Origin of the sequence: Dechloromonas hortensis (assembly GCF_009469765.1) — a bacterium.
Lineage (GTDB): Bacteria > Pseudomonadota > Gammaproteobacteria > Burkholderiales > Rhodocyclaceae > Azonexus > Azonexus hortensis.
In genome coordinates, this window is the sequence record NZ_SSSQ01000004.1 from 1 (window position 1) to 230,686 (window position 230,686).

Below are 230,686 nucleotides of genomic sequence, written 5' to 3' on the forward strand. Positions count from 1 at the left end.
GAAAAGTCCGGCCTGGTTGCCCGGGTCATTCCGGCTGAGCAACTGCTCGAGGAAACCCTGAAAGCGGCGCAGACCATTGCCGGCTACTCGCTGCCGGTGGTGATGATGATCAAGGAATCGGTCAATCGCGCCTTCGAGTCGTCGCTGAACGAAGGCCTGCTCTTCGAGCGCCGCGTCTTCCATGCCGCCTTCGCGTTGGAAGATCAGAAGGAAGGCATGGCCGCCTTCGCCGAGAAGCGCAAGCCGAGCTTCAAGAACCGCTGAGGTCCGCCATGTACCAAACCCTCGAAATCGAACGCGCCGGCAAGGTTGCCACCATCTGGATGAACCGCCCGGCCGTCTTCAATGCCTTCGACGAACAGCTGATCGACGAACTGACGATGGCCTGCCACGAACTCGACGCCGACCCGGGCGTCCGTATCGTCGTCCTCGGCGGCCGCGGCAAGCATTTCTCGGCCGGCGCCGACCTCAACTGGATGAAGCGCGCCGCCCAGTTCAGCCATGAACAGAACGTCGAGGATGCCCGTCGCTTCGCCGGCATGCTGCGCACCCTGTCCGGCATGAGCAAGCCGACCATCGCCCGCGTCCAAGGCGCCGCGCTGGGCGGCGGCACCGGCCTGACCGCCGCCTGCGACATGGCGGTGGCAAGCACGGACGCGGTGTTTTCGACCTCGGAAGTGAAGTTCGGCATCATCCCCTCGGCGATCAGCCCCTACGTGCTGCGCGCCATCGGCCCGCGCCACGCGCTGCGCTATTTCCAGAGTGGCGAGCGGATCGGCGCCGAACGGGCGCTGGCGATCGGCCTGGTCGGCGAAGTCGTGGACGGTGCGGAGCTCGATGCCTGCGTCGGCCAGTTGGTCGAAGCATTGCTGCAAGGCGGCCCGCTGGCGCAGAAAGCGGCCAAGGAACTGATTGCTGCGGTCAACGGCCGAAAAATCGACGATTCCGTCAGTGAGGAAACGGCCCAGCGGATCGCCCGCCAGCGTGCCACCGAAGAAGCCAAGGACGGCATCGCCGCCTTCCTCGACAAGCGGCCGCCGGGCTGGCTGGCCTGAGGTAAACCGAACTTCGCCCGCCAGCATAGTCAAATGCTCTACGAATGCCCGTAACAAGGAGCAAACGATGAGCGCACAAAATACAAAACCGGATCATCTGGTGCTGCTGGTGGCGACCCGCAAGGGTGCCTGGCTCTATCACGGCGATGCGGCACGACAATCCTGGCGGGTCGATGGCCCGCATTTTCTCGGCCATATCATCAACCACCTGGTGCTCGACCCGCGCGACGGGCGCACGCTGCTGGCGGCAGCGAAAACCGGCCACCTCGGGCCGACCATCTTCCGCTCGACCGACCTCGGGCAAAGCTGGCAGGAAGCGGCCAAACCGCCAGCCTTCGGGCCGGCCGCCAACGGACTGGCGGCGCGGTCGGTCGATCACACCTTCTGGCTAGCACCGGGCCACGCCGCCGAACCCGGCGTCTGGTACGCCGGCACTTCGCCGCAGGGGCTATTCCGCTCGACCGATGGCGGCATGAACTGGGCACCCTTTTCCTGCATCAACGACGACCCGCAGTACCGCCAGTGGTTCGGCACGGTGCAGGACGGCACGCCGGACGGGCCGAAACTGCATTCGATCATCGTCGATCCGCACGATGCGCAACACCTCTACTTCGCGATGTCGGGCGGCGGCGTCCATGAGTCACGCGATGGCGGGCAAAGCTTCGTGCCGCTGGTCGATGGCATGGACGTGGTCGAAGGTTTCGATCCGACCGATATCAGCTTTCATGATCCGCACTGCGTACGCCTGTGCCCAAGCAATCCGGACCGCCTCTACCAGCAGAATCATTGCGGCATCTACCGGCTCGACCGGCCGGGCAGCATCTGGGTGCGCATCGGCCGCAACCTGCCGACGGAAGTCGGCGACATCGGCTTTCCACTGGTGCTGCACCCGCGCGACGACCGTACGGCCTGGGTCTTCCCGATGGACGGCACCGAAGTCTGGCCGCGCACCAGCCCGGGCGGCCGCCCGGCGGTTTATGCGACACGCGACGGCGGCAGCAGCTGGCAGCGCCACGATGCTGGCTTGCCGGCCAGCCAGGCCTGGTGGACGGTCAAACGGCAGGCGATGACGGCGGATCGGCAGGACAGCGTCGGCCTCTATTTCGGCACGACCAGCGGCGAGTTGTGGCATAGCCTGGACGAAGGCCGGCAATGGAGCTGCCTGGCCCGTCACCTGCCGGAGATTTATGCCGTCGAGACGGCCTATCCGGGCTGAATGGGCGACCCCGATGCGCGTGCTGATCCCGAGCGCCCTGCATTCCTATACCGGCCGGCCCTGGGTCGATGCGACAGGCGCCACTGTGACGGCGCTATTCGACGATCTCGAACGACAGTTTCCCGGCATCCGCTTTCGGATGGTCGATGAACAGGGACAGGTCCGCCGGCACATCCGGCTGTTTTACCAGCACGCCATGCTGTTCGATCTGGCGACGCCGCTGGCGGCGGACGGCGAACTGCTCATCGTCCAGGCTTTGAGCGGTGGCTAGGTCGGCACCTTGGCTTCGCCGTGCGCCCCGAGCCGCAAGGAGAGCGCCTCGGCGTGCCGGAGCAGGCTTTTGACGACCTCCCCTTCCGGGCTGGTATCGAACATCCCCTGGACGCCCACCACCAGCAGGGACATCGTGATTTCGTTCTTGAAATTGAAGACCGGCGCGGCGACGGCTTCAACGCCGGCAACCCTGTGCTGACCATTGGTCGCCGCGTAGCCGCGGGCGCGAATTTCAGTCAGCAGGGCCTCGACGCCTGCCTTGCTCTTCAATTCCGGCGGCAGCGCCGGCTGCTTCAACTCCTCGGCGAGCAGCGGCGCGATGATTTTTTTCGGCATCCAGGCGGCAAAGACCCGGCCGGTTGCCGACATCAGCAGATCGAGCACCGTGCCGGTAATGACATTGACTGTGATCGGCCGGCGCGGCCGTTCCCAACGCACGATGACCGGCCCCTTGTCACCCCACACCGCCAGTGCGGTGGTCTGGTTGATCTCGTCGCGCATCTCGGCGATGACGTTGAGGCCGAGCCGGACCCGATCCAGCCGGTCGAGGGCGACCAGACCGAGATTGAGCGCGAAGGTGCCGAGATCGTAGCGCGAGGTCATCGGGTCCTGATCGACCAGGCCGGCCCGGATCAGGCTGACCAGGTAGCGGTGCGCCTTGGAGGCCGGCATGTCGGCTGCAGCGGCAATATCCTTGAGCATCATCGAGCGCTGGCCGTCGGCCATGGCGCGCAGAATGCTCATGCCGACTTCCAGTGACTGGACCCCGTGTTTGCCTTCCAATTCGTCGCTCATCGCCCGCCTTTAAATTCCGTTATTCAAAACTAGTTCTATAATACAACATAACCGAGCCGAGAAAGAACCCAAATATGACCCCCCTTCGTGTTTATGCCATCGACGGCATCGTCCCGGTCGTCGACCCCACCGCCTACGTGCATCCGAGTGCCGTGCTGATCGGCGATGTCATCGTCGGCCCCGGCTGCTACGTCGGGCCCTGCGCCAGCCTGCGCGGCGATTTCGGCCGCCTGATCCTGGAAGCCGGAGCCAACCTGCAGGACACCTGCGTCATGCATGGCTTTCCCGGCACCGATACGGTGGTCGAAGAGAATGGCCATATCGGGCATGGCGCCGTGCTGCACGGCTGCCGGATCGGCAAGAATGCCCTGGTCGGCATGAACGCCGTGATCATGGACAACGCGATCATCGGCGAATCGAGCATCGTCGCCGCCTCCGCCTTCGTCAAGGCCAGCCAGGAAGTGCCGCCGCGCTCGCTGGTCGCCGGCGTGCCGGCCAAGGTCATCCGCCCACTTTCCGACCAGGAAATGGGCTGGAAAGCCGATGGCACCCGCACTTACCAGGAACTGACCAGACGCTGTCTGGCAACGATGGTTGAAACGACGCCGCTGACGGCAATCGAAGCCAACCGCAAGCGCATCGAAATGCCGGATGTGGTGCCGCTGACCCAGCTAAAAAATCCGGGGCGGCAAGAATGAGAAAAGCCGGCTCTGCCCGGCTTTTCTTAGCTGAAAAATACTCTTTGGTTCTTTAGCTGACTGTTTAGACTCGGCGTTCCAAATCTGCGTACCGAACGTTCAGCCACCCTCTGCATTGAGCGGGAACAGTTTCTTGTCCATGGCTCGCTGTGCAGCTTCCCTCTCGCTCTGGAGGCTCTTGTCCTCGGTCATGTCGGAGCGAATCGGACCCTGTGCCCCTTGTGGGGTCGACCAGGATTCATGCTTTACATCCATGGCGCTTCCTGAATAGATGAACGGGCCATCACCCAGGTGCGCCTGAATACGATCATGCTCGTCTGCAGCGCTAACCGTACCTACGGGTACGAACACACCAATCATCACGCCACAAGCAAGTGCTGAAAAAGTAGTTTTTCTCATGATGTTTCTCCTAGGATCAAATCCTCCCTTGAAGTGACATCGTCAAAATGTCGACCTCCCGATATTTCCTCGGTTGTCGGTCGTCCGCCTGAATCGACTACGACTCACACTACGATATTTGCAGTCTGAGTCATTTCAGGATAAGGATAAGACTTCGCCGCATAAGAATGGTTCGTGTTTCAGCACAAAAAAAACGGCCCCGATCCTCACTTTTTGTCCTGCATCTTCTGCAACGCAGCCGCACTCATCACCTGAGAAGTATCGGCCACCGCAAGCAAGGTTTCCTCGCCCGGAATAGCGTCGATGATCACGTCCCGCATATCGAACAAGGCCAGCACATCGGCGATGAAAGTCTTATGTTCAGGCGGCGCATTCAGGTACCAGTTGCGAAGATAATCCTGCAAGCTGCTGCTCGCATCGCCGGGCTCCAGATTCAGGTAGGACAGCGACGACCAGTTCTCCGGATCGCGTTGAAACAAGGGCAACAACAGATTAGCCACCACTTCATTTTTTTCCCGCAGATAGGGATTCTGCCGCAACCTTTCCTCATTGCTCATCAACCACTCGGCCAGCGGCGCGTGTGGTGGAAGCTGACGATGTCCTTCGGCAATCAGCAGGTCGAAAAACCGGTTGAGTTTTTCTGTTTCCTTGCCCCAGTCGGGTGATGGCGGATTTTTTTCCCAGGTCGCCGCCAGGTTTTTCAGCGTGTAAAGCGACGCGGTTTCGCAGAGGGTTTCCTCAAACCACTGGTTGTATTTGCTGTTCCCAGGCCGAGCATTTTCTTCATAGTTCGACAGGATGTGGCACAACTCATGGGCAAACTCGTAGGTGTATAGATGCCAGTTCTCCCCACGGGCATGCAACTCCACCCGATACTCGCCTTTTTCGCCACGCTCGTAGAGCGCTACCGGATTGCTGTCCGTATGCGTGACGACAATCGGCACCACCAGCTTCTTCGGCAGTCTCGACATCAATTCGTCGGCAACGGAATAAAGCACGCTCTCGATCATTTCCTTGCGTGCGCTCCCCCAGCCTTCGCCCGCGACCTTGATGGTCAGGCCTAGCTTGCGGCTGTTCACCGGCTTTTTCTGCGGCCCTGCGAAGCTGGTGGATGAGTAAATCACCGAGCAGAGTATTGATGCGATGATCAGTGGCAAGCGCATGGGGTACCCCTTTCTCGACAAGCCGGCCGGCTTTCGGACAATGGAAACTCCCGAACTTCGTAGCCGAAACGTGCGCCATGCTTTCTGACTTAGAAAGCATATAGACCAGCAGAGTTCGCGGCAGGAGGTAAAAATTTTCCGTTACGTAGCCAATGAAATATGCGTTCATCAAATAACAGCGAAGGAAATTTCATTTACTCCTGCTTTTTGCACATCAAAAACTTAAATATGCAACCACCCTCACTTAACTCCAAGCAAGGCTCCAAGAACGATTAAATTATTATTTTAAAACCACCAAAAAACCCAAAATGAATCACCTTAACGCCAGATCAAAATCACCGAATATAATTACCAAGCACTTCTTTCACCTCATCTTTTGACAGCCTCTTTGAATTTAAAATTGACTCAAGGTCGCCTTTTGTTAGCGGGTAATCGTTTAATAACTTCAAGAGATCCTCTTTACTCGGCACTGCCGCATCAATAGGGTCGATTTCGGTTGGATCTGCCAAGTCTTCGAGCTTTAATGGCGTGCGATCTACATTTATATAAACCTTGTATCGTGTAAAACCCTCTGGGTAAGACTTATCAAAATACAACACCGTCCCCCGCGGAAGCATGTGCAAATTTTTTGACCCGATATTGCTTGACAACATCAACGGGTATTCAAGCCTGTGTACTTTCGTCATTGAATCACGCTTAAAAATTAAGTTATTCGCAGAAAACAATAGAATTATAAAAATAGCAGCAAAACCAACTATCTTTCCGATTTTGTTCATTTTCCAGTACCGTAAACATCTATACGCAGAGGCTTTACGGCATCCTCTGAATGTAAAAATTTCAGCAAATTAGCAGGCAAGAATAGTCGAGACGCCCCTCCTTTTGCCTTCAACGCCAACCTTTCCGCAAAGCTCAATACATCTTCAGGCTTGTTATACCTTTCAGATCCACGGTCAATTTTTGGAATAGCTTGCTTGGCAGCATCCAAACTCAATGTTGTGCAATTGGGTCCAAGTGCATGGTAATCAGTAGCGAGCCTGTAGACATTTTTTTGGGGATTGCTCTTGCCTTCAATCAATTTCCCAGATTTCATAAGACCGTTGAAATAACTGTTCGACAAATCACCTTCATGATCAAAAACGCCATATACAAATCCGGTCGTTTTTCGCTGCAGCGCAACCTCTCCGTTTATATAGGGTTGAAAAGAACTCCATACGCGGAGTATGCCGTCACCACTCTCACCAAAGGTTCCGGTTACTTTCCCATAACGCCCAAAATCATAAGTCAAATCAGATGCTCTCGTTTTTACGCGTAGCGCGGTATGCCCGTATCTATGTTCCTCCCCTGACGAATCAGTGTAAGCACCTCCCACCAAGATATGTATCTCTGCTTTTGGCTTGAGCTTGTCCTCGGCAACACTCTTAGGCGTATTGTTGGTAGTCGCTTCAAATGGTTTCTGTCCACTAGCCATTTTATGCCTCGACGGGTGGCTTTTCACCCCAATAAACCTTTATCGCTGTAGGCTCGGCAGATCCAACGCGCATGGTTTTCCCGTCATGATCGGTAAATCCATAAAAAACCTCGCCATCTCCCGTCACGATTTTGTATGGCATCTCAGCGATAGGCTGCCCAGTTTCCGAATGCATCGCACGAATTTGTTCATCAAATAACTTCACCCTTGAGTCTGGCAGCCTATCCAATGGTGCAGCCCCCTTCCCCGGCCCCATAAACGCATGCCCGCTCCCCTTCACCGAGAATTTCCCGGGGCAGGCGAAGGTGATGTTGCCGCCTTCGAGCGTCACTGAGCTTTGCCCGGCCTGCAGCACGATCTTTTCCTTGGCCAGGATATGGATCTCGTCGTTGCTGCTGGTAATAGTGAGAGATTGGTCGGCCAGGATTTCCATCTCGTCGGTGTTGGCCTGGATGCTGTGCACGCCGGCCTGGGCGATGCTCTTGATGCCGCCGCCATGGCTGAACCAGCTGGTGCCTTCGCCGACGGTGGTGGCGAAGGTGTGGGCGCTGGCGATGTGGAGGTCCTGGTGCACGGTGGCGTGCAGGTGTTCGCCGGCAAAGAGCAGCGTGCTGGCCGGGCTGGCAATGCCGATGTCGGCCGGGGCTTCACCGAGGATGAAGGAGTCGGCGAAACGCTCGGTGGGTTGGTCCAGTTCGCGACTGCCTGGCTTGGCTTTGCGGGCCGGCTGGCCGGCGACACTGGCGGTGAATTTGCCCTGTTTTGCCGGGTCGACCGCAGCAATCAAGTCGCTTTGGGCCTGATTGGCCTTGAGCGGCAGGGCGGATTGTGTCGCAGCCGCATCGGACAGCGCCTTGGCGGTTTGTTCGGCAGCTTTGAGCTGGGCAACGGCTTCGGCGATGTCCAGCTGGCTGCTTTGTGCATTGGCCCGTGCGCTGGCGGAGATCAGCATGCCTTCGCCGGCCCGGACGACCAGCCAGCCGTCGGTGCGGAGTTCAAAGCCGCTGCCGCGCCAGGCGCCCCGGCTGGCACTGTCGGGCGACTGATGAATCAGGTGGCCGAGCGCCAGTTGCCCGGCGTTTTCGCTGGTGGCCAGGCGGGTGCGCAGTTGTTGCGGGGCGTCGTCGACAACCCACTGGTTATGCCCTTCTTCGAAATTATGGCTCATCCAGCCGGAGAGCACGCCGGGGTGGTTGGCACCGCCTTCGTGGCCGGCGCTGAACGGCGGCAGATCGGCGCCGTTGTAGGCCTGGCCGACGATGACCGGGCGGTCGATGTCGCCATCGACAAAATCGACCAGGACCTCGGTGCCGATACGGGGCAGGAAGTGGCTGCCCCAGTTGGCGCCGGCTTGCCATTCGGCGACCCGAACCCAGGTGCCGGATTGGTCGTTGCCCGGAGCGTTACCAGTCTTGCCGGCCGAGCGCGGGCCGTTGTCGACCAGTCCGCCGGGATTGGCCGAGGCGCCGCGCTGCCAGGGAAACTGGATCTTGATCCGGTGATCGCGCTCCGTGGTCAGCACGCTGCCGGGCAGCCCGACGACGAGGGCACTCTGCGGCCGGGCAACGGGTTTGGCAATGATTTCGGGGACGACGGCGATCTCGGCCGGCTGTGCCGTCAGTTGGCTGCGGTAGCTGCCGGCCTCGACGTCGGTGCTGCCGAGTAATTCGGCGGCCTGGGCGCCGAGATTGTTGGCGCCGTGGTGATCAACGGCGAGGACCGTGAAGCGGGCCTGTTCGCCGGCATGCGCTTCGTGCTGGGTCAGCGTGAAGCGCGTCCCTTCGGCCAGTTGGCGCACGCTGCCAGCGCCGCTGAAACGGCGATAGCGCGCTTCCTGGGCGGCCAGCATGAGGTCGGTGCGCAATTGGGCTGCCGCACTGTCCTCGAAGCGGTAGGCCCGTGATGCATCGTGGATTTCGAGGCGGGGCAGTTCGCCGTTGTCAAAGCAGCTCTTGGCATCGGCACTGGTCGCGACCAGCGTCTTGTAGTCCCAGCCGGCAATGGAAACGGCGTTGGGGAGAACGCTGCGGCTTTCCTGCCAGAGATCGAGGGTATCGCTGCTTTCGGTGGCATGGCCGCGGTGAAAGCGGATTTCCGGTTGCAAATTGGCCGGTAGCTCCGTTTCACGATCGAAAATTATCAGCTGATGCCGGGCATGCGTAGCCTCGTCGCCGGCGGCGGCCTGCTGGTTGTGTTCGAAGCGGAAGGAGAGCCCTTCCTCGGCCAGCAGGCGGCGGACATAGGCCAGGTCAGTCTCCCGATACTGGATCGAAAGACTGTGGGTACGCAGTTTCTGGGTGACCTGACTGCGCCAGTTTGCCTCGGGGTAGTCGCTCAGGATCTGGCCCAGGATATCGAGGACGGTTTTGTCCTGGAACAGATAATTGTCCCGACGCTGGCCAAGAAAGGCCAGGAATGGCTCCATCACCAGCCGGTAGCGGGCCAAGCCGCCATCGGCGCCGAGTTGCACGGCCTCGGTGACATAGCCATGCCACGAGCGTTTGCTGCCGTCGGCCTGCAACAGGCGCAGGGTGATCTCTTCACCAAGGAGCTGTCTGAGATCGAAATGGGCGTTGCTTGAAACACAATCGATTTCGAAGCGGAAGGCTTCCGAAATTGCTTCCCGACCCGAAAATCGCTCGACGAGCAGTGCGGCATCGGGCAGCGCGGTCTTGATTTCCAGCAGGCGGGCATGCTGCGAAAACAGTGTATCGAGCAAGGAGATGGGCGACATTGGGCTGACCGAATATGCCAAAAGAATGCGATTGCATCATGACGATGGCAAGACGGTCAAGGGATTTAGCAAAGCCGGAAGGTGCGCTTTTGCCGCGGCGAGCGCCGGAACGAAGACTAGAATGGGGCCAACTATTTAATGCAGGCGAAAACGAATGAGCCATACGAAATCTTGCGAAGTCGCACTCGCCGTAAAAACCACCACCGAATTGCTCAAGGGCCTCGACGATCTGCGCACGGCCTGGAAGCACGACCCAGCCAGCCTACCCAAGGGCTTGTCCTGCTCGGAATCGAAGGAAGGACAATTCATCCTGGTCGCCGCCGAGTCGGCTTTCGTTACCCTGCCCGGCGCCTGCGTCATCAAGGGCATCGGCGCCATCGAACTGGCCGGGGCGGGACCGATCTTCGAGGAAGGGGCCAACTCGAAAGCCCTGATCGTCAAGGCAACGCCGGAAGGCTGGCGGTTTTCGGTAAAGTTCGTGCCGCCGATCGTCCGCAAGCGGAATCTGAAGTAAGGCGCCCCGGATTCCGCAGGCCTCGGCCCGGCTTAGCTGCCCAGCGGGTCGTACTGCGAAAAACGCTCGGCAAAGGCGGCATCCTCGGCCGGCACCGTGCCGTCGGCCAGGCAGAGCAGCTTGTCGAGGTGACGATTGGACAACGGTTCAAGGCGCTTGTACAACTCCTTGCAGAGCAGGCGGGCCTGTTGGCCGGGCCAGTCGGCGGGCAGCAGGACTTCCGGCAGCTCCGGGTCGCGCAGCAGCAGGCGGCGATAATCGTGAATCAGCACGGTGCGCAGCAGGAAGGCATCCTGCTCGCTGACTTCGTCCAGATTGTCGCGCTGCAAATCGGTCAGGATCGGCTGGTACACCGCCACGAAAGCGGCATAGGCCTCGGCCAGGGCGCCCAGATCCCAGGCCCGGCGGACCAGATCGGAATCGCTGGCCGATTGCGCCGAGCGCGAATCGGCCGCGAACAGCGGCAATAGCGCCCCCAGCGAGTCGGCCAGGCCTTCGGCAATCAGCGCATCGAGTACGCTGGACAGTTCGGCGCTGGGGTGCACGAAGCAATCTGCCCCCAGGGCGCCAAAACCCTGCCAGAACAGTGCGCGCTTGACCTGCTCGCGGGCCTTGGCTTCCAGTTCACCAACGACCAGGATCAGCCGCCAGCGCCGGTCCCAAAGCGGTGCGTGCGAGGCGTAAATGTGGCGCGATGCCTCTTCGAAACGCCGGCGCCCGGACGAAGTCAGCACGTAATCGGCGCGCCGGCCGTGGGTCTCGGTGCGCAGCCATTCGTCCTTGGCCAGACGGAAGACCGAGGTGCGGATCAGCCGCTCATTGAGTTCCAGCGGTTCGAGCAGGCGGATCAGGCTGCCCAGCCAGATGCGGCCGCCGCGCGGCAGGATTGCATCGCCGAACACGGAAATGATCAGGGAAGCAGCCTGCACGCGGCGTTGTTGCCTGAATTCGTCCAGACGATTTTGGATGGAGTTGCTCACGGGTTGGCGGCGCAGACCTGAAGGTTCAATAGCGATTATTCGAGGGCCGGCTCGACATTGAATGCCTGTTTTACCCCTTGCCGGCGTATCATTTTCAGCGAGGTGAAAGCATAGCAAAATACGCGATAATTTTGAAGATTATCCGTTAATCCGACACCATTCGATACAGTTTTTTATTGATATCAGTATTTTTGGTAGCATTTAATCCACCTCAAATCGGTACTGCGCCGCATTGCCCCCAAGCGCCGGCCCGGCTAAAGTCGGGGCATCCCCGGCAACCCCGGGCTTTAACCTTCGGCAAATGACATGGGCCTGCTTGAAAATACGCTGATCATCCTGCTGCTGATCCTGGCCAGCGCCTTCTGCTCAATCTCGGAAATCTCGCTGGCCGCCGCCCGCAAGCTCAAGCTCGAACAACTTCGCGATGAAGGCGAGGCGCGGGCCGCGGCGGTACTCGCCTTGCAAAACCAGCCCGGACATTTCTTCACGGCCATCCAGATCGGCCTCAACGCCGTCGCCATCCTGGCCGGCGTCCTCGGCGAAGAGGCCTACGCCCCTGCCTTCTCCGGCCTGTTCGGCCAACTGGTGGCGCCTGAAACAGCCGACTTGCTCGGCTCGCTCAGTTCCTTCTTGCTGGTGACCGCCGCCTTCATCCTGATTGCCGACCTGATCCCGAAACGGATTGCCATCGCCGCCCCGGAAAGCATTGCACTGCGCATCGCCGGCCCGATGCTGTTCAGCCTGAAAGTGCTGACCCCGCTGATCTGGGCCTTCAACGGCATCGCCAGCCGCGTCATTGCCCTGTTCGGCCTGCCGGCCACCCGCCCGGAGGATGTCACGCCGGAAGACATCGTCGCGATGGCCAATGCCGGCGCCGAAGCCGGCGTCGTCGCGCGCCAGGAGCGGCAGATGATCGAAAACGTCTTCGAACTGGAAATCCGCACCGCGCCGTCGACGATGACGGCACGCGAAAATATCGTCTGGCTCGAACGCCAGGACAGCGAGGAGACCATTCGCGCCCGGATCAGCGCCGAACCGCACGCCAAGTTCCCGGTCTGTAGCGGCGGCATCGACCACGTCATCGGCTATGTCGACTCGAAGGACATCCTCAGTCGCCTGCTCAATGGCGAAGCCCTCTCGCTGCGCGGCGACGGCCTGCTGCGTAACATGCTGGTGCTGCCCGAAACGCTGACCCTGGCCGAGATCATCGAGCAGTTCAAGGCCATGCGCGAGGACTTCGCGCTGATCACCAACGAGTACGGGCTGATCGTCGGCCTGATCACGCTGAACGACGTGACCAGCACGCTGATGGGCAATTCGATGCTGGCCCCGGCCGACGAACAGATCATCCAGCGCGATGCCAATTCCTGGCTGGTCGATGGCCTGACGCCGGTCGGCGATCTTGAACTGGCACTCAACATCGAGCCTTTCCCGGACGACGACCAGTTCGAAACCATTGCCGGTTTCCTGATGTACGTGCTGCGCAAGGTGCCGCGACCGACCGACAGCGTCGTTCATGCCGGCTACAAGTTCGAGGTGATCGACATCGACAACCACAAGATCGACCAGTTGCTGGTCACCCGTCTGGACAGCTAAAGGGCCGGGATAAAACGCTGCCAGGCATTGTCTACCGCCGTGATACGCCCAGAAATTCGCTCAGTTCGACTCGTTTCCTCATTCCGCAAAGGCCACAACCATGACCCACTGGATTTCGCTGCTGACGCTTTCGGCGCTGCTGGTGGCCGGCCCGGCTTGGGGTGAAGTCTATAAATGCCGGACCGCCGATGGCCGGGTCGAAATTGCCAACACGCCCTGTGCGAGTACGGCCAGTACTCTGAAGACACTGCCCGATGAACAGATCCCGGAAGCCAATCGCCAGCAGGCCGAACGGGATGCCGAACGGATGCGCGATTACGTTGAGAAACGCGAAGCGGCACAACGGGCCGAAGAGGCCGCCGAGCGTCAGCGCCAGGCCAGCCAGCGGCAAGCCGCCGGCAGCGCCAACGTCGGCACCGGGCGCAGCGTCGATGAATGCCTGCGCGACCTCGACCGGCAGGCCCTCGAAGTGAACCAGCGGGCCTACATGGAAGCAGCCTGCCGCAGTAATCCGCAGGCCCAGCCGGTCTATGTGCCGGTCCCGATGAGCGTTCCCGGCTATGGCTACGGCGGCATCGGTTATCCGCGCCCCTTGCCACATCCGCATCCGAGGCCGGACGTGAATCCCGGACCGCCCGCCGGCCCGCCGGTTTCCATCTATCCACCAAACAGCAAGAATAAATCCCGCTGAGCGGGGCTCCGGCTTCCTCCTCGGTGTTACGGACTCAGGCCGTCTTGTGTTCCGCGCCGTCCTTGCTCTGGCTGCCCAGCGTCAGCTCGGTGTTTTCGCTGAGCGCAAAGAAGAAGGCTTCGACCGCCTTCGGTTCGCCGCTCGCCGCGAACGTCGTCTGACCGCACTCGCACTGGCCAACCCAGATCGCATCGAGGCCGCGCAGGCCACGCGTGCTGACCGGGTTGATCGTCGTCACATCGCCACCACAGCCGTTGCAGACTAGTTTCTCGGGGCGCGTCGCCTCGAGCTTGGCCTGTGCCTGGGCGATCCGTTCGGCCTGACTGCCGCGATTTTTTGCCTGTCCCATCTTCCACTTCCCCGCTTTGTTCGATAAAGCGCGGAGGATAGCCGGGGCCACCGGCGCTGTCGATTGCCATGGCATCTGTGGCAAACTCGCCGAATGCCCAAGGCATGTCCATCCACCGTTTGCCCGCCCCTGCGCCCATGAAAAACCACCACCGCGCCACCCTCGCCAGCCTCTTGCTCGCCGCGCTACAGGCCCAGGCCGCCACGGTCCAGCAGTTCCAGCCCCAGGGCAAGGTCGCCGAGCAAAGCCGGGTGACGGCGCGCTTCAGCGCCGACATGGTCAAGCTGGGCGAGAGTACTGCCGCGGCGCCGTTCAGCATCGACTGCGCCGGCATCGCTGGCGAAGGCCGCTGGATCGATGCGCGCAGTTGGGCTTGGCAGATGGCGCGCCCGTTGCAGCCCGGCGAACGCTGCATTTTTGCCCTGAAAAGCGGGTTGACCGCAGGCAATGGCGAAACCCTGAGCGGCAAGAGCCGTTTCGAGTTCTTTGGCGCCGCGCCGCGCCCCTGGCGCCTGCTGCCGGCCCCCGGCTCGTCGATCGAGGAAGACCAGGCCTTCGTCATCAACGGCGGCGGCCCGCTCGATGCCAAATCGCTGGAGGGCAACCTGTGGTGCGAGGCCGACGGCGTCGGCCAGCGCATTCCGGCCCGCCCGGTCAGTTCGGAAATCCGCGCCGCCGTGCTCGACCTCGCCGGCGGCATGAGCCGCGATGCCCTGGTCGTCAGCTGCAGCCAGAACCTGCCGGCCGGCAGCAAGATGAAACTGGTCTGGGGCAAAGGTATCCAAGCCCGGAACGGCACGCCGAGCGAGAAGGAGGAAAGCTTCATCTACAAGGTGCGCGAGCCGTTCAAGGCCACTCTTAGCTGCGAACGGGAAAAGGCCGGCGCGCCCTGCTCCCCCCTTTCGGCCATCACGCTGACTTTCAATGCCGGTTTCGACGCCCGGCTTTTGGGCAAATTCCGGCTGTTGACCGGCGACGGCCCGCGCCGCCCGCTCGACCCGAACCAGAAGAGTGGCGAGCAGGAAGCGGTCTTCCGCTCGCTCAGCTTCGCCCCGCCCTTCCCGCAGAACGCCGAGATGAAACTCGAGATCCCGCCCGGCCTCAAGGATGAAGCCGGCCGGCCGCTGAGCAATGCGGCCAGTTTTCCGCTGCCGACCCGAACCGGCAAGCTGCCGCCGTTGGCCAAATTTCCCGGCAGTTTCGGCATTGTCGAACTGAAGGAAGGCGGCCTGCTGCCGGTCACTCTGCGCAATGTCGAGAGCAGCCTGAAGACCGGCCGCCTCGCGCTGCCCGGCAGCCACCGCTTCAGCGAGCAGCGGCTGACCGAGGACGCCGACGTCATCGCCGCCATGCTGGCCCTCGAGAAATTCGAGCAGCAGACCGCCAAGGTCCGCCTGGAGATCGACGGCAAGCGCGAGGAGCGCTTCGACCCCTACTACGCCCGCGAACTCTCCTTCCTCGCCAAACGCCCCGGCGTCAGCCAGCAGGAACTGCCCAAGCCAGGCGGCAGCAGCGAGTTCGAGGTAATCGGCATTCCGCTCGGCAAGCCGGGCTACCACATCGTCGAAATCGAGAGCCAGTTGCTCGGTACGGCGCTGCTCGCCACGCCGAAACCGATGTACGTACGCGCCGCGGCGCTGGTCACCAACCTGGCCGTGCATCTGAAAACCGGCCGCGACAACGCGCTGGTCTGGGTCACCGCGCTCGATTCCGGCCAGCCGGTGGCCGAGGCCGAGGTGCGCATATCCGGCTGCGACGGCAACTCGCTGTGGCAGGGCAAGACCGACCGCCTCGGCCGCGCCATCGTCGACCAGGCGCTGCGCGCCCCGAACTGCCGCCACAGCGCCAGCTTCCTGTTCGCCAGCGCCCGCCTGAACGGCGACTACAGCTTCGTCCGCTCCGACTGGAACGAGGGCATCGAGCCCTGGCGCTTCGGCGTCGAAACCTGGGGCGAAAGCGGCGACTTCAAGATCCACAGCATTCTCGACCGCAGCCTGTTCCGCCAGGGCCAGACGGTGTCGATGAAGCACATCGCGCGCAGCCGCAACAGCCGGGGCTTTGCGCTGCCCGACCCGGCGACGCTGCCCGACAAGCTGGTCATCCGCCACCGCGAAAGCGGCACCGAATTCACCCAGCCGGTGAGCTGGGATACGCAGGCGGCTGCGGTCAACAGCTGGAAAGTGCCGGAATCCGCTAAGCTCGGCACCTACGACATCGCTCTCGCCGGCGGCAAGCGCGGCGAAATTGCCAGCGGCGAAATCCGCGTCGCCGATTTCCGACTACCCGTCTTCACCGGCAGCGTGCAGGGCGTGCCGGGCCGCCAGGTGGCACCGGCCAAGGTGCCGCTGGCGTTCGGCCTCGCCTTCCTCAACGGCGGCGCCGCCAAGCATGCCGAAGTGCAGGTTTCGGCGACGCTGCGCCCGCGCTGGCCGGAGTACCGCAATTACGAGGGCTACAACTTCCAGATCAATTTCGACGAAGAGGCCCGTGCCGCCTTCAAGGTCGACGACGGCCGTGAGGAGGAAACGCTGATTCTCGACAAGCAGGTCGTCAAGCTCGACCAGGTCGGCGCCGGCAAGATTGACGTCGTGCTGCCGGCCAAGCCGAAGGGGCCGAGCGAGGTCTATGCCGAAATGAGCTTCGCCGACCCGAACGGCGAAATCCAGACTCTCCGCGGCCGCGTCGAACTGTGGCCGGCCGGCCTGACGCTCGGCCTCAAGGTCGCCGACTGGGCTTCGACCGCCGGCCAGAACCGCCTCGAAGTCGTCGCCCTCGACACCGCCGGCCAGCCGCTGGCCGGCCAGGCGATCAGCGTCAAGGCCAAGCGCCGCATCGACTACAGCCACCGCCGGCGTATCGTCGGCGGCTATTACGCCTACGAGAACAGCACCGAGTACAAGGAAATCGGCGAAGTCTGCGCCGGCCGCACCGACAGCCGCGGCCTGCTGCTTTGCGAACTGAAGGCCGGCGAGGCCGGCTCGATCTACCTGCTGGCCGAGGCGAAGGACAGCCAGGGCAATGTCGCGCGCGCCGGCACCAGCTACTGGGTGGCCGGCAGCGGCGACCTGTGGTTCACCGCCGGCAACCAGGACCGCATCGACGTCATCCCGGAAAAGAAGGCCTACGCACCCGGCGAGACCGCCCGCTTGCAGGTCCGCACGCCCTTCCGCGAGGCGACGGCACTGATTTCGGTGGAGGCCGGCGGCATCATCGAAAGCTTCGTCCAGCCGCTATCGCGCTTCAAGCCGACCGTCGAACTGCCGGTCAAGGCCGACTGGGGACCGAACGTCTTCGTCTCGGTGCTCGCCGTGCGCGGCCGCGTCGAGCCGCTCAAGTGGTACAGCTTCTTCCAGTGGGGCTGGCGTGAGCCGAGCAGCTGGTTCCGGGAATGGTGGAACCCGGAGCAGCCGACCGCCATGGTCGACCTGGCCAAGCCGGCCTATCGCCTCGGCCTCGGCCAGATCGCGGTCGGCACCGAGGGCTTCAGACTGAAGGTCGCGATCAGCAGCGACAAGCCCGATTACCGGCCGCGCGAGGAAGCGACGGTCAGCATCAAGGTGACGACGCCGGACGGCAAGCCCGCCCCGGCCGGCACCGAGATCGCCTTCGCCGCCGTCGATCAGGCGCTGCTCGAACTGCGCCCGAACGACAGCTGGAACCTGCTCGACGCCATGCTGCAAAAACGCGGCTACGAAGTGCAGACCGCCACCGCGCAGGCGATGGTGATCGGCAAGCGCCACTTCGGCAAGAAAGCCCTACCGCCCGGTGGTGGCGGCGGCCGCGCCCCGGCCCGCGAACTGTTCGACACCCTGCTCCAATGGCAGCCGCGGGTCAGGCTCGACGGCAACGGCACGGCGACGCTGAAGCTGACGATGAACGACTCGCTGACCGAGTTCCGGCTGGTCGGCGTCGCCACCGCCGGCGCCGGCCTGTTCGGCACCGGCAGCGCCTCGGTCAAAACCAAACAGGACCTGCAGATCATCTCCGGCCTGCCGCCGCTGGTCCGCGAAGGCGACAACTTCAAGGCCATGCTGACGCTGCGCAACGGCACCGCCCGTACGATGACTCTTGCGGTCAACGGCAAAAACGGGGCAAATTCGCTCGCCGGGCAAAAGCTGACGCTGGCCCCGGAAAGCGCCGGCGAACTGAGCTGGAACGTCAAGGCGGCCGAAGGCGTCAGCAGCCAGCAATGGGAATTCAGCGCCCGCGAAGAAGGCGGCAACGGCCAGGACACGCTGCGCCTGACCCAACAGATCATCCCCGCCGTCCCGGTCACCGTGCAACAGGCGACTTTCACCCGCCTCGCCGGCCCCTACGAAGTCGCCGTCACGCCGCCGGCCGGCGCGCTGCCCGGCAAGGGCGGGCTGGAAATCAGCCTGTCGCCCCGACTCGCCACGCCGCCGCCCGGCCTGAAACGCTTCTTCGAGGAATATCCGTTCAGCTGCCTGGAGCAGAAAATCTCGATCGCCGTCGGCCTGCACGACGAAAAGCGCTGGCAAGCCATCGCCGAGACGCTGCCCGGCTACCTCGACGGCAACGGCCTGGCCAGCTACTTCCCCAGCGGCAGCGGCAGCGCGACACTGACCGCCTACATCCTCGACCTCGTCACGCTGGCCGGCTTCAGCCTCCCCGAAGACAGCCGCCAGCGCATGCTGCAGGGCCTGACCGCCTACGTCGAGGGGCGTATCAAGAGCAACGAATGGGCGCCGGCCGACTACTTGCCGCAGCGCCGGCTCAATGCCCTGCAGGCCCTGACCCGGCAAGGGCAGCAGCCGACTCGCGTCGCCGCCGGGCTCGACATCGACCCGTTGCGCCTGCCGACCGCCTCGCTGATCGACTGGGTGCAAATCGTCCAGCGCCTGCACGAACTGCCGCAACGCGACCGGAAACTGGCCGAAGCCCGCCAGGAACTGCGCAACCGCCTGAGCTACGCCGGCGGTCGCCTCGTCTTCACCAGCGAACGCGAGGATTATTGGTGGTGGATGATGCTCAACGGCGACGCCAATGCCTTCCGGCTGATCGAAGCCATGCTCGACCAGCCGGAATGGCAGGACGACCTGCCGCGCCTGCTGCAAGGCGCCATGGAACGCCAGGTCCGCGGCCGCTGGCTGACCACCACGGCCAACGCCTGGGCGCGGGTGACGCTGGACCGCTTCGCGCAGAAGTTCGAGCGCGAGCCGGTCAGCGGCAGCACGCTCGCCACGCTGGGCAAGGCCAGGGCCGAACTCGACTGGAACAAGGCCGGCATCGCCCACGACAGCGCCCCGCTCGCCCTGCCCTGGCCAACGCCGCCTGGCAAGGACGACAAGCTGGCGATCCGCCACGACGGTAGCGGCAAGCCCTGGGCCACGGTACAACTGCTCGCCGCCATCCCGGACGGCCCGGCCCGCCAGATGGGTTACCGGATCAGCCGCCAGGTGACGCCGATCCAGGAAAAAACGCCGGGCAAGATCAGCCGCGGCGACCTCTGGCGCGTCACGCTGAGCGTCGAGGCCGAGCACGACATGAGCTGGGTCGCGCTGACCGACCCGATTCCGGCCGGCGCCCGCATCATGGGCGACGGCGACGGCCGCGATTCGGCCATTGCCGGCCTCGGCGAAAACCATAAACAGCGCGGCACCTGGCCGACCTACGTCGAACGCAGTTTCGGCGCCTACCGCGCCTACTACGCGATGCTGCCCAAAGGCCGTTTCACGATCGACTACACGCTGCGTCTGAACAACGCCGGCAACTTTGCGCTGCCACCGACCCGGGTCGAAGCGATGTACGCACCGGATGTATTCGGCGAGTTGCCGAATGGCAGGGTCGTGGTTGCCGATTAGCCGAATGCCGCCCGGCAAGGCATTCAGCTAAGATATGGCAATGATTCTGCGCCGCATTTCCAACAGCTTGGTAACCCGACTGATTTTGTTCGGGATCGTGCTGGTCATCTCCGGGGGCGTGGCCCGCTATTTCCTGCTTGCCAAATTTATCCAGGAGGATTTGACCGCAGTCGTCTCGGCCCAGCAACTTGCGCTGGCCGAAGCCGTCGCCAAGGATGTCGATTACAAGATTGTCGACCGGCGGCGGCTGCTCGACCGCCTGGCCATGACCCTGCCAACAGCCTTGCTGCAGCAACCGGAAAAATTGCAAGCCTGGCTGGCCGAGCGTTATCAGCTCAACCCGGTGTTCTCCCTTGGCCTGGTCGTCGCCGACACCGACGGAATAATCATTGCCGACTTTCCCCGGCTGGCCGGGCGCCGGGGTTCGTCCATTGCCCAAAGTCCGGATTTCCAGCGCGCCCGCAGCGGCAAGGCCGGTATCGGCAAACCGCAACTCGGTCCTTTTTCGGGGCAGGCGGTCCTGCCCATGGGTGTCCCGCTGACCGATAGCCGGGGCACGGTGCAGGCTGTCCTGATCGGCATAACGGCGCTGGCCGCGCCGGACTTTCTCGACCGGATTACGCAGGGACGAATCGGCGAAACCGGCGGCTTCCTGCTGGTTTCGCCCAGGGACCGGCTGTTCGTCGCGGCCGGCGATCCCGGATTGGTCCTCAAGCCGACCCCGGCCGATGGCGTGGTCCCCTTGCATGATCGTGCCATGAACGGCTTTCGCGGCAGCGGCATGACCACCAATGCCAAGGGCGTCGAAGAACTGTCGGCCATCGTCGGCGTACCGAGCACCGGCTGGTTCGTCGTTGCCCGATTGCCGACGGCCGAAGCCTTTTCACCGGTCGAACGGGTGCGTGGCTTGGTGATTCGCCACAGCTTCACCGCTATCGCCATTGTCCTGTTTGTCGCCGGCTTCTTCATCCGCTGGATGCTGCGCCCACTGCACCATGCCGCCAACCTCGCCGACCGCATGACGCACGGCGAGATTCCGCTCGAACCGCTACCGATCGTCCGCAACGATGAAGTCGGCCACTTCACCAAGGCCTTCAACCAGTTGCTGGCCAAACTGAGCAACAGCCAGGCCGAACTCGAGCGCATGGCGCATCACGATGCGCTAACCGGGCTACCCAACCGGACGCTGCTCGCCGACCGAATGCAACAGGGTCTGGCCCGTGCGCAGCGCAATCACACTCGTATCGCCCTGCTCTTTCTCGACCTCGACGGTTTCAAGCCGATCAACGACCGGCTCGGGCATGGCGCCGGCGATCTCGCCTTGCAGGAAATCGCCCGCCGCCTGGCCGGGGTGATCCGGCAATGCGACACTCTGGCCCGCATCGGCGGCGACGAGTTCGTACTGCTCGTCACCGATCTCGCCGACCAGGCGGAGGAAGGCGTCGCCCGACTGGCCAAGAAATGCATCGCCATTGTTTCCCAACCCTTGCAGTTGGAAAACACCACCTGCACGCTGGGCGTGTCGATCGGCATTGCCCTCAGCGATGGCGGCGGCAATGCCGATCAAATCCTGATCGCGGCGGACAAGGCGATGTACGAGGCGAAGAAAAATGGCCGGGGCGGCTATGTCATCGCCACCGACTCCGCTTCGCTGCTGGCTGAAGCCTAGGCCGGCGCACCTTTTCAGGAGGCAGGACCGCATGCAACAACAGATTCACTTCATCACCCTCGGCGTCGCCGATCTCGCCCGCAGCCGGGCTTTCTACAAGGCGCTCGGCTGGCAGGAATCGTCGGCCAGCCAGGAGGCGATTGCCTTCTATCAGGCCGGCTCGCTGGCCTTTGCGCTGTTCCAGCGCGAGGCGCTGGCCGAGGATGCCAATGTGCCGCCGGCCGGGAGCGGCTTTGCCGGCTTCACATTGGCCCACAACGTCGAATCCGAAGCGGCCGTGCTGGCCCTGCTCGAAGAAGCGGTAGCGGCCGGCGCGACACTGGTGCGACCGGCCGACAAGGTGTTCTGGGGCGGCTTTCGCGGCTATTTCGCCGACCCCGACGGCTTTCTCTGGGAAGCCTGCTACAACCCGTTCGTGACGCTTGAGGCCGACGGGTCACTCCGCCTGTCTTAGCGCCCGGCGCCGGCCTTCGGCTGTTCGATGGCCGGCAAGAAAGCGGTGAGCAAGCCGATCAGCGGCAGGAAGGCGCAGACGTTGTACACCGTCGCGATGCTGGTCGCATCGGCCAGTTGGCCGAGCAGTGCGGCGCCAATACCGCCCATGCCGAAGGCAAAGCCGAAGAACAGGCCGGAGATGGCACCGACCTTGCCGGGTAGCAGTTCCTGGGCGTAGACCAGGATCGCCGAGAAGGCCGAGGCGAGGATCAGGCCGATGATCACCGAAAGGACGCCGGTCCAGAACAGCCCGACGTGCGGCAGGAACAGCGTGAACGGGGCGACGCCGAGGATGGAAACCCAGATCACCCGCTTGCGGCCAACCCGGTCGCCGACCGGGCCGCCGAGCACGGTGCCGGCGGCGACGGCGAAGAGGAAAACAAACAGGTAGATCTGGGCGTCGTGCAGCGCGAGGCTGAATCTGTCGATCAGGTAGAAGGTGTAGTAGCTGCTCAGGCTGGCCATGTAGAAAAACTTGGAGAACATCAGCAGGCCGAGAATGGCCAGCGACCAGCCGATCTGGCGGCGGCTCAGGCCGTTGCCGGCGTGCGCCTTCATGCGCTTCTTGAAATTGGCGACGTGGTGGCTGGACCAGCGCCCGACGATGCTGAGCACGACGACGCCGACCAGCGCAAACAGCGAAAACCAGGCGGCGCTGCCCTGGCCGTTGGGGACGACGATCAGTGCAGCGAGCAGCGGGCCGATGGCCGAGCCGAGGTTGCCGCCGATCTGGAACACCGACTGCGCCAGGCCGGGCTGGCTGCCGGCCGCCATGCGGGCGACGCGCGATGATTCTGGGTGGAAGATCGAGGAGCCGACACCGATGGTCATCGCCGCCAGCAGCACGGCGCCGAAGCTGCCAGCCTGCGAGAGCAGCAGCAGGCCGACCAGCGTGAAGCCCATGCCGACCGGCAGCGAATACGGTTTCGGTCGGTGGTCAGTATAGAGACCGATCAGCGGTTGCAGCAGCGAGGCGGTCAGCTGGTAGGCCAGCGTGATCAGGCCGATCTGCGCGAACGATAGCTGCAGGCCCTGCTTGAGCATCGGGTAGATGGCGAGCAGCACCGACTGCATCATGTCGTTGAGCAGGTGCGCGAAGCTGATCGCGGCGATCACCGGGTAGGTGGTGTTGTTCAGCGCATCGTGGGCGGGCGGCGCGGCCAGTGCTTTTTCCATGGCGGTAGGTAGCGAATGATCGAGTGAGCAGTCTAGAATGACCGCTTTGCACACGTCCCGACAAAAGCTATCGTGAATCGGACAATCTCCCCCGAGGCCATGGGCATCGCCCACGATGACGAGTACCAGACCCTGCCCCACCCGGTCACCGCCAAGGCACGCAATTACCGGGGCGGCGAGACGCCGGTGCATAGCCACCCGCGGGCGCAACTGCTCTATGCCGGCAGCGGCGTCATGCGGGTCGAGACCGAGGCCGGCTGCTGGGTGGTGCCGCCGGTGCGTGGCGTCTGGATACCGGCTGCCACCGCGCACCGGGTGATCATGCTCGGCGCCGTCGAGATGCGGACGCTGTACATCCGCCCCGACGCCGCCCCCGGCTTGCCTGAGCAGTGCTGCCTGATCGAAGTCAGCCCCTTGCTGCGGGCGCTGATCCTCGCCCTGCTCGATGAACCGCTGGCCTACGACCGCACTGGCCGGGCCGGCCAGATCGCAGCGCTGGCGCTGAGCGAACTGCGCTTCCTGAAAATTCCGGCCCTGCATCTGCCGATGCCGGCCGAGCCACGCCTGCACCAGCTTTGTCAGCAACTGATCGCCCACCCGGACAGCCGCGACACGCTGGAAACCTTGGCCGGGCAACAAGCCACCAGCAGCCGGACGCTGGCTCGCCAGTTCCAGCGCGAAACCGGCATGAGCTTCCGCCAGTGGCGGCAGCAGGCCGGCCTGGTCGAAGCACTCGGCCATCTGGCCAACAACATGCCGGTGGCGCTGGTTGCCGAAAAACTCGGCTACCGCAGTGCCAGCGCCTTTACCGCGATGTTCCGGCGCAGCCTGGGGGTCGAGCCGCGGCGCTATTTTTCCGGGGAACTGGCCGACGGGCCAAGCTCGCCGTTACAGCCTCCGAGCTGAAATCAATCTTGATAGGGAGTACGACATGGCACTGACGTGGACCGATTCGCTGGACAATATCGACTGGACTGAACTCTCCACCCTTTACCAGGCGGTGGGCATGGGCCTGAAGCAGCCGGACGACCTGGCCACGGCCTTCGCCAACAGCCGTTACCGCTGCTTCGTGTTCGAGGCTGGGCAACTGATCGGTGCCGGCCGGGCCCTGGCCGATGGCGTCGATTGCTCCTACCTCTGCGATATCGCGGTGCGCCCGGCCGATCAAGGGCGGGGCCTCGGCCAGCAGATCGTTGGCCGGCTGGTCGACTGCTCGCGCCAGCACCGGAAAATCATCCTTTACGCCGTCCCCGGCAAGGAGGATTTCTACGGCCAGTTCGGTTTCCGGCGGATGAGCACGGCGATGGCCATTTTCGAGAACCCGGCCGATGCCGAGGCGCGCGGACTGCTGCGGTAGACCGCCCTTTTTCGGCAAAAACCGGCTCAGCTTCAGCGGAAGGCCCGCACGCCGAGCAGTACGCCGACGACCAGCAATGCGATGCCGAGCGCACTACTTGGCGCCGGCCATTCGCCCCGCCAGGTGTAGGCATAGGCCAGCGCGGCCAGGGTTTCGAAAACGATCAACTGGCCGGAAAGCGCCGTCGGCAACAAGCTGCTGGCACGATTCCAGAGCAAGGTGCCGAGCCATGATGCACTCAGGCCGAGAAGCAGCATCAGGCCGATGAATTTCGCCGGTTGCGGGCCGAGCGGCCAGGTGAAGTCGGCCGGCGCCGGCATGGCGAGGAAGACGAGCAGTGCCAGCGGCAAGGTGGCCAGCCCCTGCGCCGTCGCCCAGGTGCCCGAGGCCAGTTGGGGCCGGGCCTGCAGCCAGGCCGCATTGCGGATCGGATACCAGGCCCAGCAGGCCACGGCGCCGACCGCGAACAGGCCGCCGAGCAGGTAGTCGTCCAGGCTGCGCCCGCCGTCGAGCCGGCCGAGTTCGTGCCGGTTGACCAGCAGGATGCCCAGGGCCACCACCGTCAGCGGCGGCAGCAGTCGCCGCCAGGCGATACCACCCCGGCCGAAATTGGCGCAGACGGCGATGACGATGGGCAAGGTGCCGATCAGCATGGTCGGCAAGGGGGCATCGGCCAACTGGATGGCCGAGGCGAGCAGGCCGTAATAAAGCAGGTTGCCGATCAGCGCCAGTTCGAAGGCGCGCGCCCAGTCCTTTCGGTCGAGCTGGCCCAGGCGGCGCCGGTCGCGCAGCGCCAGGGGCAGCGCGATCAGGCCGAAAGCCAGGTAGCGGCCGACGGCGAGGAGCAGCGGCGGGTAATCGATCAAGATCAGGGGAACGACGAAGACCAGCCCCCAGGCCAGCCCGGCGCCGAGTGCACAGGCCACCCCGGGCAGCAGCGCCGCAGCCGGCAGCGACTTGGATTTCACCGACGGCAGGCTCAGCGCGTTTCGTCCACGATCTGCCGCATCCGGCCTTCGATCTCGCCGGCCAGCCGCAGCAGGTCGGCGTTGCCACCGATGGCGGCGAACAGCGCTTCCGGCCGGATCAGGCCGATCTTGGTGGCGCCGTCCTCGGTATAGACCGAGATCCGCCAGGGCAAGGTCAGGGCGAGACGGAGGTCGGCGGCGAGCAGCTTTTCCATGTCGCGGAAATTGCAAATGTCGAAGACCTGGCAATCGTCATCGAGCTCGATCCCCTTGCGGCGCAGGGTTTCGCTCAGGTCATGGCGATGCAGGACGACAAAGCCGAGGCGCTGGACGACCGGCTCCAGGTCGAAGGTCGCCTCATAGAATGACTTGCTGCTTTCGACGATGTAAAACACGAACTCCCCTTGGTGCTGAAACCGGAAAAAAGCGAATGATAGGGGAGAAGCGGAGCTTTCCGGCGATGCCTGCGGTCGACTGCCGCAAAAAGCCGAAAATGCGGCGGCGGGCAGGAATGTCCGCCCGCCGGTGGCCGGGAGAACGCCGCATGCCGCGACGCCCCGGCCGGAGACGGTCAAACGCGATACTGGCTGACGATATTCCGCATTTCCTGGGCCAGCTGGACCAGTTCATCGGAGGTATTGGACGTGGACTGCGCGGCGGCGCTGTTTTCCTCGGTCATCTGGGCGATTTTCTCGACCTGCTGGGCGATGTCGGTGCTGGCAACGCCCTGTTCGCGAATCGAACCGGTGATGTCGCTGACCATCTCAACGGTATCGCGCGAGCCGCTGCCGATTTCCTGCATCGCGCTGCTCGCCTGCTCGGCATAACCGACACCGGTCGTCACCGCCCCTTCCACCGTCTGGATGCTGAGCACTGCAGCCTGGGAACCGGCCACCATCTGCTGGATGGTAGCGGCGATTTCCTGCGTGGACTGGCCGGTGCGTTCGGCCAGCTTGCGCACTTCATCGGCCACCACGGCAAAACCACGGCCCTGTTCGCCGGCCCGCGCCGCCTCGATCGCGGCATTGAGCGCGAGCAGGTTGGTCTGGTCGGCAATTTCCTTGATCACGGCCACAATGCTGCTGATCTTTTCGCTTTGCAGTTCCAGTTCGGTCAGCTGGCCCGAAGCGTTCTTGACCGTCTGGGCAATGCCGTTGATCGATTGCACGGTATCGCCGATGATGCCCTCGCCCTTCTGCGCCAGCGCCCCGGCATTGGTGGACAGACGCCGGGTCTCTTCGGCGCGGTCGGCCACGTGATTGACGCTGACCGTCATTTCCTCGACCGAAGCGGCCATGCTGGACGCCGCTTCGCTCTGATAGCTGGAGGCGACGGACATTTCGCGGGCGGCGGTCGACACCTTCTGGGCCGCGGAATTGACCGACTCGGCGTGCTGGGAAATCTGGCGGAAGCTTTGCTGCAGGCGCTGCAGCAAACCGTTGAAGGCATGGGCCACCTTGGCCAGTTCGTCATTGCCGCTGACCTTGAGCCGGGACGTGAAGTCGAGTTCCTGTTCGACGCGCGAGAACATGCCGACCATAGTGTCGAGGGAGCCGGAAACATGGCGATAAATGATGAAGCCGATGGCGGCGACCAGCAAGCCGACCAGAATCACCGAGGCAATAACCATGTTACGGGCGCTCTCGTAAGTCGCGAAGGCTTCCTTCGCCCCCCGGTCGGCCAGCACCTGGTTGTATTTGACATGCTCGATCAGCGCCACATTGAGACCGTCGATGATCTCGCGGGCCTGACCCGTGATCTGCAGGCCCTCCTCGCGCTTGCCCTGGCGGGCCGCATTGAGAAACTTCTCGGCGAAAACGGCATATTGCTCGGCCAGGCGCTTGTCGGTGGCGAGCAGTTCCCTATCCTTGTCATCGCTGAGCAGCTTTTCGTAACTGGTCAGCGCGCCGCGCATTTCGACCAGGCGTTCATTGAAGCGCTTTTCCAGGGCAGCCAGCTTCTCGGCATCGGTTTCGATCAGCATGCTGAGCAAGGGCGGCCGCGCTCGGAGAAATGCCACCTGTGCGTTCTGCAAGGTGCTGATGCTGGGCAGCAGCACCTCGTTGGTCTCGCGCACCCCCTGATTGATGGTCACGATCTGATAAAGACTGAAACCGCCGACGCCGACCAGGCCGGCAATGGCCAGGCCGATCAACAAAATGATACGTGTAGCAATAGTCATAAAATCACCAACTCTCCAAGAATGAATCTAGTTTGATTTATGTCAACAGCGGCCGATGATAGCCCGTCCGGGTGCGCCTGACCAGCCTGAACACATAGCGCAAATAAATAAATAAATACTTACATAACAATGAACTACGAATTGAAATAATCCCGCACATTGCATCAGGATATTACCGACCGGCCATCAACGGTGAAGAAAGAACCATCGATTTAGACCATAACATTTTGTTAAATTTGAACAATTAGCTAAACATCCGACGAGCTTCAGGGCAACTCCCAGCCCAGCCCAATGCCAGGCAGTACCGGCCAGTACATCAATCAATGCTAATATATAAAGCTATTTGCGGGCTGATGCAGTCCGAACTGCCGGAGCCGCATGGTGAAAAAATCTTACTGGATCGTCCTTGTGCTGGTTTTCCTGGTCGGGCTGGACTGGTATATCCGCGCGCCGGATGCCCGTTCCCGGCAATTGAGCAGCGCCATCGAAGCGCAGGCCAGCCAGGAACTGAAGGACTATCCCTACCAGTTCAAGGTACTCAAGGTCAGCGGCGACACCGCCTATCTGAGCACGCCACGCAGTTTCGAGGTACCGGCCTTCCGGGCGCTGGCCGCCCTGTTCCCCGACATCGACACCAAGGACGCCAACAACCCGGCCTTTATCGCGGCCGAACAACGGCTCGGCCGGGTCCAGGCCGAAGCCCACGCCATCGTCCTCGCCCAACCCGGCGTCAAGGAGGTCGCCTGGGAACTCGACCGCGAGTGGCTGAAACGCCATTTCATCGAAGTCCCCGCCAAATAGCCTGACCGCCCGATTGCTGCGGTGCACTGCCCGGGCAGCGCAAAATTTGCGCTCGGCCTGGGCTCCGGGTTTAATACCGCCCGACTCGCAGCGAAGAAATATTTGCCGAGGCCAGCGCAATCCTTAGTGCAAATGCAAAATGCATCATAAAATGGCGCACTATAGTTTTCCGTGCAGCGCAGCAATCCCGATTGCCGCTGCGGCCGGAACTGCATCGGACGAATCAAGGGACAATGTTGGGACTACTCGAAAAACTCAAGGCGCTGTTCAGACGCAAGGATGCCTTGGCCTTTCCGGAAACGATTGCCCCGGAAGAGAGCTCGGCCGAGCGCCGCCAGCGTACCCGTCTCAACGCCCGTGAAGGGACGCGGGTCCTGATCATCGACGATTCGAAAACCATTCTGGCCGTCCTCAAGAAGTTCCTGCGCTCGGCCGGTTACGAAACCATCGAAGCGCTGGATGCCGAAAGCGGCCTCGAACTGATGCGCCAGCATCGTCCGCAACTGGTCTTTCTCGACATCATGCTGCCCGGCATGAACGGCTTTGCCGCCCTTCGCCAGATTCGCCGCGACCAGCAACTGCGCGATACGCCGGTGATCATGATGAGCGGCAACGAACAGGCGATGGAAAAGTTTTTCGGCACCCGGATCGGCGCGGACGACTTCATGAAAAAACCCTTCTCGCGCTATGAAGTATTTTTCCGGATCGAGCGCCTGCTCGACGAAAACCTGATTCCGAAACGCCTGCCGCCGCCTTCCGCCCTCGGCCCCGCCTCGCGGCCGGCCCCCTGACCGGCACCGGCGCAACTCCGCGCCGCTAGCGCAAGACCGAGGCGTAGCCCTCTTCCGCCAGCACCTGGCGCACCGCCGGCCGGGTCAGCAGCCGGCGATAGTGGGCCAGACAGTTTTCCGGCAATGCAATGCCGATCCGCTCGGCCCAGAACTCGACGTAGAACAGCGCCGCATCGGCAATGCCGAACTGCGCGTCCACATATTCCCGCCCGGCCAGCTCGCGATCGACGATGGCAAAGCCCTGGTCGATGATCTGCCGGCCCTGCGCCTGGACCGAGGCATGGTCGCCACTGCTCGGCGCAAAGCGCTCGGTGGTAAAGATGCGGGCAAAGCCCTGCGTATGTAGGGTATGTACGGCGTAGTTCATCAAACCGAGGGCGCGCACCTCACCCGCCACCGTCGCCGGCAGCAACTGGCGCTTCGGGTAGCTGCGGGCCAGCCACCAGGCGATGGCCGAAAACTCGGTCAGGGCGGTGCCATCGTCGAGCACCAGCGCAGGAATGCTGCCCTTCGGGTTGATCGCCAGATAGTCGGGTTTGTACTGGTCACCGGCCAGCAGGTTGACGATATGGGCCTCGAAGACCAGGCCGCATTCCTCGAGCAGGATATGGATGCCCGTCGAGCACGAGCCGGGCGTCATGTAGAACTTCTTGCTCATCGCTTCAGGCCGCCGCCATTACAGCGGCCAGCGCCTCGTAGCCGCCGTCGACGCTGAACACCCGGCGGAAACGGAAATCGATGAACATCTGGGCAAAGGTCTGGCTGGCGTTGCCGTGGTAGCAGTAGATGATCACCGGCTGCTCCTTGGCCAGCCGGCGAAACCAGCCCGGCAGCCGGTCCTCGGCGAGGTGAGCGGCGCCGGGCAGATGCCCGCGCTGATAGCTGGCAGCATCGCGCACGTCGAACACGGCGGCGTCCGCTTCGACAGCAATCAAGGCTAGGGCCTGGGCAGCCGGAATGCGTTGGTAAGTGGTTGGTTCGGCAAGGCTCATGACTATTGGCGAAAATTGGTGACGACGAGCCAGTCGACGCAAGAGCAATGCCAAGCTGCAAGCCCGGCCAGACCCCGGGGCAGTCAGCCGTTTGCCGGCAAGCGGCGGGTGTCAGTTGTTGCTTTTACGACAACTCGGCGTCGTGGACGACGCGATAGCAAGCCGCCAACAAAAATGACATCGTCACGCACAGACGGCAGCCGTATAATCGTTTGGCATTTTTTTCCTCTTTATCGCAACCACTCCGGAAGCGCCGCACCGTGTCTTGCCGACTGCAATGCCGGCGCCCACGACGCCCCGCCGCCGGCGATCCCTTCCTAGGAAATCATGACCACTCCCCGCTCCGCAAAGCGCCTCACCCAACTGCTCTGTGCCCTGACCCTCGGCCTTGCCAGCCAGTTCGCCCAGGCCGCGACCGAATGGCAGCTCAACCCGGGTGGTACCGGCCTGGCCGGTGCCACCCGGCTTTCTGAGCTCGATGTCGGCGGCGTCGGCTACGTGCAGATTCTGCCGAGCAGCACCGATCCGACCGGCTTCAACTTCATCGAGCATGGCGCCTACCAGGCGCTGCAGTCCGACAAGAGCACACCCTTCGGCACGCAGGATCTGACCATTACCTACACCGTGACGGGTAGCGGTAGCCTGCTCAATCCGTTCGCGCTGAGTTTCACCTCGGGCAGCATCAATCTCTACGCCGACCGCAATTTCGATTTCGCCAGCGCAGCCGGCAGCTATGGCGCCGACAACGGCACCCACATCGCCAGCTTCAGTGTTTTCGGCGGCGGCCTCAACGCCAACGGCATGGTCAGCATTCAGGCCAATGCCGTCGCCGGCAGCGTGCTGGCCGGCTACCTGTTTGCCGCCGACGGCAGCGACCTCGCCAACCGCAACAACGTGCAGATGAACCTCGGCGTCTTCAACCAGCCAACGACCCCGGACAGCCTGCTGGTCGCCGAGGTGGTCTGCGGCATGGCAGGCTCGACAGGTGCCGGCTGCAACGGCACCCCCTTCGTCAACACGCCGTTCGCCTACACGGTCAAGGATGGCGGCTACGCGACGATCTCCGCCGTACCGGAGCCGGAAACGGTGAGCATGCTGCTGGCCGGTCTCGGCCTGATTTCCGTCGTCGCCCGCCGGCGTCGGGCGGCGGTGTAAATCAGTTTCCCCTGAAGGTTTGCCGCCAGGCTTGCGGCGAGACACCGAAGGCCTGGCGGAAATGATGGCGCAGCGAAACCGGCGAACCAAAGCCGGCGAGCAGCGCGATCTGTTCAACCGGCTGTTCGCTGCTTTCGAGCAGGCGCTGGCAATGTGCCAGGCGCTCGCCGAGCAGCCAATGGCCGACCGTACTGCCGGTCAGCGCCCGGAAATGGCGGGTAAAACTACGCCGGCTCATCAGCGAGCGGGCGGCCAGGCTATCCAGCGTATGCGGCACTTGCAGATTGGCCCGGACCCAGTCGAGCAGGCCGGCCAGCCGTGAATCGTGCGCCGTGGCCGGCAAGGGCTGTTCGATGAACTGGGCCTGTCCACCCTGCCGGTGCGGTGGCACGACCAGGCGGCGGGCGACGCGGTTGGCGCTTTCGGCGCCGAGCTGCTGGCGCAGCATGTGCAGGCAACAGTCGATGCCGGCGGCGGTGCCGGCCGAAGTGAGAAGATTGCCGTCATCGACATAAAGCACGTCGGGATCGAGGTCGACCGCCGGATAGCGTTGTGAAAAATCGCCGGCATACGCCCAGTGCGTCGTCGCCTTTCGCCCGGCCAACAGCCCGGCCTCGGCCAGCACATAGGCGCCGAGGCAGAGGCCGACGAGGCGGGCACCGCGCCGATCGGCCGCGATCAGCGCGTCGAGTAGCGCGGGCGGCGGCCGTTCGGCCGGGTCGCGCCAGCTCGGCACGATGATGGTATCGGCCTCGGCCAGGGCCTCCAGGCCATGCTCGATGGCCAGGCTGAAGCCGGCCGTCGTCCGTAGCGGCCCGCTCTCCACCGCGCAGACTCGTAGCTGGTAAGCGCCGCCCCCAGCCGGCTGGGCATCGCCGAAGACCACGCAGGGCACGGCCAGATGAAACGGGCTGATGCGGTCGAAGGCGACCACGGCGATCAGATGTTGCGACATTTTTCGGCACCGGAGAGCTTGCTTGCAGTTGGCCCGATCTTAGCGCTTTTTGTCATTCGAGCCACTCACCTGTTCCCGGGCAATGGCCAATAATCGCTGCACATTCACTGAACGGAGATCAACCATGTTGCCAGCCAGCCAACGCGCCCTGCTCGTCATCGACCTGCAGAACGACTATTTTCCCGGCGGCAAATTCCCGCTATGGAACAGCGAAGCGACGCTGGCCAAGGTCGAACAGGCGATCGCCCGGGCCCACAGCGTCGGCATGCCGGTTATCCTGGTCCAGCACATTGCCGATGCCGGCGCCCCCTTTTTCGAGGCCGGCAGCAGCGGCGCCGAGATTCACCCGGCCATTCGCGCCGCCGCCCCCGACGCCCCGATTGTCGTCAAGGCCTTTGCCGACAGTTTTCACCAGACGACACTGCAAGAAACGCTGGCCCAACTGGGCGTTGGCGAATTACTGGTCTGCGGCATGATGACGCAGAACTGCGTCACCCATACGGCGATCTCGCGCGCCGCCGACGCTTACCAGGTCAGCCTCGTCGCCGACTGCTGCACGACGGTCAGCGAGATGCTGCATCTGATTGCGCTGAAGGCGGTCTCCACCCGGCTCAAGGTGGCGCCAGCCGACAGCCTGTTCTAGTTGCTGCCGTTGGCTGACCCGGGAGGCGTTAGAATGCCTCCCCGCTCAGCCCTCCATCGCCTTCCGGGGCGCGCCGCCATGACCCAGGTTCTCACCCCCTACACCGATGCCGCCGCCAGCGACGACATCCTGAACAACACCAAGGTCTGGCTCGAACGCGCCGTCATCGGCCTCAACCTGTGCCCGTTCGCGAAGAGCGTCTTCGTCAAGAAGCAGGTCCGCTACGCGTTGACCGCAGCGACGACGGCCGATCAACTGCTCGCCGAACTGGAGCACGAACTGACCCTGCTCGCCGAAACCGACCCGGCCGAACTGGACACCACGCTGCTCATCCATCCGCAGGCGATGACCGACTTTCTCGACTATCACTTCTTTCTCGGCGAAGTCGAGGCGCTGCTGCGCAACCTGGAGTTCGACGGCATTTTCCAGATCGCCAGCCTGCATCCGCAATACGAATTCGCCGGCAGCGCGCCGGACGATATCGCCAATTTCACCAACCGCTCGCCCTACCCGACCCTGCACCTGCTGCGCGAAAGCAGTATCGACCGCGCCGTCGCCGCCTTTCCCGATGCGGCGGACATCTTCGAGCGCAATATCGAAACCATGGAAGGCCTCGGCCACGCAGGCTGGAAAAAACTCTGGCTGGTTTGAGGGTTCCCTCGGAGGAGGCATTTTTGCCTTGCCGGGCCGGTCGACCGCAGCAATCGGAATTTTCTGGCGGGAGACTGGCGAAACCTAGTCCGCCGCCTTTTCCGGCCGGACCGTCCGGCTTGAGGTGAGCGACAGCCATTTGAGCAGGGTCGCATAGAGCGCCTCAGGATCAACCGGCTTGGCGATGAAATCGTTCATCCCCGCTTGCTGACAGGCGGCGCGGTCATCATCGAAGGCATTGGCGGTCATGGCCAGAACCGGCTTGGTTTCCCAGCCCGGCAGGCGGCGAATGATACGGCAGGCTTCCAGCCCCCCCATGTTCGGCATCTGCATATCCATCAGGATCAGATCAAAATCGCCGGAGCGCGCCTTCTCGATTGCCACCAGGCCATCCTCGGCCGTCTCGACATGCATGCCGACGCCATGCAGCAACTCCAAGGCAACCTCGACGTTGATCTCGTTATCCTCGACCAGCAGCAAACGCGCACCGACATGCTCGCGCCGTAGCGCTCGATCGGCGCCCTCCTGCAAACGATCTTCCCGATGCATGACGCCATGACCACGCTGGAGCCAGGCGGTGAACCAGAACACGCTGCCCTGCCCGGGCAGGCTCTCCGCCCCCGCATTGCCGCCCATCAGAAGCGCCAGGCGCTTGGTAATGGCCAAGCCGAGGCCTGTCCCGCCAAAGCGGCGGGTCGTGCTGACGTCGGCCTGTTCAAAATCCTGGAACAACCTCGACAGCTTTTCGGCCGGAATGCCGATCCCCGTATCCCGCACCTCAAAGCGCACCAGTAATTTGCCATCCCGCTCTTCGAGCAGCTCTGCCCGTATCGTGATGGTGCCGTCTTCCGTGAACTTGACCGCGTTGCCGGCAAAGTTGAGCAGCCCCTGGCGAACCCGGGTCAGGTCGCCGCGCAACCACAACGGCACATGATCGCCGTCGATTTCAATCTTCACGCCCTTGTCGCGCGCCGAATCGGCAATCAGCGACTGAACATGGTCAAGCACCTGCTCGAGCGCAAAATCCTTGTCTTCCAGCGTGAATTTTCCGGCTTCGATCTTCGACAGATCGAGAATGTCATTGATGATCGACAACAGGTGCTTGCCTGATGCATCGATCTTTTCCAGACGCTCGGCTTGCTCAACCGTCGGTCGATCTTTGCGCAGCAGATGGGTCAAGCCGATGATGGCATTCATCGGCGTGCGTATTTCATGCGACATGTTGGCGAGAAAGGCGCTCTTGGCCAGGTTCGCATCCTCGGCACGCTTCTGCGCCTCGGCCAGTTGTGCCGTGCGTTCGCTCACCTGTCGTTCGAGTCCGGCATGGTAATCGGCCAGTTCGGCTTGCAATCGTTTGCGCTCGGTGATGTCCTCGATCACCGAAATGAAGTAATCCGGCGTGCCATCGCTCTTCCAGGCCAGCGCGACGGTAAGATCGATCCATACGATCGAACCATCCTTGCGAAAATAGCGCTTCTCCAGCGAGTAGTGCTCGATCTCGCGGGCGAGCATCATTTGCAACTGCCGGAGATCGGTGTTGAGGTCATCCGGATGCGTGACGTCCTGAAAGGTTTTCTTCAGCAGTTCGTCTTCGCTATAACCAACGATGGCACACAGCTTGTGATTAACGCGCAACCAGCGACCATCGGGTGCGACCAGCGCGATCCCCACCGCCGCCAGCTCGAATGTAGCGGCGAAGAGGTGTTCGCTCTCGATTCTGGCGTTCGTCGACGCTTCAAGCTGGTCTTGCGCCGCCGCGATTTCGGCAATTTCCGGTATGGGCATCGGTTGACCGGCGGGCCCCGTCAAAGCCATCAGCTGTCGGCCCAGCCGACGGGCAAAGAAGGTTCCTCCCACCAGGCCAAGCAGAACACTGAGGCTGATTCCAGCCAGAAGGAAGGCCCCAGTCTCGATCATGTGCTTGCGCTGCAAGTCGCGCGGCGTTTCCAGCACGATCGACCATGGCGCCAGCTCCAGCTTGGCGGTGAATCGCCCATCCGGAGCGACATCTTCCTCCGACTTGAATCCCGCTGGAGAACGGCGGGCAATATCGGCCCCCGTACCATCGACCAGGGCCAGCGACCAGCCCGCCGGCAGCGCGACACGATCAAGACGTTGCCTGAATTGATCGATATCGATCGTCGTCAGCATCAGATGAGTAGCCTTGCCATCGCGCAGCACCGGTACCGCGATGGCAACCAAAGGAACATTGGCAACCGGCCCGACGACAATATCGCCGACTTGCGGGCGCCCTGTCTCGAGCGCCAGCGGTGCTGCTGTCTTACCCTTGGCGACCGGCAGCCTGGGCAGCGGAGCACCGAACGGCCAACGAGTGTTGAAAAGCATCTGCCGATCGGCATCGGAAAAAATGACATGGCTCTCGAAACCATCGAGATACCCCTTCGCCTCACGGTATAGCTCCGGCCAGCGCTGAGGATCATCCACCATGCCGGAAACGGCCAGCATGTGCAGCCCTTTGATCCGGGCCCGCAGATTCTGATCGATCGCCGTCGCCACATTCTGCGCCCGATCCTTCGCCTCGCGCGCACGCTCCTTGTCCAGCGTATGGATATGGTCGAATGCCAGCCACACCGCAAACAGCACCACCGGCGCCATGCTGAGCCAGATCAAGCGCGCAAGAAAGACGGATAACGGGCGCTGCTTCACGGTTCGATTGATTTTATCTATTTGATTTGGGCAAGGTCAGATTGAGCCCCCGGAAACACAGGGTATCCATTTCGCAAGTTTTGTCGATACTACAAAAGCACGACCTACAACCAAGAGAGTACCCATTTGGCAAATTGGTTCAACAATACAAACGCATAAAAAACTCGAACTCAAGGCTGTCAATCCTTCAGTAGCCCGACCACGGCAAGGCTGACCTGCAAGACAAGCAAAATGCCGGGTACTGGATTCTTCTAGCTCACAAAGCGGTAGCCAACACCCGACTCGGTCAGAATGAACTTAGGCCGTGTCGGATCCTCCTCGATTTTTTTCCGGAGATGCCCCATATAAACGCGAACATAGTGACTGTCCTCGATATGGGAAGGCCCCCAGACGGCCTTCAATAGCTGGCGATGGGTCAGGACTGAATCGGGATTGGCGATCAGGTAGGCGAGCAGCCTGAATTCGATCGGGGTCAGGTGCACCGTTTGGCCGTCCTTTTCGACAATACGTTTCCCGAGGTCGATGCGGACATTGCCGAACTCGAATACCGCCGCGCCACTCGCCCCCGAGCGGAAACGTCTTCTCAGGTGCGCCCGGACGCGGGCCAGCAGTTCGGCAGCGCCAAACGGCTTGATCAGGTAATCATCGGCGCCGGCATCGAGCGCCGCCACCTTGTCGGCTTCGGCCGTCCGGGCGGAAAGCACGATGATGGGTATTTCCGACCAGGTCCGCATGTCACGGATCAACTCGATCCCGTCGCCATCCGGCAAGCCGAGATCAAGCACCACCAGGTCGGGCTGCCGGGTACCAATCTCGATCAGACCGCGCGCCACCGAGTCCGCCTCGAAGACCTCCAGTTGTTCCGCCTCCAGGGCCAGTTTGATGAAGCGGCGTATTTTGGCTTCATCTTCAACGACGATTACCGTGGGTGTGGCGGTAGACATTCAATGAACCTCCTCGTCCTCGGCAACATCCTCGGCATCGAGCAGTGGCGGGTTGCCCCTGGGCACTGTAAAGATGAAGCGTGCGCCACCCTGAGGCCGATTCTCGGCATGAATTTCTCCACCATGAGCTTCGACAATGGCCCGACAAATGGCCAGGCCCAGTCCAACCCCTCGGGTGGCGCCTTCCGGCTGCCCACGTTCGAATTTCTTGAAAATGACCTCCTCCTTTCCTTCGGGCAATCCTGGGCCGTTATCGTCGACCCAGACCTCGATGACCCGCTCCCGCACATTGGCGCCAATTTCGACGGAGCTCCCCGGCGGCGTGTATTTAACAGTGTTTTCCAACAGGTTGTAGATCACCCGCTCCATCAGGACGGAATCGATATTGATCAGCGGCAGGTTGTCATCGAGCGAAACCTTGATCTTGTGCTCGGCAAAGGCCCGCTCCAGCACTTTCAGGGCGCTGACGACCACTTCCTCCAACGGCTGCCATTGCAGGTTCAACTCCACCCGCCCCGACTGTAGCCGGGCCATGTCGAGCAGGTTGTTAACCTGGCCGCTGACGCGCAGCGCCTCTTCCTTCAAGGAGCGGGCGATCTCGGCTTGCTGTCCGGTAGGTGGTGGCTGAGTCAGGAACATGGAGTCGGCCAGACCAACCAGAACACTCATCGGCGTGCGCAAGTCATGAGAAATGGCCGACAGCACCGAATTACGCAGGCGCTCCGATTCCATTTGCACGGTCGTATTCTGGGCGACTTCGACGTAATGCACACGCTCCAGCGCAATGGCGATCAGCGAGGCAAAGGTATCGAGCAATCGCCGTTGCTCGGGGATCAGCAGGCGGTCCGTATCGCGCACTTCGAGTGCCAGTACGCCACGCTGACGCATCGGTGCCTTCAGCGGCAAATACAGGATCGGGCTGGCAGCCAGCGTATTCGTGCCCTGCCCGGCCGCTTCGGCGTGATCGAAAGCCCACTGGGCGATGCCCATGTCCACGGCAGGCAGGCCATTGGCGGAGGGAAGCGCGGGCTGCAGGCGGTCGTTATCATCAGTCAGCAGGAAAGCAGCCTTGGCCCCCAGTTCGGCAACGATGAAGCGCTCGCCGATTTCGGCAATCTGCTCGGGCATCAGCGCCGCCGAAAGATCCCGTGACATTTCATAGAGGGAACGGACGCGCTGCTCCCGCCTTGTCGCTACCTTGGCCTGGTATTTCGAACCGGCGGTCAGTTGGCCGGTGATCAGGCCAACCACGAGCATGACGGCAAAGGTCATCAGGTACTGGACATCGGTGACCGCAAAGGAAAAGCGGGGCGGGACGTAGAAAAAATCAAAAATGGCGACTGACAGGAACGAAGCCAGGACTCCCGGGCCGCGCCCGTAGCGCATGCTGACCAGCACCACCGCCAGCAGAAAGACCATGACGATGTTCGGCAGGTCGACAATCGGGAACAGCATGGCAGCGGCGAGCCCGGCCAGCGCACAGCCCGCTGCCGCCTTGGCGTAGGCTGGCCACTGGTCGAAAATGCTGTCGCCGACTCGCTCCCGGACAGCTTTTCCAGGATCACGGTCGGTATCGGCGCGGGCCACCTGAAGGATGTCGAGGTCAGGCGCGCGCTGGCCGACTCGGTCGGCAAAGGAACGATACCAGGGGCGCCAGGGACGCGGGTGATCCCGACCGACGAAGATTTTCGACAGGTTGTGATCGCGGGCGTATTTGACCACCAGTTCTTCGGCGGCGCTGCCCGACAGTGTCGCCGTCTGGGCGCCCAGTTCCTCGGCCAACTTGAGGTTACGCAGGATACGATGGCGGCTCTCCTCGGAGAGGTGCTGCAAGGCGGGGGTTTCGATATAGATGGCATGCCACGGGGCCTCCAGCCGGCCTGCCACGCGGGCGGCTGTGCGAACGACCTTTTCGGCCGCCACACTGGTACCGATGCAAGCAAGCAAGGAATCCCTGGTCTGCCAGACGGGCGAGACAGACTGATCGCGCCGGTATTGCAACATCTGCTCATCGACCCGGTCGGCCGTACGACGCAGCGCCAGTTCGCGCAGGGCAATCAGGTTACCCTTGCGGAAAAAATTGCGGATTGCCCGCTCGGCCTGATGGGCCAGATAAACCTTGCCAGCCTTCAGACGTTGCAGAAGTTCATCGGGCGGCAGGTCCACCAGCACGACCTCGTCAGCAGCGTCGAATACCTTGTCCGGCACCGTTTCCCAGACGCGGATGCCGGTAATGCCGCTGACAACGTCATTCAAGCTTTCCAGGTGCTGGACGTTTACCGTCGAATAGACATCGATGCCGGCCGCCAGCAACTCCTCGATGTCCTGCCAGCGCTTGGGATGGCGCGAGCCAGCGACGTTCGAATGGGCCAGTTCATCCATCAGGATCAGCGCCGGCTTGCGGGTCAGTGCCGTATCAAGGTCAAACTCCCGGAGGATGCGGTCACGATAGGGAATATCCCGCAAGGGCAGATGTTCGAGGCCATCAGCCATGACTTCCGTTTCCATCCGGCCATGGGTTTCGACGACGCCAATCACCACATCCACGCCTTGCAGCAATTGCAGTCGTGCCGCACCGAGCATGGCGTAGGTTTTACCGACGCCGGCCGAGGCGCCGAAAAATATTTTCAGCTTGCCGCGTTTGGCCCGGACCTCCGCCTCATTCAGGCGACTCAACAGTTGATCGGGGTCGGGTCTTTGGTCTGACATCCATTTGTCCTTATAGCCATCCGACGCGTCTGAAGTGAGCATAAAGCGCAACACAGGCCCCGCTGATGGCCAGAAGTGCCATCGGATAACCGTATTCCCATTGCAGTTCGGGCATCGCCTTGAAGTTCATGCCCCAGATGCCGGCAAAAGCGGTGGCGACGGCAAAGATACCGGCCCAGGCCGCCAGCTTCTTGTTCACTTCGCTTTCTTCGATGGTCACCATGGAAAGGTTGACCTGAATGGCGGTACCGATGGTGTCCCTGATAGTGTCAAGCGAAGCATTGATCCGGGCGAGGTGGTCATGGACATCGCGGAAGTAGTCCCGGCTGTTGGCACAGACCGTGGGTCCCCGGCCGCCGGAGAGCTTGCCGGTGGCCTCCATCATTGGCGCCACCGCATGCTTGAGCAAAGTAATCTTGCGTTTCAGGTCGTAAAGCCGCTCGATATTGCTGCGGGCGGCGCCCTTGGCAAAAATCTGTTCCTCAATTTCTTCGAGTTCCGACTCCAGCCGGTCCATGATCGGGAAATACCGATCGACGACAGCATCCATCAGGGCATAGAGGACAAAGCCCGATCCATGGCTGAGCAGATGCGGCTCTCGCTCGCAGCGTTCGCGCACCCCGAGGAAATGTTGCTGGCTATGATTCCTGACCGACAGGACATAATTCTGGCCGACAAAGACATTCACTTCACCGATATTGAACTCGCCCTTATCCTGTTCCAGCAGGTGCATGACGGCAAACACCGAATCGCCATATTCTTCGATTTTCGGCCGCTGGTGGCCATGGCGGGCATCCTCGACCGCCAATTCGTGCAAATCGAACTCCTCCTTCATCTGCTCGAGTTCCTGCAGCGTCGCATCGCGCAGGGCAACCCAGACGAAGCAATTCGGCTTGGCCAGATAATCGCTGATTTCCTCGACTGACAGATCAGCCAGGCGCGAGCCATTTTCGTAGGCGACGCAATTGATCAGCATGCTTTCCCCCCCAAGTTTCGAGACTCCCCATCCTGCACGTTTTTGGCAATTTCAGCGAGCACACGGGCTCGGACCAGCCCAGGGAATACCGTCTTGCAATGTGGAGAGCAGGTCAATTGCCAACCATAGGCCAGACGGTCAAGCACCGGGTGAACTTCATGCCGGCCACCACAGACCGGACAAGTATGCAGTGCCATGATGTTTCAGGCAGCATGTTCGGCATAACGGGCCAGCGCCTCCGCCTGGTCGGCAATGCTTGAAGAAACGATGAAGGTTTCCGCGCCACAGGCGTTGCCGAGGCTGAGCGCCAGACTCAGTGCCGCCACACCCGCCACCGCCAAGCGCACCGGTTGCCCGTAGCCGGACAGAAAGACCCGAATAGCTTCCACCCCCATTCCCGTTGCCGGGAACCGCCTGACCACGGCGCGCTTGCCGGTTTCCAGAGTGGCGATTTCAAGCGAGTCTTTGGTCGAGGCAATGCCGATGCATAAGTCTGAGTTCATGTCGTCCTTCACTTTCGATTGATAAACAACCAGGCCAGCAGCAAGGGAATGATGATGGTGGCAACAGCCAGCAGAAAACTGATGACTTCCATATACATGCCTTCCTACAGGTCCAGTACAAGAGAAATACTAAGCAAGACCATTTCAAGATTCTGCAAAAACGGAGGGGGTTGTTATAAAAATTGCGTAAAAACCCCAGGCTTCCGGAATCAGACTTGACATGGCCAACTGGCGAACAGTTGTCGTACCGCAGAGGCCTGTTCGCAACCATGCAGTTGCAGGCGGAACCGGGGTTCGGAAAACAGCCGGGTCGCTTCGGCCAGGATACTCAGATGCTCTTCCGTTGCCTGCTTCGGCACCAGCAGAACCAGGATGTCGGAGACCGGCAGGCCATCCGGCGACGCAAAGGGAATCGGTGCTGCCAAGCGGAAGTAAGCGACCTGTATTCGGTCGAGATCCTTGATGCGAGCATGCGGAATGGCCACCCCTTCGCCGAGGCCGGTCGAGCCGACTTCTTCACGACGTGACAGGCTGAGGACGACCCAGGCCTGCGGCATGCCGTACCTCCCTTCCATATGCCGGGCAATCTCGTCGAAGAGCTCGCCTTTGCCGGCCACGGCCAGATTGAGGACGATGTCCTCGGTGTGCAGAAGATCAGCGATCGTGTTCAATGGGTATTCCTCCTCGGGATGATGCACCCGCCAGCGTTCGATCCACTGGCGGCAAAAGGGAGCGGGACGGCCCGCTCCTGCCTTCCCTGTCTTGAGCGCAGACATGGGGTGCCAGGCTAGATCAGAACGTCTTGCTGACCGAGACAACGGCGATGCCGCGACCGGCATCCTTGGTCTTGCTGCCATCCTGGACGTTCTGACTGCTCAGCGAATTGGAGAAACAATAGAATTCGCCCTTGCCGCAATCGCCCTTGGCATTGGTGTCCACATAGGCGGCGCCGATCACCCAGCCTGAAAGTTCCTTGGTCACACCGAGTTTCCAGTCGGTGTAGCTGCCATTGCTGACGTTCCTGAAATTCAGGTGACCAACGTGGCCGTTGATCCCCCAGCCCTCGCCCAGGTCGTAGTTGGCCGACAGGTCGAGATAGCCGGTGCCCTTGCTGTCCGGCACGGCGAAATAGTCGCTGACGGCATGGGAGTATTTCAGCGAGAGGAACTTCCAAGTGCCGGCAATGTAGATCTCCCCATTGTCGACCCGGCCGCTATTGGTCTTGCCGCCATTGGTGATACTCAGATCAGTGCCCGGGTAGTAGTAATAGAGACCACCGACATCGATCCCGAAATCGCCGAAGCTAGCCTTGTAGCCACCGTAGAAATCCATTTCCAGATTGCCTTCCGGGTAGCCGGCGCCGGAGGAGATATTGGAGTTCCAGTTGCCGGCGTAGAAGCCGCTGGCGTGCGAGTAATCGAAACCGCCTTGCAAGGCTGGCTTGCCCGAAGTCTGGTCGATGCCACGGAAACGGTAGCTGGAGAACAGGCCGAAATTGCCGGTCAGCGTATGCGCGGACGCCGGGACTTCCTCGGCGAGGGCGAACGCAGAAAGACCGGCGGCCAGGGCAAGGACGACTACGGAACGAACAGAAGCGGAATTGTTTTTCATGTATATCTCTGTTTTTTTAACGAAGTGCATCAAGTGCGATGTTGAGTTGCAGCACGTTTACCCGGGGTTCGCCTAAAACGCCCCATTGGCGGCCTTCGGTGTGTTGACTGACCAAAACCTTGAGGTCGGCCGGGGGGAGATGGCGCAGGCTGGCGACGCGAGCCACCTGATAGGCCGCTGCCTCCGGGCTGATGTGGGGATCGAGACCACTGGCCGAGGCATTGACCAGGTCGGCCGGAATCGGCAACTTGTTGTCCGGGTCGGCCGCCTTCAGGGCCTCGATCCTTCCCTTGACGGCATCGCTCAGGGCCGGACTGAGCGGCCCCTGATTGGAGCCACCTGAGCCCGACGCGTTGTACGGCATCGGCCCGGTGGCCGAGGGACGGCCCCAGAAGTACTTGGGATCGGTGAAGTTCTGGCCGATCAGGCGGGAACCGACGGCCTTGCCATCCTTGACGATCAGGCTGCCCTCGGTGGCATTGGGAAAAGCGAACTTGGCGATACCGGTGACGGTCAGTGGATAGACGATGCCGGTGACGACGGTGAGCAGGACGAACAGGCTGACAGCTGGGCGTAACAGGGTTTTCATGAGTTTTCTCCTCAGGCCAGACCGATGGCAACAAGCGCCAGGTCGATCAGCTTGATGCCGATAAAGGGAACGATGACGCCCCCCAGGCCGTAGAGCGCCAGGTTCTGGCGCAGCAGCGTCGCCGCACCGAGCGGGCGGTACTTGACGCCCTTCAAGGCGAGTGGGATCAGGAAGACGATGATCAGGGCATTGAAGATCACTGCCGACAGGATGGCCGAAGCCGGGCTGGCCAGGCCCATGACATTGAGTGCGGCGAGCTGCGGGTAGGTGCTCACGAAGGCGGCCGGGATGATCGCAAAGTACTTGGCGATGTCGTTGGCGATGGAAAATGTCGTCAGCGAACCGCGCGTCATCAGCATCTGCTTGCCGGTCTCGACCACTTCGATCAGCTTGGTCGGGTTGGAGTCGAGGTCGACCATGTTGCCGGCTTCCTTGGCGGCTTGCGTGCCGGTGTTCATGGCCACGGCGACATCGGCCTGGGCCAGCGCCGGAGCGTCGTTGGTACCGTCGCCGGTCATCGCTACCAGCCGGCCTTCGGACTGATACTCGCGGATCAGCGCCAGCTTGGCTTCCGGCGTCGCTTCCGGCAGGAAGTCGTCGACGCCGGCCTCGGCGGCAATGGCCGCAGCCGTGATACGGTTGTCGCCGGTCACCATGACCGTCTTGATACCCATCTTGCGCAGTTCGGCAAAGCGCTCCTTGATACCGCCCTTGACGATGTCCTTGAGCTCAATGACACCCATGACACGGGTGCCGTCGGCAACGACCAGCGGCGTGCTGCCGCGGCGGGCGACTTCATCGACCTTGCCTGACACCGATGCCGGGAATTTTCCACCCAAGGTTTCGACGTGCTTCTTGATGGCATCGGCAGCGCCTTTACGCACCTGACGACCGGCCATATCGACACCGCTCATCCGGGTGTGGGCCGAGAAATGTACGAAATGGGCATCCAGCGCGTGAATGTCCCGCTCGCGGAGTTGGAAGCGCTGCTTGGCGAGCACCACGATGCTGCGGCCTTCCGGCGTTTCATCGGCGAGCGAGGCGAGTTGGGCGGCATCGGCCAGCTCGGCTTCGGTGACGCCGTCGGCCGGCAGGAAAGTGGAAGCCTGGCGATTGCCCAGCGTAATCGTGCCGGTCTTGTCCATCAGCAGCACATCGACGTCGCCGGCGGCTTCGACGGCCCGGCCGGAGGTGGCAATGACATTGGCCTGCATCATGCGGCTCATGCCGGCCACACCGATGGCCGAAAGCAGGCCGGCGATGGTGGTCGGAATCAGGCAGACGAGCAGCGCGATGAGCACGGTGATGCTGATCGGCGTGCCGGCCCCGGCGACCTCATTTGCCAATTCCGCGCTGAACATCGAGAAGGGCAGCAGGGTCACCACGACCCCGAGGAAGACGATGGTCAGCGCCACCAACAGGATGGTCAGGGCGATTTCATTCGGCGTCTTCTGGCGCTTGGCGTTCTCGACCATGGCAATCATGCGGTCGACGAAGGTTTCGCCCGGATTTACCGTGACGCGGACGACGATCCAGTCGGACAGCACGCGGGTGCCGCCGGTAACGGCCGAGAAGTCGCCGCCGGATTCGCGGATGACCGGGGCCGATTCGCCGGTGATGGCGGATTCGTCGACCGAGGCGACACCTTCGATGACTTCGCCGTCGGCCGGAATGGTTTCCTGAGCCTGGATGACGATGACGTCGCCCTTGCGCAGATCCGTGGCCGGAACAAGGTTCCACTTGGCGCCATACTTCGGCTCGAGCAGCTTCTTGGCCCAGGTTTCCTTCTTCAGCCCACGCAGCGAAGCGGCTTGCGCCTTGCTGCGTCCTTCGGCCAGCGCCTCGGCAAAGTTGGCGAAGAGCACCGTGAACCACAGCCAGATGGTGATCGTCAGGATGAAGCCGGCCGGCGCTTCGCCTTTACCACCGAGGGCTTGCAGCCAGAGGATGGTGGTCAGGATGCTGCCGACATAGACCACGAACATCACCGGATTGCGCCATTGCACGGCCGGATTGAGCTTGCGGAAGGCATCGGCAACGGCCGGAACGGCGAGCGCCGGATCGAACAGGGTAAAAGTCTTTCGGGTCATTATTTTCTCTCCCCTAGCTTATTGACCGGCCCAGAGCACAAGGTGCTCGATGACGGGGCCGAGCGCCAACGCCGGGACGTAATTTAGGAGGCCGACCAGCAGCACGGTGCCGATCAGCAGCGTGACGAACAGCGGACCGTGCGTCGGCAGCGTGCCGGCGCCGACGGCGATGCGCTTCTTGGCGGCCAGCGAACCGGCGATGGCCAGCACCGGCACGATGACGCCGAAACGGCCAAACCACATGGCAACGCCGAGCATCACGTTGTAGAACGGCGTGTTGGCGGACAACCCGGCGAAGGCGCTGCCGTTATTGTTGGCGGCCGAGGTGAAGGCATAGAGAATTTCCGAAAAGCCATGAGCGCCCGGGTTGGCGACGCCGGCCCGACCGTCGGCGAGCATCACCGCAATCGCGGTGCCGACCAGCACGAGCAGCGGCGTAACCAGGATGGCGATGGAAACCATCTTCATCTCGAAGGCTTCGATCTTCTTGCCCAGGTATTCCGGCGTGCGGCCGATCATCAGGCCGGCGATGAAGACAGCCATGATGGCGAAGACGAGCATGCCGTAAAGACCGGTACCGACGCCGCCGAAAACGACTTCACCAAGCTGCATGTCGAGCAGCGGCACCAGCCCACCGAGCGGCGTAAACGAGTCGTGCATGGCGTTGACCGCGCCACATGAGGCGAGTGTCGTGATGGTCGCGAACAGGCCGGATTCGGCGATGCCGAAACGGGTTTCCTTACCTTCCATGTTGCCGGCCGACGGATCGACGCCCAACTGGGTGAGTAGCGGGTTGGCCTGCTGCTCGAAATGCATCGCGGCATAGGCCAAAGTGACGAACATCAGGCTCATCGCGGCGAGCACAGCCCAGCCCTGGCGGGTATCGCCGACCAGGCGCCCGAAGGTGAAGCACAGCGCCGCCGGGATCAGGAAGATCGACAGCATCTGGATGAAGTTGGAGAGCGGCGTCGGGTTTTCATAGGGATGCGCCGAGTTGGCGTTCATGAAGCCGCCACCATTGGTGCCCAGCATCTTGATCGCTTCCTGCGAGGCGACCGGACCCATGGCCAGCGTCTGGCTTTGCGTCTGAGCCGGTTCAGTGATGACGGCGCCCTGCTCATCCTTGAGCGGCTGGCCGGCTTCGTCGAGCTTGGGCGTCTCGAAGCTGGTCACTTCCAGCGTCCTGACTTCCTTGTAGGCGTCGAAATTCTGGATGACGCCCTGGCTGGTCAGAACGACCGCGCAAATGATGGCCAGAGGCAGCAAAACATAAAGCGTGATCCGGCACAGATCGACCCAGGCATTGCCGATACTCCTGGCCGTGTTGCGGGCAAAGCCCCGGATCAGCGCGATGACCACGGCAATGCCGGTGGCAGCAGAGAGGAAGTTCTGAACCGCAAGACCCAGCATCTGAGTCAGATAGCTCATCGTCACTTCGCCACCATAGCCTTGCCAGTTGGTGTTGGTGGCGAAGCTGATCGCCGTATTGAAGGCCGAATCCGGACTGACATTGGCGAAAGCCTGTGGATTGATTGGCAGATCGGCCTGCAGACGTTGCAAGGCATAGACTACCAGAGCTCCGAGCGCATTGAAGAGCAGGATGGCAAAAGCGTATTTCAGCCAGCCCATTTCGTCGTCCGGACGGATACCGCACAGGCGATAGAGCGGATTTTCGATCTTGCCGGCCAGACGGAAGCGACCTTCCATCACGTTGGCGATATATGTCCCCAAGGGCTTGACGGTAAGCAGCAGGACAATGAGAAAAAGTCCGAGAAGTAACCAGGCATGATTGCTCATGAAAAGTTCTCCGGGTTGATCAGCGCGGCGACCAGATAGACCAGCAGGCCGGCGGCAACAACGCCGCTAAGGATGAAAAGCCAGCTCATTTGGGCCTCCCAAGCCGGGCACAGCCGGTGGCGAGGCCGAGCATCAGGGCGAAAAACAGCCCGATAGCGGCGAGATAAACGAGATCCATAAGTACTCCCCATGTAGATATTGCGACAGGGTCATGCTAGGAAAATCGCTATCAAAGTTTTCGAAAAACTTGGGGGTTCGGATATAAAAAAACGGTAAAAACCGGAGCCGGCTGGCGCTTTGAGTGCACTGAAAACAGGCACTCATCAAGGCTGCGCTAACCGACACTGACCGCCATCAAACCGCCGAGATAAAGCCTGGATACTGGCCGCACCGCCGCCCATTTTTGCCCGGCCGGGCAGGTCGACCGCAGCAATACGCTCCCGGCCGGACAATAAAAATGCCGCTCAGTCTTTACTGAACGGCATCACCTTGTCAGGACTTCTTGATAAACAGTTCTGCTCTTCAGGCAGCCTGTTTGTGGTGCGACGCGGTTGCCGCAACGAACCTGTCGCGGGCGCCAGTGGCGGCGGCGACATTGGCTTCGGTGATTGCCGAAAGCTTCTTCATGCCGCCAGCGCAGGCACTCATCAGCGAGCCCCAGTTCTGGGCGACGGATAGCTGCTCGGTCGGGATGTCGAGGGCTCGCCCGCAGAGCTGCGCGGCCTCGGCCTGCGCCTGGGTGAGGATTTCACAACTCTCGCGGAAGTAGGCGAGCGTTCTTTCGAAGACTGGCTGACCGAGGACCGATTGAAAGGCGAATGGCCCGGGACTATCGCTCATGTGCGTGGCGGCATTGGTAACGGAAACATAGTCTTCCACCGTTTTGTTTGCCGCCTGCACGGTCAGCTCGCCGAGGCGAACGGAACTGCTCAGATAAATCTGGGCCAGGGCCGGCAGGACATTGAAGCTGTCGGCAAGGCCGGCGAAGCTGGGGGTAGGGATTTTGGTACTCATGATTTTTCCTTTTCGGAACTCTGAGTCATGTGATGCAAGGGAAAAATCACCCTGGGTGCTGCATCACTGTGGCCGCTGTTGGCGGGAGATTGCTGCGACGCAGTAATCAATTGAGTATCCCCGCTTGCGCCAGAGAATCCATGTAAGTTGTGTAACCCTATGTCGGGCAGCGCACGCTACGGCTCGCCAAGGCCCGCCATTCCTGGCCGGCCTGCGGGTGGCCGCAGGAAAAACCTTCAGTAGCCGGACCACGGCAAGGCTGGCGCGACCAGGCGCCGCCCCGCATCGCCTTCAACGCGACCAAAACGTGGCTCGTCGGCTTCCCAGGCGCGCAGGGCTTCGGCGATCTGATCCTTGCTGAAACCGACAAAGTTCCACCACATCAGCACCGGTTCGCCAAACGGCTCACCGCCGAGCACGATGATCCGCGTCGCCGCCGCCATTTCAAGCTCGATGTGCTCCGCCCCCGTGCCCAGGTAGGCAAATTCATCCGTCGCAAAACGCTCGCCGGCGATCAGGATTTCGCCTTCGAGGAGCAGGATGCCGTATTCGAATTCCGGCTTCAGCGGCAAGCTGATCTTGGCCGCCGAACTGCTGCAGGCATCGAGACCAAGCAAGGGTGAATGGAAATGGCCCGCCATCGTTCGCCCGGCAAAACTGCCGGCCAGCAGCGTGAAGCTACAGCCTGCCTCAGCCCAGCGCGGCAGGTCGGCGTAGTGCGCGAAGCCCGGCGCACAGTTGGTCGCTGTATCCGGCAGCGCAATCCACAACTGTGCGGCGTGGAGGCGTTGCCCGTCGCGCAGCGAATCCTCGGTATGCACCACGCCGTGGCCCGCCGTCATCAGGTTCACTTCGCCGGGGCGGATGATCTGTTCGTTGCCCAGACTGTCGCGATGCAGCACCTCGCCTTCGATCAGCCAGGTAAAGGTCTGCAAACCGATATGCGGATGGGCACCGACGTGCATCCCTTTGCCCGGGCCAAACTGCACCGGCCCGAGATGGTCGGCAAAGCACCAGGCGCCGACCATGCGCCGCTGGCGGCTGGGCAAGGCACGCAGCACCATCATGCCGTCGCCAATATCAGACGGGCGCCCGGCAATGCGTTGAATGGGGTTCATCGTGTTACCTCCAGGTTGGTCAGGCCGGCAGGGCTACGGCTTTCACCTTAGCACCGGCTCAGCCAGGAGGCGAATCGGCAGCGAGAATCCGGGCGAAGCGCTCGGCCAGCGGGGTGGCCTGCACGGGCAGGATCACCGCGCTGTGCGCCACGGCATCGGCATCATGCAGCGGTCGGTAAGCCAGCCCTGCCGAACCGAGAAGGGTCATCCGTTCGGGGACGACGGCGATACCGAGGCCGGCCGCGACCAGATCAAGCATCGAGGTTTTGCGCGAAATGACGCGCGCCATTTTCGGCACGAAACCGCGCTGCAGGCACAACTCGGTGACCCGCCGGGCAAGGCCGCCGCGTTCGCGATGCACGGCCGAGACAAAGGCTTCGCCCGCCAGTTCGGCCAGCCCCAGCGAGGCGCGCCCGGCCAGCGGATGGCTTGCCGGCAGTGCCAGCCACAGTTGCTCGGCCGGCATCTCTAGCAGCCGGACCGCCGGGTCGCGGCGCAGCACCGGCAGGCGGACGATGCCGATATCCGCCTTGCCACTGGCCACTTCGCTGACCTGGGTTTCGGAGGCGATGCGGTCGAGGTCAATGCGCGCCTTCGGCGAGGCGGCGAGAAACTGTTTGATCGCCGGCATCAGGCTGACGGCGGGGATGGAACTGGAGTGCAGCAAGCGGAGCACGCCGGCCTCGCCGCTGGCCAACTGGCCGCCCTCTTCCGCCGCGGCGGCGAGCATCTGCTCGATGCCGAGCACCCGGTCGCGATACAGCGCGCCGGCCGCCGTCAGGCGGACGCCGCGCGCTTCGCGAAGAAATAGCGGGAAACCGAGTTCCGCCTCGAGCAGCGCAATCTGCCGGCTCAAGGCCGGCTGGGCGACGAACAGGCTGGCTGCGGCCGGCGTAAAGCCGCCAAGATCGGCCACGGTCAGGAAATAACGAATCTGCTTCAGGCTAGCCATGCTTTTTTAGAATGCCACATGAAGTTATTTGATATTTGTTTTATACCGCATCGACTCCCAGAATTGAATCGTTCAATTTCGAAAGCCCGTTGCCATGAACGATTTGCTCGCTTTGCTCCCCGCCTCCATCCAGCTCAGCCATCTGCTGCTCGCCATCGCCGCGCTCGTCGTCGCCTACGCCATTTTTACGCTGGTCGGCTTCGGCTCGGCCCTGCTCGCCAGCGCCCCGCTCGCCCTGGTCATGCCGGTCGCCCGTATCATTCCTCTGCTCGCCATGCTCGACTGTGGCGGCGCCGCGCTGCGCGGCTGGCAGGCGCGCCAAGCGGTGGCGTGGCCGGAATTCCGCCGGCTTTTTCCCGGCATGCTGCTCGGCCAGTTGCTCGGGGTGGCCGTCCTCGCCCACCTGCCGCCGGCGCTGATGGCGATCTCGCTCGGCCTGTTCGTCGCCGTTCAAGGCTTGCGCGGCCTGCTCGGAAAAAAGGCCGCGCCCGGCGCCGCCAGCGGCCACCCGTTCGGCTACGGCCTCTTCGGTGGAGTCCTCGGCGGTCTGTTCGGCAGCGGCGGCTTTATCTACGCCGCTTATCTGGAACGCCGGCTGGCCGAGCGCAATGCCTTCCGGGCGACGCAAGCCGTGCTGATCGCGCTGTCCACCGCCTGGCGCATCGTCCTCTGCCTGATCGCCGGCCTGCTCGACCTCGAATTGCTGTTGCTGGCACTGGCCTGCCTGCCGGTCATGGGGCTCGGCGTCTACCTCGGTCATCGCATCGACTTGCGGATCAGCCGGGAACAGTTGTTCCTGCTGCTCAACGGCCTGCTGCTGGCCTGCGGCCTGAGCCTGATCGTCCGTTTTGCCGGCTAAGCGGCGAGTGCCTCAGGGCAACATCCGGTCGCGCCGGGCCAGGGCCGGAAACAGCCGGAACCAGCCGGCGGCGACGGCCAGCGTGCCTACGCCGCCGAGGACCACCGAACCGACTGCGCCGAACAGGGCTGCGGTCGCCCCGGACTCGAACTCGCCCAACTGGTTGGAGGCGCCGATGAAGATCGAATTGACGGCCGAGACCCGGCCGCGAATTTCGTTCGGCGTTTCGAGCTGGACCAGCGTCATGCGCATGACGACGCTGATGTTGTCGAAGGCTCCGGTAATTGCCAGCGCCAGCAAGGACAGCCCGAAATGTTCGGACAGCCCGAAGACCACCGTCGCCAGGCCGAAGACGGCGACCGAGCCAAGCAGCCACGGGCCGACCTTGCGCTGGATCGGCCAGCGCAGCAGGAGCAGCGACATCAGCAACGCCCCGGCGGCCGGTGCGGCGCGCAGTAGACCGAGACCTTCGGGACCGGTATGCAGGATGTCGCGGGCGTAGATCGGCAACAGGGCGGTGGCGCCACCGAGCAGTACGGCGAACAGGTCGAGCGAGGTGGCGCCGAGCAGCAGCTTGTTCTGCCAGACGAACTGGACACCGGCCAGCACGCTGGCCAGCGTAGTCGGTTCGGTTGATGGCAGGAACGGGTCATGGACGCTGAGCATCAGGCCAAAGGCAATCAGCAGCAGGCCACCGGCGACACCATAAACCCAGGCCGGCCCGGCCGCGTAGATCAGGCCACCGAGCGCCGGGCCGCAGATCACCCCGGCCTGCATGCCGGTCGAACCGAGGGTGACGGCGCGCTCAAGCAGATGCATCGGCACCAGCATCGGCAGCAGCGCCTGCTGGCTCGGCATCTGGAAAGCACGCGCCGCACCGAGCAGGATCGACAAGCCGAGGATCAGTTCGCGCGAAATGAAGGTGCCTTCGGTCGCCAATACCAGCAACAGGGCGACGCCGCCCTGGGCCAGCATGCACAGCGCAAAGATCCGGCCGCGCCGCAGCTTGTCGACCAGGTGGCCGGCCGGCAAGGTCAGCAGCAAGGCCGGCACGAACTGGAAAAGGCCGACCAGGCCGAGATCCCAGGCGCTGCCGGTGAGGTCGTACATCTGCCAGGCGACGGCCACCATCAGCATCTGCTGGGCCAGGACGGCGGCCAGGCGGGCCAGCCAGAAACGGATGAACGGCCGTTCGGCCAACAGTGCGGAGAGCGTCGCTTGAGTCATGGGCCGAGCTTAGCAAACTTGGCGGCGCGGCATTAAAGCAGGCTCGACATTTCCGGCCACCGACAGACGCGCCGACGGGGCTGCGTTAAAATACGCGCCCCTGACGCGCCCCCACGGATAGACACCATGCTGCGCCTGACCGAGATCAAGCTCCCCCTCCGCCCCTACACCGACGACGACCTGGCTGCCGCCATCGTCGAACGCCTCGCCATCGCCCCCGGCGAACTGCTCAACTTCACGGTTTTCCGCCGCGGCTACGACGCCCGCAAGCGCAGCAACATCCTCTTCGTGTTCACGCTCGACGTCGAACTGCAGGACGAAGCCGCCGTCGTCAAGCGCCTGAAAGCGGCCAACAACGACGCCCATATCGGCCCGACGCCGGACACCCGCTACAAGTTCGTCGCCCAGGCCCCGGCCGATCTGAAGAGCCGGCCGGTCGTCATCGGCACCGGCCCCTGCGGCCTGCTTGCCGGCCTGATCCTGGCCCAGATGGGCTTCCGGCCGATCATCCTCGAACGCGGCAAGGCGGTGCGCGAGCGGACCAAGGACACCTGGGGCCTGTGGCGCAACAACAAGCTGAATCCGGAATCGAACGTCCAGTTCGGCGAAGGCGGCGCCGGTACCTTCTCGGACGGCAAGCTCTACAGCCAGATCAAGGACCCGCAGCACCACGGCCGCAAGGTGCTGGAAGAATTCGTCAAGGCCGGCGCGCCGGAAGAGATCATTTACGTCAGCAAGCCGCACATCGGCACCTTCCGACTGGTCAAGATGGTCGAGAACATGCGGGCGACGATCACCGAACTCGGTGGTGAAATCCGCTTCGGCAGCAAGGTCGACCGCGTCATTATTGAAGATGGGCAGGTGCGCGGCGTCGAACTGGCCGGCGGCGAAACGATTGCCGCCGATCATGTCGTGCTCGCCATCGGCCACAGCGCCCGCGACACCTTCCAGATGCTGCACGACCAGGGCGTCTATATCGAAGCCAAGCCCTTCTCGATCGGCTTCCGCGTCGAACACCCGCAGGCCCTGATCGACAAGGCACGTTTCGGGCCGAACGCCGGCAACGAACTGCTCGGCGCCGCCGACTACAAGCTGGTCCATCACTGCGCCAACGGCCGCTCAGCCTACAGTTTCTGCATGTGCCCGGGCGGCCAGGTGGTCGCCGCTACCTCGGAAGAAGGCCGCGTCGTCACCAACGGCATGAGCCAGTATTCGCGCGCCGAGCGCAACGCCAACGCGGCGCTGGTCGTCAACGTCAATCCGGAAGATTTCCCCGGCGACTACAAGACCAACCCGCTCGCCGGCATCGACTTCCAGCGCCAGTGGGAATCGGCCGCCTTCGTCGCCGGCGGCGGCACCTACGAGGCGCCGGCCCAGCGCATCGGCGATTTCCTGGCCGGCCGGCCGTCGACCGCGCTCGGCGAAGTCGATCCCTCCTACCAGCCGGGCGTGCACCTGACCGACCTGGCGAGTTGCGTACCGCCCTACGTCATCGAAGCGCTGCGCGAGGCGATCCCCGCCTTCGACAAGCAGATTCGCGGCTTCGCGATGGCCGATGCGGTGCTGACCGGCGTTGAGACACGCACTTCGTCGCCGATCCGCATCACGCGCAATGCCGAATGCCAGAGCCTTAATACGCGCGGCCTCTACCCTGCCGGCGAAGGTGCCGGTTACGCCGGCGGCATCCTGTCGGCCGCCGTCGATGGCATCAAGGTTGCCGAACAGGTGGCGCTGAGCATGGTCAAGACCGGCAGCTAAGCGCCGATGCCGGCGGTCGACTGCCCGAAAAGGCAAAAAACCGCAGCGCTACATGACAAAAGCCCGGCAGTCGCCGGGCTTTTCGTTGGCAAACCGGACGACTGTCCGGGACTCAACGATGAATGAAGGGAACCACTTCCGCCGCGTGCTTTTTCGCCAGCTTGGCCGACTTTTTTTCCTTCGGCGTCAGTAGCGCCTGTTTCTTGGTTTCCTTGTTGCTTTTGACTGTCTTGTTCATGGCACTGCTCCTGATCGGCACGAATACCCGTGCCAATTCAGTATAGGCCGATCCACGGCTTGCAACCGGCGCGCGAAAAATATAGCCAGCGACAGTCCGTGAACAAAAAAAAGCCCACACGAGGTGGGCTTAAATCCATTTCTTGGAGGAGATGGAGGAGACAGACTTCAGTATGCCAAAATAAATGCTGCGCTGCAACATATATTTACATCACCTCCAAGGAAGGCCCTATCGAAAGACAGTTCTGTGCCCAAAGCGGAAGTAGCCAAACCGCGAAAGTAGTCCTTCACCGTGGAGGTCACCGGCACTGCGCGGCTCTATTGTGCCGCGTCCGGTGGACGGCAGGGTTATGCCTCTGGTGCGTCATCGTCTGTATCTTCCGAGAACTCAGTCGGCACCTCTTTTTCCTCTGGCTGTTCTCGACGCAATGCCCTTAGATTGACCATCAAATAGTCCCCATAAGGCGTTAGGGTCCAGTATGTATCTGTGTCTTTGACGCTGCGAGCCTTCTTGTTCTCTTTTATCAGTCCAAGCGCCCGGAACTGAACAATGCATGTGTCAAACACTTCATCTTCGAACTTGAATTCTTTTAACGCAGCATCGGTGAGCTTTGAATTTTTCTCGAACTGCTCCTTTGCTCGCTTCTCGAAAAACTTTTGTATCGCCCATCTCAGATTCCATTGACGCGATTCATTAATCATCGAAGGAGCTACTGATGCGAAAATATCGTTCCAAGACAAGTGGAATGTCCCCTTGTAGCCACTACTTGAGTACGGGGACTTTCGCTGTGTTGCGGTAAAGGAGCAGCTAATTTCGAATTGGTCTTCTCCTTGCGTAAGCGTGTTAGCTTCTGGTGGTGGTGCTGTCTTCGCGGCTTCAATTTGCGCTTCCAATTCGGAGACTCTCTTACGCAAGGCCAATGCTTCTTGAAGAGTTGCTTCGGTTGGTACTTCACTGGCGCGAACCCATCCAACTGCTGGGGTGCGCTTGATAGCAGAGGTGACGCCAATGATCACTTGAGCGCGAAGATCATCAACTGTCGTCCAGTACACACAGGTGTGTCGCTTCTCAACCTTTGCGCGAAATGCATTGAGTTTTTCCCAAAGTGCGCCATCAGTCTCTGTCTTGTCCCTTGGCAGATTGTCCGGTTCTTTGTGCAGTAGGGGGATCACCGGCTTTTTCAAGGAGGTGGCGTGATCGTATTCCTTCTCTGTGTAGCCTATTCCGGCTTCATCAAGAGATCCGTATCTACCGCCAATAATTAGGGCGTAGTAGTCTGAAGACTCAATAACGTCTTTGATCAACTCCCATGCAGTATCGTCTGCAGCTGGAAAAAGTTCCATTCCTGCAGGCATGTGATCAAGCTCCAGAATCGCTCGAAGTACAGCCTGCCGCTCGTTCTGAAGATCACGGAAGGTCGAGCTTATGAATACTTGAAATTTTTTGTCCATATCTAATTGGCACTGCTATTGAGAGGCATAACGTCGGAATTCAGCGGCGGCCAGAGGCCGTCCGCTGAAATGAAGGGTTAGACTTTAAATTTGTCTCGAACTCCGATAACCAATCATCGCCAGGAAACATAGCCTTCCACACTGCAAGGATCTTTTCAGAATCAGATGGATGCGTAGCTATAAGTTTTATGAGTTCGTTCTTTGGCGTTAGCGTATCGGGCTCGGATTGACCGAACGCGTCAGGATCAAAAGACTTGGCAAAATCTTGGGGCAATTGCGATGGAAAGAGAATTGCCAGCGCCTTCGCCTTGTTTTGTGTTGTGTTTGGGTTGTCGCCAGCTAGCAAGATCTCTGCTGCTTTTAGAGAAAAATCGTCACGACCCTTCTGATACTGTGACCACATCCCCAACATGACGGTGGCCGCGACAACAATGATTGGGACCGCCACCCCTATGGCAGTCCACTTTGCCTTATGCCTTTCGACCTGAAGCTTGGCTCTTTCGAGTTCCAACTTGTCCCGTTCGAGATCTAACTTTTGCTTCTCAAACATGAGCTTCTCGCGTTCGATGTTTGCCACTTTACGCACTTCCTCCCTAGGGCAATTCTTAAGGTCTAATAGTTATTAAACGGACCTGCTGGGTCCGTATATGAATTGATATCCATGCTGGCATTATGCTAGTGCTATTGCCCGTCGAGCAAGGGAGTTCCGGTGTCCTGGTCCGCATAAAAACTCCAATAATACGGACGCGTAAAAGGCTGCTGAAATGTCCGCAATCGGGACAAATCCAAAACGACCGCTTCTGGCCGAACTCTGCCTGATAACAAGTGTTAGTGCGCTACCAAAGAGCTAGGACCAATAATCAACAAACAATTAAGAAGCTTGTCCCGGTGCAGTAAAACCCTATTTTTCGCCATTTCTGGAGCGAACCGAATGGCTATTGCGCTGCTCCTGCGTCAACGAAAAAGCCCCGCGAAATTCGCGGGGCTTTGCTTTGCAGAAAGTCTGAAAGACTTACTTGGCCTTCTTGGCAGCGTCGGTAGCGACCTTGGTCACGGCCGAAACGTTGGCTTGGGCAGCATCAGCGAACTGCTTGGCAACGGAGTTCATGTTGCCGAAAGCCGAGGTGGCGGCGGCAATGGCGTTCTGGATGGCGGCAACGGCGCTTTCCGAACCAGCCGGAGCGGACTTGGCGGCCATTTCGAGCATGCCGGTCATCGATTTCTGGAAGTCGCCGAATTGGGCTTCAACCATCTTGGCCAGTTCCTGCTGGGTCTGGCTGGTGATTTCGTACACCGAGCGGGTGTAGGCAACAGCCTTCTCGACAGCCGGTTGGGCCAGGGAAGATTGAACGGCCAGGGCTTCCTTCGGATCCTTGGCGCCGAGCACGGCCTTGACACCGGAAACGCCATCTTCCAGAGCGGCGCGGGCGGTGTTCAGGTTGAGGGCGGCGATGCGCTCGGCGGAAGCCAGGGCGGTGTTGGCGACGGACAGCAGCGAGTCAACGGTGGCTTTGTTGGCAGCGGCGAATTGTTCGGTATTGATGGTCATGGACATCTCCTGAATTAGTTTGTCGGTTTGTTCGAGGTGCAGTATAGCCTAACAAATCCAAAAATGGTGCACCGCAGCAATTTTATTTTCATAACTGTAATTACTGATTACTACTTCGCTGTCAGGGTCAGCAGGATGTCGGCGTACCAGGCGCAGTTCAGGCCGAGGGCTTCATCGAGCTTGAGGTCGCGCGAGCCGACGTCGAGGCGGGCCGAATGGACGCCGAGCAGCATCCACGGCAGATCGCCCAGCTCCGCCACCGGCCCCGGCACCCGCATGACGACCGGGGCGCCGCTGGTGCCGCGGTGGGTGCGGGCATCGGTCAGGAAATAGCCCTGCCCCTGAAAACGCAACCCGAAGGAGGAGGCGATGATCGCCTGGCGGACGACCGGCATGTGGTGCAGCGTATCGTGAAAGCCGAGCGGAAAACCGACGACGAGCAATGAACTGCCGACTTCGACCTGATCGAAGCGGCCGAGCAGATGCTGCGGCGTGAAGGCCCGATAGAGTGCGCTTTTCGGGAAGGCCTCCCGATCGATTTCGAGGACGGCGACGTCAATCTCGCCGGCCGTATCCGACCCCTGCCGCCACAGGCTCTTGCCGTCACGGTAGAGCGGCATCGAGAAGCCAGTGGATTTGGCGATGTCGTCGGCGTTGATGTGCAGTTCGATCTCGATGCGGTTGGGAAAATGCTTGCTCGGTTTGTCGAACAGCACATGCCGACTGGTAACCAGAAAGAGCCGGCTGTCGCGCTCGAAGAAGAAGCCGCTGGCATTGGTCAGGTTTTGCTGCCGATTGAAGGTAAAGATGCGGGCAGCAGAGAGCAGGACTGTTTCGATCATCGGCGAGTCGCCTTTTAGTGAGGCCGGCTAGCAGCCGGCGCGTGAGCTGGTGCGGGTTGCCCGGTAGCATATTGAAGTCAGCATAGCACCGATGCCAGAACGGGCTTGCATCGGGCCAGCCAATCCCGTTATATGCCAGCCATCAGTCCCTCTCGTCATCGCCCTGTGTTTCTGCCGGAACTCCGCCCCCACCTGTTCGCCCTGCTCCTCGCCCTGCCGCTGCCGGCAGTGGCCTTGCCCAGCTATGGCGAAGTGCGCGCCGCCCATGTGTCGTCCGAAGCGACGCTACTTGCCCGCGACGGCAGGCCGCTACACAGCCTGCGGCTTGACATGCAGGTCCGCCGTTCGCCGTGGACACCGCTCGCCGAGATTTCACCGGCCCTGATCCGGGCGGTGATCGTTTCCGAAGACCGGCGCTTCATGGAACACGACGGGGTGGACTGGCCAGCTGCCGGCAAGGCTGCCTGGAGCAATTTCTGGGGCGGCCGGACACGCGGCGCCAGCACGCTGAGCATGCAACTGGCCGGCTTGATCGACGACGACGGCCAGCGGCGCGGCCGCCGCTCCATTTTTGCCAAAATTTCGCAGTCGACCGCAGCACTGCGCCTGGAGGGCTTCTGGAGCAAGCGCCAGATCATCGAGGCCTACCTCAACCTGGTCAGTTTCCGCGGCGAACTGGTCGGCGTCGGCGCGATGAGCCGGCAACTGTTCGGTAAATGGCCGCACGGCCTCGACGAACGCGAAGCGGCGCTGGCCGCCGCCCTGCTCCGCTCACCGAACGCCAGCCCGGCCCTGGTCGCCAAACGGGCCTGCAACCTGCTTAAGGAAATGCAGCGGGGTACCGAATGCGCGGGCCTGGAGGGCTTTGCCGGCCGGACCCTGAGCGGCGCGCAGGCGGAAACGGCGACCGCCCCCGGCGAGCAACTGGCCCCGCACCTGGCCCGCAAGCTACTGGTCGCGCCGGGCCAGCAACTGCGCTCCAGCCTCGACGCCGATCTCCAGCGCTTTGCCAGCCAGGCCTTGCGCCGCCAGTTGTCGGCCCTGCGCCAGCAGAATGTCGAGGATGGCGCGCTGCTCGTCATCGACAATGCCAGCGGCGAGATCCTGGCCTGGGTCGGCTCGAGCGGCGATCTCTCCGGCGCCGCCGAAGTCGATGGCGCGACGGCGCTGCGCCAGGCCGGCTCGACGCTGAAACCCTTTCTCTATGCGCTGGCCTTCGAACGCCGCCAGCTGACCCCGGCGGCGCTGATCGAGGATGCGCCGCTGACGCTCGATACCGGCAACGGCCTCTATGCGCCGCAAAACTACGAGCCGCACTACCGCGGCTGGGTCTCGGCGCGCATGGCGCTGGCCGGCTCGCTCAACGTGCCGGCCGTCAAGACGCTGGTCCGCCTCGGCCCCGACGCCTTCCACCAGCGCCTGCGGCAGACCGGCTTCAGCAGCCTGCAGCAAAGCGGCGACTGGTACGGCTACAGCCTGGCCCTCGGCTCGGCCGACATTTCGCTGTTGATGCTGGCCAACGCCTACCGGACCCTGGCCAATGCCGGCCAGTGGTCGCCGCTGCGCGTCGTGCCGGGCAAGGGCACCGCCCCCATCCCCTGCCAGCGCGACGGCTGCGCCGGCGTCTTCGCCGGCCCGAGCCGGGCGGTCAACACGCCGGCCAGTGCCTTTTTGGTCGGCGACATCCTGGCCGACCGCAACGCCCGCGCTGCCACCTTCGGCCTCGAATCCTGGCTGTCCACACCCTACTGGAGCGCAGCCAAGACCGGCACCAGCAAGGACATGCGCGACAACTGGTGTGCCGGCTGGTCGCGCCGCTATACCGTCGCCGTCTGGGTCGGCAATGCTGGCGGCAGCCCGATGCACGACGTTTCCGGCATTTCCGGCGCGGCGCCGGTGTGGCGCGAGGTGATGGACTGGCTGCACCGCGGCGACCCCGGGCAGGGCCGCCCCCGGCTCGCCAGCCGGCCGCCGGCCGCCCCGGCCGGCCTAGTCAGGACGCGCATCCGCTTCGAACCGGCCCGTGAGCCGGCCCGCGACGAATGGTTCATCGCAGGCAGCGAAACGCCGCTCGTTCGCGCCGCCTCGGCCAGCGCGCTGGCGCGCATCGCCTACCCGGCCGAGGGCAGCATCATCGCCCTCGATCCGGATATTCCGCCGCAGCGCCAACGCGTCCCGCTCCGCCTGTCGGCAACGGCCGAAGCCGGCTGGCGCTGGCGACTCGACCAGCAAGTACTCGGCCCGGCCGACAGCCGGCTGCTCTGGCTGCCGCAGCCGGGCAAACACCGGTTGCGCCTGGAAAACAGCCGTGGCGAAACGATGGATACGGTCAATTTCGAAGTCCGTGCCCTGAAGGGGCGACGCGCCGCGGCCAGTCGCTAAGGGCGGCGCTCAGTCGCTTTCGGCAAAGAGATAGCGCCGCTTGCCGGCCTCCTTGGCCCGGTACATCGCCAGATCGGCGAGGCGGATGATGCCGTCCGGCGTGCTGGCCGGGCCGACATTCGGGAACAGGCAGATGCCGATGCTGGCGCTCAGCGAGTAACCGGGCGGCAGGCCGGGAATCGGCGATTCGATCAGCGAAATCAGCTTGCCGGCGAGATGGGCGGCGCCGTCGCAGGAGCCGATGTCCTGGGCAAGCACGAAAAACTCGTCGCCGCCGAGACGCGACACGGTATCGGTTTCGCGCATCGCCGTACTCAGCCGGCGGGCGATTTCGCACAGGGCAATGTCGCCGGCAGCATGGCCGAGCCGGTCGTTGACCGCCTTGAAGCCATCGAGATCGACAAAATAGCCGGCATGCCGCTCGGCATCGCGGCGGGCCAGGGCCAGCGCCTGGTTGATCCGGTCGATCAGCAGGTCGCGGTTCGGTAAACCGGTCAGGCGATCGTGCAGCGAACGTTCGAGATGCTGGCGGCGTTCGTGGTCGAGCTGCATTTCGCGCAGGAAAAGCTGGCGGCGCTGGTATTCGACCAGATAGCCGGCGGCCCCACCGATCAGGTTGGCCGAAATCAGGAAGAAATTGTGGCTGAGCAGCAGCGGCGCCGGGTATTGCCGCAGATGGCCGAACAGCAGGTTGTAGAGCAGCAGGAGCAGCACGCTGACCGCCAGCGCCTGGATGAAACGGGCACCGAGCAGGTTGTAGGTATAGAAGGTGGCGAGCATCAGGCCCGGATAGTAGTAGGCGCTGCTGTCCACCGGCAGATGCCAGAGCATGGCGATCAGGCCGAGCCCGGCGGCGAGGCCGACCAGGGCAAGCGGCAACTGGCTGGTCTTTTCGAACCACGGTGAAAAACTGAGGGCGAGCACGCCGACCGCCACACCCAGCGCCAGCAGGCGAATGCTCCACACCGTTTGCCACAGTTCGTGCGGCACGAAAAGATGATCCAGCGCGCCATAGAGAAAGTAGACGACGGTGCCGACCGCAATCGCCGCCCGCCCCTGCAGGCGCAAGCGTGGCAGCAGATGGCGGACGAAAGCCTGCTCGGTTTCCGGGTCGCGGAAACTGAGGGTCAGGGGATGCAGGCGATTCATCGAAGACATGCGGGGCGGAGCACCTTGGCCGAAAAATCCTCGGCGAGCGAAAACGAAGGGCAAACGGACGACAGCCACAGTAAAGGATATCTTGGCCGGTGCGGCAAGAGGTTTTCCCCAGTGACCCGCCAGCGCCGCCTGTGGCAAGATGCCGGCATGCATGCTCTGCCCCACCTCTCCGCGATCGACTGGCTTGCGCTGGCCGCCTTCTTTGCCTGCTGGGCCGGTTACGCCTGGTTCTCCGAACATAGCCACTGGGGTGCCGGCGGCCTGATCCGGACCAGCCAGGCCTACCGGCTGGACTGGGCCTACCGCATGCTGGAGCGCGAGGTACGGGTCACCGATTCGACGCTGATCGGCAACCTGATGACCAGCGTCTCCTTCTACGCCAACACCACCATCTACATCATCGCCGGCCTGGTCGCCGCGCTCGGCGCGGCCGACAAGCTGATCAGCGTCACCGCCGAACTGCCCTTTGGCGGCGCCGGCAACCGTGAACTGCTTGAGATCAAGCTGATGCTGGTCCTTGCCAGCTTCGTCTTCGCCTATTTCAAATTCACCTGGTCGCTGCGCCAGTTCAACCTGCTCTCCATCCTGGTTGGCGCCGCACCGCAGGGCAAGACCGGCGAGCCGGGCATCGATGATTACGCACAACGGGTGGCTGCGGCCAACAGCCTGGCCGGCGACGACTTCAATCGCGGCATCCGCGCCTATTATTTCGGCCTCGCCGCCTCCGGCTGGCTGCTCAGCCCGCTCGTCCTCGCCGCCCTCGCCGTCAGCGTGCTGGTCGTCCTCTACCGGCGCGACTACCGCTCGGCGGCCCTGGCCGTCGTCAGCAAAAAAACCTGAGGCCCATGAATCGTCAATCCCAACTGGCCGGCATCGGCTTCGGCCTGCTCGCCTATGGCATCTGGGGCTTCTTTCCCCTGTTCTTCCACCAGCTCAATCACGTCTCGCCGATGGACGTGCTGTCCAACCGCGCCGTCTGGGCCTGCCTCTTCGTCGGCATCCTGCTTACCATCGGCCGGCGCTGGGGCAAGGTTCTGGCCATCTTCAAAAGGCCACGGCAGTTCGCCATGCTCGCCCTGGCCGCGCTGCTGGTCGGCAGCAACTGGCTGATGTTCCTGTGGGCGGTCGGCCATCAGCAGGTGGTCGCTTCCAGCCTCGGCTACTTCCTGACGCCGCTGGTCAATGTGCTGCTCGGCCTGCTCGTGCTGAAAGAGCGCCTGAACCGGCTGGAATGGATTTCGGTCGGCCTCGCCGTCGCCGCCATCGCCAATGAAGTGATCGCCCTCGGCAGCCTGCCCTGGGTCTCGCTGTTTCTCGCCGCCACCTTCGGCACCTACGGCCTGGTCCGCAAGCAGGTCCCGGTCGATGCGTTGTCCGGCCTCTGGCTGGAAACCCTCGCCATGCTGCCGGTGTGCGGCCTCTACGCGCTATGGCAGGCGCAAGCCGGACATATGGTTTTTGCCGCCCAGGACGGGTTGACCGCCGGACTGTTGATCGGCGCCGGCGTGCTGACCGCACTGCCGCTGATCGCCTTCGCCGCCGCCACCCAGCGCCTCGATCTGGCCACCGTCGGCATGCTGATGTACATCAACCCGACCATGCAGTTCGTCACTGCGGTCTGGATTTTCGGCGAGCCGATGCAGCCTGCCCGCCTGCTCAGCTTCGGCTTGATCTGGCTCGGCCTCTTTGTCTTTAGCTGGAGCATGTGGCAGAAGCTGCGCCGCTCCTAGACCTCAGGCGTGGACCGCCTGTTCGCGTAGCCAGCTTTCGAACTGCGCCGCCGGCAGCGGCCGGCTGAAGAAAAAGCCCTGCCCCTGGTCGCAGCCAATGCTGCGCAGGAAATCGAGCTGCTCGACGGTTTCGATGCCCTCGGCGGTGATCTTGAAGCCGAGCGAATGGCCGAGGGCGATGATGGCCTGCGTGATCGCGACATCGTTGCTGTCGTGCGGCAGGTCGGAGACGAAGGCGCGGTCGACCTTCAGATTGTTGATCGGCAGCACCTTCAGATAGGCCAGCGAGGAATAGCCGGTGCCGAAATCGTCGACCGCCGTTGTCACGCCCATTTCCTGGATGGCGCACAGCACGTCGCGCGCCTGTTCCGGATTTTCCATCAGCAGGCTCTCGGTAACCTCGACTTCGATCGCCTCGGCCGGCAGTTGATGCCGGAGCAGCGCCTGGCGCAGGGCTTCGACATAATCGCTGCGCTCGATCTGCGGCGCCGCGACATTGATCGCCACCCGCCCGCTGAGCAAGCCGCTGGCGCGCCAACTGCGCTGCTGGCGACAGACCGTGTCGAGCACCTGCTCGCCGATCGGGATGATCAGCCCGGTCCGCTCGGCGACCGGGATGAAATCGGCCGGCGAGATCAGGCCGCGCTCAGGATCGCGCCAGCGCAACAGGGCCTCGGCGCCATCGACGCGGCCGCTGGCCAGATCGAGTTTCGGCTGGTACCAGACCTCGAATTCCTGTTGCTCGACCGCCCGCCGCAGGGCGCGTTCGAGTAGCAGACGCTCCTGCGAACGGCGGGTCATCTCGGCCTGGTAGAAACGGTAGTCGTTGCGCCCGCCCTCCTTGGCGCCGTACATCGCGGTGTCGGCATGGCGCAGCAGTTCGGCCGGCGTTTCGCCATCCTGCGGCCCGACGGCAACGCCAATGCTGCCGGTGACCAGCGCCGCCGTGCCGTTCAGGTCGAACGGTTCCTGCAGCGACTGCAGCAGTTTCTTGACGACGGCGATGGCATCGGTGCCCTGCGCCAGGTTGTTCAGGATGAAGGCGAACTCGTCGCCCCCCAGCCGGGAGACCGTATCCTCGACCCGGACGCATTTCCGGAAGCGCTCGGCCGCCTCCATCAGCAACTGGTCGCCGACCGGGTGGCCAAGGCTGTCATTGACCGTCTTGAAGCCGTCGAGGTCGAGCAGCAACACGGCAATCGGCTGGCCGTAACGCTGCGAGCGGTCGAGCGCGTGCTGCAGGCGATCCTGGAACAGCGCCCGGTTGGGCAGGCCGGTCAGCGCATCGAAGTGGGCCATCTTTTCCAGCGCCGCCTGCGAGTGCTTGATGGCCGAAATATCGGAAAAGACGGCGACGTAATTGACCGCCTCGCCCTCTGGATTGCGCACGGCGTTGATCGTCAGCCACTCGGGATAGAGGGCGCCGCTCTTGCGCCGGTTCCAGATCTCGCCGCGCCAGACGCCGGTACTTTGCAGCGTCGCCCACATCTCGCGATAGAACTCGGCCTTCTGGCGCTGCGACTGCAGGATGCTCGGCCGCTGACCGATGGCGTCGGCCGGGCTGAACTCGGTAATTTCGGTAAACGCCCTGTTGACCGAAACGATGACGCCGGCGGCATCGGTGATCATCACGCCTTCGGCGGTATTTTCCATGACCACGCCAGCCAGCCGCAGTTGCTCGGAATAGGCCTTCATTTCGGTGACATCGGTCGACATGCCGAGGACACCGCGCAATTCGCCATTCGGGCCAAGCAGCGGGCACTTGGTCGTCAGATAAATATGCGACGCATCGACCTTGCCGATCTTGCCCTCGAACGTGATCGCACTGCCCTGCGCCATGACCTGGGCGTCCTCGGCTTGCCGCAACAGTGCATCTTCCGCCGCCATGAACTGGCTGCGCGACAAACCGACGAGCGAGGCCCGGGAACCGGCAAAAACCTGCTCGAAGGCTCGGTTGCAAAACTGCAGCCGGCCCTCGGGATCGAACATGTAGATCAGCGACGGCACGTTGTCGAGAATGGCCTGGTTCAGCGCCTGTTGCTGGGCCAAGGCCTCCTGTGCCTGCTTGCGCACCGAGATGTCGCGGATCACCGCATAGAGCAGTTGCTCGCCGTTCAGGCTCATCGGGCACAGCGTCACCTCGGCCGGGAACAGTTCGCCGTCCTTGCGCCGGTGCAGCCACTCAAAGCGGTGCAGGCCTTTCTCCAGGGCAATCTGCAACATCGCCGAGACCTTGTCGGCCGATGTCTGGCCATCGGGCTGCAGGGTTGGCGAGATGTCGGCCGGCGTCACGTTCCGGAACTCGGCCATGTCCTGGAAGCCGAACACCGTCATTGCCGCGTGGTTGACGTCGACACACTCGCCATTCAAGCGGACGATCCAGCAGGGGTCCGGCGAACGCTCGAACAGCGTGCGGAACCGGGCTTCGCTCTGCAGCAGCGAAGTCTCCAGTTGCTGGCGTTCCTCGATTTCGCGGAAGAGGACCCGATTGCGCTGGCGACTCAAGCGATGCATGTGCTGCAACCGGGCAACGAAAAAACTCGAAAGCAGCGTTGCCGCCAGGGCGAACAGAAACAGCGGCCGGCTCAGCGGCGACGGAGCCTGCCAGCCGCCCTCCGGCAATGCCGCCAGTTGCCACTGGCCGCCCGGCACTTCGATCAGCATCGTCACCGGCTGCTGCGCGAAGACGGCGGGCTCGCCCCAGATCATCTCACCGTCGGCGCCGCGCCCATCCCGACCGCGCACCGCCAGTTGCAGCGCAGACACCGACTTGATGCCGCCCAGCGCCAGCAGGGCGTCGAGATCGGCGACGATCGAGGTGACCCCCCAGTAACGGGCGCTGTCCAAGCCAACATCGACAAAGACCGGCCGCCGGTAAATCAGGCCGCTGCCGCCTTGCACCAACTGAACCGGCCCGGCCAGCAGCGGCCGGCGGAGTTCCTGCGCCCGGGCAATCAGCGGGTACTGGGCCGGCAGGGTCCGGTAATCGACACCGAGCGCCTTCTCGTTGGCCGAGCGCGGGTAGATATCCCGGATGATGTCGTCAGGGGCCACGGCAATGTTCCGGATCGCCGGCACACTCTCGATCGCCAGGCTGGCCATGCCGGCAAAACGCTCCGGGGCAATGCTGCCATCGAGGACCAGCAATTGCGCGATGCCCTCGGTCACCGCGAATGTGGAACGAAGTTGGGCCTCCAGGCGGGCGCCGTGGCGCCCCAGTTCGCTGGCCGTCGCACTGCGCAGTTCGCTTTGCTGGCGCTCGGCATCAAGTTGCCCGACAGTGATGGCCAGACCGAGGCCCAGGACGAAAATGGCGCCGGGCAGCAGGTAGCCGCCCGCGTGCTTTTTCAGCCCGCCACTGATTTCCTGCGCCTTGTCCATCGTTCCTGCCATTGATCTACCCGAGCCATGTTGATGCAATCTGCGTGAAACCGGCCATTTCGTCGAAAAGCCCCCACTTGCGCCAAGTCTATTCTACCGGAGACCCAAGACAAACCGCCGGAATGCCGGGATCCGGCCGGCTTTGGGCGATAATCGCCGGATGTCCCCCAGCCTGCTCTACAGCATCGTTTTCATCGAAGGCTTCTGCTCGCTCGGCGCCGAAGTCATCGCGCTGCGCCGGCTACTGCCGCATATCGGCAGCTCGATCGTCGTCACGGCGCCGACCATCGGCTTCTTCCTGCTCGCCCTGGCCCTCGGCTACGCTTCGGGGGCCAGGGTCGCTACCGGTTACCGCCAGGTCGTCGCCCGCAATTTCCTGATTTCTGCCGCACTGGCCGGCATCGGCCTGGCCGGCCTCAGCGTCGACTGGCTGTTCGCCCATCTGCAGCCGGCACTCGTCGCCTACCTCTTCTTTATCGGCGGCATCCTCTGCCCGCTGGCCTGGCTGCTCGGCCAGACCGTGCCGATCCTGAGCAATCTGTTCCAGCACCAGCGGACCGGCGAAGCGAGCGGCACCGCGCTGTACTGGTCCACGCTCGGCTCCTTCCTCGGCTCGATCTCGCTGTCGCTACTGGTCATGCAATGGCTAGGCGTCGCGGCGGCCGTCCTGGCCTGCGCCGGCGGCTTGCTGATCGGCGTTTTATTGCTCGCCGGACGGCAGTTGAAAATTGCCGTTTTTGCCCTGTCGACCGCAGGCATTGCCGCCGGCTTCAATCTGCCAGCCACGCAGACCATCGATACCGCCTACGCCGAGTACATCGTCGGCCCGGTCGACCTGGCCGGCCAGCAGAATCCGCGCGCCTTCTGGGTGAACAAATCGACTGCTTCGCTGCTCGACGACAGCACGCCGCCGAACTACACCCGCTACATCAGGCATCTCCGCCAGATCCTGCTCGACGACCTCGGTTTCAAGGACAAGGAGATCCTGGTGCTCGGTGCCGGCGGCTTTACGCTGTCACACCGCGAGCCGCTCAACCGCTACACCTACGTCGATATCGACCCGCAAATCCGCCGCATCGCCGAACAGCACTTCCTGCGCGAAGCGGCCCGCGGCGAGTTCATCGCCGACGACGCCCGCCGCTTCGTGGCGACCAGCGAACGTCGCTTCGATGCCGTGGTGGTCGATGTCTATAGCTCGCATACCTCGATTCCCAGCCATCTGGTGACCCGCGAATTCTGGGCCGACAGCCGCCGCGTGCTGAAACCGGACGGCGTGCTGCTCGCCAACCTGATCCTCGATGGCAAGCTGGAAACGCCCTATGCCCGCAACCTGCTGGCAACCATCGAAAGTGTTTTTGGACGCTGTGCGGTCGACGTGCTGCACAAGGCCAAAAGCCTGGCCAACGTCGAAGTCAGCTGTTTCGCCAGCAGCCAGCCGAAAGCCGTGGGCATCTACGTCGATGAAAAAAACCGGGCCGATCTCGATTTGGCCCGTTCGCGCTAGCAGCGAGCCGAACGGTACTCAGGCTTGCCCCGGTACGCGACGCAAGGCCGCCACCTCGTTGGCAACCAGCGCCAGCAACACCAGCAAGCCACCGGTCAACACGCTGGGCGACGGCTGCTCGCCGGCCCACAACCAGGCCCAGGCGACGCCAAACACCACTTCCAGCAAAGCGAGCAGCGCAATTTCCGGGGCCGGCAATTCGCGGCTCAGGCGCACCACCAGCAGACAAGGCAGCGCCAGTTGCACGCCGCCGAGCACGGCGAGCAGGCCAAGGTCATGCTGCGAAGCCTGCAGCGGCCAGGCCAGAGGCAAGCAAACCAAAGCCGAGAGCACGGCGCCGATCAAGACTGCCGGCAACATGTCCTGAGCGGCAACCCCATCGCCATCGACACGCTGCAGCACCGTCCAATTCACCGCACCAGCCAGAGGCACGGCGCTGGCGACCAGCGTGCCGGCCAGCGACAGGCCATCGCCGGCTTCGCCGCCGAACATCCAGGCAATGCCCAGCCCAGCCCCAAATATGGCCAGCCAGGTGCGTCGCGGCAAGGCGTGGCGCAGGAACAGGCGGGCAAAAAGGGCGGTGACCAGCGGCCCGAGCGCCATCGTCACCAGCACATTGGCGACGCTGGTCAGCGTCAGGGCGACCATGAAGGCGGTGAACATCACCGCCCAGCACAGGCCGGACAGCCAGAGCCAGCGCCCACCATGACGCAGGCTCCGCCACAAGGCCGCGCCACGCATGACGCCGAGAATCAGGCAGAGGGCCAGCGCATTGAAGAAACTGCGCCAGAAGGTCAGTTCGAAACTGCCGGCCGCCTCAAGCTGCCGGATAACGACGCCGGCGATGCTCCACAGCAGCGTCACCAGCACCATCAGCGCGACTGCCCGCCGGTGCGTCATGGCCGGCTCAGGAACGGCGGCGGCGCGCCTCGAACAGGCAGACCCCGGCCGCAACGGAAACATTCAGGCTATCGACGGTGCCATGCATCGGAATCTTGACCAACTGGTCGCAATTCTCGCGGGTCAGGCGACGCATGCCCTCGCCTTCGGCGCCCATCACCCAGGCCGTCGCCTGCGGCCACTCGGCGGCGTAGAGATCGCTTTCCGCTTCGCCGGCGGTACCGATCACCCAGATTTCGCGTTCCTGCAATTCGCGCAGCGTCCGCGCCAGGTTGGTCACCATCACGTAAGGCACCGTTTCGGCGGCACCGCAGGCCGTCTTGGCAGCGACATCGGTCAGGCCGACGGCGCGATCCTTCGGCGCAATCACGGCATGGACGCCGGCCGCATCGGCCACGCGCAGGCAGGCACCGAGGTTGCGCGGGTCGGTAATGCCGTCGAGGACGAGCAGGAAAGCTGGCTCTTCCAACGTATCAAGCACATCGTCGAGATGCGCCACTTTGCGGCCGCCCTCGATGCGGGCGATCACCCCCTGGTGCTTGGCGCCTGGCGCCATGCCGTCCATCCGCTTGCCGTCGCTGGCCACCACCTTGACGCCCTGCAACTCGGCATGCTGCAGCAGGTCGCGGGCGCGCGCATCCTGGCGCGTCGCATCAATCAGGATTTCCTTGACCGCACCCGGGTCATGGCGCAGCTTGGCGGTCACGGCATGAAAGCCGTAAATCAGACGGGAAGACATGGCTACTTTCAGTGAGTTGAAGGCGCGATTTTACCGCGCCCGGGCACGCTACCGCAGCGAACGCTCAAACGCTCGACAGGCGGGCCAGGCTGACCACCGAATCCTCGCGGGAAACCCAACGCGCCAGGATCAGATCGTGCATCGTGATGTGATTGTTGATCCACTGCCCGAGCAGGTTGTCGAGATCGCGCAGCAGGCCGACGGTACGCATCGAATCGAGGCCGGCCACGATTTGCTGGATCTTCGCCGAAATGGCGGCGTGATCCTCCATGTGCGCCTCGCAGACATCCCGGTCGACCATCATCAACAGCGAATCGCGCATGATTTCTTCCTCGGTCTTGAAGTGCTCGAGGATGAAGGAAAGCAGATCGCCGAGCAGGCGCACGAGTTCGTTGTCACACAGCGCGCGACGCGCCTCGATGCAGTTGCCACAATCAGAAAAGCTGCGAAAATCCATGCAGACCGAGCGGGCAGCCGTCATGCAGGCCAGTAACTGACGGTGTTCGAAATCAATCGCCTTGTGGCCGGTGACCAGCGCAGCCGGCAACGGGCCGCCCGGCAACCATGGCATGGACTCGCCGGATGCTGTCAACGGTGAATCGGCCACCTCGATAAGCATCACATTCTTGATTCCATCAGCCATAACTGAACTTGTGCCCCCTCGGTCAAGCCTGATATTTTACGATGAAAGTAATAAATCCGCTTACTCACTTCAGTTATCGATAGATCAGCCGATAATCCTGAAAAGCCTCCCTGAGAAAGGAACTGGCGTGTTGAATGAGCACCAGCGGCGCTGGGGTGTCGATCAGTGGGCAGCCTTCCTGAGCAGCCGGGAACTGCCGTGCATGCCGCGCTCGAAGACCGCGCTGAAGGAACTTGAGGAAAGTCGCGGCGAACGCTTGGCAGCCCGCGAACTGGCCGACATCGCCGCGGCTGATCCTTTCCTCTGCCTGCGCCTGCTGCGCCAGGCGGAAAAACAACGGGTGCAGCGCCTCGGCCATGAAACGACCACACCGCTCGGCGCCGTCATGCAACTTGGCACCAACACCTTCCACAAACTGCTGCGCGACAGCCCGGAAACCGATCAATCGCGCAGCGGCTTGGCCGCCTGCGAAACCCGCGCCCATCTCGCCAGCCAATTGGCGCTCTGCTGGGCGAGTGCCCGCTCCGACATGTCGCCGGACGAAATCGCGATGGCCGCCCTCCTCTCGGAACTCGGGGAACTGCTGCTCTGGTCCTTCGCGCCGGAATTGCCGCAAACTACCGAAGCCTTGGTACGGGCCGGAAAATTCCCTCGCGCTGCAGATGCCCAGGTCGACATCTGGGGCTTTCGTTTCAAGGACCTGACCCTCAAATGCGCCGCCATCTGGCATCTTCCGCCACTGCTGACGCAACTGATCCGCGGCGTCGACAACCACCGTGCCAATCTTTCCCGGCTTTGCGTGGACGCCATTCACCATCTATCGACCGGCGGCCCGAATGACCCGGCCCTGCCTTCGGACATCGCCGAAGCCGGACACCTGATTCCCGGCGCCTCGCTGGAATGGCTCAGCGAGCAACTGCCCGGCCTGGAACCGGAGCAAGCGGCCGCCATCGTTCAGAAGGCGACCGACCTGCTCGAACCCAGCCACTCCTAGACAGCAGCGCCCGGCCAGCGGCCGATGGCTGCGGTCAACGCTTGCGCGCCGGCTTTTTTGCCGCCGGCTTGGCGGCCACCACCTTGCCAGCACGCTTGGCCTGAGCTTTGGCTGGCGCCTTCGACAGCGGCTTTTTACTGCCCGCCTTCGGTACAGCCTTGGTAGCGCCCTTTTCCGCCGCCTTCGACTTGCTCCTGGGCACAGGCTTCTCGCTTGCCGGCGCTGCCGCCACTGGCTGCGCCGCAAACTTCTGGGCAACCGGCCGCGCCGGTTTCCGGGCTGATTTGGCGGCCTCCCGCGGCGGTGAATTGGTCCGTCCAGCCGGCGCCTTTTCGGTCCGGACCAGCACGAAGTCGATCTTGTTGGTTTCCAGATCGGCCCGCACCAGCTTGACCCGAACCCGGTCACCCAGACGGAAGCGCTGGCCAGTCCGCTCGCCGAGCATCTGATGCTTGACGTTGTCGAACTGGAAGTAGTCCTCACCCAACTCGGAAACATGGACTAGGCCTTCGACATAGACCTGATCGAGAGCAACGAAAATACCGAAGGCCGTCACCGACGAGATGGTGCCATCGAATACCTCGCCGACGCGCTCTTTCATGAAGAAGCACTTCAGCCAGTTCTCGACGTCGCGGGTCGCCTCGTCCGCCCGCCGTTCGGTACCCGAACAGTGCAGGCCGATGTCTTCCCAACTGCCGACCGGCGTGTATTTTTCCTTGGCCAGTACGGCCTTGATTGCGCGATGTACCAGCAAATCGGGATAACGGCGGATCGGCGAGGTGAAGTGGGTGTAATGCTCGTAGGCGAGGCCGAAGTGGCCGACATTATCCGGGCTGTACATCGCCTGCTTCAGCGAGCGCAGCATCACCGTTTGCAGCAACTGGAAGTCCGGCCGCTGCTTGACCTGTTCGAGCAGGACACCGTAATCCTTGGCCGTCGGATCATCTCCCCCACCAAGCGCCAGACCGAATTCGCCGAGGAAGCTGCGCAGGTTCTTCAGTTTCTCGTCGCCCGGCGCCTCATGGATGCGATACAGGCAGGGTTGCTTGTGCTGGGCGAGGAAATCCGAGGCACAGACGTTGGCCGCCAGCATGCACTCCTCGATGACTCGATGCGCATCATTGCGAACGACCGGCACGATATTCTCGATCTTGCCCTGTTCGTTGAACAGCATCTGCGTTTCGGTCGTCTCGAAATCTATCGCCCCGCGCTGCCCGCGCGCCTTGTGCAAGGCCTGGAACAGCTTGTAGAGGTTTTTGACGTGCGGCTGCAGCGCGATATGAATCTCGGACTCGGGCTTCGCCTCGCCGGACAGCCAGGACCAGACCTGGTTATAGGTCAGCCGGGCTTGCGAACGGAAAACCGCTGGATAAAAGCGGTACTTGCCGATCTTGCCGCTGCTGCTGATCGCCATGTCGCAAACCATGGCCATCCGCTCGACATCCGGATTCAGCGAGCAAATACCGTTCGACAGCTTCTCCGGCAGCATCGGAATCACCCGGCGTGGGAAATAGACCGAGTTGCCGCGCTCCATCGCCTCCTTGTCGAGCGTCATACCCGGCTTCACATAATGCGAGACGTCGGCAATCGCCACCACCAGGCGCCAGCCGCGCCCTTTCTTTTCGCAGAAAACGGCATCGTCGAAATCGCGGGCCGTCTCTCCATCAATGGTCACCAGCGGCAACTCGCGCAAGTCCTCGCGATCCTTCAGATCCGCCTTCTTGACCTTGTCCGGCAGCGCCTTGTTTTCGGCCAGCGCCGCTGGCGAGAACTCGAAAGGCAGATCGTGCTTGCGCAAGGCAATTTCAATCTCCATGCCCGGATCGGCATAGTTGCCCAGCACTTCACTGATGCGCCCGATCGGCTGCGAGAATTTGCTCGGCTGCTCGATGATATCGACCATCACCACCTGGCCGGACTGCGGTTTGATCTTCGCCTTTTTCTCGGGCGGCACCAGGATATCCTGGGCAATCCGCTTGTTTTCGGGTACCACGAAAACCACACCATGCTCGACGAAGACGCGGCCGACGACGCGTGTATTGGCGCGCTCGGTCACCTCGACAATGCTGCCCTCCGGCCGCCCGCGCCGGTCGAGGCCGAGCACCCGGACCAGTGCCCGGTCGCCGTGCAGCACCTTGCCCATCTGGTGCTGATCGAGAAAGATGTCGGCACTGCCGTCATCGGGAATCAGAAAGCCATAACCATCCTGGTGCCCCTGAATTCGCCCAGCCGTCAGACTGGCCCGCTCGGGGAGAATGTAGGCCCCCTTGCGATTGCGCATCAGCTGCCCTTCACGCTCCATCGCCCCCAGGCGACGCTGGAACATGTCGCGCTCAGCCGTCGTGATGTCGAGCAACTCGATCAGTTCCTGCAACGCCAACGGGCGCCCCTGATCGGTCATGATCTGGATGATGTACTCGCGGGACGGCAACGGAAACTCGTAGCGCGTAGATTCGCGCTCAAAGAAGGGGTCAGCCTTGCGGATTTTTGTAAGTTTTTTTCTTGACATTAAGTTATTATCCTCTATAATTCTTCCTCTTCGCACCTGTGCCCAGGTGGCGGAATTGGTAGACGCACTAGTTTCAGGTACTAGCGGGTAACTCCGTGGGGGTTCGAGTCCCTTCCTGGGCACCAGCGATTTTGATTGAAGGCCTTGTCAAAACAAGGCCTTTTTTCTTTTCTGGCTGCTGCTTGCAGAACAGCCCGCATTGTCTCACAGCCCATACCGGGCGTCGTCGCGAAATGCATCCCAACGCGCACTTGACCGCACCCCAAAACAGACGGCATATCCCGCTGAAGTTCTATACAATGCGCCCTCTTCACACCCGCGCTCAGGTGGCGGAATTGGTAGATGCACCAGTTTCAGGTAGCAGCGGGTAACTCCGTGGCGATCGAGTCCCATCCCGGACACCAACGATTTTGATTGAAGGCCTTGTCAAAACAAGGCCTTTTTTCTTTTCCGAGCCCCAGCCCTGCACTTATTTCCGCCAGTAACAAAGCCTCCGCCACGCCGGGAGTAGTCGTAACAATTACATACACTTCCGTACACAGCACGGGTCATCGACAAGCCGGGCAGTTCGTTATTTGGCTCATAGCAACCAACATGCAGAGCCGAACATGAAAAAGACCACCGCCCTTTGCCTCGCCCTCAGCCTCACACTGGGCACAGCAGGAACCGCCCAGGCCGACTGGGAACGCCACGGCGGTCACCGCGGACCATCGTATGAGCATCGCCACCATCACGGTCACCGCGGAAGCCCCAACTGGGTTGGCCCGGCCGCACTGCTCGCCATTACCGGCCTGGCCATCGGTGCCGTCGCCTACAGCCAGGCCGCCCCAGCCCAGGTATATAGCGCCCCGGCCTACGCCCCGCCACCACGCCCCGTACAAATCCAGCCCGAATCAGGCAATTGGTACTATTGCGACTCATCGGCCCAATACTATCCGTACGTCCGCCACTGCCCGGAAGGTTGGCAAGCTGTGATGCCCCCGCGCTAAAAATGAAAACGGGCCCTTAGGGCCCGTTTACCGCAGCAATTCGCCGATGATTATTTGAACGGATGCTGTTTCAGAATGGTTTCATCGCGCTCAGGACCAGTCGACACGATGGCAATCGGTACTTGGCAGAGTTGCTCGAGGCGATCCAGATAGTTACGGGCATTGACCGGCAGGTCTTCCCAGCGCTTGACGCCGAAAGTCGTCTCGCTCCAACCCGGCATCGTTTCGTAGATCGGCTCGCAACGGGCCACTTCGTCAGCACCGATCGGCAGCAAATCGATAACCTTGCCATCCAGCTTGTAGCCGGTACAGATATTCAGTTCGGCCAAACCATCCAGCACATCCAGTTTGGTGATGCACAGACCGGTCAAACCATTGATCCGACCCGAACGGCGCAAGGCGGCAGCATCGAACCAGCCACAGCGGCGCTTGCGCCCAGTCACCGTACCAAATTCACGACCAACCTGGGACATCTGATAACCCGGGCAGCCATCGGTCTCGATATCCAGTTCGCTCGGGAAAGGACCACCGCCAACACGCGTGCAGTAAGCCTTGGTAATTCCCAGCACGTAATGCAGCATACCCGGACCCACCCCCGAACCGGCAGCCGCCTGACCGGAAACGCAGTTCGACGAGGTAACGAACGGATAGGTACCGTGGTCGATATCGAGCAGCGTCCCCTGCGCACCTTCGAACAGCAGGTTCTGGCCCGCCTGATTGGCCGCATAGAGGGCAGCAGACACGTCAGCAACCAGCGGTTTGATATGCTCGGCATCAGCCATAGCCTGATCGAAAACAGTCTGGAAATCGACAGCCGGCGCCTTGAAATACTGGGTCAGGACGAAGTTGTGATATTCGAGAACCTCTTTCAGCTTCTCGGCAAAACGTTCCGGATTGAACAGATCGTAAACCCGCAAGCCGCGACGGGAGACCTTGTCTTCATAGGTCGGGCCGATCCCCTTGCCGGTCGTGCCAATTTTTTTGTCGCTCGCCTTCGCTTCCTCGCGCGCCTTATCGATGGCGGAGTGATACGGCAGAATCAGCGGGCAACCCGGACTGACCTTCAGACGTGAACGAACGTCGATACCACCCTTTTCCAGTTCGGCGATTTCCGCCAGTAGATGGTGGATATCGAGGACCACCCCGTTGCCGATATAACACTGCACGCCATCGCGAACAATGCCGGAAGGCACCAGATTCAGCTTATAGACTTGCTCGCCAACCACCAAGGTATGACCCGCATTGTGCCCGCCTTGGAAACGCACCACGCCTTGCGCATGATCGGTCAGCCAGTCGACGATCTTACCCTTGCCCTCGTCGCCCCACTGGGTACCCACCACGATGACATTCTTTGCCATTTTTTAATCCTCTTGTATTGCTTCGATAATCCAGTGTTCGCCAACCAGCGCCAATTTTCGGTCGCAAAGCGGGCCTTCGCAGGCAGTCTCGCCCGGCAGCAGTTCAACCACGACCTCACCCTGCTCGCGCAGCGCCGCGATGTGTGCCGCTAAAATCTTGTCGTGCCCGGCATTGGGCGCCAGAATTGCCGAAGACGGCTTGCCGGCCGGCGCCAGGCGCGCCACTTCACGCAAGTCCATCGAGAAACCCGTTGCCGGCCTGGCGCGCCCGAAGGCCTTGCCCGCACCGTCATAGCGTCCGCCCAGTGCAATGGCCGCAGGGTATCCCGGGCAGTAGGCCGCAAAAACGACCCCATTATGGTAGTGGTAACCGCGCAGATCCGAGAGATCGATCGAGAACGGCAATTCGGGCGCCCCCTCGATCAAATGCCGCAAGCCATCCAGCGCCTCGCCGATTGCCGGCAAAGCAGGCAACTCCAAGGCGGCTCGCTGCAACACCTCCGCCCCGCCATAGAGTTGCGGCAGAACTTGCAGCGCTTCGCGATAAGGCGACGGCACATCGACACACGCCTCGATCAAGCCGGGCACATCCTTGGCCTGCAAAAGATTGAGTACGTTTTCCTCTGCCGCCTGCGGCAAGCCGGCGGCTTCCGCCAAGGCACGAAAAATGCCGACATGACCAAGGTCGATCCGGCTAACCGGCAGCTTGATCTTCTCGAAAGCGCCCGCCATCAGGCGAATGATATCGAGGTCGGCAGCGATACCGGCATAACCGTAGAGTTCCGCACCAACCTGCACCGGCTCGCGACTGGCCGAAATACTGGCCGGCAGGGTATGCAGCACACTGCCGCAATAGCTCAGACGGGTCACGCCTTGGTGATTGAGCAGGTGCGCATCGATCCGCGCCGCCTGCGGCGTGATATCGGCCCGCACCCCCATGGTCCGCCCGGAAAGCTGATCAACCAGCTTGAAGGTCCGCAAATGGAGATCCTGACCGGCGCCGGTCAGCAGCGACTCGAGAAACTCCAGCATCGGCGGCATGACGAACTCGAAACCGCGGGCACGAAAGTGATCAAGCACAACGCGACGCAACTGTTCGATGCGCGCTGCTTCTGCCGGCAGGGCGTCGGCAATATATTCAGGTAACAGCCAATTCATGCAAAAACCATGAGCAGGACCAGACCGATAATCATCGACGTCAAGCCGACGAAACGGATCTGTCCATCCGAAAATTGAATAAGGCGGCGGAAGGTTTCACGCCACGCCGCCGGGGCGATAAAGGGCATCACACCTTCGAGCACCAGCATGAGCGCGAAGGCCAGCAATAGCGTCGAAGTCATTTGCCCTTGTCGTTTCCACGTCCGATGCTCTTCATATACTTGAAGAAATCCGAGTTAGGCTCGACTACCAGCACATCATTCTTGTTCTTGAAGCTGCCACGATAGGCTTCAAGGCTACGGTAAAACGCATAGAACTCTGGATTCTGCCCAAAAGCCTGCGCATAAATGGCAGAAGCCTTGGCATCGCCCTCACCCTTGATTTTTTGGGCATCGCGATAGGCATCGGCAATGATCACTTCGCGCTGACGGTCCGCATCAGCCCGAATTTTTTCAGCTTCCGCCGAACCTTCCGAACGCAATTCGTTGGCAACGCGCTTGCGCTCTGCCTCCATTCGGCGATAAACAGCCTCGCTGACTTCAGTCGGCAATTCAACACGCTTCAGACGAACATCAACAATCTGGACACCAATCTTGCGCGCATCGGTATCGGCTTTTTCGCGCATCTGCTCCATGATCCGGTCGCGCTCGCCAGAGACCACGTCATGCACCGTACGCTTACCGAATTCCTCACGCAAACCGGCGTTGACCGTCTGATTCAGGCGAGTCTTGGCGCGCGATTCGTCACCGCCGACTGAGATGTAATAGAGCTTTGGATCGACGATGCGCCACTTGATATATGAGTCAACCAGGACGTTTTTCTTCTCGGACGTAATGAAACGTTCCGGCTCGGCGTTATCGAGGGTGATGATGCGCTTTTCGAAATAGCGCACATTCTGGATCATCGGAATCTTGAAGCTCATGCCGGGTTCGGTGATGACCTGCTTGACCTCACCCAACTGGAAAACCAGCGCGAACTGTCGCTGATCGACGGTAAATATCGACATCGCCAGCACTACCAGCACAGTGGCGAGCAGTGCGCCGATCAGATTAATACGCGGACTCATCAGCGGCTCTCCCGATCACGCGAACGCAGGGAGGGTTCGCGCCGGCTGGTGTTATTCAAGGAACTGTCAAGTTGCGGTGGCGCCTCCGAAGAGAGCGGCGTCTGCGCTCTGGGAGCAGTTGCCGGTGCGGGAACATCCGCCCCTGCGACCTGCGCTGCCGTTACCGTACCGGCAGCCTGCATCAACTTATCGAGCGGCAAATAGAGCAGATTTCCCTGCCCCTTGGCATCAACCAGAACCTTGCTGGTATTGGAATAAACCTGCTGCATCGTATCCAGATACATGCGCTGACGCGTCACTTCGGGTGCCTTGGCATACTCGGTCTGCACCTGCTTGAAACGGGAAGAATCACCTTCAGCCGTTGCAATAACACGTTGCCGGTGACCATTGGCCTCTTCCATCAAGCGCGCTGCCGTGCCCTTGGCCTTCGGAATGACGTCATTGGCATAGGCCTGACCTTCGTTCTTTTGGCGTTCACGGTCCTGACCAGCTTTTACTGCATCATCAAAAGCCGACTGCACCTGTTCGGGAGGCTGGGCATTCTGCATTGTGACCTTGGAGATCATGATGCCGCTCTTGTAGCGATCAAGAATGTCCTGCATCAACTTGGATGCTTGGGTAGCGATCTGCTCGCGCCCCTCGTAGAGCACGAAGTCCATCTTGCTCTTGCCAACAATTTCGCGAACGGCGGTTTCGGCGGCCCCCATTACCGCTTCATCGGTGTGGCGGTTGTTGAACAGATACTCGACCGGATCCTTCAGGATGTACTGGACGGCAAACTGGATATTCACGATATTTTCATCGTCAGTCAGCATCAGCGCCTCCTTGAGCACCTTGTTACGCTCACTGCCGCGATAACCGATTTCGATCGTGCGCACACCGGTCAGATTGACCAGTTCGTGCGACTGGATCGGGTAAGGAAAACGCCAGCGCAGACCTGGCTCGGTCGCCTCTTTATAGCTACCGAACTGGAGGACGATCCCCCGCTGCGAAGCATCCACAATATAGAAACCTGAAGCCAGCCAGACGACGGCAATCAGGCCAACAATCAGGCTGATGCCACCACCGAGAAATTTCGGATTGAAATCAATCTGCGGCATGCGCGGACCATCGCCACCATTGTTGCCGCCGCCCCCGCCCTTCTTGCCGAGCATGCTGGACAGCTTGCGATTGAAGTCTCGCCACAACTCCTCGAGATCGGGCGGCCCATCGTTCGGGCGACGCGGTCCGCCGCCGGGCTTGTCACCATCGTTGCCGCCACGATTGCCCCACTGCGGGTCGTTGAGCGACATGAATATACCTAAGGTCGGGATCATGAATGTCGGAGTTCAGTTTATGTAATCGTTTTGGGCTTCGCGTTCGGCATCGGCAAACGCCTTTTTACGGGCTTCGGCCTTGTTCCGGGCGAAGTCAGCCAGCGCTTCGCGCAGCAGATCAAGCCCTTCTCCGGAACGCGCACTGACACGAACGCGCGCGATTCTAGCATACTCGTCCTGCTCGACTCCCGGCGAAGCCTGGGTCAGGTCGATCTTGTTCCAAACGATCACCTGCCGCAAATCCCGGGCGCCAATTTCATCGAGGACTTTATTTACTTCATACATCTGTTCGTCACGGGCATGGCTGGCGCTATCGACCACATGCAGCAAGACGTCGGCATCGATAGCCGCCTCCAGTGTGGCATGAAAGGCATCGACAAGCGAGTGGGGCAAATCGCGGATAAACCCTACCGTATCCGAAATAACAATATTCCCGGCACCTTCGATCCACAATTTGCGTGAAGTGGTGTCCAAGGTTGCAAACAACTGGTCGGCCGCGAAAACCCCGGCGTGAGTCAAGGCGTTGAACAGCGTCGACTTGCCGGCATTGGTGTAACCAACCAGCGAAACGCTGAGTACATCACCCCGCAAGCGAGCCCTTCTTTGAACACCACGCTGGCGGGAAAGTTTCTCCAGGCGTTCTTTCAACAATTTGACACGCTTGCCAAGCAAACGGCGGTCCGTCTCAAGCTGGGTTTCACCGGGACCACGCATCCCGATCCCGCCGCGCTGCCGCTCCAGGTGGGTCCAGCCTCGAACCAAGCGGGTCGACAAATGCTCAAGTTGTGCCAGTTCGACCTGCAACTTGCCTTCGGCGCTGGAAGCACGCAAGGCAAAGATATCGAGAATCAGACTGGTGCGGTCAATAACCCGGCATTTAAGTTCGCGCTCAAGGTTACGTTGCTGAGCCGGTGACAATTCATGGTTAAAAATCACCAGATCGGCTTCGGCTGCCGCAAGCATCGCGGCAATTTCCTGCACCTTGCCCTTGCCCGCAAAAGTCTTCGGGTCCGGACTCTGTCTTTTGCCACAAACCTCCGCGGCGACGACACCGCCCGCCGACTCGGCGAGCAGACGTATCTCTTCCAACTGATCCCCGAGATCAGGCTGACCGAAGTCAAGCTGAACGATTACCGCACGTTCACCGGCGGCAGGTCGTTCATTCATGGGCGGATACGCGGGAAGAGAAAAGACCCGTCATGCCGACGGGCCACAGCACGGGAGGCGATTATTCCGCCGCCTGTTCCTGCTGGAGGTTTACCGGACGAGCCGGCACCACCGTCGAGATGGCGTGCTTGTACACCATCTGGGTTACCGTGTTCTTGAGCAGAACCACGTACTGATCAAACGATTCAACCTGGCCCTGCAACTTGATCCCGTTTACCAGGTAAATCGAAACGGGAACATGTTCCCGGCGAAGAGCGTTGAGGAAGGGGTCTTGTAAGAGTTGCCCTTTGTTGCTCATGGTGTGGACTCCATGTGTGTTGTTATATGAGGTACCTAATGTACCCAAAATTGAGGCGTGGCGCTAAGTTATTTACTTTTTGTCACGATCCGCAAACGGATTCTTGCTGGTCACGAACTGAATGCGCAACGGCGTTCCCTGCAACTTGAATGCCTCCCGGAAGGTATGCTCCAAGTAACGGCGATAGCTATCGGTAATCTGATCGACCGCATTGCCGTGCACGACAATAATCGGCGGGTTGGAGCCGCCCTGGTGGGCATAACGAGGTTTCGGACGGAAAAGACCATGCTTGGCCGGCGCTTGTTTAGCGACAGCATCGGCCAGCACACGAGCCAGGCGAGGCGTCGACAGCTTCGTCATGGCTGCGGCATAAGCGGAGTCGACCGAGCGGAACAGCGCCTCAAGGCCGATATTTTCGCGGGCGGAGACAAAGTGGAACTTGGCGAAATCGAGGAACTTCAGCTTGCGCTGCAAGGTTTGCCGGGTCTGCTCACGGACGTAGGTATCCAGGCCATCCCACTTGTTCACCGCAACCACGAGGGCACGGCCAGACTGCACGATGAAGTCGGCAATATGCGCGTCCTGATCGGAAACATCGGCCTGCGCGTCGACCATCAGGATCACCACGTTGGCGTCTTCGATCGCCTTCAGCGTCTTGACGACCGAGAATTTCTCGATGGACTCGAAGACTTTGCCACGCTTGCGCATACCGGCGGTATCAACAAGCACGTATTGGCGGCCGTTTCGCTCGAAGTCGATTTCTATGGAATCGCGCGTGGTGCCCGGTGCATCGAAGGCAATGACCCGCTCTTCGCCGAGCAGCGTGTTGATCATCGTCGATTTGCCGACATTCGGCCGACCAACGATGGCAACGCGCACCGCCGAGGATTTTTCCTCTTCTTCTTCCGGCTCGGGGAAGGATTCCAGCGCCAGATCGACCAGTCCGCGCACGCCTTCACCATGCGCTGCAGAAATGGCATTGGGCTCGCCGAGACCGAGTTCATGGAAATCCGCCTCGACCATGCCGGAATTCATGCCTTCCGCCTTGTTGACCGCAACAAATACCGGGCGCTCCAGGCGTCGCAGTTTATTGGCGATTTCCTTGTCATGCGGCGTCAGGCCGCTGCGACCGTCGACGACAAAAATGACCGCGTCTGCTTCGGCGATAGCTTGTTCGGTCTGGCGCGCCATTTCATGCAGGATGCCATCCTTGACGAGCGGCTCGAAGCCGCCGGTATCGACGACCAGATAGGGCTTGCGGCCCAGCTTGCCATGGCCATAGTGACGGTCGCGAGTCAGACCCGGCATATCGGCGACAATGGCATCGCGCGAACGCGTCAGGCGGTTGAACAGGGTGGATTTGCCGACATTGGGTCGGCCGACCAGAACGAGCGTAGGTTTCATTGAGCCTCGATTGCGCTCACGTTACCGCCGCTGGTTTGCACCAGAAAGTCGGAACCGAGCAGTTGGACCGGTGTACGCACGGGTGTGCCATCGGTTTTCTGACGCGCAGCAAAACTGCCGTCTTCACGGGAGAGGAAGTGTACGATTCCCTCGGCATCGGCCACGGCGACTAGGCCGCGACGTACCACCGGCCCGCTGACCCGGCGATTGAGCAGTTTGTCCTGCTTCCACAGGCTACTACCGGAAAGGCGGTCGAGTGCATGCACCGCCCCCTTGTCATCGGTAACGAACAGGTAACGACCATCAAGGGCCAGTCCGGCGGCCGAGGAAATATCCCGCGACCAGATCATGGCTCCGCTCTGCCCCAGATCAAAGCAGGCCACGCGCCCCTGGAAGGCAACGGCACAAACCTGCCGGCCCTCGATGACCGGTGGGGCGACTACGTCGGCCACTCGGTCCAGTTCGGTCGCTCCTTTCGGCAGGGCGACGGCCCCTTCCCAGACTGGCGCGCCATTCTGGATGGAGAGAGCGACCAGCTTGCCGCCCGGGAAGCCAACAAAAACATAGCGATCGGCAAATACTGGCGAGGCAACGCTACGCACCGACAGGGAAGGCGTTGAGCGCTGATAGACCCATTTGCGGCCACCATCGCCAGCATCGAGCAGGAAAACGCGGTTGTCGCCGCTCTTTACGGCGACACCATCATCGCCAATGGTCGGGGCAGCCAGCACCTCGCTGGATACACGGGCCTGCCAAAGTGGCCGACCATCTTCCGCCGAGTAGGCCAGCACTTCGCCCTTCGGCGTGCCGACCACGACCATCCGGCCATTTGCTCCGACACCGGCCGATAGCGGCTGACCTGCCTTGATCTTCCAGACATTTTTACCATCTTCCAGCTTGTTGACCGTACCATCGGCGCTGGCAACATAAATTGCATTGCCGACGACGGCCGGCGTAAACACATACCCAGCTGCTTTGCCGACACCGACAGACCATTGCGTACGGACACCGGCCGAATTGCTAATTGGCGCCAGGACAGCCATCTTCGGCCCAGAACTGACAAAGGGATTGATCGAATCAATCGACTCGAAAATCGTCGCACAGCCCGCCGTAAGCAGGCCGGCCGCAACAAACAGAGCAAGCAGACGGCACGACATCAGGCGGCCTCACCCAGGCCATCAAGCTTCTGCTGCAGCAACTCACGGGAAGGACCGGGCTTGCCCTCGCTTTTCTCGAGTGCTCCCTTGTAGGCGGCGCGTGCTTCCGGTTTCTTGCCCTGGGCACTCAATACATCGCCCCTCAGTTCCAGGAAGCGGACATCGAAAGCCGGGGCGTGAGCAGCATCAAGCTGCTTCAGCGCTTCATCGTAAGATTTTTCGTCAAGTTGAACGGCGGCCAGACGAAGCCGGGCAAGATCCTTCAGTTCATCCTTGGCATTCTCGGCAGCCCAAGCCAGTTGCGCCTTGGCCGTCTTCAAATCCCCGGCCTCGAAGGACTGCTTGGCCGCAACCAGCGCCCCCAGTGAGGCGTAATTGGTGCGTCCGAACTTTTCAGCCAACTCCCCCGCCGCCGCCTTGACCTTCTGCGCATCACTGGTTGCCACGGCCTGTTCAAGTACGCCGTAGATCGCTGCCGCTTGCGCCGACTGACTGCGTTGATGCCAGTTCCAGGCCTGCCAGCCAATCACGCCGATCGAGGCGGCAACCACCACGCCGGTGACCAGATTGCCGTACATCTTCCACCAGGTTTTCAGCGTGTCGATCTGTTCCTGTTCTTCGAGGTCGTAATGCGCCATCTGCTTATTCCTCTTCGCTATCTTCGTCTGAATCGATCAGGTGTCCGATGATCGCTTCCGCCAAATCATCGACTTTCAGTTTCTGCTGCGCCGAGCCTTCGGCGCGCAAGGATTTGAGCTGAGCTTCGCCGGTCGACGCCTCGTCATCGCCAATAATGACGGCAAACGCCGCAGCACTGCCATCGGCCTTCTTCATCTGCGACTTGAAGCTTCCGCCACCACAATGCATCAGCACGTTGATGCCTTGGTCGCGCAGTCCTTCGGCAACACGGAAGGCCAGGCGTGACGCCTCGGCGCCCTGATGCACCAGGTAAACGTCAGGCGCCGGCGCCGCCGGTTCGCCACCGGATTCCTTGATCAAGGCAACCAGGCGTTCGATGCCCATGGCAAAACCGCAGGCCGGCGTTGGCTTGCCACCGAGTTGCTCGACCAATCCGTCGTAACGGCCACCGGCGCAAACCGTGCCCTGGGCACCGAGCTTGTCGGTCACCCACTCGAAAACGGTCAGGTTATAGTAGTCCAGACCACGTACCAGGCGCGGGTTGATCGTGTACGGCTGACCGGCATCGCGCAGCACACGCTGCACGCCTTCAAAGTGGGCCAGCGATTCGGCGCCGAGGTAGTCGATCAGCTTGGGTGCCGCGGCACACAGTTCCTGCATGGCCGGGTTCTTGGTATCGAGAATGCGCAGCGGATTGGTATGCAGACGACGCTTCGCGTCTTCGTCCAGCAATTCGGCATTTTCCTCGAAATAGGTAATCAGCGCCGCCCGATGTTGGGCACGCTCTTCTGGCTGACCGAGGCTGTTGATCTGCAGCTCAATGCCATCCAGGCCGAGGTCACCCCACAGGCGAGCGCCCATCAGGATCATTTCGGCATCGATATCCGGGCCGGCCATACCAAAAGACTCGACACCGACCTGATGAAACTGGCGATATCGGCCCTTTTGTGGCCGTTCGTGCCGGAACATCTGGCCGATGTAATACAGGCGCTGCGTCTGACGGGCCGCCAGATTGTGCTCGATGACGGCGCGCACGCAACCAGCAGTACCTTCCGGGCGCAAGGTCAGCGCTTCACCATTCAACCCGTCGATGAAGGAATACATTTCCTTTTCGACGATATCGGTCACTTCGCCGATCGCCCGCTTGAACAGCGGTGTCGGCTCGACGATCGGCATGCGAATCGGGCGATAGCCGTAGCCTTTCAGCCAGGCACGGATGGTGTCCTCGAACAGTTCCCAAAACTCGGCTTCGTCGGGGAGGATATCGTTCATCCCGCGCACGGCTTGCAGCGTTTGACTCATGCTTTCAATTTCTTGGTATAGGTGCGCTCGACATAGCGCTCGATGATTTGTTTGAACTCATTGGCGATATTGTCGCCCTTGAGCGTGACGGTTTTTTCGCCGTCTTCGTAGACTGGCGCCGATGGCGCCTCGCCCGTTCCCGGCAGCGAAATGCCGATATTGGCATGCTTCGACTCGCCAGGTCCGTTGACAATGCAACCCATCACGGCCAGCGTCATGTTTTCGGCACCGTCGTAATGCAGCTTCCATTCCGGCATTTTGGCGCGGACAAAATCCTGCACCTCGCCAGCCAACTCCTGGAAAAGCGTACTGGTCGTCCGGCCACACCCCGGGCAAGCCGCCACCATCGGCGTAAAGGCACGCAAGCCCATGGTCTGCAGGATTTCCTGGGCAACGATGACTTCCTGGCTGCGCGAGCCGCCGGGCTCCGGCGTCAGCGACACACGGATGGTGTCACCGATGCCCTCCTGCAGCAAAACCGAGAGTGCTGCGGTCGACGCGACAATTCCCTTCGATCCCATGCCGGCCTCGGTCAAGCCGAGATGCAAGGCATAGTCGGCCCGCTTCGCCAGTTCCCGATAGATGGCGATCAGATCCTGCACGCTGGAGACCTTGCAGGAGAGGATGATCTTCTCGCCGGCCAGACCAACTTCCTCGGCCTTGGCCGCCGACTCCAGCGCCGAAGTCACCATCGCATGACGCATCATCTCGGTCGCATCGAGCGGTACGGCCTTGCGGCTGTTCTCGTCCATGATGCGGGCCAGCAAATCCTGATCGAGACTGCCCCAATTGACGCCGATACGGACCGGCTTGTCATACTTGCAGGCCAGTTCGACCATCTGGGCAAACTGCTCGTCCTTCTTTTTACCAAAGCCGACGTTGCCTGGGTTGATCCGGTATTTGGCCAGCGCTTCGGCACAAGCCGGGTGCTCGGTCAGCAGGCGGTGGCCGTTGTAGTGGAAATCCCCGATCAGCGGCACGTTGCAGTTCATCCGGTCGAGGTGCTCGCGGATCTTCGGCACTGCCGCCGCCGCCTCCGGCGAATTGACCGTGATCCGCACCAGTTCCGAGCCGGCCCGCGCCAATTCGGCGGTTTGCAAGGCGGTCGCCAGATAATCGGCGGTATCGGTATTGGTCATCGACTGCACGACGACCGGCGCATTGCCGCCGATCATCACGTGGCCAATCGAGGTGGTGCGCGTCAGGCGCTTGTTAACTGCCGTCACAACTTACTCCAGAACCAGACGGGCAACGTCGCCCCGGGTATGCGGTACCAGATCGACCACTTGGCCACGCCAGAACAGTTTGACCCCGGGGGCGAAACCGATGACCAGCGAAAATGGACCATTGCCCGATACCGCCTGCTCAAGCCCTGCCGTGCCGCGCTGGGAGAAAATTACCTTGCTGTCGCGATCCCGGACTTCAACCCAGGACTCTTTCTCGAAGACGAAACGCAACGGCGCCTTGCTCTGGGCTTCGGCATTTGGGGCAGCCGCGGTCATGGCCGGCGGCACCGCCATGGCTGGAGCGCTCACCGGCTCGGCCGGGGCAGGAACCGGGTCCACTTGCGGATTCATCACCTGCTGCGGGGTCGTTCCCGGCGGGAACACCGGTTCAGCCGCAGGCTCGGCGACTGCCGCCGGCGACTGCTCCTGGGCATCTTTTTGCGAGAATGAACTGATCAGGCTCTGGGTACTCTCACGCCAAGCCGACAGATCGTTCGGCAGCAGAAAATAAACTAGGCCGGCCAACGCCACCAAGACTGCTCCCGTCGTCACGACCGCCCGGTCGCGGCGGGAAATATGCCCACTGCTCTGCGGCATGGTAGCCGGACGCGAATCGACATCGCCCAGACGTGTGACGGGCTTCTGTAGCGTCAGATCAAGTTGGGCCATCAGCGGCAACGGGTCGATCTGGACCAGACGAGCATAGTTGCGGACAAAACCGCGAATAAAGGTATGACCGGGCAAGGCCAGCCAATCGCCGTTTTCCAGGGCCTCCACCTGCTTTGCCCCAAGTTTCAGGGCGGCAGCCACTTCCGGAAGCTGGATGCCACGCGCTTCCCGAGCTTCCCGCAACTGGGCGCCCACATTCGGCACAGCTTCGGAAACGGTCTCATCGACCAAGTTTTCGACGCTGCTAATCTGATCACTCATTAAAAGTTACCCTTGAGGAATTCCTGATACTCGACCGAGGTCGGGTATCGACTACGCAATTGTGCCGCGAAAGCACCTTCGGCTGACCGGTTGCCAAGCTTGCGCTCGATGCGGACACCTAGCCACAGGGCTTCGGCGGAAGGCCGCTCCATCATTTTCAGGACATCGTTCAGATAGACCCGAGCCTCTTCGTAGATCCCGCGCTGAAAAAACAGCTTGGCGAGTTGCAGGCGTGCCGTCGGCGCACCATCCCGCGCCAGGCGCAAGGCATTCAGCAGGTAGTTTTGCGCCCCGTCAAGATCGCCCGCCTTCATGGCACAGGTGCCGGCATTGGTATAGGCGCGATCCGGCGTTTCGTAGAGCGGATTCTTCAGGGCTTGCAGGAAATAAGCGATCGACTGTCGCTCCTTGCCAGTGTCGCAGAGATACCAGCCGTAGTTGTTATTAACCTCCGGATCGCTGGGCGACAGGCTCAAGGCTCGCTGAAAGTCATTTTCCGCTTTTCCATACTCCTTCAGATTGGCATAGACCAGACCACGCACGCTGTAGGCCTGAACATAACCAGAGTCGGCACTGAGTGCGATACCGAGTTCGTCGAGCGCAGCGGACATGTGTCCATTCTGAAAATACATGGCACCAAGTTCGGTGTGGATTCGTGCGCGGTTCTTCGGATCGGTGGATGCCTGATTCCGGGTGTTGTTGACCGGCATATCGCTATTGAATTGCGCCAAGGCCGGGAAAACACACAAAGCACTCAGGCAAACACCAACGAGCCGCTGCTTAACCGAAAAACTGTTCACGGCCTGGCCTCCTTGAGGGGAATTACTCGTCCGGACGTACGCTTGGTTTTATCCTTGACCTGCCCCGCCAACTGACCACAGGCCGCATCGATATCGTCACCGCGCGTCTTGCGCGTCGTGGTCACGATGCCCGCCTGCATCAGAATATCGGCGAAACGGCGCACCCTTTCGGCCGGGGAACGCTTGAACGGCGAGCCCGGGAAAGGGTTGAAGGGAATCAGGTTGAATTTGCAAGGCACGTTCTTGACCAGCGCCAGCAATTCGCGGGCATGCGCATCGCTATCGTTGATGCCGTCAAGCATGACGTATTCAAAGGTAATGAAGTCGCGCGGCGCTTTCTCTAGGTAGCGCTGGCAGGCCGCCATCAGTTCCTTGAGCGGATATTTCTGGTTAATCGGCACCAGTTCGTCGCGCAACTTGTCATTGGGCGCATGCAGCGAGACGGCCAGCGCCACCGGACACTCGTCGCGCAGACGATCCATGACCGGCACCAGACCGGAGGTCGAGACCGTGACGCGGCGACGCGACAAGCCGTAGGCGTGGTCGTCCAGCATCAGCTTGAGGGCGGCCACGGAATTTTCAAAGTTGGCGAGCGGCTCGCCCATGCCCATCAGCACGACATTGGAAATGACCCGCTGGTCGCCGTGCACCGCGCCCAATGCGTTATTGGCCTGCCAGAGCTGGCCGATGATTTCCGCCACCGTCAGGTTGCGGTTGAACCCCTGCTTGCCGGTCGAACAGAAGGCGCAATCGAGCGCGCAACCGGCCTGGGTAGACACGCAGAGCGTGCCGCGATCGTCTTCGGGAATGAACACCGTTTCGACGGCATTACCACTGCCGACGTCGATCAGAAACTTACGCGTACCGTCATCCGACAACTTGTCGGAGACTACCGCGGGCGGCGAGACAACAGCCTTGGCCTTGAGCTTTTCACGCAGGCTCTTGGCGATATCGGTCATGGCGTCAAAATCGGCCACACCGGAGCGATGAATCCAGCGCAACACCTGCCGGGCCCGGAAAGGCTTTTCGCCCTGCTCGGCAAACCAGGCAGTCAGGCTGTCGGCATCAAGATCAAGAAGATTTTGCATCAGCATCCTATTCCGTCATTCCCGCCGAAGCGGGAATCCAGAAAACTGGGCTCCCGTCACAGCGGGAGCAACGGATATTTGAATCAACGACCGGCGTAAACGTTCATGCCCGGAAAGAAGAAACCGATTTCAACAGCAGCGGTTTCCGGGGCATCAGAGCCGTGCACGGCGTTAGCATCGATCGATTCGGCGAAATCGGCACGAATGGTACCGGCGGCAGCTTCCTTCGGGTTGGTGGCGCCCATCAGTTCGCGGTTCTTGGCGATGGCGCTTTCACCTTCGAGTACCTGGATCATCACCGGGCCGGAGATCATGAAGGAAACCAGATCCTTGAAGAAGGGGCGTGCCTTGTGCACGGCGTAGAACTGGCCAGCTTCCTGTTCGGACAACCAGGCCATCTTGGAGGCAACGATCTTCAGGCCGTTGGATTCGAAACGGGAGTAGATCTTGCCGATAACGTTCTTGGCAACAGCGTCGGGTTTGATGATGGAGAGGGTGCGTTCGATAGCCATTTAATTGCTCCGCAAAAGCTAGTCAGTTGAAAAACGGGCAATTTTAGCAGATAAGCAGCGGAAAAACCCGGCTCACTGGCTGGCAGTTTTGGCACTTCCCTGTGCCAGCAAAGGCTCGCGCAAGCTGGCAAAATCTCTCGGCGCAACATATTGCAACAGCTCCTTACCGTCGCCATCGACCACGACATCCAGCCCTTGCGACGGGTAGAGCAGATGGGTCCGTTTTTCCGAAATGACCAGGCGCTCACCGGGCTGGCCGAAGCGCTGAATCACTGTCGCCTCGTCGAGATTGACCGTCGGAATGACGCTGATTGCCTTGACCGGCATTTGCTCAGCCCGCGCCAGATCATCCGGATGCAAGGTAATCTTGCGCGTCATGCTTTCCATATGCTTGGCCTTGAGCGCCCGTTCGCGCATCGCGGAAATGGCCTCTTTCGAAACGTCGACCGTAACGATCACCTTGGCCAGCACAAAGCCCAGCGGTACCTGCGCGTAATAAGCTTCCAGCGCACCGACCTCATTCGGCTCGGCAATGATGGCGACCTCGATTTCAGACCCCAGGCGCTGACGCACCTCAGCGAGCGTACTCACCCCCGGCTGCAGCCCGAACACAGTGCTACCCCCCTGCCCATCCAGCACGATCTGCCAGGGCAGATTGCTGTTCGGATCAACCCCTTCCTGCTTGCCGGTCGCCGGCAAAAGAAACGGCACGATCAAGGCAACGAGGACAAAAGCGATCAGGTAGAGGGCAAATTTCATGGCTGGGTCAGCATTCAGGGAGGCGGCCGATTGTGCCACAGCCCTCCCCCACAAAAGGAAAAAGCCGCGCCCGGTTACCCGGAGCGCGGCCTCAATCGGCAATCGCCGTATTTACAGCATGCCCAACTGCTGCGGCAGCCAGAGCGAGAGGCCCGGCCAGTAGGTGACCACGACCAGGAAGCCCAGCATCGACAGCAACCAAGGCCAGACCGCCACGGTCAGTTCAGTGATACCCATCTTGGTGATCCCCGAGGCGACGTAGAGATTCAGACCAACCGGCGGGTGACACATGCCGACTTCCATATTCACCACCATCAGGATACCGAAGTGCACCGGATGGATGCCCAGGGCCACGGCGACCGGAAACAGAATGGGCGCGAAGATCAGCACGATCGACGACGGCTCCATGAAGTTGCCGGCCAACAGCAGGATGACGTTTACCGCCAGCAGGAAGGTGATCATCCCCAACCCGTTGCCCAGCATCCAGTCGGCCAGCGCCTGCGGAATATTCTCGTTGGTCATGATGAACGAGAACAGCACGGCGTTGGTGATGATGTAGAGCAGCATCGCCGACATGTTGGCCGAGTTGAGCAGCACTTTCGGCACATCCTTCAGACCAAGGTCCTTATAGATGAAAACTGCACAAATAAAGGCGTACACCGCAGACATTGCCGCCGCCTCAGTCGGCGTGAAGATACCGGAGTAGATCCCGCCCATCACCACGACGATCAGCAACAAGCCCCAGACCGAGGCACGGAAGGATTTCCAGCGCTCACCCCAGGTCGCCTTCGGCTGACGCGGGTAGTTGAACTTCTTGGCGCGATACCAGGTGACACCGCCAAGCACACCGGCCAGAGCCAGACCCGGAATCACCCCGGCCATGAATAGCGCCCCGACCGACGTGTTGGTCGCCACCGAGTACATCACCATGACGATGGACGGTGGAATCAGGATACCGAGCGCTCCGGAAGTGGCGATCACCCCAGCCCCGAACTTGTTCGGAAAGCCCGCCTTGACCATCGCCGGCAACAGGATGGAGCCGATCGCGACGACGGTTGCCGGGCTGGAGCCGGAAACAGCGGCAAACAGCGCACAGGCCAGCACGCCAGCCAAACCGAGGCCGCCGTACCAGTGACCGACCATCGACGTAGCGAAATTGATCATCCGTTTCGCCACCCCGCCGTGGGTCAGGAAGTTACCGGCCAGGATGAAGAACGGAATGGCCATGATCTCGAACTTCTCGATCCCCGTAAACAGCTTGAGCGCGACCGATTCGAGCGGCACCTGGGTCATCGTGAACAGGAAGGTCAACACGGTCAGGCCGAGCGAAATCGAGATCGGCATACCGGTCAGCATGAGGATGGCCAGCAGGCCGAAAATCACCATGGCGTTCATTGCTGGCCTCCATTCTTGTCATTGTCGCGACGTTCGTTCTGACGACGCTCGTTTTCCTGAGCCAGGGCATCGCCATGACGACGATCGTCACCACTGCGGCGGTCGCCGACCATGGTGTGCTTCAGGTCGTGCATGTGCAGGTTGTCGTCCATGCCATAGAAATCGACATCGACCGGCGGTTTTTCCTCTTCCAGACCGTCGACATGACCGTGGTCATGGTGCGGCAGCTCACCCGTTTTCAAGAAGCCCCAGGCCACCTGCAGGAAGCGGAAGCACATCAACGAGGAACCAAGCGGAATGGCGCTGTACACCACCCAGGTCGGCCACTCGAGGTCAGGCGTCGTCGGCCCTTCGTAGTTATCGCCCGTATCGATGCCAAGCATCTGGAAAATGGCGTAATGCGCCCCGTTTTCCCAGACGAAATGCGCCCCCAGCGAAGCGACGACACCGGTAAACAAGGCGCCCGCCAGCAAGCCGAAAACGATGAACTTGCCGCGCATGCCATCATCGAGACGATTGATCAGCACATCGACGCCAACGTGGATGCCGGTCCGCACGCCATAGGCAGCACCGAACTTGGCCATCCATACAAACATGATGATGCAGAGCTCTTGAGCCCAGCCGAAATTGAGCGTCAGCAACCAGTCCTGCAGCCCGGGAATTGCCATCCCGGCCATGTAACGGTGTGCGACGGAAACGAAGATAATCAGCGTGGCCGCTCCCATCAGGAAGGTGACCAGCAACTCTTCTAGGTGATTCAACGCTTTGTTGATCATGATGAGTTCCCCCGGTGTACCTCGGGGGCCGCAGCCCCCGAGTTATTGTTGCTGCTGCGAATTACAGGCTATCCGGCTTGAAGCCGATATCCTTGTAAACCGCCTGGATCACTTCCTTGCCAACACGACTTTCCATTTTCTGATGCACCGGCACCAGCGCCTTCTTGAAGGCCAGGCGCTCTTCCTTGGTCGGCACATAAACCGTGGTCTTGCCACTCTTCTTCACGGCTTCCAGGGAACTTTCGTTCTCGACCTTGGCGATCTGGTTGGCGTAACGGGTCGCCTGCTCCATCGCATCACCCAACTGGGTGCGGATATCAGCCGGCAGGCCATCCCAGAACTTCTTGTTCACGATCACGGCATAACCCAGGTAACCATGCTCGGTCAGCGTCAGGTGCTTCTGCACTTCGTGCATCTTCTGCGTGTAGAGATTGGAAATCGGGTTCTCGGTACCGTCGACCACGCCAGTCTGCAGCGCCTGATAGACCTCGGAGAATGCCATCACCTGCGGCAAGCCACCGAGCGCGCGCACTTCTTCTTCCAGCACCTTGGAAGACTGGATGCGCAGCTTCTTGCCCTTCAGGTCAGCCGGCGACTTGATCGGGGAATTCAACGAGAAGGACTTGAAGCCATTATCCCAGTAAGCCAGGCCGCGGATACCCTTCGGCTCCAGCTTGCTCAGCAACTGCTTGCCAACCGGCCCGTTGGTCACCTTGCGCAGATCATCGTAGCTACCGAAGATGAACGGCAGGTCGAAGACCTCGAATTCCTTGACGCCGAGCGGGCCGAACTTGGCCAGCGATGGAGCAAGCATCTGGACGGCGCCCAACTGCAGCGCTTCCATTTCTTCCTTGTCCTTGTACAGCGTCGAGTTGGCGTACACCTCAACCTTGACCTTGCCACCGGTCAACTCGGCCGCCTTCTTGGCGAACATTTCAGCGGCCTTGCCCTTCGGCGTATCGGCGGCCACAACATGGCTGAACTTGATAACGATCGGCTGCTGAGCATATGCGCTCAACGATAGAGCACCGACCAGCAAACCAACCAAAAGCTTGGAAACTTTCATTTTTTCTCCTCCGGAAATTGAGCCATCAAATATCTTTTACGGCTGGATGAAATTATTACGAAAGACGTAACTGCCGCGTATTGTGGTTAACCACATTACAAATCAGATTCATTCCATTTACAGCACCCCAAAAAGAAAAACCGCCGGACCAGCCGGCGGTTTTCAATGGGCAAGTTGCTTGCGCTCAGTGATGCTCGAGAATCGGGCGCGGGCTATGCGGGATCGGCGGTTCCTGCGCGTCATCCAGCACTTGCTCGGGGAAGTCGGCTTCATCCTGGGTTTCGTTATCCAACACCGCTTTCAGCTTTTCGGTATCGAGCGCCTTGCACCATTTGGCCACGACCAGCGTGGCGACGCTGTTGCCGATGAAGTTAGTCAGCGCCCGGGCTTCCGACATGAAGCGGTCGATCCCCAGAATCAGGGCCAGACCGGCCACCGGCACGGTACCGACAGCCGAGAGGGTCGCCGCCAGCACGATGAAGCCGCTACCGGTAACACCAGCCGCCCCCTTCGAAGTCAGCAGCAGGATAACCAGCAGGGTGATCTGCTGCTGCAGATCCATCGGCGTATTGGTCGCCTGAGCAATGAAGACGGCCGCCATCGTCAGATAGATCGAGGTGCCGTCGAGATTGAAGGAATAGCCGGTCGGCACAACCAGGCCGACAACCGACTTATCGGCCCCGGCATTTTCCATCTTGGCCATCAGGCGCGGCAGGGCAGACTCCGAGGAGGAGGTACCAAGCACCAGGAAAAGCTCTTCCTTGATGTATTTGATCAATTTCCAGATCGAGAAGCCGTGTACCGCAGCAATGCTGCCCAGCACCGCAAAAATGAAAATGACGCAGGTCAGGTAGAACGCCCCCATCAGGTTGGCCAGTTGAGCCAGACTACCGACGCCATGCTTGCCAATGGTGTAGGCCATCGCACCGAAAGCGCCGATCGGGGCGACCTTCATGATCACGCCGACGATACCGAACAGCACGTGCGACAGCTTTTCGATCAGTTCGAAGACCGGCTTGCCGCGTTCACCGAAAGCGTTCATTGCATAGCCGAAGAGAATCGAGAAGAACAGCACCTGCAGCATGTCGCCCTTGGCAAAGGCATCGACGACACTGGTCGGGATGATGTTCATCAGGAAATCGACCGTGGACTGCATCTTGCCCGGCTCGGCATACTTGGCAATACCCTTGGTATCCAGGGTCGTCGGATCGACGTTCATGCCGGCGCCCGGCGCCCAGACATTGACCACGATCAAACCGATAATCAGTGCGATAGTACTGACCACTTCAAAGTACAGAACAGCCAGGCCGCCGGTCTTGCCGACCTTCTTCATGTCTTCCATGCCGGCGATGCCGACCACGATGGTGCAGAAGATGATCGGGGCGATGATCATCTTGATCAGCTTGATGAAACCATCGCCCAGCGGCTTCATGGCCGCGCCGGTTTCCGGATAGAAATGCCCGAGCGACACACCGATGGCAATCGCCAGCAGCACCTGCACGTACAGGCTCTTGAACAACCCTCTTTTGGCCATAAAACCGGCTCCTTTGGTGATGATTTATTGAAAACTAATTGATAAAACGGCCGGAAGTATCGTTTTGTCACCACGCCACCGCCATTGTGGATATCCGAATTGTGGATACCCACAATGGTCAGCCGCGAAATAACGTGAGGTAACATTTGTCGCCATGACCCCGATGCCTAAATTGCGGAGTTCGTCCGCCCTCCATTTGCGCTGGCTGCTCGCCTTACCCAAACTGGGCATCGTGCTCCTGATCGCGGCCCTGCTCTCGCTACTCTGGCTGCTCCACCTCAACGAAGTTGACGAAGAGCGCACCAGCCTGATCAAGGATGTCCTCTGGCTTGAGCAAAACCTGCGCTTTCACCTGAACGGCAATGAAGAGCAACTCCAGCAACTGGCTGTAGACATGGCAACCCTGGCCGACGAAAAGAGGATCTTTCGCCTGCGCGCCGGCCATCTGCTGAAAAACAACCCTGAAATAACGCAAATTCTTTGGTTCGACCCACAGCGCAAGCTTATCGATGCCCTGCCCGGGACAACGCTGCCGGAGCACGAAATCGAATCCTTCGGCCCCTTCGTTACTGAAAAAGCCTTTGAAATGGCGCGCCGGCTCGGCAAACAGGAATACAGCGAGCCGTTCTTTCTCGAAGGTAACCGGGCCTTTGTCGAATTGTTCATCCCGATCTACCGGGAAAGGGAATTCAACGGCATGCTGGTTGCTGTACTGCCGCTCGACACCCTGCTCGACAATCTGGTTCCCTGGTGGTTTACGGAAAAATACAAGGTTGTCATCATCGATGACAACGAAATTCAGTACGCCGCGAAAACGCATATCGAAGGTCTCGGCAACCAGACTTACGAAATTCCTTTCGACCCGCCCGGCTACGGCCTGAAGCTCCGTGTTGTCAGCTACCAGAGCAGCACCAATCCACTACAACGCCTGCTCACCATTGCCATCGTCGCCCTGGCCGCCGGCGTCTTCTGGAGCCTGTGGATGGTTCGTGACCTGATGAAAAAGCGCTCGCAGGCTGAAGAAGCGCTGCGCGCCGAACACGCCTTCCGTACCGCGATGGAGAATTCGCTAACCGTCGGCATGCGGGCCCGCGACCTGAAGGGCAAGGTCGTCTACGTCAACCCAGCGTTCTGCAAAATGACCGGCTTCAGCAGCGATGAACTGGTCAACAGTACGCCACCGATGGCCTATTGGGCGCCGGAGCAGATCGACGAATCCTACGCCATGCACCAGGCCGTTCTGGCCGGCGAAGCGCCGGTGGACGGCTTCGAGATGATCTTCATGCGCAAGAATGGCGAACGCTTCCATGCCCTGGTCTATGAAGCCAAGCTGATTGACGGCAATGGCCAGCATACCGGCTGGATGGCCTCGGTACTCGATATCACCGAGCGCAAGCGGGCCGAGGAACTGGCCCGCCAACAGCAGGAGCAACTTCAGTTCACCTCACGCCTGGTGACCATGGGCGAAATGGCCTCGACGCTGGCTCACGAACTGAATCAGCCGCTGGCAGCAATCGCCAGTTACAACACGGGCTGCCTGAATCTGCTCGAACGCCCCGATTGCCAGGCTCAGGAGATTCGGCCTGCCCTGCAGAAAGTTGCGGTGCAGGCTCAACGGGCGGGAAAGATCATTCGCCGGGTGCACGATTTTGTCCGCAAGAGCGAACCGAAACGTGCCCCCTGCCGACTAGCCGAGGTTATCGACGACTGCCTTGGCTTCATTGAGGCGGACGCCCGAAAACACCACGTACGAATTGAATGTGACATACCCGAAATGCCACCGATTCCTGCCGACCGACTAATGTTGGAGCAGGTTCTGCTCAACCTGATCCGCAACGGCATGGAAGCCATGGCAAATACACCGGAAGGGCATCGCAAGCTGAAAATCCGGGTCTGTCGCGAAGATGCCGAACTAAAAGTCAGCGTTGCAGACCATGGCTGCGGCATCCCGGCAGAAATCCGTGACAAGTTATTTACCGCCTTCTTCACCACTAAACCGGAAGGTATGGGGGTCGGTCTTTCCATCTGCCGCTCGATCATCGAATTTCATCGCGGCCGGCTGTGGGCCGAAGACAACCTGCAATCACCAACTGGAAACGGTACGATATTCACCTTCACTCTCCCCATGGAAACCGCATGAGCAAGCCGCAAGCCCACCTGGTAGACGATGACGAAGCCATCCGCGATGCGCTGGCCTGGCTACTCCAGTCACGCGGCATCCCATGCACCACCTACGACAGCGCCGAGGCCTTTCTCAGCAGCTGGAATGCCAATCTGGCCGGCTGTATCGTCCTCGACATGCGGATGTCCGGGATGAGCGGATTGGATTGTTTTGACAAACTGCGCGAACTGGCCTCCAGCCTCCCGGTCATCTTTCTGACCGGGCATGGTGACGTCCCACTGGCCGTAGGCACGCTAAAAAAAGGTGCGTTCGATTTTTTCGAGAAACCGCTCAACGATAATGAGTTGGCGACCCGCATTCAGGAAGCGATGGAGCTTGATGCCCGCCAGCGTGCCGCCAATGCTACGGTCGACTCGCTGAATGCCCGGATTTCCAGCCTGACCACCCGCGAAAAACAGATCATGGAACTGGTGCTGGCCGGCAAGTTCAACAAGGTTATCGCCGATGAATTGAATATCAGCATGCGCACCGTCGAGGTGCATCGGGCGAACCTTTTCGACAAGATGCAAGTCAAAACCGCCGTCGAGTTGGCCAACTTGCTGAAACCCGGGCGCTAACCCTTCCCTAAGCCCCCTTTTTTCGTTAGCATCTCGCGCAAATCCCTTCGCCATTCACGGCGTACATTCCCCTATTACTCCGGTTCACTCCATTCACGAGGCATTTCATGAGCGAGCACATCCATTACGTCACCGACGACACCTTTGAAGCCGAAGTGCTGCAAGCGCAGCAGCCGGTTCTCGTCGATTACTGGGCAGAATGGTGCGGCCCCTGCAAGATGATCGCCCCCATCCTCGACGAAATCGCCAGCGAATACGCCGGCAAGCTGAAAGTCGCCAAGGTCAATATCGATGACAACCAGGCCACCCCGGCCAAGTTCGGCATCCGCGGCATCCCGACCCTGATGATTTTCAAGAACGGCAATGTTGAAGCAACCAAGGTTGGCGCCCTCTCCAAGGGCCAACTCGCCGCCTTCATTGACAGCAACCTGTAATCTCCGTAGTCTCCCAGCCTGAGTTCGCGTTCTGCGTCCTCAGGCTGACGCAAGCGGCAACCAGCCCCGCGTCACTCCCCTCCCTCTGCTCTTAGCATCTGCGCCCCGGCCTCCGGGCAGTCGTCCGTTCCCTTTCGGCGCCATACACTCCCACATTCATGCAACTCTCCGAACTCAAGACATTACACGTCAGTAAACTGCTCGACATGGCGACCGAACTGGTCATCGAAAACGCCAACCGCATGCGCAAGATGGAGCTGATTTACGCCATCCTGAAGGCCAAGGCCAAGAACGGCGACACCATCTATGGCGACGGCACGCTGGAAGTCCTGCCGGATGGCTTCGGCTTCCTGCGCTCGTCGGACACCTCCTACCTGGCCAACCCGGATGACATCTACGTCTCGCCCTCGCAGATACGCCGCTTCAATCTGCGCACCGGCGACACCGTCGAAGGCGAGATCCGCACCCCGAAGGATGGCGAGCGCTACGTTGCGCTGACCAAGCTGGACCGCATCAACGGCTTCTCGCCGGAAGCCAACAAGAACAAGATCATGTTCGAGAACCTGACGCCGCTGCACCCGACGCGTCATCTGAAACTCGAACGCGAAATCAAGTCCGAAGAAAACATCACCAGCCGCGTCATCGACATGATCGCCCCGATCGGCTGCGGTCAGCGCGGCCTGTTGGTCGCCCCGCCGAAGACCGGCAAGACGGTGATGTTGCAGAACATCGCCCACGCCATCACCGCCAACCACCCGGATGTCGTGCTGATCGTGCTGCTCATTGACGAGCGCCCGGAAGAAGTCACCGAAATGACCCGCACCGTCAAGGGCGAGGTCGTTGCCTCGACCTTCGACGAACCGGCCTCGCGCCACGTCGCGGTCGCCGAAATGGTCATCGAGAAAGCCAAGCGCCTGGTCGAACACAAGAAGGATGTGGTCATCCTGCTCGACTCGATCACCCGCCTGGCCCGCGCCTACAACACCGTGCAGCCGGCCTCCGGCAAGGTGCTGACCGGCGGCGTCGATGCCAACGCCCTGCAGAAGCCGAAGCGCTTCTTCGGTGCTGCCCGCAACATCGAGGAAGGCGGTTCGCTGACCATCCTCGCCACCGCGCTGATCGACACCGGCTCGCGAATGGACGAAGTGATCTACGAAGAATTCAAGGGTACCGGCAACTCCGAAATCCACCTCGACCGCCGGATGGCCGAGAAACGGATGTACCCGGCGGTCAACGTCAATCGCTCGGGCACCCGTCGCGAAGAACTCTTGCTCAAGCCGGACGTGCTGCAAAAAATGTGGGTCCTGCGCAAGCTCTGTTACCCGATGGACGATCTCGAAGCGATGGAATTCCTGCTCGACAAGGTCAAGTCCACCAAGGGCAACCAGGAGTTTTTTGACGCCATGCGCCGCGGCTGATAAAAATATTGCAGGCCCGTGATTTATCGAGGATAATCACGGGCTTCCCAGATCGGCCACATCCGCCGGTCGCTCGTTTAAAGGACAAAAGATGAAAGCCGATATCCACCCGAATTACAACGAAGTGCAAGTCACCTGCTCCTGCGGCAGCACTTTCACGACCCGTTCGACCATGAACAAGCAAGCCTTCCACGTTGAAGTCTGCTCGCTCTGCCACCCGTTCTACACCGGCAAGCAGAAGATCGTCGACACCGCCGGTCGCGTTGAAAAGTTCAACCAGAAATTCGGCGCCATGCGCGGCAAGGCTGCTGCCTGATCCACTGGATTTGCGCGATGAAAGGCAGCCTCATGGCTGCCTTTTTCATTTCTGGAACCGATGCCTGATTTCCTCGCCCTGATTCGTCGCGGCATCCGCCTGCCTCCGGCCGGCTGGGTGCTCGCCGCCATGCTCGCCTTCTACGTGCTGGCCGGCCTCTTTGGACGCGACCCCTGGAAAGGCGAGGATGCGATCCATATCGGCGCCGCCTGGCACATGCTGTCCTACGGCGACTGGCTGTCGCCCGACCTGGCCGGCCGCCCCTTTCACGAACCGCCGCTCTATTACTGGAGCGCCGCACTGACCGGCAAGCTCTTCGGCTGGTTGCTGCCGATGCACGAAGCGATGCGTCTGGCCAGTGGCCTGTGGCTTACCTTGGCCTTGATGGGTCTCTATTACGCCGGCCGCGAACTGTACGGACAGGAAAGTGCCGCCGCCAGCCCCTTGTTGCTGGCCGGCAGTGCCGGTCTGCTTTTTCACGCCCACGATGCCCAGCCCATGCTGGTTGCCCTGGCGGCTTACGGCGGCAGTATCGGCGCCCTCGCCGCGATGGAACGCCGCCCCCACCTGAGCGGCATTTTCTACGGACTGTCGCTTGCCGGCTGCCTGCTTGGCGCCGGCCTCGCCCCCGTTCTGCCGCTCCTGGCCATCCTGCCACTGGCCTGGTGGCTGGCGCCGGACCGCCAGAAGGCGCTACGGACTCTGGGCATCAGCCTTGCCATCGCCGCCCTGCTCTGTCTGCCTTGGCCCGCGCTGCTGCTAGCCCTGGAGCCGGCACGTTTTCATGGCTGGCTGGCCACCGAACTGGCGCCGCTGAAGACGCCTTTCTCCTTTTCGGGAGCCGGCCGCTTCCTGTCGATGCTGCCCTGGTTTGCCTTTCCCGCCATCCCGCTGGCCGGCTGGACCTTGTGGACCCGACGTGCCCACCTGGCCGCCAAGCCACAGTTACTGCCGCTTGCCCTTTTCTTCATCACCCTGCTGATGCTGGCGCTGGCCTATCGACCGCGCGAAATTCCGGCCCTGCTACTGTTGCCGCCGCTAGCCCTGCTCGCCACCCCGGGCGCGCTGACCCTGCGTCGTGGCGCCGCCAATGCCTTCGACTGGTTCGCGATGATGACTTTCAGCGTCTTCGTCGCTCTGGTCTGGCTGTGCTGGTCGGCGATGGCACTGGGCTGGCCGGAGAAGCTGGCGAAACGGGTGGTCATCCTGCGCCCCGGCTTCGTCGGCCACTTCGAAATCCTGGCCCTACTCGTCGGCCTGGCCGCAACGCTGTGGTGGATCTGGCTGATCGTCACCGCGCCACGCTCGCCCTACCGCAGCCTGACGCATTGGACGATGGGCTTTACCGCCCTCTGGCTACTCGCGACGACCCTGATCCTGCCCTGGTTCGACTACGGCAAGAGTTACCGCCCGGTCGCCCAGGCCATCGCCCGCAGCTTGCCGGACAAGCATGGGTGCATTGCCGAGCGCGGCCTGAGCGACACCCAGCGCGCCTCGCTCGCCTACTTCGTCGAAATCGAGCCGCTCCTGCTGGAGACACCGGCCGGACAAAAATGCAACTGGCTGCTGGTCAGCGGCACCAACCGTCAGGAACTGGCGGCACCGGATGGCAGCTGGAACAAGGTCTGGGAAGGTAGTCGGCCGAGCGAGCGCAAGGAAAAAATGCGCCTTTTCAAGCGTTGACCGCAGGATAGGTGAAAAAAAGGGGCCCACGGCCCCTTTGGCAAGCAGCACGAAGCGCAATCAGCCCTTCAGAAAATGCTCCCGGTAGTACTTCATTTCATCGATCGACTCATAGATGTCAGCCAGCGCCGTGTGCTTGCTCTTCTTCTTGAAACCCTTGTAGATCTCCGGCTGCCAGCGCTTGCACAGTTCCTTCAGCGTGCTGACATCGAGATTGCGGTAATGGAAAAAGCTTTCCAGGGTCGGCATGTAGCGCGCCATGAAACGGCGGTCCTGGCCGATCGAGTTGCCGCACATCGGCGAATGGCCCTTGGAGGAATATTTTTTCAGGAACTCGAGTGCCGCCGCCTCGACGGTCGCCTCATCGAAGGTCGAAGCCTTGACCTTGTCGATCAGGCCGGAACGGCCATGCGTTTTCTGGTTCCAATCGTCCATGCCGGCGAGAATTTCGTCGCTTTGATGGACCACCCAGGACGGTGACTCGGCAACCATCTCCAGTTCCGAATTGGTCACCACCATCGCCATTTCGATGATGCGATCGCCATCCGGGTTCAAACCGGTCATTTCCATGTCCAGCCAGACGAGGTTGTTTGCGTTGCCTGCCATATAATTGCCCAAATTCTTGAAAACCCGGATTTTCTCACAGCTTGCCACCCAGTTTAGTGACCTCCAACTTCAGCCTCCTCTTTATTGCCGCCGTCATCCTGACGCTGGCTGCACGCCTGTGGCTGACCAGCCGCCACATCCGCCACGTCATTGCCCACCGCGACCGGGTACCCGCCGACTTTGCCGAGCGAATTTCGCTGGCCGCCCACCAAAAAGCGGCCAATTACACGGTCGACCGCAGCAAGTTCGGCATCCTCGGCAGTCTGGCCGACAGCGCCCTGCTGCTGGCCCTGACACTGGGCGGCGGTATCGCCGCGCTGCACGCTTTCTGGTCGCCCCGCCTCGACGGCCTGGGCTACGGCCTGGCGATGATTTTCAGCGTGATGCTGATCTCCGCCCTCGTCGACCTGCCCTTCTCCCTCTACCGCCAGTTCGTCATCGAGGCCCGCCACGGCTTCAACCGGATGAGCCTCGGCCTGTTCTTCGCCGACCTCTTCAAGCACGCGCTGATCGGCGTACTGATCGGCGCCCCGGTCATCCTCGCCGTGCTCTGGCTGATGGGCGCCATGGGCAACTACTGGTGGCTCTACGTCTGGCTGTTCTGGAGCGCCTTCAACCTGCTGATCATGTTCGTCTACCCAACCTGGATCGCGCCGCTCTTCAACAAATTCGCCCCGCTCGAGGAAGGCGAGATGAAGACCCGCATCGAAGCCCTGCTCGCCCGCTGCGGCTTCCGCTCCAGCGGCCTGTTCGTGATGGATGGCTCGAAGCGTTCCAGCCATGGCAACGCCTACTTCACGGGCTTCGGCAACAACAAGCGCATCGTCTTCTTCGACACCCTGCTCTCCCGCCTCGCGCCGAGCGAGATCGAAGCCGTCCTCGCCCACGAACTCGGCCATTTCCGCCGCCACCACATCGTGCAGCGCATCGTGCTGATGTTCGCCGCCTCGCTCGCTTTCCTCTGGCTGCTCGGCCAGTTGATCGACGCTCCCTGGTTCTACAACGGCCTTGGCGTACCGGCCGAAAACACCGCGCTGGCGCTGATCCTGTTCTTCCTCGTCATTCCGGTCTTCACCTTCCCGCTCAATCCGCTGAGCAGCTACCTATCGCGCCGCAACGAGTTCGAGGCCGACGCCTATGCCGCCGAACATGCCGCGGCCGGCGACCTGGTCCGGGCGCTGGTCAAGCTCTACGAGGACAATGCCTCGACGCTGACGCCGGACCCGCTGCATTCGCTGTTCTACGATTCCCACCCGCCGGCGGCGCAGCGCATCGCCCGCCTACAGACGGTGGCCCGCTGATGGAAGGCCGCGTCGTCGCCGCGCACGGGCGCCAATACCTGGTCGAAACGACCGACGGCAAGCTGCTGCCGTGCTTTCCGCGCGGCAAGAAGAGCGATGTCGCCTGCGGCGACCGTGTCGATATCCAGCAAACCTCGGACGACCAGGGCGTCATCGAAGCCATCCAGCCGCGCACCAGCCTGCTCTACCGCTCCAACGAAATCAAGCAGAAGCTGATTGCCGCCAATGTCGATCAACTGGTTATCGTCGTCGCCACCGAACCGGCCTTCTCCGACGAACTGGTCACCCGCGCCCTGCTCGCCGCCGAGAGCGAGGAGATCGAGCCGCTAATTGTCCTCAACAAGTGCGACCTCAGCGAGCGCGTGCCGGCCGCGCGCGAGCGCCTGAAGGTGCTCGCCGACCTCGGCTACCGCATCGTCGAACTGTCGGCCCTCAAGCATGCCGAAGACCTCCGTCCGGAACTGCATGGCGTGACCAGCGTGCTGGTCGGCCAGTCGGGCATGGGCAAATCGACGCTGGTCAATGCCCTGGTTCCCGAGGCCAATGCCGCCACCCGCGAAATCTCGCAGGCGCTCGATTCCGGCAAGCACACGACGACGCACGCGACGCTCTACCATCTCGATGCCGACAGCCAGTTGATCGACTCGCCGGGGCTGCAGGAATTCGGCCTCGGCCATCTCGACCGCCAGGAAATCGAATACGCCTTCCGCGAATTCCGTCCCTATCTCGGCCAGTGCCGTTTCCGCGACTGCCGGCACAACCGCGAACCGGACTGCGCATTGACCGCTGCGGTCAACGCCGGAAAAATCGACGAAAGGCGTTTCGCCGTTTACCACCGCATCGTCGGCACCCAGCGCAGCACTTGATCATTACCCGCGGCCCCTGCCCGGCAGAGGGTTTTCCGCGATAGCAATATTCACGGCACAAGCCCATAATCCGGAAAAGCAGCGTCCGTCAGAGGCTAGAGGGGAGACACCATGGCACAGGGCCAGCCAACCATCCTGATTGTTGATGACACGCCCGAGAATCTCAGCGTTCTTGGCGAACTGCTGCAGCCGACTTACCGGGTCCGCGCCGCCAATGGCGGCCGACGCGCCTTGCAGATTGCGCATGGCCACCCGACACCCGACCTCATCCTGCTCGACGTGATGATGCCGGAGATGGATGGCTACGCCGTGCTGGCCGAACTGCAGGCCGATCCGATCACCCAGGGTATCCCGGTCATTTTCGTCACCGCCATGGATGCGACCGAAGACGAGGAACACGGCCTCGATTGTGGCGCCGTCGACTACATCACCAAGCCCTTGCGGCCGGCCATCGTGCTCGCCCGGGTCCGCACCCAGCTGGAACTGAAACGGGCCCGCGACTTCCTGCGCGACCAGAACAGCTTCCTGGAAGGCGAAGTCGCCCGCCGGATGGGCGAAAACCAGTTGATCCAGCGGGTCAGCATTCACGCCCTGGCCCGCCTGGCCGAGACCCGCGATCCGGAAACCGGCAACCATCTGCGGCGGACCCAGGAATATGTCCGGACGCTGGCCCTCGGCCTCAAGGATCACCCGCGCTTTTCCCATTTTCTCGATATCCGCACCATCAATGTCCTTGCCCAGTCGGCGCCGCTGCACGATATCGGCAAGGTCGGCGTTCCCGACCACATCCTGCTCAAGCCGGGCAAGCTGACCCCGGAAGAGTGGGAGATCATGAAAACCCACGCCAAGCTGGGTAGCGACGCCATTGAGCTGGCCGAGCAGGATGCCGAAAAGCCGGTGGAATTTCTCTCCCTTGCCAAGGAAATCGCCCACTTCCACCACGAAAAATGGGATGGCAGCGGCTACCCGGAAGGGCGCAGCGGCGACGCCATCCCGATCTCCGCCCGCCTGATGGCCTTGGCCGATGTCTTCGACGCCCTGATCTGCAAACGCGTCTACAAGCCGGCGATTCCCTACGAGCAAGCCAAGGCGATGATCCTTGAAGGCAACGGCACGCATTTCGATCCGGATGTCGTAGCCGCCTTCATCAATCAGTTCCCGACCTTCAAGGCCATTGCCGACGCCTATTCCGACTGAGCGGCGCCCCATGCCACGGAGACGGCAGCACGCATGAGCCAAAATAACGACAAAATTTCAGCCAGCACTACCGGCGCCATCGCCCTGGTCGTGGTGCCCTATGTCATCGTTGCCGCACTATGGATACTGCTGTCCGATTACCTGGCGGCCTATCTCTGGCCCGACCCGGCCCAACTGGCCATCGCCGGCATGATCAAGGGCTGGTTCTTCGTTGCCGTCACCGCCGTTCTGCTCTCTCTGCTGCTTCATTCGCTGATCAAGCGCATCAATGAACGCCAGGAACTCGAGCGCCAGGCCCGGCAGGCAGCGCTCCTTGCCGCCCGCCAGGTCGAAGAGGAAAGTGCTCAACTGCGCACCCTGATCGACACCATTCCCGACCTCATCTGGCTAAAGGACACCGAAGGCGTCTATCTCAATTGCAACAAACGTTTTACCCAGTTTTTCGGCAGCACGGCCGACGAGATTTGCGGCAAGACCGACTACGATTTCGTCGACCGCGAACTGGCCGACTTTTTTCGCGCCAACGACAAGGCTGCACTAAACGCCGGCGCACCGCGCAGCAACGAGGAATGGGTCACGTTTGCCAGCGACGGCCATCGCGAACTGCTCAACACAATCAAGGCGCCGCTGCGCGACTCCCATGGCAAGCTGATCGGCGTCATCGGCATCGGCCGCGACATTTCACAACTGCATGAACTGCAGGAGCGCTTCGAGGTCGCCTTCAACGCCAGTCCGGCAGCAATTTCACTGAGCACGGCGGACCGCGGCATCTACCTCGACGTCAATCCCGGCTACGCCCGGATGCTCGGCTGGGAAAGCAGCGACCTGCTCGGCCGCAGCTCACTCGACATCGGCCTCTGGCCAGACCAAGAGGCCCGTGAAACCTGGCGCCGGGAACTTGAGGCCAGGGGTCATCTGCGCGACTACCAGACCACCTGGCTGAAGCGCGATGGCCAGCCGCTCTCGGTCAGTGTCTCCGCCGAAATGATCGCGCTCAGCGGTCAGCCCTACGTCCTTGCCTTCATTCTCGACATTTCCGAACGCAAGCGCGCCGAGGACGAAGTCCGCCAGTTACAGGAGCGCCTGGCCACCGCTTTCCGCGCCGCACCTGTCGCCGCCTGCATCACCCGGATGAGCGACGGCAAGCTGGTTGACGCCAACGAACGCCTGCTCCGCGAATATGGCTGGTCACGTGCCCAGTTGATCGGCAAGACGACGATTGAAGCCGGCCTTTGGGGCAGCGAAACCGATCGTATCAAGATGGTCGACATCATCCGCCAAGATGGCCGCATTGCCGACTTCGAGACCATCGGCGTCACCCACGATGGTCGCCGGCGAATGATCAACATCTCTTCGGAAGTCGTCCACATGGACGGTGTTGCGCATCTCGTCACCTTCATCGACGACATCACCGAACAACGCCAGGCCAGCATCGAACTGGAAAAGCATCGCCACCACCTGGAAGAACTGGTCAACGCCCGCACCGCTGAACTGGCGGCGGCCAAGGAAGCGGCCGAAGCGGCCAGCCGCGCCAAGAGCACCTTCCTGGCCAACATGAGCCACGAGATCCGGACGCCGATGAATGCCATCATCGGCCTCACCCATCTCGCCGAGCGCAACACCGAAGATCCACTGCAGCTTGAACGCCTGGGCAAGGTCGGCAACGCCGCACAGCACCTGCTGGCGATCATCAACCAGATTCTCGATATCTCGAAAATCGAGGCCGGCAAACTGGAACTGGCGCCCAGCGACTTCGATCTGGCCCGCCTGCTTGAAAATACCAACGCCCTGCTCGTCGACCGCATCCGCTCGCGCGGCCTGAGCTTTCACAGCGCGATCGATCCGGCCTTGCCGCCGGTGCTGGTCGGCGACCCGCTACGCATCGGCCAGATCCTGCTCAACTTTCTCTCCAACGCCGTCAAATTCACCGAGTGCGGCACAATCGGCATCAACGTCACGCTGCAGGAAGAAACGGCGGCCGGCCTGCTCGTCCGCTTTGCCGTCAGCGATACCGGCATCGGCATCCCGCACGAACAGCAGGCCCGTATCTTCGAGGTCTTCGAGCAGGCCGACACCTCGACCACCCGGCGCTTTGGCGGCACCGGACTCGGCCTCGCCATCGCCCGCCGGTTGGCCGTCATGATGGGAGGTGAAACCGGCCTGAGCAGCGAGCCAGGCCAGGGCAGCACTTTCTGGTTCACCGCCCGCCTGCGAACGGGCCAGGCCAGCCGGGCCGAAGACCCGGTGCCGATGCTGCCCGAAAACAGCGAGCCCTGGCTGGCCGAACGCTTTCACCAGCGCCGCATTCTGGTCGTCGAAGACAACCTGATCAATCAGGAAGTAGCCATCGAGTTGCTGCAGGCCGTCGGCCTGGAAACCGATGTCGCGGTGAACGGCAAAAAAGCCGTTGAAATGGCTGCCCAGACGAACTACGACCTGATCCTGATGGATCTGCAGATGCCGATCATGGATGGCTTCGCCGCCACCCGCGCCATCCGTCAGGCCGAGACCGGCAGCGGCCGTCAGGTCCCGATCCTGGCGATGACCGCCAACGCCTTCAGCGAAGACCGCCGACGCTGCCTCGAAGCCGGCATGAACGAGCACATCGGCAAGCCGGTGGACCCGCAACATCTCTACAGCGCGCTGATCAAATGGCTGCCGGTCAACGCCCGGCCGCCCTCCGACAAACCGACCGGAAGCAGCAGCCCGCCAAGCCCGGACAACCCGCCGCCCGCCATGACCGATCTGCGTCAGGCACTGGCCCGGATCGACGGCCTCGATCCCGAATTCGGCCTCAACTCGGTGCGCGGCCGCCTGCATAGCTACATCAGGCTGCTCGGCATCTTTGCCCAGACCCATGCCGACGACCCGGCAATCATTGCCCAGTTGCTCGATGCCAGCCTCCAGGCCGAGGCCATCCGGGCCGCCCATACCCTGAAAGGCGCCGCCGGTACGCTCGGCATTACCGCCATCCAGCGCGCGGCCGCGCAGCTCGAAGCAGGCCTGCGGGCCGACCTGCCGGCCGGCGAAATCGAAGCACTACGTACCGCCCTCGACGACGCGCAACAACGCACGATTCCAGCCATTTCCAGCGCGTTGGCCGATGCCGCTGCCCTGCTCCCGGCCCGCTCGCAATGAAAAAAAACTCTTTCGCGACCCTCGCCGACGTGATGTCCCGCCGCGTGCACAGCGCCCCTCCCGGCCAGACTCTGCACGAAGCAGCCCGACGCATGGCCGAAGTGCGGGTCTCCAGCCTGCTCGTCGAGATCGATGGCAAGCCGGTCGGCATCGTCACCGAAACCGATATCGTGCGCAGCCTCAACGAACTGCTGCCACTCACGACGCCGGTCGAACAGATCATGTCGCGCCCGCTGATCACCGCCGAAGCGGGTATGAACCTGTACGCTGCCCGGCACCTGGCGATGCAGCAGCACATCCACCACCTGGTCATCGTCGACGACAACGGCCGGACGCTGGGCCTGGTCAGCGACACCGACTTTCGCCTCCATATCGGCATCGACATCTTCCAGCACCTGCGGACGTTGAGCAGCCTGATGGAACACGATGTGCCGCGCCTGGCGCCGGAAACGCCGCTCAGTGCCGCCATTGCCCGCATGGTCGACAGCGGCGCCGACTACGTCATTGTCAGCGACAACGGGCACGCCCTCGGCATCCTGACCGAACGCGACATTCCCAGGCTACTGCGCGACAAGCAGCAGTTTGACGGCATCTCGATCGGCCAGGTGATGAGCCAGCCGGTGATCGGCATCGCCATCGAGGAGCCGGTGGCCGAAGCGCTGGAAAAGATGAGCGCCCACCATCTGCGCCACATGGTCGTTTTCGATGCGGCCGGCAATGTCGCCGGCGTCGTCAGCCAGCGCCGGCTGTTCGATCATCTCGCCGCCCGCCATCTCGACGAGGCCCTGGAGAAGATCAATCAGGAACGCGACCGCCTGCGCCTCGAAGCCCATATGCAGATGGCACTTGATGCAGCCGGCGCCGGCAATTGGGAATACGACCACGAATCCGACCGCTACATTTTCAGCGAAGGCACCCTGCGCCTGATCGGCAGCAGCAAAGCCAGCGCTCCGCGCACGCTGGCCGACTGGAGCGCCCGTATCCACCCGGACGACCGGCCCGCCCTGAATGCTGCGGTCGACACCGTAAATTACGGCAAAACCACCCATTTCGTCGCCGAATACCGCATGGCGCGCGATGACGGCAGTTGGGTCTGGCTCGAAGACCGGGGCTGCGTCATCGAACGCGGGGCGCAGGGCGAGCCGCAACTGACCGCCGGCATCCTGACCGATATCGGCGAACGACGCCGGGCCAGCGAACGGCAGGATCGGCATAACCGGGCCATGCGCCTGCTGAGCGGTGCCGCCCAGGCCCTGATCCGGCACGACGATGAAACGGCGATGCTGGAAGAAATTTGCAGTCTGGCCGTCGACATCGGCGGCTACGATCGGGCCTGGATCGCCCAGGCCATGCACGACAGCGAAAAGCGGGTCATCCCGCTCGCCGAATCCGGCTTTCCACCAGGCACGGTGAGCCAACTGGAGATCAGCTGGGCCGATGTACCAAGCGGCCAGGGGCCGACCGGCCGCGCCATCCGCACCGGTGTGCCGGCAATCACCCACGATACGATGAGCGACCCGAACTACGAACGCTGGCGCGGCTTTGCCCAGCGTGCCGGCGTGCGCTCTTCGGCCTCGCTGCCGCTGCGCATCGACGGCCAGGTCATCGGTGCCTTCAATCTCTACTCCAGCGAGGTTGATGCCTTTTCCGACGACGAAATTCCGCTGCTCTGCGATCTGGCCAGCGAACTCGGCGTCGGCCTCTCGATGCACCGCTCGCGGGCTGCACTCCTTCGCCGCGAAGCCAATCTGCGGCAGGCCGAACGGATGGCCCGCCTCGGCCATTTCCAGTTTGACCCGCGGCTCGACCACTGGAGCAGCTCGGCGATGCTCGACGAAATATTCGGCATCGATACCGGCTTCGTCCGCTCGAGAAGCAGTTGGCTGGAGATCGTGCACCCCGACGATCGTCCGATGCTGACCGCCTACAACCGCGCCCTGGTCCGCGCCGGCAACCCGCATTTCGACATCGAGTACCGCATCGTCCGCCGCAACGACGGCGCCGTCCGCTACGTGCACGGCATCGGCGAGATCAGGCTCGGCGAGGACGGACGGGTGGACCAGATGTTCGGCACCATCCAGGACATCACCCAGCGCCGCCAGGCGGAAGACCAGTTGCGCCAGCACTCGCTGGCCATCGAGCAGAGCCCGCACAGCATCGTCATCACCAATACCCGGGCCGAAATCGAGTACGTCAACGACGCCTTCCTGCGCGTTACCGGTTACGAGCGCGATGAAGTCATCGGCGCCAACCCGAAAGTCCTGCATTCCGGCCGGACGCCGGCCGCCACCTTCGTCGATTTGTGGTCCGTCCTGGAGCGGGGCGAAACCTGGCGTGGCGAATTCGTCAACCAGCGCAAGAATGGCGAGGTGTATGAGGAATTCGCCATCATTTCGCCGGTCCGCCAGCCCGACGGCAAGATCAGCCATTACCTGGCGATCAAGGAAGACATCACCGAGAAAAAGCGCCTGGCCGCCGAACTCGATCGCTATCACCTGCATCTTGAAGCGCTGGTCGGCGAACGGACGACCGAACTGATTGCCGCCAAGAACGCCGCCGAATCGGCCAGCCGGGCGAAGAGCGCCTTCCTGGCCAACATCAGCCACGAAATCCGCACCCCGATGAACGCCATCATGGGTCTGACCCACCTCGCCCAGCGCGACAGCACCGACCCGGAACAGCGTGCCCGCCTCATCAAGGTGGCCGATGCGGCGCAACACCTGCTGTCGATCATCAACGACGTGCTCGATTTCTCGAAAATCGAGGCCGGCAAGCTGACCCTGGAAAAAACCGCCTTCTCGCTACCCGAGGTCTTCATGGGCACCCGGGCACTGATCGCCGAACGGGCCGAAGCCAAACACCTGCCGGTCTTTTGCGACATCGATCCGGACCTGCCCGAAATGCTGCTCGGCGATCCGCTGCGCCTGCAACAGATCCTGCTCAATTTTCTGTCCAACGCCGTCAAATTTACCGAGGACGGCCAGATCACGCTGGCCGCCCGCCTCATTCACGAGAACGAGGATGGCCTGCTGGTGCGCTGCGAAGTCCGCGATACCGGCATCGGCATTTCCGCCGATACTCAATCCCGGCTGTTCATTCCCTTTGAACAGGCCGACAGCTCGACCACCCGCCGCTTCGGCGGCACCGGCCTCGGCCTCGCCATCAGCAGTCGGCTGGCCGAAGCGATGGATGGCGCGGTCGGCGTCAACAGTACGCCGGGCAAGGGCAGCACCTTCTGGTTCACGGCCCGCCTGCAGCCGCTGCCGACAGTGCTGGATCAGGGCATCGGCAAAAGCGACCGCCTGCTCAGCGAAAACGCAATCAGCAGCCGCCATGCCGGCGCCCGCATCCTGCTCGTCGAAGACAACGCAATCAACGAGGAAGTCGCCAGCGACCTGCTGCGCAGCGTCGGCCTGCGCGTCGATATCGCCCGTGACGGCGCCGAAGCGCTGGCCAAGGCTCGCCAGCAAAGCTACCAGTTGATCCTGATGGACATGCAGATGCCGGTCATGGACGGCCTCGAAGCAACCCGGCGGATTCGCGCCCTGCCCGGCTGGGCGAGCGTACCGATCCTGGCGATGACCGCCAACGCCTTCGACGAAGACCGGGCAACCTGCCTGGCGGCCGGCATGAACGACCACGTCGCCAAGCCGGTCGATCCCGAGGTGCTGTTCGCCGCCCTCGCCCGCTGGCTGGCGCCGGGTTCGATCTCGCCGGACAAGGCGAGCAAGCCCGGGGCGCCCCCGCCGGCCGACGACCAGGCACTACGCGGCGCCCTGGCCAACATTCCCGGGCTGGATGCCCGCTTTGGCCTGCAAGCGGTACGTGACCGCCTGCCCAGCTACTGTCGTCTGCTCGGCAAGTTCTCCAGCAGCCATGGCGAGGACTTTGCCAACATCCACCAGCAACTGCTCTCTGGCCAGCACGGCGAAGCACGCCGTCTCGCCCATTCGCTCAAGGGAGCCGCCGGCACTCTCGGCGCCACCGCGATTCAGCAGGCGGCGGCCAGCCTCGAAACCGCCATCCGCGACCAACAGGCAGCAATCGTCATCGACACCCTGATCGCCGATTGCGCCGCCCGTTTCACCGAACTCCGCGCCGCCCTGCACGTCGTGCTACCCGTCGAAACCCCGACCCTCGCCGACAGCTCGACCGTCTTGCCGGATGAAGCGACCCGCCTTGCCTTGCTGAGCGACCTGGCTAGCCAGCTCAAGGAAGGCGAACTGGGCTGCCAGGCCATCGTCGCGCAAAACACGGCCCTGCTCAAACATGAGCTGGCCAGCCGCTTCCCGGCCTTCATGGCAGCCGTCAACGCCTTCGATTTCGAAGCCGCGCTCGCCCTGCTGGCCGCCGATCATGGCTGAGCAAGCCGCCGAGCACCGGCCACCGCGCTGGTACTTCCCGGCCCTCGGTCTGGTCCTGCTGCTGCTTGCCGCCGGCGGCACCGCCTTCTATCTGAGCGAGCAGCAGCAGCAGATCACCCACGCGGGCGATCAATTGCGCGCCGTCAGCGAACTGAAATCGCAGCAGATCATCGAATGGCGACGCGAACGGATTGCCGACGGCCAGATCCTGGTCGACAACACTTCACTGGCCGAACTGGTCGAACAATGGTTTGCCGAGGGCAGCCCGCGCCTCGAAAAACGCCTGCGTAACCAACTCGCTTCCCTGAAACAGAACTACCAGTATTTCGACGTGCTGCTCCTCGACAACGACGGCAATGTCCGGATCAGTTCGAGCGACCGCCGCGGCCACTTGCAGGACGGCCTGTTTCTGGCCCTGGAGATGGCTGCCAGCCAACGCCGGGCTGCTTTGAACGACTTTCACCCGGACCCGGAAAACGGCCTGATTCACGCCGATGTCGTCGCCCCGCTGAGCATTGTCGAAGGCCAGCGGACGCGCCGGATCGGGGCAATCATCCTGCAACTCGATCCGCGCACCTTCATCTACCCGGTACTGCAATCCTGGCCGCTGCCCAGCCAGACCGCGGAAACCCTGCTCGTCCGCCGGGACGAGGACCAGGTCATCTTTCTCAACCAATTGCGCAATCGCGCCAATGCCCCGCTGCAACTGCGCGTGCCGAATACCCAGCGCGACGTACCGTCGATCCAGGCCGTCTTCGGCGGCAAGACCGGTGTCGTCGAAGGCCACGACTATGCCGGCGTACCGGTCATTGCCTCGGTCCAGGCCATTCCCGACTCGCCGTGGTACATCATCGCCAAGGTGGCCAGGGCCGAGGCGCTCTCCGGCTGGACCAGCGCCTCGCGCCTGATTCTCGCCCTGATCGGCGGCCTGCTGCTCGCCGCTGCCGGCGTCTTTGGCTTCATCCACCAGCGCCTCGGGGCGCAACGCTATCGCCAGTTGCTGGAGGTGGAAACCGCCACCCGGGCCGAGCAGGAGCGTTTCCGCATCGCCTTCAACGCCAGCCCGCTGGCCGCCTCGATCGTCCGCGCCGACGACGGTCGCTTTGTCGACGTCAACGATAACTACCTGGATTTCTTCGGCTGGCAGCGGGCGGAAATGCTCGGCAAAACGGCGCTCGAAATCGGCATCTGGCCCAACCCGGAAGCCCGCCGCCAGTGGGTCGAGAAGCTGATGCAACAAGGCACCCTGCTCAACCAGGCAGGCCTCTGGCGGGACCGCTACGGCAAGCTGCGCAATGTCGAAATGTCGGCCGCCCTGATCGATATCGACGGCGTGCCGCACATCCTTGGTTTCACCTCCGATGTCACCGAACGACGCCAGGCCGAAGCCGAACTGGTCGAGTACCGGCGCCGGCTGGAAGCGATGGTCGAGGCCCGCACCCACGAACTGGCTGCGGCCAAGGAACAGGCCGAACGGGCCAGCCGTGCCAAGAGCGCCTTCCTGGCCAATATGAGCCACGAGATCCGGACGCCGCTCAACGCCGTGATCGGGCTCACCCACCTGCTCCGCCGTGATGCCGGCGATGCCGCCCAGAAGGAGCGCCTCGGCCGTGTTTCCGACTCAGCCCAGCATCTGCTGTCGGTGATCAACGACATTCTCGACATCTCGAAAATCGAGGCCGAAAAGCTGCAACTGGAAGAAAGCGACTTTCAACCGGCCAAGCTGATCGCCGACACCTTGACCATGATCGACTACCGAGCCCGCGACAAGGGGCTGCAGCTCGAAGCCGTGATCGATCCCGCCCTGCCGGCCACCGTCCATGGCGACCCGAAACGCCTGCAGCAGATACTGCTCAATTTCCTCTCCAACGCCATCAAATTTACCGAGCACGGGCAGATCCAGTTGCGGGTCGGCCTGGCCGAACAACATGAGCAGCAGGTACTGCTGCGCTGCGAAGTCGAAGACAGTGGCATCGGCATCGAACCGGCCATCCAGGCCCGTCTGTTCCGCCCGTTCGAACAGGCCGACGACTCGACCACCCGCCGCTTCGGCGGCACCGGCCTCGGCCTCGCCATCAGCCGCCAACTGGCACGGATGATGGGGGGCGATACCGGCATGCAGAGCACGCCGGGGCAAGGTAGCACCTTCTGGATGACCGCCCGGCTGCGCCTGGTCGCCCCCCGGCCGGCGCCGACGCCGAATCCGGCGGTCGACCTCGATTTCGAGGCAAAAATCAGCCGCCTGCACAGTGGCCAGCGCGTCCTGCTTGCCGAGGACGACCCGGTCAACCAGGAAGTGGCCAGCGAACTGCTCCGCCATGCCGGCCTGACGGTCGATCTCGCCGGCAACGGCGAGCAGGCGGTCAACATGGCGAAGAACACCGCCTACGACCTGATCCTGATGGACATGCAGATGCCGGTGATGGACGGCCTGGAGGCCAGCCGCCGCATTCTGGCGCTACCCGGCCGGTCGACCGTGCCGATTCTGGCGATGACCGCCAATGCCTTCGACGAAGACCGCACCGCCTGCCTGGCGGCGGGCATGGTCGGCCACATTGCCAAGCCGGTCAGCCCGGACATTCTCTACAAGAACCTGATCAACTGGCTACCGGCCAGCGCCGGCACTGCCCAGCCTGTGGCCTTGCCCATAGCCCCCCAGCCCGACGCCACCTCGCTCGCCATTCTCGAACGCCTGAATCAGCAACCCGGTTTCGACACCGGCAGCGGCCTCGCCTCGCTCAATGGCAAAACCACCCGCTATCTCGAACTGCTGCAAAAATACCTCGGCCATCATGGCAAGGCGCCGGTCGACATCCGCCGCAGCCTGAACGAAGGCGACCTCGGCACAGCGCGCCGCCTCGCTCACACGCAAAAAGGGACGGCCGGCATGCTTGGCCTGAGTGGCATACAGCATGCCGCAGCCGCCCTCGACCGCGCCCTGCGCGAGGAACAGGCTGCCGAGCAACTCAGTGCCCTGGCTGGCGAACTGGAAAAGGTGCATCAACAAACCTGCGCCATCCTGCACCGGGAACTGGACACGCTGGTCGCCACGGTAACGCCGGTCGATCCGGAAAAGGCGCGCGAACAACTGCTGCAGTTGCGGCGACTGCTCGCCGAAGACGATCTGCAATCGCAGGAAATGAGCCGGCAATTGGCCGACATATTGAAACAGACGCTGGGCGACACCTACCCGGCCTTCGGTCGCGCCCTGAACAATTACGATTTTCCGCTGGCGCTGCAACAGCTGGAATCAGCCCTGGCCAGCCTCAAGCCGGCCTGAGCGAGGCACGGCAGGCTGCCGTGCCCCTGGGTGCCGCCTGCCTCAGGCGGCCGGCAGCCTGATCGCGGCCTTGACCTCGTTGCCACGACCGCAATATTCGAGGCTGTCGAAGCTGATCATCCGCGACATCGCGATGCCGCGACCGTGGGTATCGAAAGCGCGGTCCGGACTCATCTCGAGATAGGCCCGCCAATCGAAGCCGGCCCCCTGATCGCGGATCACGAAAACCAGTTCATCGCCTGCCCGCTCGATGACCAGTTCGGCTTGGCGAGCGCCAAGCTCGGCCGTCGCGAGGCGATGCGCGATCTGGTCGTGCAAGGCCCCCTCTTCGATCAGGCGCGTTTTTTCATCGTAGCCGATAGCGAGATTGCCATGCTCGACGGCGTTCAGCATCAGTTCGGAAAGACCGAGTACCACCCGACCCGGCTCGGGCGCCGCGTTGGCGGCCAGGGCCGCGAGGTTGCGGGCGTCATCCGGCGTCCGGAAAAGAAAGCGGGCCTGGACCAGGCAGGAAAGCGTCCGGTTTTGCCGCTGCACCTCCTCGGCCAGTTCCTTGTGGCCGCGATAGTCGCGGGTCGCGGCAGCGACGATGGCGAGCAGCGTATCGGCCGAGAACGGCTTGGTCAGGTAATAGTAGGCACCGGCCTGGAGGCCCTCGAGGACATCACTATCGGCCGTCATGCCGGTCTGCATGATGACCGGCACATGCATCATGTCCGGCCGCATCTTGACCCGACGGAGAATTTCGATGCCATCCATGTCCGGCATCATGCGATCAAGCAAGATGGCGTCGAAGCGCTCCGGCTTCGCATCGATCAGGCGCCAGGCGGCCTCGCCGGATTCGGCTTCGACGACCTGATAGCCCTCTTCGCTCAGATTCTCGGCCAGCGTCTCGCGACCAATCGGCTCGTCATCGACCACCAGAACGCAGGTTTTCTCCAAATCTATTTCTCCAGCGGCTTAATATTTTAAAACTGCTAAATTTATTAGCGTGGGATTATCCATATTTCTATGGAAAGCGATAGGGATAAACCACGAATTGATGCAAGGTCTTTAGTCTGCCACGAATCGACCACGATTACCGCGACCAGAAATACCAGGCAAACGGCCGTTTTCAGTCTCAAAAAAATGGCCGCACAAGGCGGCCAAGGTAGCTCGGCAGAAGATGCCCGGCTCAGTGCTCCAGAAAATCGAGCACCATGCGATTGAACTTGTCGGCATGCTCCCATTGCGCCCAGTGACCGCAGCGATTGAAGATATGCAGCTCGGCATTCGGCATGCCCCAAAGCAGGCGCAGGCCGACATCCATCGGCACGAAGCGGTCGTCACGGCCCCAGATGACCAGCGCCGGGGCGGTCACTTCGCCGAGGCGCGGGCCATAGTCGGTGAACTGCTTCGGATTGGCGGCCAGGCTCTTGACGAAGTTTTCCAGGTGGTCGCGGCGCGACATCATGTTGTCGAGGCGGGCCTGGTAGAGCTCTTCGGTCAGGCTGCTCGAATCAAAGACGAAAACCGCCATCATCTTCTTCAAGTTGTCGATGCTCGGCTCGCGGTACAGGCCCTGTAGCAGCTTGATGCCTTCGGTCGGCATCGGCACGAACTGGCTCGGGCCGCCGGTCCCGCCGCCCATCAGCACCAGCTTGCCGACGCGGGACGGGTTGGCCAGCGCGAAGGCGACGGCACTGTGGCCGCCCATCGAGTTGCCGATGATATGGACACGTTCGAGGTCGAGGGCATCGAGCAGCCCCTTCAGGGCGCGGCCATTGAGTTCGGAGCGCGAACCGGTGCAGATGATCGGATCGCTCTTGCTCCAGCCCGGACAGTCCATCAGGATCACCCGGTAGCCGGCCGCGACGAGCGGCTCGACGTTGCGGTTGAAGTTGGCCCAGCCGCTGGCACCAGGGCCGGAACCGTGCAGCATGACCACCGTTTCGGCGCCGCTGCCGCAGTCGTTGTAATGCAATTGCAGGTCGAGGTCGCCTTCCTGGATGCGGACGAACTTGCTGGTGGCGGCTTCGCTCAGGCTTGTTGTGCTCATGGGGTGTTTCCTTTCTTGAATAACTGCTTGTTTTTAGTTGCTGAATGGCCGGGGGCCGAAGCCGATCGGCGCCGGGGCGCAATCAACCAGGCGCGAGAAGAGCGCCGAGAAATTTTCCGTGGCGCCATCCTGGCCGGAATTGGTGGCCATTTCGGCCAGAAAATCGCGGTTCACCGCAACCCAGTCCGCCTCTGTCAGATACTTCCGGACCAGCGGCAGCACGATGTCCTCCTCCAGCATCATGTGCTCCCGGTAGAACTCGGCATAGCGCTCGAAGGCCCGGGCGAAATCGTCAAAGCGGCCGGGGTCGGCGACGAAGCCGGCCAGCGCCTGCTCAAGCGCCGCCATCCGCAGCGGCGCGTCGGCATGCTGGGCTCCCAGTTTGGCCAGCGCCTCGGCGCCTTCCGTCGTCCGTAGCTGCAGGCGCCGGAAGAGCAGATCCTCCTTCGGATGATGGCGCTTCTCGGCATAGGCGTCGAGGTAATGCACCATCGCCTGGAAGAGCTTGAGGTCGGCTTCGAGCTGGCCGGCCGAAACCGCCTTGAGCATGAAGCGGATGGCATGCAGGATGCCCGCCAGGGATTGGTGCTCCTCGCCGATGATGTGAAGTGCTTGCATGGTTTTCTCCAAAGGCTGTCAGGTCGACAGCAGTTCCTGGTGCTTGCTGGCCAGGCCGAGGTAACTTTCGATGACGCGCGGATCGTTGCGCAGCATCTCGGCCTCGCCCTGCATCTTGACCGCGCCGTTTTCCAGCACGTAGGCGTAGTCGGCAACCTGCAGCGCGGCGCGGGCATTCTGCTCAACGAGCAGGATGGAAACGCCGCGCCGGCGCAGTTCCGAAATGATGCGGAAGATTTCGCGGACGATCAGCGGCGCCAGGCCGAGGCTGGGTTCGTCGAGCATCAGCAGCTTGGGCTTGGCCATCAGGGCGCGGCCGACGGCCAGCATCTGGCGTTCACCGCCCGACATCGTGCCGGCCTGCTGCTGGCGGCGTTCCTTCAGGCGCGGGAAGAGCGCGTAGACCTCCTCCATCGTCTGCAGATGGTCGCGATGGCCGTGCCGGTTACGCTGGAAAGCGCCGAGCAGCAGGTTGTCCTCGATCGTCATGGTGCCGAACAGCTCGCGCTTCTCCGGCACCAGATTCATGCCACGGACGACCATGCGCTCGACTTCCGGCACCTGTTCGATGCTGCCGTCGAAAGCGACCTCACCCGAGGACGGCAGCAGGCCCATGATGGCCGACAGCGTCGTCGTCTTGCCGGCGCCGTTCGGGCCGATCACCGTGACGATCTTGCCCTCGCCCACTTCCAGGCTGAGCTTGCTGACCGCCTCGACCTTGCCATAGGCGACCGAGAGATCCTTCACTTCCAATACGTTCTTGCTCATGCCGCAACGCCCCCTAAATACGCTTCGAGCACCGCCGGATCGCACTGCACTTCCTCCGGCAGCCCGGTGGCGATCTCTTCGCCGAATTCCATGACCACGACGCGGTCGACCAGGCTCATCACGAAATCCATGTCGTGCTCGACGATCAGCACTGCCATGCCTTCCGACTTGAGGCGCTTCAGCAGTTCGGCCAGCGCCTGCTTTTCCTTCAGGCGCAGGCCGGCCGCCGGTTCGTCGAGCAGCAGCAGGCAGGGGTCGGAACACAGGGCGCGGGCGATTTCGAGGATGCGCTGCTGGCCGAGCGCCAGGCTGCCGGCTTCGACGTGCATGAACTCGCCGAGCCCGACCCGTTCGACCTGGAGCGCCGCTTCGCGCAGCAGACGGGCTTCCTCGGCCCGGTCCAGGCGCCAGGCCGCCGCCAGCACGCCCTGGCTGCCGCGCATGTGGGCGCCGATGGCGACGTTTTCCAGCACGCTCATGTTGGGTAGCAGGCGCACATGCTGGAAGGTACGGCTCATGCCGAGGGCGGCGATTTCGCGCGAGGTGTGGCCGGCCACCGGCTGGCCGCGGAAGAGGATTTCGCCGGAGGTCGGCGTATCGACGCCGGACAACTGGTTGAACATCGTGCTCTTGCCAGCGCCGTTCGGGCCGATCAGGGCGAGGATCTCGCCGGCCTGAACATGCAGGTTCATGTTGTTGTTGGCGACCAGGCCGCCGAACTTGCGGGTCACCGCCTTGGCTTCGAGAATCACTTCGCCATGCGGCGGCTGCGCCTTCTTCGGCAGCGGCGCGGCCGCGCCGTCAATCGCCTTGATTTCGCTGCGCACCGGCACCAGGCGGGCGAGCAGCGGCCATAGGCCGTCGCGGGCCCGATGCAGGACGACGATCATCAGCAGGCCGAAGACGATGACTTCGAAATGACCGGCCGAACCGAACAGCTTGGGCAGGATGTCTTGCAGCCATTGCTTGAGGACGGTGATCACCCCGGCCCCAACCAGCGCCCCCCAGACCTGTCCGGCACCGCCGACGACGGCCATGAACAGGTACTCGATGCCGATGTGCAGGCCGAAGGGTGTCGGATTGACGAAGCGCTGCAGGTGGGCATAGAGCCAGCCGGCGGCACAGGCGTGCAGCGCGGCGATGACGAAGATCACCATGCGCGCCCGCGAGGTATCGACCCCCATCGCCTCGGCCATCACCATGCCGCCCTTCAGGGCCCGGATGGCGCGGCCTTCGCGGGAATCGAGCAGGTTCTTGGTGGTGAACAACGCGGCCAGCACGAAGGCCCAGACCAGGTAGTAGTAATAGCGGTTGTCGAGCAGTTCGAAACCGAAGAGGCTGATCGCCGGCAGGTTGGAGAGGCCGGCATGGCCACCGAGGAATTCCATGTTGCCGAACAGGAAGAACAGGCTGATCCCCCAGGCCATGGTGCCGAGCGGCAGGTAGTGGCCGGACAGTTTGAGCGTCACCGAACCGAGGATTACCGCCACCGTCGCCGTCAGCAGCAGGCCGACGCCCAGCGCGGCCCACGGCGAACCGCCGGCGAAAGCCAGCCAGGCCGGCAGTTCGCTCGAGCTGGTCAGCCAGGCCGTGGTGTAGGCGCCGAGGCCGACGAAAGCCGCCTGGCCGAAGGAGGTCAAGCCGCCGACCCCGGTCAGCAGCACCAGGCCAAGGGCGACCAGGGCCGAGAGGCCGACGTAGTTGAGCAGCGTGACGTAGAACTCGGGCAGCACCAGCGGCGCCAGCAGCAGCACGCCGAGAAAGACGGCGAGCGCCAGACGCGGACTGATCCAGCCATCGCGCCGCGCCGTCGTCACGACATGCGCCGTTTCCTCTTCCTCGACGTGGCGCGTCGACCACGACAGCCAGATCAGCACCGGGATGATCAGCGTGAACACCAGCACATCCTTGAAGGCGCTGGCCCAGAAGGAGGAGAAGGATTCGAGCAGGCCGACGACGATGGCCCCCGCCGCTGCCAGCGGGTAGCTGGCCAGGCCGCCGATGATGGCGGCGACGAAGCCCTTGAGGCCGATCAGGAAGCCGCTGTCGTAATAGATCGTGGTCAGCGGCGCGACCAGCAGGCCGGACAGCGTGCCGATCAGGGCGGCGAAGAAGAAGGTCTGACGACCGGCCAGGGCCGGCGAAATGCCCATCAGGCGGGCGCCATTGCGGTTGATGGCGGTAGCGCGCAGGGCCTTGCCGGCCAGCGTGCGGTCAAAGTACAGGTACAGCCCGACGATCAGCGACAATGAAGCGGCCAGCACGACCAGGGTATGGCCGCCGACCAGCAGCGAGCCGACTTCGATCTGCATCTCGCTGAACGGTGCGGTGCGCGATCCTTCCGGCCCGAAGATGAGCAAGCCGAGGCCGACCATCAGCAGATGCAGGGCGACCGAAATGATCAGCAGAATGAGCACCGGCGCTTCGGCCACCGGCTGGAAGGCGACGCGATAGAGCATCGGCCCCATCGGCACGACGATGGCCAGTGCCAGGACCGCCTTAGCCGCATGCGGCAGGTCGGCCAGCGGCAGAACCCAGAGCAGGCCGGCGACGGCGAGCGGATAGGCGACGTTCCAGAGCAGCGACTTGCCGAGTTGGCGACGGCCCGGCTGGGCGTCGATGATGTCGGCGCCGAGCGCCAGCGCGCCGGCCCCCAGCAGCAGCCAGACGGTACCCGGGTAATGGCCGGTTTCCAGCGCCGCCATGGTGAGCGCGCCCCAGGCGAGAAACTCACCCTGGGGAATGAAGATGATCCGGGTGACGGCAAAGACCAGGACCAGCGCCAGCGCCAGCAAGGCATAGATGGCGCCGTTGGTGACGCCGTCCTGGGCAAGCAGGGCGAAGATTTCAGCATCCATGAAGGACTCCAGGTCGACCGCTGCGGTCGACGATCAAAAACGGGCAAAAACCGGGCCGCGCGGCAAGCCGCCGGCCCGGCATCGTCAGACAGCCAGGCCGCGTGCGCGGGCCAGGGTCAGCGCGGTGTCCTCGATCATGTCCTCCTGGCCGCCGACCATGCCGCGCCGGCCCATCTCGACCAGGATGTCGCGGGCCGGGACGCCGTACTTCTTCTCGGCGCGCTTGGCGAAGAGCAGGAAGGAGCCATAGACGCCGGCATAACCCAAGGTCAGCGCGTCGCGGTCGATGCGGATCGGGAAGTCCATGATCGGCACCACCAGATCCTCGGCGACGTCCTGGATCTTGAAGACATCGACTCCGGTCGCGATGCCCATCAGACTGCACACGGCGATCAGCACTTCCATCGGCGTGTTGCCGGCGCCGGCGCCGAGGCCAGCGGCGGCGGCATCGATCCGGTTGGCGCCGACTTCGATGGCGGCGATCGAGTTGGCGACGCCCATCGCCAGGTTGTGGTGGCCGTGGAAGCCAAGCTCGGTTTCCGGCTTCAGCGCGTCACGCACCGCACCGAGGCGGGCCTTGACGGTATCCGGCAGCAGGTGGCCGGCCGAGTCGGTGATGTAGATGCAGTTGGCGCCGTAGCTTTCCATCAGTTTCGCCTGCTTGACCAGGCCTTCCGGGCTGTTCATGTGGCTCATCATCAGGAAGCCGACGGTGTCCATGTCGAGCTTCCTGGCCATCTTGATGTGCTGTTCCGAGACGTCGGCCTCGGTGCAGTGGGTGGCGACGCGGATGGTATGGACGCCGAGCTCGCGCGCCATCTTGAGGTGGTCGACGGTGCCGATGCCCGGCAGCAGCAGCGCCGAAACCTTGGCCTGCTTCATTTTCGGGATCACCGCGCCGAGGTATTCCTCGTCGCTGTGGGCCGGGAAGCCGTAGTTGACCGAGGAGCCGCCCAGGCCGTCGCCGTGGGTGACTTCGATCAGCGGAATGCCCGCATCGTCGAGGCCGCTGGCGATGCTGACCATCTGCTCCAGGCTCATCAGGTGCCGCTTGGGATGCATGCCATCCCGCAGGGTCATGTCGTGGACGGTGATGTTCTTGCCGCGCAAAGTCATGTTCTTCTCCTTACCCGGCGACCGGCTCAAGCTTGAGCGCGCCTTTGATGATTTCTTCGGCGAACATTTCCGCCGTCCGGGCCGCCGCGGCGGTCATGATGTCGAGGTTGCCGGCATAGGTCGGCAGGAAGTCGCCGAGGCCCTGCACTTCGAGGAAGACCGAGACGCGGTTGCCGTCGAAGACCGGGCCATTGACCAGGCGGTAGCCGGGCACGTACTTCTGGACTTCGGCGATCATGGTCAGGATCGAGTCGGTGATCCGCGCCTGGTCCGGCGTGCCTTCGGTCAGGCAATGCACGGTGTCGCGCATGATCAGCGGCGGTTCGGCCGGGTTGATGATGATGATCGCCTTGCCCTTCTCGGCGCCGCCGACCTGCTCGATGGCACCCGAGGTGGTGCGGGTAAATTCGTCGATGTTCTTGCGGGTGCCGGGACCGGCGCTCTTCGAACTGATGGTGGCGACGATTTCGCCGTACTTGACCTTCTGGACGCGGGAGATGGCGGCGACCATGGGAATCGTCGCCTGCCCGCCGCAGGTCACCATATTGACGTTCATCTCGCCCTGCCCGACCAGCGTCTTGAGATTGACCGGCGGCACGCAGAAGGGGCCGATCGCCGCCGGCGTCAGGTCGATCATCAGCACGCCGAGCTCGTTCAGCTTGCGACTGTTCTCGGCGTGCACGTAGGCGCTGGTCGCGTCGAAGGCGATCTGCACGCCATCCGCCAGCACGTGCGGCAGCAGGCCGTCGACCCCGGCGGCGGTGACTTTGAGGCCGAGCTCGGCCGCCCGCTTCAGGCCTTCCGACTCGGGGTCGATGCCGACCATCCAGGCCGGCTCCAGCACCGGGCTACGCTTGAGTTTGTAGAGCAGATCGGTACCGATGTTGCCGGGGCCGATCAGCGCACATTTGATTTTTTTCATGTTCATTTCTCCGTGGGGATTGGGGAGGCGGGACGACTCAGGCAAACAGCGCGCTGACCGTGCCCAGCCCGTCGATATTGACGTCGAAGCGGCCCGGCTCGGTGACGGCGACCATCGGCCCCAGGGCGCCGGTCAGCACGATGTCGCCGGCCAGCAGCGGCCGTCCGCAGCGGACCATGGTGTCGGCCAGCCAGATCGCGGCATTGAGCGGGCTGCCCAGGCAGGCCCGGCCGTTGCCGCGCGAGACGACTTCCTCGCCGCGCTGCATTTCCATGGCACAGGCCGTGATGTCGAATTCGCCCAATTGGCGCGGTCGACCGCCGAGCACGAACAAGCCGCTCGAGGCGTTGTCGGCCACGGTATCGACGAAGCGGATGTTCCACTGCTCGATCCGGCTATCGACGATCTCGATGGCCGGCAGTGCGTACTCGGTGGCGCCGATGATGTCGGCGTAGGTATGGCGCTCCTGCGTCAGGTCGCGACCGATGACCAGCGCGATCTCGGCTTCGACCTTGGGCTGGATCAGGCGCGACAGCGCCACCGGCTCGCCGTCGCCGACCGCCATGTCGGCAAAGAGCATGCCGAAATCAGGCTGGTCGACACCGAGCTGGGCCTGCACGGCGAGCGAAGTGAGGCCGATCTTGCGGCCGACCAGGCGGCGACCTTCGGCGAGCCAGGCTCGGGTGTTGACCTCCTGGACGGCGTAGGCGGCATCCGGGCTGTTCAGCGCCAGGCGGTCGCGCAGCGGGGCGATGGTCTGGCCGCTGGAGACCGCCGCCTTGAGCAGGCCGGCGGCGGCTTCGGTGGTGAGAATGGCGTCGTGGCTCATCACTTCACCAGCTTCCAGTGATTGTTCTCGACCTTGATCAGGACGATCGAACTGGCGTCGTAGCCGGCATGGTCGGCGGCGGCCATGGTGTAGACGCCGTTGGTGCCGACCAGCTTGCTGGTCTTCTCGATGCCGTCGCGCAGCGCGGCGCGGAATTCCGGCGTGCCGGCCTTGGCCTTGCCCTTCTGGGCGCCGACGATGGCGTTCTGCAACAGCAACCAGGCGTCCCACGAGGCTCCGGCGAAGGTCGAACGGGAATCCGGACCGTTCTTCGCTTCCAGCTCCTTGACGAAGGCGACGCCGTTCTTCTTGGCCGGATGGCTGTCCGGCAACTGCTCGGCAACCAGCACCGGACCGACCGGAATCAGCGCCCCTTCGACGGCCTTGCCGCCGACCCGGAGGAATTCCTTGCTGGTCACGCCGTGCGACTGGTAGATCCGGCCCTTGTAGCCCCGCTCGCGCAGCGTGATCTGCGGCATCGCGGCCGGCGTGCCGGAGGCGCCGACGAAGACGACATCCGGCTTGGCCGCCATCACCTTGAGCACCTGGGCCTGGACGCTCGGGTCGGCCCGGCCGTAACGCTCGCTGGCGACGATGTTGAGCTTGCCCTCGGCGGCCTTGCTCAGCGCCTTCAACAGCAGTTCGCCCCAGGAATCGGAGAAGCCGATGAAGCCGACGGTCTTGGCACCGTTCTCCAGCATGTCGCTGACGATGCGCTGCACCATCAGGTCGGCCGAGGGCTCGCTGCGGAAAACATAGCTGCGCTTGTCGCCGGACACGTCGAGCGGTGCGACGGAAACCATCGGCGTCTTCTCGGCATTGGCGACATCGGCCATGGCAACGGCCGTGCTGATCAGGTTGGGACCGAGGATGGCATCGACCTTGTCTTCGGAGATCAGCTTGCGCACATTCTTGACGGCGCTGGTCGGGTCGGTGCCGTCGTCAAGCAGGATGAAATTGACCTTCTCGCCGCCGACCGTACTCGGAAAGAGGGCGATGGCCTTCTTGGTCTCGGCGCCGAGCGCAGCGGCCGGGCCGGTCAGTGAGGCGATGACGCCGACGTTGATGTCGGCAAAGGCCGGGGCGGTGGCCAGAGCGGCGATGGTCAGGGCAAACAGCTGGTTCGGTTTCATTTTTTTGTCTCCTCGTTGGGGTAACGGATAGATCGACAGTGCGGCTTATTGCGGAATACGGCGGAAGCCGCCGTTCAGGTAGATCAGCGCTTCGCCGTCATTGCGCTCGCAGGTGGCGAGGACTTCGCAGAGGAAGGCGTTGTGCGTGCTTTCGTCGAAAACCTTGATGACGCGGCAGTCGAAATTGGCCAGCGAGCCATCCAGGGCCGGTGCGCCGGTGGTCAACTCGCGCCAGCGGCCATGCTCGAAGCGGGCGTCGCCATGCACGCCGTCGATCATGCCGGCGAAGGCCTTGGCGACCTCCTCCTGATCGCCGGCCAGGACATTGACGCAGAGTGCGCCGCTGTTCAGGATGACTTCGCTGGCCGCAACGTTCTTGTTGACGAAGACGACCAGCCGCGGCGGATCGGCGGTCACCGAGCAGACGGCAGTGGCGGTCAGGCCGGCCCGGCTTTCGCCATTGCGCGCGGTGATGATCGAGACGCCGACCGCGAAATGGCGCATGCCGTAGCGGTGGTCTTCCGACGTCACAGTCGGCATCGCGGCCAGCCGGGTGTTCGGCGTCCAGTCGAGCAGTTGATTGATGTCCTTGTACATGGCGTGGGTGCTCCGCTTACTGGGCGACGGCCGCAACCGGCGGCTTGACGCCGAACGGGTTGGCCGCCGGCAGCGGATTGCCGAGCAACTGGCCGCCGAGCAGGTCGCCGATGTTGTCCTGGTTCTGCGTGATGTGATTGGCGCCGACCAGGATGTCGCGCATCTGGCGCTGCATCGGGCTGTTCAGCCAGACGCCGCGGGTCGAGGTCTTTTTGAAGATCATGTGAGCGGCCTCGAAGCATTCGCCGCCGGTGAACTGGTTGGTCGCGAAGTGGCGAACGCGGATGTCGAGCGGCACCAGCTTGCCCTGCGAGGCGTAGCCCCAGGCTTCCTCGGTGTTCTGCACGACGCGGGCGGTGGCGCCGACGATCTTGGCGTAGGCCTCGCCCAGCTTGCCCTTGATGAACGGGTCCTGGACGGCGGCGCCGACCGCCTGGTTGATGTTCTGGCGGGGCACCATGTGTTCGATGTAGAGATCGACCATGCCGCGCGCCATACCGATGATCACCGACGACACCGCGGCGTAGAAAACGTAGAAGAAAGGCATCTTGTAGAGGTCGTTCACGTGGCCGTGCGAGTCGTCGTCGTAGGCGCCGATGACGTGGCTGCGATACTCGGGCACGAAGACGTTCTTGACGATCAGCTTCTTGCTGCCGGTGCCGGCCAAGCCGACGACGAACCAGTCGTCGACGATGTCGAAATCCTTGCGCTGGACCCAGAAGGAGCGGAAGACCTGTTCGCCGTTGGCCAGGCTGACGCGGCCGCCGAGGAAGGCACCGCCGGCGGCGTGGTCGCAACCGCTGGAAGTCAGCCACTCGCCATTCAGCAGGTAGCCGCCTTCGGTCGCCGTGACGGTTCCGAACGGGGCATAGGACGAGGAAACCAGCACGCTGTTGTCCTCGCTCCACAACTCGTCGCCGCACTGGCTCGGCAGCAGGCCGACTTCGAAGGGATGGACGCCGAGCACCATGACGTTCCAGGCGCTGGACGGGCAGCCGCGAGCCAGCTCCATCAGCACCTTGTTGAGCACGTTCGGGTTCATTTCGTAACCGCCCCAGCGCTTCGGCTGCAGAATCTTGAAGAAGCCGGCGTCCTTGAAGGCCTGGATGGTTTCCTTCGGCACCATGCGCTCCTTTTCGCAGAGCTCGGCCCGGGTGCGCAGCAGCGGGATCATGTCGCGAGCGCGCTGGACGATTTCGTCTTCGGTCGGAATTTCAATGGCGATTTTTTCGATCTTGCTCATGTTGGGACTCCTCAATTTTGAAAAACTGTTTGCTTAAGCCGTGACGTCGGCGCTGATCACGCCATAGCCGGCAATCCACTCGTTGATCGGACGGTAGTAGTCCTGGCGAGCCTGATAGGAACCGGCTGCCGCCAGCGCCGAGAAGGCGGCGACCCAGGTCCGGATTTCGTGCGTCGAGCGGCCAGCAGCGCGGGAAATTTCCTCGATCTTGAAGTTGTCGATTTCAGCCAGGCGACCTTCGATCAACAGATCCATGAAGGCCAGATCCCACTCGGTATTGAGCGGCGTCAGCGGGCATTCCGGTGTGCCGAAAATCTTGCCGGTGGCCAAAGTGCGGGCCTGGCGGGCAGCCCGCGCCTCCGGCGTCGGGTTGCGCCCGGCGATCAGGAAATTGGCGACCTCTTCCGGCGCATCGGCCAGCAGCGGCACCGGCGGTTCGTGCGACAGGCCGCCGGTACCGAGGATCAGCACGCGTTTGTTGAGCCGGGCGATGAACTGGCCGACCGCTTCGCCGAGTTTGCGAATGCGGCGATAGGGCCCGAAGGGCGGCGCCACCGAGTTGATGATGATGGGGATCACCGGGTAACGGGTCAGGCTGCCGGTCAGCTCTTCCAGCGTTTGCGTGCAGCCGTGGTCGACCTGCAGGCGGTGCGAAATGGCGATATCGATGTCGCTGTCGAGGATGAACTTGGCCATTTCCATGGCCAGTTCCTTGTCCACCGACAGCGGACCGGGCAACGTCTGGTAGTCGGCGACCGAGTCGGCGGCGGTGGCGATGACGAAGGGCGGCATCAGGTCGTAGAACAGGCCGTTGTAGTGATCCGGCGCGAAGACGACGATCAGTTCCGGGTCGAAAGCTTCCACCTCGGCTCGCGCTTTGGCGAGAATGGCATCGACTTCCCGGACGACGTCGGCACCGGGATCGTTCAGGCCGCGCAGCGGGGTGTGCGACAGGCATTTCAGTTTGATGCTCATGCATGCTCCTTGATCTGGGGATTCAGGCAAGCCGCTCCCGTCAGGAGCCAGCGGGCACCCGAAGGCAAGGGCCGAATTGTTGGGGTGGGTGGCGCAGGAGCGCGGGGGCTTAGCGCTGTCGAGCCGGGCGCTGGCCGGTGTCCAGTTGGCGATCGATCATTTTTGTCTCCACGTTGTTTTATTTGGTGAAGCCATTCTAGGGAGATGCAAGCGGCGGGAAAAATTTATCTCGCGAATGTGCACAATATGCACAACATTGTTTTTACAATGATTTAAATCACAAATCGGGAATAATCATGCGTCCATCGAGTGGAGCCACCTACCGCCACGTGCAGGGCCTGAGCCGCGGCCTCTCCATCCTGCACGCGATCAATCTGTCGGCCGACGGCTGGGCGAGCATTGCCGAATTGAGTGCGACGACCGGCCTGCACCGGACGACGGTGCGACGCCTGCTCGAAACGCTGCAGGCCGAAGGCTATGTCCGGCGCAGCGTGTCGGATGACAGCTATCGGCTGAACCAGAAAATCCGCCAGCTGAGCGATGGCTTTACCGACGACGAATGGATCTCCGAAGTGGCCAACCCGGTGCTCGGCGAATTGCTGCAGAAAGTCGTCTGGCCGTCCGATCTGTGCACTCTCGACGGCGACAGCATGCTGGTCCGCGAAACGACGCACCGCTTCAGCCCGCTTTCCTTCCACCGGGCAATGATCCGTCAGCGCATGCCGGTCCTGCACACCTCGGCCGGCCGTGCCTATCTCGCCTGGTGCAGCGCCGAGGAAAGACAGCAGATCCTCCAGTTGCTGGTCGCCGGCAACGACGAACAGGCCAATTTCGCCCGCAACCGCGTGCTGGTCGATCAGATGCTGGAAAAAGTCCGTCGCCAGGGCTACGCGACCAACGACGGCGAATGGAACCAGCAGATCAAGATTGCCGCGATCGCCGTACCGATCCGCCATAACGGCCATGTACTGGCCTCGATCAACGTCGTCTTCCTGAAGAAAGCGATGAGCCTCGCCGAGGCGGTCGAGCGTTATCTGCCGGAGTTGAACTCAGCGGTCGGCAAAATCCAGGCCCGCCTCAGCGAAATGGATACGGCACTGCCCCAGGGCACACCGGGCATCTCTATTCAGGAAAGCTGAAGCCGCTGGTTAAGGACGGCTTTCCGTCAACCATCTCCGGGCGCCCTGCCCGGCCGCCCGGCCGCTGGCCAGACAGGCGGTCAGAAGATAACCGCCGGTCGGCGCTTCCCAATCGAGCATCTCGCCGGCGCAGAAAATGCCGGGCATCCGGCGCAGCATCAACTGCTCGTCGAGTGCCTCGAAAACCACCCCGCCGGCCGTGCTGATCGCCTCGTCGAGCGGCCGCGTGGCCTGCACCGGCAGCGGCAGTGCCTTGATCGCGGCGGCCAGCGGGACTGCTGCGGTCAACTGCTCGGGCGGGCAAAATTCGCGCAGCAAGCCGGCCTTGACGCCCTCGATGCCGGCCCGGCGGCGCAGATGGTTGCTTAGCGAATCGCGGCCGCGCGGATAGGACAGATCGGCGACCAGCCGGTCCAGCGAACGGCCGGGCGCCAGATCGAGGGTCAAAACTGCTTTGCCATCGCGTTCCAGCGCATCGCGCAACGGTGCCGACACGGCATAGACCAGGCCGCCCTCGATACCGTCGGCGGTGATATTGAATTCGCCCTGCTGCCGGGATTGGCCGATGCTGGCCACCACCGGCTTGACCGGCTGGCCAGCGAAGCGCTCGCGAAAATACGCGCTCCACGCCACGTCGAAACCGCAATTGGCCGGCCGTAACGGTGCGACCGGCACACCACGTTCGCTAAGCAGCGGCACCCAGGCCCCATCCGAACCCAGCTTGCGCCAACTGCCGCCGCCCAACGCCAGAATCACCGCATCGGCCTGGATGCTGACCTCGCCGTCCGGCGTCGCGAAGCGCAAGGCGCCATCGGCCGTCCAGCCCAGCCAGCAATGGCGGACATGGAAATGCACGCCGCTGTCGCGCAGTCGGTGCAGCCAGGCGCGCAGCAAGGGGGCGGCTTTCATTTCGGTCGGAAAAACGCGGCCCGAAGTGCCGACGAAGGTATCGATGCCGAGGCCGTGAATCCAACTACGCACAGCGTCCGGGCCGAAAGCGTCGAGCAGCGGCGCGATCTGCGCCTGACGCGTGCCGTAGCGACCGACGAAAGCCGGCAGCGGCTCGCTGTGCGTGATGTTCATGCCGCCCCGGCCAGCCATCAGGAACTTGCGGCCGAGCGACGGCATGGCATCGAAAACCGCCACTTCGAAGCCGTCGACCGCAGCAATCTGCTCAGCGGCCATCAGCCCGGCCGGGCCACCGCCAATGATGGCGATACGGGACATCAGCGCTCTGGCCGCTCGGCGGCGGCAATGGCGCCGGAAAGGGCCGGCAGCAATTCCTCTTCGTCGAGCGGGGTGACGGTGACGGCGACCTCCGGTTCGGCCCCGCCACCACCGAGAATGATGCCGCGCAAGGGCGAGATGTCGCCGAAATCGCGGCCGAAAGCGACGGTGATGTGCTCGGTATCGGGCAACAGGTTGTTGGTCGGGTCGAAATCGACCCAGTCGTTGTCGAAGTCCGGGGCATAGACCGAAACCCAGGCATGCGAGGCATCGGCCCCGATCAGGCGCGGCTTGCCCGGCGGCGGCCGGGTCAGCAAATAGCCGCTGACGTAGCGGGCCGACAGGCCGAGGGCGCGCAGGCAAGCGATCATCAGGTGGGCGAAGTCCTGGCAGACGCCGCGCTTCTTTTCGAGCACTTCCATAACCGGCGTCGACACGGTGGTCGCCTCCGGATCGAACTTGAATTCCTTGAAAATCTTCGCCATCAGCGCCTCGGCACCGAGCAGCACCGGTCGCCCGGGCGGGAAACAGTCGGCCGCATAGTCGGCCAGTTCGTGCTTGATGCGGACATGGGCGCTTTCGAACAGGAAGCGCGTCGCATCGAGGTCGGCCGGGCGTGGGTCGGAAGCGTCGTAGGCCAGACGGTCGCGAACTTTTTCCCAAGGCAACGAGCTTTCCAGATTTTCCGGCAGGTGCGGCGTCACCGCGACACGCATCGCCGAACTGATGCGCAGGCTGTCGTGCGGCGCATGGAAGGCGATCCAGGTCACCGGGTTGCCGAAAGCATCCTGACCATCGCGCCGCCAGGTCGGTGACGGTGTGACGGCGATATGCTGCTCCTCGATCTGCTGCCAGGCGAGGATGCGCGGCGACAGGTGCAACTGCTGCTGCGACAGCGAAACAGGGCTGCCGTAGTCGTAGGTCGTTTCGTGCAGCACGTGGTAACGGACGGGCGTTTTTTCCATGATCACAGCGCCATCGTCTGCCGGCTGACATCGCCGACGTGCGTGAAATAGCGCATGCCGAGCCAGTCGGAGAGCTGCACGGCGGCGCTATCGAGTTCGCGGAGCAGTGCCGCCAGGTCGTCGCAGACCGGGCAATTCCGCTCCGGGCTGAACTGCGTCTGCTCGAAACGTTCCAGGTCGAAGCCCTGCAGGCGGTGCAGGACCTCCGGCAAATTGCTCGCACTGTGCTCATCCAGCTCGCGCGCCATGCGGTCGAGATAGCGGGCCAGCACGCTGGCCTGGAAGATCAGGCCGTGCGGGTTGCTGTCGTCGAAGACCAGCAGGTCGAGCACCGGCAACAGTTCCGGCAGGCGCGAATAGCGCGAGCGATAGGTGATGATCGAATCGGTCAGTTCGAGCAGCCATTCGAGACTGCCCGGGCCGCGCGTGGACGGCATCTTCAGGAAATTGGCGATGGTATTGGCGAGGAAGGACAGGCGCTCCAGCCGGCGGCCGATGATCAGAAAACGCCAGCCATCATCGCGCGTCATGTTGTCCATCGCGAAGCCGGTCAAGGAAGAGGAAACACCGAGCACGCGGTCGAGGAAGGCAATCGCCTCGGTCAGCGTCGGATGTATTTTCAGCGCCGCCTGCTGCTCGCGCTGCAGGCGGTTCAACGAATGCCAGTGGTCGAGCGACAGCCGTTCGCGGACATGCGTCGCCGACCACATCAAATTGCGGATATTGCCGGCCAGGCTGCCCGGCTGGTTCGGATCGTAGATCGCTTCGAGCAACACGTGCTCGCTGCCCTCCTTGACCTCGTTATCCTCTTCCGGGGTCGGCAAAATGCCGAGAATCGTCGCCATTTCCATCGCCGAAGCGACCGCCGGCGTCTTGCCGCCGCTCGCCTCGACGACGCGGCTCAGCGCCACCCGCAGCATGCGGGCGCTGTCGTCGAAACGTTCCGAGTAGCGGCCGAGCCAAAACAGGTTTTCAACGACCCGCGACGTCAGATTGGCGCCAGCCCGGACCAGGTCGCGAACCCCGACCGAGGGCTTGAGCATGGTGAATTCGCTGACCGGACCGTCGGTCAACACCCAGGCATCCTTCGAGGCGCCACCGCGCTGCATCGAGATGATGCGGGCGTTGGCGCCGGTCGCGACGCGGGCCAGGCCGCCCGGCATCACCGAGTAGCCATCCGGCGAGGCGACGGCATAGGCGCGCAGGCCGACCGGCCGGGCAAGCAGGCGCCGCTCGTGCGAGCGGCTCCAGGTCGGCCCCTGCGACAGGTTGACCATCTCCTGGGCGACATAGGCGTGCGGCCGCGCCTCGATCCGGTGCAGCATCTCGGCCCGCGCCTCGCCTTTCAGCTCGTAACCGAACACCGGGTCCATGCGCTGCGTCGGGTAGGCCGGCTTGATGACCAGATCGTCGAAGTTTTCACGGACGTATTCGAGCGCCGGCTTTTCGCCACACCACCAGGTACCGACCGAGGGCATGGCGAGTTCCTCGCCGAGCAGCTTGCGACAGATCGCCGGCAGGAAGCCCATCAGCGCCCCGGAGGCGAGCAGGCCGCTGCCCAGCGCATTGGCGATGACGACGCGGCCGGCCCGCGCCACATTGAGCAGGCCGGGGATGCCGAGCGCCGACTCGCCGCGCAATTCGAGCGGGTCGCAATAGCCGTCATCCTGCCGGCGCAGCACGACATGCACCCGCTTCAAGCCGCGCAAGGTTTTCAGGAACAGCGTATCGCCGCGCACCGTCAGGTCCTGCCCCTCGACCAGCGGGAAACCGAGGTAACGCGCCAGATAGGCATGTTCGAAATAGGTTTCGTTGTACGGCCCGGGCGTCAGCAGCACGATATGCGGCTGTTCGTCGCCGTCGACCGGGGCCAGCGCGTTGAGGCCGTCCTGCTGGTCGCGGAAGAAGTCGGCCAGATGCTGGACGTGCAGATCGCGGAACATTTCCGGGAAGACGCGCGAGACGATCAGCCGGTTTTCCAGCGCGTAGCCGGCACCGGAAGGCGCCTGCGTGCGGTCGGCAATGACCCACCAACGGCCATCCGGCGAACGGGCCAGATCAACGGCGTACTGGTGCAGCCAGGTGCCGCCGGCCGGCTTGATGCCATGGCAAGGCCACAGGTAACCGTGCTGGCCGAAGACCAGCGCCGGTGGCAGCAAGCCTTCGGCGAGCAGGGTCTGCTCGCCGTAGAGGTCGGCCAGGATGGCGTTGAGCAGCGTCGCACGCTGGGCGACGGCAGCCGAGACCTCGGCCCACTCCTCGGGCGGAATGATCAGCGGCAGCGGATCGAGCGCCCACGGCCGATCCGAACCGCTGGGATCGGCGTAGACGTTGTAAGTCACCCCGTTTTCCTGAATCCGCCGATCGACGAAATCGAGGCGGCGGTGCATTTCTTCAGGCGCGATCGAATCGAGATGGATGAAAAACTGCCGCCAGTGCGGGCGCACGGCGCCATCGGCAGTCAGCATTTCATCGTAGCGACGCGCGCTATGGGGGTAAATTGCGAGGAGTGTGCGGGCCATTCAGCCAGTCAGAGAGCGCGGGCGGGCCGTTTCCGGCCCTTTTCCTGCGGCCCGAAGGCCGCAACCCACGTCAGAAGGGGTTAGAAACGGCGCAAGTCTAGCGTAAACGGGTGTTCCGCGCTGATTTGCGCTGCCTGGACCTGCATCTTGCCCGGGGTATGGCCGAAGCGGAAGAAGCGGGCCAGACGACGGCTTTCGGCCTCGAAGGCATTGACCGGGAAGGTGTCGAAACTGCGCCCGCCCGGGTGCGCCACGTGGTACTGGCAACCGCCCAGCGAACGCTGCATCCAGGTATCGACCAGGTCGAAGACCAACGGTGCATGGACGCCGATCGTCGGATGCAGACAGGAAGCCGGCTGCCAGGCGCGATAGCGGACGCCGGCGACGAACTCGCCGTTGGTGCCGGTGTTCTGCAGCGGCACCGGGACACCATTGCAGGTCAGCACGTAGCGATCCGGCGCCATGCCCTTGACCTTGACCTGGACGCGCTCGACCGAGGAATCGACATAGCGCACCGTGGTCCCGGCCCCGCCCTCCTCGCCCATGACGTGCCAGGGTTCGAGGGCGTGACGCAGTTCGAACTCGATGCCCTTGACGGCGAAATCGCCGTATTTCGGGAAGCGGAATTCGAAGTGCGGCGCGAACCATTCGGCCTTGAAGGCGAAACCGGCTGCCGTCATTTCGTCCATGACGTCCTTGAAATCCTGCTCGGCATAGAAAGGCAGCATGAAGCGGTCGTGCAGCTCGGTGCCCCAGCGCGCCAGGCGGGCCGGCTCGTAGGGTTCCTGCCAGAAACGGGCGATCAGGGCGCGCAGCAGCAGTTGCTGGGCAAGCGACATGCGGGCATGCGGCGGCATTTCGAAGGCGCGCAGTTCGAGCAGGCCGAGACGGCCGGTCGGGCCGTCCGGCGAATAGAGCTTGTCGATGCAGAACTCGGAACGGTGCGTGTTGCCGGTGACATCGGTGAGCAGATTGCGCAGGATGCGGTCGACCAGCCAGGGCGGCACATTTCCGCCCGGCGGCGGAATCTGCTTGAAGGCGATTTCCAGCTCGTACAGCGAATCGTTGCGCGCTTCATCGACGCGCGGTGCCTGGCTGGTCGGGCCGATGAACAGGCCGGAGAATAGGTAGGACAGGCTCGGGTGATTGTGCCAGTAGGCGATCAGGCTCTTCAGCAGGTCCGGCCGACGGAGGAAGGGCGAATCGTTCGGCGTCGCGCCGCCGAGCACGAAGTGGTTGCCGCCGCCGGTGCCGGTGTGACGGCCGTCCACCATGAATTTCTCGGTGGTCAGGCGGGTCAGATGGGCCGCGTCGTAAAGATGGGTGGTCTGCTCGACCAGCTGGTCCCAGCTCTTGGCCGGGTGAATATTGACTTCGATGACGCCGGGGTCGGGCGTGACGCGGAAATGTGTCAGGCGCGGATCGGACGGCGGCTCGTAGCCTTCCATGATCACCGGCAGGTTCATTTCCTCGGCGGTCGACTCGACGGCAGCGACGATTTCCAGGTAATCGTCGAGCTTCTCGGTCGGCGGCATGAAGATGTAGAGCTTGCCGTCGCGCGGCTCGGCGCACATCGCCAGGCGCGTGATCCAGGCGGCGGATTCTTTGAAGCCGGGACGGGTATCGCTCGGCTTTTCCCAGGCCCGGCCCTTGCCATGCACTTCGGCAAAGCCGGCAGCGGAACTGCTACGCCGGTCCTGCATCTGCGGCCCGCGCGCAGCACGCGCCGCATTGACGCGCTCGCGCAACTCGGCGTGCGTCGCCAGTGGGTCAGTCGCCATTTCGGCGTCCGGCACATTGACGTAGGGATAGTCGCTCTGCGCCGTCCACGGCTGTGAGTCGATCGGCAGGCGATAACCCATCGCCGAATCGCCGGGGAACAGGTAACAGCGCTCGGCACGCAGGAACCACGGCCCGGTCTGCCACTGGTCGGCGAGGTTTTTCATGATCGGCAGCGTGTAGCCGATGGTATGGGTCATGCCCTGGGTAAACACCTTCATCAGGCGTTCGCGCTCCAGCGCATCGTCCACGCGCGAATCGAAGGGATCGACGTTGCCCGGCAGGCGGCGCTCGCGCCACATGTAGTAATAGACGTCTTCGAAGGCCGGGAAGACGTGCTCACCGGTGACGCCGAGGCGCTCGGCGACGCGGCGCAGAAAATGGCCGGCCTGCTCGGCGGTGACGCCGTAATCGATGCTTTCATTGGCGTACAGCGCCGGCGAATTCCAGATCGGCTCGCCATCCTTGCGCCAGAAGCAGTTCAGCGACCAGCGCGGAAGTTGTTCGCCGGGATACCACTTGCCCTGGCCGAAATGCATCAGGCCGTTCGGCGCGTATTTTTCGCGCAGGCGGTGGAACAGATCGGCAGCGAACAATCGTTTTGTCGGGCCGAGGGCGGCAGTATTCCATTCCGCCCCATCCGGATCGTCGACCGCAACGAAGGTCGGCTCGCCGCCCTGGGTCAGGCGGACATCGAGTTTCTGCAAGGTGCCGTCGATCTGGTGGCCGAGGTTTTCGATTTCCAGCCACTGCGCGTCGGTATAGGGCTTGGTGACGCGCGGCGCTTCCCAGATCCGCGAAACGCCCATGTGATGGCTGAATTCGGTTTCGCATTCGTCGATGCCGCCACTGATCGGCGCGGCCGACGAGGGTTCCGGCGTGCAGGCCAGCGGGATGTGACCCTCACCGGCAAAAAGGCCGGAAGTCGGATCGAGACCGATCCAGCCGGCACCCGGCAGATAGACCTCGGTCCACGCATGCAGGTCGGTGAAATCGGCCTCCGGGCCGGACGGGCCGTCGAGCGATTTGACGTCGGCGGTCAACTGGATCAAATAGCCGGAAACGAAACGCGCCGCCAAGCCAAGATGGCGCAGCACCTGCACCAGCAGCCAGGCAGAATCGCGGCAGGAACCTGAGCGCTTGGTCAGCGTTTCTTCCGGTGTCTGGACGCCCGGTTCCATCCGGATGGTGTAGCCGATGTCGCGCTGCACCTGGGCATTGATCGCGACCAGGAAATCGACGCTGCGCACCGGTTCGCGCGAAATGCCGGCAACGTACTTGTCGAACGCCGGGCCGTAATTGACCTTGTAGAGGTAAGGCGCCAGTTCGTGGCGCTCACCGGCCTCGTAGGCGAAAGGAATCTTCTCGGCATGCGGCTCGAGGAAGAAGTCGAACGGGTTGATGACCGACATCTCGGCGACCAAGTCGACCTCGACACGGAATTCGCGGGTCTTTTCCGGAAAGACCAGGCGGGCCAGGTAATTGCCCTGTGGATCCTGCTGCCAGTTGATGAAATGCTTTTCCGGCCCGACCTTGAGCGAGTAGGAAAGAATGCGCGTCCGCGAATGCGGACAGGGGCGCAGGCGGATGACCTGCGGTCCGAGATTGATCAGGCGATCGTAGCTGTAATGCGTAACATGGTTCAGGGCAACATGGATGGACACGGGTCGGCTCCGGGCAAATGGACTGCAAGGATCAAAGCAAGACGCGAACCAGCCCCAAGAAGCCCCCTTTGGTGCGGATGCGGGCGATTACACTGACATGACGCACCAGTAAAACGCCCGCCCCCGAAAGGCTTGCACCAGAACAGTGCCCAGCCCTAATCCACTAGTTCAGCTTGGCCAGCGCCGTCGCCAGATGGTCGACCGTCCGTTCGCGGTTGTGCAGCTTGTCCAGTCCGAACAGGCCGATCCGGAAGCTGCGGTAATCAGCCGGTTCGTCGCATTGCAGCGGCACGCCGGCCGCCGTTTGCAGGCCGAGGCCGATGAATTTCTTGCTGGAGTGGATTTCCGGGTCGTCGGTGTAACTGACCACCACGCCAGGCGCCTCGAAACCCATCGCGGCCACGCTGGGAAAGCCCCGGCTGGCGAGCAGTGCCCGCACCTGATCGCCCAAGGCCTGCTGTTCCTCGCGAATTTTCGCGAAGCCGTAGGCTTCCATTTCCAGCATCGTGTCGCGCAAGCGGGCCAAAGCATCGGTCGGCATCGTGGCATGGTAGGCATGACCGCCATTTTCATAGGCCTGCATGATCTGCAGCCATTTGCGCAGATCGCAGGCAAAGCTGGTACTGGTCGTCGTCTCGATACGCGCCAGCGCCCGCTCGCCGAGCATGACCAGGGCGCCGCACGGGGAAGCGCTCCAGCCTTTCTGGGGGGCGCTGATCAGGACATCGACGCCGGCTGCCTGCATATCTACCCAGATCGCCCCCGAGGCGATGCAATCGAGCACGAACAGGCCGTCGACCGCCCGTACCGCTTCGCCGACGGCACGCAGATAGCTTTCGGGCAGGATCATGCCGGAAGCCGTCTCGACATGGGGGGCGAAAACCACCGCCGGCTTCTCGCGCAAAATGGTCGCCACCACCTCGTCGACCGGCGGTGGCGCAAAGGGGGCCTGCCTGGCATCGCTCAGACGCCGTGCCTTGAGGACGATACATTCGGAAGGAATCCGCCCCATCTCGAAAATCTGCGTCCAGCGGAAACTGAACCAGCCGTTGCGGATCACCAGGCATTTGCGGTCGGTGGCAAACTGGCGCGCCACCGCCTCCATGCCGAAGGTGCCGCTACCCGGCACGACAATCGCCGCCTCGGCGTGATAAACCTGTTTCAGGATGCGTGAAATGTCGCGCATCACGCCCTGAAAGGACTGCGACATGTGATTCAGGGCGCGGTCGGTGTACACCACCGAATATTCAAGCAGACCTTCGGGATCGACAGCAGGCAACAGACGGGACATGGGCGGCTCCGGAAAAGATTGAGGCGTTGCGAACCCGTGCAGCATACCGCCAAGCCCAGGACGCTCCAACCCTTACCGGCAACGCCCGGCCACACTCGGTGGCCGGGGAAAAACTCAGGCCGCTTCGGCCAGCGGCACGAGAAAATCCTTGCTGATGCCGTCGCCGAGAATGTAGATGCGATCCATGAAGTCGGTCAGCCATTCGTGCAGGCCTTGCGCCAGGATATCCTCGACCCGGGCGTAGTGCAGCTGGGCATGCAGCAGCCCGGCCTGGCGCTGGGTTTCGCCGGAATGGCGGTTGGCGATCAAATCGAGATTCTTGACCACGCCGTTCATGCAGAAATGCAGCGAACGCGGCATGTCGTTGCGCAGGATCAGCAACTCGGCGACCCGCTCCGGCGTGATGACGTCACGGTAGGCCTTGCGGTACACCTCGAAAGCCGAAACTGAACGGAGCAAGGCCCCCCACTGGTAGAAGTCGGTCGCCCCTTCATCGCCATGCGGACGCAGCACGTGGTATTTGACGTCGAGAATGCGCGCCGTATTGTCGGCCCGTTCGAGCAAGGTGCCGAGCCGGATGAAGTGATAGGACTCATCCTGCAGCAGCGTACCGAGCGTCGTGCCGCGCGACAGCGAGGAGCGCATCTTGACCCACTCGAAGAACTCGCCGATACCGGCATTCAGGATCTGCTCGAAACTCTTGTCCCGCGCTTCCAGCCAGGTGAAGTTCAGCGTCTCCCACATTTCCGTGGTGATCGTGCCACGCACGGCGTGGGCATTTTCTCGGGCCAGGCGCAGGCAGCTATAGATCGAGGAATAGTTGTCGGCATCACTGACCATGAAACGCAGCACATTTTCGGCGTTGACCGCAGGATACTTGGCGGCAAACGCTTCATCGAGGCTGTTCAGGGTAATGATGGCATGCCAGTTCTGGTTGGCCGCATCTTCCGACTGCGGCACCATCGACATCTGCCAGGTCACATCGAGCAGGCGGGCAAGGTTTTCAGCCCGCTCGATATAGCGGGACATCCAGAACAGGTGGTCGGCTGTACGCGAAAGCATCTCTTAATCCTCCAGAACCCAAGTATCTTTGGTACCGCCGCCCTGCGACGAATTGACGACCAGCGAGCCTTTGGTCAAGGCCACCCGGGTCAGGCCACCCGGCACCATATTGACGCAATCGCCCGACGACAGCACGAAGGGCCGCAGATCAAGGTGACGTGGCGCGATGCCTTCTTCGACGAAGGTCGGGCAATTCGACAGCGCCAGCGTCGGCTGGGCGATATAGCCATCCGGCTTGGCGAGCAGCAACTGGCGGAAATGCTCGATCTGCTCCTTGGTCGCCGCCGGCCCGACCAGCATGCCGTAGCCACCGGCACCATGCACCTCCTTGACGACCAGTTCCGGCAAATGGGCCAGCACATAGTCGAGGTCATCCTTCTTGCGACACATGTAGGTCGGCACATTGTTCAGTTTCGGCTCTTCGCCCAGGTAGAAACGGATCATCTCCGGTACGTAGGGGTAGATCGACTTGTCGTCGGCGACGCCGGTGCCGATGGCATTAGCCAGCGTCACATTGCCCGCCTGGTAGGCTTTCAGGATGCCCGGCACGCCGAGCGCCGAATCCGGACGGAAAGCCTGCGGATCGAGAAAATCGTCGTCGATCCGGCGATAGATCACATCCACCCGCTGCGGCCCCTGCGTCGTCTGCATGTAAACGACTTCATTCTTGACGAAGAGATCGCGGCCTTCGACCAGTTCCACGCCCATCTGCTGGGCCAGGAAGGTATGTTCGAAATAGGCGCTGTTGTAGGCCCCCGGCGTCAGGACGACCACAGTCGGATTGCTGACCCCCTTCGGCGCCACGGCGCGCAACTTTTCCAGCAACAGGTCCGGGTAATGCTGGACCGGCGCCACCTTGTGCTTGGCGAACAACTCGGGGAACAGCCGCATCATCATCTTGCGATCTTCCAGCATGTAGGAAACGCCGGACGGAACCCGCAGATTGTCCTCCAGGACATAGAACTCGCCCTCCCCGGCCCGCACCACGTCGACCCCGGCAATATGCGCATAGATCCCGCCCGGCACATCGACACCTTTCATCACGGGACGGTACTGGGCGTTATTGAGTACCTGCTCGGCCGGAATTATTCCCGCCTTGAGAATTTCCTGATCGTGATAAATGTCGTGCAGGAACATGTTCAGCGCCTTGACGCGCTGGCGCAGGCCCGATTGCAACGCCTTCCACTCAGCCGAGGGAATGATGCGCGGAACGATATCGAACGGGATCAAGCGCTCCTTGCCCGCCTCCTCGCCATAGACCGCAAAGGTGATACCCACCCGGTGAAAGGCCAGATCGGCCTCCGCCCGCTTGCGCGCTATGCGCTCGTGAGGCGTCGATTTTAGCCAGTCATCGTAACGCTGGTAGTGAGCGCGGACGCCGCCGTTGGCGTCCATCATTTCGTTATAGAAGTTCATAGTGGACTCGTCGCTGAGGGATGCTCTCACCAGGATTTCAGCAGTTTCCATGCCACCGGCAAAACCCATGATAAATCAGTGGATTGAAACCTTGCACCAAACAAGGTCGCACCATATCAGTGCAGAATCGGTCAATGTGGTGCAAATAAAAAAGCCCACCGGATCGCTCCGGTGGGCTTTCAGTGCAACTGAAGGGCTTAACGATCAGGCGCGTTCGAGAATCACGGCAATACCCTGGCCGCCACCGATACACATGGTGACGAGAGCGTACTTGCCGCCGATGCGCTCAAGTTCGTACAGAGCCTTGGTGGCGATGAAGGCACCGGAGCAGCCGACCGGGTGACCGAGGGCAATGGCGCCACCGTTCGGGTTGGTCTTGGCCGGATCCAGGCCGAGCAGCTTGGAAACGGACAGGGCCTGGGCCGCGAAGGCTTCATTGGATTCGATGACATCCATCTGGTCCAGGGTCAGGCCGGCCTTCTTCAGCGCCAGCTTGGTGGCCGGTACCGGGCCTTCACCCATGACATCGTTCGGCACGCCGGCAACGGCATAACCGGCGATGCGGGCACGGGCCTTGTGACCGGCCTTGGCCGCAACATCGGCTGCCGCCAGCACGAAGAAGGCAGCACCGTCGTTGATGCCGGAAGCGTTACCGGCGGTAACGGTACCGTCCTTCTTGAAAGCCGGCTTCATCTTGGCCAGGCCTTCCAGCGTGGTGCCGGCCTTGACGTATTCGTCGGTGTCGAACACCACGTCGCCCTTGCGGGTCTGCTTGACGATCGGCACGATCTGCGACTTGAAGTGACCGGCTTCGATGGCGGCCGCGGCGCGACGCTGCGATTCGACAGCGAAGGCATCCTGGGCTTCACGGGTAATGCCGTGCTTGGCCGCCAGGTTTTCAGCGGTAATGCCCATGTGGCCAACGCCGAACGGGTCGGTCAGCACGGCAACCATGGAGTCGACGGCCTTGGTGTCACCCATGCGAGCGCCGGAACGCAGCGCCGGCAGCAGGTAGGCGGCCTTGGACATGACTTCGACACCACCGCCGATACCGTAGTCGGCATCGTTCAGCATGATGTTCTGGGCGGTGGTGACGATGCCCTGCAGGCCGGAGGCGCACAGACGGCTAACTTGCATGGCGACGGAATCCATCGACAGGCCTGCCTGAATGGAAGCAACGCGGGAAACGTAGGCGTAGCGGGAGTCGGTCGGCATGGTGGTGCCGACGGTGACGTAGTTGATGGCCTGGGGATCGACACCGGAGCGGGCGATGGCCTCTTTCATGACGATGCCGGCCAGTTCAGTGGACTCGAAATCGGCGAGGGAACCACCAAAAGAACCAATCGGGGAACGGACTGCGCTCAGAACGACAACATCTCTGCTCATGTGAAACCTCCTGATAAGTATTGTTCAGCCCACCAGACTGGCGAGCCCCAACAAAAACAGCAACACCATCCACAGCACCGTGGCTCGCCAGACGAGTCCGACGGCGCTCTGCATGAAATCGACATCTGCTGGATCACCCAGCCCCAAGGCCGCACGATCGGTCACTTCGACACCATCGACCAGCGGCATGCCCAGTTGTACGCCAAGCGCACCAGCCCCACTGGCCAGAACGATGCCAAGATCGCGGTCCGGCCACTGGTCGGCCTGGGTCCGCCAGCAATAGACCGCATCCTCGAAATCGCCAACGATGGCAAAGGCCGAGGCGGTTACGCGAAGAGGCAGCCAATCGATCATACCGAAAATATGGCGAGAAAATGCGGAGAAATTATTCTGCTCCGCCGCATCACGAGTCCGCCAGCGTTCATAAACCACCGCTGAAATGCGATAGAGCACGGCGCCACAGGGCCCGGGCAACAAAACAAACCAGAGCAGCACGGCAAAGACGTGGCGGTGCGACGCAGCCAGCGCCTGCTCGATCGACAAGCGTGCGATATCCTGGGAGCCCAGTCCTTCAGCCGAACGCCCCTGCCACTCACTGAGTAAAGCCCGGGCTCGCGGCAAGTCGCCCAAGCGCAGGGCAAGCTGAATTTCGGTGTAATGATGACTGAACTGCCGAAAACCCATCGTCAGGTAGAGCGCGCCAACGTTCAACGCCCAGCCGAGCAAGGGATTCAGCGAATAAAGAAAGGCATAGAGCCCGGCCAGCAACAAGACCGGTAGCAACGCCGCGACACACCAGGCAATGACACCGTGCCGATATTCACCGGCATTCAGGCGGGACTCGATGAAATCCGCCCAGGCGGAAAGCGGCTCCGCCACAATGCGGCGGTAATGCAGGGGTTGCAGCTGCTCGATGAGGAAAACCGCAATCAGCGAGAGAAGACTCATGGGGGGCCGAGAATTGCCGGATTCGGCTTATATTCTTGTACTAAAACGTCACCATACCACAAGCTCAAGCGGCATGGAGGCCAAGGCGCTCGCTCAGCGAGCGAATCATGCCAGCCGTCGCCCCCCAGATAAAGTAATCACCATAGGGCATTGCAAAAAAATGGCGCAAGGCACCACGGTAATGCAGTGAGTGACGTTTGTGATTAAGCGGGTCGAGCAGGAAGGCCAGCGGCACTTCAAATGCCTCAGCCACCTCGAAGGGATCGATAGCCAGTTCGAATGGCGGCCGTACCAGGGCGACCACCGGCGTCACGCGAAAACCGGTACCGGTGCGATATTCCGGCAGGAAGCCAAGGACATCGATGCGCTCGCGCGACAGGCCGATCTCCTCTTCCGTCTCCCGCAAGGCCGTGTGGATCGGCGACGGATCATCGGCCTCGACCCGCCCCCCGGGAAAACTGATTTGCCCGGCATGATCCCGTAAATGCGCCGTCCGCTGGGTCAGCAAAACGGTCTGCCCCTCTTCTCGCATAACGATCGGGAAGAGCACGGCGGCAGGGGTTAGCGGTTGATCTTCGAGACCATCTTCCTGCACGAAGTGCCCCGCTGAGGGCTCGCGCAAAAGACTCGCCCGCAGGCGTTCAATATCGAGAGTCATGCCGCCGGCAAATCCTCCTCGATCTCGGCATTCACCGCAGATAGGGCATCCTGCAAGGTTTCTTCGGAAAGACAGTTGATCGAGGTGGCCACCATATCGGCCGCCTCGACGGCACCGACCGGCAGTCGTTTGCTATCGAGCGAGGCGATCAGCGCGGCGGAGGCACCGACCACGCGCAATATCGATTGCCGCTCGTTCATCAACATCTCGAGCTCTCCGCGCAGTAGCGCTATTTCCTGGTCACGTTGGGGCATTTTCTCTCTCCTAGAATCGCTTTTTAAGTGTCATGGTGCTGCCGTCACGCTGCATTTCCATCCGGTTGAGAAAGCTCATGCCGAGCAAAGCCATCGGCATGTCATTCTGATGAATCAGCGCATCAACATTGTGCAAGGTGATATCACCAATCCGGACCGTATCAAGCTGTATCTTGCTGACCACCGCCTGGCCGTTGGCGGTCTGGCTGACCGCCTTCTGCCCACGGTTGAAATCGAGGCCGATCCGGCGGGCATCGGCAGCGCCCAACGATATCATCGAAGCTCCGGTATCGACGATAAAACGCACCGAGGCGCCATTGATGTTGCCGGTCGTATAAAAGTGCCCCTGCGCATCTGCCGTCATCACGATCTTGCCGGAACCGTCGGCTGCCGGAGCGCCAACCGCATGCTGGCCAACGCGCAACGGGCGTTTCTTGCCGCCAATCTCGATAACGGCCTGCTCGCTGGTGACCGAGACGACACGCACGCCATCGAGGCTCTGGCCGACAGCAACCGCCTGCGGTTCGCCACCGTTGATCATCAACATGGCCTTGCTGCCCATCACACCGGCCAGCCCGACATCCTGTGCTGAAGCAAAACCGGCGAATAGGCACAGCCCGCAGAGCATCGTAAAATTCGACGTCATTCTTGCGGACATTCCGAACACCATGCGCCCTGTTGCCATTTTTCGCCACTCTCCGACTGAAGGTCCAGGCTATTTTGCCACATTCCTTGAACAGCACGGGATCAGCTGGACACTGGTCGCGCTGGACGAGGGAGCAGCGGTTCCCGCTGCGAGCGAGCAGTTCTCCGGCCTCTGTTTCATGGGTGGCCCAATGAGTGTGAATGACCCACTGTCCTGGATCGAACCGGTATGCGCCCTGATCCGCGACGCCGTCGAGAATGACATCCCGGTCATCGGCCACTGCCTGGGCGGCCAGTTGATGAGCAAAGCCCTGGGCGGCACAGTCACCAGAAATCCGGTCAAGGAAATTGGCTGGGGCGAAGCCAACGGCGAAGAGAATGCAACAGCCCGTCACTGGCTGGGCTCGTTCGCCGGTAGTTCGGGTACGGTGTTCCAGTGGCACGGCGAAACCTTTAGCATCCCGCCGGGCGCCCAGCATCTTTTTGGCAACACGCATTGCACCAACCAGATGTTTGCGCTCGGCCCGCATCTCGGCATGCAATGTCATGTTGAAATGACTCCGGAAATGATCGCCACCTGGTGTGAGCAATGGGCCGATGAAGCCATTGCCGTGGCTGATCAGGCCAGCGTGCAAACTCCGCAGCTCATGCTGGCCGAGATTGGCGAGCGCCTACCGACCATGCGCCAGTTATCCGAGCAGCTTTACACGGTCTGGATCGAAGGATTGCGGCGCTAAGCGGAAAAGACATCGCGTCAACGAAAAACCGGGCAGGATTTCTGCCCGGTTTTTGCCTGTTTTCAGGCGTCGACCGCAGCAATCGCCTTAGTCGCGGAAATTCCCGTACTTGACAGGAAAATCGGTAATCGACTTGGTAATCAAGGAGATACATGCCTGCAGATCGTCACGTTTGGCCCCCTGGACGCGTACGGTATCGCCCTGGATCGAAGCCTGCACCTTGAGCTTGCCATCCTTGACCAGCTTGACGATTTTCTTCGCCAGATCGCTGTCGATACCATCCTTGATCTTCATTTCCTGCTTGACCTTGTTGCCGGAGACGCTGATCACCTTCTGGTGATCGAGGCGCTTAACGCTCTCCTTCTCCTTCTTCTCCATTGCAGGAAAAAGAAGATCCTTGATCTGGTCGAGCTGGAAGTCTGAATCGCCCCACAGGGTGATGACCTTGTCCTTCTCGTTCAATTCGACCTTGGCCGTCGTGCCTTTGAAGTCGTAACGGTTGTCGATCTGGCGTGCGGTGACGTCGATGGCGTTCTTCAACGCCACCATGTCCGCTTCGGAGGTGAAGTCAAAGCTCGGCATAGAAAACTCCTTGATTAAAAGCCCGACGCGCAGACCGGGCAAGGCGCTGGCGCGAAGGCAGTACGAAAAAGTACGGCGAGCGCCAGCAACGCAGCCCGGCCAAGCGCCGGGCTTTTACTGGTCAGCCGAAGTGGCAGACGTAGTGATAGGCCTCGCCTTCAGCGACCGAAATCTCGAAGGAGGAATTGCCCGGCACGTTGAAGGACTGGCCTTCGCCCCAGGTCGTCCATTCGGACTCGCCCTTCAGCTTGACGCGGCAGGAACCGCCGACGCCTTCCATGATTTCCGGCGCACCGGTATTGAAGGTCAGGCTGGACGGCAGGATCACGCCGACCGTCTTCTTGGTGCCGTCAGCCAGGACCACGGTGTGGCTGACGCACTTGCCATCGAAGTAAACATTGGCCTTCTTGACCACGGAAACGTTGTCGTATTGCGACATTTAAATACCCCAGATTTTCTGAATGACTGATTTGGCGATGAAGCCGACCATGCCGAAGGCCAGTACGAAGAAGAGCACGAAGGTGCCCGTCTTGCCGGCTTTCGACTTCCAGGCGATCTCGCCAATGATGAAAAGCATGAAGATGATGAAAGCCGCGACACCCCAGGTCGAGAAAAAGTCCGCGATCTGTTCTTCGTTGAAACCGAAAATGGTGCCGCCATCCATCGCTTAAGCCTGCCCCTTCTTGGCGCGCAGATTGGCCGCGATGCGCATGCGCAATGCGTTGAGCTTGATAAAGCCAGCCGCATCCTTCTGGTCGTAAGCACCGGCATCGTCCTCGAAGGTGGCGATGGTCGAATCGAACAGCGAATCGGTCTTCGAGTCGCGGCCGACGACAATCACGTTGCCCTTGTACAGCTTGAGGCGCACCGAACCGTTCACACAGCCCTGGGTGTGGTCGATCAGGGTCTGCAGCGCGATGCGCTCCGGGCTCCACCAGTAACCGTTGTACACCAGGCTGGCGTAGCGCGGCATCAGGTCATCCTTGAGATGCGCGACCTCACGGTCGAGACAGATCGATTCGATGGCCCGGTGGGCGCGCAGCATGATGGTGCCGCCCGGGGTTTCGTAGCAACCGCGCGACTTCATGCCGACGTAACGGTTTTCAACCAGATCCAGACGGCCGATGCCGTGCTTGCCACCCAGTTGGTTCAGCGTGGACAGGACCGTGGCCGGCGACAGGCGCTGGCCGTTGAGGGCAACAATGTCACCCTTCTCGTATTCGATATCCAGATACTCGGCCTGGTCCGGCGCGGCTTCCGGGGAAACCGTCCAGCGCCACATCGACTCTTCGGCCTCGGCGGCCGGGTTTTCGAGATGGCGACCTTCGTAGGAGATGTGCAGAAGATTGGCGTCCATCGAGTACGGCGAACCGCCCTGCTTGTGCTTCATCTCGACCGGGATGCCGTGCTTTTCGGCATAAGCCAGCAGCTTTTCGCGGGACAGCAGGTCCCATTCGCGCCATGGCGCAATGACCTTGACGCCCGGCTTCAGCGCGTAGGCACCGAGTTCGAAGCGAACCTGATCGTTGCCCTTGCCGGTCGCACCGTGCGAGATGGCATCGGCGCCGGTCTGATTGGTGATATCGATCAAGCGCTTGGCGATCAACGGACGGGCAATCGAGGTGCCGAGCAGATATTCGCCTTCATAGACGGTGTTGCAGCGGAACATCGGGAAGACGAAGTCACGGACGAACTCTTCGCGCAGGTCGTCGATGAAGATATTTTCCGGCTTGATGCCGAACTGCAGCGCCTTGGCGCGCGCCGGCTCAAGCTCTTCGCCTTGGCCGAGGTCGGCGGTGAAGGTCACCACTTCGCACTGATAGGTGTCCTGCAGCCACTTGAGGATCACGGAGGTATCGAGACCGCCGGAATAAGCCAGCACTACTTTTTTAACGTCGCTCATTTCTGTTCCCTTGTTTCGTTTAATCCTGCCGTTCAACCCTGAATGCGGCCCAACAGCAAATATTCCATCAACGCCTTCTGCACATGCAGGCGATTCTCGGCCTCGTCCCAAACCACCGACTGCGGCCCGTCGATCACCTCGGCAGTCACTTCCTCGCCGCGGTGAGCCGGCAGGCAATGCATGAACAGCGCGCCAGCATTGGCGGCCAGCATCATCTCGCCATCGACGCACCAGTCGGCAAAAGCCTTGATGCGCGCTTCGTTCTCGGCCTCGAAGCCCATCGACGTCCAGACGTCGGTGGTCACCAGGTCGGCGCCGCGACAGGCCTCCATCGGGTCGGCAAAGACCTGGAAATGCCCGGCATCGACCCCGGCGATCAGTTCCGGCTGCAATTCATAGCCCGGCGGCGTCGATACATGCACCTTGAAGTCAAGGACTTGGGCAGCCTGCAGCCAGGTATTGCACATATTGTTGGCATCGCCCACCCAGGCCACCGTCTCGCCCTGAATGCTGCCGCGATGCTCGATATAGGTGTAGATATCGGCCAGGATCTGGCACGGGTGGTATTCGTTGGTCAGGCCATTGATCACCGGGACGCGGGAATTGGCGGCAAAGCGCTCGATGATTTCCTGCTCGAAAGTGCGGATCATCACGATATCGCTCATCCGGGAAATGACCTGCGCCGCGTCCTCGACCGGCTCGCCGCGCCCCAACTGGGAGTCGCGGGTATTCAGGTAAATTGCCGAGCCGCCCAGTTGCTGCATGCCAGCTTCGAAGGACAGCCGCGTACGCGTGCTGGCCTTCTCGAAAATCATCACCAGCGTCCGGTCGGAAAGCGGCCAATACTTCTGGTAGGACTTGAACTGGTTCTTGATCCACTGCGTCCGTTCGAAAACATATTCGAGCTCGGCACGTGTGAAATCCTTGAATTGGAGAAAGTGTTTGATCGCCATGATTTAGGCCGCCAAAAAGTCCTTGATAAGGGGAGTGACGCGGTCGACCAGTTCCTTGGCCTCATTTTCAGTGAAAATCAGCGGCGGCAGGAAACGAACTACCTTGTCAGCCGTCACGTTGATCAACAGGCCAGCCGCCAAAGCCTGACCAACCAGATCGCCACAGGGACGATCCAGTTCCAGACCGATCATCAGGCCATGACCACGAATGTCGAGCACCCCGCGCACACCAGCCAACGACTCCGCAAATAGCTGGCGAATCAGGGCACCGATACGTTCCGCATTGGCCATCAGGCCATCTTGTTCGATCGTTTCAATAGTAGTCAAAGCAGCCGTGGCAACCAGCGGATTACCGCCGAAGGTCGAGCCGTGGTTGCCCGGGCCGAACAGCCCAGCAGCCGGGCCGCGCGCCAGGCAGGCGCCAATCGGCACACCGGAACCCAGCCCCTTGGCCAGAGTGACGATATCTGGCTGAACGCCGGCATGTTCGAAGCCGAACCATTTGCCGGTCCGCCCCATGCCGCATTGAACTTCGTCACAGATCAGCAACCAGCCCTGCTCATCACAGAATTGACGCAGGCCCTTCTGATACTCGATCGACGCCAGATGGATGCCGCCCTCGCCCTGAATCATCTCCAGCATGACGGCAACGATGTTCTTGTTGTGCTCGGCGACCGACTTGATCGCCGCCAGGTCGTCATAGGGAACGCGGACAAAACCAGAGACCAGCGGCTCGAAGCCAGCCTGTGCCTTGCGATTGCCGGTGGCCGAGAGGGTCGCCATGGTCCGACCGTGAAAAGCCTTTTCCATGACAATGATGGTCGGCGTTTCAATGCCTTTCTTGTGACCGTAAAAACGGGCCAGCTTGATCGCTGCTTCGTTGGCCTCGGCCCCGCTATTGGAGAAGAAAATCTCCTGCATGCCCGAAATTTCGGCCAGCTTGTCGGCCAGCAATTCCTGCTCGCCAATGCGGTATAGATTGGAGGTGTGCAACATGCGCCCGGCTTGGGCAGCAATCGCCGCCACCAGCTTGGGATGGGCATGGCCGAGCGTGGAAACGGCAATACCGGACAATGCATCCAGGTATTCCTTGCCCTCGGTATCGGTAATCCGGCTACCCTGACCGTGACTGAAAGTCACCGGCAACCGGGCATAGGTATTCATGACATGCGACATGAGACAACCCCAAAAAACGAAAACGGCGGCTATTGCCGCCGGAACGACCGCCACTCCAGAAGGCCGCAAAAACCCGAAAGAGTTGCAGAAAATAGAATGTTAAGTGAAAAATAGAGCCTTGTATAGAACGCGAAAACCATGCGCATTGCCATTTTCAACCAGAAAGGCGGTGTCGGAAAAACGACAACCGCTCTCAACCTTGGCGCCGCCCTCAAGCGCGCCGGAAGGCCGCCCTTACTCCTGGATCTCGACCCACAGGGGCATCTTTCAAGCATTCATGGCAACGCACCTTCCGAAGCCAACAAAAGTCTCTTCGCCTTTTACCAGGACCTCAGTCCACTAAGCGCCCTTGAAGTCGCCTGGGATGATATCGGCCATCTTCTACCCGCCCATCAGCAACTGATCAAGGTCGACTCCATCTTCGGCAAAGGCCCGGCCATCCTTAACAAACTGCGCCTTGGCCTGGAAGCGCAACAAGCTGAGCAAGCCAGCCGACCGGTCCTGATCGACTGCTGCCCCTACATCGGCGTCCTCGCCCTCAACGCAATCTTTGCCTGCGACAGAATAATCATTCCCGTCTCAACAGACTACCTGTCGCTACAAGCCGCCGACCACATTACGCGCACCCTGCAAGTCCTCGAACCGGTACTCAAACGCAAGATAGAACGCCGCTACCTGCTGACGCGTTTTGATCGCCGCCGCCGCATGAGCGACGATGTCCGCAACAAGCTACGCGAGCGCTACGGCAACGACGTTCTGGACACAGTCATCTCCGAAAACGTCGCCGTTGCGGAAAGCCCGTCACTGAACCGGGATGTTTTCCAGCATAACCCAGGCAGCCCAGGCGCCCACGACCACAAGAACCTGCTTAACGAACTCAGCGAACGCGGCGACCTGTGATTCTCTGCCTGCCGGGCCAGTCGACCGCAGCAATCAGCCGCCTGCCGCACTGGCCGCACACCCCATAATTATGGCAAGCCAAGGCGCTTCTGCTAGAATGCCCACCACCAAAGGTCGCAACGCCAGCTAACGCAGAGTAGAACAATGACAACATCAGAATCGACCACCTTCATCATTGTTGGCCTCACCAAACAAGGACGCAAATTTCGCCCCAGCGACTGGGCCGAACGCCTCTGCGGCGTCATGTCGGCATTTGGCGCCGAACGGAAAATGAAGTACTCCCCTTATGTTGGCCCCGGCGACTACAACGGCGAAAAAGCCGTGTTTGTAGATGGCCGCCTCGGCGAAATCGAGCCGATGGCCTACCGCTTCATGCTTAACTTCGCCCAAGACAACGACCTGCAGATCATTGATGGCGTCTGCTCCCTGGAAGAAAAGAAATAAGCAACAGCAAACACCAGAAATAAAAAAAGGCGCCTAAAGGCGCCATTTTTATTGGAGCATCGGTCCAGCTCAGGCAGCAGCAAGCGCCTTGATCTGAGCAGACAGACGGCTCTTGGTGCGGGAAGCCTTGTTCTTGTGAACAATCTTCTTGTCAGCAATACGGTCAAGAACAGCAACGGATTGCTGGAAAACACCTTGAGCGGCTGCCTTGTCGCCGGCATCGATTGCCTGGCGCACACGCTTGATCGCGGTACGCAGGGTCGAACGCAGGCTGGCGTTGTGGGAGCGTTGCTTGTCAGCTTGACGAGCGCGCTTGCGGGCTTGTGCGCTATTGGCCATAAATTAATCTCAGATCAAATGCTATAAACCGAAGATTCTAGCAAGACACCGACTCAAACGCAAGCATAGATGCCACAACACTCAACTTGCGCCAAGCATGGCGATAGGCATCATTTCCAAGCTCGCTGCCTCGCTGAATATGGGTTTCGCATCAGCTCATCATTCTCCGGGGGCGTCAGACGAATACGTAAACGGCTCCTGACACTCCAGTTACCAACCTTCCCCGGCTCAAAAAGCACTTTCCTGAAGCGCATAACCACCTCATCAACAACAAATGCCGGCAAGGAAGACTCAAGCACCAATACATCATCAACCCCCCCTGACGATGAAATCAACAAGATGATCTCAGCCTCGCCAACCACCCCAACAACCCCATCAAACCCGATACCGGTATCCACCTCCTGCAAGGGCCTGGGAAGACGATCCAAACGACTTGGGGGCAGATAATCATCAACGGACAATGCAAGCACCGGAACTTTTTCCACGTTCCCAATAACGCCCGGCCTCACTGAGGAAGCCTTACTGCCCCCCACAAGTTCGGCAGACTCTAAATCTACTACCCCTGACAAAACATCGACCTTGCCGACAAAACCTGGCGGAGCATCTGCCTTTTGCACGAGATTGGCTTTCAAATACCCGGATGATTGGTTCGGCAACACGCTCACATCCCTGGCAATATGAAATCCGAGCAATAAAAACATGACAGAGTGCGCAACCACGGAGAGCGCAAAACATATAACCAGCAGAAGTCTATTGAACATGTGATCATTCTAAGTGATCGACTGGGAAGCAATACTTAGCGCAACCACCGTTCATCGGCCTACCAAGCCCTTTAATCAAAACAAACTTGGGAAGCCCATCTGGCATTATTAATATAGAGAGAACAGAGGAAGAACCATGAGCGATCGACAGCAATCGGGATTTACCTTAATCGAGTTACTGATTGTCGTTGCGATTGTTGGGATACTTGCAGCGCTTGCCGGCCCCAGCTTCAGAACCATGATGCAGAACAATCGCCTAGCAACTGCGACAAACGACCTGCTCACAGATCTAGCACTAGTACGCTCAGAATCAGCACGGCAAGGGAAGCGCGTAACACTTTGCATAAGCTCCAGCGGAACCTCATGCACCACCGGATCAGCTTGGCAAGGTGGCAGAATCGTCTTTGTCGACGAAAGCACCTCCGGCACCACCGGTACCGTCGACTCCGGCGAAACAATTCTGCGCGTAACAGCCAGCGATGCAAACAGCAGTGTAACGATCAATGCATCAGGATTCACAAACTCAGCGGGCGCAGCCACAAATAATTACATCCAGTATCGCCCTTCCGGCGCGCTCAATTCCAGCACAACGGGAACATTCACGATCTGTGATGACAGAAGCGGCAATTTTGGCCGAACCGTTGTCATTACCGCAACTGGTAGAGCAGCCCTAACCAACTCAAGCGCAAGTTGCCCATGAGCACTCAAATTCAATCCTCTCGCGGGTTCTCCATGATCGAGGTCATGGTAACCATTGTCGTTATCGCGTTCGGCCTCCTAGGCTTGGCCAGCTTGGTATTAAGAGGTTTACAAGCAGGCTCCGATTCACAAAATCGGACAATGGCCGTTAAGCAGACTTATGACATGGCAGATCGAATGCGTGCCAATTTAACGAACGTCAAGGCAGGTAACTACGACAACCTACTCCCCAGCGGCTCATCATCTTCATGCGCCACACTATTAAGTGCCATTCGGAATGGTGGCAGCGGAGCCCCCATAGTTAGCGCAGGATCCAGCACCCCAACCTGTTCAGGATCAGGCGCAACCTACGACAACAATTGCTGGCAACTAGCCAACAAGCAACAACTGCCTAATGGCGCAGGGGCGGTGTGTAAGGAAGCAACTGAAAACTGGTATGCCATTTTCGTCTCTTGGGATGAAAGTCGTACAGGCGCCACCAATAAAACTTTCTGGATCACCTTTGAGCCATGAGCAAGCGATATCAATATTTCTCTAGCACCCAGCGAGGCCTGACACTTATCGAGCTGATGGTTGCGCTGGCGATAGGACTTTTTCTGGTCGGTGCGGTTTCGGCACTCTACGTCAACACCAAGAATGGCTTTGACTACTCGAACGAAATTGCCCGAATGCAGGAAACGGGACGCTTCGCCCTAGAGGTAATTGCCAGGGATGTACGAATGGCTGGTTATAACGGTTGCGGGCGAACAGTAGATACAGCCAATGTCGTCAACAACGCCAGCACCAATCCTTTCTTGGACTTTTCAACACCAATTCGTGGATATGAAGGCGGAGTCAGCTCGTTTCCAAGCTCACTGACTGCAGCAGGTGCACTCACCAGCTCAGATGCCATCATACTGATTGGCGCCAGTAGTGGAGATATGGTGATTAATTCACATAATCCGCCATCCGCTCAAATAAACACCAATACCCATTCAATAAAACCAGGAGAAATCCTCCTGATCACAGATTGCTCAAAAGCATCAATCTTCCAGATGACGGGGCCTACCAACAACAACAACAATGCGACAAATGTCGTTCACAACACAGGAACCGGAACACCAGGCAACTGCACCAAATTTCTTGGTGCAAGTTGCCCCAGTTCAAGTTCATATACATACAAACCTGGCTCTATCATGTTGCGTCTATCTTCGAGTGCCTATTTCATCGGTAATTCATCACTCGGAGATGGATCGCGCTCGCTCTACGCATTGGAGCTCGAAGGATCGGCAAGCGGAGCATCAACCGCTCGCGAGCTGCTAACAGGTGTCGATGACATGCAGATCGCCTATGGCCTTGACACTGACAACGACGGAGTCGTCAATAGCTATTCAACCGCGAACAGCGTTACAAACTGGGAACAAGTTGTCTCGGTAAAGATTTCGCTACTTGTAAGGTCCGCAAAGAACAATCTTGCAACCGGCAGCCAGCCCTACAACTACATGGCTAATTCGAACTACATCACTGAGAGTTTGGTTACACCGACTGATCGTGTGTTGCGTCGAGTTTTCACCGAAACTGTGGTTGCCCGTAATCGTGTGATGTAACCAACGGCCATGAAAACCCCAATGCCCCCCACTCTCGCCGCGAGAACTCGCCAACAAGGCTTCGTTCTACTCACTGCCGTGATGCTGCTTGTCATTTTGACTATCGTTATCCTGTCCATGATGCGCACCACCATCATGGAGGAACGTATGGTCGGCAATAGTCGAGACTGGAACAATGCATTCCAGGCAGCCGAAGCAGGTTTGCGCGATGCTGAACGCGACATACTCGCGGGCACCCGGATCTCGGGAAGAACCGGATTCACTACGGGCTGTAGCAGCACCGGTCTCTGCCTGCCAAACACCTGCCCTTCCAGCAGCGACTGCTCCCCGGTATGGATTCAACTCTCCGACTCCGGCTGGAAAACTGGTAGTGGCAGTTCGAAGAGTGTTGCCTACGGTAGCCAGACAAGCGCCAGCGCCCTTCCCGGCTTTAGCGCCCAACCACGATATATCGTTGAAGCGCTTTCCGTCACCACTGGCCCCAATTCATCGAAGACAACACCAGGTGGTAACACAAGCACCACACTTTATCGGGTCACAGCCGTTGGCTTTGGCCTGAACACCAGTACCCGCGTCATGCTGCAAGCGGTAATTCGCCCCAACAAGTAATGCCATCGCACTCCCTTAGGATCGCGCCATGAAAAACTCACGCCCCCCACACCAATCAATCCAAAGCAAGCTGTTTAGCTGCCTAGTCGCTTTAGGCAGCCTGCTCCACATTGCGGGCGCCGAAGGAGCAACGCTAGCCAATGCCCCTATTTTCATCTCAGCAAGTCAGCCGCCGTTGATCATGCTGACCATGGCCAGAGACCACAAGCTGTACTACGAAGCTTATAACGACTACTCCGACTTAAATGGCGATGGCAATCTGGATGTCGGCTACAAACCGGCGACCATTGAATATTATGGCTACTTTGATTCCTACAAATGCTATTCATACGCCAATGGTGTTTTCACTCCGGAGGCGATGAGCGATCAAACGGGAACCGCCTACAACAAAAAATGCACTGGCTCCGGAAGGGATAGCTGGTGGAGCGGTGACTTCCTCAATTATGTAACAACTTCGCGTATAGACGCACTTCGCAAGGTTCTATTTGGCGGCTACCGCAGCACCGACAGTACAGCCCAAACCATCCTTGAACGGAGCTTCATCCCTCAGGATGCACATGCTTGGGGCAAGGAATACAAAAGTATCGCAGATGACGGTTATGACATACGCGAATACACCCCTCTGATTTTGCCAGAGAGTGGCAAACGCCATCTTTTTGCTAACGTCACCCTGACAGGTTATGGCCAGGCGCCACTCATGCGAGTGCTAAGCAACAGTAGCTATCGAATTTGGGAGTGGGTGTCGATTGAACGCCCCGTTGCCGGCACTCAGTGTGCAACAGGCAACAACAACCGCAGCAATTGCGCTAGTGGTGGAACAACCTATCAGACCAGCCCAACTTCGGCCGCAGAATTCCAAACACTCATCAACACATATGCAACGAGCGGTCACCAGACCGGGGTGCAAGCGGTAACGACAATCAACGCCACGGGAACAAGTATCAATCCATTCACCAGCACGGATGATTACTATTTGGATGTCTTTCGCGGAACTCTTACCGTTACAACTGCGGGGACCTACGAACTTTCAGTAGACGGCGATGATGCCGTTGAGTTATGGGTTGATGGTGCATTGGTAGTTGGATGGTACGGCGGTCATGGATCTTGCGGAAATACCACAACCTGTCGGGACGCTCATAAAGCAAGCTTGGTACTTTCCGCAGGCAGTCATAGCATCGAGTTCCGTCATCAGGAACAAGCAGGCGGTGAAGCCTGGATGCTTTACTGGAAAGGCCCGGACAGTGCCAATAATTGGGAAATTGTGCCAAGTGCAAAGCTAAGCAACTTGACCCAAACTTTTTATGACGTTTCAACCTCGTCATCACAGATGACCGACTTTGCGGTAAGAGTTGAAGTTTGCAAGACAATTAGTGGGCTCAGCGCAAGCCAGCTATTTGGTCGGGAAAGTAATTGTAAAGCCTACACGGATGGAACAACGACCACTTACAAGCCAACCGGTGTCTTGCATAGCTATGGTGAAAACAACGGTATGTTTTTCGGGCTGCTGACCGGCTCCTATGATCAGAACACAAATGGAGGTGTCTTACGAAAAGCCATCTCTTCAATCACCAACGAAATAGAAACAACCACCGGCATACTGAAAGAGTCAGGTAGCACCTGCGGTACCGCAGGAAACACAACCTGCGTTCGAGGTGTCATTGGGTCGATCAATCGCCTACATATCACCAGCTATAGTTACAGCAGTGAGCAATACGATTGTGGCTGGATCACCACCCGCCAGATGAATGATGGTGAATGCGAAATGTGGGGCAACCCATTAGCCGAGATGATGTATGAAGTTGTCCGTTACTTCTCTGGAGCCACATCCGCCACATCCGGATTTACAACCAGCAGCACCCGCGATGACGGAGTAACGTTGCCAGGTGGCACCACAGGGCTCCCAAAGATAACGACCTGGACCGACCCGTACACCGCGACCCCCACCATCCCCATCCCAAACTCAGGTCCATTCCCCAGTTGTTCAAAGCCATTCATGATGCTAATCAGTGACGTTTATCCCTCATTTGATTCAGACAGCGTTCCTGGCACCAATAGTAATTTTGGAACGATGGCCGCCGCCACCATCAACGCGGCATCGCTTGACGTTTCGGCACGAGGACAAACTCTCTGGAACCTTGAGTTTGGCGGAGCAACAGCCTCCACTGTCACAAAAAACGTATTTATCGGCCAGGTAGGAAGCACGTACGATGGCGCTCCTACGCCTAAGAGTGTCTCGAGTTTTGGCAACATACGAGGACTCTCGCCCAGCGACCCAACCCGTCAAGGAAGCTATTACTCAGCCAGCGTTGCTAATTTCGGTGTTACTAACGACATTAATGCAGTCTCTGGCAGCCAAAAACTCGGCACCTACGCCATTGCACTTTCTTCCCCGCTGCCAACTATCCAGATTCCGATAACTACAACGAGCTCGGTAACAATTGTTCCATTTGCCAAATCTGTAGGTGGATCAAGCATCAGCGCCATTCAAGGTGGCTTCCAGCCAACGAATCAAATCGTTGACTTCTACGTAGATACCATAAAGAACACCACAACAGGAAATGCTGACAGCACAGTCAATGGTGGCCGCGCTTATTACAAGTTCCGCATCAACTTTGAAGACGTGGAGCAGGGTGCAGACCATGATATGGATGCTATTGCTGTTTATGAGGTACTGCTGAATGCTGACAACACCGTTACGGTGAAGGTCGAATCGGTTTACGCAGCAGGTGGCATCATGCAGCACATGGGGTATGTCATTTCAGGCACCTCTGCAGATGGCATTTATCTAGTTGTTAGAGATAGTGATACAAGCTATTCGAGTGACCCTGAGTACTTTCTCGATCGCCCCAACAGCTCTGACTCTGGTGCAGTATCCACCTACCACCTGCCACTCCTGTCCAGCGCCGACACTGATGTACCAAACGCCAGCAACTATGCAAGTCGGACTTTTACACCCAACACCACCTCCAGCTCAGCAACCACCTTACAGGATCCGCTGTGGTATGCAGCCAAATATGGCGGCTTTAGCGATATCAATGGCGATAACACCCCCCAGACCAACGAATGGGATGCTGATGGTGACGGTGTTCCAGACACCTATTTCCTCGTTGTCAATCCGCTCAAGCTGCTTGCCCAACTAAATAGCGCCTTATCAAAAATTCAGGACACGGCAGGCACCGCAGCAGCAGCAACAGCCAATTCGTTTACGCTGCAAAGTGACACCCAAATCTTCCTTGGGCGCTTCAATAGCGATGGCTGGAGCGGGGAACTACTGGCCTATCCCGTCACAGCAACCAGCATTAACAATCCGGCATGGCAGGCTCAGATACAACTGGCCAACAAGACCCCTACCTCTCGCACAATTCTTACATACGATCAGGATCAAACAGGAGCCAAAGGTATTCCATTTCGTTGGGCAAACATGACGGCCAGCGGCACTACAACGCTGCGCACATCTTTGAACAAAACCTCATCTGGAACGACCGACACCCTCGGCTCTGATCGCGTTTCCTTCCTCCGTGGTGAGGATATTTCTGGGATGCGCACACGCCCAAGAATCACACTCACCACCATTACAGGTACGTGCTCTGGAACATATACATGCCCTGCGGGAGGAGGCACTGCCAATTGTGAAGTGCCAAATGCCAGCGGCGGTGTCGATGTCGTAGGAACAGTAATGTGCACACCAACATCCCAACCCAACCGCCTCGGTGACATCATCAATTCTCAGTCACAGTATGTCGCCCGACCAAATGCTGGACACGGTGATGCCAGCTACGCAAGCTTTGCGAGCGACTACAACGCAAGCAGCAATAGCACTGGTAAAGGGGACCGAACAGCGATGCTCTATGTCGGCGCCAACGACGGAATGCTGCACGGCTTCTCGGCAAGCACCGGCGAAGAACTTCTCGCGTACGTACCCGGTGAAATGTATCGCCAGCGGAACAGTCGCTGGATGCTAAACCAGCTTACAGAAGTCGACTATGGCAAACAGAGCAGTAGTAATGCGCACCGATATTACGTTGATGGCACACCGACAATTGGCGACATATGTACTACTGAAGACGTCGGCCTTTGCCCGGCCGGAAACTGGCGTTCACTGCTGGTCGGCTCTCTAGGCGCTGGCGGCCAGGGCATATATGCACTCAATGTGACAGACCCTGCCACTTTTTCTGAGACCAACGCATCGACCCTAGTGAAGTGGGAGTTTTCCGACAAGAATGATGTGGACATGGGTTACACCGTCGGGCGGCCTTACATTGTTCGCCTTTGCACAGACCGCCTCTCCGACAATTCGTGTGAAAAATGGAGTTGGTATGTACTGATGAATAACGGCTACAACAATACCGAAGCCGACGGATATGCCAGCACAACGGGTGATGCCGCCTTGTTCATTCTCAATGCGAATACCGGGGCACTAGTCAAGAAAATCAATGTAAAGCGCGGAGACACTACAGCGAGCGGCCCGAATGGACTCTCGGAAATTGCACCGATCGATTATGACGGCGATGGCGTGGTGGACTACGTCTATGCTGGTGACTTGAAGGGCAATCTGTGGCGCTTTGACTTGATGGATGAGAACAGCAACAACTGGAAAATTACATTGGGTACTACCGCCAACCCGGCCCCGGTCTATGTTGCCTGGGATGAGCAAGCGACCCGCGTTCGCCAGCCCATCACAACAGCACCCGATGCGATCGTGCACCCGAATGGCGGCCTTCTAGTCACCTTTGGTACCGGCAGCTATTTGTTCAAGAATGATGACCTGACCAATCAGGTTCAAACGGTCTATGGCATCTGGGACAAACTGGACAACAATGCAGTCGCATCATCGGATCGCTCGAACCTCCTTGAACAGGAAGTAATCACCGCAACTGTAACCTCGACGTCAAGTTTCACTTTTGGTGGTACGACTACAACGGAAACCTCCACTTACCGGACGGTGACGAATAACTCGGTAAATTGGACCAATCATCGTGGTTGGTATTTCAACCTACCTGACAACAAGGAACGCGTCAGCTTCAATCCAGAAATACGTGGTGGCAGCATTCTGCGTGTAGTAAGTACAGTACCGTCAGATGACATTTGTGCCTCAGGTGGCTATTCATGGGAGTATTTTGTGGACGTAATGAATGGCGGACGCCTGAACTGGTCGGTGTATACCTCGATCCCCGGTTTGCAGAGTTTTGGCGGGACATCGGCGTATGCATCTGCACGAAAGAGTACGACAGGGATCACCCCGCCTGGAGTGATCGTAACCAACCCTGGTGGCAATGATGTTGAGTACGACTTTGGCAGTAGTGGCCAAACGATCGTTAGCAAAGACCTGGGTAAAGCAAAAGCCGGACGCCTTGGCTGGCGGGAAATCCTGACAGATTAAGAAAATGGGGAATTTGATGAGAAATAAGGGCTTTACACTGATTGAACTGATGATCGTCGTTGCCGTAGTGGGCATATTGGCAGCCGTGGCCTACCCAAGCTATCGGGAATACGTCATGCGTTCGCACCGGACAGACGCGAAATCAGCATTGCTGTCAGCCGCTCAGCGAATGGAAAAATTCTATACAGAGAAGATGACATACAACGCGGCAGCTCTAGGAACAGCCGCGGGAGATATTGCACCAACGACATCGGCTGATGGATTTTATACGATAGCCTTCGATACAACGCCCACTGCCGCTGGCGCTTGTAGTGCGACAGCATCGACCAACTCGTCTGCAAACGCTTTCAGACTTTGCGCCACGCCGACCGGTGCTCAGTCTGGAGATAGCTGTGGTGTATTTTCGATCAGCAACATTGGTACAAAAACACCAACAACAGCACGTTGCTGGAACTAAAAAAAACGGCAGGGAAACACCCCTGCCGTTTTTTTATTTCAGCCGATACCGAGTTCTTTCGGTAGAGGAAATGAAACCCCCTCCTCTACCCCGGCCAATTGTTTTACCTGGGCATGAGTTAATTGCGTGATGTGATCGACAACGCGCTCAACCAGTATTTCCGGTGCCGATGCCCCAGCTGAAACTCCGACCCGTGTTTTCCCCTCGAGCCACATTGGATCAATTTCATCCGCCCCGTCAACTAGGTAGGCATCCACACCGCGGGTCAATGCAACCTCTCTGAGTCGCCGGGAATTCGAGCTATTCGGGCTTCCTACCACAATGACCAAATCACACTGTTCGGCAAGCACCTTGACCGCATCCTGGCGATTCTGCGTCGCATAGCAGATGTCGTCTTTTTTTGGCCCCTGAACGTCAGGAAAATGGTGCTTGAGTGCAGCAATCACTACCGATGCGTCATCCACCGACAAAGTTGTCTGAGTAACAAAGGATAGCTGACGCGGCGTATTGACCTTGAGCTGCTTTACATCCTCGGCCGTTTCCACCAGATACATCCCATCCCCACTCTGCCCCATCGTCCCCTCAACCTCCGGGTGCCCCTTGTGGCCGATCATCACGACTTCCCGTGATTGGTTGCGCATTTTGCCGACCTCGACATGTACCTTGGTGACCAGCGGACAGGTCGCATCGAAGACTTTTAGACCGCGCGAATCCGCTTCCTCGCGGACGGCCTTGGAAACGCCATGGGCACTGAAGATGACTGTACTGCCTGCCGGTACCTCGCTCAACTCCTCGATGAAGACCGCTCCCTTGGCGCGCAGGTCGTCGCAGACGAACTTGTTGTGCACGACTTCGTGGCGGACATAAATCGGGGCGCCGAATTTCTCCAGGGCGCGCTCGACGATGGCGATGGCCCGTTCGACGCCGGCACAGAAGCCGCGAGGGTTGGCGAGGATGACTTGCATTTACATGATTCCGATAATTTCCACCTCGAAGCGGATCGTTTTTCCGGCCATCGGGTGATTGAAGTCGAACAGGGCGTGCGTCGAGTCCAACTCGCGCAGGAAGCCCGCGAAGGTACCGCCGTTAGGGGCGGTGAATTCGACGACGGAATTCTCCTTGAGTTCCATTTCGGCCGGCAGGCCGCTGCGGGCGATGCGTTCGACCAGGCGCTCGTTGCGCATGCCAAAGGCCTGCGCCGGCTCCAATTGGAAAACAAAGCGCTCGTGCGCCGGCAAGCCGATCAGCACGGATTCCAGATTCTCGGCCAGTTGGCCGCTGCCCATCTGCAAGGTGGCCGGACTCATGTCGAAGGTGGACAGGAACTCCTCGCCATCGAGCGTGGTAATGCGGTAATGCAGGGTCAGGTAGCTGTCGGAACGCACCGTCGTCATGGGTTTTTCTCCTCGGTTTTCTTACCTGCTGTCCCGCCAGGGGACTTCCTCCCGGTCGCGGTCAACTGCTCGAAAACAAGCAAAACCGCGCCGACCGTGATGGCGGAATCGGCGATATTGAAGGCCGGCCAGAAGTAGCCGGCCACATGCCATTGAATGAAATCGACCACCGCGCCGAAGCGGATGCGGTCGATGACGTTGCCGAGCGCGCCCCCCATGACCAGCGCCAGGGCCAGCGACAGCAATTTCTGCTGAGGATGCTGACGCAGCATGACGGCGATCCAGCCGGAAATCCCGACCGCCAGCACGGAAAAGAACCAGCGCTGCCAGCCCGGCTGGTCGGCGAGAAAGCTGAAGGCCGCCCCCGGATTGAAGGTCAGCACCCAATTGAAGAAGGGTGCGACGTAAAGCACCTCGCCGAGCCGGATGTTCTCTAGGACGATCCATTTGCTCAGTTGGTCGAGCCCGACGATCAATCCGGCCAGCGCATACCAGTGCGCCGCCTTAGGCATGCGTGCGGACCTCACCTTCGCCGTGCAGGTTGCTGACGCAGCGGCCGCACAGGGTCAGATGCTCGGCATTGGCCCCGACATCCTCGCGCACGTGCCAGCAACGCTCGCATTTGCCATGCGTCGACGACTGCGCCACCAGTTTTTCTTCATCAGCCTTGACGACAGCAGCCTTGGAGCAGATCAGCACGAACTTGAGGTCGTCGCCCAAGGAGTTCAGCAAATCGAATTTCTCACCGGCACAATGCAGTTCGACCTCGGCCTGCAGCGATGAGCCGATCTGCCCCGCTTCGCGCAAGGCTTCAAGTGCCTTGGTGACATCGGCCCGCACGGTACGCACCTGCGCCCACTTGGCCAGCAGTTCGCCCTCGCCTGCCGGCTTCGGCAGCTCGTGCCAGGTGTGCAGCATGACCGACTGCTCGGCGTCGCCGGTCAGGATCTGCCAGACTTCCTCGGCCGTGAAGGAGAGGATCGGCGCCATCAGCTTGGTGAAGGCCTGCAGGATGTGCCACAGCGCCGACTGCGCCGAACGGCGGGAACGCGAGTTGGGCGCCGTCGTGTACAGACGGTCCTTGAGGATATCGAGGTAGAAACCGCCCAGGTCTTCGGAACAGAAGGTCTGCAGGGCCTGGACCACGCGGTGGAATTCGTAGCGATCATAGTCGGCCTGGCAATCCGTTTGCAGTTCGCGGGTCAGGGCCAGCGCGTAGCGGTCGATTTCCAGCCATTGCTCGACCGGCAGCATGTCCTTGGCGGTATCGAAATCGGAGAGATTGGCAAGCAGGAAACGCAGCGTGTTGCGGATGCGGCGGTAGCCTTCGACGACGCGCTTGAGGATTTCGTCGGAAATCGACAGTTCACCGGAGTAATCGGTCGACGCCGTCCACAGACGCAGGATGTCGGCGCCCATCTTGTCGGACACCTGCTGCGGCGCGATGACGTTTCCCTTCGACTTCGACATTTTGTGGCCCTTGCCGTCGACCACGAAGCCGTGCGTCAGCAGCGCCTTGTACGGGGCGCGGCCATCGATGGCGCAACCGGAGAGCAGCGAGGACTGGAACCAGCCGCGATGCTGGTCGGAGCCTTCGAGGTAGAGATCTGCCGGATAAGTCGATTCGGCGGCGTGCGAACCACGCAGCACGTGCCAGTGTGTCGTGCCGGAGTCGAACCAGACGTCCAGCGTGTCCTTCATCTTGACGTACTGGTCGGCCTCGGCACCGAGCAATTCGGCTGCCTCCAGGCTGAACCAGGCTTCGATGCCAGCCTTTTCGACGCGCTGGGCGACCAGTTCGATCAGTTCGGCAGTTCGCGGATGCGGCAACCCAGTTTCCTTGTGCAGGAAAAAGGGAATCGGCACGCCCCAGTTGCGCTGACGCGACACACACCAGTCCGGCCGGGTCTTCATCATGCCTTCCAGACGGGCACGGCCCCAGGCCGGGAAGAACTGGGTCTCGTCGACGGCGCGCTCGGCGATCCAGCGCAGGGTCGATGCGTTCTCGTCCTGCTTGTGTTCCATGCCGATAAACCACTGCGTCGTGGCACGGAAGATGATCGGCGTCTTGTGGCGCCAGCAGTGCGGGTAGCTGTGCTTGATTTTCTCGTTTTTGAGCAGTCGACCGCAGGACTCGAGCTCCTGCAGGACCAGCGGATTGGCCTCCCAAACCGTCTTGCCGGCCAGGTCGCCAACCGACAGCGCCGGCGTCGTGCTGATGAAGCGGCCGTCGTTGCCGACCGGGTTATTGACCGGCAGGCCGTATTTCTTGCCGATGTTGTAGTCGTCCACGCCATGTGCCGGTGCCGTGTGCACCAGGCCGGTACCCGCCTCGGTGGTGACATGGGTGCCGCAAATGATGGCCACGTCGCGCTGCTGGAACGGATGCTTGAGCAGGATCTGGTCGAGCTTGTCGCCGGTGCAGGAGGCAATGGTGTTGCCTTCCAGGCCGTAGCGCTTGAGCGCGGATTCGGCCAGTTCGCGAACCAGGATCAGGGCGCCCTTCTCGGTTTCGATCAGGTCGTAGGTCAGTTCCGGATGAACGCTGACCGCTTCGTTGGCCGGCAGGGTCCACGGCGTCGTCGTCCAGATCACGGCAAAGGCCGGACCGCGCAAATGGGTCAGGCCGAAGGCCGTGGCCAGCTTTTCGGCGTGATTGGCATGCACCTCGAAGGCAACATCGATCGCCGGAGAATGCTTGTCTTCGTACTCGACCTCGGCCTCGGCCAGTGCCGAACCGCAGTCGAGACACCAGTTCACCGGCTTCAGGCCCTGATAGAGATAACCCTGTTCGAGAATCTTGCCCAGGGCACGGATTTCACCGGCCTCGGCCGAGTAGTTCATTGTCAGATACGGATTGCCCCAGTCACCGAGCACGCCCAGGCGAATGAAATCCTTCTTCTGGCGCTCGACCTGCTCGGCGGCATAAGTACGGCACAGTTCGCGAACCTTGTCGGCCGGGATGTTCTTGCCATGCAGTTTTTCGATTTGGTGCTCGATCGGCAGGCCGTGGCAGTCCCAGCCCGGCACGTAGGGCGCGTCGAAACCGGACAGCGTCTTCGAGCGGACGATAATGTCCTTCAGAATCTTGTTGACCGCGTGACCGATGTGAATGTCGCCGTTGGCATAAGGCGGGCCATCGTGCAGCACGAAGCGCGGCCGGCCGGCGCAGGCTTCACGGATACGCTGGTAGAGTTTTTTCTCCTGCCATTGGGCGACCCATTGCGGCTCGCGCTTCGGCAAATCGCCGCGCATCGGGAAAGCGGTATCGGTCAGGTTCAGGGTATCTTTGTAATCAGCCATTTTGCGTGCTCACAGCTTGAAGAATGCCCGGGCTGCCACGGCATCTGCCGCGATCTGCGCCTTGAGGGCATCGAAATTGGGAAAGCGTTGTTCGGCACGCAATTTATGCACGAAGCGCACCGAGATGTGCGCCCCGTAAATATCGCGGTCGAAATCGAAGAGATGCACTTCCAGCAGCGGGCGCGTGCCGCCCACCGTCGGGCGAATACCAAGATTGGCGACGCCGGGTAGTGGACTGTCGCCCAAGCCGCCGACTTCAACGGCAAAGACGCCGCTCATCGGCAAGGGGTTGTGCTTGATGCGCAGATTGGCCGTCGCGAAGCCAAGCTGGCGACCGATCTTGTCGCCATGCGTAACCTGGCCATCCATGATGTAAGGACGGCCGAGCAGACGCGCCGCATGGGCCATGTCGCCCGCCGCCACCGCCCGGCGCACGCCGGAACTCGAGACGCGTTCGCCATCGAGCATCACGCTGCCCATCGCTTCGACGGTAAAGCCGAGACGCTGCCCGGCTGCCTGCAACAGCGCAAAATCGCCAGTCCGGCCACGGCCGAAACGGAAGTCGTCGCCAATGATCAAATGCCGGACGCGCAAACCGCGCACCAGCACCTGCTCGATAAACTCATCGGCCGTCAACGCGGCAAATGCCGCATTGAACGGACTGATCATGACCTGGCTGACGCCGCAGTCGGTAAGCAGTTCCAGCTTCTCGCGCAGGGTCGACAGGCGCGCCGGCGCCGATTCCGGCGCAAAAAACTCGCGCGGATGCGGCTCGAAAGTCAGCACCGTCGGCGCCAACTGCAGGCGGGCAGCAGCCTCGGCCAGCTGTTTGACGAGCGCGGCATGGCCAAGGTGAACGCCATCGAAATTGCCAATGGCAAGAACAACCGGAGCAGGAACGGGACGCGAATGACCGCGGAAGACGCGCATGGGCTATCTGGCGAGGAAAACGTTGAATTATAACGGCCTACACCCGCCGCCAACCAGCAAAGATCAAGAAGGCGGGCGCCGCCGGTTTACTGCCGGAATCGAGCGCACCGACGAAATCGCCAAAGGCGTAATTGAACGCTTTTAGGGTTGCTTAGCCGAGCGCTGCCAAACGCGCCTTCGGGCCTGGCGGATGCCGGATGAAATACTGCCGAATGCCGCGCACGATGGCCTCGGCCAGCTTTTCCTGGTAGGCATCGTCATTGAGCCGACGCTCCTCCTCCGGATTGGAGATGAAAGCGGTTTCGATCAGCGCCGAGGGAATATCCGGCGCCTTCAGTACGGCAAAGCTGGCCTGTTCGACGTTGTTCTTGTGCAGGGTATTGACCGCCCCCAACTCACCAAGCAGGTATTTGCCGAGCTTCAGGCTGTCGTTGATCGTCGCCGTCTGCGACAAATCGAGCAGGGTGCGCGCCAGGAACAGATCCTTGGCACCCAGATTGACGCCACCGACCAGATCCGCCTCGTTCTCGCGCTGGGCGAGCAGGCGGGCCTGCGTACTCGACGCCCCTTTTTCGGAGAGGACGAAAACGGATGAACCACGGGCGTCGGGCTTGATCCAGGCATCGGCATGGATCGACAGGAAGAGATCGGACTGCACGCGGCGCGCCTTTTGCACCCGCATCTGCAACGGCACGAAAAAGTCGGAATCGCGCGTCAGCACCGCCCGCATGTTCGGCTCGGCATCGATCCGCGCCTTCAGGCGCTTGGCCACTTCGAGCGTCACATTTTTTTCATAGGAACCGCCCTTGCCGATCGCCCCCGGGTCTTCACCGCCATGACCGGGGTCGAGGGTGATGGTGACCAGACGGTCGACAATCGGTTTGCCAGATTTCTTGCTAGTCTGCACCTCCGGCGCCTCAAGCGGTTTCCTGGGCGCCGCTTCTTCCGGCTTTTTCTCGGCGATCTGGAAATCCTGCTCCATCTTCAGCGGCTCGACGGCATCCTTGCGCCCTTCCAGCAAGGCCATCATTGGATCCGGCGGATTGACCGGATACACATCGAGAACCAGCCGGTGACCATATTCGCCGACCGGCTTCAGTTCGAAGATTTGCGGCGTCGCCTTGGTCTTCAGCTCCATGACTAGGCGAACGACCCCCGGCTTGAAGCGACCGGCTCGCAGCAGCTTGATGTAGGGATCATCGGTCGCCACCTTGCGCGCCAGACTATCGAGAACGCTGTTGAATTCGACGCCTTCGATATCGACCACCAAGCGGTCGGGATTCTCGACGATGAAATGGCTGTATTTGAGCGGGGCGTCGTGCTCGAGGGTGACGCGGGTGTAATCGGCGGCCGGCCAGATGCGCACCGCCAGCACCGACGGCAGCTTGGTGGCGGCGCCGGCCAGCGGCGACACCGAAAGAATCAGCGAGGCGCCGGCGTAGCGGAGAAGTTGCCGTCGCCCCAGGCTGAGGCGAGTGCCTTTATACATTGCGTCCCTTCCGGTGTATCTGCCACGGCTTCGACGATACGCCCGAGACCTGCATGATGAAGGCGCAGCCGCAGGTCTGGCGACGGAACGCAGCCTTGAGCACGTTCCGGCCATTCGACCAGACAGACTGCAGTGTCGTTAAAGTATTCGTCAAAGCCCGCATCGAGAAACTCCTCTGGTGACTCGAAACGATAAAAATCAAAGTGATATAAGTATAAGCTCGAAATTACGTAAACTTCAACCAATGAATAGGTAGGACTTTTGACCGGCCCCTGGTGGCCGAGTGCCCGAATCAGGGCGCGGACCAGCGTTGTTTTGCCGGCGCCAAGGTCGCCTTCGAGGAAAATCACCAGCCCCGGCTGCAGCGCAGGGGCCAGCACTTCGCCCAGGCGCTGGGTGGCGGCCTCGTCAGGCAAATCGAAAACGGCGGTAACATCGGGGCTATGCACGATCAGGACTCCACAGTGGATTACGCGGCACTCAAGGAAAAAATCCGCGAGGCCGGCCAGGAACTCGGCTTTGCCGCCGTTGGCGTAGCGCGGGCCGAGCCCGGGCCGGCCGTCGAACATTTGCGCACCTGGCTGGCGGCGGGTTGCCACGGCGAGATGGATTATATGGCCCGGCATGCCGAATTACGCGCCCATCCGCCGCAATTGCACCCGGGCACGATCACCGTGATCAGCGCTGCGGTCGACTACCTGCCGCATGCCAAAATCGCCGACCAGCCCGGGCAAGCGGCCATTTCACGCTACGCCCAGGGCCGCGACTATCACAAGGTGATCCGCAGCCGCCTGCAGAAACTGGCCGATGCCATTGCAGCGCTGGCCGGGCCGTTCGGCTATCGCGTCTTTTCCGATTCAGCGCCGGTCATGGAAGTGGAATTCGCCCGCCAGGCCGGCCTCGGCTGGCGCGGCAAGCACACGCTGCTGCTCTCGAAGCAGGGTTCGTGGCGCTTTCTCGGCGAGATCTACACCGACCTGCCGCTCGCCCCCGACGCACCGATCGAAGAACATTGCGGCACCTGCAGCGCCTGCCTCAGCGCCTGCCCGACCCAGGCCATCGTCGCCCCCTACCAGGTCGATGCCCGGCGCTGCATCAGCTACCTGACCATCGAGCTTGATGGCCCGATCCCGGAAGAGTTCCGCCCGCTGATCGGCAACCGCATCTATGGCTGCGACGACTGCCAACTGTGCTGCCCGTGGAACCGCTTCGCCCAACTCGGCGACACCGAATTTTCACCGCGTCACGGACTGGATGCGGCGCAGCTGATCGACCTCTTCGCCTGGACGGAAAAAGAATTCAACGACCGGCTGGCCGGCAACCCGATCCGCCGCATTGGCCATGCGCGCTGGTTGCGGAATATCGCGGTCGCCCTGGGCAACGGCAGTCCTGCGGTCTACGCCGCAAACGCCCTGAAAAGCAGAGCCGAACATCCCGACCCTCTGGTGCGTGAGCATGTAGCCTGGGCGCTGCAACAGCTGCAGGCCAAAAGCTAGCGCGCCGGCTGGATTGCGTTCGTCGCCCCGGGAGCTTCGCTGCCGTCAGACGCCGGCCGGACATCCGGCGGCGCCGCCGGCCGGACATCCGGCGGCGCCGCCGGCGCCTCGGGAAGACGCTGCGGCGAACGCAATTGCCAACCCAGAGCCGCCCCGAGCACAGTCACCGTCGCCAGCAAGGCCAGAATGGCGATTCCCGTTTTCGGACTTTCCATGCTCATTCCTTACCCGCGACCGTCGACGAGCAACCAGTCAACAGCGGCTTACTCGCCGCGCGCCACCGGCCGCCCGCGATCGGCACACCACTCGCTCCACGACCCGGCGTAGAGCCGGGAACCGGGCAAGTCGGCAATCTCCATGGCCAGCATATTGTGGCAGGCGGAAACACCGGAGCCGCACTGATGCACCACGGCTTCCGGCGCACAGTCGGCGAGCACGGCCAGCCATTCGGCGCGCAGTTCCGCCGCCGGCTTGAAGCGGCCGTCGGCTTGCAGATTGTCGCGAAAGAAGCGGTTCACCGCCCCGGGAATATGGCCGCCGACCGGATCGATAGTTTCGTTCTCACCCCGATAGCGATCAGGACTACGCGCGTCGATCAGGTGCATATGCGGGGTTTCCAGCCGTTCCTGCACATAGGCCGCGTCGACCGGGCCAATGCCCTCGGTTGCAGCAAACGTCGTCGCCACCAAGGTCGGCAGCACATCCGTCACCACCCCCCCGCTGGCCAGCCAGGCCTGCCAACCGCCATCCAGCAAGGCCACCTTGTCGTGCCCCAGCCAGCGCAACAGCCACCACAAACGGCCGGCGATCATGCCTTGCGCGTCGTCATAAACCACGACCTGGGTTTGCCGCCCGATGCCGATCCCGGCCAGCCGGGCCGCCAGTTTTTGCCGGTCCGGCAGCGGATGCCGACCATTGCTCCCGTTCATCGGCCCCGAAAGGTCGCGGTCGCAGTGCAGAAAAACGGCGCCCGGGATATGGCTGTCGCCATAAACCCGCTCGCCGTAGGCAGTGTCGGCCAACTGGTGACGGACATCGATCACCAGCCAGTTCGGGTCGTCGAGATGTGCCCGCAGCGTCGGGACGTCAACCAGCCTCGTGAAGCTCATTCAGAGTCCAGCCAGGCCTTCGCTTCGTCGGCATTGGTGAACACCTCGACATCGGCATTGACGAAGGTCTGCGACAACCAGGCACTCCACGTTACCCACTGGCTCTCGGTGACCACGGCAACACGCTTGAAATCGTTGGCATGAGCCCGCGAAAACTTGATTTCTTCCCAAGCGACGTCAATGGTCAGATCGGCCATCTGGCTCAGGTCGAAATAGAGATCGACCGGACCTTCGAACTTGACCTTGAAGTTAACGACCTCTTCGAATTCCTTGTAGTCGCCCAAGGTGAACTCACCGAAGACGGACACGCTGACACGGCTGGGTTGATGGTCGATGACGATCATGATTTGACTCCGTTGTTGTTTGTTTCAGTTTAACGCCGTTTAATCCTGTTCCACCGGGCTGGCGCGGGAAAAATGCGTCGCCGCAATGCCGGAAAGGATGATCAGACCAATGGCGAACCAGGCTGCGGCATCCATCACCTCACCCCAGAACAGGGCGCCGAACAGGCTGGAAAAAATTACCGTGCTGTAGGCCAGGGCGGCCGACATCAGCGTCTTGCCGCGCGTGTAGGCGCGCGTCATGGCCAGTTGGGCCACCGTGGCGAAACAGGCGACGCCGAGCAAAAGCAGGCCGCTGCGCAGGTCGACCGCATGCCATTCGGAAAAGAGCAGCCAGACGCCGCCGCACACCGACGACACCAGCGAGAAATAGAAAACTGTGCGCGTCTCCGGCTCACCGCGCTCACCCAGTTCGCGCACGCTGAAATAGGCCATCCCGGCCAGCACACCGGACCCGAGGCCGATCAGGCCGCCGACCAGTTGCTCGGCATGCAGGGTCGGCCGGAGCAGCAGCACAACGCCGAGCAGGCCGACCACCAGGGCGCCAAGGATGCCGGAACGCAGGCGCATGCCGGATAGCGCCAGGTAAATGGCCAGGAAGATGGCCGAGGTGTAGTTCAGCGTCACCGCCGTCGCCAGCGGCAGCAAGGTGATCGCGTAAAAATAGGCGAACAGGGCGGAAAAGCCGACCACGCCGCGGCTGACATGCCAGCGCCAGTGCGGCGTCGCCAGGGTCACGCCGCGCAGGCGGACCAGCCCGAACATCAGGATCAGCGAGATGAAGCTGCGATAAAAAGTGATCTCGACGGCGGAATGCGTCGCCGCAACGAACTTGACGCAAACCCCCATGCAGGCGAACAACAGGCTGGCAACCAGCATCCAGAGGGATTGCATTGCTGAATACTCAAATAAGAAAAAGGCGTCGGATTTTACCCCGACGCCCATTTTTGACCGCTCCCATCAAGCGCTATTCTCAGCTCAGCGGGCGGCGATCCGTTCCTGCATGATCCGCCGATAGAACTCGTGGAAGTGCTGCATGCCGTCTTCCATCGGGCTCTGATAAGGCCCGACTTCGTTGCGCCCTTCCTTCATCAGCGCATAACGGCCACGATCCATGCGCTCGCCGATGTCGTCGTCCTCGATCGCCGTTTCCATGTAGGCAGCCCGTTCTGCCTCGATGAAAGCACGCTCGAAATCGACGATTTCCTCGGGGTAGTAGAACTCGACGACGTTCAGCGTCTTGTCCACCGCCTGCGGAATCAGCGTCGACACGACCAGCACGTGCGGATACCACTCGACCATGATATTCGGGAAGTAGGTCAGCCAGATGGCGCCATGCTCCGGCGTCTTGCCGGCGCTGCCGTAGACATCGAGCACTGCCTTCTGCCAGCGCTCATACGCCTTGGAGCCGGACTTCTGCAGCGAGGTAATGCCAACCCGCTGCACCGAATACCAGTCACCGAACTGCCAGGTCAGGTCGTCGCAGGTAACGAAATTGCCCAGGCCCGGGTGATACGGGGCGACGTGATAATCCTCCAGATAGACCTCGATGAAAGTCTTCCAGTTGTAATTGCACTCGTGCATCTCGACATGATCGAGCTTGTAGCCGGTGAAATCGAGCTGACTCGCCACATTCATGCCGGCCAGGTCGGCCCCGGCCGAACGCGGCCCCTTGAAGAGCAGGCCATTCCAGTTTTCCAGCTTGGCCTTGTTCAGATTGAGACAGGGATTCTGCGGGAAATGCGGGGCGCCGATCAGTTGACCGCCGGTGTCGTACGTCCAGCGATGAATCGGGCAAACGATATTGCCCGGCACCTTGCCGGAACCCTGCAGCATGATCGCCTGGCGGTGGCGGCAGACGTTGGACATCTGCCAGATACCGGCGTGCTCGCCCTCGTTGCCGCCGTTGAGCAGGATCTGGCCATGGTCCTTCCACTCCAGCGAACGAAAATCCCCGGCCTCGGGCACCATCAACTGGTGGCCAACATAGCCCGGACCGGCATCGAAGATGAGCTTCTTCTCCAGCTCAAAAATCTTTTCGTCGAAATACCAGTCCACCGGCAGTTGGGAAACTGCTGGGGCCAAACGGGACAAAGTCGCCACGTCGGACATTCCATGCCTCCAGCGGGTTGAAAAAACAGGATTTTACCCTCCCTGCAATTTGACCAGAAGCCCCCGGATAGAGTATTTTCGCGTGTTTCCCCGAAGCCCGTTGACATGGATCAATCCCCCATCGCCGACATGAAATTCGAGACCGCCCTCGGCGAGCTCGAAAACATCGTCTCCAGCATGGAAGGCGGCAAGCTCGAACTCGAAGCTTCGATCGCTGCTTATCGCCGAGGCATGGAACTGATGCAGCACTGCCAGACGCAACTGGCCGATGCTGAAGCGCAGATCCGCATTCTTGAAAATGGCGAGTTCAAGGACGTCGACCGCAAGACTCTGGAGGCCCCATGAGCGTCAGCCCGTTTGCCGACTGGATGGCCGCCACCCAGGCCCGCGTCGAAACCGCCCTCGCCCGGCACCTGCCGGGCAACGACTGCATTCCCGCCCGCCTGCACGACGCCATGCGCTATGCCACACTCGGCGGCGGCAAACGCGTTCGCCCATTGCTCGCCTTCGCCGCAGGCGAACTGACCGGCGCCGCCGCCGAACAGCTTGATATCGTGGCCTGTGCCGTCGAACTGATCCACGCCTATTCGCTGGTCCATGACGACCTGCCGTGCATGGACGACGACGTGCTGCGCCGCGGCCGACCGACCTGCCACGTCGAATTCGACGAACCGACCGCCCTGCTCGTCGGCGACAGCCTGCAGACGCTGGCCTTCGAGCTGCTGGCCAGCCAGCAGCTCGGCAACCCGGCCGGCCAACTCGAAATGATCACCCTGCTCGCCCACGCCAGCGGTTCCCGCGGCATGGCCGGCGGCCAGGCCATCGATCTCGGCTCGGTCGGCAAGGCGCTCAACCAGCCGGAACTGGAATTGATGCACGCGCTGAAGACCGGCGCCCTGATCCGTGCCGCGGTGCTACTCGGCGCACTGGCCGGCCAGCCGCTGTCGGCAGCAGAACGCACCAACCTCGACCGCTTCGCCAAACGCGCCGGCCTGCTTTTCCAGGTCGTCGACGACATTCTCGACTGCACGGCCAGCACGGCCACCCTCGGCAAAACCGCCGGCAAGGACGAAGCGGCCGCCAAGCCGACCTATGTCAGCCTGCTCGGCCTCGACGCCGCCCGCCAATACGCCGACGAACTGCGCTCCGATGCGCTCGATGCCCTCGCCATATTCGGCGAACGCGCTGCGCGCCTGACCCAACTGGCCGATTTCATCTGCCACCGGCAATTCTGATGACCGCCTCCCGCCTGCTCGAAAACATCAACAGCCCGGCCGACCTGCGCCGCCTGGACCGCAAGCAGTTGCCGCAACTGGCAACCGAATTGCGCGCCTTCCTGATCGACTCCGTCTCGAAAACGGGCGGCCACCTGTCGTCCAACCTCGGCACAGTCGAACTGACCATCGCTCTGCACGCTGTGTTCAACACCCCGGACGACCGGCTGGTCTGGGACGTCGGCCACCAGTGCTACGCTCACAAGGTACTGACCGGCCGCCGTGAAGGCATGAGCGGCCTGCGCATGCACGGCGGTATTTCCGGCTTTCCAAAACGCTGCGAAAGCCAGTACGACACCTTCGGCGTCGGCCACTCGTCGACCTCGATCTCCGCCGCGCTGGGCATGGCGCTCGCCGCCAAGCACAAGGGCGAGGACCGCAAATCGATCGCCATCATCGGTGACGGTGCGATGTCGGCCGGCATGGCCTTCGAGGCACTGAACAATGCCGGCGTCGCCGATGCCGATATGCTGGTCATCCTCAACGACAACGAGATGTCGATCTCGCCGCCGGTCGGCGCCCTGAACAACATCCTGACCCGCCTGACCTCGAGCAAGACCTACAACGTCGCCCGCGAAGCCGGCCGCCACATGCTCGGCTTTGCCCCGCCGCTGCTCGAACTGGCGCGCCGTGCCGAGGAACACGTCAAGGGCATGATCGCCCCGGGCACACTGTTCGAGGAATTCGGCTTCCATTACTACGGCCCGATCGATGGCCACGACCTTGACGCCCTGATCCCGACGCTGGAAAACCTGAAGAAGCTGAAGGGCCCGAAGTTCCTCCACGTCATCACCAAAAAGGGCCAGGGCTACAAACTGGCCGAGAACGACCCGATTCTTTACCACGGCGTCGGCAAGTTCGCCGCCTGCGATGGCATCCAGTCCGCCAAGGGCCCCGCCAAACTGACCTACACGCAGGTTTTCGGCGACTGGCTGTGCGACATGGCCAAGGCCGATTCGCGCCTGATCGGCATCACCCCGGCCATGCGCGAAGGCTCGGGCATGGTGCGGTTCTCGGCCGAGCACGCCGACCGCTACTACGATGTCGGCATCGCCGAGCAACACGCCGTGACCTTCGCTGCCGGCCTGGCCTGCGAAGGCCTCAAACCGGTCGTCGCCATTTACTCGACCTTCCTGCAACGCGGCTACGACCAACTGGTGCACGATGTCGCGCTGCAGAGTTTACCGGTCATTTTCGCGGTCGACCGCGGCGGCCTGGTCGGCGCCGACGGCCCGACCCACCACGGCACCTTCGACCTCTCCTTCGTCACCTGCATCCCGAACATGGTGGTGATGACCCCGGCCGACGAAGGCGAATGCCGCAAGATGCTGTCCACTGCCTACGCACTGGACTGCCCGAGCATGATTCGCTATCCGCGGGGCGGCGGCACCGGCGTCGTCCCTGAAATGAACCTCGATACGCTACCCGTCGGCAAGGGTGAAATCCGCCGCCGTGGTAAAGATGTTGCCCTGCTCGCCTTCGGCAGCCTGGTTCCCGCCGCAGTGGCGGCCGGGGTCGAGCTTGACGCCAGCGTCGCCAACATGCGCTTCGTCAAACCGATCGACGCCGAGCTGATTGTCGAACTGGCCGGGAACCATTCCCTGCTGGTCAGCATCGAAGAGAATGCCGTAATCGGTGGCGCCGGCTCGGAAATCGAGCGGGTGCTGGCTGAACGCGGGCTGAACGTGCCGGTACTTCGCCTCGGTCTGCCCGATCGCTTCATCGACCACGGCGAACAAGGCCAGTTGCTGGCCGAACTTGGCCTCGACAAGGATGGCATCGTGCGCGCCGTGCGCTCCCATACCACCCAACAATAATTCGTTATTAAAGAACAGCTCATGAGCACCCCAACCCCCAACATCCCCGACGTTCAAAACTCCGCCGATACGCGCCAGATCGCCATCAATAAAGTCGGCATCAAATCGATCCGCCACCCGATCAGGGTCCAGGACAAATCCGCCGGCATCCAGCACACCATCGCCATGTTCAACATGTACGTCGGCCTGCCGCACAACTTCAAGGGCACCCACATGTCCCGCTTCGTGGAGATTCTGAACAGCCACGAACGCGAAATTTCGGTCGAGAGCTTCCCGATCATGCTCAGTGACATGATTGTCAAACTTGAAGCCGAAACCGGTCACATCGAGATGAATTTCCCGTACTTCATCAACAAGACCGCCCCGATTTCCGGCGTCCAGAGCCTGATGGATTACGACGTCACCTTCATCGGCGACATCTGCAACGGACAGATCACCACCTCGGTCAAGGTCGTCGTCCCGGTCACCAGCCTCTGCCCGTGCTCGAAGAAAATCTCCGAATACGGCGCCCACAACCAGCGCTCGCACGTCACCGTCACCGCCCGCACCAACGACTTCGTCTGGATCGAGGAACTGGTCCAACTGGTCGAAGCCGAGGCTTCCTGCGAGCTATTCGGCCTGCTCAAGCGCCCGGATGAGAAATACGTCACCGAACGCGCCTACGACAATCCGAAGTTCGTCGAAGACATGGTGCGCGACGTCGCTGCCCGCCTCAATGCCGAAGGTCGTATCGATGCCTACACCGTGGAATCGGAAAACTTCGAATCGATCCACAATCACTCGGCCTACGCCCTGATCGAACGCGACAAGACCGCCGCCTGATACACGCACCAACGGTTGGCCGTGCCTTTCAAGCCGGCCAATTCAGACCAGCCACGCCATGAGCAAGGCACAAACCAGCATCAAGACGGAAGACGGCCGCGTCTTCTACGACATGGCCGTGGCCGACAACCCCTGCTTTGCCTGCGGGGCCTGTTGCTACCATTACCGGGTTTCCTTCTACCACGGCGAACTCGACAGCCAGCCTGGCGGCTTCGTCCCGGCCGACCTAACCAGTCCGGTTACACCCTTCTTGGCCTGCATGCGCGGCACCGAGAACGGTCACAGCCGCTGCATCGCACTGCAAGACAATGGCCAGTGCAGCATCTATGCCCAGCGCCCGTCAACCTGCCGCGAATTTCCCGCCTACACAACCGATGGCGACGCCAACCCGGAATGCAACCGCCTGCGGAAAATCTACGGCTTGCCGTTACGGAAATAGAAAAGGGGCGCCGAAGCGCCCCTTTTTTGAACCTCAGAAAACTGCTTAAGCAGCAGTCGTCTTGCGGACCAGCTTTTCCTTGATACGGGCAGACTTGCCAGAACGCTCGCGCAGGTAGTACAGCTTGGCGCGACGCACATCGCCGCGACGCTTCACTTCAATGGAAGCAACCAGCGGGGAGTAGGACTGGAAAGTACGCTCGACACCTTCGCCAGAAGAAATCTTGCGAACGGTGAAAGCGGAGTTCAGGCCGCGGTTACGCTTGGCGATAACAACGCCTTCGTAAGCCTGCAGACGCTCGCGGTTACCTTCCTTGACTTTCACTTGCACGACAACGGTGTCGCCCGGTGCGAAGTCAGGGATGGTTTTGCCCAGACGGGCAATTTCTTCTTGCTCGAGTTGTTGAATCAGGTTCATGTGAGATCCTTTAATTTATAAACACTTACTCACCGCATTGCTCCTCTCCGACGATTTCCGTGAGGAGTTGCGTTTCCTCCGCGCTCAACACGCGGTGCGCCAGTAAATCCGGCCGGCGCTTCCGGGTCCGGGCCAGCGACTGTTTCAGTCGCCAGCGACGAATTCTTTTGTGGTCGCCGGACAGCAAGACCTCCGGCACCGCCTCACCCTCGTAGATTTCCGGGCGGGTGTAGTGCGGACAATCCAGCAAACCACCAACAAAGGAGTCCTCCACCGCCGAAGCGGCGTCTCCGAGCACTCCCGGCAACTGGCGGACGACGGCATCAATCAACACCATCGCCGGCAATTCGCCGCCGGAAAGCACAAAATCTCCGATCGAAATTTCTTCATCGACACAACGCTCGATCAAACGCTCGTCAATTCCCTCATAACGACCGCAAAGCAAGATCAGTCCTTCGTCACCGGTCGCCAGCCGCATCACCCGCTCGTGCGTCAGCGGCGCCCCCTGTGGCGACAAGTAGATGACCCGGCTCTTCGCCTGCCCCGCCTCGCGCTGCTCTGCTTTCGCAGCGGCAATCGCCTTTTCCAGCGGCACCGGCTGCATCAGCATGCCCGGCCCACCGCCAAAGGGGCGGTCATCGACCCGGCGCCAGGCATTCTCGGCGAAATCACGCGGATTCCAACCCTGCCACTGCCAGCGCTTCTCTTCCAGCGCCCGGCGGGTAATACCACTCTGCGTTACAGCAACGAACATCTCCGGAAAGATGGTTATGCAGTCAAACCGGATCACCAGTCGCTGCCCCACTCCACCCGGATTTGCCGCGCTTCTTCGTCGACCGCCAATACAACCGCCGAAACGAAAGGAACAAGGTGCTCGACATCGTCGTCACCAAGCACCCGCAAAACAGCGTTGGCACCGGTTTCAAGCAAGCCGACCACTTTCCCCAGTCGCTCGTCAGCGGTATTGATGACTTCCAGGCCGATCAGATCGCCCCAGTAGAACTCATCTTCCTCGGTCGCCGGCAAGGCTGCCTGAGGAGCACCAACCAGGACACCCTTCATTGCTTCAGCAGCAGTTCGGTCGTCGACACCATCGAGCAGGACAACCAGACCATTGCCGTGTACCTTCAGGCTTTTCAGCCCGCATTCACGCCACTGCTCGCCATCCCTGCTGATCCACCAGACGGGCATTTGTGCCCAGTCCAGCGGGTCGTCACCAAAAGCATGCAACTTCAGCCAGCCACGAATTCCGTAAGGGTCGGCAAGCCGCCCCAGAACGACGATATCGTTGCCAGTCAAAGCAAAAACAACTTAAGCAGCTTGCTGAGCAGCGTGTTGCTTGACCAGACGAGCAACAGTCGGGGAAAGCTGGGCACCATTCTGCTGCCAGTAGGTCAGGCGATCCACGGAGACGCGCAGGGATTCGGCGTTACCGGAGGCAACCGGGTTGTAGAAACCGATACGCTCGACGAAACGGCCATCACGACGGTTACGGGAATCGGTAACAACCATGTTGTAGAACGGGCGCTTCTTGGCGCCACCACGGGCAAGACGGATAACAACCATGAGATTACTTTCGTAAGCTGGAAAAAAGACCGATGATTATAGCGCTTACTTATGGAAAAACAAACCACTTAGCAAGCCGAATGTCCCCGCGCCTTTCAGCATTCAAAACATACCGGCGATCAGGCAGGCGATAGCCGAAATGTAAATTTTTGTTTATCCTCGCCCGGCCATGAACAACCTGCCCGAACCCCACTCACGACAACAGGGCGACGCCCACATCAAGAGCATACTTGAGTGGCTGGCTATCGCTCATGGCCGCAACGACAGCGAAGATGCCGATCAACTGCATCGCCAAATAATTCTTTTGCGCGAAGCCGCAATTCCAACAGCACAACGCATCAAACTGCTCGACCTGCTCTACGGCCAAGCTGAACGTATCGTTAATGCCGAACTGCCGGCCCTTCACGAAATTTCGCTTCCGGTTTCGCGAAAGCTGCGCCAGCGCGTGCGCACCGTTCTCGACCTTCTAGCAACCCTGACTCAGGACTATTTCAACTCACTTGCAGTCTTGTTTGATCCATTGGGCAACAAACTAGACCATTCACCACAAACTACGCTACGCCGCGTCATGCACTGCATTGCCTGGCAGATCCGCATCAGCCAGCTCGTCGCCTCGCCCTGCGGCATAGGCCTCTGGCAACAGATGCACTCGGCTTTCCGTAGCGCCCGGCGCCTTGGCCTGGCCAACGCCCCAGGACCGCGCGGCACTCGATCGATTCACCAGATTTATACCAACACGCTGCTCTCGGCCATTGCCCAACCCGCCTCATTTTGTTCGAGCGAACAGGATTTCATCTGCCAATACATCGAACATAGAACCGAAACACTCGAACTATTCGATGAGCCGCCCCTCGACAGCAATGCAATCTTCTGGATCGACCTGGATAAGGACACCCCGGCACACGCGCTGATTCGACGCATTCCATCGGCCGACACGCAGATTCTGTATTTCTGCTGCGACGACATTTCCAGTTCAGCACATGAACACTTGAATCAGCTGGAACATGGCACCAGCGCAGCCAGCATGGGCCTACCCGATTTTGCCGAAACGCGTGCAGGCAAGGGCGTACTCCGACGACTACAAACCTTGTGGGGGCAGCCGGGGAAACGCAAATTCCCCCGTCGCCGCCAGTCCTACCGGGTTCATCTATGCTCCGGCCTCGACAACCTCTGGCGACTGATCAAATCACCGGAAGCAGAAGCTGAACTGAGCGAATGGATGGTCACCAACGAAAGCCCGGATGGCTATGCCTTGATGCACATGACAGGCCAGACCCACCAGCTAAGAGTCGGCGACATCACCGCCCTGCAGGCCATCGGCGACCGCACGGAGGTGGTACCGCTCTGGCACGTCTGCATCGTGCGCTGGGCGCTTTCAGAAAACCCAGAACACATCGAACTCGGCCTGCAACTCCTTGCATCACGCGCACAAGCAGCTGAAATTGCCCAACCGTTCGAACTCGAATCGGTCAAAGTTGCCGCCCTGATTCTCCCCGAGACGCCACCGCTACGACACACCCAGTCGCTCATCGTCCGGACCGGCGCGATCAAGGACACCAGGCGCAAGATCATCGTCCTGCTGGAAAAAGAAAATCTGGAGATCCGTGAGTTGCGCCCGACCAGCCTTGAGGAACAGACAAGCAGCATCGAGGTATTCAGCGTTTCTTCGGATGAGTCAGCGTAGCCGCGATCAAGCCACCAATCAGCACCACCGCCCAGGACAGATGAAGCCAGACCAGAAATACCGGGAAAGCAGCGAACGCACCATAGATGCTTTTGAGCATGGCCGAACTGGCCAGATACAACTCGAAAATCTTCTGCATCGCCGAAAAGGCAAGCATGGCAAATATTCCGCCCGCCAAGGCTGCCCGCCGTGACACGTCGGCGTTTGGCACCGCGTAGTACAGAAACGAAAAGAACAGGCCAAGCAAACCCATCGACACGGCCTTCAGCAAAAACCGCCGAATCCATACCGACTCGTCAAACAAGCCCAGCGAGGTAGTCACCGCGAACGAGATCGCCAGGGCGATGGCACCGAGAATAAACGGCCAGACCGCCATTACGAACGCATACAAACGCAGCCGCGCCAGGATCGGCCGTGGCTTGACCCGCCACAAATGGTTGAATGTCCGCTCGATGGTGTTCATCAACAAAAAGGCCGTCACACTCAGCACCGCCAGACCTGCCACGGTCAACTGCTGCGCCTTGTGCGAGAACCTGCCAATACTCCCGGCAATGACCCCGGCCGCACCGCTCGGCAAGAGGGTCTCCTGTGCCAATAGATCGAGGCGTTTGGTCAGTAGATCAAAATAGGGAATAACACCAGCCACCGCCAAAACAACCGTAACCAGAGGTACGAGCGCCATGAGCGTGGTGAAGGCCAACGCCGCACTAGTTTGCATCATGCTTTCACTCCGAAACCGGTGCACAATGCCGGTCAACGGATTCGAGTTCGCGGGTGTTTTTCGCTGACGGTGATGCGTTTGCATGGGGCCGTATAATAGCCGACCATGCAAGATATCCTCGTCCTCTATTACAGCCACCGCGGCTCCGTTCGCGCCCTAGCCGAGCGGATCGCCCGCGGCATAGAATCGGTTCCGGGCTTTCAGGCTCGCCTGAGAACTGTCCCCAGGGTCTCCACCGTTTGCGAAGCAAGCGAGCCAGCGATCCCAGACACAGGGGCACCCTATGTCGAAATGCTTGACCTGCACGAATGCGTCGCCCTGGCCCTTGGCAGCCCGGTACGCTTCGGCAACATGGCCGCGCCAATGAAATATTTCTGGGACGGCACCATTGCCGAATGGCAGAACGGCACCCTGACCGGCAAACCTGCCGCTGTATTCACGTCGAGCGCCAGCCAGCATGGCGGCAATGAAAGCACGCTGGTTTCAATGATGCTACCGCTGCTGCATCACGGCATGCTGATCACGGGCCTGCCTTTTACCGAGCCCGAACTGGCCAACACCACAACCGGCGGCAGCCCCTACGGGGCAAGCCACGTTGCTGGCAGCAGTGGCAACTCCCAACTTTCCGACACAGAAAGCCGGCTCGCTTTTATCCAGGGCATGCGCCTGGCAAATCTGGCAAAAAAACTAGGTCAACCGTGACAGCCCATCGCTACCAAACCATTTCGAGCATCAGCCTCATTGCACTGATTTTTCTCTGCCTCTCCTGGGAGGGCTGGCTCGCCCCCCTCAAACCGGGTGGCTCTTGGCTGATACTCAAAGGCATCTTCCTGCTTGCCCCGCTCTTTGGCATCCTGCGCGGCAAACGGTACACCTACAAATGGCTATCTCTTTTTATCCAGTTCTACTTGCTGGAGGGACTAACCCGGTCAACCAGCGAGCATGGCCTGTCGCAATGGCTGGCCATCGGCGAAACGCTCCTGGCCGCCCTGCTCTTCACAACGACAATACTGTTCATTCGCGCCACTCGCTCACCCAAAGAGAAAAAGGCCACCCAGTCAAGCTGATGTGGCCTCTCCCTTAAAGCAGGGTAGCAGACGGATTAGACGTCGCCCTGCGCCTTCACCTTGTCGAGGCTGTAATACAGCTTGTTGAGCGCATTCAGGTATGAACGCGCCGAGGCAATAACGATATCGGTATCGGCACCATTGCCATTGACGATTCGCCCCTCCTTGCCCAGACGCGTGGTTACCTCACCCTGCGCATCTGTTCCGGTCGTGATCGCATTCACCGAATAGAGCAGCAACTCGGCGCCACAGCCAACAATGCTTTCAATTGCCTTGAACGTCGCATCAACTGGGCCACCGCCCGCCGCTTCGCCTTTTAGTTCAACGCCACCAACATTGAGAATCACTTTGGCGTGAGGCATTTCCCCAGTTTCTGAACAAACGTGCGAATAGACGAGTTTGTAATGGTCCTGCTCGGGTGTGACGACCTCGTCTGAGACCAGGGCGTGCAAATCCTCATCGAATATTTCGTGCTTGCGATCAGCCAGATCCTTGAAGCGGGCAAAAGCGGCATTCAACACCTCATCGCTTTCCAGTTCAATCCCCAACTCCAGCAAGCGGCTCTTGAAGGCATTGCGGCCGGAATGCTTGCCCAACACAAGCTTGTTCTGCGCCCAACCCACATCCTGGGCCCGCATGATTTCGTAAGTTTCGCGATGCTTGAGCACACCGTCCTGGTGAATACCCGACTCATGGGCAAAGGCATTGGCACCAACCACCGCCTTGTTCGGCTGCACCGGGTAACCGGTGATCTGCGACACCAGCTTGGAGGCCGGCACAATCTGTGTGGTATCAATACGCGTCTCGACCGGAAAGACATCGGCCCGCGTCCTTACCGCCATCACCACCTCTTCCAGCGAGGCATTACCGGCCCGCTCACCCAGACCATTGATGGTGCACTCGACCTGACGGGCTCCGGCCATCACCGCAGCCAGGGAATTGGCAACGGCCAAGCCCAGATCGTTATGGCAATGCACCGACCAAACCACCTTGTCCGAATTCGGGACACGCTCGATCAACTGACGCAGGGTTTCCGCGTATTGTGACGGAATGTTGTAGCCGACGGTATCGGGCACATTGATGGTGGTAGCCCCCGCCTTGATGACCGCTTCAAAGATGCGACAGAGGAAATCCAGCTCCGAACGCCCGGCGTCTTCCGCTGAAAACTCGACATCCGCCGTGTATTCACGTGCCCAGCCAATCGACCGGATTGCCTGCTCGACCACCTGATCCGGCGTCATGCGCAATTTCTTCTCCATGTGAATGGGAGAAGTTGCAATAAAGGTATGAATGCGCCCCGACTTGGCCGGCCGGATCGCCTCGCCAGCCCGCCGAATATCATTTTCGTTGGCACGCGCCAGGGAACAGATCGTGGAATCCTTGATGGCGTGCGAGATCGCTTGGATCGAATCAAAATCACCGGGGGAAGCTGCAGCAAATCCAGCCTCTATTACATCCACCCGCATCTTCTCAAGCTGACGAGCCACTCGGATCTTTTCCTCGCGGGTCATCGATGCGCCAGGGCTTTGCTCGCCATCGCGGAGCGTGGTATCGAAGATCACCAGATGTTGTTTCATGCTCTGCTCCAACATGTCATGCCACCTTGCGTTTGAACAACCCAATAGCCGCCAGCACATAGCCGGACAAACCATAAAGAACAAAGAAACCGAACAAGGTCATTTCCGGACTGATCGAAACCAGGGCAAACCCCAAGACAATAGCGGCAATCACAAAAAAGGGCACACTTTTGCGCAGATTGATGTCCTTGAAACTGTAATAGCGAATATTGGAAACCATGGTGATGCCGGCGACCAGGGTCAGCCCGCAGCCCAGCCAACGAACATCGCTGCCGGGCACGCCGGAAACGATCATTACCCAGACCAGCCCGGCCACCAAGGCCGCCGCCGCCGGCGATGGCAAGCCCTGGAAGAAACGCTTGTCCACCACTTCCAGCGTCGTATTGAAGCGGGCCAAACGCAAGGCCGCGCCGGCACAATAAATGAAGGCGGCGATCCAGCCCAGGCGCCCCATGTCGCGCAGCGCCCATTCGTACATGACCAAGGCCGGGGCCGCACCAAAACTCACCATGTCCGACAGTGAGTCATATTCCGCACCGAAGGCGGACTGGGTATGGGTCAGGCGGGCCACCCGGCCGTCCAGGCCATCAAGCACCATGGCGATGAAAATGGCCATCGCCGCCCGCTCAAAATCGCCCTGCATGGCCTGCACGATGGCAAAAAAACCGGCGAAGAGCGCCGCTGTGGTGAACAGGTTGGGCAGGACATAAATGCCGCGCCGCTTGAGTTCCGGATTAAACAGTGCTTTACGTGGCTTGAGTTCAGTCATCGATCACGACAATTTGGCCAGATGGGGCTTGCAAGGATACACCCTTGCCCGCATCAAATTCCAGAAACGACAAGGGCGGTGCGAGATTCCACACCGCCCGAGAGCGAAGGTAGGGCAAGGCTGCCCTACCTGGCACAGAGCAAACTTAGTTCTTGGTTTGGTCGACCAGCTTGTTCTTCTTGATCCAAGGCATCATGTCGCGCAGTTGGCCACCGACCGTTTCGATCGGGTGCACCGCGTTCAGACGACGACGAGCCGTCATCGAAGGATAGTTGGTACGGCCTTCCAGAATGAACATCTTGGCGTATTCACCGGTCTGGATGCGTTTCAGCGCATTGCGCATGGCGGCACGGGACTCTTCGTTGATGACTTCCGGGCCGGTCACGTACTCACCATACTCCGCGTTGTTGGAGATGGAGTAGTTCATGTTGGCGATGCCGCCTTCATACATCAGATCGACGATCAGCTTCAGTTCGTGCAGGCACTCAAAGTAGGCCATTTCCGGGGCGTAGCCAGCTTCGGTCAGGGTCTCGAAGCCCATCTTGACCAACTCGACGGCACCACCGCAGAGGACGGCCTGCTCGCCGAACAGGTCGGTTTCGGTTTCTTCGCGGAAGTTGGTTTCAATAACACCACCCTTGGTGCCGCCGTTGGCAGCAGCATAGGACAGTGCGATGTCCTTGGCCTTGCCGGACTTGTCCTGGTACACGGCGATCAGGGACGGCACGCCACCACCCTTCAGGTATTCGGAACGCACGGTATGGCCCGGGCCCTTCGGGGCGACCATGATGACATCCACGTCTTCACGCGGCACAACCTGGTTGTAATGGACGTTGAAGCCATGAGCGAAAGCCAGAGCGGCACCCTTCTTCAGGTTCGGAGCGACTTCTTCGTTGTACACCTGCGGAATATTTTCGTCCGGCAACAGGATCATGACGACGTCGGCACCCTTGACGGCCTTGGCGATCTCTTCAACCTTCAGGCCGGCTGCTTCAGCCTTCTTCCAGGAAGCACCATCCTTGCGCAGGCCGACGGTAACCTTGACGCCGGAATCCTTCAGATTCTGGGCGTGGGCATGGCCTTGCGAACCATAACCAACGATGGTGACCTTCTTGCCCTTAATCAGGGAGAGGTCGGCGTCCTTGTCGTAATAAACTTTCATGAAATCCTCTTTATGTACAGATAGTTAGACTTTGAGAATACGATCACCGCGACCGATGCCACAGACACCGGTACGGACGGTTTCGAGAATCAGGCCGGCATCGAGTGCGGCGATGAAGGAGTCGAGCTTCGAGCTTGCGCCGGTCAACTCGATCACATAGGTCGATTCCGTGACGTCGATGATGCGACCACGGAAAATATCGGCCATCCGCTTCATCTCTTCGCGGTCCTTGCCGGTAGCGCGAACCTTGATCAGCATCAGTTCGCGCTCGACGTGCGCAGCTTCGGAGAGATCGACCACCTTGACAACATCAACCAGCTTGTTGAGCTGCTTGGTGATCTGCTCAAGCACCTCGTCGGAGCCCCAGGTCAGGATGGTCATCCGGGACAACGAGGGATCTTCCGTCGGTGCCACGGTCAGCGATTCAATGTTATAGCCACGTGCCGAGAACAACCCGGCCACGCGGGACAGCGCACCTGATTCGTTTTCGATCAGGATGGAAATGATGTGTCGCATATTCTTTTCCTTCCCCGCTTACAGATCTTCAGCGAGGATCATTTCGGTCAGCCCCTTGCCGGCAGCGACCATCGGGAAGACATTGGCACCCGGGTCGATAATAAAGTCCATGAAGACCAGATCATTTTTGTGCTCGGTAAATGCCTTGCGCAAGGCCGGCTCGACATCTTCCGGCTTTTCGATCCGCATGCCGACGTGGCCATAAGACTCCGCCAGCTTGACGAAATCCGGGAGAGAAGTGACATAGGATTGCGAGTAGCGCTTGGAGTAGAACATCTCCTGCCACTGGCGCACCATGCCGAGCATGCCGTTATTCAGATTGATGATCTTGATCGGCAGACCATATTGCTTGCAGGTCGACAATTCCTGGATACACATCTGGATTGAGCCTTCGCCGGTCACACAGGCGACCTGTGCCTCCGGATTTGCCATCAGAACACCCATCCCGTAGGGCAGACCAACGCCCATGGTACCCAGACCACCGGAGTTGATCCAACGACGCGGCTTGTCGAACTTGTAGTATTGCGCCGCAAACATCTGATGCTGGCCGACATCAGAAGTGACAAAGGCATCACCGCCGGTCACTTCATAAAGCTTCTCGATGACGTACTGCGGCATGATGTGTTCAGCCTGCTTGTAACGCAGCGAGTCACGGCCACGCCACTCGTCAATCTGCCTCCACCAGTCAGCCACCTCCGGATCGGTTTTGAATCCAGCGTCCATCAGTTTGAGCAGTTCATCAAGCACGTCCGCGACATTGCCGACGATCGGCACATCGACCTTGACCCGCTTGGAAATCGAAGAGGGATCGATATCGATATGGATAACGCGGCGCTTCTCGCTACCGAAATGCTCCGGATTGCCGATCACGCGGTCGTCGAAACGGGCGCCGACAGCCAGGATCACGTCGGCGTAATGCATCGCGTTGTTTGCTTCGAAGGTGCCATGCATGCCGAGCATGCCGACGAATTGGCGGTCGGTTGCCGGATAGCCACCCAGCCCCATCAGCGTATTGGTGACCGGGAAGTTCAGCTTGTGGGCCAGTTCTGTAAGCTTCTGGGCTGCATCTGAGAGGATGACGCCGCCACCGGTATAGATGATCGGACGCTTGGCTTCCTGCAGCAGTTGCACGGCTTTCTTGATCTGCCCCAGATGCCCCTTGACCACCGGGTTATAGGAACGCATCTGGATGGTCTTCGGATAATCGAATTCGCAGAGCTGGGCGGTGATGTCCTTCGGGATATCAACCACAACCGGACCGGGCCGGCCGGTCGACGCGATATGGAAGGCCTTTTTGATCGTCACGGCCAGATCCTTGACGTCCTTGACCAGGAAATTGTGCTTAACGCACGGACGGGTAATCCCGACCGTGTCACATTCCTGGAAGGCATCCTGGCCGATGTACTGGGTCGGCACCTGGCCACACAGCACGACCATCGGAATGGAATCCATGTAGGCAGTGGCAATCCCGGTAACGGTATTCGTCACCCCGGGGCCGGAAGTCACCAGTGCGACACCGACGCGCTGCGAAGAGCGCGAGTAGGCATCAGCCGCGTGAACAGCAGCCTGCTCGTGGCGAACCAGAACGTGCTTGACCTCGTCCTGCTTGAAAAGTGCATCATAAATGTGCAAAACGGACCCACCCGGGTAACCGAACACACAATCGACCTTTTCTTCCTGCAGGCACCTGATTACAATTTCCGCACCGCTGATCATCATTCTTGAGCCCAAAAAAGCTGTTGCCTAAAAGGGCGTAACCTTAATCGACCACCTCTTTTCGGTCAAGGTTTGCTGCCACTCCCTTATCATGCTCAAGGCTTTTACTGGAAGAGACGACCCTGGCTTCACCCCAAGAACTATCGAGCTTTCTCGAATCCGTCGAACGTCGAGCATTCAAACAGGCCATGTTTGCGGTTCACGAAGAGGAGGCCGCGCTGGATATTGTTCAAGACAGCATGCTAAAACTCGCCGAAAAATACGGCGACCGCCCACCGGAAGAGTTTCCGATGCTCTTTCAACGCATCCTACAGAACACCATCCGGGACTACTATCGGCGCAGCAAGGTCCGCTCGATGTGGACCACCCTGCTCTCCGCTTTCTCCTCCGACGATGATGACGACTATGATCCACTGGAAACACTGGCGGCGGACGAAGACGACGCTGGCCCCAAAACCCCGGAAAGCAAGCTGCTACAGGCCCAAACGCTGAACATCATTGATGGCGAAATAAAAAAATTACCGACACGTCAACGCGAAGCCTTCCTCATGCGTTATTGGGAAGACATGGACGTAGCCGAGACCGCGGCTGCGATGGGCTGCTCAGAAGGCAGCGTAAAGACCCATTGTTCACGCGCCACGCACGCGTTAGCAGCCGCCCTGTCGGCAAAAGGTATAAAGCTATGAATGAAGAACGTTACGCCTACCGCGTTCGGCAAGCGCTGAATCACGGACTAAAAGACATTTCTCCAAGCACCTCGCGGCGCCTCGAAGCTGCCCGACACGTGGCGCTTTCAAAGCAAAAGCAGCTCGCACCAGGCTTGGTCGTTGCCGGACACGGTTCGATATCACTCCGCCTTGGGACCAGTGCCCCTTACATCAAACAGATACTCGCTATTCTGGCGTTGCTACTCGGGATGTGGATTTCTTTTTATTGGCACAGCACTCAGTACATCACTGAACTGGAAGAAGTCGATAGCGCCCTACTGACCGATGACATCCCCCCCGAAGCTTTCATGGATAACGATTTTCTCGAATGGCTAAAAGACGATTCATCGGAGGAGTAATCCTCGCCCTGACACTGGTCGCCCCCGCCATAGCCGAACCGCCCACCACGGTGGTTATTGGCACGCTGCCGCAACCTGGCTGGGAAGCACTCAGCCCCCCCCAGAAGTCCGTTCTAGCCCCCTTGGCCTCTGACTGGAACAGCATGGAGAATCTGCCACGCAAGAAATGGCTGGGGATTGCCGAGCGCTATCCGACCATGAAGCCCGATGAGCAGCGGCGCGTTCAGCAGCGCATGCGCGAATGGGCAAGCCTGACGCCGGAACAACGCAGCAAGGTGCGTGGCACCTATAAGGACTTCAACCAATTACCCCCGGAACAAAAGGCCGTTGTAAAGCAAAAATGGGAGGCCTATTCAAACCTGCCAGCGGACGAGAAACAACGTATTCGTGAAAGCGGAAAATCCGGGAAACTACTCCAAGCGCCCCCCGCCGAAGCGGCGCCCGCCACGGCTAGCCAGTCAGCCGATAGCTCAAGCGAAGCACCTGCAGAAATAGCAAAACCCTGATGCCAGAAAACACCCCGAACATCGGCCGCCGTCTGGCCTGCATGCTTTACGAAAGTTTAGTGGTCTTTGCCGTTCTGTTGATCGGCTTCTTGCTGCCGCAAATCCTGCTATCCGGCTTTGGCATGGTCATGGGCGCCAAGCTGCTTTGGGTGCATGTATTTCTGTTACTAATGCTGTATTTCGTCTGGTTCTGGCTGAATGGTGGGCAGACCTTACCAATGAAGACCTGGAAAATACGCCTGGTCGGCACCGATGATCGCGCCATCCGCCCGGGCCAAGCGCTGTTACGCTACCTTGCCGCCTGGCCGGGAGTGATCTTTTTCGGTTGCGGGATATTTTGGGCGCTGTTCGACAAGGAGGGGCAATTCTTGCACGACAGGATTGCCGGCACGAAAATCATTACGTCCAGCACCTGATTAACGCCGCTCGACCCACCATAGCATTCCGACAGCCGCCAACAGGAACAAGGCGGACGGTACGGTGGCGCTAGCAAATGGCGGCCAGGAATTGATGACCCCCAAGTTGGAAAACAAGCCGTTCAGCGCGTAAAAAAGAATACCCAGCATAACGCCGCCAAATATTTTCAAACTGACGCCACCGACCCGGTTGTGTGAGTAGCCAAACGGCAGAGCCAGCGCCACCATCACCAGCGCAGCCAACGGATAGATCAGTTTTTTCCAGATCGCAATTTCATAGCGCTCTGTTTTTTGGTGGTTATCAAGCAAATGCTGCGTGTAATTCAGCAAGCCGAACAATGACATGCGCTCCGGCGCCACCATCAAAACCGCCAGCAAATCAGGGTTGACCGCAGACTGCCACTCGGCAGTATCCATCCGTTCCACGCGCGACGTATCGCCCTCCAGCACCGTCCTGACCACACCTTTCAATAGCCAGCGCTCCGGCGGCTGAAATAAAGCCTCCTCGACATCAGTCACCGACTCCAGGGCATTGTCTGCGTCAAACTTGTAAATGCGCACACCATGCAGGCGCGCATCCGGCGTTGCCTTACGGATATTGATGAAGCTGCGCCCGTCCTTGACCCACAAACCACTATCGAATCCGCTCTGGGCGATGACCCGACTCAGCGCTTTGGCCCGAATTTCCTGCGCCATGCGCTCGGAAAACGGAACCAGCCCCTCTCCGACCACAAAGGTCAGCAAGGCGAGCAGACCTGCCACCCGAAACAAGGTCATCAGCAGGTCACGCGTCGCCAAACCGGACGCTCGCAGTACCGTAATCTCCGAATGACGAGCCAAGGTCGACAGGGCATACAAGGTACCGATCAGCGCAGCGATAGGGATCAACTCGTAGATCAAGCCGGGCAGACTAAGTGCCACAAAGACAACGGCATGCCCCAGTTGATAGCCATTCTTGCCGACACTACGCAACTCATTAATCAAGTCAAAAAAGCTGAACAGCGCCAGGAAAGCAGCGAGAACGAGAAAGACGGCAGCAAACGTTTCGCGCATCAAATAGCGCTGGTAGAGGTTGAGACGGAACATCAGGCCTGCCTCCGCTGCCAGGGCATACGCACGGCGATCCGCTTGTAGAAAAGCAGCAGCAGCGGCAACAGCATCAGTGCATGCACGGCCCAGACGCCAATCCAGAACGACAGCTTCCCTTGTGCCACCCATGCCTGGCTAACTGAAATCAGATTGCTGTAAATGGCGTAAATCAGGATCGCGATCAACATATTGGCCGAACGTCCGGCCCGTGGATTGACAAAAGACAGCGGAATGGCGAGAAAAGCCAGGATGAGCGCCGAAACCGGCATCCCGATACGCCACAGCAACTCACCCCGGGCCTGCGGACTATCTTCCAGAATCAATTCGTTAATTGGCAGACGATTCGGCGAACGCTCTGCCGGCCTGGCCTCGGCATCCTCGGTACGCACCCGGTAACGCTCAAATTCCATCACCTTGAACTCTGGCGTACCGGGCTCCACCTCGTAGCGCCGGCCATGCTCAAGCACCACGAAACGGTCACCATTCTCGGCAAACTCCTGATACCCGGAATTGGACATCACGACCCCGAGCTTTCCCTCCTGGACCGAAGCCACAAAGACATTGCCGACCTGGCTGGCATCTTCAGCCAGCGCCTCGACAAAGAAGACCCGCTCGCCCTTCTTGGCTTCCCGAAAGGTTCCCGGCGAGACCTGCGAAACATCGCTGCGGGCCGAGAGTTTTTGTCGATACTCGGCGGTGTTGTAATTGGCCCAAGGCGACAAAAAGCCGGCCAGCACCGCAATGGCAAAAACGATCGGCAGCGAAAACCGGAGCACGGGGCGCATCCAGGCCGTCAGTGGCTGACCGCAGGAGAACCAGACAACCATCTCCGAGTCACGATAGGCGCGCGACAAACTGAGCAGAATTGCCACGAAAAGCGTCAACGACAGCAGAATGGGCATGAAATTCAAAGCCGCAAAGCCGAGCAGTGACGCCACCGCTTCAGGCGCGACGCGACCGCCCGCAGCATCTTTCAGCAGTCGGATCAACTGGGTAGAGGTCAGGATAGCCAGCAGGGCAACACTAATGCCGGCGGCTGCCTGAGCGAATTCGCGCCGGGCGGCGCGCTCGAATATCATGCTTTGACGAAACCGAAAAAATGCGAGGATAATCCCTCAAATACTGATATTTCCTTGATCAGGAGCAGCCTGTGGAATTTAGCATAAAAAGCGGTAGCCCGGAAAAGCAGCGTAGCGCCTGCGTGGTCGCTGGGGTTTTCGATTCGCGGAAGCTAACCCTGCCAGCGGAATTGCTCGACAAGGCAGCAAATGGCTATATTTCCGACATCATTCGGCGCGGCGACATGGAAGGCAAGGCAGGCACCACGCTGCTGCTGCACAATGTCCCTGGCACATTATGCGACCGCGTTCTGCTGGTTGGCCTGGGCAAGGAAAAGGATTTCCGCGAAAAGGAATTCGGCAATGCCGTCCGCACCGCGGTCAAGACGCTGAATGAAACCGGCGCCTTCGACGCCTCCATCTTCCTGACCGAACTCGCCGTCAAGAAGCGCAGCGTCGCCTGGCGAGTTCGCCAGACGGCGATTGCCGCCCTGGACGCAACCTACAAGTTTGACCAGTTCAAGAGCAAGAAGGACGAAGTCCGCCGCCCGCTGCGCAAACTGACCCTGGGCGTTGAACGCCGCAACGAGTTAGGGCTGGCCGAAGAGGCGCTAAGCCAGGGGATCGCCATTGCCGAAGGCATGGCGCTGGCCAAGACGCTCGGCAACCTGCCGCCGAATATCTGCCACCCGAGCTATCTCGCCGAGCAGGCGCAGGCGATGGCGGTCGAATTCGGGCTCGGCTGCGAGATTCTCGAACGGGCCGACATGGAACAACTGGGCATGCATTCGCTGCTCGCCGTCGCGCGTGGCTCGCACCAACCGCCCAAGCTGATCGTACTCAGCTACCAGGGCGCCAAGGCCGGTGACAAACCGATTGTCCTGGTTGGCAAGGGCGTGACCTTCGACACCGGCGGCATTTCGCTGAAGCCCTCGGCCGAGATGGACGAGATGAAATACGACATGTGCGGCGCCGCCAGCGTGCTCGGCACCATTCAGGCCATCGCCCGCATGGCGCTGCCGATCAACCTGACCGTGGTCGTCCCGGCCACCGAGAACATGCCGGGCGGCAGCGCCAGCCGGCCGGGCGACATCGTCACCTCGATGTCCGGCCAGACCATCGAGATTCTCAATACCGACGCCGAAGGTCGCCTGATCCTCTGCGACGCACTGACCTATGCCGAGCGCTTCGAGCCGGATACCGTCATCGACGTGGCGACGCTAACCGGCGCCTGCGTCGTCGCATTGGGCAATATCGCCACCGGCCTCTTCGCCAACAAGGATGCCCTTGCCCGCGAACTGCTGGACGCCGGCGACGAAGCGCACGATCGCGCCTGGCACATGCCGCTGTGGGAGGACTACCAGGAACTGCTGAAAAGCCCGTTTGCCGACATGGGTAACATCGGCGGCCGCTGGGGGGGCTCGATTACCGCCGCCTGCTTCCTGTCGCGCTTTACCAAGAAATTCGAGTGGGCTCACCTCGACATCGCCGGCACCGCCTGGAAATCCGGGGCCGACAAGGGTGCTACCGGGCGTCCGGTGCCGCTGCTCACCCATTACCTGCTGCAACGCGCCGGCAAGCTCAATTGACCCAGGTTTTCTTCTACCACGGCGCATCGGACCGCATCGCCGCAGCCTGCGCCTTGCTCGGCGGGGCTTACGCCAAAGGCAAGGCGATGCTGGTTTACGCCCCCGAAAAAGAGGTCGCCAGCAGTGTCGACCGCATGCTTTGGACGCACCCCGCCCTCAGTTTCGTGCCGCACTGCCCGGCCGACTCGCCGCTGGCCGCCGAAACACCGATCCTGATCACCGACACGCTGGAATCGGTAGCACAGGACGAACGCCTGATGAATCTCAGCCGTGAGATCCCGCCGGGCTTCTCCCGCTTCCAGAACCTGATCGAGGTCGTTGGCCAGGAGGAAGCCGACCGCAGCGCCGCCCGCGAACGCGTCAAGTTCTACAAGGATCGCGGTTATGAGGTGCGTTATTTCGACCTCAGCGATCGCTAGGAAACGCCGGTGCCCAGCCCCATCCTCGCCCGAGCCGATGCCTTGATGCAGCGCCGCCGCCAAGGCGGTGGCGAACTCGATGAAATCCCCGTTCTCACCGATACGGTGGATAACGATGATGACATTCCGGTGCTGCTTGATGCCGAAATACCGACCCCCGTCGTCGAACCGGATGCCGAACCCGACACCGAAATCGTGCCGGAACCAATCAACGATATCGCCGAAGAAACGCTCCCGCTGCCGGCATTCGACGCCGCCTTGCGTGATGCCCTGGCCCACGAACTGGCGCGTCGCGTCGAACAGCGCCTGGTGGCCGAACTGCCGCGCCTCATCGAATCGACCCTGCGCGACTTCCTGGCCGAGCAGGCAATGATCGACACGCTGCAACCGCCCAACTGAGATCGCGGCGAAGCCGGGGCTACGCTCCGGTATAATTTTGGGTTTTCCCCTTTTCCGACAAGCCCATGGAACTCGCCAAAGCCTTTGAACCAGCCGATATCGAACGCCGCTGGTACCCCGAGTGGGAAGCCCAAAATTACTTCGCTGCCGGCGTCGACCGCAGCAAATCCGATAATTTCTGCATCCTGCTGCCACCGCCCAACGTCACCGGCACGCTGCACATGGGCCACGGCTTCAACCAGACGATCATGGACGCGCTCACCCGTTACTACCGGATGCGCGGCCACAACACGCTGTGGCAACCGGGCACCGACCACGCCGGCATCGCAACGCAGATCGTCGTCGAGCGCCAACTCGACGCGCAAGGGATCTCACGCCACGATCTCGGCCGCGAGAAGTTCCTGGAAAAGGTCTGGGAATGGAAGGAATACTCCGGCGGCACGATTACCCGCCAGATGCGCCGGATGGGCACCAGCCCGGACTGGAAGCGCGAACGCTTCACGATGGATGCAGGCCTCAACAAAGTCGTCACCGAGACTTTCGTCCGCCTGTTCAACGAAGGTCTGATCTACCGCGGCAAGCGCCTGGTGAACTGGGACCCGAAACTGAATACTGCCGTTTCCGACCTCGAAGTCGTGCAGGAAGAAGAAGACGGCTTCATGTGGCACATCCGCTACCCGCTGGCCGATGGCAGCGGTAGCCTGGTCGTCGCTACGACGCGGCCGGAAACCATGCTGGGCGACACCGCCGTCATGGTTCACCCGGAAGACGAGCGCTACAAGCACATGATTGGCAAGATGGTGAAGCTGCCGCTAACCGAACGCGAAATCCCGATCATCGCCGACAGCTACGTCGATCTCGAATTCGGCACCGGCTGCGTCAAGGTTACGCCGGCCCACGATTTCAATGACTACGCCGTCGGCCAGCGCCACGGCCTGCCGCTGATTTCGATCCTGACGCTCGACGCCAAGATCAACGACAACGCCCCGGAAAAATATCGCGGTCTCGACCGCTTCGACGCCCGCAAGGCCGTCGTCGCCGACCTCGAAGCCCTCGGCATCCTGGAAAAGACTGACAAGCACAAGCTCAAGGTGCCACGCGGCGACCGGACCAATGTCGTCATCGAGCCGATGCTGACCGACCAGTGGTTCGTCGCCATGTCGAAGCCGGGCGAGGACGGCAAGTCGATCACCGAGAAGGCGCTCGACGTCGTCCATTCCGGCGAGATCAAGTTCTATCCGGAAAACTGGGTCAATACCTACAACCAGTGGCTGAACAACATCCAGGACTGGTGTATTTCCCGCCAGCTGTGGTGGGGCCACCAGATTCCGGCCTGGTACGGCGACAACGGGCAGATTTTCGTCGCTCACAGCGAAGAAGAAGCCCAGACGGCAGCCGCCAAGCAGGGCTATAGCGGCCCGCTCAAGCGTGACGACGACGTTCTCGACACCTGGTTCTCCTCCGCCCTGTGGCCGTTCTCGACCCTGGACTGGACCGGTGACGAAGCGATTGACGCGGCCAACCCGCTGTTGCAGCAATATTTGCCGTCATCGGTGCTGGTCACCGGCTTCGACATCATCTTCTTCTGGGTCGCCCGCATGGTCATGATGACCAAGCAGATCACCGGCCAGATCCCGTTCAAGCACGTTTATGTGCACGGTCTGATCCGCGATGGCGAAGGCCAGAAGATGTCGAAATCGAAGGGCAACGTGCTCGACCCGATCGACCTGATCGACGGCATCGGCCTGGAGGCGCTGATCGAAAAGCGCACCACCGGCCTGATGAACCCGAAGCAGGCGGAAAGCATCGCCAAGAAGACCAAGAAGGAATTCCCGGAAGGCATCGCCTCCTTCGGTACCGATGCGCTGCGCTTCACTTTCGCCAGTCTCGCCAGCCCCGGCCGCGACATCAAGTTCGACCTCGGCCGCTGCGACGGCTACCGCAATTTCTGCAACAAGCTGTGGAACGCCACCCGCTTCGTGCTGATGAATGTCGAAGGCCACGATCTGGCGCTGGAACACCAGCAAGGCGGTCCGGCCTGCGGCGGCTCCGCCCCGCTCGAGTTCTCCTTCGCCGACCGCTGGATCGTCAGCCAGCTGCAACGTGTCGAGCAGGAAGTCGAGCGCCACTTCACCGACTACCGTTTCGACCTGATCGCCCAGACCATCTACAAGTTCGTCTGGGACGAGTTCTGCGACTGGTACCTGGAAATCGCCAAGGTCGAGATCCAGACCGGCAACGACGCCCAGCAGCGCGGCGCCCGCCGGACCCTGGTGCGCACGCTGGAAGCCGTGCTGCGTCTGGCCCATCCACTGATTCCGTTCATCACCGAAGAGCTGTGGCAGACCGTCGCCCCGATCGCCGGCCGCAAGACGCACGACTCGATCATGCTCGCCGCCTACCCGCGCGCCGAGGAATTCAAGATCGACCCGGCTTCGGAAGCCAAGGTCGAACGCCTGAAAGCCCTGGCCTACGCCACGCGCAACCTGCGCGGCGAAATGAACGTCTCGCCCGCCCTGCGCATGCCGCTGCTGGTCGCCGGTGGCGGCGCCGAAATTGGCGAGTTCGCCGCCATCCTGCAAGCTCTGGGTAAGCTGTCCGAGGTACAAATCGTTGACGACATGCCGGCCGATGCCATGGCCCCGGTCGCCGTGGTCGGCGAAACCCGCCTGATGCTGAAGGTGGAGATCGACGTCGCGGCTGAAAAGATTCGTCTGGCCAAGGAAATCGAAAAGCTGGAAAAGCAGATTTCGATCGCCCAAGGCAAGCTCAGCAACGAAGGTTTCGTCGCCCGCGCCCCGGCCGCCGTGATCGATCAGGAAAAGCAGCGGGTCGCCGATTTCACGGCGACGCTGGAACAACTCAAGCCCCAGTTGGCAAAACTGGGCTAACCAAGGAAAAGCATGACCCAAGACAAACGCGGTTTTTTCGCTCAGGTATTTCTTGCCATGATGATTTTCTGCGGCCTAGTCTGGATCTGGACCGTCGCCTTCATCGTCGCCTGGCCGTGGGACAAGAGCGATATCTGGAAGCCGGAATTCCGCGTGGTCGCCGTCTGCGAAAAGGATGAAACCTGTGGCGTTGCCTACGGCGAGTTGGCCGCAGCCCGGACCAATGGGTTGCTCAAGACCCTGAACCTTCCGGACAATGCCGGCGACGTGATGGAAAAGGACGGCTGGCTGCAGTGGAAGAAGATCGACGGCGGCCTGATCGAGGCCAAGGCTTCGTCCTGGCACTTCCAGACCATCATTCGCTACAAGGTGGAAGACGAGCAGCCGATTCTCGTCGAATACCAGGACGTCAACGTCAAGGCCTTCTATTTCGGCATTGCCGCGGCGCTGTTCTCCCTGTTCGGCATCTACCTGCGCAAGTTCCGCCGCTAACAGACAAATCAGGCCGCCCGGCATCCGGACGATGCCGAGCGGCCTGTTTTTTTTTCGGAAAACCCTGCTTTACCGCCTGAATTGACCACCCCCTGCGGTCGACCGCCAAAAACAGGCAATTTTCAAGGCGCCAGACGGTGCCTCAGATCAGGCGCACCGGGATCAAGCCGCGCAAGGCATTGCCCAGCCAGAAACCGGCCGCCAGATCTTCGGCCACCAGTACCGCCTCCTGCGCCTGACCGCTGGCCAGCAGTTCGGCCCGCAAGACCCCCGGCAGTGCGCCACTGGATAATGGTGGCGTCAGCCAGACGCCATCGCGTTCGACGAACACATTGCTGCGCGCCCCCTCGGCCACCTCGCCCCGCTCGTTGAGAAAGACCAGATCGAACACCGGATCGTCCGCCGGCAAGTCGCGCAATGCCGCATCGTAGAGCTCGCGGGCGGTCGTCTTGTGGCGGCGCAGCGGGTCGCTGGCCGCTATCCTTTGTGGCGCCAGCCGAGCCAGACGTTGAGCCGCCGGCGCCTCGGCCAGCGGGAAGGACTGCACCGCCAACTGGCCAGCCTTATCCAGCGTCAGCCGGACGCGCCAGGTGCCTGCGCTCGGTTGGCTGGCCAAGACCTCATGCAACAGGGCTTCATCCAGCGGAAAACCGAACCAGGCCGCCGAACGGCGCAAGCGGGCCAGATGGCCGGCCAGCCGGGGGTAAGCGCCGTTTTCCCGGCGCAGGGTTTCAATCAGCTGCAGACCGGGATCGCAATTGCGCAGGAAATCCGCCTTCAGCAGGCATTCGCGCCATTCCGCCTCCGGTACCGAGTCGGCCACCACGCCGCTGCCGATCCCCAGCTTGCCGCTACCATCCGCCGCCAATTCCAGGGTGCGGATCGCCACATTCAGCCGAAAATCGCCATTCGGCGCCCGCCAGCCGAGTCCGCCGGTGTACAGGCCGCGCGCAGAGTTTTCCAGTTCGGCGGCGATCTGCGTTGCCCGTATCTTGGGCGCCCCGGTAATCGACCCACAGGGAAACAGGGCGTGGAGAATCTCGCCAAAACTGCGCCCGGCGACTGTCGCCGAGACCTCGGAAACCATCTGCCAGACGCTGGGATAGGCTTCGATCTCGAACAGTCGGTCCACCTTGACGCTGCCGTGGCTCGCTACCCGCCCGAGGTCGTTACGCAGAAGGTCGACAATCATCAGATTCTCGGCCCGGTCCTTGCTCGAGGTGCGCAGCACTTCGGCCGGCACGCTGCGCGGCGCGGTGCCCTTCATCGGCCGGGTCTGCAAGCGGTCGCCAACCCGCTCAAGGAATAGCTCGGGCGATAAGGAAACGATGCCCTGCCGCGCATCACCGACGAAACCGCCGTAGCGCACCGGTTGCCGCTCGCGCAGGCGGGAATAAAGGGCCAGCGGCGAACCGAACCACTCGAAATGCAAAGGAAAGGTGAAATTGACCTGATAGCAGTCGCCATCGGAAATCAGCGTTTTGATGCGGTTGACCGCAGCAATGTAGTCATTTTCACCGAGCGTCGGCTGCAGAGCACCGACCCCGGCCGGACGGTCGGCAATCTGATTGGCCAGCCATTGATCGGCCTCGGTCTGGCTCAGTCGCCGGCAATCGGCAAAGCGCCAGACCCGGGCCAGCGGACGCTCCGGCCCAGGCACCCAATCCGGTGGCGCCGTTTTCGGCTCCAGTACATAGCCCAGTTCGTAATCGAGTGCCATCACCGACCATCCGGGCTCTGCGTCGAGGCGGGCCAACAGTTGGCCGAGCGATGCCGCGTCATGGGCGGTCAGACAATCGATCAGGCCATCGAAGCACCAAGCGGCAGGTTCGCCAGGAGGCGCCCGCCGGTCTTCAAGGAATGCGAAAAACGGGAGAGTTATTTGCGCTTGAGGAAAAACTCGAAGACGCGATTTTCCTCTTTCTGCTCGACCAGTTCGTTACCGGTCTGCTTGGCAAACGCTGGAAAATCCTTCAGCGACCCCGGGTCGGTCGCCAGGACGCGCAGGATCTGGCCGGTTTCCATCTCGGCCAGCGCCTTCTTGGTCCGCAGGATGGGCAACGGGCAATTCAGCCCCTGTACGTCGAGATCGCGATCAAAGTCCATGGTCGATAGGCCAGTTGGTGAGGACAGCGATTTTAACCCTAATTGCGCTTTTCCTTGATTTCCTCAAGCTGGCGCTTTTTCATCTCGCGCAGCCGGGCGTCGATCACCGACTGCTCGTAAAAATTCGCGTCACCCGCCTGCTGGGCCAGTTGCAATTGCTCGATGGCCCCCGCCGTCTGCCCCTGCAGCGCAAAGACCTCGGCCAGCGCCTGATGCTGCTGCGCACGCCGGCCCAGCCCGGCATAACTTTCGGCCCGCATCTTGTGCAAGCGCACATCGTCCGGGTAGCTCTGCAATTGTTGTTCGCTAAAGCGCAGCGCTTCGTCGAAGTGCCGACTGTTGATCAACGCGCTGCCGTAACCGTAAATCAAGGCCATGTTGAGCGGAAAGCGAACCATTGCGTCACGATAGATTGCCAGGCCGCCGGCGACATCGCCTTGCCCCAGACGCGCCTCGGCCAACAGGCGATCCAGCATGGCGGCCGAAATTTTCAACTGGCGCGCTGCCAGGATTTCCCGCTCCGCCCCCGCCCAGTCGCGTGAGCGAAGCAACGCATAGGCATAACCATAGTGGGCCGCCGCTGCAGAGCCGTACTTTTTCTCGCTGAGCAAGGTCAAGAAATCCTTGACCGCCTCGGCCGGTACCCCTTGCATCGCCCGCAGCTTGGCCCGGACCAGCAGGAATTCGTTGCTATCCCTGACCTGCCGGTAAGGCAGCGACTGTTCCCGGTTCTGCATATCGGTCAGTCGCTCGCCGGTCAGGGGATGGGTGCGCAGATAAGCCGTTGCGTTGTTTTCGTAGAGACGTACGGCTTTTTGCAGACGCAGGAAGAAGGCCGACATGCCGCGCACATCAAAACCTGACTTGCGCATGATCTCGAAGCCGAAACGGTCGGATTCCCGTTCGAAGTCGCGGGAAAATGCCAGTTGGTTGGAAATCGCCCCTGCCTGCGTCGTTGCGATCGCCGCCCCCGCCAGTTGGCCGTTCGAGCGGGCGGCCAGCAAGGCCAGCGCCATCGCCACCATCGCAGCAATACTCACTTGTTTTGACTGGAAAACCTGGCGTGCAATATGGCGCTGCGTAACATGCGAAATTTCATGGGAGAGCACGCCCGCCAGCTCCGATTCGCTCTCGGCCGACAAAATCAAGCCGGTATGGACTCCGATATAACCGCCGGGCATGGCAAAGGCATTGATGCTCCGATCATTGACGGCAAAGAAGGTGAAGCCCATGCCCGGATCGTTGCTGACCGCAGCCAGGCGTCCGCCCAGTTGGTTCAGGTAAGCCTCGACATCGGGATCATCGAGATAGGCCGTATCGCGCCAGCGGATTTCATGCATGATCTGCTGGCCAATTTTCTTCTCGGTACTCAACGACAAGGCATTACTGGCAACATCACCCAACTCCGGTAGATCATCGGCGCACAAGGGCTGGGCGGCCAGCGCCAGGGCAAGCAATCCGGTGATGAAACGTTGGGCAAGATGCATGGTGCTATGATAGCGCAGCCTGATTGCGCCCCTTCCTGGTGCAGCGTAACCCTCTGTAATTTCCCGTGACGAACCAAACCCTCACCCACTTTGACAGCACCGGCCAGGCTCATATGGTCGACGTCGGCCACAAGGCTGAAACAGCTCGTGTCGCCCGCGCCGCCGGCAGCATTTTCATGCAACCTGCGACCTTGGCGCTGATCCGTTCCGGCTCCGCCAAGAAAGGCGACGTCATCGGCATTGCCCGCATCGCCGCCATTCAGGCCTCGAAACGCACCGGCGAACTGATTCCGCTCTGCCACCCGATCGCCCTGACCCGCGTTGCCGCCGACTTCGTCATCGACGAAGCGCAAAACGCCGTGCATTGCGAAGTCACCGCCGAATGCTTCGGCAAGACCGGTGTCGAAATGGAAGCACTGACCGCCCTCTCGGTCGGCCTGCTCACCATTTATGACATGGCCAAGGCCGTCGACCGCGGCATGCGCATCGACAACATCCGCCTGCTGGAAAAATCCGGCGGCAAATCCGGCCACTGGCTTGCCGAATAACATTACGCCACCACAGATCGCAATGCTTGAACTACGTCGCAAACTACTCAAGGGCAGCAGCGCCCTGCTGCTCTCGCCACTGATCGGCAGCGGCCTGCTGACGCCGACCGCGCTGCTCGCTGCCGAATGGAACCGCAACGCCTTCACCGCCCGCACCATCAATGATGCGCTGAAAGCCTATGCCGGCACCGGAGCCACCGAATCGCGCGATATCGTCATCAGCGCCCCGGAAATTGCCGAAAATGGTGCAAAAGTCGAGATCGACATTAGCAGCAACCTACCGAACACCAGAACCCTGGCCGTTTTTGCCGACAAGAACCCGATGCCACTCTGTGCCTCACTTGATTTTTCAGGGGCCGCCCTGCCCTATATCCGCGTTCAGCTAAAGCTGGCCGAAACGACGCGAATTCGCGCCATTGCCAAAACAGCCGATGGCAAGACCTACATCGCCTTCCGCGAAGTCAAGGTCACGCTCGGCGGCTGCGGGGGTTAAACCATGGCCGACCAGATCAAGATTCGCGCTCAGATTCAAGGTGAAATCACGGATATCCGGGTATTGATGCAACACCCGATGGAAACCGGGCAACGCAAGGACGAACGGGGGCAGACGCTGCCCATGCACTTCATCCAGGCGTTTACGGTTAGCCTGAACGGCAAACCGTTGATTGACGGCCAATTGAATACGTCGATTTCGAAAAACCCGCTCTTTGCCTTCAAGGCTCGCGGCGTCAAGCCCGGCGACAAGCTGGCGGTAGCCTGGACGGACAACCTGGGCGACAAGCGCCAGGATGAAATCACCATCGCCTGAGTTGCGTTACTGCCGCCTCAGACCATGAAAAAAGCCCGCCTGAATCAGGCGGGCTTTTGCTTTTCTGCGATCCGAGACTTAGGTGCTCTGGATGTTGGAAGCCTGTTTACCCTTGGGGCCTTGCACGACATCGAAGGAAACCTTTTGACCTTCCTTCAGAGTCTTGAAACCATTCATGTTGATGGCGGAGAAGTGAGCGAAAAGGTCTTCGCTGCCATCATCAGGAGTGATAAAGCCAAAACCCTTGGAATCATTAAACCACTTGACGGTGCCAATTGCCATGTCTGAAACTTTCTTACAAAAAACTAACAAATTACGGGTCTCCCCGACTCCCTGTTTGAGCTCAGCGACCCGGTGCTTGCGGCAACCTTGATGCATCTTGAATCCAAACACGATTGCTTTCTACGCCATTAGAATTATTGCGTCAACATTTTTCGATGCTGCTCCGCAGCATTGCCAAACCAAGGGATTGCGCCAGATCAAGGACATCAAGACCAAAATGTGAACCACCATTTCTGTTGCACAATGAAGTGGACTGTATAGAATCGAAATCATGGCTACGAAGCATCAGGAAGACGGACTGCTGGAGGCACAACGTGCCAAATTGCAGCCGCCAAAAATGTACAAGGTAATGTTGCTGAACGACGACTTCACACCGATGGAATTCGTCATTACCGTTCTGCAGCGTTTTTTTTCTCTGGATACTGAACAAGCGACGCGAATCATGCTCAAAGTTCACAATGAAGGCCGGGGTGTCTGCGGAGTTTTTCCGCGCGACATCGCAGCCACCAAGGTGGAACAGGTGAGCGCTTTTGCCCGCCAGCACCAACACCCGCTTGCTTGCGTCATGGAGGAAAACTGATGATTGCCCAGGAACTCGAAGTCAGCCTGCACATGGCTTTTGTCGAGGCGCGTCAAAAACGCCACGAGTTCATTACCGTCGAACACCTCCTGCTGGCGCTGATCGATAACCCATCGGCCGCCGATGCCTTGCGCGCCTGCGGCGCCAAGCCTGACGTGCTGCGCAAGGATTTGACCAATTTCATTATCGAACATACGCCGACCGTTTCCGGCGAGGACGACATCGATACCCAACCGACCCTCGGCTTCCAGCGCGTCATCCAGCGCGCGATCCTGCATGTCCAGTCGTCCGGCAAGAAGGAAGTCAATGGTGCCAACGTGCTGGTCGCCATCTACGGTGAAAAGGATTCGCACGCCGTCTACTTCCTGCAAAAGCAGGGCGTCACCCGACTGGACGTCGTCAACTACATCTCGCACGGCATCAGCAAGGTGCCACAGCAGAAGGCGGCCGCCGAAGGCGAGACCGAAGTCGAAAACGAGCCGAGTCAGGCGGGCCCGCTCGAGCAATACACCATCAACCTGAACGCCCTGGCCTTGCAGGGCAAGATCGACCCACTGATCGGGCGCGACAAGGAGTTGGAGCGCGTCATTCAAACGCTCTGCCGTCGACGCAAGAACAACCCCTTGCTGGTTGGCGAAGCTGGCGTCGGCAAGACAGCGATCGCTGAAGGACTGGCGCGCAAAGTCGTCGAGGGCGACGTGCCGGAAATTCTGACCAAGGCCAATGTCTATTCGCTGGACATGGGCGCCTTGCTGGCCGGCACCAAGTATCGCGGTGATTTCGAGCAGCGCCTGAAAGGCGTACTGAAGGCCTTGCAGGAAAACCCGCACGCCATCCTGTTCATCGACGAAATCCATACCCTGATCGGCGCCGGCTCGGCTTCGGGCGGCACGCTGGACGCCTCCAACCTGCTCAAGCCAGCTCTCTCTTCAGGCCAACTGAAGTGCATTGGCGCGACGACCTACACCGAATATCGCGGCATCTTCGAAAAGGACAGCGCGCTTTCCCGCCGCTTCCAGAAGATCGACGTCAACGAACCCTCGGTCGCCGAAACCGTTGAAATCCTGAAAGGCCTGAAGGCACGCTTCGAGGCCCACCACGGCATCAAGTACTCGGCGACAGCCATTTCGTCGGCCGCCGAACTGGCGGCGCGCTACATCACCGACCGCCATTTGCCGGACAAGGCGATCGACGTCATCGACGAGGCTGGCGCTGCCCAGCGCATTCTGCCCAAGTCAAAGCAGAAGAAGGTCATCAACAAGACCGATATCGAGGAAATTGTCGCCAAGATTGCGCGTATCCCGTCGCAGCACGTCACGCTCGACGATCGCGGCGCGCTGAAGAACCTCGACCGCGACCTGAAAGCGGTCGTCTTCGGCCAGGACAAGGCGATTGATGCGCTGGCCAAGGCAATCAAGATGGCCCGTTCTGGACTCGGCAACCCGGGCAAGCCGATCGGCTCCTTCCTGTTCAGCGGCCCGACTGGCGTTGGCAAGACTGAAGTTGCCAAGCAACTCGCCTACTGCCTCGGCATCGAGCTGACTCGCTTCGACATGAGCGAGTACATGGAGCGCCATGCGGTCTCCCGCCTGATCGGCGCACCGCCGGGCTATGTCGGTTTCGACCAAGGCGGCCTGCTTACCGAAGCGGTAACCAAAAAGCCCTATTGCGTCCTGCTGCTCGACGAAATCGAGAAAGCGCACCCGGACATCTTCAACATTCTGTTGCAGGTCATGGATCACGGTACGCTGACCGACAACAACGGGCGCAAGGCCGATTTCCGCAACGTCGTCATCATCATGACGACCAATGCCGGCGCGGCTGACCTGCAAAAATCGAGCATGGGCTTCACGGCTGCCAAGCAGTCTGGTGATGAAATGGCCGAAATCAAGCGGCTGTTCACACCGGAATTCCGCAACCGCCTCGATGCCACCATCTCCTTCGCCTCGCTCGACCGCGAGATCATCCTGCGCGTCGTCGACAAGTTCCTGATGCAGCTTGAGGAACAGTTGCACGAGAAGAAGGTGGAAGCGCATTTCAGCGATGCTGTGAAGGAAATGCTGGCCGAGAAAGGCTTCGACCCGCTGATGGGCGCCCGCCCGATGTCGCGCCTGATTCAGGACACCATTCGCTCCGCCTTGGCCGACGAACTGCTGTTCGGGCGCCTGGCCAGCGGCGGAAGGGTTACGGTCGACCTCGACAAAGAGGGCAAAATCAAACTCGATTTTGAAGAAGAAAAGAGCGAAGCCGTCGTCTAGGCTTCACGCCACATTCCAACAAGCCATGCGATGCATGGCTTTTTTTCTGTCAGGGAGACAACCATGAGCTTTAAAACACCCGACCTATGCGACGAATTCGAAGTAGACCTGGGCGACAGCCTGCGCGTCGTCGCCCCCATGTTCCAGCGCTACGGTGGACGCAGCAGTTTCTCCGGCCAGGTTGTCACGCTGAAGCTCTTCGAGGACAACTCGCTGGTCCGTGAAGCCTTTGCCGAGAGCGGCAGGGGCAAGGTCCTGGTGATCGATGGCGGCGGTTCGCTTCGCTGCGCACTGGTCGGGGACCAACTGGCCATTCTGGCGCAGAAGAACGGCTGGGAAGGCGTCGTCGTTTATGGCTGCATTCGCGACTCCGGCGATATCAACGGCATCGATATCGGCGTCCGCGCCCTGAACACCCACCCGCAAAAAAGTATCAAGAAAGGCGTTGGCGACAAGAACATCGCCGTCACCTTCGGCGGCGTCACTTTCAAACCGGGCGAATGGCTCTACGCCGATGAGGATGGCGTACTGGTTTCTACCAAGCCGCTCGCCTGAGCAAATAAAATGGGGGCCGCAGCCCCCTTGCTCAATCAGCTATCGAGCAGCACGCTGCTCTCGCAGCCAACCCGCAAACCGCCCCAGTGCCGGCCATCGACGATGATCGGCAGATTGATCTCCGAAAGCACTTCGCCGGTATCACGGGCATAGGTCTGGAGCAGCAGCGGCCGCGTATTTTTGGCTGCTCGCTGCCCCGTTGGATCGTCCCAGATCCGCCGTGTCCGGTTCCCCACCAGATCGGCCTGGTAATCACCGGTCAAAGGCTTGGAATATTTCAGGTTGTGGATCGCGCCATAGCCCTGGGTATCGACCATCAGCGCGTAAACACCGCCCCGTAGCTGGCTTAGCGCCTCTTCGGCCAGCGGCTGGATTTCGCGCTCGAAGGCAGTGGCATAGCTGACTTCGAACTTCTGCGGATTGGTATTCGGAATCGGCCGATAACGCTGATCCCAGATATCAATGCCGCGCTTCGACATCTCCTGCATCGTGTCCTGCAGGCGCAGCAGCATCTTGCGCGCCTGATCAACATTGAAATCAAAGGAGCCACGCCCGATCTTGAAGCGCGACACCAGTTCCTGAACGCTCTCGGTGGCTCGACTCAACGTCTGAGTCGAAGTTTCGGACGACTGCATGCTGCCCGAAACCTCGTTCGACAGGGTATAGACCTGCGACACCGCTTCATGGACCTGGCCATTGGTCGCCGTCAGCTCCTCCATGGCCGAGGCGATCTGGTTCAACTGATCGCCGGTACGCTCGAAGTCGCTGACCATCCGCTTGAACTCTGAGGATGAGCGCTCGACCACCTGCCGGGTCTGCTGGATATCGGTATTGATGACCTCGTTTTCGTCCTGCGTTTCACGCACCAGCGAGATCATGCCGCCAATGTTGTCGTTGATTTCCTGGGTAGCGACATTGACCCGCTCTGCCAGCTTGCGTACCTCGTCGGCCACCACGGCAAAACCCCGCCCCATCTCACCGGCCCGTGCCGCCTCGATGGCTGCGTTGAGGGCGAGCAGATTGGTCTGGTCGGCAATTTCCTTAATCAGGCCGGCGATCTTGCGAATGCTGTCGGAGCGCTCCGCCAGGTGACCGACCGTATCGTTGAAGGCGGAAAGCTTGTCGCTGACCGTCTGGACCTTGGTGACGATGTCAAACATCTCGCCCAGAGAAGCGCGGGCGGTTTCAAGATTGGATTCCGTCGACTGGGAAATCAACTCGGCGGAGGCGGAAACCTCGTGGATGGCCTGAATGGCTTCCGTGCTCGCACCGAACACGGCATTGGCGATTTCGCCCTGCTGCGTTGCCCGCTGCGCGGTTGAGGCCACCGTCTTCTTCACGAGCACCGCCTCGCGAGCGATATTGACACTCATCTTGCGCACTTCGTTGATGATTTCCCGCATCTTGTCGGCGAAACGATTGTAAGACTCAGCCAGCCCGCGCAGTTCATCGTGGGTAATGGTCGGCAGATTGCGCGAGAAATCGCCCTCGCCACGAGCGATCTCATCGAAAATGGTCGAGATCAGCTTGATCGGCCGCAGGATCAGGTGGCGGATATAGAGAATCTGCAGGACATTCCACAGCAACGCGAAAACGGTCATCCCGATCATCAGCGTCAGACCGCTATCCATGCCCTCGGATATCCGCTGCAACACCTCCGTATTGACGCCGCCACGGGCCAGCTCGTCGGCGACCAGCCTTTTCTGGCGCAGGTAGATCGCCAGATACGCCAGATCGACAAAGAAGAGGATCAAAAAGCTCATCAGCTTTTTGGTCAGCGAATTCCAGAATGTGCGCTCATTCCATTCGTACAAACGCCGCAAAGTTTCCATTTTTGTAACCTGAAATTCAAAATTCGATGAATTCAATACTCCTTCCTCGATGCCGTCAAGCCAGCAAATGGAGTACATGACGACGAGTTCAGGTGATCATGCAGCAAAAAAAGGCCGAAAAGCATTTCACAGACTCGAAAAACATTTCATATCGTGAAAACATGCATCTAAACCAATGTTTAATAACACAAATAAATTGTCTTATGTCTTATATAAGACTATTGCTGCCCTGCGCAAAAATAACTATACTTTGACCCATCGGCACTGCACCTCAAGCAAACGCTTGCAGACCGTACCCCATAACCAAATCTCTTGAGGAATTCACCATGAGCACTCGCGAACAGCAAATCGCCGCCCTCGAAAAAGACTGGGCTGAAAACCCCCGCTGGAAAGGCATCAAGCGCGGTTACTCCGCTGCTGACGTCGTCCGTCTGCGTGGCTCGTTCCAGGTCGAGCACACCCTGGCCCGTCGCGGTGCCGAGAAGCTGTGGGATCTGGTTAACAACCAGCCGTACGTCAACTGCCTAGGCGCCCTGACCGGCGGCCAAGCCGTTCAGCAAGCCAAGGCCGGCATCAAGGCCATCTACCTGTCCGGCTGGCAAGTCGCTGCCGATAACAACGAATACGCCGCCATGTACCCGGACCAGTCGCTGTACCCGGTTGACTCCGTGCCGAAGGTTGTCGAGCGCATCAACAATGCCTTCAACCGCGCCGACGAAATCCAGTGGTCCAAGAACATCAATGCTGGCGATGCCGGTCACGTTGAATACCACCTGCCGATCGTGGCCGACGCTGAAGCCGGTTTCGGCGGCGTGCTCAACGCTTACGAACTGATGAAGGCCATGATCCGCGCTGGCGCTGCCGGCGTGCATTGGGAAGATCAGTTGGCTTCCGTCAAGAAGTGCGGCCACATGGGTGGCAAGGTTCTGGTCCCGACCACCGAAGCCGTTCAAAAGTTGATCGCTGCCCGTATGGCCGCTGACGTCTATGGCGTGCCGACCCTGGTCATCGCCCGTACCGATGCCGAAGCCGCCGACCTGATCACCTCCGACTACGACGAAAACGACAAGCCGTTCCTGACCGGCGAGCGCACTGCCGAAGGCTTCTACAAGACCAAGAAGGGTCTGGAGCAGGCCATCTCCCGCGCCGTCGCTTACGCCGAGTACGCCGACCTGGTGTGGTGCGAAACCGGCACGCCGGATCTGGAATTTGCCCGCAAATTCGCCGAAGCCGTGCATGCCAAGCACCCGGGCAAGATGCTGGCCTACAACTGCTCGCCTTCCTTCAACTGGAAGAAGAACCTGGACGATGCCACCATCGCCAAGTTCCAGCGCGAACTGGGCGCCATGGGCTACAAGTACCAGTTCATCACCCTGGCTGGCATCCACTCCATGTGGTACAACATGTTCGATCTGGCCCAGGACTACGCCAAGCGCGGCATGTCGGCCTACGTCGAGAAGGTTCAGGAGCCGGAATTCGCTGCCCGCGATCGTGGCTACACCTTCGTCTCGCACCAGCAGGAAGTTGGTACTGGCTACTTCGACGACGTCACCACCGTGATCCAGGGTGGCAAATCCAGCGTCACCGCACTGACCGGCTCGACCGAAGAAGAACAGTTCCACTAAGCAAGCTTTTGAAATTGCCGCCCTACCGGGCGGCAACAAAAGGCCGACACCCACAAGGTGCCGGCCTTTTTCACATTGACTGGGCAAGCATCCAGCGCGGCGAGCATTCGCCACCGGAACAATCACTCAATCGATGCTGAAGTGCTTGTGTAGATTGGCCAGGTACAAATTTTCTTTGGCTGCCTTGCTGCAATTACGCAATGCAACCGGACTGCCTTTGGCCTTCTGCCAATCGTGCAGGATCAACAGCATGCCCAATGCGGCACTGTCCAGACTCGTCACGCCGGACAAATCCACATCGAAGTGCTGCCCATCGGGCCCGGCAGAATGTTTCTTGATCTGCCCCATAAATTCCCGGTGACAGGAAAATCCAAAGGGACCGACGATATGCAGGACTTTTTTTCCATGCGCCGAATTGCGCCACTCAATGCCCATTTTTCTCTCCCTGCCTATTGCTTGTTATGACCGAACGATAAGCCTAGCAATTGCGGGTTGCAATATGATTAAACGTTTCGTTTGGCAACTGGCGATGAATGGCGGCAAAAACAGCAAAAACCTGCTGTATTCGGCACTCTCTTTCAGTTTTTTGGTGATTAATAATATTCTTCTAAATAGCCGGAACAGGCCTCGGCGCATCGCTTAAAATGTTGACACATTGATAACTAAAAAGCTTTGCCAGTGGCGCCGGAGGCGCCAGCAGGCAAGCAGCGGGAATAGCCTCTTGCGTTCAAACTCTGCTTTATCCGGTTTTTTTGTCACACTCGTTCGTCTGTGTGTTGTGGCGACTCTATGGCTATCGGCCAGCGCCTACGCCCATGAAAATGGCGTTGTCCGGATCGGCGTACTGGCTTTTCGGGATATCCAGTCGACCGAACAACAGTGGTCCGCGCTGGCGCGCTACCTGAGCGAAGAGATTGGCGAACAGCAGTTCTCCGTCGTCCCCATGTATCTGGACGATCTCAGCCAGGCCGTTGCAGATCGCGACGTCGACTTCGTACTGACCCAGCCTGAACATTACGTATTGCTGCGCGCCCGCCATGGCCTGGCGGCCGTATCGACCCTGATGTCGATGGCCGGCGACACGCCGGTGACGCAATTCGGCGGTGTCATCTTCACGCGTGCCGGCCAGACCGATATCAACACCCTGAACGATTTGCGAGGCAAGACGGTCGCCTCGACACACCAGCACTCCTTCGGCAGTTACCGAATCCAGCAGTGGACCTTGCAGAACACCGGTCTGCAAATCCCCGGCGATCTGAAAAGCGTGATTTTTACCGGTGCACCGCAGGACCAAGTGGTTGAACAAGTACTGAACGGACAAGTCGATGTCGGCTTCATTCGCAGCGGATTGCTCGAATCCATGGCGCGCGAACGCCGGCTGGACCTGAGTGCGATCAAGGTACTGAACCAGAAATCGGTCAATGGCTTCCCATTGCTGCTATCGACCGAGCTTTTCCCGGAGTGGCCATTCTCGGCTGCCCACGACCTGCCCGAACCTCTGATCAAGTCAGTGATGCTGGCCCTGCTGAAAATCACGCCCGACCACCCGGTCGCTGTCAATGGCAAGTTCTACGGCTTTTCGCCGCCGGCCGACTACAGCCGACTCGAATCGGTGATGCTGGCCTTGCGCGCCCACCCGGACCGCCTTGAGCATTTCGATACCCGCGACATTGCCGAAAAATATTCGCTGCAGGTTGCGGGAGGACTTAGCCTCTTGCTCGGCTTGACGCTGTTCGCCCTGTTCAAGCTGGCCCGCTCCCGGCGCCAGATCGAGATCGCGTTGCGCGAACGGGCCAGCCTGCTCGACAGCCTCGGCGAAGGCGTCTATGGCATCGACCAGGCCGGTCGCTGCACCTTCATCAATCCGAAAGGGCTGGAAATGCTCGGCTGGACGAGCGCCGAGATTATCGGTTTCGACCAGCACCTGCTATTTCACCATCACAAGGAGGATGGCTCGCCTTACCCGCATGCCGATTGCCCGATGCACCAGACCTTGCATGATGGCAAGCGGCGCCAGGGCGAAGACTGGTTCATCCGCAAGGATGGCCAGGGTTTTCCGGTGCAATACTCGGTGACACCGATCGCCGAGCACGGCGGCCATGACGGCGCGGTGATCACCTTCCGCGACATTTCCGAGGCGCGCAAGGCGGACGAGTTGATGCGCATCGCGGCCATCGCCTTCGAAACACAGGAGGCGATGCTGGTCACCGATGCCCGCAGCCAGATCCTGCGGGTCAACCGGGCCTTCAGCGAGGTAACCGGCTACAGCGCGACCGAGGCCATCGGCCAGACGCCGTCCTTGCTCAAGTCCGGCTACCACGAGGACAGTTTCTACCAGGAGATGTGGGCGACGCTGAAGGAACAGGGCTTCTGGCGCGGCGAGATCTGGAATCGCCGGAAAAACGGCGAAATTTACCCGGAATGGCTGACCATCTCGGCCGTCCGCGACGCACAGGGCGCGGTGTCCCACTATGTCTCTTCCTTCCTCGACATCACGCAGCGCAAGGAAGCCGAGGAGCAGATCCAGTTCCTCGCCCTCTACGACCCGCTGACCCATCTGCCGAACCGCCGCCTGCTCAGCGAACGCCTGGCCAAGGCGGTGGCCGGCAGTGGGCGCCAACGCCGCCATGCCGCGCTGTTGTTCATCGATCTCGACAATTTCAAGATGATCAACGACTCGATGGGTCACGACGTCGGCGACCTGCTGCTGCGCCAGGTGGCACTACGCCTGCGCGACTCGGTGCGCAGCAACGATACGGTGGCCCGCCTGGGCGGTGACGAGTTCGTCATCCTGCTCGAAGAACTGAGCCCGAAGATAAACGAGGCGACCGCCCAGATCGAGCACATCGCCCAGAAAATGCTCGATTCGCTCGGCCGGCCTTACAAGTTCGGCGAGTTCTCCCACCATTGCACGGCCAGCATCGGGGCGATTCCTTTCATGGACGCCAGCGAAACCATCGAAGGCCTGCTCAAGTCGGCCGACATGGCGATGTACAAGGCCAAGGCGGCCGGCAAGAATCGCCTGTTCTTCTTCGATCCGGCGATGCAGACCGAAGTCGAAACCCGCGCCGCCCTCGAACGGGATTTGCGCCAGGCCCTGCTCGAACAGCAATTCCTCCTCTACCTGCAGCCGCAGGTCGACCAGTTTGCCCAGATACTCGGTGCCGAAGCGCTGATCCGCTGGCAGCATCCGAAACGCGGCCTGATCGGGCCGGCCGAGTTCATCCAGGTTGCCGAGGAAACCGGCCTGATCCTGCCGATCGGGCAGTGGGTGCTGGAAGAAGCCTGCCGCCAGCTCGCCCGCTGGCAAGCCCGGCCCGACACCGCATCGCTGACGCTGGCCGTCAATGTCAGCGCCCTGCAATTCCGCAACGGCGACTTTCTCGACGACGTAGCGCGCGCCATTGGCGAAGCCGGCGCGCCGGCCAGCCAGCTGAAGCTGGAGATCACCGAATCGCTGCTGCTCGAAGACATCGACGGCACCATCACGCGCATGCAGACCCTGAAAAGCGAACTCGGCGTCGGCCTGTCGCTCGATGACTTCGGCACCGGCTACTCGTCGCTGAGCTATCTGAAGCAACTGCCGCTCGACCAGATCAAGCTCGACCGCAGTTTCGTCAGCGACATCGACCGCAACCCGAACGATGCGGCAATTGCCGAAGCCGTCATTGCCCTCGGCCGCTCCTTTGCGATCAGCGTCATTGCCGAAGGCGTCGAAACCGATGAGCAACGCGCAGCGTTGCTGGCCCGCGGCTGCCATGCCTTCCAGGGCTTTCTGTTCGGCCGGCCGGGGCCGATCGCCGAATTCCCGGTCGGCCAGAGCGGCCGTTAAGGCAAGGCCGGCGGTCGACTGCCTGAAAAGGGCGATTTTCAGCGGCCGCTTGCCGGCCGGCCCCTACACTGAGGGCCGCGTCCACATCCAGGCCAGCACGCCGGCACCGATCGCGCCGGGCAACCAGCGCCACGGCTCGGGCAAGGCGAACCAGCCGCTCACGGCACTGATCGCCAGCATCCCGCTGGCGGCGTATTTCGCCACTTTCGGGATCGCCCGGTGATCGCGCCAGGCGCGGATTGCCGGCCCGGCGGTCGGGTGCGCCAGCAGCCTGGCCTCCCACTCCGGATGCGAACGGGCGAAGAAATAGGCGGCGAGCAGCAGGAAAGGCGTCGTCGGCAAGAGTGGCAACACCGCGCCGACCACGCCAAGGGCGACCGACAGCAGACCGAGAGCACGATAGACCGGTGTTTTCATCCGGTGCAGCCTAGCGCAATTCCCAGTAGCTCGGCCGGCCATAGGTTTCCTTCAGCAGGTCGATGAACAGCCGGACGCGCAGCGGCAGATGCCGGCGTTGCGGGAAGACGGCGTAGATGCCGAGCGGTGGCGCCTGCCAAGCATCGAGCACCGAGGTCAGCCGCCCCTCCTTGAGGTCCTGCCCGACCTCCCACAGCGAACGCCAGGCCAGGCCGCGCCCGGCCAGCGCCCATTCGTGCAGCACCGCACCGTCATTGCATTCGAAGGCCCCGTTCACCTTGAGCGTTTCGACCTCGCCGCTGTCCGGGTTGCGAAACAGCCAGCCGCGCTGCTGGCCGAGCGACAGACAGTTGTGGCTGGCGAGGTCGGCCGGCTCGCGCGGCACACCGTGGGCGACCAGATAAGCCGGGCTGGCCACCACCATGCGGCGCATTTCGCCGAGGCGGACGCTGACCAGGCTGGAATCGGTCAATTCACCGATGCGGATGGCGCAGTCGATGTTTTCATTGACCAGGTCGACCAGGCGATCGCTGAGGTTCAGATTGACCCGAACCTCCGGGTTGGCCAGCATGAAATCGCCGACCAGCGGTGCCACGTGCCGCCGACCGAAGCCGGAGGGCGCCGAAATACGCAACTGGCCGCTGGCCCGCACGCTGCCCAGCGAGACGGCAGCCTCGGCATTGGCCAGGTCGTTGAGCACCTTCTGGCAATCCTCGAGAAAGGCCTGGCCTTCGAAAGTCAGCGTCAGCTTACGCGTCGTCCGCACCATCAGGCGCACGCCGAGCCTCGCCTCCAGGGCATCCAGCCGGCGCCCGATAATCGCCGGCGTCACCCCTTCCTGGCGGGCTGCGGCCGACAGACTGCCGCGTGTCGCGACATTGACAAAGGCCGTGATCTGCTTGAAGGAGGACATTCGCTTTATACCTCAGGTAAAAGAATCTTCGCCAAAACACCGGCTTATTTTATCTCTCAAGTAACAATAGAATCCAATTCATCCGCCAACCACGCCTTTCAGGCCATCCACAATGCAAACCACCGAAATGCTCCTCGTCGGTGCCGGCGCTTTCCTCGCCGGCGGCATGAACGCCATGGCCGGCGGCGGTACCTTTTTCTCCTTTCCCGCCCTGCTCGCCGCCGGCGTGCCGCCGGTGATGGCCAACGCCAGCAACACTGTCGGCCTCTGTCCAGCCAGCCTGGTCAGCGCCTGGGCCTATCGTCGCGAAGCCTTGCGCCATGGCAAATGGGCCCTGCTGCTGGTCGCCGTCTCTTTGATCGGCGGCATCGCCGGCGGCCTGCTGCTGCTCGCCACCAGCAACGAATCCTTCTCGCGCCTGATTCCCTGGCTGCTGCTGATCGCCACCGCCCTGTTCGCCTTCAGCGGCCAGTTCTCGCGCCTGATCAAATGGGCCAAGGGCCGGCTGGGCGGTGACGTCAGCGTGCGCAACCCGGGCGGCCCGGGCGGCGCCCTCTTCCAGCTCGTGGTCGCCATCTATGGCGGCTTCTTCGGGGCCGGGATGGGCATCCTGACGCTGGCCGCGCTGTCCATCCAGGGCTTCGAGGACATCCAGGAAATCAATGCGCTGAAGAACCTGACGTCCGGCATCAACTATTTCGTCTCATCGACCACCTTCATCATCGCCGGTGCCGTCAGCTGGCCGCACACCACGGTCATGCTGATCACCGCCATGGCCGGCGGCTATGCCGGCGCCTCGGTCGCCCGCCGCCTGCCCGCCATCTGGCTGAAGCGGCTGGTGATCGCCGTCGGCGCCAGCCTGACCGTCATCTATTTCATCAAGACCTACGCTTAACCTTCAACCTAAGGAGCTTTCCATGAGCCTCAACCTTCCGCAAGGCGTGCAAATCACCGGCGACATCAAGCCGGGTTACGAATCCGTCCTCACCTTCGAAGCGCTCGAACTGGTCGCCAAGCTGCACCGCGCCTTCGAAGCCCGCCGCCAGGAACTGCTCAAGGCCCGCGTCGTCCGCCAGGCCCGCATCGATGCCGGCGAAATGCCGGACTTCCTGCCGGAAACCAAGCACATCCGCGAAGGCGACTGGAAGGTCGCACCGATCCCGCCGGCCCTGCACTGCCGTCGTGTCGAAATCACCGGGCCGGTCGAAGCCAAGATGATCATCAACGCCTTCAATTCGGGCGCCGATTCCTACATGACCGACTTCGAGGACTCCAATTCCCCGAACTGGGACAACCAGATCCAGGGCCAGATCAACCTGTACAAGGCGATCCGCCGCGAACTCTCCTTCAAGGGCGACAACGGCAAGGAATACAAGCTGAACGACAAGATCGCCACGCTGCAGATCCGTCCGCGCGGCTGGCACCTCGACGAGAAGCACGTGCTGGTTGACGGTCAACGCGTCGGCGGCGGCATTTTTGACTTCGCCGTCGTCTTCTTCCACAACGCCAAGGAACAGATCGCCCGCGGCGCCGGCCCCTTCTTCTACCTGCCGAAGATGGAAAGCCACCTCGAAGCCCGCCTGTGGAACGACATCTTCGTCATGGCCCAGGACCACATCGGCCTGCCGCAAGGCACCATCAAGGCCACCGTGCTGGTCGAAACCATCCTCGCCACCTTCGAGATGGAAGAAATCCTCTACGAACTGCGCGAGCACTCGGCTGGCTTGAACGCCGGCCGCTGGGACTACATCTTCTCCTGCATCAAGAAGTTCAAGAAGAACAAGAACTTCTGCCTGGCCCAGCGCAGCGCCATCACCATGGAAGTACCCTTCATGCGCTCCTACGCCCTGGCCCTGGTCCAGGCTTGTCACAAGCGCGGCGCCCCGGCGATGGGTGGCATGTCGGCCCTGATCCCGATCAAGAACGACCCGGTGGCCAATGAAAAGGCGCTGGCCGGCATCCGCCACGACAAGACCCGCGACGCCAACGACGGCTACGACGGCGGCTGGGTGGCCCACCCGGGCCTGGTGCCGATCGCCATGGAAGAGTTCGTCAAGGTCCTCGGTGACAAGAAGAACCAGTTCGAGAAGCAGGTCGAAGGCAACTTCGGCCCGGCCCAGTGGCTCGACTTCAAGCCGGAAACCCCGATCACCGAAGCCGGCCTGCGCAACAACATCAACGTCGGCATCCATTACCTCGGCTCCTGGCTGGCCGGCAACGGCTGTGTGCCCATCCACAACCTGATGGAAGATGCCGCCACCGCCGAAATCTCCCGCTCGCAGGTCTGGCAGTGGGTGGTTTCGCCGAAGGGCATCCTCGACGACGGCCGCAAGGTGACCGAAGAGATGGTTCGCCCGATGATCGCCGAGGAACTGGCCAAGGTGAAGGCCACCGTCTCCGCCCAGGGCGAAGACACCGCCACCTACGACCAGGCCGCCGTCATCTTCGACAAGATGTCGCTGACCCCGGACTACCCGGAATTCCTGACCCTGCCGCTGTACGAAGCAATGGCCTGATTCCCGGAGAGGAAGCGGAGAGAGACCGAAGCGCCGGGGCAACCCGGCGCTTTTTTTGTAGGCCGCCGCCCCCCCCAAGGGCTGGCAGGTTACCAGTGACTGCGGTCGACCATCATGAAATGGCAAAAACCGCACTCAAAGCAGATTTTTGCTTCGATTTTTGGTGCCACCAAGGGGCGAAAGCCATGCCCAATGCGTGACTATGTTATACATACGGCCATTCTTTTATGGCAGAACCGTTACGGAATCATGAACATGCAAGAAACGCCCGCCGTATTCGGCACCGAAGACATCCTGCGCAGCCTGTGCAATTCAGTGACCAAGGTCCTGAGCATTGCCACCCAGAGCCAGATTCATTATTCCGGCATGGTCCAGCGCATTACCAAGACCTGCCTGAAGCCGGATATCGGCTGTTTCGTGTTGTTCGACGGCGGCTTTTCCGGCCTGGTCGTCATCAACTTTTCCGCCCAGGCCGCCATGGAGTTGTACGAAAGCTACCTGCTGAGCATGGGCATGGCCAAGGATGAACTGGCCAGCTCCCACACTGCCGATGAAGTCAGCAACGTGATGGGTGAGTTGATGAACCAGATCGTCGGCGACTTCACCGGCAAGGTGGCGCGCGAGTTGCAAACCCATATCACGCAGAACCAGCCGAAAATGCTGGTCCTCAACAAGCAGGTCATGCTCAGCGTCGATACCAATCTCGACAAGCCGGAAGCCCGCCGCGTCACCTTCTTTACCGGCCGCAACAACATTTTCTATCTCGAACTGGCGATGGACCGGACCGAGTTCATCAAGCTCAACGACTTCGAGCACGGCGAAGCGCCGGACCCGGATGAACTGATGGCCCAGGTCAATGCGCAAGCCGTCACGCCCCCGCCGGCCAGCAGCTCGGACGAGCACGACGACCTGCTCAAGTCGTTGGGCATGTAAGCCCGGCGCCCGGCACTGGTGGCAGCCAGCCTGCCGCCGGTCAACGGCATAAAACAGGCAAAAACCGGCGCGGCAAGCGCCGCCAAACCTTTCCGGCCGACCGGCAAACGTTGACCCTAATCAAAAGGTCTTCGTATTACCACTTACTTTCGTCGTATTGACTTGGTCAAGATTGCGACCGTGGTGATAATTGCCCACTTTGCAAATAGTGTCTTCGGAAGGCGCCGCCGTGAATCTGAACGTCAAGGTCACCCTCTTTTTTGTCAGCATCACTACCGTCCTGCTGGCGGTGCTGATCGCCATCAGCCTCTACGCCTTTCGCAGCTTTTCGATCGCCTCGGCCACCGAACATATCCGCACGGCCGGCGAAATTGTCCGGGTGCATCTGACGGAATCGATGATCAACGGCGTCATCGACAAGCGTGAACGCTTCCTGCAGCGCCTGGTGGAGGTGCAAGGCCTCAAATCGGCCCGGGTCATGCGTTCACCGGACGTTGAAAAGCAGTTCGGCAAGGGTCTGAGCGTCGAGTCGGCGGCCGACGAGATCGAGCGCCGCGTGCTGCGCGAAGGCAAGGCGCATTTCGAACTGACCGTGGTCGGCGATGAAACCGTCTTCCGCGGCACCATTCCCTATATCGCCACCGCCAGCGGCAGCCCGAACTGCCTGCAGTGCCACCAGGTGGCCGAAGGCACTGTGCTCGGCGCGGTCAGCATGAGCATGTCGATCGATGCGCTGAAGGAAAAGGCCTTGTTCACGGTAGCCGGCATCGCCGGCGTCGTCACGCTCTTCGCCGTGCTGCTGATCCTTTTACTGCGCCGCCTGCTGCGGCCGATTTCCGATACCGCCAATGCCGTCGAGGAGGCCGTCCAACGCGCGCTGCGCGGCGACTTCAAGGCCCAGGTCCAGCAACGGACGACCGATGAAATCGGCCAGATCGCCGGCGACATGAACCGCCTGCTGACTTTCCTCGACGATGGCCTGAACCGGATCGGCAGCAACGTCGCCCGCCTCACCGAGCGCACCCCGGCCCCCGGCGAAAACCTGCTGACGGCGACCATCGACATGGTCGAAGGCCTGACCAACGCCGCCCACTTCAAGCAGGCGATCGAGGAAGACGAGACCAAGGCGGAGATTTACCAGCGCCTGTCGCGCACGCTGCAACATGAATTCGAGCTGACTGAGTTCTCGCTCTATGAAATCAGCAACAACAAGAAGCAGATGAAAGGCATCATCGTCGATGGCGAAATCGCCGACACCTGCCGCTGGTGCGATCCGCAGATCCTGGTCCGGCCGGAAGCCTGCCGCGTCCGGCGTACCGGGCATATCGTCGATGGCATCGGCCATCCGGAAATCTGCTACTCCTTCCGGCCGCCGGCCGAAGTCGGCGAACGCCGCCATGTCTGCTTCCCGGTCATCCAGTCTGGTGCCGTCGGCAGCGTCGTTCAGTTGCTGGTCACCCCGGCCGAACAGGACAAGCTGCAAAGCCGCATCCCCTTCATCAATGTTTACCTGCGCGAAGCGGCGCCGGTTCTCGAAACCAAGCGCCTGATGGAAAGCCTGCGCGACTCGACGCTGACCGACCCGATGACCGGCCTCAACAACCGCCGCTTCCTCGAGGAATACGTCGAAACCCTGGTCGCCAGCGTTCAGCGCAAGCGCTCGCATGCCGCGATCCTGATGCTCGACCTCGACTACTTCAAGATGGTCAACGACACCTACGGCCACGATGCCGGCGACGCCGTGCTCAAGGCGCTGTCCACCGTCCTCAAGCAATCGGTGCGCGCCTCCGACCTGGTCATCCGCTACGGCGGCGAGGAATTCCTGATCATCCTGATCGACACTGTCGGCGAAGCAGCCGAGCGGGTCGCCGACAACATCCGCGTCGCCGTCGAAAACCTCAAGGTGCAGGTCGCCGGTATCATTCTGCAAAAGACGATCTCGATCGGCATTTCCGACTTCCCGACCGACAGCGAAACCTTCTGGCAGGCCGTCAAGTTTGCCGACGTCGCGCTCTACCAGGCCAAGGAACGCGGCCGCAACCGGGTCATCCGCTTCACGCCGGACATGTGGTCGGACACCAAGGAATACTGAGCGACGGCGAATAAGCGGTCGCCCGGCCGACGCCGGCGGTCGACGCCCGTCCCGGGGCAAAAACCGTGCAACACGGCCAGGCTGGCCCGGAGTGGGGAAATCCATGATTGCCCGGGCCCGGCATTCGCGCCAAGCTCGGCCTTGACCGCGGCATAATGCGCGCCTGACGACAAGTACCGGGACCCCATGGACATTCTGATCGACATCATTCTCAAGGCTGGCCGCTCGGCGGTTGAGCTTTCGCTGTTCGTGCTGCTGCCGGTGATGGTGGTCATGCTCTCCCTGATGCGCCTGCTCGAAGCACGCGGCATCCTCGATCGCCTGGTTGCCCGGATCGCCCCGCTGCTCCGCCCCTTCGGCCTCAACGGCCTCGGCGTCTTCGCGGCGCTGCAGATCAACTTCGTCAGCTTCGCGGCACCGATGGCAACGCTGAGCATGATGGACCAGCGCGGCACCTCCGACCGCCACATCGCCGCGACGCTGGCCATGGTCTTCGCCATGTCGCAGGCCAACGCCGCCTTCCCGATGATGACCATGGGCCTGCATTTCGGCACCACCCTGGTTTTTTCGCTGCTGGGCGGGTTGACCGCAGCAGCGGCCACTTACTACCTCTTCGGCCGCCAGTTGTCGGCCGAAGAAGCGGTAGTCGACGAAACCCTGCACCATCCCAGTGCCGAAAGCGCCAAAGGCGTGCTCGACGTCATCAACCGGGCCGGCGCGGAGGCTTTCAAGATCGCCGTCGGCGCCATCCCGATGCTCGTCCTGTCGCTGGTCGTCGTCACCGCGCTGCGCGTTTCCGGCGGCATCGACCTGCTCACCGTGCTGCTCTCGCCGGTACTGCGCCTGCTTGCCATCGACCCGGTGCTGATTCTGCCGACGCTGACCAAATACCTGGCCGGCGGTACCGCGATGATGGGTGTCATGGACGATATGCGACGCAGCGGCCAGGTCAGTGTCGAATTACTGAACGCCAGTGCCGGTTTCCTGATCTCACCCTTTGACATTCCTGGTGTGGCCGTCCTGATTTCGGCTGGCAAGCGTATTGCCGCCGTCTGGAAACCGGCCGCGCTCGGCGCCTGCGTCGGCATCGCACTGCGCACCGTCGGCCACATCCTGCTCGGCTGATAGCGCGTTCTCCTGTCGTTCGCCGGCACGGTTTGTGCACTGCACAAAATGCAAGCCCCCGAATGTTCGTTATACGACAGGAGAACATCATGGATATCTGGACCAAACTGACCGAATTCCTGGCCTGCGGTTTATTGGTACTGCCGGCCACCCTCGGCTTCGGCCTCGACAGCTTCGAGGTCTTCGCCATCACCCTCGGCCTGATGCAGCTTTTGCTGATCGGCGTCACCGTCGGCGCCCCCTCCGCCCCACCTTCGCCGGCCAAGGACGAACCGTCCGATACGCCACACCGATGAAGCCCGTGGCCGGCCGGTGCGACATGCAGGCAGAGCACCGGCCCCGCCTGATACTTTTCCGCACAAATCCCTAGACGATTCGCCGGCTATTAACGCCATTAAAGAACAAATAGACTGCAACCCTCGTTCGCTCTGGATTGCATCATGCTCTCTGCCCTGACCCAACTACTCATTTTCCAGCTCGCCGGCGAAGTCATCGCCCGCGGCCTGAACCTGCCGCTGCCCGGCCCGGTGCTCGGCATGCTGCTGCTCTTTCTCGCCCTCGCCGTGCGCGGCGGGCCCGGCCATGAACTGCAGACGACCAGCCAGAATCTGCTGCAGCACCTCTCCTTGCTCTTCGTGCCGGCCGGCACCGGCATCATGGTGCACCTGCACCGCGTGGCCGACGAGTGGGTCGCCCTGCTCCTCTCGCTGCTGGTCAGCACCTTTGCCACGCTGGTCGTCACCGCGCTGGCCATGAAACTATGCCAGTGCCCGACACCGCAAGGAGAAACACCATGACGCCGCGGATCAGCGAAATCTGGGTGTACCTGGCCGCCTCGCCGCTGCTCGGCCTGACCGTCACGCTGCTCGCCTACCAGGGCGCCTTCTGGCTCTTCCGCAAGTCGGGCAGCCACCCACTGGCCAACCCGGTACTGATCGCGGTCACGGTACTGGTCCTGTTCCTGACCGTGACCGGTACCAGTTACGAAACCTATTTCGCCGGCGCCCAGTTCGTGCACTTCCTGCTCGGCCCGGCCACCGTCGCCCTGGCCATTCCGCTGTACACCCAGTTCAAGCGGGTCAAGGCCATGCTGCTGCCGGTCATCGTCGGCCTCTTCGCCGGCAGCCTGACGGCGATCATCTCGGCCGTCGCCATCGGTCGCCTGTTCGGCGCCAGCCTACCGACCCAGCTTTCGCTCGCCCCCAAGTCGGTGACGACGCCGATCGCCATGGGCGTCGCCGAGCGCATCGGCGGCATTCCGTCGCTGACCGCCGTGCTCGTCATCGTCACCGGCATTCTCGGTGCCGTCGGCGCCCGCTACGTGTTCGATGCGATGAAGCTGCGCGACCCGGCGATACGCGGTTTCGCCATCGGCGTCGCCTCGCACGGCATCGGCACCGCCCGCGCCTTCCAGGTCAATGAACAGAGCGGCGCTTTCGCCGCCCTGGCAATGGGCTTGAACGGAGCCCTGACCGCCCTGCTGCTGCCCTTGCTGGTGGCCTGGCTGAACTTCGGCTGAGACGCCCTGCCATTGCCGCGCCGACCGCCACGGCGCGGCTGTCCAGCGGCTTGCCTGACCCGCTCAAAGACGGCCGAAAGGCAACCTAGGGTAAGTACCAATGGTCGCCGCTCCGCCAGCGGGGAAAATCAGCCAATGTTTATCCAAACCCCGTCCACCCAGCCCAAACAAACCTGGCTCTGGCTCGCCCCTTACGTTGCCATCGGCATTTTCGCGATGGCCATGCTGATCGTCACCGCGCTCCTCCAGTGGCGCGAACAGGACACCGCCCGCTCCGCCCTCGAAGGCGACATGCACTGGGCCGAGCGCACCATCGAAAACCGCCTGCACGCGCATCAGGATTTCCTGGCCGAACTCGGTCGCGAGCAGGAATTCAAGCAATTGACCTACGAGTCCTTCCAGGTCAAGGCCTCGCGCTACGTCCGCGACAATCCGGAAATCTCGGCCATCGTCTGGGTCGACACCGACGGCAAGGTCGAATGGGTTTCGCCCAATGAATCGAACGTCACCTTCGTTGGCGAACAACTGACCGATATCCGGCTGGCCGCGCTGCAGGAGGCACTACGCATCCGCCGCGCCCTGTTCTCGCCCGACTACGCCGACGCCACGCAGCGCCGCGCCCATGATCTGGTCCTGCCGGTGCAGCGTGGCAGCAGCGACCTCGGTGCCTTCATCGCGCTGCAGTCGCTGGAAACCCTGCTCCGCGCCACGCTGCCGGCAGTCTTCACGGCCCGCTACAGCCTGAGCGTGATCGATGCGCAGAACCGTGAAGTCTTCGCCAATTCCTCGGTCAAACCGACCGACCGCCAGATTTCCGGCACCATCAGCCTCGACCTGCCGAACAACAAGCTCGGCCTGAACATCGTCGCCTATCGCGGCGGCGGCGCCTGGCTGCCGTTTGTGCCGGCCATGCTGATCGTCACACTGACCCTGATCGCCACCGGCACGCTGGTCCAGTTGCGCCGCCATGCCCAGCACCGGGCCGAGACCGAGGAAAAACTGCGCGATGCCTACGCCTTCCGCCAGGCCATGTCGCAGTCGATGATCACCGGCCTGCGCGCCATCGATCCCTCCGGCCGCATCACCTTCGTCAATTCCGCCTTCTGCCGGATGACCGGCTTCGACGAATCGGAACTGGTCGGCGTCGCCCCGCCCTACCCTTACTGGCCGCCGGAAGAGTTCGACAAACTGCAGCACAACATCGATACCGCGCTGGCTGGCCAGGCCCCGGCCAGCGGCTTCGAGATGCGGATCATGCGCAAGAGCGGCGAGCGCTTCGACGTCCGCCTCTATTTCTCGCCGCTGATCGATACCAACGGCCTGCAGATCGGCTGGATGGCCTCGATACCGCTGTGCACGTCGCCGATGTCCAGACCGGCGAAATCCTGTTCGCCAACCGCGCCTTCCAGAACATCTTCGGTTTCGATACCGTCGGTCGCGATTCGGCGATGGTCACCGCCGCCTGCCGACCGGCCCAGGAAGCCTACTTCTGCGACCCGACCGAACTCTCGGCGGAAGAGTTGCCCTGCGAAATCTTCGACGGCGAAATCCAGCACGCCCTGTCCGGCCATTGGTACCACCTGCACGAGCGCGCCATCCGCTGGGTGGACGGCCGCACCGTGCGCGTCCAGATTGCTGCCGACATCACCGACCGCAAGCATATCGACGAAGTGAATCAGCAGCAGCAAAAGCGCCTCGAGCAAACCTCGCGGCTTATCACCATGGGCGAAATGGCCTCCTCGCTGGCCCACGAACTGAACCAGCCGCTGTCGGCGATCGCCAACTACTGCGCCGGCTGCATCAAGCGCATGCAGGCCGGCAACTACCGCTTCGAAGACCTGCTCGCCGCCATGCAGAAAGCGGCCGACCAGGCCGAGCGGGCCGGCAAGATCATCCGCCGCATGCGCGACATGGTGAAGAAGAGCGACCCCAAGCGCGAACCGATTTCGCTGGCCGAACTGGTCGACGAAGCACGGGCGTTTGCCGACATCGAGGCGCAGCGCACCGGCACCCAGATCGTTGTCGAACTGCCTGAAAACTTGCCTCGAATCGTTGTCGACCGCATCATGATCGAACAGGTGCTGCTCAACCTGGTGAAAAACGGGATCGAGGCGATGAACAGCGTGCCTTTCGACCGTCGGCGCCTGTTCATCCAGGCCCGGCAGACCGACGAACGGATGCTTGAAGTCGCCGTCGCCGATCAGGGTCACGGCCTGGCCGAAGAGGACGTCGAACGTATTTTCGCGCCCTTCTACACGACCAAGCCGGAAGGCATGGGGATCGGCCTGGCCATCTGCCGTTCGATCATCGAATTTCACCAGGGCCGGCTGTGGGTCGAGCCCCGGCGCGAGGGCGGTACCGTGTTCCGTTTCACCGTACCGATAGAGGAAGAAGATGAGTGAGGTGACGCCAAGCATTTACGTCGTCGATGACGACGAGGCCATGCGCGACTCGATGAGCTGGCTGCTCGAAGGCGAAGGCTACCGGGTGACCTGTTTCGATTCGGCCGAGAGCTTTCTCCGTGCCCGCCGCGACGAGATGCGCGGCTGTATCGTGCTCGATGTCCGGATGCCGGAAATGAGCGGTCTCGAACTGCACGAAAAACTGGATAGCCTCGGCTCGCAGTTACCGATCATTTTCGTTACCGGCCACGGCGACGTACCGATGGCTGTGGCCGCCCTGCAACGCGGCGCCTGCGACTTCATCGAAAAGCCCTTCCACAACCAGGACCTGCTCGACCGCATCCAGCGCGCCCTCGAACTGGACAGCGAAATCGCCCAGCGTCGCCAGCGCGACAACGCGATTTCCAACCGTCTCGGGCAACTGACCCAGCGCGAACACGAGGTCATGCAACTGGTCGTCGCCGGCAAGCTGAACAAACAGATCGCCGACGAACTCGAAATCAGCATGAAAACCGTCGAGGCCCACCGCGCCCGGGTCATGGAAAAGATGGGCGTCCGCACCCTGGCCGAACTCGTCAAGGCCGTCATGACTTTGAGGTAACCCGCATGCAACCCGGATACCTTGCGGCGCTCGCCGCCGCCCTGCTCCTCACCGCCTGTGCCGGCACGCCGCAGCGCCAGGGCGATGGCGTCGACGTCGGCGAAGCCTCCTCCCTGCGTACCCTGATCCCGGCCGCGGAACTGGAAAAGGCGGCCTCGCTGCAATACGGCCAGCTCAAACGCGCCGCCGCCGACAAGGATCTGCTGGCCCCGGACAACCATCCTCAGGTCATTCGCCTGCGTGGCATCGCCAAGCGCATCCTGCCCAATGCCGCGCGCTTCAATCCCGAGGCCAGGAACTGGCAATGGGAAGTGAACCTGATCATT

At 61.1% G+C, this 230,686-nt stretch carries 214 protein-coding genes, 1 tRNA gene and 1 pseudogene (1 of these 216 cut by a window edge); 88 read left to right on the forward strand and 128 right to left on the reverse strand.

All coding sequences use genetic code 11. From position 1 onward, the window contains the following. The 4 genes from GH663_RS08225 to GH663_RS08240 all read left to right on the forward strand — a co-directional run. Positions 1-264 (forward strand): enoyl-CoA hydratase-related protein (locus GH663_RS08225; RefSeq protein ID WP_246181536.1); only part of this gene is annotated, 264 nt, incomplete at its 5' end. 8 nt (positions 265-272) lie between these two features. Then, positions 273-1,055, forward strand: a complete 783-nt coding sequence (locus tag GH663_RS08230) for an enoyl-CoA hydratase/isomerase family protein (protein WP_153131169.1) — start codon at positions 273-275, stop codon at positions 1,053-1,055. 67 nt (positions 1,056-1,122) lie between these two features. Then, on the forward strand, positions 1,123-2,271 hold the full coding sequence (locus GH663_RS08235; RefSeq protein ID WP_153131170.1) for a WD40/YVTN/BNR-like repeat-containing protein: 1,149 nt from the start codon (positions 1,123-1,125) through the stop codon (positions 2,269-2,271). A gap of 13 nt (positions 2,272-2,284) precedes the next feature. Beyond that, on the forward strand, positions 2,285-2,542 hold the full coding sequence (locus GH663_RS08240) for a ubiquitin family protein (RefSeq protein ID WP_153131171.1): 258 nt from the start codon (positions 2,285-2,287) through the stop codon (positions 2,540-2,542). On the opposite strand, the gene GH663_RS08245 is transcribed toward GH663_RS08240, so the two are convergent. Further along, the gene (locus GH663_RS08245; protein WP_066883139.1) at positions 2,539-3,339 is read right to left on the reverse strand and encodes an IclR family transcriptional regulator; all 801 of its coding nucleotides are present in this window, start codon (positions 3,337-3,339) and stop codon (positions 2,539-2,541) included. The genes GH663_RS08240 and GH663_RS08245 overlap by 4 nt on opposite strands. Before the next feature lie 74 nt (positions 3,340-3,413). On the opposite strand from GH663_RS08245, the gene paaY reads away from it, so the two are divergent. Then, a complete protein-coding gene (gene paaY, locus GH663_RS08250) occupies positions 3,414-4,037 on the forward strand; it encodes a phenylacetic acid degradation protein PaaY (RefSeq protein WP_153131172.1) in 624 nt (207 codons plus the stop codon). A gap of 99 nt (positions 4,038-4,136) precedes the next feature. Here the strand turns inward: paaY and GH663_RS08255 are convergent, their stop codons facing one another. The 5 genes from GH663_RS08255 to GH663_RS08275 form a co-directional block, all read right to left on the reverse strand. Next, on the reverse strand, positions 4,137-4,436 hold the full coding sequence (locus tag GH663_RS08255; RefSeq protein WP_153131173.1) for a hypothetical protein: 300 nt from the start codon (positions 4,434-4,436) through the stop codon (positions 4,137-4,139). 206 nt (positions 4,437-4,642) lie between these two features. After that, entirely contained in the window at positions 4,643-5,599 is a 957-nt protein-coding gene (locus GH663_RS08260) for a hypothetical protein (RefSeq protein ID WP_153131174.1), read from the reverse strand. A gap of 335 nt (positions 5,600-5,934) precedes the next feature. Beyond that, positions 5,935-6,375, reverse strand: a complete 441-nt coding sequence (locus GH663_RS08265; protein WP_153131175.1) for a hypothetical protein — start codon at positions 6,373-6,375, stop codon at positions 5,935-5,937. Further along, positions 6,372-7,067, reverse strand: a complete 696-nt coding sequence (locus tag GH663_RS08270; protein WP_083518356.1) for a hypothetical protein — start codon at positions 7,065-7,067, stop codon at positions 6,372-6,374. Before GH663_RS08270 ends, GH663_RS08265 begins: the two co-directional genes overlap by 4 nt. A gap of 1 nt (position 7,068) precedes the next feature. Then, complete coding sequence (locus tag GH663_RS08275; RefSeq protein ID WP_153131176.1) at positions 7,069-9,801, reverse strand: type VI secretion system Vgr family protein; 2,733 nt, start codon at positions 9,799-9,801, stop codon at positions 7,069-7,071. A 154-nt stretch (positions 9,802-9,955) separates the two neighbouring features. On the opposite strand from GH663_RS08275, the gene GH663_RS08280 reads away from it, so the two are divergent. After that, entirely contained in the window at positions 9,956-10,315 is a 360-nt protein-coding gene (locus GH663_RS08280; RefSeq protein WP_153131177.1) for a hypothetical protein, read from the forward strand. Between the two features lie 32 nt (positions 10,316-10,347). Here GH663_RS08280 and paaX read toward each other — a convergent pair whose 3' ends face one another. Beyond that, positions 10,348-11,295 carry a phenylacetic acid degradation operon negative regulatory protein PaaX gene (gene paaX / locus GH663_RS08285; protein WP_211371098.1) on the reverse strand — a complete coding sequence of 316 codons (948 nt, stop codon included), beginning with the start codon at positions 11,293-11,295 and terminating at the stop codon, positions 10,348-10,350. A 306-nt stretch (positions 11,296-11,601) separates the two neighbouring features. Here paaX and paeA point away from each other — a divergent pair, with 306 nt between their 5' ends. After that, the gene (gene paeA, locus GH663_RS08290) at positions 11,602-12,891 is read left to right on the forward strand and encodes a polyamine export protein PaeA (protein WP_211371099.1); all 1,290 of its coding nucleotides are present in this window, start codon (positions 11,602-11,604) and stop codon (positions 12,889-12,891) included. 100 nt (positions 12,892-12,991) lie between these two features. Beyond that, positions 12,992-13,582, forward strand: a complete 591-nt coding sequence (locus GH663_RS08295; RefSeq protein WP_153131178.1) for a DUF4124 domain-containing protein — start codon at positions 12,992-12,994, stop codon at positions 13,580-13,582. A 34-nt stretch (positions 13,583-13,616) separates the two neighbouring features. Here the strand turns inward: GH663_RS08295 and GH663_RS08300 are convergent, their stop codons facing one another. Then, the gene (locus GH663_RS08300) at positions 13,617-13,931 is read right to left on the reverse strand and encodes a hypothetical protein (protein WP_153131179.1); all 315 of its coding nucleotides are present in this window, start codon (positions 13,929-13,931) and stop codon (positions 13,617-13,619) included. Positions 13,932-14,068: 137 nt separating this feature from the next. On the opposite strand from GH663_RS08300, the gene GH663_RS08305 reads away from it, so the two are divergent. From GH663_RS08305 to GH663_RS08315, 3 genes are read left to right on the forward strand one after another with little or no spacing between them, the layout of a single operon-like run. Next, positions 14,069-19,753 carry an alpha-2-macroglobulin family protein gene (locus GH663_RS08305; protein ID WP_170291378.1) on the forward strand — a complete coding sequence of 1,895 codons (5,685 nt, stop codon included), beginning with the start codon at positions 14,069-14,071 and terminating at the stop codon, positions 19,751-19,753. A gap of 40 nt (positions 19,754-19,793) precedes the next feature. Further along, positions 19,794-21,422, forward strand: coding sequence for a sensor domain-containing diguanylate cyclase (locus GH663_RS08310; RefSeq protein WP_153131182.1), 1,629 nt, complete (start codon positions 19,794-19,796; stop codon positions 21,420-21,422). A gap of 31 nt (positions 21,423-21,453) precedes the next feature. Next, the gene (locus tag GH663_RS08315) at positions 21,454-21,876 is read left to right on the forward strand and encodes a VOC family protein (RefSeq protein WP_153131184.1); all 423 of its coding nucleotides are present in this window, start codon (positions 21,454-21,456) and stop codon (positions 21,874-21,876) included. On the opposite strand, the gene GH663_RS08320 is transcribed toward GH663_RS08315, so the two are convergent. Continuing rightward, on the reverse strand, positions 21,873-23,093 hold the full coding sequence (locus GH663_RS08320) for an MFS transporter (protein WP_153131185.1): 1,221 nt from the start codon (positions 23,091-23,093) through the stop codon (positions 21,873-21,875). The genes GH663_RS08315 and GH663_RS08320 overlap by 4 nt on opposite strands. A gap of 72 nt (positions 23,094-23,165) precedes the next feature. Between GH663_RS08320 and GH663_RS08325 the strand changes: the two genes are divergently transcribed. Beyond that, positions 23,166-23,999, forward strand: coding sequence for an AraC family transcriptional regulator (locus GH663_RS08325; protein WP_211371100.1), 834 nt, complete (start codon positions 23,166-23,168; stop codon positions 23,997-23,999). A gap of 25 nt (positions 24,000-24,024) precedes the next feature. Then, positions 24,025-24,450, forward strand: a complete 426-nt coding sequence (locus GH663_RS08330; protein ID WP_153131187.1) for a GNAT family N-acetyltransferase — start codon at positions 24,025-24,027, stop codon at positions 24,448-24,450. 32 nt (positions 24,451-24,482) lie between these two features. Here the strand turns inward: GH663_RS08330 and GH663_RS08335 are convergent, their stop codons facing one another. The 3 genes from GH663_RS08335 to GH663_RS08345 form a co-directional block, all read right to left on the reverse strand. Next, entirely contained in the window at positions 24,483-25,418 is a 936-nt protein-coding gene (locus tag GH663_RS08335) for a DMT family transporter (protein WP_343029825.1), read from the reverse strand. 11 nt (positions 25,419-25,429) lie between these two features. Continuing rightward, entirely contained in the window at positions 25,430-25,813 is a 384-nt protein-coding gene (locus GH663_RS08340) for a DUF302 domain-containing protein (RefSeq protein WP_153131188.1), read from the reverse strand. A gap of 176 nt (positions 25,814-25,989) precedes the next feature. Continuing rightward, positions 25,990-27,600: a methyl-accepting chemotaxis protein gene (locus GH663_RS08345; protein WP_153131191.1), complete on the reverse strand. Its 1,611-nt coding sequence runs from the start codon at positions 27,598-27,600 to the stop codon at positions 25,990-25,992. A gap of 378 nt (positions 27,601-27,978) precedes the next feature. Here GH663_RS08345 and GH663_RS08350 point away from each other — a divergent pair, with 378 nt between their 5' ends. Both GH663_RS08350 and GH663_RS08355 read left to right on the forward strand, forming a co-directional pair. Then, positions 27,979-28,401 (forward strand): hypothetical protein, encoded by a 423-nt coding sequence (locus GH663_RS08350; protein WP_153131195.1) that lies wholly within the window; start codon positions 27,979-27,981, stop codon positions 28,399-28,401. A gap of 233 nt (positions 28,402-28,634) precedes the next feature. Next, entirely contained in the window at positions 28,635-29,192 is a 558-nt protein-coding gene (locus tag GH663_RS08355; RefSeq protein ID WP_153131197.1) for a response regulator, read from the forward strand. A 25-nt stretch (positions 29,193-29,217) separates the two neighbouring features. On the opposite strand, the gene GH663_RS08360 is transcribed toward GH663_RS08355, so the two are convergent. Further along, positions 29,218-29,850 (reverse strand): glutathione S-transferase family protein, encoded by a 633-nt coding sequence (locus tag GH663_RS08360; RefSeq protein ID WP_153131200.1) that lies wholly within the window; start codon positions 29,848-29,850, stop codon positions 29,218-29,220. 4 nt (positions 29,851-29,854) lie between these two features. Next, complete coding sequence (locus tag GH663_RS08365; RefSeq protein ID WP_153131202.1) at positions 29,855-30,184, reverse strand: thiosulfate sulfurtransferase GlpE; 330 nt, start codon at positions 30,182-30,184, stop codon at positions 29,855-29,857. Between the two features lie 327 nt (positions 30,185-30,511). Between GH663_RS08365 and pepA the strand changes: the two genes are divergently transcribed. After that, positions 30,512-31,339, forward strand: a complete 828-nt coding sequence (gene pepA / locus GH663_RS08370; protein ID WP_153131210.1) for a flocculation-associated PEP-CTERM protein PepA — start codon at positions 30,512-30,514, stop codon at positions 31,337-31,339. 1 nt (position 31,340) lies between these two features. Here the strand turns inward: pepA and GH663_RS08375 are convergent, their stop codons facing one another. After that, on the reverse strand, positions 31,341-32,294 hold the full coding sequence (locus tag GH663_RS08375) for a helix-turn-helix domain-containing protein (protein ID WP_153131212.1): 954 nt from the start codon (positions 32,292-32,294) through the stop codon (positions 31,341-31,343). A 124-nt stretch (positions 32,295-32,418) separates the two neighbouring features. Between GH663_RS08375 and GH663_RS08380 the strand changes: the two genes are divergently transcribed. Both GH663_RS08380 and GH663_RS08385 read left to right on the forward strand, forming a co-directional pair. Continuing rightward, positions 32,419-32,937, forward strand: a complete 519-nt coding sequence (locus tag GH663_RS08380) for a cysteine hydrolase family protein (protein ID WP_153131213.1) — start codon at positions 32,419-32,421, stop codon at positions 32,935-32,937. A gap of 78 nt (positions 32,938-33,015) precedes the next feature. Beyond that, entirely contained in the window at positions 33,016-33,588 is a 573-nt protein-coding gene (locus GH663_RS08385) for a DUF1415 domain-containing protein (RefSeq protein ID WP_153131215.1), read from the forward strand. A gap of 84 nt (positions 33,589-33,672) precedes the next feature. Here the strand turns inward: GH663_RS08385 and GH663_RS08390 are convergent, their stop codons facing one another. The 14 genes from GH663_RS08390 to GH663_RS08455 form a co-directional block, all read right to left on the reverse strand. After that, positions 33,673-36,255, reverse strand: coding sequence for a hybrid sensor histidine kinase/response regulator (locus GH663_RS08390; RefSeq protein ID WP_153131216.1), 2,583 nt, complete (start codon positions 36,253-36,255; stop codon positions 33,673-33,675). A gap of 251 nt (positions 36,256-36,506) precedes the next feature. Further along, positions 36,507-37,199 (reverse strand): two-component system response regulator KdpE, encoded by a 693-nt coding sequence (kdpE, locus tag GH663_RS08395; protein WP_153131217.1) that lies wholly within the window; start codon positions 37,197-37,199, stop codon positions 36,507-36,509. Then, positions 37,200-39,908, reverse strand: a complete 2,709-nt coding sequence (kdpD, locus tag GH663_RS08400; protein ID WP_153131218.1) for a two-component system sensor histidine kinase KdpD — start codon at positions 39,906-39,908, stop codon at positions 37,200-37,202. It lies immediately after the preceding gene. A 10-nt stretch (positions 39,909-39,918) separates the two neighbouring features. Next, positions 39,919-40,884 (reverse strand): magnesium/cobalt transporter CorA, encoded by a 966-nt coding sequence (gene corA / locus GH663_RS08405; RefSeq protein ID WP_153131219.1) that lies wholly within the window; start codon positions 40,882-40,884, stop codon positions 39,919-39,921. Positions 40,885-41,087: 203 nt separating this feature from the next. Continuing rightward, positions 41,088-41,387, reverse strand: a complete 300-nt coding sequence (locus GH663_RS08410; protein ID WP_153131220.1) for a hypothetical protein — start codon at positions 41,385-41,387, stop codon at positions 41,088-41,090. A 209-nt stretch (positions 41,388-41,596) separates the two neighbouring features. Continuing rightward, positions 41,597-42,058, reverse strand: a complete 462-nt coding sequence (locus GH663_RS08415) for a PTS sugar transporter subunit IIA (RefSeq protein ID WP_246181537.1) — start codon at positions 42,056-42,058, stop codon at positions 41,597-41,599. A gap of 121 nt (positions 42,059-42,179) precedes the next feature. Beyond that, the gene (locus tag GH663_RS08420) at positions 42,180-42,998 is read right to left on the reverse strand and encodes a TorF family putative porin (RefSeq protein WP_153131222.1); all 819 of its coding nucleotides are present in this window, start codon (positions 42,996-42,998) and stop codon (positions 42,180-42,182) included. A gap of 16 nt (positions 42,999-43,014) precedes the next feature. Next, entirely contained in the window at positions 43,015-43,587 is a 573-nt protein-coding gene (gene kdpC / locus GH663_RS08425) for a potassium-transporting ATPase subunit KdpC (protein ID WP_153131223.1), read from the reverse strand. An 11-nt stretch (positions 43,588-43,598) separates the two neighbouring features. Then, the gene (gene kdpB / locus GH663_RS08430) at positions 43,599-45,677 is read right to left on the reverse strand and encodes a potassium-transporting ATPase subunit KdpB (protein ID WP_153131224.1); all 2,079 of its coding nucleotides are present in this window, start codon (positions 45,675-45,677) and stop codon (positions 43,599-43,601) included. Between the two features lie 18 nt (positions 45,678-45,695). Continuing rightward, positions 45,696-47,474: a potassium-transporting ATPase subunit KdpA gene (gene kdpA, locus GH663_RS08435; RefSeq protein ID WP_153131225.1), complete on the reverse strand. Its 1,779-nt coding sequence runs from the start codon at positions 47,472-47,474 to the stop codon at positions 45,696-45,698. After that, the gene (kdpF, locus tag GH663_RS08440) at positions 47,471-47,563 is read right to left on the reverse strand and encodes a K(+)-transporting ATPase subunit F (RefSeq protein WP_153131226.1); all 93 of its coding nucleotides are present in this window, start codon (positions 47,561-47,563) and stop codon (positions 47,471-47,473) included. Before kdpF ends, kdpA begins: the two co-directional genes overlap by 4 nt. A 433-nt stretch (positions 47,564-47,996) precedes the next feature. Further along, positions 47,997-48,488: a phasin family protein gene (locus GH663_RS08445; protein WP_153131227.1), complete on the reverse strand. Its 492-nt coding sequence runs from the start codon at positions 48,486-48,488 to the stop codon at positions 47,997-47,999. A 236-nt stretch (positions 48,489-48,724) separates the two neighbouring features. Next, entirely contained in the window at positions 48,725-49,606 is an 882-nt protein-coding gene (locus GH663_RS08450) for a pirin family protein (RefSeq protein ID WP_153131228.1), read from the reverse strand. A gap of 58 nt (positions 49,607-49,664) precedes the next feature. Then, complete coding sequence (locus GH663_RS08455; protein ID WP_153131229.1) at positions 49,665-50,558, reverse strand: LysR substrate-binding domain-containing protein; 894 nt, start codon at positions 50,556-50,558, stop codon at positions 49,665-49,667. Positions 50,559-50,652: 94 nt separating this feature from the next. Between GH663_RS08455 and GH663_RS08460 the strand changes: the two genes are divergently transcribed. Continuing rightward, a complete protein-coding gene (locus tag GH663_RS08460) occupies positions 50,653-51,417 on the forward strand; it encodes a TSUP family transporter (protein ID WP_153131230.1) in 765 nt (254 codons plus the stop codon). A 12-nt stretch (positions 51,418-51,429) separates the two neighbouring features. On the opposite strand, the gene GH663_RS08465 is transcribed toward GH663_RS08460, so the two are convergent. Continuing rightward, entirely contained in the window at positions 51,430-52,644 is a 1,215-nt protein-coding gene (locus GH663_RS08465; protein ID WP_153131231.1) for an MFS transporter, read from the reverse strand. A gap of 126 nt (positions 52,645-52,770) precedes the next feature. Between GH663_RS08465 and GH663_RS08470 the strand changes: the two genes are divergently transcribed. After that, a complete protein-coding gene (locus GH663_RS08470; protein ID WP_153131232.1) occupies positions 52,771-54,402 on the forward strand; it encodes an NAD(P)/FAD-dependent oxidoreductase in 1,632 nt (543 codons plus the stop codon). Between the two features lie 112 nt (positions 54,403-54,514). Here the strand turns inward: GH663_RS08470 and GH663_RS21340 are convergent, their stop codons facing one another. From GH663_RS21340 to GH663_RS08490, 5 genes are all read right to left on the reverse strand, one after another. Further along, positions 54,515-54,640, reverse strand: coding sequence for a hypothetical protein (locus GH663_RS21340; RefSeq protein WP_276203660.1), 126 nt, complete (start codon positions 54,638-54,640; stop codon positions 54,515-54,517). 347 nt (positions 54,641-54,987) lie between these two features. Next, complete coding sequence (locus GH663_RS08475) at positions 54,988-56,091, reverse strand: DUF4062 domain-containing protein (protein ID WP_153131233.1); 1,104 nt, start codon at positions 56,089-56,091, stop codon at positions 54,988-54,990. Positions 56,092-56,131: 40 nt separating this feature from the next. After that, positions 56,132-56,668 (reverse strand): hypothetical protein, encoded by a 537-nt coding sequence (locus GH663_RS08480; protein WP_153131234.1) that lies wholly within the window; start codon positions 56,666-56,668, stop codon positions 56,132-56,134. Between the two features lie 435 nt (positions 56,669-57,103). After that, on the reverse strand, positions 57,104-57,646 hold the full coding sequence (locus GH663_RS08485; protein ID WP_066880553.1) for a phasin family protein: 543 nt from the start codon (positions 57,644-57,646) through the stop codon (positions 57,104-57,106). Between the two features lie 104 nt (positions 57,647-57,750). After that, entirely contained in the window at positions 57,751-58,482 is a 732-nt protein-coding gene (locus GH663_RS08490) for a S1 family peptidase (protein ID WP_066880555.1), read from the reverse strand. A 165-nt stretch (positions 58,483-58,647) separates the two neighbouring features. On the opposite strand from GH663_RS08490, the gene pbpC reads away from it, so the two are divergent. Beyond that, entirely contained in the window at positions 58,648-60,864 is a 2,217-nt protein-coding gene (gene pbpC, locus GH663_RS08495; RefSeq protein WP_246181538.1) for a penicillin-binding protein 1C, read from the forward strand. Positions 60,865-60,873: 9 nt separating this feature from the next. Here the strand turns inward: pbpC and GH663_RS21345 are convergent, their stop codons facing one another. Further along, entirely contained in the window at positions 60,874-62,022 is a 1,149-nt protein-coding gene (locus GH663_RS21345) for a diguanylate cyclase domain-containing protein (RefSeq protein WP_170291380.1), read from the reverse strand. A 147-nt stretch (positions 62,023-62,169) separates the two neighbouring features. Between GH663_RS21345 and GH663_RS08505 the strand changes: the two genes are divergently transcribed. Next, positions 62,170-62,862, forward strand: coding sequence for a DUF599 domain-containing protein (locus tag GH663_RS08505; protein ID WP_153131237.1), 693 nt, complete (start codon positions 62,170-62,172; stop codon positions 62,860-62,862). A gap of 5 nt (positions 62,863-62,867) precedes the next feature. Next, positions 62,868-63,752, forward strand: a complete 885-nt coding sequence (gene rarD / locus GH663_RS08510) for an EamA family transporter RarD (RefSeq protein ID WP_066880561.1) — start codon at positions 62,868-62,870, stop codon at positions 63,750-63,752. A gap of 3 nt (positions 63,753-63,755) precedes the next feature. Here rarD and GH663_RS08515 read toward each other — a convergent pair whose 3' ends face one another. Continuing rightward, entirely contained in the window at positions 63,756-67,145 is a 3,390-nt protein-coding gene (locus GH663_RS08515) for a bifunctional diguanylate cyclase/phosphodiesterase (protein WP_153131238.1), read from the reverse strand. A gap of 148 nt (positions 67,146-67,293) precedes the next feature. Here GH663_RS08515 and GH663_RS08520 point away from each other — a divergent pair, with 148 nt between their 5' ends. Next, positions 67,294-68,637, forward strand: a complete 1,344-nt coding sequence (locus GH663_RS08520; protein WP_153131239.1) for a fused MFS/spermidine synthase — start codon at positions 67,294-67,296, stop codon at positions 68,635-68,637. Between the two features lie 18 nt (positions 68,638-68,655). Here GH663_RS08520 and GH663_RS08525 read toward each other — a convergent pair whose 3' ends face one another. From GH663_RS08525 to GH663_RS08535, 3 genes are all read right to left on the reverse strand, one after another. Further along, positions 68,656-69,537 (reverse strand): DMT family transporter, encoded by an 882-nt coding sequence (locus GH663_RS08525; protein WP_153131240.1) that lies wholly within the window; start codon positions 69,535-69,537, stop codon positions 68,656-68,658. 7 nt (positions 69,538-69,544) lie between these two features. Continuing rightward, positions 69,545-70,276 (reverse strand): 23S rRNA (guanosine(2251)-2'-O)-methyltransferase RlmB, encoded by a 732-nt coding sequence (gene rlmB / locus GH663_RS08530; protein ID WP_066880569.1) that lies wholly within the window; start codon positions 70,274-70,276, stop codon positions 69,545-69,547. A 64-nt stretch (positions 70,277-70,340) separates the two neighbouring features. Further along, the gene (locus GH663_RS08535) at positions 70,341-70,847 is read right to left on the reverse strand and encodes a bacteriohemerythrin (protein WP_170291381.1); all 507 of its coding nucleotides are present in this window, start codon (positions 70,845-70,847) and stop codon (positions 70,341-70,343) included. Positions 70,848-71,046: 199 nt separating this feature from the next. Between GH663_RS08535 and GH663_RS08540 the strand changes: the two genes are divergently transcribed. Continuing rightward, on the forward strand, positions 71,047-71,913 hold the full coding sequence (locus GH663_RS08540) for an HDOD domain-containing protein (RefSeq protein ID WP_170291382.1): 867 nt from the start codon (positions 71,047-71,049) through the stop codon (positions 71,911-71,913). A gap of 34 nt (positions 71,914-71,947) precedes the next feature. Here the strand turns inward: GH663_RS08540 and rnr are convergent, their stop codons facing one another. Further along, the gene (rnr, locus tag GH663_RS08545; RefSeq protein ID WP_153131243.1) at positions 71,948-74,422 is read right to left on the reverse strand and encodes a ribonuclease R; all 2,475 of its coding nucleotides are present in this window, start codon (positions 74,420-74,422) and stop codon (positions 71,948-71,950) included. Between the two features lie 40 nt (positions 74,423-74,462). Between rnr and GH663_RS08550 the strand changes: the two genes are divergently transcribed. Together GH663_RS08550 and GH663_RS08555 are read left to right on the forward strand one after the other, a co-directional pair. After that, positions 74,463-74,547: transfer RNA gene (locus tag GH663_RS08550), tRNA-Leu, on the forward strand. 483 nt (positions 74,548-75,030) lie between these two features. Next, a complete protein-coding gene (locus tag GH663_RS08555; protein ID WP_153131244.1) occupies positions 75,031-75,411 on the forward strand; it encodes a hypothetical protein in 381 nt (126 codons plus the stop codon). Between the two features lie 50 nt (positions 75,412-75,461). On the opposite strand, the gene GH663_RS08560 is transcribed toward GH663_RS08555, so the two are convergent. The 21 genes from GH663_RS08560 to GH663_RS08660 form a co-directional block, all read right to left on the reverse strand. Then, positions 75,462-76,769: an adenylosuccinate synthase gene (locus GH663_RS08560; protein WP_153131245.1), complete on the reverse strand. Its 1,308-nt coding sequence runs from the start codon at positions 76,767-76,769 to the stop codon at positions 75,462-75,464. 3 nt (positions 76,770-76,772) lie between these two features. Then, positions 76,773-77,927, reverse strand: coding sequence for an ATP phosphoribosyltransferase regulatory subunit (locus GH663_RS08565; RefSeq protein WP_153131246.1), 1,155 nt, complete (start codon positions 77,925-77,927; stop codon positions 76,773-76,775). Further along, positions 77,924-78,109 carry a DUF2065 domain-containing protein gene (locus GH663_RS08570; RefSeq protein WP_066880580.1) on the reverse strand — a complete coding sequence of 62 codons (186 nt, stop codon included), beginning with the start codon at positions 78,107-78,109 and terminating at the stop codon, positions 77,924-77,926. The genes GH663_RS08565 and GH663_RS08570 overlap by 4 nt, the downstream gene beginning before the upstream one ends. Further along, positions 78,106-78,993, reverse strand: coding sequence for a protease modulator HflC (gene hflC, locus GH663_RS08575; RefSeq protein WP_153131247.1), 888 nt, complete (start codon positions 78,991-78,993; stop codon positions 78,106-78,108). Before hflC ends, GH663_RS08570 begins: the two co-directional genes overlap by 4 nt. Then, a complete protein-coding gene (hflK, locus tag GH663_RS08580) occupies positions 78,993-80,285 on the reverse strand; it encodes an FtsH protease activity modulator HflK (RefSeq protein ID WP_153131248.1) in 1,293 nt (430 codons plus the stop codon). The genes hflC and hflK overlap by 1 nt, the downstream gene beginning before the upstream one ends. A gap of 36 nt (positions 80,286-80,321) precedes the next feature. Continuing rightward, positions 80,322-81,476 (reverse strand): GTPase HflX, encoded by a 1,155-nt coding sequence (hflX, locus tag GH663_RS08585; protein WP_153131249.1) that lies wholly within the window; start codon positions 81,474-81,476, stop codon positions 80,322-80,324. Between the two features lie 61 nt (positions 81,477-81,537). Next, positions 81,538-81,774: an RNA chaperone Hfq gene (gene hfq, locus GH663_RS08590; RefSeq protein ID WP_011288708.1), complete on the reverse strand. Its 237-nt coding sequence runs from the start codon at positions 81,772-81,774 to the stop codon at positions 81,538-81,540. Between the two features lie 72 nt (positions 81,775-81,846). Continuing rightward, positions 81,847-83,178, reverse strand: a complete 1,332-nt coding sequence (gene der / locus GH663_RS08595; RefSeq protein ID WP_066880588.1) for a ribosome biogenesis GTPase Der — start codon at positions 83,176-83,178, stop codon at positions 81,847-81,849. Continuing rightward, positions 83,175-84,335, reverse strand: a complete 1,161-nt coding sequence (bamB, locus tag GH663_RS08600; RefSeq protein ID WP_153131250.1) for an outer membrane protein assembly factor BamB — start codon at positions 84,333-84,335, stop codon at positions 83,175-83,177. Before bamB ends, der begins: the two co-directional genes overlap by 4 nt. Then, the gene (locus GH663_RS08605) at positions 84,335-84,973 is read right to left on the reverse strand and encodes a YfgM family protein (RefSeq protein ID WP_153131251.1); all 639 of its coding nucleotides are present in this window, start codon (positions 84,971-84,973) and stop codon (positions 84,335-84,337) included. Before GH663_RS08605 ends, bamB begins: the two co-directional genes overlap by 1 nt. Before the next feature lie 4 nt (positions 84,974-84,977). Further along, positions 84,978-86,276: a histidine--tRNA ligase gene (gene hisS / locus GH663_RS08610; RefSeq protein WP_153131252.1), complete on the reverse strand. Its 1,299-nt coding sequence runs from the start codon at positions 86,274-86,276 to the stop codon at positions 84,978-84,980. Next, positions 86,273-87,502, reverse strand: coding sequence for a flavodoxin-dependent (E)-4-hydroxy-3-methylbut-2-enyl-diphosphate synthase (ispG, locus tag GH663_RS08615; protein WP_211371101.1), 1,230 nt, complete (start codon positions 87,500-87,502; stop codon positions 86,273-86,275). The genes hisS and ispG overlap by 4 nt, the downstream gene beginning before the upstream one ends. A gap of 3 nt (positions 87,503-87,505) precedes the next feature. After that, positions 87,506-88,432 carry a RodZ domain-containing protein gene (locus tag GH663_RS21075; RefSeq protein ID WP_211371102.1) on the reverse strand — a complete coding sequence of 309 codons (927 nt, stop codon included), beginning with the start codon at positions 88,430-88,432 and terminating at the stop codon, positions 87,506-87,508. Then, a complete protein-coding gene (gene pilW / locus GH663_RS08625) occupies positions 88,432-89,142 on the reverse strand; it encodes a type IV pilus biogenesis/stability protein PilW (protein ID WP_246181546.1) in 711 nt (236 codons plus the stop codon). Before pilW ends, GH663_RS21075 begins: the two co-directional genes overlap by 1 nt. A gap of 86 nt (positions 89,143-89,228) precedes the next feature. After that, positions 89,229-90,320 carry a dual-specificity RNA methyltransferase RlmN gene (rlmN, locus tag GH663_RS08630; protein WP_153131254.1) on the reverse strand — a complete coding sequence of 364 codons (1,092 nt, stop codon included), beginning with the start codon at positions 90,318-90,320 and terminating at the stop codon, positions 89,229-89,231. 83 nt (positions 90,321-90,403) lie between these two features. Further along, positions 90,404-90,832: a nucleoside-diphosphate kinase gene (gene ndk / locus GH663_RS08635; protein ID WP_153131255.1), complete on the reverse strand. Its 429-nt coding sequence runs from the start codon at positions 90,830-90,832 to the stop codon at positions 90,404-90,406. Between the two features lie 72 nt (positions 90,833-90,904). Further along, on the reverse strand, positions 90,905-91,591 hold the full coding sequence (locus tag GH663_RS08640; RefSeq protein ID WP_153131256.1) for a hypothetical protein: 687 nt from the start codon (positions 91,589-91,591) through the stop codon (positions 90,905-90,907). 111 nt (positions 91,592-91,702) lie between these two features. Next, positions 91,703-92,986, reverse strand: coding sequence for a TRAP transporter large permease (locus GH663_RS08645; RefSeq protein WP_153131257.1), 1,284 nt, complete (start codon positions 92,984-92,986; stop codon positions 91,703-91,705). Further along, positions 92,983-93,759, reverse strand: a complete 777-nt coding sequence (locus GH663_RS08650; protein ID WP_211371108.1) for a TRAP transporter small permease — start codon at positions 93,757-93,759, stop codon at positions 92,983-92,985. The genes GH663_RS08645 and GH663_RS08650 overlap by 4 nt, the downstream gene beginning before the upstream one ends. Before the next feature lie 64 nt (positions 93,760-93,823). Continuing rightward, a complete protein-coding gene (locus GH663_RS08655; RefSeq protein ID WP_153131259.1) occupies positions 93,824-94,828 on the reverse strand; it encodes a TRAP transporter substrate-binding protein in 1,005 nt (334 codons plus the stop codon). A 184-nt stretch (positions 94,829-95,012) separates the two neighbouring features. Beyond that, on the reverse strand, positions 95,013-96,362 hold the full coding sequence (locus tag GH663_RS08660) for a dicarboxylate/amino acid:cation symporter (RefSeq protein ID WP_153131260.1): 1,350 nt from the start codon (positions 96,360-96,362) through the stop codon (positions 95,013-95,015). A gap of 154 nt (positions 96,363-96,516) precedes the next feature. Between GH663_RS08660 and GH663_RS08665 the strand changes: the two genes are divergently transcribed. From GH663_RS08665 to GH663_RS08690, 6 genes are all read left to right on the forward strand, one after another. Next, positions 96,517-98,502 (forward strand): PAS domain-containing sensor histidine kinase, encoded by a 1,986-nt coding sequence (locus GH663_RS08665; protein WP_153131261.1) that lies wholly within the window; start codon positions 96,517-96,519, stop codon positions 98,500-98,502. Then, the gene (locus GH663_RS08670; RefSeq protein WP_153131262.1) at positions 98,499-99,101 is read left to right on the forward strand and encodes a response regulator transcription factor; all 603 of its coding nucleotides are present in this window, start codon (positions 98,499-98,501) and stop codon (positions 99,099-99,101) included. Before GH663_RS08665 ends, GH663_RS08670 begins: the two co-directional genes overlap by 4 nt. Positions 99,102-99,208: 107 nt before the next feature. Next, on the forward strand, positions 99,209-99,535 hold the full coding sequence (trxA, locus tag GH663_RS08675) for a thioredoxin TrxA (protein WP_066880616.1): 327 nt from the start codon (positions 99,209-99,211) through the stop codon (positions 99,533-99,535). 158 nt (positions 99,536-99,693) lie between these two features. Next, on the forward strand, positions 99,694-100,953 hold the full coding sequence (gene rho / locus GH663_RS08680) for a transcription termination factor Rho (protein WP_153131263.1): 1,260 nt from the start codon (positions 99,694-99,696) through the stop codon (positions 100,951-100,953). A gap of 91 nt (positions 100,954-101,044) precedes the next feature. Then, positions 101,045-101,269: a 50S ribosomal protein L31 gene (gene rpmE, locus GH663_RS08685; protein WP_066880620.1), complete on the forward strand. Its 225-nt coding sequence runs from the start codon at positions 101,045-101,047 to the stop codon at positions 101,267-101,269. Positions 101,270-101,329: 60 nt separating this feature from the next. Next, positions 101,330-102,952, forward strand: coding sequence for an ArnT family glycosyltransferase (locus GH663_RS08690; protein WP_153131264.1), 1,623 nt, complete (start codon positions 101,330-101,332; stop codon positions 102,950-102,952). 60 nt (positions 102,953-103,012) lie between these two features. On the opposite strand, the gene orn is transcribed toward GH663_RS08690, so the two are convergent. Beyond that, on the reverse strand, positions 103,013-103,558 hold the full coding sequence (gene orn / locus GH663_RS08695) for an oligoribonuclease (protein WP_066880624.1): 546 nt from the start codon (positions 103,556-103,558) through the stop codon (positions 103,013-103,015). Positions 103,559-103,599: 41 nt separating this feature from the next. On the opposite strand from orn, the gene GH663_RS08700 reads away from it, so the two are divergent. The 6 genes from GH663_RS08700 (at position 103,600) to GH663_RS08725 (ending at position 117,704) form a co-directional block, all read left to right on the forward strand. Further along, the gene (locus tag GH663_RS08700) at positions 103,600-104,859 is read left to right on the forward strand and encodes a M48 family metallopeptidase (RefSeq protein WP_246181539.1); all 1,260 of its coding nucleotides are present in this window, start codon (positions 103,600-103,602) and stop codon (positions 104,857-104,859) included. Then, positions 104,859-105,725: a ribosome small subunit-dependent GTPase A gene (gene rsgA, locus GH663_RS08705; RefSeq protein ID WP_153131265.1), complete on the forward strand. Its 867-nt coding sequence runs from the start codon at positions 104,859-104,861 to the stop codon at positions 105,723-105,725. The genes GH663_RS08700 and rsgA overlap by 1 nt, the downstream gene beginning before the upstream one ends. A 111-nt stretch (positions 105,726-105,836) precedes the next feature. Then, on the forward strand, positions 105,837-106,922 hold the full coding sequence (locus GH663_RS08710; RefSeq protein ID WP_153131266.1) for a response regulator: 1,086 nt from the start codon (positions 105,837-105,839) through the stop codon (positions 106,920-106,922). A gap of 33 nt (positions 106,923-106,955) precedes the next feature. After that, positions 106,956-110,060, forward strand: coding sequence for a PAS domain-containing hybrid sensor histidine kinase/response regulator (locus GH663_RS08715; RefSeq protein WP_153131267.1), 3,105 nt, complete (start codon positions 106,956-106,958; stop codon positions 110,058-110,060). After that, complete coding sequence (locus GH663_RS08720) at positions 110,057-114,424, forward strand: CBS domain-containing protein (RefSeq protein WP_153131268.1); 4,368 nt, start codon at positions 110,057-110,059, stop codon at positions 114,422-114,424. Before GH663_RS08715 ends, GH663_RS08720 begins: the two co-directional genes overlap by 4 nt. Beyond that, positions 114,417-117,704 carry an ATP-binding protein gene (locus GH663_RS08725; protein WP_170291383.1) on the forward strand — a complete coding sequence of 1,096 codons (3,288 nt, stop codon included), beginning with the start codon at positions 114,417-114,419 and terminating at the stop codon, positions 117,702-117,704. Before GH663_RS08720 ends, GH663_RS08725 begins: the two co-directional genes overlap by 8 nt. A 42-nt stretch (positions 117,705-117,746) precedes the next feature. Here GH663_RS08725 and GH663_RS08730 read toward each other — a convergent pair whose 3' ends face one another. The 13 genes and pseudogenes from GH663_RS08730 to GH663_RS08785 form a co-directional block, all read right to left on the reverse strand. Next, positions 117,747-118,646: a response regulator gene (locus GH663_RS08730; protein WP_153131270.1), complete on the reverse strand. Its 900-nt coding sequence runs from the start codon at positions 118,644-118,646 to the stop codon at positions 117,747-117,749. A 232-nt stretch (positions 118,647-118,878) separates the two neighbouring features. Next, complete coding sequence (locus GH663_RS08735) at positions 118,879-119,742, reverse strand: alpha/beta fold hydrolase (RefSeq protein ID WP_153131271.1); 864 nt, start codon at positions 119,740-119,742, stop codon at positions 118,879-118,881. Between the two features lie 33 nt (positions 119,743-119,775). Continuing rightward, positions 119,776-120,360 carry a hemerythrin domain-containing protein gene (locus GH663_RS08740; RefSeq protein ID WP_153131272.1) on the reverse strand — a complete coding sequence of 195 codons (585 nt, stop codon included), beginning with the start codon at positions 120,358-120,360 and terminating at the stop codon, positions 119,776-119,778. 18 nt (positions 120,361-120,378) lie between these two features. Further along, positions 120,379-121,128 (reverse strand): ABC transporter ATP-binding protein, encoded by a 750-nt coding sequence (locus GH663_RS08745; RefSeq protein WP_153131273.1) that lies wholly within the window; start codon positions 121,126-121,128, stop codon positions 120,379-120,381. Continuing rightward, entirely contained in the window at positions 121,125-122,918 is a 1,794-nt protein-coding gene (locus tag GH663_RS21170; protein ID WP_246181547.1) for a branched-chain amino acid ABC transporter ATP-binding protein/permease, read from the reverse strand. Before GH663_RS21170 ends, GH663_RS08745 begins: the two co-directional genes overlap by 4 nt. A gap of 39 nt (positions 122,919-122,957) precedes the next feature. Further along, positions 122,958-123,986, reverse strand: a pseudogene (locus GH663_RS21175) (branched-chain amino acid ABC transporter permease); the annotation flags it as partial. Between the two features lie 84 nt (positions 123,987-124,070). Further along, complete coding sequence (dmpG, locus tag GH663_RS08755) at positions 124,071-125,102, reverse strand: 4-hydroxy-2-oxovalerate aldolase (RefSeq protein WP_153131275.1); 1,032 nt, start codon at positions 125,100-125,102, stop codon at positions 124,071-124,073. 10 nt (positions 125,103-125,112) lie between these two features. Continuing rightward, entirely contained in the window at positions 125,113-126,024 is a 912-nt protein-coding gene (locus GH663_RS08760) for an acetaldehyde dehydrogenase (acetylating) (protein WP_153131276.1), read from the reverse strand. 37 nt (positions 126,025-126,061) lie between these two features. After that, positions 126,062-126,853 carry a 2-keto-4-pentenoate hydratase gene (gene mhpD / locus GH663_RS08765; protein WP_153131277.1) on the reverse strand — a complete coding sequence of 264 codons (792 nt, stop codon included), beginning with the start codon at positions 126,851-126,853 and terminating at the stop codon, positions 126,062-126,064. Next, positions 126,853-127,986: an ABC transporter substrate-binding protein gene (locus GH663_RS08770; protein WP_153131278.1), complete on the reverse strand. Its 1,134-nt coding sequence runs from the start codon at positions 127,984-127,986 to the stop codon at positions 126,853-126,855. Before GH663_RS08770 ends, mhpD begins: the two co-directional genes overlap by 1 nt. Before the next feature lie 45 nt (positions 127,987-128,031). Next, a complete protein-coding gene (locus tag GH663_RS08775) occupies positions 128,032-128,583 on the reverse strand; it encodes a flavin reductase family protein (protein WP_153131279.1) in 552 nt (183 codons plus the stop codon). A 16-nt stretch (positions 128,584-128,599) separates the two neighbouring features. Beyond that, complete coding sequence (locus GH663_RS08780; RefSeq protein WP_211371103.1) at positions 128,600-129,826, reverse strand: acyl-CoA dehydrogenase family protein; 1,227 nt, start codon at positions 129,824-129,826, stop codon at positions 128,600-128,602. Positions 129,827-129,859: 33 nt separating this feature from the next. Then, positions 129,860-130,801 (reverse strand): 3-carboxyethylcatechol 2,3-dioxygenase, encoded by a 942-nt coding sequence (locus GH663_RS08785; RefSeq protein ID WP_153131280.1) that lies wholly within the window; start codon positions 130,799-130,801, stop codon positions 129,860-129,862. 296 nt (positions 130,802-131,097) lie between these two features. On the opposite strand from GH663_RS08785, the gene GH663_RS08790 reads away from it, so the two are divergent. Next, positions 131,098-131,940, forward strand: a complete 843-nt coding sequence (locus tag GH663_RS08790; RefSeq protein ID WP_153131281.1) for a DNA-binding transcriptional regulator — start codon at positions 131,098-131,100, stop codon at positions 131,938-131,940. A 9-nt stretch (positions 131,941-131,949) separates the two neighbouring features. Here the strand turns inward: GH663_RS08790 and GH663_RS08795 are convergent, their stop codons facing one another. The 12 genes from GH663_RS08795 to GH663_RS08850 form a co-directional block, all read right to left on the reverse strand. Beyond that, positions 131,950-133,167, reverse strand: coding sequence for a TIGR03862 family flavoprotein (locus tag GH663_RS08795; protein WP_153131282.1), 1,218 nt, complete (start codon positions 133,165-133,167; stop codon positions 131,950-131,952). Then, positions 133,167-134,132, reverse strand: coding sequence for a transglutaminase family protein (locus tag GH663_RS08800; protein ID WP_153131283.1), 966 nt, complete (start codon positions 134,130-134,132; stop codon positions 133,167-133,169). Before GH663_RS08800 ends, GH663_RS08795 begins: the two co-directional genes overlap by 1 nt. Positions 134,133-134,134: 2 nt before the next feature. Continuing rightward, entirely contained in the window at positions 134,135-136,654 is a 2,520-nt protein-coding gene (locus tag GH663_RS08805; RefSeq protein WP_153131284.1) for a circularly permuted type 2 ATP-grasp protein, read from the reverse strand. A gap of 80 nt (positions 136,655-136,734) precedes the next feature. Beyond that, positions 136,735-140,097 (reverse strand): transglutaminase family protein, encoded by a 3,363-nt coding sequence (locus GH663_RS08810; protein ID WP_153131285.1) that lies wholly within the window; start codon positions 140,095-140,097, stop codon positions 136,735-136,737. Between the two features lie 163 nt (positions 140,098-140,260). After that, positions 140,261-141,388: an aminotransferase class V-fold PLP-dependent enzyme gene (locus GH663_RS08815; RefSeq protein WP_153131286.1), complete on the reverse strand. Its 1,128-nt coding sequence runs from the start codon at positions 141,386-141,388 to the stop codon at positions 140,261-140,263. A gap of 114 nt (positions 141,389-141,502) precedes the next feature. Then, complete coding sequence (locus GH663_RS08820; RefSeq protein WP_066880668.1) at positions 141,503-142,450, reverse strand: alpha-E domain-containing protein; 948 nt, start codon at positions 142,448-142,450, stop codon at positions 141,503-141,505. A gap of 3 nt (positions 142,451-142,453) precedes the next feature. Beyond that, positions 142,454-143,866: a circularly permuted type 2 ATP-grasp protein gene (locus GH663_RS08825; RefSeq protein WP_153131287.1), complete on the reverse strand. Its 1,413-nt coding sequence runs from the start codon at positions 143,864-143,866 to the stop codon at positions 142,454-142,456. 204 nt (positions 143,867-144,070) lie between these two features. Next, positions 144,071-145,252, reverse strand: coding sequence for an acetyl-CoA C-acyltransferase family protein (locus GH663_RS08830; protein ID WP_153131288.1), 1,182 nt, complete (start codon positions 145,250-145,252; stop codon positions 144,071-144,073). Positions 145,253-145,276: 24 nt separating this feature from the next. Next, the gene (locus GH663_RS08835; RefSeq protein ID WP_066880672.1) at positions 145,277-146,200 is read right to left on the reverse strand and encodes a CobD/CbiB family protein; all 924 of its coding nucleotides are present in this window, start codon (positions 146,198-146,200) and stop codon (positions 145,277-145,279) included. Positions 146,201-146,264: 64 nt separating this feature from the next. Further along, positions 146,265-146,858 carry a CoA pyrophosphatase gene (locus tag GH663_RS08840; RefSeq protein WP_153131289.1) on the reverse strand — a complete coding sequence of 198 codons (594 nt, stop codon included), beginning with the start codon at positions 146,856-146,858 and terminating at the stop codon, positions 146,265-146,267. After that, on the reverse strand, positions 146,855-147,112 hold the full coding sequence (locus GH663_RS08845) for a hypothetical protein (RefSeq protein ID WP_066880676.1): 258 nt from the start codon (positions 147,110-147,112) through the stop codon (positions 146,855-146,857). Before GH663_RS08845 ends, GH663_RS08840 begins: the two co-directional genes overlap by 4 nt. A gap of 10 nt (positions 147,113-147,122) precedes the next feature. Further along, positions 147,123-147,797 (reverse strand): retropepsin-like aspartic protease family protein, encoded by a 675-nt coding sequence (locus tag GH663_RS08850; RefSeq protein WP_246181540.1) that lies wholly within the window; start codon positions 147,795-147,797, stop codon positions 147,123-147,125. On the opposite strand from GH663_RS08850, the gene GH663_RS08855 reads away from it, so the two are divergent. After that, positions 147,781-148,494: a type 1 glutamine amidotransferase gene (locus tag GH663_RS08855; RefSeq protein ID WP_153131290.1), complete on the forward strand. Its 714-nt coding sequence runs from the start codon at positions 147,781-147,783 to the stop codon at positions 148,492-148,494. The two genes, GH663_RS08850 and GH663_RS08855, sit on opposite strands and share 17 nt — an antisense overlap. 87 nt (positions 148,495-148,581) lie before the next feature. Here GH663_RS08855 and GH663_RS08860 read toward each other — a convergent pair whose 3' ends face one another. The 6 genes from GH663_RS08860 to GH663_RS08885 form a co-directional block, all read right to left on the reverse strand. Beyond that, the gene (locus GH663_RS08860; RefSeq protein ID WP_153131291.1) at positions 148,582-149,076 is read right to left on the reverse strand and encodes a YajQ family cyclic di-GMP-binding protein; all 495 of its coding nucleotides are present in this window, start codon (positions 149,074-149,076) and stop codon (positions 148,582-148,584) included. Positions 149,077-149,197: 121 nt separating this feature from the next. Next, on the reverse strand, positions 149,198-149,515 hold the full coding sequence (gene ppnP / locus GH663_RS08865; RefSeq protein ID WP_153131292.1) for a pyrimidine/purine nucleoside phosphorylase: 318 nt from the start codon (positions 149,513-149,515) through the stop codon (positions 149,198-149,200). Further along, positions 149,516-149,740 (reverse strand): DUF2788 domain-containing protein, encoded by a 225-nt coding sequence (locus GH663_RS08870; protein ID WP_066880686.1) that lies wholly within the window; start codon positions 149,738-149,740, stop codon positions 149,516-149,518. Positions 149,741-149,743: 3 nt separating this feature from the next. Beyond that, the gene (locus GH663_RS08875; protein WP_153131293.1) at positions 149,744-150,979 is read right to left on the reverse strand and encodes an argininosuccinate synthase; all 1,236 of its coding nucleotides are present in this window, start codon (positions 150,977-150,979) and stop codon (positions 149,744-149,746) included. Positions 150,980-151,011: 32 nt separating this feature from the next. After that, complete coding sequence (argF, locus tag GH663_RS08880; RefSeq protein WP_153131294.1) at positions 151,012-151,932, reverse strand: ornithine carbamoyltransferase; 921 nt, start codon at positions 151,930-151,932, stop codon at positions 151,012-151,014. Positions 151,933-151,935: 3 nt separating this feature from the next. Beyond that, positions 151,936-153,108 carry an aspartate aminotransferase family protein gene (locus GH663_RS08885; RefSeq protein ID WP_153131295.1) on the reverse strand — a complete coding sequence of 391 codons (1,173 nt, stop codon included), beginning with the start codon at positions 153,106-153,108 and terminating at the stop codon, positions 151,936-151,938. A gap of 138 nt (positions 153,109-153,246) precedes the next feature. Here GH663_RS08885 and GH663_RS08890 point away from each other — a divergent pair, with 138 nt between their 5' ends. Together GH663_RS08890 and GH663_RS08895 are read left to right on the forward strand one after the other, a co-directional pair. Continuing rightward, positions 153,247-154,008 carry a ParA family protein gene (locus GH663_RS08890; protein ID WP_153131296.1) on the forward strand — a complete coding sequence of 254 codons (762 nt, stop codon included), beginning with the start codon at positions 153,247-153,249 and terminating at the stop codon, positions 154,006-154,008. 144 nt (positions 154,009-154,152) lie between these two features. Then, on the forward strand, positions 154,153-154,452 hold the full coding sequence (locus tag GH663_RS08895) for a DUF3579 domain-containing protein (RefSeq protein ID WP_066880694.1): 300 nt from the start codon (positions 154,153-154,155) through the stop codon (positions 154,450-154,452). 69 nt (positions 154,453-154,521) lie between these two features. Here the strand turns inward: GH663_RS08895 and rpsT are convergent, their stop codons facing one another. Both rpsT and GH663_RS08905 read right to left on the reverse strand, forming a co-directional pair. Next, a complete protein-coding gene (gene rpsT / locus GH663_RS08900) occupies positions 154,522-154,791 on the reverse strand; it encodes a 30S ribosomal protein S20 (protein WP_066880696.1) in 270 nt (89 codons plus the stop codon). A 110-nt stretch (positions 154,792-154,901) separates the two neighbouring features. After that, positions 154,902-155,552, reverse strand: coding sequence for a hypothetical protein (locus tag GH663_RS08905; RefSeq protein WP_153131297.1), 651 nt, complete (start codon positions 155,550-155,552; stop codon positions 154,902-154,904). 136 nt (positions 155,553-155,688) lie between these two features. Here GH663_RS08905 and GH663_RS21180 point away from each other — a divergent pair, with 136 nt between their 5' ends. Genes GH663_RS21180 through GH663_RS08935 form a run of 6 tightly spaced genes read left to right on the forward strand, consistent with a single transcriptional unit; the run spans position 155,689 to position 164,283 of the window. After that, entirely contained in the window at positions 155,689-156,252 is a 564-nt protein-coding gene (locus GH663_RS21180; RefSeq protein WP_153131298.1) for a GspH/FimT family pseudopilin, read from the forward strand. Continuing rightward, a complete protein-coding gene (gene pilV, locus GH663_RS08915; RefSeq protein WP_153131299.1) occupies positions 156,249-156,764 on the forward strand; it encodes a type IV pilus modification protein PilV in 516 nt (171 codons plus the stop codon). The genes GH663_RS21180 and pilV overlap by 4 nt, the downstream gene beginning before the upstream one ends. After that, positions 156,761-157,837, forward strand: a complete 1,077-nt coding sequence (locus GH663_RS08920) for a PilW family protein (RefSeq protein ID WP_153131464.1) — start codon at positions 156,761-156,763, stop codon at positions 157,835-157,837. Before pilV ends, GH663_RS08920 begins: the two co-directional genes overlap by 4 nt. Positions 157,838-157,858: 21 nt before the next feature. After that, positions 157,859-158,446, forward strand: a complete 588-nt coding sequence (locus tag GH663_RS08925) for a pilus assembly PilX family protein (protein ID WP_170291384.1) — start codon at positions 157,859-157,861, stop codon at positions 158,444-158,446. A 28-nt stretch (positions 158,447-158,474) separates the two neighbouring features. Then, positions 158,475-163,826, forward strand: coding sequence for a PilC/PilY family type IV pilus protein (locus GH663_RS08930; protein ID WP_153131301.1), 5,352 nt, complete (start codon positions 158,475-158,477; stop codon positions 163,824-163,826). A 16-nt stretch (positions 163,827-163,842) separates the two neighbouring features. Next, entirely contained in the window at positions 163,843-164,283 is a 441-nt protein-coding gene (locus GH663_RS08935; protein ID WP_153131302.1) for a type IV pilin protein, read from the forward strand. 38 nt (positions 164,284-164,321) lie between these two features. Here GH663_RS08935 and ispH read toward each other — a convergent pair whose 3' ends face one another. Genes ispH through GH663_RS08960 form a run of 5 tightly spaced genes read right to left on the reverse strand, consistent with a single transcriptional unit; the run spans position 164,322 to position 169,910 of the window. After that, the gene (gene ispH, locus GH663_RS08940; RefSeq protein ID WP_153131303.1) at positions 164,322-165,248 is read right to left on the reverse strand and encodes a 4-hydroxy-3-methylbut-2-enyl diphosphate reductase; all 927 of its coding nucleotides are present in this window, start codon (positions 165,246-165,248) and stop codon (positions 164,322-164,324) included. Further along, entirely contained in the window at positions 165,249-165,677 is a 429-nt protein-coding gene (locus GH663_RS08945; protein ID WP_153131304.1) for an FKBP-type peptidyl-prolyl cis-trans isomerase, read from the reverse strand. Next, the gene (gene lspA / locus GH663_RS08950; protein ID WP_153131305.1) at positions 165,674-166,189 is read right to left on the reverse strand and encodes a signal peptidase II; all 516 of its coding nucleotides are present in this window, start codon (positions 166,187-166,189) and stop codon (positions 165,674-165,676) included. The genes GH663_RS08945 and lspA overlap by 4 nt, the downstream gene beginning before the upstream one ends. Beyond that, positions 166,182-168,980 carry an isoleucine--tRNA ligase gene (gene ileS, locus GH663_RS08955; RefSeq protein ID WP_153131306.1) on the reverse strand — a complete coding sequence of 933 codons (2,799 nt, stop codon included), beginning with the start codon at positions 168,978-168,980 and terminating at the stop codon, positions 166,182-166,184. Before ileS ends, lspA begins: the two co-directional genes overlap by 8 nt. Before the next feature lie 9 nt (positions 168,981-168,989). Then, positions 168,990-169,910, reverse strand: coding sequence for a bifunctional riboflavin kinase/FAD synthetase (locus tag GH663_RS08960; RefSeq protein ID WP_153131307.1), 921 nt, complete (start codon positions 169,908-169,910; stop codon positions 168,990-168,992). On the opposite strand from GH663_RS08960, the gene GH663_RS08965 reads away from it, so the two are divergent. Continuing rightward, positions 169,909-170,055: a hypothetical protein gene (locus GH663_RS08965; protein WP_153131308.1), complete on the forward strand. Its 147-nt coding sequence runs from the start codon at positions 169,909-169,911 to the stop codon at positions 170,053-170,055. The two genes, GH663_RS08960 and GH663_RS08965, sit on opposite strands and share 2 nt — an antisense overlap. 6 nt (positions 170,056-170,061) lie before the next feature. Here the strand turns inward: GH663_RS08965 and GH663_RS08970 are convergent, their stop codons facing one another. Both GH663_RS08970 and tsaE read right to left on the reverse strand, forming a co-directional pair. Beyond that, entirely contained in the window at positions 170,062-171,399 is a 1,338-nt protein-coding gene (locus GH663_RS08970; protein ID WP_153131309.1) for an N-acetylmuramoyl-L-alanine amidase, read from the reverse strand. Then, positions 171,333-171,848 carry a tRNA (adenosine(37)-N6)-threonylcarbamoyltransferase complex ATPase subunit type 1 TsaE gene (gene tsaE, locus GH663_RS08975; RefSeq protein ID WP_153131310.1) on the reverse strand — a complete coding sequence of 172 codons (516 nt, stop codon included), beginning with the start codon at positions 171,846-171,848 and terminating at the stop codon, positions 171,333-171,335. Before tsaE ends, GH663_RS08970 begins: the two co-directional genes overlap by 67 nt. Between tsaE and queG the strand changes: the two genes are divergently transcribed. Then, on the forward strand, positions 171,843-172,895 hold the full coding sequence (gene queG, locus GH663_RS08980; RefSeq protein ID WP_153131311.1) for a tRNA epoxyqueuosine(34) reductase QueG: 1,053 nt from the start codon (positions 171,843-171,845) through the stop codon (positions 172,893-172,895). The genes tsaE and queG overlap by 6 nt on opposite strands. Here queG and GH663_RS08985 read toward each other — a convergent pair. The 5 genes from GH663_RS08985 to GH663_RS09005 all read right to left on the reverse strand — a co-directional run bounded on the left by GH663_RS08985 (position 172,892) and on the right by GH663_RS09005 (position 176,457). Then, positions 172,892-173,110 (reverse strand): hypothetical protein, encoded by a 219-nt coding sequence (locus tag GH663_RS08985; protein WP_153131312.1) that lies wholly within the window; start codon positions 173,108-173,110, stop codon positions 172,892-172,894. The genes queG and GH663_RS08985 overlap by 4 nt on opposite strands. Positions 173,111-173,158: 48 nt before the next feature. After that, positions 173,159-174,004, reverse strand: a complete 846-nt coding sequence (locus GH663_RS08990) for a sulfurtransferase (protein WP_153131313.1) — start codon at positions 174,002-174,004, stop codon at positions 173,159-173,161. Then, entirely contained in the window at positions 174,001-174,348 is a 348-nt protein-coding gene (locus GH663_RS08995) for a SpoIIAA family protein (protein WP_066880727.1), read from the reverse strand. Before GH663_RS08995 ends, GH663_RS08990 begins: the two co-directional genes overlap by 4 nt. A 39-nt stretch (positions 174,349-174,387) precedes the next feature. After that, positions 174,388-175,239 carry a DMT family transporter gene (locus tag GH663_RS09000; protein ID WP_153131314.1) on the reverse strand — a complete coding sequence of 284 codons (852 nt, stop codon included), beginning with the start codon at positions 175,237-175,239 and terminating at the stop codon, positions 174,388-174,390. A gap of 84 nt (positions 175,240-175,323) precedes the next feature. Further along, the gene (locus GH663_RS09005) at positions 175,324-176,457 is read right to left on the reverse strand and encodes an aromatic ring-hydroxylating oxygenase subunit alpha (protein ID WP_153131315.1); all 1,134 of its coding nucleotides are present in this window, start codon (positions 176,455-176,457) and stop codon (positions 175,324-175,326) included. A 105-nt stretch (positions 176,458-176,562) separates the two neighbouring features. On the opposite strand from GH663_RS09005, the gene xseB reads away from it, so the two are divergent. From xseB to GH663_RS09030, 5 genes are read left to right on the forward strand one after another with little or no spacing between them, the layout of a single operon-like run. After that, positions 176,563-176,802 (forward strand): exodeoxyribonuclease VII small subunit, encoded by a 240-nt coding sequence (xseB, locus tag GH663_RS09010; RefSeq protein ID WP_066880733.1) that lies wholly within the window; start codon positions 176,563-176,565, stop codon positions 176,800-176,802. Then, entirely contained in the window at positions 176,799-177,692 is an 894-nt protein-coding gene (locus GH663_RS09015) for a polyprenyl synthetase family protein (RefSeq protein WP_153131316.1), read from the forward strand. The genes xseB and GH663_RS09015 overlap by 4 nt, the downstream gene beginning before the upstream one ends. Next, positions 177,692-179,548: a 1-deoxy-D-xylulose-5-phosphate synthase gene (gene dxs / locus GH663_RS09020; RefSeq protein WP_153131317.1), complete on the forward strand. Its 1,857-nt coding sequence runs from the start codon at positions 177,692-177,694 to the stop codon at positions 179,546-179,548. The genes GH663_RS09015 and dxs overlap by 1 nt, the downstream gene beginning before the upstream one ends. Positions 179,549-179,569: 21 nt before the next feature. After that, on the forward strand, positions 179,570-180,370 hold the full coding sequence (gene folE2, locus GH663_RS09025; RefSeq protein ID WP_153131318.1) for a GTP cyclohydrolase FolE2: 801 nt from the start codon (positions 179,570-179,572) through the stop codon (positions 180,368-180,370). Positions 180,371-180,428: 58 nt separating this feature from the next. Then, positions 180,429-180,809 (forward strand): YkgJ family cysteine cluster protein, encoded by a 381-nt coding sequence (locus tag GH663_RS09030; RefSeq protein ID WP_246181541.1) that lies wholly within the window; start codon positions 180,429-180,431, stop codon positions 180,807-180,809. A gap of 45 nt (positions 180,810-180,854) precedes the next feature. Here the strand turns inward: GH663_RS09030 and rplS are convergent, their stop codons facing one another. The 4 genes from rplS to rpsP are packed head-to-tail and all read right to left on the reverse strand — an operon-like array spanning position 180,855 to position 182,792. Beyond that, positions 180,855-181,226: a 50S ribosomal protein L19 gene (gene rplS, locus GH663_RS09035; RefSeq protein WP_066880744.1), complete on the reverse strand. Its 372-nt coding sequence runs from the start codon at positions 181,224-181,226 to the stop codon at positions 180,855-180,857. Between the two features lie 25 nt (positions 181,227-181,251). Continuing rightward, positions 181,252-182,016 carry a tRNA (guanosine(37)-N1)-methyltransferase TrmD gene (gene trmD, locus GH663_RS09040; protein ID WP_211371104.1) on the reverse strand — a complete coding sequence of 255 codons (765 nt, stop codon included), beginning with the start codon at positions 182,014-182,016 and terminating at the stop codon, positions 181,252-181,254. Then, positions 182,013-182,525 (reverse strand): ribosome maturation factor RimM, encoded by a 513-nt coding sequence (rimM, locus tag GH663_RS09045; protein WP_246181542.1) that lies wholly within the window; start codon positions 182,523-182,525, stop codon positions 182,013-182,015. The genes trmD and rimM overlap by 4 nt, the downstream gene beginning before the upstream one ends. 12 nt (positions 182,526-182,537) lie before the next feature. Further along, positions 182,538-182,792, reverse strand: a complete 255-nt coding sequence (rpsP, locus tag GH663_RS09050) for a 30S ribosomal protein S16 (RefSeq protein WP_083518189.1) — start codon at positions 182,790-182,792, stop codon at positions 182,538-182,540. Between the two features lie 169 nt (positions 182,793-182,961). Here rpsP and GH663_RS09055 point away from each other — a divergent pair, with 169 nt between their 5' ends. Further along, positions 182,962-184,476, forward strand: a complete 1,515-nt coding sequence (locus tag GH663_RS09055) for a cyclic-di-GMP receptor FimW-related protein (protein WP_153131319.1) — start codon at positions 182,962-182,964, stop codon at positions 184,474-184,476. On the opposite strand, the gene GH663_RS09060 is transcribed toward GH663_RS09055, so the two are convergent. Further along, positions 184,448-185,197, reverse strand: coding sequence for a YihY family inner membrane protein (locus GH663_RS09060; protein ID WP_170291385.1), 750 nt, complete (start codon positions 185,195-185,197; stop codon positions 184,448-184,450). The genes GH663_RS09055 and GH663_RS09060 overlap by 29 nt on opposite strands. Positions 185,198-185,302: 105 nt before the next feature. Here GH663_RS09060 and wrbA point away from each other — a divergent pair, with 105 nt between their 5' ends. Both wrbA and GH663_RS09070 read left to right on the forward strand, forming a co-directional pair. Continuing rightward, entirely contained in the window at positions 185,303-185,899 is a 597-nt protein-coding gene (gene wrbA, locus GH663_RS09065; protein WP_153131321.1) for an NAD(P)H:quinone oxidoreductase, read from the forward strand. Next, positions 185,896-186,264, forward strand: coding sequence for a DUF2069 domain-containing protein (locus tag GH663_RS09070; RefSeq protein WP_153131322.1), 369 nt, complete (start codon positions 185,896-185,898; stop codon positions 186,262-186,264). Before wrbA ends, GH663_RS09070 begins: the two co-directional genes overlap by 4 nt. A 35-nt stretch (positions 186,265-186,299) precedes the next feature. Here GH663_RS09070 and GH663_RS09075 read toward each other — a convergent pair whose 3' ends face one another. The 5 genes from GH663_RS09075 to ilvB form a co-directional block, all read right to left on the reverse strand. After that, positions 186,300-187,841: a 2-isopropylmalate synthase gene (locus tag GH663_RS09075; RefSeq protein WP_153131323.1), complete on the reverse strand. Its 1,542-nt coding sequence runs from the start codon at positions 187,839-187,841 to the stop codon at positions 186,300-186,302. A 16-nt stretch (positions 187,842-187,857) separates the two neighbouring features. Then, positions 187,858-188,610 (reverse strand): CDP-diacylglycerol--serine O-phosphatidyltransferase, encoded by a 753-nt coding sequence (pssA, locus tag GH663_RS09080; protein ID WP_153131324.1) that lies wholly within the window; start codon positions 188,608-188,610, stop codon positions 187,858-187,860. Positions 188,611-188,755: 145 nt separating this feature from the next. After that, positions 188,756-189,772 carry a ketol-acid reductoisomerase gene (gene ilvC / locus GH663_RS09085; RefSeq protein WP_153131325.1) on the reverse strand — a complete coding sequence of 339 codons (1,017 nt, stop codon included), beginning with the start codon at positions 189,770-189,772 and terminating at the stop codon, positions 188,756-188,758. A gap of 24 nt (positions 189,773-189,796) precedes the next feature. Next, positions 189,797-190,288, reverse strand: coding sequence for an acetolactate synthase small subunit (gene ilvN, locus GH663_RS09090; protein WP_066880766.1), 492 nt, complete (start codon positions 190,286-190,288; stop codon positions 189,797-189,799). 18 nt (positions 190,289-190,306) lie between these two features. Then, a complete protein-coding gene (ilvB, locus tag GH663_RS09095; protein WP_153131326.1) occupies positions 190,307-192,007 on the reverse strand; it encodes a biosynthetic-type acetolactate synthase large subunit in 1,701 nt (566 codons plus the stop codon). 119 nt (positions 192,008-192,126) lie between these two features. Here ilvB and GH663_RS09100 point away from each other — a divergent pair, with 119 nt between their 5' ends. From GH663_RS09100 to GH663_RS09115, 4 genes are read left to right on the forward strand one after another with little or no spacing between them, the layout of a single operon-like run. After that, on the forward strand, positions 192,127-192,690 hold the full coding sequence (locus GH663_RS09100; RefSeq protein ID WP_153131327.1) for an RNA polymerase sigma factor: 564 nt from the start codon (positions 192,127-192,129) through the stop codon (positions 192,688-192,690). After that, a complete protein-coding gene (locus tag GH663_RS09105) occupies positions 192,687-193,070 on the forward strand; it encodes a DUF3619 family protein (protein WP_153131328.1) in 384 nt (127 codons plus the stop codon). Before GH663_RS09100 ends, GH663_RS09105 begins: the two co-directional genes overlap by 4 nt. Then, complete coding sequence (locus tag GH663_RS09110) at positions 193,040-193,576, forward strand: DUF3106 domain-containing protein (RefSeq protein WP_153131329.1); 537 nt, start codon at positions 193,040-193,042, stop codon at positions 193,574-193,576. The genes GH663_RS09105 and GH663_RS09110 overlap by 31 nt, the downstream gene beginning before the upstream one ends. Continuing rightward, complete coding sequence (locus GH663_RS09115; RefSeq protein WP_153131330.1) at positions 193,576-193,992, forward strand: RDD family protein; 417 nt, start codon at positions 193,576-193,578, stop codon at positions 193,990-193,992. Before GH663_RS09110 ends, GH663_RS09115 begins: the two co-directional genes overlap by 1 nt. On the opposite strand, the gene lptG is transcribed toward GH663_RS09115, so the two are convergent. Both lptG and lptF read right to left on the reverse strand, forming a co-directional pair. Then, complete coding sequence (gene lptG, locus GH663_RS09120; RefSeq protein ID WP_153131331.1) at positions 193,993-195,078, reverse strand: LPS export ABC transporter permease LptG; 1,086 nt, start codon at positions 195,076-195,078, stop codon at positions 193,993-193,995. Then, positions 195,078-196,160 carry an LPS export ABC transporter permease LptF gene (gene lptF / locus GH663_RS09125; protein ID WP_153131332.1) on the reverse strand — a complete coding sequence of 361 codons (1,083 nt, stop codon included), beginning with the start codon at positions 196,158-196,160 and terminating at the stop codon, positions 195,078-195,080. The genes lptG and lptF overlap by 1 nt, the downstream gene beginning before the upstream one ends. A 71-nt stretch (positions 196,161-196,231) precedes the next feature. Between lptF and GH663_RS09130 the strand changes: the two genes are divergently transcribed. The 5 genes from GH663_RS09130 to GH663_RS09150 all read left to right on the forward strand — a co-directional run bounded on the left by GH663_RS09130 (position 196,232) and on the right by GH663_RS09150 (position 201,929). Next, positions 196,232-197,728 carry a leucyl aminopeptidase gene (locus tag GH663_RS09130; RefSeq protein WP_153131333.1) on the forward strand — a complete coding sequence of 499 codons (1,497 nt, stop codon included), beginning with the start codon at positions 196,232-196,234 and terminating at the stop codon, positions 197,726-197,728. After that, positions 197,725-198,147, forward strand: a complete 423-nt coding sequence (locus GH663_RS09135) for a DNA polymerase III subunit chi (protein WP_153131334.1) — start codon at positions 197,725-197,727, stop codon at positions 198,145-198,147. The genes GH663_RS09130 and GH663_RS09135 overlap by 4 nt, the downstream gene beginning before the upstream one ends. 9 nt (positions 198,148-198,156) lie before the next feature. Next, positions 198,157-198,546 carry a hypothetical protein gene (locus tag GH663_RS09140; protein ID WP_153131335.1) on the forward strand — a complete coding sequence of 130 codons (390 nt, stop codon included), beginning with the start codon at positions 198,157-198,159 and terminating at the stop codon, positions 198,544-198,546. A gap of 65 nt (positions 198,547-198,611) precedes the next feature. Then, positions 198,612-201,437, forward strand: coding sequence for a valine--tRNA ligase (locus tag GH663_RS09145; protein ID WP_153131336.1), 2,826 nt, complete (start codon positions 198,612-198,614; stop codon positions 201,435-201,437). Between the two features lie 12 nt (positions 201,438-201,449). After that, positions 201,450-201,929, forward strand: coding sequence for a hypothetical protein (locus tag GH663_RS09150; RefSeq protein WP_153131337.1), 480 nt, complete (start codon positions 201,450-201,452; stop codon positions 201,927-201,929). Positions 201,930-202,071: 142 nt separating this feature from the next. Here the strand turns inward: GH663_RS09150 and pabB are convergent, their stop codons facing one another. The 3 genes from pabB to GH663_RS09165 form a co-directional block, all read right to left on the reverse strand. Further along, a complete protein-coding gene (gene pabB, locus GH663_RS09155; protein ID WP_153131338.1) occupies positions 202,072-203,649 on the reverse strand; it encodes an aminodeoxychorismate synthase component I in 1,578 nt (525 codons plus the stop codon). Positions 203,650-203,807: 158 nt separating this feature from the next. Next, positions 203,808-204,035: a sulfurtransferase TusA family protein gene (locus tag GH663_RS09160; RefSeq protein WP_066880791.1), complete on the reverse strand. Its 228-nt coding sequence runs from the start codon at positions 204,033-204,035 to the stop codon at positions 203,808-203,810. 38 nt (positions 204,036-204,073) lie between these two features. Further along, positions 204,074-205,522, reverse strand: coding sequence for a M48 family metalloprotease (locus tag GH663_RS09165; RefSeq protein WP_153131339.1), 1,449 nt, complete (start codon positions 205,520-205,522; stop codon positions 204,074-204,076). Between the two features lie 65 nt (positions 205,523-205,587). Between GH663_RS09165 and moaC the strand changes: the two genes are divergently transcribed. From moaC to soxZ, 3 genes are read left to right on the forward strand one after another with little or no spacing between them, the layout of a single operon-like run. Further along, positions 205,588-206,070, forward strand: a complete 483-nt coding sequence (gene moaC, locus GH663_RS09170; RefSeq protein WP_153131340.1) for a cyclic pyranopterin monophosphate synthase MoaC — start codon at positions 205,588-205,590, stop codon at positions 206,068-206,070. Positions 206,071-206,092: 22 nt separating this feature from the next. After that, positions 206,093-206,563, forward strand: a complete 471-nt coding sequence (soxY, locus tag GH663_RS09175) for a thiosulfate oxidation carrier protein SoxY (RefSeq protein WP_153131341.1) — start codon at positions 206,093-206,095, stop codon at positions 206,561-206,563. A 3-nt stretch (positions 206,564-206,566) separates the two neighbouring features. Next, the gene (soxZ, locus tag GH663_RS09180) at positions 206,567-206,878 is read left to right on the forward strand and encodes a thiosulfate oxidation carrier complex protein SoxZ (RefSeq protein ID WP_153131342.1); all 312 of its coding nucleotides are present in this window, start codon (positions 206,567-206,569) and stop codon (positions 206,876-206,878) included. Positions 206,879-206,956: 78 nt separating this feature from the next. On the opposite strand, the gene GH663_RS09185 is transcribed toward soxZ, so the two are convergent. Further along, positions 206,957-207,160 (reverse strand): cold-shock protein, encoded by a 204-nt coding sequence (locus tag GH663_RS09185; protein ID WP_066880803.1) that lies wholly within the window; start codon positions 207,158-207,160, stop codon positions 206,957-206,959. Between the two features lie 271 nt (positions 207,161-207,431). Between GH663_RS09185 and clpS the strand changes: the two genes are divergently transcribed. The 3 genes from clpS to rraA all read left to right on the forward strand — a co-directional run bounded on the left by clpS (position 207,432) and on the right by rraA (position 210,553). Then, positions 207,432-207,740: an ATP-dependent Clp protease adapter ClpS gene (gene clpS / locus GH663_RS09190; RefSeq protein ID WP_066880806.1), complete on the forward strand. Its 309-nt coding sequence runs from the start codon at positions 207,432-207,434 to the stop codon at positions 207,738-207,740. Beyond that, positions 207,740-209,998, forward strand: a complete 2,259-nt coding sequence (gene clpA / locus GH663_RS09195; protein ID WP_153131343.1) for an ATP-dependent Clp protease ATP-binding subunit ClpA — start codon at positions 207,740-207,742, stop codon at positions 209,996-209,998. The genes clpS and clpA overlap by 1 nt, the downstream gene beginning before the upstream one ends. Positions 209,999-210,061: 63 nt before the next feature. Further along, positions 210,062-210,553, forward strand: a complete 492-nt coding sequence (rraA, locus tag GH663_RS09200; protein WP_153131344.1) for a ribonuclease E activity regulator RraA — start codon at positions 210,062-210,064, stop codon at positions 210,551-210,553. Between the two features lie 35 nt (positions 210,554-210,588). Here the strand turns inward: rraA and GH663_RS09205 are convergent, their stop codons facing one another. Beyond that, positions 210,589-212,385: a methyl-accepting chemotaxis protein gene (locus GH663_RS09205; protein ID WP_153131345.1), complete on the reverse strand. Its 1,797-nt coding sequence runs from the start codon at positions 212,383-212,385 to the stop codon at positions 210,589-210,591. A 326-nt stretch (positions 212,386-212,711) separates the two neighbouring features. Here GH663_RS09205 and aceA point away from each other — a divergent pair, with 326 nt between their 5' ends. Beyond that, positions 212,712-214,010 (forward strand): isocitrate lyase, encoded by a 1,299-nt coding sequence (gene aceA, locus GH663_RS09210; protein WP_153131346.1) that lies wholly within the window; start codon positions 212,712-212,714, stop codon positions 214,008-214,010. A 126-nt stretch (positions 214,011-214,136) separates the two neighbouring features. Here the strand turns inward: aceA and GH663_RS09215 are convergent, their stop codons facing one another. Beyond that, positions 214,137-214,445, reverse strand: a complete 309-nt coding sequence (locus tag GH663_RS09215; RefSeq protein WP_153131347.1) for an STAS domain-containing protein — start codon at positions 214,443-214,445, stop codon at positions 214,137-214,139. A 343-nt stretch (positions 214,446-214,788) separates the two neighbouring features. Here GH663_RS09215 and GH663_RS09220 point away from each other — a divergent pair, with 343 nt between their 5' ends. Further along, positions 214,789-217,842, forward strand: coding sequence for an EAL domain-containing protein (locus GH663_RS09220; protein ID WP_170291386.1), 3,054 nt, complete (start codon positions 214,789-214,791; stop codon positions 217,840-217,842). Positions 217,843-217,905: 63 nt separating this feature from the next. Here GH663_RS09220 and GH663_RS09225 read toward each other — a convergent pair whose 3' ends face one another. Together GH663_RS09225 and GH663_RS09230 are read right to left on the reverse strand one after the other, a co-directional pair. After that, positions 217,906-218,259 (reverse strand): YbaN family protein, encoded by a 354-nt coding sequence (locus tag GH663_RS09225; protein ID WP_153131349.1) that lies wholly within the window; start codon positions 218,257-218,259, stop codon positions 217,906-217,908. Positions 218,260-218,269: 10 nt separating this feature from the next. Next, a complete protein-coding gene (locus tag GH663_RS09230; protein WP_153131350.1) occupies positions 218,270-219,172 on the reverse strand; it encodes a LysR family transcriptional regulator in 903 nt (300 codons plus the stop codon). 112 nt (positions 219,173-219,284) lie between these two features. Here GH663_RS09230 and GH663_RS09235 point away from each other — a divergent pair, with 112 nt between their 5' ends. From GH663_RS09235 to GH663_RS09285, 12 genes are all read left to right on the forward strand, one after another. Next, complete coding sequence (locus GH663_RS09235; protein ID WP_153131351.1) at positions 219,285-220,067, forward strand: sulfite exporter TauE/SafE family protein; 783 nt, start codon at positions 219,285-219,287, stop codon at positions 220,065-220,067. A 22-nt stretch (positions 220,068-220,089) separates the two neighbouring features. Next, entirely contained in the window at positions 220,090-221,688 is a 1,599-nt protein-coding gene (gene aceB / locus GH663_RS09240; protein WP_153131352.1) for a malate synthase A, read from the forward strand. 249 nt (positions 221,689-221,937) lie between these two features. Beyond that, the gene (locus GH663_RS09245) at positions 221,938-222,621 is read left to right on the forward strand and encodes a DUF3334 family protein (protein ID WP_153131353.1); all 684 of its coding nucleotides are present in this window, start codon (positions 221,938-221,940) and stop codon (positions 222,619-222,621) included. 229 nt (positions 222,622-222,850) lie between these two features. Continuing rightward, positions 222,851-224,713: a diguanylate cyclase gene (locus tag GH663_RS09250; protein WP_153131354.1), complete on the forward strand. Its 1,863-nt coding sequence runs from the start codon at positions 222,851-222,853 to the stop codon at positions 224,711-224,713. A 186-nt stretch (positions 224,714-224,899) separates the two neighbouring features. After that, positions 224,900-225,838, forward strand: a complete 939-nt coding sequence (locus tag GH663_RS09255; protein ID WP_153131355.1) for a nucleoside recognition domain-containing protein — start codon at positions 224,900-224,902, stop codon at positions 225,836-225,838. An 89-nt stretch (positions 225,839-225,927) separates the two neighbouring features. Beyond that, positions 225,928-226,134 (forward strand): hypothetical protein, encoded by a 207-nt coding sequence (locus tag GH663_RS09260; protein WP_153131356.1) that lies wholly within the window; start codon positions 225,928-225,930, stop codon positions 226,132-226,134. A 144-nt stretch (positions 226,135-226,278) separates the two neighbouring features. Further along, positions 226,279-226,635, forward strand: a complete 357-nt coding sequence (locus GH663_RS09265; RefSeq protein WP_153131357.1) for a CidA/LrgA family protein — start codon at positions 226,279-226,281, stop codon at positions 226,633-226,635. Beyond that, positions 226,632-227,357 (forward strand): LrgB family protein, encoded by a 726-nt coding sequence (locus tag GH663_RS09270; protein WP_153131358.1) that lies wholly within the window; start codon positions 226,632-226,634, stop codon positions 227,355-227,357. Before GH663_RS09265 ends, GH663_RS09270 begins: the two co-directional genes overlap by 4 nt. A gap of 135 nt (positions 227,358-227,492) precedes the next feature. Next, positions 227,493-229,031, forward strand: a complete 1,539-nt coding sequence (locus GH663_RS09275; RefSeq protein ID WP_343029826.1) for a PAS domain S-box protein — start codon at positions 227,493-227,495, stop codon at positions 229,029-229,031. A 56-nt stretch (positions 229,032-229,087) separates the two neighbouring features. Beyond that, positions 229,088-229,759 carry a sensor histidine kinase gene (locus tag GH663_RS21415; protein ID WP_343029827.1) on the forward strand — a complete coding sequence of 224 codons (672 nt, stop codon included), beginning with the start codon at positions 229,088-229,090 and terminating at the stop codon, positions 229,757-229,759. 40 nt (positions 229,760-229,799) lie between these two features. Further along, a complete protein-coding gene (locus GH663_RS09280) occupies positions 229,800-230,360 on the forward strand; it encodes a response regulator transcription factor (protein ID WP_420806640.1) in 561 nt (186 codons plus the stop codon). Between the two features lie 5 nt (positions 230,361-230,365). Beyond that, a protein-coding gene (locus GH663_RS09285; RefSeq protein WP_153131359.1) for a M48 family metallopeptidase crosses the window boundary here: on the forward strand, positions 230,366-230,686 show its 5' end (the start). It continues 486 nt past the right edge of the window; the window shows 321 of its 807 coding nt (coding positions 1-321); its start codon is at positions 230,366-230,368; the stop codon falls past the right edge of the window.

Coding starts and splice junctions, on each gene's coding strand:
- GH663_RS08230 (WP_153131169.1), top strand. CDS start 273: ATGTACCAAACCCTCGAAATCGAACGCGCCGGCAAGGTTGCCACCATC.
- GH663_RS08235 (WP_153131170.1), top strand. CDS start 1,123: ATGAGCGCACAAAATACAAAACCGGATCATCTGGTGCTGCTGGTGGCG.
- GH663_RS08240 (WP_153131171.1), top strand. CDS start 2,285: ATGCGCGTGCTGATCCCGAGCGCCCTGCATTCCTATACCGGCCGGCCC.
- GH663_RS08245 (WP_066883139.1), bottom strand. CDS start 3,339: ATGAGCGACGAATTGGAAGGCAAACACGGGGTCCAGTCACTGGAAGTC.
- paaY (WP_153131172.1), top strand. CDS start 3,414: ATGACCCCCCTTCGTGTTTATGCCATCGACGGCATCGTCCCGGTCGTC.
- GH663_RS08255 (WP_153131173.1), bottom strand. CDS start 4,436: ATGAGAAAAACTACTTTTTCAGCACTTGCTTGTGGCGTGATGATTGGT.
- GH663_RS08260 (WP_153131174.1), bottom strand. CDS start 5,599: ATGCGCTTGCCACTGATCATCGCATCAATACTCTGCTCGGTGATTTAC.
- GH663_RS08265 (WP_153131175.1), bottom strand. CDS start 6,375: ATGAACAAAATCGGAAAGATAGTTGGTTTTGCTGCTATTTTTATAATT.
- GH663_RS08270 (WP_083518356.1), bottom strand. CDS start 7,067: ATGGCTAGTGGACAGAAACCATTTGAAGCGACTACCAACAATACGCCT.
- GH663_RS08275 (WP_153131176.1), bottom strand. CDS start 9,801: ATGTCGCCCATCTCCTTGCTCGATACACTGTTTTCGCAGCATGCCCGC.
- GH663_RS08280 (WP_153131177.1), top strand. CDS start 9,956: ATGAGCCATACGAAATCTTGCGAAGTCGCACTCGCCGTAAAAACCACC.
- paeA (WP_211371099.1), top strand. CDS start 11,602: ATGGGCCTGCTTGAAAATACGCTGATCATCCTGCTGCTGATCCTGGCC.
- GH663_RS08295 (WP_153131178.1), top strand. CDS start 12,992: ATGACCCACTGGATTTCGCTGCTGACGCTTTCGGCGCTGCTGGTGGCC.
- GH663_RS08300 (WP_153131179.1), bottom strand. CDS start 13,931: ATGGGACAGGCAAAAAATCGCGGCAGTCAGGCCGAACGGATCGCCCAG.
- GH663_RS08305 (WP_170291378.1), top strand. CDS start 14,069: ATGAAAAACCACCACCGCGCCACCCTCGCCAGCCTCTTGCTCGCCGCG.
- GH663_RS08310 (WP_153131182.1), top strand. CDS start 19,794: ATGATTCTGCGCCGCATTTCCAACAGCTTGGTAACCCGACTGATTTTG.
- GH663_RS08315 (WP_153131184.1), top strand. CDS start 21,454: ATGCAACAACAGATTCACTTCATCACCCTCGGCGTCGCCGATCTCGCC.
- GH663_RS08320 (WP_153131185.1), bottom strand. CDS start 23,093: ATGGAAAAAGCACTGGCCGCGCCGCCCGCCCACGATGCGCTGAACAAC.
- GH663_RS08330 (WP_153131187.1), top strand. CDS start 24,025: ATGGCACTGACGTGGACCGATTCGCTGGACAATATCGACTGGACTGAA.
- GH663_RS08345 (WP_153131191.1), bottom strand. CDS start 27,600: ATGACTATTGCTACACGTATCATTTTGTTGATCGGCCTGGCCATTGCC.
- GH663_RS08350 (WP_153131195.1), top strand. CDS start 27,979: ATGGTGAAAAAATCTTACTGGATCGTCCTTGTGCTGGTTTTCCTGGTC.
- GH663_RS08355 (WP_153131197.1), top strand. CDS start 28,635: ATGTTGGGACTACTCGAAAAACTCAAGGCGCTGTTCAGACGCAAGGAT.
- GH663_RS08360 (WP_153131200.1), bottom strand. CDS start 29,850: ATGAGCAAGAAGTTCTACATGACGCCCGGCTCGTGCTCGACGGGCATC.
- GH663_RS08365 (WP_153131202.1), bottom strand. CDS start 30,184: ATGAGCCTTGCCGAACCAACCACTTACCAACGCATTCCGGCTGCCCAG.
- pepA (WP_153131210.1), top strand. CDS start 30,512: ATGACCACTCCCCGCTCCGCAAAGCGCCTCACCCAACTGCTCTGTGCC.
- GH663_RS08375 (WP_153131212.1), bottom strand. CDS start 32,294: ATGTCGCAACATCTGATCGCCGTGGTCGCCTTCGACCGCATCAGCCCG.
- GH663_RS08380 (WP_153131213.1), top strand. CDS start 32,419: ATGTTGCCAGCCAGCCAACGCGCCCTGCTCGTCATCGACCTGCAGAAC.
- GH663_RS08385 (WP_153131215.1), top strand. CDS start 33,016: ATGACCCAGGTTCTCACCCCCTACACCGATGCCGCCGCCAGCGACGAC.
- kdpE (WP_153131217.1), bottom strand. CDS start 37,199: ATGTCTACCGCCACACCCACGGTAATCGTCGTTGAAGATGAAGCCAAA.
- kdpD (WP_153131218.1), bottom strand. CDS start 39,908: ATGTCAGACCAAAGACCCGACCCCGATCAACTGTTGAGTCGCCTGAAT.
- corA (WP_153131219.1), bottom strand. CDS start 40,884: ATGCTGATCAATTGCGTCGCCTACGAAAATGGCTCGCGCCTGGCTGAT.
- GH663_RS08410 (WP_153131220.1), bottom strand. CDS start 41,387: ATGAACTCAGACTTATGCATCGGCATTGCCTCGACCAAAGACTCGCTT.
- GH663_RS08420 (WP_153131222.1), bottom strand. CDS start 42,998: ATGAAAAACAATTCCGCTTCTGTTCGTTCCGTAGTCGTCCTTGCCCTG.
- kdpC (WP_153131223.1), bottom strand. CDS start 43,587: ATGAAAACCCTGTTACGCCCAGCTGTCAGCCTGTTCGTCCTGCTCACC.
- kdpB (WP_153131224.1), bottom strand. CDS start 45,677: ATGACCCGAAAGACTTTTACCCTGTTCGATCCGGCGCTCGCCGTTCCG.
- kdpA (WP_153131225.1), bottom strand. CDS start 47,474: ATGAGCAATCATGCCTGGTTACTTCTCGGACTTTTTCTCATTGTCCTG.
- kdpF (WP_153131226.1), bottom strand. CDS start 47,563: ATGAGCTGGCTTTTCATCCTTAGCGGCGTTGTTGCCGCCGGCCTGCTG.
- GH663_RS08445 (WP_153131227.1), bottom strand. CDS start 48,488: ATGAGTACCAAAATCCCTACCCCCAGCTTCGCCGGCCTTGCCGACAGC.
- GH663_RS08450 (WP_153131228.1), bottom strand. CDS start 49,606: ATGAACCCCATTCAACGCATTGCCGGGCGCCCGTCTGATATTGGCGAC.
- GH663_RS08455 (WP_153131229.1), bottom strand. CDS start 50,558: ATGGCTAGCCTGAAGCAGATTCGTTATTTCCTGACCGTGGCCGATCTT.
- GH663_RS08460 (WP_153131230.1), top strand. CDS start 50,653: ATGAACGATTTGCTCGCTTTGCTCCCCGCCTCCATCCAGCTCAGCCAT.
- GH663_RS08465 (WP_153131231.1), bottom strand. CDS start 52,644: ATGACTCAAGCGACGCTCTCCGCACTGTTGGCCGAACGGCCGTTCATC.
- GH663_RS08470 (WP_153131232.1), top strand. CDS start 52,771: ATGCTGCGCCTGACCGAGATCAAGCTCCCCCTCCGCCCCTACACCGAC.
- GH663_RS21340 (WP_276203660.1), bottom strand. CDS start 54,640: ATGAACAAGACAGTCAAAAGCAACAAGGAAACCAAGAAACAGGCGCTA.
- GH663_RS08475 (WP_153131233.1), bottom strand. CDS start 56,091: ATGGACAAAAAATTTCAAGTATTCATAAGCTCGACCTTCCGTGATCTT.
- GH663_RS08485 (WP_066880553.1), bottom strand. CDS start 57,646: ATGTCCATGACCATCAATACCGAACAATTCGCCGCTGCCAACAAAGCC.
- GH663_RS08490 (WP_066880555.1), bottom strand. CDS start 58,482: ATGATCGAAACAGTCCTGCTCTCTGCTGCCCGCATCTTTACCTTCAAT.
- GH663_RS21345 (WP_170291380.1), bottom strand. CDS start 62,022: ATGTCTTCGATGAATCGCCTGCATCCCCTGACCCTCAGTTTCCGCGAC.
- GH663_RS08505 (WP_153131237.1), top strand. CDS start 62,170: ATGCATGCTCTGCCCCACCTCTCCGCGATCGACTGGCTTGCGCTGGCC.
- rarD (WP_066880561.1), top strand. CDS start 62,868: ATGAATCGTCAATCCCAACTGGCCGGCATCGGCTTCGGCCTGCTCGCC.
- GH663_RS08515 (WP_153131238.1), bottom strand. CDS start 67,145: ATGGCAGGAACGATGGACAAGGCGCAGGAAATCAGTGGCGGGCTGAAA.
- GH663_RS08520 (WP_153131239.1), top strand. CDS start 67,294: ATGTCCCCCAGCCTGCTCTACAGCATCGTTTTCATCGAAGGCTTCTGC.
- GH663_RS08525 (WP_153131240.1), bottom strand. CDS start 69,537: ATGACGCACCGGCGGGCAGTCGCGCTGATGGTGCTGGTGACGCTGCTG.
- rlmB (WP_066880569.1), bottom strand. CDS start 70,276: ATGTCTTCCCGTCTGATTTACGGCTTTCATGCCGTGACCGCCAAGCTG.
- GH663_RS08535 (WP_170291381.1), bottom strand. CDS start 70,847: ATGCCATGGTTGCCGGGCGGCCCGTTGCCGGCTGCGCTGGTCACCGGC.
- rnr (WP_153131243.1), bottom strand. CDS start 74,422: ATGTCAAGAAAAAAACTTACAAAAATCCGCAAGGCTGACCCCTTCTTT.
- GH663_RS08555 (WP_153131244.1), top strand. CDS start 75,031: ATGAAAAAGACCACCGCCCTTTGCCTCGCCCTCAGCCTCACACTGGGC.
- GH663_RS08560 (WP_153131245.1), bottom strand. CDS start 76,769: ATGGCAAAGAATGTCATCGTGGTGGGTACCCAGTGGGGCGACGAGGGC.
- GH663_RS08565 (WP_153131246.1), bottom strand. CDS start 77,927: ATGAATTGGCTGTTACCTGAATATATTGCCGACGCCCTGCCGGCAGAA.
- GH663_RS08570 (WP_066880580.1), bottom strand. CDS start 78,109: ATGACTTCGACGCTATTGCTGGCCTTCGCGCTCATGCTGGTGCTCGAA.
- hflC (WP_153131247.1), bottom strand. CDS start 78,993: ATGAGTCCGCGTATTAATCTGATCGGCGCACTGCTCGCCACTGTGCTG.
- hflK (WP_153131248.1), bottom strand. CDS start 80,285: ATGTCGCTCAACGACCCGCAGTGGGGCAATCGTGGCGGCAACGATGGT.
- hflX (WP_153131249.1), bottom strand. CDS start 81,476: ATGAATGAACGACCTGCCGCCGGTGAACGTGCGGTAATCGTTCAGCTT.
- hfq (WP_011288708.1), bottom strand. CDS start 81,774: ATGAGCAACAAAGGGCAACTCTTACAAGACCCCTTCCTCAACGCTCTT.
- der (WP_066880588.1), bottom strand. CDS start 83,178: ATGAAACCTACGCTCGTTCTGGTCGGCCGACCCAATGTCGGCAAATCC.
- bamB (WP_153131250.1), bottom strand. CDS start 84,335: ATGTCGTGCCGTCTGCTTGCTCTGTTTGTTGCGGCCGGCCTGCTTACG.
- GH663_RS08605 (WP_153131251.1), bottom strand. CDS start 84,973: ATGGCGCATTACGACCTCGAAGAACAGGAACAGATCGACACGCTGAAA.
- hisS (WP_153131252.1), bottom strand. CDS start 86,276: ATGAGTCAAACGCTGCAAGCCGTGCGCGGGATGAACGATATCCTCCCC.
- GH663_RS21075 (WP_211371102.1), bottom strand. CDS start 88,432: ATGAGTGATCAGATTAGCAGCGTCGAAAACTTGGTCGATGAGACCGTT.
- pilW (WP_246181546.1), bottom strand. CDS start 89,142: ATGCCGGTCAACAACACCCGGAATCAGGCATCCACCGATCCGAAGAAC.
- rlmN (WP_153131254.1), bottom strand. CDS start 90,320: ATGCAAAATCTTCTTGATCTTGATGCCGACAGCCTGACTGCCTGGTTT.
- ndk (WP_153131255.1), bottom strand. CDS start 90,832: ATGGCTATCGAACGCACCCTCTCCATCATCAAACCCGACGCTGTTGCC.
- GH663_RS08640 (WP_153131256.1), bottom strand. CDS start 91,591: ATGAAATTTGCCCTCTACCTGATCGCTTTTGTCCTCGTTGCCTTGATC.
- GH663_RS08645 (WP_153131257.1), bottom strand. CDS start 92,986: ATGAACGCCATGGTGATTTTCGGCCTGCTGGCCATCCTCATGCTGACC.
- GH663_RS08655 (WP_153131259.1), bottom strand. CDS start 94,828: ATGAAAGTTTCCAAGCTTTTGGTTGGTTTGCTGGTCGGTGCTCTATCG.
- GH663_RS08660 (WP_153131260.1), bottom strand. CDS start 96,362: ATGGCCAAAAGAGGGTTGTTCAAGAGCCTGTACGTGCAGGTGCTGCTG.
- GH663_RS08665 (WP_153131261.1), top strand. CDS start 96,517: ATGACCCCGATGCCTAAATTGCGGAGTTCGTCCGCCCTCCATTTGCGC.
- GH663_RS08670 (WP_153131262.1), top strand. CDS start 98,499: ATGAGCAAGCCGCAAGCCCACCTGGTAGACGATGACGAAGCCATCCGC.
- trxA (WP_066880616.1), top strand. CDS start 99,209: ATGAGCGAGCACATCCATTACGTCACCGACGACACCTTTGAAGCCGAA.
- rho (WP_153131263.1), top strand. CDS start 99,694: ATGCAACTCTCCGAACTCAAGACATTACACGTCAGTAAACTGCTCGAC.
- rpmE (WP_066880620.1), top strand. CDS start 101,045: ATGAAAGCCGATATCCACCCGAATTACAACGAAGTGCAAGTCACCTGC.
- GH663_RS08690 (WP_153131264.1), top strand. CDS start 101,330: ATGCCTGATTTCCTCGCCCTGATTCGTCGCGGCATCCGCCTGCCTCCG.
- orn (WP_066880624.1), bottom strand. CDS start 103,558: ATGGCAGGCAACGCAAACAACCTCGTCTGGCTGGACATGGAAATGACC.
- rsgA (WP_153131265.1), top strand. CDS start 104,859: ATGGAAGGCCGCGTCGTCGCCGCGCACGGGCGCCAATACCTGGTCGAA.
- GH663_RS08710 (WP_153131266.1), top strand. CDS start 105,837: ATGGCACAGGGCCAGCCAACCATCCTGATTGTTGATGACACGCCCGAG.
- GH663_RS08715 (WP_153131267.1), top strand. CDS start 106,956: ATGAGCCAAAATAACGACAAAATTTCAGCCAGCACTACCGGCGCCATC.
- GH663_RS08720 (WP_153131268.1), top strand. CDS start 110,057: ATGAAAAAAAACTCTTTCGCGACCCTCGCCGACGTGATGTCCCGCCGC.
- GH663_RS08725 (WP_170291383.1), top strand. CDS start 114,417: ATGGCTGAGCAAGCCGCCGAGCACCGGCCACCGCGCTGGTACTTCCCG.
- GH663_RS08735 (WP_153131271.1), bottom strand. CDS start 119,742: ATGAGCACAACAAGCCTGAGCGAAGCCGCCACCAGCAAGTTCGTCCGC.
- GH663_RS08740 (WP_153131272.1), bottom strand. CDS start 120,360: ATGCAAGCACTTCACATCATCGGCGAGGAGCACCAATCCCTGGCGGGC.
- GH663_RS08745 (WP_153131273.1), bottom strand. CDS start 121,128: ATGAGCAAGAACGTATTGGAAGTGAAGGATCTCTCGGTCGCCTATGGC.
- dmpG (WP_153131275.1), bottom strand. CDS start 125,102: ATGACTTTGCGCGGCAAGAACATCACCGTCCACGACATGACCCTGCGG.
- GH663_RS08760 (WP_153131276.1), bottom strand. CDS start 126,024: ATGAAAAAAATCAAATGTGCGCTGATCGGCCCCGGCAACATCGGTACC.
- mhpD (WP_153131277.1), bottom strand. CDS start 126,853: ATGAGCCACGACGCCATTCTCACCACCGAAGCCGCCGCCGGCCTGCTC.
- GH663_RS08770 (WP_153131278.1), bottom strand. CDS start 127,986: ATGAAACCGAACCAGCTGTTTGCCCTGACCATCGCCGCTCTGGCCACC.
- GH663_RS08775 (WP_153131279.1), bottom strand. CDS start 128,583: ATGTACAAGGACATCAATCAACTGCTCGACTGGACGCCGAACACCCGG.
- GH663_RS08780 (WP_211371103.1), bottom strand. CDS start 129,826: ATGAGCAAGATCGAAAAAATCGCCATTGAAATTCCGACCGAAGACGAA.
- GH663_RS08785 (WP_153131280.1), bottom strand. CDS start 130,801: ATGAGCATCAAACTGAAATGCCTGTCGCACACCCCGCTGCGCGGCCTG.
- GH663_RS08790 (WP_153131281.1), top strand. CDS start 131,098: ATGCGTCCATCGAGTGGAGCCACCTACCGCCACGTGCAGGGCCTGAGC.
- GH663_RS08795 (WP_153131282.1), bottom strand. CDS start 133,167: ATGTCCCGTATCGCCATCATTGGCGGTGGCCCGGCCGGGCTGATGGCC.
- GH663_RS08800 (WP_153131283.1), bottom strand. CDS start 134,132: ATGGAAAAAACGCCCGTCCGTTACCACGTGCTGCACGAAACGACCTAC.
- GH663_RS08805 (WP_153131284.1), bottom strand. CDS start 136,654: ATGGCCCGCACACTCCTCGCAATTTACCCCCATAGCGCGCGTCGCTAC.
- GH663_RS08815 (WP_153131286.1), bottom strand. CDS start 141,388: ATGTCCCGTCTGTTGCCTGCTGTCGATCCCGAAGGTCTGCTTGAATAT.
- GH663_RS08820 (WP_066880668.1), bottom strand. CDS start 142,450: ATGCTTTCGCGTACAGCCGACCACCTGTTCTGGATGTCCCGCTATATC.
- GH663_RS08825 (WP_153131287.1), bottom strand. CDS start 143,866: ATGAACTTCTATAACGAAATGATGGACGCCAACGGCGGCGTCCGCGCT.
- GH663_RS08830 (WP_153131288.1), bottom strand. CDS start 145,252: ATGAGCAGAGATGTTGTCGTTCTGAGCGCAGTCCGTTCCCCGATTGGT.
- GH663_RS08835 (WP_066880672.1), bottom strand. CDS start 146,200: ATGAGTCTTCTCTCGCTGATTGCGGTTTTCCTCATCGAGCAGCTGCAA.
- GH663_RS08840 (WP_153131289.1), bottom strand. CDS start 146,858: ATGACTCTCGATATTGAACGCCTGCGGGCGAGTCTTTTGCGCGAGCCC.
- GH663_RS08845 (WP_066880676.1), bottom strand. CDS start 147,112: ATGCCCCAACGTGACCAGGAAATAGCGCTACTGCGCGGAGAGCTCGAG.
- GH663_RS08855 (WP_153131290.1), top strand. CDS start 147,781: ATGCGCCCTGTTGCCATTTTTCGCCACTCTCCGACTGAAGGTCCAGGC.
- GH663_RS08850 (WP_246181540.1), bottom strand. CDS start 147,797: ATGGCAACAGGGCGCATGGTGTTCGGAATGTCCGCAAGAATGACGTCG.
- GH663_RS08860 (WP_153131291.1), bottom strand. CDS start 149,076: ATGCCGAGCTTTGACTTCACCTCCGAAGCGGACATGGTGGCGTTGAAG.
- ppnP (WP_153131292.1), bottom strand. CDS start 149,515: ATGTCGCAATACGACAACGTTTCCGTGGTCAAGAAGGCCAATGTTTAC.
- GH663_RS08870 (WP_066880686.1), bottom strand. CDS start 149,740: ATGGATGGCGGCACCATTTTCGGTTTCAACGAAGAACAGATCGCGGAC.
- GH663_RS08875 (WP_153131293.1), bottom strand. CDS start 150,979: ATGAGCGACGTTAAAAAAGTAGTGCTGGCTTATTCCGGCGGTCTCGAT.
- argF (WP_153131294.1), bottom strand. CDS start 151,932: ATGGCGATCAAACACTTTCTCCAATTCAAGGATTTCACACGTGCCGAG.
- GH663_RS08885 (WP_153131295.1), bottom strand. CDS start 153,108: ATGTCGCATGTCATGAATACCTATGCCCGGTTGCCGGTGACTTTCAGT.
- GH663_RS08890 (WP_153131296.1), top strand. CDS start 153,247: ATGCGCATTGCCATTTTCAACCAGAAAGGCGGTGTCGGAAAAACGACA.
- GH663_RS08895 (WP_066880694.1), top strand. CDS start 154,153: ATGACAACATCAGAATCGACCACCTTCATCATTGTTGGCCTCACCAAA.
- rpsT (WP_066880696.1), bottom strand. CDS start 154,791: ATGGCCAATAGCGCACAAGCCCGCAAGCGCGCTCGTCAAGCTGACAAG.
- GH663_RS08905 (WP_153131297.1), bottom strand. CDS start 155,552: ATGTTCAATAGACTTCTGCTGGTTATATGTTTTGCGCTCTCCGTGGTT.
- GH663_RS21180 (WP_153131298.1), top strand. CDS start 155,689: ATGAGCGATCGACAGCAATCGGGATTTACCTTAATCGAGTTACTGATT.
- pilV (WP_153131299.1), top strand. CDS start 156,249: ATGAGCACTCAAATTCAATCCTCTCGCGGGTTCTCCATGATCGAGGTC.
- GH663_RS08920 (WP_153131464.1), top strand. CDS start 156,761: ATGAGCAAGCGATATCAATATTTCTCTAGCACCCAGCGAGGCCTGACA.
- GH663_RS08925 (WP_170291384.1), top strand. CDS start 157,859: ATGCCCCCCACTCTCGCCGCGAGAACTCGCCAACAAGGCTTCGTTCTA.
- GH663_RS08930 (WP_153131301.1), top strand. CDS start 158,475: ATGAAAAACTCACGCCCCCCACACCAATCAATCCAAAGCAAGCTGTTT.
- GH663_RS08935 (WP_153131302.1), top strand. CDS start 163,843: ATGAGAAATAAGGGCTTTACACTGATTGAACTGATGATCGTCGTTGCC.
- ispH (WP_153131303.1), bottom strand. CDS start 165,248: ATGCAAGTCATCCTCGCCAACCCTCGCGGCTTCTGTGCCGGCGTCGAA.
- GH663_RS08945 (WP_153131304.1), bottom strand. CDS start 165,677: ATGACGACGGTGCGTTCCGACAGCTACCTGACCCTGCATTACCGCATT.
- lspA (WP_153131305.1), bottom strand. CDS start 166,189: ATGCCTAAGGCGGCGCACTGGTATGCGCTGGCCGGATTGATCGTCGGG.
- ileS (WP_153131306.1), bottom strand. CDS start 168,980: ATGGCTGATTACAAAGATACCCTGAACCTGACCGATACCGCTTTCCCG.
- GH663_RS08965 (WP_153131308.1), top strand. CDS start 169,909: ATGGGCTATCTGGCGAGGAAAACGTTGAATTATAACGGCCTACACCCG.
- GH663_RS08960 (WP_153131307.1), bottom strand. CDS start 169,910: ATGCGCGTCTTCCGCGGTCATTCGCGTCCCGTTCCTGCTCCGGTTGTT.
- GH663_RS08970 (WP_153131309.1), bottom strand. CDS start 171,399: ATGTATAAAGGCACTCGCCTCAGCCTGGGGCGACGGCAACTTCTCCGC.
- queG (WP_153131311.1), top strand. CDS start 171,843: ATGCACGATCAGGACTCCACAGTGGATTACGCGGCACTCAAGGAAAAA.
- GH663_RS08985 (WP_153131312.1), bottom strand. CDS start 173,110: ATGGAAAGTCCGAAAACGGGAATCGCCATTCTGGCCTTGCTGGCGACG.
- GH663_RS08990 (WP_153131313.1), bottom strand. CDS start 174,004: ATGAGCTTCACGAGGCTGGTTGACGTCCCGACGCTGCGGGCACATCTC.
- GH663_RS08995 (WP_066880727.1), bottom strand. CDS start 174,348: ATGATCGTCATCGACCATCAACCCAGCCGTGTCAGCGTGTCCGTCTTC.
- GH663_RS09000 (WP_153131314.1), bottom strand. CDS start 175,239: ATGCAATCCCTCTGGATGCTGGTTGCCAGCCTGTTGTTCGCCTGCATG.
- GH663_RS09005 (WP_153131315.1), bottom strand. CDS start 176,457: ATGTCCGACGTGGCGACTTTGTCCCGTTTGGCCCCAGCAGTTTCCCAA.
- xseB (WP_066880733.1), top strand. CDS start 176,563: ATGGATCAATCCCCCATCGCCGACATGAAATTCGAGACCGCCCTCGGC.
- GH663_RS09015 (WP_153131316.1), top strand. CDS start 176,799: ATGAGCGTCAGCCCGTTTGCCGACTGGATGGCCGCCACCCAGGCCCGC.
- dxs (WP_153131317.1), top strand. CDS start 177,692: ATGACCGCCTCCCGCCTGCTCGAAAACATCAACAGCCCGGCCGACCTG.
- folE2 (WP_153131318.1), top strand. CDS start 179,570: ATGAGCACCCCAACCCCCAACATCCCCGACGTTCAAAACTCCGCCGAT.
- GH663_RS09030 (WP_246181541.1), top strand. CDS start 180,429: ATGAGCAAGGCACAAACCAGCATCAAGACGGAAGACGGCCGCGTCTTC.
- rplS (WP_066880744.1), bottom strand. CDS start 181,226: ATGAACCTGATTCAACAACTCGAGCAAGAAGAAATTGCCCGTCTGGGC.
- rpsP (WP_083518189.1), bottom strand. CDS start 182,792: ATGGTTGTTATCCGTCTTGCCCGTGGTGGCGCCAAGAAGCGCCCGTTC.
- GH663_RS09055 (WP_153131319.1), top strand. CDS start 182,962: ATGAACAACCTGCCCGAACCCCACTCACGACAACAGGGCGACGCCCAC.
- GH663_RS09060 (WP_170291385.1), bottom strand. CDS start 185,197: ATGATGCAAACTAGTGCGGCGTTGGCCTTCACCACGCTCATGGCGCTC.
- wrbA (WP_153131321.1), top strand. CDS start 185,303: ATGCAAGATATCCTCGTCCTCTATTACAGCCACCGCGGCTCCGTTCGC.
- GH663_RS09075 (WP_153131323.1), bottom strand. CDS start 187,841: ATGAAACAACATCTGGTGATCTTCGATACCACGCTCCGCGATGGCGAG.
- pssA (WP_153131324.1), bottom strand. CDS start 188,610: ATGACTGAACTCAAGCCACGTAAAGCACTGTTTAATCCGGAACTCAAG.
- ilvC (WP_153131325.1), bottom strand. CDS start 189,772: ATGAAAGTTTATTACGACAAGGACGCCGACCTCTCCCTGATTAAGGGC.
- ilvN (WP_066880766.1), bottom strand. CDS start 190,288: ATGCGACACATCATTTCCATCCTGATCGAAAACGAATCAGGTGCGCTG.
- ilvB (WP_153131326.1), bottom strand. CDS start 192,007: ATGATGATCAGCGGTGCGGAAATTGTAATCAGGTGCCTGCAGGAAGAA.
- GH663_RS09105 (WP_153131328.1), top strand. CDS start 192,687: ATGAATGAAGAACGTTACGCCTACCGCGTTCGGCAAGCGCTGAATCAC.
- GH663_RS09110 (WP_153131329.1), top strand. CDS start 193,040: ATGGCTAAAAGACGATTCATCGGAGGAGTAATCCTCGCCCTGACACTG.
- GH663_RS09115 (WP_153131330.1), top strand. CDS start 193,576: ATGCCAGAAAACACCCCGAACATCGGCCGCCGTCTGGCCTGCATGCTT.
- lptG (WP_153131331.1), bottom strand. CDS start 195,078: ATGTTCCGTCTCAACCTCTACCAGCGCTATTTGATGCGCGAAACGTTT.
- lptF (WP_153131332.1), bottom strand. CDS start 196,160: ATGATATTCGAGCGCGCCGCCCGGCGCGAATTCGCTCAGGCAGCCGCC.
- GH663_RS09145 (WP_153131336.1), top strand. CDS start 198,612: ATGGAACTCGCCAAAGCCTTTGAACCAGCCGATATCGAACGCCGCTGG.
- GH663_RS09150 (WP_153131337.1), top strand. CDS start 201,450: ATGACCCAAGACAAACGCGGTTTTTTCGCTCAGGTATTTCTTGCCATG.
- pabB (WP_153131338.1), bottom strand. CDS start 203,649: ATGGCACTCGATTACGAACTGGGCTATGTACTGGAGCCGAAAACGGCG.
- GH663_RS09160 (WP_066880791.1), bottom strand. CDS start 204,035: ATGGACTTTGATCGCGATCTCGACGTACAGGGGCTGAATTGCCCGTTG.
- GH663_RS09165 (WP_153131339.1), bottom strand. CDS start 205,522: ATGCATCTTGCCCAACGTTTCATCACCGGATTGCTTGCCCTGGCGCTG.
- soxY (WP_153131341.1), top strand. CDS start 206,093: ATGCTTGAACTACGTCGCAAACTACTCAAGGGCAGCAGCGCCCTGCTG.
- soxZ (WP_153131342.1), top strand. CDS start 206,567: ATGGCCGACCAGATCAAGATTCGCGCTCAGATTCAAGGTGAAATCACG.
- GH663_RS09185 (WP_066880803.1), bottom strand. CDS start 207,160: ATGGCAATTGGCACCGTCAAGTGGTTTAATGATTCCAAGGGTTTTGGC.
- clpS (WP_066880806.1), top strand. CDS start 207,432: ATGGCTACGAAGCATCAGGAAGACGGACTGCTGGAGGCACAACGTGCC.
- clpA (WP_153131343.1), top strand. CDS start 207,740: ATGATTGCCCAGGAACTCGAAGTCAGCCTGCACATGGCTTTTGTCGAG.
- rraA (WP_153131344.1), top strand. CDS start 210,062: ATGAGCTTTAAAACACCCGACCTATGCGACGAATTCGAAGTAGACCTG.
- GH663_RS09205 (WP_153131345.1), bottom strand. CDS start 212,385: ATGGAAACTTTGCGGCGTTTGTACGAATGGAATGAGCGCACATTCTGG.
- aceA (WP_153131346.1), top strand. CDS start 212,712: ATGAGCACTCGCGAACAGCAAATCGCCGCCCTCGAAAAAGACTGGGCT.
- GH663_RS09215 (WP_153131347.1), bottom strand. CDS start 214,445: ATGGGCATTGAGTGGCGCAATTCGGCGCATGGAAAAAAAGTCCTGCAT.
- GH663_RS09225 (WP_153131349.1), bottom strand. CDS start 218,259: ATGAAAACACCGGTCTATCGTGCTCTCGGTCTGCTGTCGGTCGCCCTT.
- GH663_RS09230 (WP_153131350.1), bottom strand. CDS start 219,172: ATGTCCTCCTTCAAGCAGATCACGGCCTTTGTCAATGTCGCGACACGC.
- GH663_RS09235 (WP_153131351.1), top strand. CDS start 219,285: ATGCAAACCACCGAAATGCTCCTCGTCGGTGCCGGCGCTTTCCTCGCC.
- aceB (WP_153131352.1), top strand. CDS start 220,090: ATGAGCCTCAACCTTCCGCAAGGCGTGCAAATCACCGGCGACATCAAG.
- GH663_RS09245 (WP_153131353.1), top strand. CDS start 221,938: ATGAACATGCAAGAAACGCCCGCCGTATTCGGCACCGAAGACATCCTG.
- GH663_RS09255 (WP_153131355.1), top strand. CDS start 224,900: ATGGACATTCTGATCGACATCATTCTCAAGGCTGGCCGCTCGGCGGTT.
- GH663_RS09260 (WP_153131356.1), top strand. CDS start 225,928: ATGGATATCTGGACCAAACTGACCGAATTCCTGGCCTGCGGTTTATTG.
- GH663_RS09265 (WP_153131357.1), top strand. CDS start 226,279: ATGCTCTCTGCCCTGACCCAACTACTCATTTTCCAGCTCGCCGGCGAA.
- GH663_RS09270 (WP_153131358.1), top strand. CDS start 226,632: ATGACGCCGCGGATCAGCGAAATCTGGGTGTACCTGGCCGCCTCGCCG.
- GH663_RS09275 (WP_343029826.1), top strand. CDS start 227,493: ATGTTTATCCAAACCCCGTCCACCCAGCCCAAACAAACCTGGCTCTGG.
- GH663_RS21415 (WP_343029827.1), top strand. CDS start 229,088: ATGGCCTCCTCGCTGGCCCACGAACTGAACCAGCCGCTGTCGGCGATC.
- GH663_RS09280 (WP_420806640.1), top strand. CDS start 229,800: ATGCGCGACTCGATGAGCTGGCTGCTCGAAGGCGAAGGCTACCGGGTG.